The sequence below is a fragment of the Paenibacillus apiarius genome (assembly GCF_017052585.1).
In the GTDB taxonomy this organism is placed as follows: Bacteria; Bacillota; Bacilli; order Paenibacillales; family Paenibacillaceae; genus Paenibacillus_B; species Paenibacillus_B apiarius.
On record NZ_JAFFHZ010000001.1, the window covers coordinates 461,371 to 692,056 of the forward strand.

A 230,686-nucleotide genomic window follows, 5' to 3' on the forward strand; every position below is an offset into this window, starting at 1 on the left:
GGCGCTATGCCTAGGCGCTGATTGATGCGAACTGCGGCCATGTGCTATTTAGAGACGATGCACATACTCGTTTCAGGCATGGTAACAGCTCTGCACGGAATTTGGCATCATCCCTCGACATTATTCTTTCTGGTCAAAGGCCTCCGCCAGCTTCGCGCGATACCAACTGCAAAAGTGCATCTTATTTTAGGAATTTGACCGTTTTTCGCCCACCGAAATGCAAATCTACATTTATAAATCATCCGAAATCCCCGAAATTGCTTAAATCGAATAATTCTACTGCACTTTTGCAGTCTATTGACCTAAAAATTCATTTTTTGCCGAAATCAGATGCACATATGCAGTTCAAGCGTCCAACTGCGTATCAATCTACCAGCGGTCATCTACTTTATGGGCAAAGAAGGGTGCTGAGCTTAGAAAAAAGCGGTGTTAACCGTCGAGAGAAATGGATTGCTTCCTATCACGTAGCAGAACCATTTTAGCTATATTTAATACCGTTATATGAAACGACATTACTCATAACCGCCGCCATAATGCATGGCATCCTTCCGAATGGCTTGCCATATTGCTCCTCGCCTTCCTTGCATCCAGCGCGTCCAAGCGTAGACAAATTCCCCTCAGCGGAGATGTATATTCGCCGTGTCTCACCAAGAAGCGCATCATAAGGTAATGATAAAGGAGGGGAATTCGAATGGAAGCATATCATAATTGCTTGTATTGCATGAACAAAAAAGTCCGCATCCTAACGATTGACCGTAAAGAATATGTAGGAACGATAGTGAATGTAGATAGAGAAAACGTCTACTTGCGTCCCGAAGCAAGAGGCGGCCAGGTGAAGACATCCGCCTTCTCCCCATTCTTCTTCAACAACGAAATCTTAACGCTAAGCTTGTTCACCTTGCTTGCTATCGCTTTGATCTAACACGACCAGACCCGGCAGCTTGCCGGGCCGGTCTTGTCTCATGGAAGGGATTCAGCGCGAGGGGCCCTAGGCTTTCCGCGTTGCAGCTTATCCGCCACGATGTATATCCCTGTTCATCTGGCACTGTTGTCAATACTGATCCGAATTCAATGAAATGGTTGAACCGGAAATAACCTACAATGGACACCAATCGTTATCCCCGGTATGATAGAAACAAACGTTCCCGTTCAGAGGAGGTCTGTCATGGAAAAGTTGGGGACAAGCTTCGTACACCTGCACGTTCATACAGAATATAGTTTGAAGGAAGCGGCGTGCCGCTTGGAAGAACTTTTGCAAACGGCCGAATCATGGAACATGGATGCACTGGCGATAACCGATAAGGGGGCAATCAACGGGGTGATTCCATTTTGCAAACTTGCCGGGAAACACGGTATCCATCCGATTATCGGGTGCGAAATGCAAGTTGGCGATGAAGGAGAATCTCTCATTTTATTGGCTGCGACCAATCGGGGCTACGAGCAGATCGTCGAGCAGTTGAACGGTGATTCCTTCCATCCTCCAGCCTCCCATGGCGATATTATCGCGCTGAGCGGCGGCAGAACCGGAAGCATTCATCGTCTGATCACGAGCGGGCGGATGGATCTGGCAGAAAAGCAAGCCCTTCAATATGTAAAATGGTTCGGGAAGGAACATTTCTTTTTAGAGGCGCAGCATCATGGATTTGCAGACGATGAGATATGGCTCGAGCGAACGGTTCAGCTTTCCCGCAACATGAAGATTCCAATAGTGGCCACTCACGACGTCCATTACCTCGCACCCGAAGAAGCCCCTTTGCTTCATATGCTCCAGCATCGTAAAAAGCAGCCGCAAGCGGTTCCCCCTTCAACGACCGGTCCGTTTTATTTCCCCTCTCCCCTTGAAATGAAGGCGAAATTCCGCCATCTTCCGGATGCTTTGGCGAATACGGTCCGTATCGCGCAGCGATGCCGGTTTCAGCTGGAATCAGAAGCTTGCAGACTTCCAAGCTTTCCCGTGTTGCAAAGGTGGAGCGTAGAACATCATTCATGCAATCACTCCAACACGGAAGAAGGAATGAACTCTGCAATGCCGCCGAGCAACTCAGATGATGCGCTGCGCCATTTATGCCTGAAAGGGATGCAACGGCGGTTTGATTCGTCTGTACCCGCCGCTCTCAATGGTTCGAAGCGGCAGAGAACGACAGATCGAATGAATGAGGAGCTTGAGGTCATTGCGAAACGGGGGCTCTCCGACTATTTCCTCATTGTGTGGGATATTGTGCAGTATGCGCGGGACCGGAAAATTCCCGTTGGACCCGGAAGAGGTTCCGCCGCAGGAAGCCTTGTGGCGTACCTGCTTGGCATAACAGAGATTAATCCGCTCCTGTACGGCCTTTCCTTTGAACGTTTTTTGAGTCCGGATCGCGCTGATTTGCCGGATATCGATGTGGACGTCTGTCAAAGAAGGCGTCATGAGCTGCTGCAATACGTCAAAAACAAGTACGGAGCAGACCGGATTGCGCATATCGGTGTACTGAACACGTTCGGAGCGCGAGGGGCGGTTCGGGAAGCGGGGACTTATTTGGGCTTGCCGAAAAAACAAGTGGATGTGCTGGCAAAGCTGCTCCCTCCTTTTTCCGGAAAAGGCGGAATCCGCCACAGTCTTGAAACCCTGCCGGAGCTGCACAAGCTGCCTGTCGATAAAGAGCCGTTCAAGTCGCTATTTCAACTTGCCGAACGCCTTGAAGGATTGCCGCACCAGCACTCGACTCATCCTTCGGGTATGATTCTCGGGGATCACCGATTGGCCCGGACGATTCCGCTGCAGCGAAGATCGAACGGAGAGCCGATGACTCCCTTTACCAAGGAAGATATCAAAACAATAGGCTTATTGAAAATCGATCTTCTCGGCTTGCGCAATCTGACGATCATTCACGATACGCTCGCCTCGATTCACGAAAGAACAGGCAAACAACTCGAAGTGAGTGATATTCCCCTGGACGATCCGGACACGTTCCACGCGCTCGGCAGCGGAAATACGCTCGGATGCTTTCAACTGGAAAGTATGGGAATCCGCCAATTAATGCGCAGGATGCGGCCACACAGCATCTCCCATTTAGCCGACCTGCTCGCATTGTATCGGCCTGGAGCATGGAATGAAGGAATCGTGGAAACGTATTTGCGCCGGCACCGGGGTGAAGAGAGTTTCAAGGTTATGCGTCCTGAAATGGAGCCCATTCTGTCACCGACTTACGGCTTAATCCTGTATCAGGAGCAGGTGATGACTATTGCTCAAGCGGTTGCAGGATGCTCAATGGGCGAAGCAGACTCGCTCCGGCGCGCTCTATCCGCAAAATCAGTCGAAGCGCTGTCCAACCACCAGCTGCGGTTTCTTCAAGGAGCGGCAGAGCGAGGCGTGGAAGACAAGGAGGCTTTGGCCGTATTCGATTTTTTGGCCCGGTTTGCCGGGTACAGCTTCAATAAAGCCCACAGCGTGTCCTATGCCTATCTGGCCTATTGGACCGTCTATTTAAAAACGCATTTTCCGAAAGATTATATGGCCTCCTTATTAAGCGGGGAGGGAGGGTACTACGACAAAAAAGTATATATAAGGGAGATCTCCAAAATGGGATTCTCTCTGCTTGGTCCCGATATTAACCGGAGCGGGCTCGGGTTTCATGCCGAAGCCGAGGGAATCCGCGTAGGTCTGGATGCTATACAAGGCTCTGGGCCGGAATCGGTGATCTCCTTGCTGCGTTCCCGCTGCAGGGATGGTGAATTTCAATCTTTTCCCGAATGGGTTCAACGGATGAAAGCGAGCCGGATCAAAAGGCCGGTGCTCGAAGCCTGGATCGCTTCGGGTGCGTGTGATCGGATTGGCCGCCGGCGAGAGATGATCGCGTGCTTGAACGGATTACCGAGGGCCGCCGGCGGTAATTCCATATCCGCATCGGTTCCCGATTTTACCGAACCGGAAAAAAGAAAGATGGAAAAGGCTCTGCTCGGCTTTTCGCTGCAGCGGTCCACCTCCGGAAAATGGAAACAATTTTTGCAGCGTTTCGACATCGTTCCGATCCAAGCGTTATCCGAGTTCGGCAATCATGCCCGAGTACGCATATGCGGAACAGTCGTCCACAGCAGACGATATCCAACAAATGCAGGAGAATACGTGCTTATGCTCGTTCTGCAGGATCATACCGATATGATTGAAGTCATATTGTACCCTGGAACATACAAGTCTTTCTTATACGAATTGAATCCTCAGGGCATATTACTTGAAGGCTTCGTCCGGATGCAGAATGAGCAGATGCAAGTCGTTGCGGACAAAATCAAAGCGCTTGGAGGATGAATATGCTATTGATCGGAACGGCCGGTTACAGCTATGAGGATTGGCGCGGGGGCTTTTACCCCGAAGATTTAGACAAAAAAGAAATGCTTTCCTTTTACGCCCGGGAATTCGCGTTTACAGAGGTAAACTCCTCGTTTTACGCGATGCCCAACCGATTTATGCTCTATCATATGCGTGAGAAAACACCCGAACACTTCCAGTTCGTCATCAAAGCATATCGGGGGATGACGCACAAACGGGAAGATAACGAACAACACTTTCGCGATTTTAAGGAGGCGTTGAAGCCATTAATAGAAGCGGGCAAACTGGGATGTGTACTGGCCCAGTTTCCAACCAGCTTCCGCAATCGGGATGAAAACCGGGATTATTTAAAGGAATTCAAAGAGTGGATGGGCGACATTCCGGTCGTCGTCGAATTTCGCCACGAAGAATGGATCGATGAACGCATATTCGACTTGCTGGATGAAGAACAATTGGGTTATGTGTGCGTGGACGAGCCGCAGTTCAAAACGCTCGTTCCACCAATCGTCAGAGCGACCGGCCCAATTGGTTATATTCGGTTCCACGGCCGGAACTATAAGAAATGGTGGCATCACAAAGAAGCGCACGAACGGTATGACTATTTGTACAGCGAGAAGGAATTGGAAGATTGGGTTCCGAATATCCGCAAACTTGCCGAGAAAACGGAAAAGACGTTCGTAAGCATGAACAACCATTACCGGGCGCAGGCTGTCATCAACGGCCGGATGCTGCGGGAAATGCTGCAGAAGGAGGTCGTATCCCAATGACCGTAGATGCGGCCGTCCCTCAGAATCTGCAAGCCATCGGCAATTTGGAAGCGTTGCAAGCTGTCTGTCAGCGCGTCTTTGTACCGGGACCGGGAGAGCGGCTTGTGTTCGGCGAAGGACCGCAGCATGCCCGTCTGCTGCTGCTCGGGGAGGCTCCCGGGGAAAAAGAAGCCGAGACCGGCCGCCCGTTTGTCGGCAATTCGGGAAGGCTGCTGGACAAATATTTGCAGCGGTCAGGCATTCGCAGGGAGGAGGTTTATGTGACGAACGTAATCAAAGTGAGACCTCCCGGCAATCGGACGCCGCGAACATCGGAAGTCAAAGAAGCTCTGCCGGTTGTGCTCCGGCAAATTGAACTGATTCGCCCGGCGGTTATCGTGTGTCTGGGAAGCATAGCCGTACAGGCCATGGTGGATCGAAAAGCAAAAATAACGGAAATCCGCGGAGTGTGGCAGGAGAAAGACGGGATCCGCATCATGCCAACCTACCATCCGTCCGCCGTATTTCGCGACGAAAATAAAAGAGAGCTTCTGAAGCAGGATCTCTCCTCAGTCGCACACGCCTTGGGCGAGCCGGGAGCATGATAGCGGTCTAAGGCCCTCTTCACAGGGCCCTAGCATTCACGTGAACCAGATGGACCATCCATTTACACGAACTGTCTAATGTCATTGTTGCGGCCAAATCGGAAGATCGCGATCAGCGCGAAGACGGCCGCGAAGGCGATCAAAATCGCCATATTCAGGTACAAGCTGCCGAGAGTCTGGCCTTGCTGAAGCTCATTGATCATATCCAGCAGCCAATACTGGGGCATGAAGTGCGAGATTTTGCGCATCGTGTCCGGCATGATGTCTATTGGGAAGAAACAGCCGGCGAGCAGACATGTCGGCGTGATGAACAGATTTTGCATGGCGCCTGCGCCTGTGCTGCTCTTCGCAAACGCGACGATCAATAACGACAGGCTGATGGACGTCAGCGCGAACAAGAGTAGAGCCGGGATCATTTGGCCGTAAGAGAAGCCCGAGTCGATATGAAGGATGTTCTTCATCACGATCAGCGTGACCCCAATTTGCAGCAGCATGATGACGGCGTTGACGACCATGTTCGCGAGCACGTACGTCCTTGCCGATACGGGCGAAGACAGAAGGCGCAGGAACGTGCGGTTCTCTTTTTCCTTCAGAATCATCTCCGACATATTGACGGCGGAGGACATCATGAACACAATGAGGAAGCCGATGGATTGATACGTCACCCTCTTCGTGTTCGACGTGTCCTGCAGCGTTTCCCCTGTCAGGGTATAGCCTTGCTGGCCGTATGCATCATAAATCTTGTCGAACTTAGCATCATCGCCTCCCGCGCTGTTGCCGATCGCAGCGATATTGCGGACATAGCTTCGAAGCATTGACTTGACATAGGCGGTTACCTGTGCGCCCTTCACGGAGACGATGTTCAGGTGTTCCGGCTTGCCAGACCGCACGCTGGCGGCAAACCCTTGCCCGAACACGATTCCGCTGTCCAGCTTGCCTGCCGCGATATCGCCGTTCAGCGTTTGTTCGTCCGTGACAGTGACCTTGATTTGATTCAAGCCTTCCAGGAACCGGATTGCGTCCTGCGTAATCATCTGGTTGCCATCTTCGTTAATAATGCCCACGTGGAGCGTCCCGTTGTTATTGTTGTTGTACAGGAACATGGAGAGCAGCACGCCGACGATTGGCAAGCCGAAATAGACGAACCAGCTTTTTTTGCTGCGGAACGTGCCCGCCAATGTTTTACGGATAATCCATACCAATTCACTCATATTATAATGCCTCCCGTTTGCGCATAGAGATGACCGCAATCATTAGAAAAACAGCGGCGATGCCGAAATTAAGCCCAATGGCAGGCCAAGCGGCTGCCAGATTGTCGGCATAGATGATTTGCATCAAGGCCGTATTGGCCCAGCGCAGCGGCGACAAGTTGGTTAGCAGGGCCATGAAGCCCTCTGTATCGCCGATCGGGAAGTACGCGCCCCCGATGAAAGAAGCGACCTGAGTGAAAATCATGACGAACGCCCGGGATCCCTCTCCTTGGACGAGGAAGCTTACGCCTAATCCCAAGCTGACGGCGAGCAGGACCTCGGTCAACAGGATGAGGAAGATCATGCCGTAATGATTGCCCCAATCCGCATGGAACGCAAATTTACTGAACAACACGACGCCCAGTACACATAGCAGATTGATAAAGGCGCACCCGATGATTTTTCCTATGAAAATCTCCCCTTTGCTGATGGGAGCGGCCATCAAGCGAACCGCGGTATTGCGGGTTCGTTCGTCGCTGAATAAATAGCTGGCCGAAAACACGGAGTAGAGCGCGATCATCGTGGTCATCGCGATGGCGTAATAGTCAATGGAGCCCGGCTGTTTATCCGGATTCAGCGCAGTCTCGCTAATGAAATCGCCGCTCTGCCCGGCGCTGGCGACGATCTCCTTAGCAGCCGCAGGGTCTGTCTGGAAGGCGGCGGCCGCGAGCGCGTAGCGATCCGCGAATGCCGTCAGCATGCCTTGGATGATGTTGCTCTCGATCGTGTACTTGCTGCTGCCATAGAACTTGATGCCGTCGGTGCCGAGCTCGGCATAAGCGGTATAGCGTCCGGCGCGGACTTCCTCCTGGCCGATCATGCCAGCCTCTGCCTGGACGACTTCGACGCCTTCCTTCCCGATCGCCTGCGCAAAGCCGTTCCAATCGGCCGTTCCTTGCATGCTCGTCCATTCACTGTTAACGAGCAACCTCATATCGCTAACCTTCACGCCGCTCGTAAACGCGTTGGAAAGCGCCGCGCCGAGAATGAGCATGAGGGCGATCGGCAGGGCGAGCATGAAGAGGAAGGTTCGAGTGTTGCGAAGGTTGGACTTGATTTCTTTAAGCGCGATATTCCATATGTTCATGGTTACGTCCCTCCTTAGTCCCGCAGGTTCCGGCCGGTCAAGGTCAGGAACACCGTCTCCAGATTCGGCGCTTGCTCTTCGACCGATCGGATTTCTACCTGATCCTTGATCAATTGCTGGATAATCCGGTTAAGATTGTTGATCTCCGCCTTGGACATAATCTTAAGCGTATGCTCTTCAAGACGGACCGAAGTTACGCCCTGGATCTTCTTGAGCGCATCCAGCTGCAACGATTCATTCGCTTTGATCCCAATCCAGATTTCCTTGGAGTGGGTTATAATCGCTTTAAGCTGCTCCTTCGTGCCTTCCGCAATGATTTTGCCGTGATCGATGATTGCGATGCGGGTGCAAATTTCTTCGACTTCCTCCATGTAATGGCTCGTATAGATGATGGTGCAGCCCATCTCGTTCAATTTTCGCACAGAGCTCAAAATATAATTCCGGGAATGCGGGTCGATCCCGACCGTCGGTTCGTCCATAATGATCAGCTTTGGCCGATGAGCAATGGCACAGGCGATATTCAGCCGGCGTTTCATGCCGCCTGAGAAGTTCTTGGGCAAGCTCTTGTGCTTGTCACCCAAGCCTACGAATTCAAGCGCTTCTTCGGCGCGTTTCTTGAGCAGCGTCCCTCTGAGGCCATACAACCCGGCGAAAAAGCTCACGTTCTCATAAGCGGTCATGTCCTCGTAAATGGCAAGATCCTGCGGCACGATGCCGGTGTTCATTTTGGCGAATTTGCCGTCCTTTGCGATGTTTTTGCCCAGCATGCTGATGTCCCCCTTGGTGCTGCGCAAGAGGGACGCGATCATATTGATCGTCGTGCTCTTGCCCGCTCCGTTGGCGCCCAGGAAACCGAAGATTTCCCCTTCGCTCACGTTCAGTGATATATTGTCGACGGCGATGAAATCGCCGAATTTTTTGGTCAAGTTGCGGATTTCCAATACGTTGCTCATCTGAGTCACTCCCTTAGCGATTATGTCCGTATTGTAATAAAAAAGGATGCCCTTATGTCAGTGCATAAGTTCATCCTCCATCTATGAGAATCTTCACTTTATTCGATATGAGGAAAGTCACCGGGTCTAATAGGGCAGAAGCGTCGTCACGCTGAAGCCTTTCGTGCCGTCGACGATCACCGTGCCGCCCGCGGAAGCAGCCCTCTCCTCCATGCCAAGAATGCCGAGCCCCTTCACCAATTTCTCCGCCCCCTTGCCGTTGTCCGAGACAACCGCTTTGATAAATTTATTCAGCACCCGGACTTCGATATGGATGGCGGTAGCTTTGGCATACTTGAGAGCATTCGTTACCGCTTCGGTCGCATTCTGCTGAATGATTTTCCACTGAATCGGTGTAATGACGTCGATGTCCCCGTCATAGGCCAACGTCGCGGTAACGGCTTCTTTGGCCGACAGCTCGTCTACGAACAGCCGAAGCCGGTTCACTCCCATCTCCTCCGGCCGCGGCTTTATATCCTTGAGCGTCAGTCTAATTCGCTCCAGCCCGTCCTTGGAGATGGCAATGGCATTGCCCAGCAGCTCGGACGCTTTGTCCCGATCGGTTGCGAGCAGCCGCCGCGACGCTTCCATCTGGATTAATGCACCTGCCATCGCATGTCCGACGTCATCGTGAATTTGCTGAGAGAGGCGGTTGCGTTCCTCCAGCTTGATCGTATATTCGGACTGGCGGATGTATTCGTTGTTTTCGCTCAGGGACCGGGCCAGCCGCTGCAGATCCGCTCGCATTTTCTCCCGTTCGGCCTCCTGTCTCTTGAGCTTACCGTTTAGCACGCTCCCGCACGCATACAGCAAATAGCTGAGCAAGGCGCTCAACAAATATAAAGGAGTCAGGCCTGACGGAACGAAGAGAAGCGGCAGCAACATGCACAATAACGCGAACATCCTGCTCTTCGAGTGCAGCGAGACGAGTTCGTATACATTGACCGGCAGCAACAGCAGGAACAGCGATTCCAACCCGATCGAGCAGACGAGGATGAACGCGGCGGATAACGCGCTCAGCAGCTGCTTCGGTTTGACATTTTTGAAAATGGGAACGGTAATATTTACGGCGAGGTACAGCAAGTAGGCAAGTATATGCCAAGGGCTGGCCGCGGAAGCGGAATTCATCAGAAAAGAGGCCATTACGACATAACCAAGCACCACCGCTTTATTCCCGATCGTCCACAACTCCATGACTGAATAATCTCCTATTCGTCCGACATTCTCGCTTCGCCCGTCAAATAATATATGGCGATCTGCGTGCGATGCTCGAGTCCCGTTTTGTTCAAAATCGAGGTGATGTAATTGGCAACCGTCCCTTCGGAAATGAACAGTTTCCCGGCGATTCCTTTGTTGGATAGTCCCTTGGCGATGTGCTCCATCACGCCAAGCTCCCGTTCCGTGAACAGACTGCGGTCGATCTTGCATCCGTTCGGGGCGGGAGCAGGCGGTGCCGGGGTCTTGGCGGCCGAAGGAACGGCCAGCGGATGGGACACATTCTGACCGGTGACAAGGTTCGATTTAATCTTGTCCAGCACGACATCCTGCAGAACGTGATGGTTGTTGCAGACGCTCTTGATGGCGTCGCGAATGCGTTCGGGGTCGTTGTTTTTAAGCAAATACCCGCGCGCCCCCGACTTGACGGCCTCGAGGATGAACTCGTCGTCGTCGAACGTCGTCAGAATGAGCGGTTTGACGGATGTCTGCTCCGTCAGCAGGCGGGTCGCCTCGACGCCATTCATGTTCGGCATCCGCACGTCCAGCAGCGCGACATCCACGTCGTTGCTTTTGCAAAAGGCAACCGCCTCAGCCCCGTCCTCGACCGTGCCCACCACTTCAAATTCCTCGAAGCTTGTCAGTATGATTTTCATGCCTTCCCGAATAAACGAATTGTCGTCCGCGATCAGCACTTTGATTGTCAATGCGGTTTGCCTCCTGTCCAACGGGTCCCTATCCGCACGAAAGGCGGTCGAACGCGTTTTCTGAATATTTCAGCGATAAACTCCCATCTCGCTTGTTCATCGCGAACCATCAATAATAATATTACGCTTCCACATATGTAGAGTAATCAGAGTCAACATATAAAGCAGAAGACGATAATGATATTAAAGTAATACTTATCATCGCCCTTCCATTAGGTACTATCATTATAAATGTTCTGTCAATCATCTGTGAAAATGTCGCTTTATCTGTGCTGAAAAAATGTCACTTGTATGATCAGAGGTCGGCCTTACCAGGTGCCGATACGGCCATTTTAGGCTGTACGGCAAATTTGCGATTGTGCTCCTTCACTTTGCAAGGAACGTAAGGGTTGAAGAAACATCAAAAACATGGTAAACTTTTCACTGAATCGTCATGTTCATTGGATCGCCATATTCAAAGATACGTGGTTGGAACATGTTTGAATCGGTAGTGGGCTCATCCAGTTTAGCTGTTCGAATGCGTCCACGCCAAAGACCGCCAGAAAAAGTCACTTTCTGACGGTCACGAGCTGCCAATACATATGCTTGAGCGTTACTGATGACACTGAATTTGTTCTGCCACCAGAGGTTTTTTGCTTATCTTACACCTTTCATATAGCTTTGAATCTTTGGAGAAAGCAGGAAGAGCAGAAGACTCAGCACAAGGGCTGCCCCTCCAATAACGCCAAAGTAAAGCATCTCGGTTTCCGGGGTATAGAACTTGACGATTTGGGCGTTAATGGCTTGCGCGGCAGCATTGGATAAGAACCATAAGCTCATTGTCTGAGCCGAGAAGGCCGCAGGGGCGAGCTTGGTGGTAGCCGAGAGGCCAACCGGCGATAAGCATAACTCTCCAAGTACAACGACGAAGTAGCTGAGAACGAGCCACAATGGGTTAACCAGTGAAGCGGCTCCGCCAAAGTAAGCGGGCAGCAAAATGATCAAAAAAGACAAGCCGGCGAACAATAAGCCCAGCGAGAATTTTTGAGGGACGGTCGGCTGGCGATTTCCGAGCTTTACCCATAACCAAGCGAATACAGGTGCGAACATAATAATAAAGAGCGGATTCAGCGACTGAAACCAGGCGGGAGAAAGATGGATGCCCGCGAACTCCAATTGGGTACGCTTGTCTGCGAAATTGGCCAGAATGGTAGCCCCTTGCTCCTGAATCGCCCAGAACATAATTGAAGCAATAAACAATGGAATGTACGCAATAATTCGGGAACGCTCGACGGGCGTTGTTTTAGGACTGCGGTACATGACCACGAAGTACAGGGTAGGAATCAGGATACCTAAAATCCCAACCAGCTTGATAAAGGTACCAATAGTGAGAATACCCAATGGAATGGCAATCGCGATTAAGGCGGCGAGAACAACGGCGCCCGCACCCAGAGTTGTGAATACCTTTTTCTTCTCAGCGGGTGAAAGCGGGTTGACTACAATCGTACCGGCAAGACCCAGATTTTTGGATCGGGTTACCATATAAACAACCAATCCCAGTAACATCCCGATAGCGGCAAGACCGAAACCCAGGTGGAAATTCTTCATCCCCACGGTTCCTACAACTAAAGGAGAGAGGAAGCCCCCGAGGTTAATCCCCATATAAAAAATACTAAAGCCCGCATCTCGGCGGTTATCCTCTTCGCTGTAAATATCCCCCACTAAACTGGATACATTAGGTTTCAGCAGGCCGGTACCCAGCACAATCAAGATCATGGATACAAAGAACAGCGCCGCATTTCCCGGTATGGCCAGCACGATATGACCGAGCATGATCAAGATACCGCCATAAAAAATAGCCCTCGACGTGCCAAATATCCGGTCAGCCAACCAGCCCCCGATAATGCCGGACATATACACGAGCGATCCGTAGATGGACATAATGGCGAGTGCGGTGTTCTCCGCAAACCCGAGTCCGCCCTGTGTCACTTCATAGTACATAAAGAATACGAGGATAGCCCTCATTCCATAATAAGAGAATCGCTCCCAGAACTCGGTGAAAAAGAGGGTAAAGAGGCCTTTAGGATGGCCAAAAAACCCCTTTTGCGGAACACTCTCCACAATCTTCTTTCTGTCAAAATTCGGCATAACAACTCTCCTTCAATGTCTATTGTCCTTTAACGCAATAAAGCCATTATTTTTTTATTATTATAATACCCTTTACGGTTAGACTGCAATCTTTCCGAAGTGACAATATAAGGCAAGTAAACATTGTCATCGTCTGTGACAATGTTACTTGCGCGATCGAAGATTTGCCTTACCAGGTGAGCTCTGCATAGCTGTTGTGCTGTGCATACATTGTTTTTGGAATACACTGCTTCTTGTGTTACGTTTAATTGGCGTTGATTATGCGGGCAGAGGGTCCTGCGCTCCATTGCCGGATAGATATTATTTTTCTCTCCCTCGATAAGGTGCTCATGTATCTGCTCCTTTCTTCTTTTTTAATTTCCCTGCAGCTTTTTGTATATTCTCAGCAACTCTAAATTGAACGATTTTGTTTATTAATTCATAAGGCAGCGGCTTGTCTATCGGAAATTGTATGGACCCTTTTGCCCCTTTATATTCAGCTAATTCATCATTAAATGCATGAATCCCGCTTGGGGCTGGATAAAATCCAATATGGTATTTATAAGCGGCAAAATGGACCAAATTTCCATGCAGCACAAAAGTAGGCATTTGATAGCTTATCTTTTCCTTTGCGTCTGGTGCCGACTCTTTAATAACTTTTCTTAATGTTTCAAGTATTGCCTGAACCTTAGGAGGAAATTGTGAAATATAATCATCGATGGACTCATACGTGATTTTATTTCCTTCCATGATCTCTCCTTTCATAAACCTTATTTAGTAGTCTTGGTATATTATCCTTATATTTAATATATACCCTGTATATTCCTATTTCAATATAAATAAGCTGTCACATGTTGTGACGGCTTAAGGACCAATTCTATTACCGAAGGGTTTGTGGTATAGTTCAGCTTACGGATTTACTTTGATTGAGCAATATCATCCAATCTTTTTGTTTCTCCTTATGGCATCCTTACAATCAAACCAATAGAAGGAGGATTGCTAAGTGCCGAACGATAAACGAACCGTCAGCTATGACGATCATCAATCCCGGTGACATCATCCTCTTTAACCCGGGGGATGTTCACTCCTGTGAACAGATAGACGGCAAAACGCTGGACTACCGGTGCATCAACATTCAACCGGAGATTATGAAGAAAACGGCGCTTGAAATAACCGGGCGGGAATTCTGTCCGAATTTTTCACAAGCAGTTCTTTACCGCAGTGAGCTTGCCAGTTCCTTGCAGGATCTGCACCACATGATTTGCGAGGGAGAAACTGATTTTATCAAGGAAGAGCTGTACCTGTTTTTGATCAGTCAACTCATACAGGAGTATGCAGATAGCATTACAGATCCTTTTGCTCAGGAGCCGACTTCTGAATTTAAGCCTGTGTGCGATTATCTGGAAGCAAACTTTGCAAAGGCTATTACGCTGGATGAACTAAGCAGGCTGGCGAATATGAGCAAATACCATTTCTTACGCTCCTTTACCCGGCAGAAAGGGATTTCCCCCTACAGCTACTTGGAAACGATCCGAATCGGCAATGCAAAAAAGCTGTTGGAGCAGGGGGTTCCCCCGGTTGAAGCCGCATTCCGGACAGGATTCAGCGATCAGAGCCATTTTTCCAACTTCTTCAAGAAATTTATCGGCCTAACCCCGCGGCAGTATATGCGGATATTTCTAAGTGAGTCTTTTATACAGCACCAGGCTGAAAGGAAGGAATTATGATGAAGTTCCATTCCAGCGCTGCCGGGCATCTGGCAGCGCTTTTAACCATTTTGATTTGGGGGACAACCTTTATCTCCACCAAAGTCCTTTTGGTGGATTTTTCACCCTTTGAGATTCTGTTTTTTCGCTTTATCATCGGTTATGCCGCTTTGCTGGCGGTATATCCGCGCTTTGTGAAATCAAAGAACATACGGGAAGAATTGCTTTTTGCCGCGGCGGGATTTTGCGGCGTGACCATGTATTTTTTACTGGAAAACATCGGCTGCACCCGGCGGGTATTTTTCTATGGTCTGCTTTTCATGCTCCCGCCACTGCTGCTGTCAGATTCTCATTTGGGTCTTGAGCGGTTTGCGGAGCCTGTCAATCTGCTGAATATTTTATTTCTTGGGTTGGGAGCCTCGGCATTGTGCTTTGTTACATGGAACTGGTGTGTTGGCGTCTTGGGGGCGATCAAAGAGACAAAACATAAGGAAAAAACAAAGCTCAAGGAGGTAGACATCCCATGATAAAACTGACCGGCAGTATGCCTTTGCTTAGATAAACAATAAAAATCAGAATACAAAGCAGCCATTGGTTCTTCACATGAATACCAATAGCTGCTTTGAATTTACACCTCTACGGCGATTCGGACCGCCCCTCGCGGGAGCGCTCATTTTCTGCTAGACTCGCAAGCTTTGCGAGATGCTAAAAACGGATCTGGCATGACATGCACGCATCTGAATTCCATGTAATTGACTGCTAGATAGACATTTCAAAATGAATATTCCTGATGAGTTATAGGTAGGCATTGTTGCAGATCGCCAATTGAACGAGGCTGTGAGACGAGATTTGACAACCTAAATCTGACTAATCGTGTGACTGAGGATGCAAGCTATGGGAGTGAAGAGCTCACGCTAGAATCTCATATGTAATTACAGCCCTTTCAATGACTAGGGGAGCAGGACTCGATATAAAAAACATACAAAAACTTTCGGAGGTTTAATTTGGAAGCGGATGACTTGCTTTGTTCCTCCAGCTCCAGCATGCGGAGACGCACTTCCTGAAAATCGAACAACCGCGAAGCAAAATATTCGAATGTCGGGTTCCCGTAGTCGCTTAAACCTATGGACGATAAATGAGTAAGCGCTTGCGAGGCCAATCGGCGTATTCTTTGTTCAATCGCGCGCGCAGCCTTGTGGAGATTTGCCTCAGACTGCTGGGGGCTGCTTATCGCCACTTGTTCGTAGATGGTTTTGAGGGGCGGCAAGTCCGGCAGCATACTGTGTTCTTGCTCCTGCTCTTTCAGCCATTTCATAATACGGATGAGGTCAGAGGTGCCCGCTTCGCCGGCAATTCCCAATTGCAGCAGCAAGGAGCGGGCTTGTTGTTCGATTGATCTTTCCTTTTGCAGCATCATCCCCGCCTTGATATCCGCGGTCCCGGACACCTCCAGCAAACTAAGGGAGTTGCGGATCGTCCGCAAGGATTTCTCCAGCAACAGGTGATCGGACACACGCCGCAGCACAGCCAGTACTTCCAGGCGATTAATTGGTTTCTGGATAAAGGTATCGACTCCTTGCTGGTAAGCTTCGCCGATCATTTCCTTGTTCTCCACTTGGGAAATCATGATGAATCTGCCGCCGTAATTTTCTTCCCGCAGCGCTTTGACGGTCTCAATCCCGTCGCGGCCCGGCATCAACAGATCAATGATCACGACGTCCGCATGTTGAACCTCTATCACAGACGCGCAAGCTCCGTCTCCCGCTTCGCCGATTACCTCGCCAAGACCGCTTTCGTTTACGATGCGCGATAACATTTTGCGGACGGCATGGTCGTCTTCAACCAGATAAAATTTCAGCATGTTCGACACCCTCTCTCTCAGTTAAACGTTCCACAGAAATTCGGATTTCAAAGCTTGTGCGCCCAGGACTGCTGCAAACGCTAATGTCGCCACCAAGCAAACGAACAATATCCGCAGCGTGCGAAAGACCGATGCCTGTTGACGAGTTTCCTTCGGCATCGAATTTGGTCGTAAATCCGGGATGAAAAATCAATTCCAGCTCATCGGCCAATATACCCGGACCGTTGTCCGTTACAGTGAACAAGATAGAATTATCGTGGAGATCAACCTGTATTTGGATCTGGCCTTCGTGTGGAATCGCTTCTACAGCATTAGACACGATGTTGTTTAGTACGGAGAGAAGCGGATAAATTTCGTCGGTCGAAAGATTGATGTCGCATCTGGCATCGATTTCGACGTTTTTTCCGAGCAGCAGGCTGTAATTCGCATTGGCCCGCTCCACCATTGCACATAGATCTGAAACGGTGATGCGCTTGGATAGCATCCGTTCCTGTTGGATGATCTTAAATAAGCCGGATAAAATTCGCTCTGAATCCTTTTTGATTTCATGCACATGTTCCGCAATATGGAGAGCCTGCGCCGCGTCTGGATAAGACTGGTTTTTGAGCGATTTGTATAAGCGGTAGCTTTCACGTGTAATTTCTTCAATATGAGACATGGACTTGCGGAGATAAAAAGCCTCTTCAAACAAATCCGCATTAATCATCATTAAACGCTCCAATTCCAACCGCCTTTGCTCTCCAAGCGCCCGAACCTGACGAATCGCCAGCATATTGCACAGTCCTACGGCAAAAAAACTGCGGAGCAAACCAACAAGAACGATCAACATCATCTCATGAGACGTCACGTTTGACGCTTCGCCAGAAGCCATGCGAATCAGCAATTCCGCTCCATTGGATGCCATATCCGCAAATGCGCCAAAAAATGCGACTTTCAAGTGATATTCAACATTCGTTTTAATTTTAAGCAGCGAGATGACAACCGCGAACGTGACATAATAGAAAAATACGGGCATATGCTGCACAAACCCTTCGTGCAAAGGGATACCGTGCAGCAACCCACCCATCGCAATCCGGAACAAAACGACGAATATTCCCGCGGAAATGCCTGTCCCAAGCACGGGAACAGAAAACCATAACAACCCGAAAAAAAACGCCATAATACCGAGGGAAAACCGAAAATCTCCGCCGAACGGGGTAATTTTCACTTCTCCGAGCAGTCCCGTCGACAATAGAATGATAATCCAAATGAACAGTCTATGGTCCCGCATCCCGATTTGCGCGCTCCTTTCCGCTCATGATGCCCCCGCTGCCCTCCTTCTTATCGTACCGGAAGAGGGACATTTTGTCGCGCAAAACAACCATTTTCAGGAATGTTTATTTTCAAGCTTGCGCGAAGCGATCGAGAGCACATAATTGATCGCAAAATAAAGCAGAGCGGCAAACAGAAACGTCGGTATGACGTAATTGATATTATGTCCGTTGATGATCTGCACATGGTTCATCAATTCCGGCAGGGCAATGACAACCGCTAAAGACGTATCTTTCAGCAGCGAGATGAATTGGCTCACCATTGGCGGCACCATGCGGCGCAATGCGATTGGAAGCACGATATGTCTAAGTGTCTGCACAGCCGTTAATCCGGAAGAACGTCCTGCTTCAATGAGGCCCTTCTCGACTGAGTTCAGTCCGCCCCGCACGATCTCGGAGATCATGGCTGACTCGAAGATGACAAGCGCAATTACCGCCGCAGTAAATTTATCAAGCTTGATACCGATCTCCGGCAGGGCAAAGTAGGTAAAAAAGATAATCAAGAGAAGCGGCAGGTTGCGGATGGTCTCTACCATAATTGCGAATAACTTGCCCAGCACAGGCACTTTTGCGTACCGGACCGTACCCACGAGCACGCTGATTATAAAGCTGACCGCAATGGATATAAGGGCAACCTCGATTGTAATAAGAAACCCGTTTAGCAAAAACTGTATATTTACAGGGGACAGTGCTCCGATAAAATCCATTACGCCTCAACTCCCTTTACGTTCTGAGACCTCTGTTCCAGGTGGCGGATGCCGAAACTAAGCGGGACCGTCAAGATCAAGTAAAACACTGCGGCAAAAATGTATGTGCTGAACGTGTCAAATGTATCCGAATTAATTAAATCGGCTTGATACATTAGATCTGATGCCGATAATATCGTAAATATGGAAGAATTTTTAACCAGGTTCAAAAATTGGTTGCCTAATGGCGGAATGACCAATTTGACGGCCTGCGGCATGATGACGTGCCGCATAGCTTGAATATAGGTTAATCCGGAAGAGCGGGCCGCTTCCATCTGTCCTTTGGGAACAGCCTGAATTCCGGCGCGGATCGCTTCCGCAATAAAGGCGGAAGTGTACACAGTCAATGCGGTCAGGCCGGATACAAACGGCACAAGAACAGCACCCGTCAAGAGCGGAAGTCCGACCAGAACAAAAAATGCGATCAGCATGAGCGGAATATTGCGGATAAACTCGACATAGGCGGTGCCGATCCATTGAAGCGGCTTCACGGGGGTAATGCGGAATACCGCAATGATGGCGCCAAGAATAAAGCTCGCAATGAGAGAAATAACGCTTGCTGCAACGGTCCCCCCCAATCCGATCAAGTAGCGGTCGAGATGCTCGGCAAGGACCGAAAAATGGATAAACATATTTTTGCCTCCCTGGATTTGTTAGTTTCATTAAAAAAAGAAAAGAGGAGACGAGCGGCCAGCGCTTATCCCCTCGGCGTTTGCGTTCAGTTCGGTTTTTTGCCGATCCATTTCTCATAAATTTGAGCGTATTCGCCGCTGTCCGTTAGCTCTTTTAATGTATCGTTGATCAATTGCGCAAACTCCCCATCGCCTTTTCGGATTCCGATGCCATAAGGCTCTTCTGTGAAAGTCTCATCCAGGACGCGAAAGTTATTGTCTTGCTGCGCCATTCCGTAAAGCAGGGCATTATCTGTCGTCAATGCGGAGCCTTGGCCGGCTTTTAATGCCGTAAACGCCTCGGCATAGTTTTCAAATTCCAGAATTTGCGCGTCCGGCGCCGCCTCGCGAACGTTTTTTGCGGATGTTGAACCTTTTGCGGTCAGTACTTTTGAATCCTTCGTCAAATCTTTGATGGAGTTGAGCGGGCTGTCAGCAGGTACAAGCAGCGATTGGCCTGCCCTAAAATAAACATCCGAGAAATCGATCTCTTTTTTCCGTTCTTCCGTAATCGTCATTGTCGCAACGATCATATCGATATCACCGTTTTTAAGCATTGGAATTCGAGTTTTTGACGTAACCTCCATAAATTCGATTGCATTTTCGTCCCCGAGAACTTTCTTCGCAACCCGCTTCGCGATGTCTATGTCCAAGCCCTGCACTTGCCCGGTAGCCGGATCCTTTAGTCCGAACAGATTCAAGTCATACTTCACGCCCGCAATGACTTTCCCTTGCTTTTTAATCTTGGCAATCGTTCCTTCCTCTTCGGAAGCCTGTTTTACGCACCCTGATAAAGCGCTTACAAATAATGCGGCGGCTAATGCTATACCGATTGCTTTGCTCCAACGTTTCATGCAGAACTCTCCTTTTTTTATTAATGCGTGATCAAAAGCGGACTTATTGAACAACCTCTATTAGTGGTTCAATATCCGACTGAGGAACATCCGCGCCCGCTCTTCACGCGGGTTAGAAAAAAATTGTTCCGGTTCCGCCTCTTCAATAATCCTCCCTTGATCCATAAATACGACACGGTCCGCCACTTCTTTGGCAAAGCCCATCTCGTGAGTGACGACAACCATCGTCATTCCTTCCCGCGCCAGCGTTCTCATCACATCCAGCACTTCTCCGATGGTTTCCGGGTCCAGTGCCGAAGTAGGCTCATCGAACAGCATGATTTTAGGTTTCATCGCCAGCCCCCGCGCGATGGCGACGCGCTGCTGCTGGCCACCGGACAACTGAGACGGAAAAGCATCCGCTTTATCGGCGATGCCTACTTTCTCCAGGTACAACATCGCCGCCTGTTCCGCTTCCTGTTTAGACATTGCGGCTACTCTAGTGGGCGCGAGAGTAATGTTTTGCAGCACCGTTTTATGCGGGTACAAGTTGAAATGCTGGAACACCATCCCGATATTCCGGCGCAATCGATTAATGTCGGTGGACTTGTCGTTTACTCGTATGCCGTCTACAATCAACTCGCCGTCCGTAACCAACTCCAAACGGTTAATACAGCGTACCATCGTGCTTTTTCCAGAACCGCTCGGTCCGATAACGACTACAACTTCACCTTGATTAATTGATAAATTAATATCCTTCAGCACGTGGTAATCACCGTAATGTTTATTGATCTGATGGAAATGAATCATTGCTTCCCCCCCCTTTTCGCCGGGATAAAATATGTGATTACACCAAGTTAATAGAGAAACAACGAAAAACTACAATATCCGACAGAATTGAATATTAAAAATTTTAGGGAAAGGTTGCGCGATCGATAAAGGGCTGAATCGGTGGCCCGCGATTTAGCCCCGGCCGTACTGGATGCTTGGAGGAAAGTAGTCCGGTTTTTGCAAATGGCAAGGCACACTCCAACTGCAAAAATACATTACAATTGGCTAACATCGTGCCTTTCATGCGTTTGGACTGCATTTATGCAGTTCAAATCTTCATTACTGGGGATTTAGGGAATTTTTTGGGGAATCACATGCACTTTTGCAGTACAAATGCAAAATCATAGAGAACTCGCCGAATAAGATGTATTTTTGCAGTCCGAACGCTCAAACGCCACTTAAACCGCATCGCTTATCAGCCACGGCCGACAATGATGACGAGTGATTGAAGCGCCCGGACACATAGGATTGATCGGATAGATGCACCGGCCCTTCCTTATTCTGATTTCTCGACCAAAGCCACAGAGGCATTGGTCTGTTTGTTTTCCAGAAATTCGTTTCTGGCCCGGTTCAACAATTCCACTAGCACCATCACATCTTGTTCGGTTGTATCGTAATTCGTAATACATGCTCTTAACGTCTGAGTCTTGTTCATTCCATATATAGAGATCCAGGCTTGTCCCGAGCGCACGATTTGATTTCCGATATAGGGAACAAAGTCGGGGTCGCTGCTCACATGCCGGTTGGAATCTGTAAAACAAACCACGGGAAAGACGGTATCATTCATAATCGTCCAGTTCGACTTTATCAGTTCTTTTCGTAGCAGATTGCCCATGGCAACCTGATGTTGAATCATTTTGCGATAACCTTCCCAACCTGCTGTCAATAGCGACAGGTATACTTTCAAACCGATGAATCGGCGGGACCATTGAATAGAGTGGGTGTATGGATCGTTTGTTTCCAGCTCGCCCCCTTCTTTAGGCATATAATCCGCTGTTATGCTGAATGTCTTATTCAAAATATCTTTATGCCGAGTTAAGTAAATGCCCGCGCCCATCGGCACAGACAACCATTTATGCGCATCAAACGTAATGGAATCGGCCCGATGAATTCCATGCAGCCGTTCAAACAATCCCGGATCAAACAGTGCTGCTCCGCCATAGGCGGCATCCACATGCAGCCAAAGCTTCTCGCGGTTCGCAAGATCAGCTATGTCGTGTATGGGATCGATTGCTCCAGCCCCTGTTGTTCCACCTGTAGCAACAACCATGAAAGGGTATAGTCCGTTTGAACGATCCTCTTCTATTTGTTTTTCAAGGATTTTCGTATCCATTTGCAAGGAGGCGTTCGTCTGAATGAGATGAATCGAATCCGTCCCCAACCCGCAGGAACGGGCTGCTTTGACAAGAGAATGATGACTTTCCGCGGAAGCATACAGAATAGGCTTCCTGTTTATGCCTATCAAGCCCTTTCTGGCGTACTCCGGAAAATGATGCATAAGAGCTGTCAATAAAGCCGTCAGGTTCGCTTCAGCTCCGCCCGTTGTAAATGTCCCGTCCGAATGTTCATCATGAAATCCAAATTTGGAGGCAAACTCCTTCCATACATAATTTTCGATTTCAACCGCGATTGGCGCATGGCTCCACGCTGCAAGCTGCGGATTATACGCCGCCGTTATCATATCTGCGATAATCCCCATAAAGTTCGGGCGCGGGTTAAACAATCCAAAATATCGCGGATGCGGCGTATGAACCTGATATTGCATCAAACCTTCCATGGTATGATCTATCGCTTCCCGAGCCGGGATTGGATGATCGAAGCTGAATTTTCGGGCATGCTGGACGATAGAGTCAAGGTTTAACTCAGGTGAGACATCGACCTCATCCGTATGAGATAAATAGTAGTCTATTTGCCCGAGAAGATAGGCCCCTAATTCCTGTCGTTCCTCACTGCTTAAATCGAAAATACTGTTTTGCTGCATATAAGCTCGCACATCTCCTTTATCTTTTTTCAAGTTATTTGGTTTTCATTACCTATTCGAACTGTATAACAGAGTAATGATAAAATAACCCTATGTAAAGGGACAGATTCATCAAGTTGAATGGGGTCAGCAGGCTCCCCTTCCCTTGCCTATGCCGGGCAACACAGGAAATAAAAAAGGAGCCGCTCGGCTCCAAAATATCAATTCCTTTTAACTCCACCCTATACATGATTACGCAGTTTAATAGTCTGTGATGCCGCTTCGTTATCTTTGAAGAAATGCAACCATTTCGGCAATTGCCAGATCCATTCTGCCGGCCTGGCAATGCTGTTCGCCGCCTGTTTCGCGGGTGAAGATCTTTTTGGCAATGGATTTGGCGTTGGTTAGATTCTTTTCCAAAAGCGCCATACGCTCGATAGGAACGTATTGATCTTCTTCCCCGGCCAGAAGCAATAAGTCTTGATCAATCAAATGCTCGATGCCCGCCATCGTATGCAATTGTACGGCTTTTAGAAAATCGAACAGGCTGTCTGCCCCTGTATTATACATTCCTTTGGTAATTTTCCACTCTATGTCGATGCTCCGTTTCATCATCGAGTAGAAATACTTATTGATTTTGCCCTTCGCGTCCCGCTCCAAGAAATAATCAAGCTTGCCTCTTTCTTCAGCTGTCAACCTGTGCATGAGCGCGTCCATTCCACAGTAGAAAATATCGAAGCAAATCACGCTGTCAATTCTTTTCTCGAAAGCCGCTGCCCGCAGGCACAGATAACCGCCCCAGGAAATGCCCAGTATAGTGGCTTGCTCGATTTGAAAATAATCTAACAGAACGGAAACTGGTTTTTCCCAGTCATGGATGAGTTTCAACCCATTGATGAGTGCCCCGCCTTGACCCGGGCCCTCGAATATAATCATGTCATATCCCAGATCTTTCAAGGACATGATTGGCAAAATAAATTCTTCCATAAACGAGTCGTAGCCGCCATGTCGTCATTTCCGTACGCGATATGTTTGACATTGCTGTTCACGAGCACTTGCGCTGCCGTAACCTGTCCATTCAGTTCCATTTGACCGGTCGGAATAAGCAATTGGATGCTGTAGTGACGGTGCACTTACTTATTCCGTTCCTTGCCGAACAAAATGAGAAACTGTTTTGCAATACCAATAAACTCCATCATTTACCTCTGCTCTTTCACATATTGATCAGACTATAGCAGCCAGCCAAGCACAGTATAGATGATTTCTGCGGAGATAAGCAAGCAGGGAGCGTTCTGGGAGCAAGCCGCTTATCAGATTCAAAGGAGAGATTTCAGCCTCAGATGTGACTATTGTTGGGCGATTTTATAGGAGAAAGCGGGCGAACTGCATTTTGGCAGTTGTTTTTGCGAAATGGCACCCTTTTAGGCGGTTGAACTGCAAATGTGCATTTCAAACAGCAGGGATTGCCATTATTTGTGCGAATACATGAATGTAAACTGCTCTTTTGCAGTTCAGCGTGACAAAACACGCAAAAAGGGAATTCTCAAATGTATAATTGCAGTTGGAGGCGCTCCGCTATTACATCAAGCGTTCGACCACACCGTAAATCGTCTGCACAACGCTGCTGCAGCTCCAGCATGAATTTCATCCTTGTAATCGCTCACTTTCCCATCCCCTTCAACATTACCATAATCTCCTCTATCACAATTTCCGGTTCATCGTGATGAATATAATGTCCGCTGCGGCCGGCAATCCGGTGTTTGCTTGACGTTGACAGCCGCTGGAATTCGGCTTGCAGCCTTTGCTCGATTCCGAGTATTTCCAGACAGGGCCATTCCTCGTCATCCTTATCGGGTAATCCTCTCGTAATAATGGAGAGAGGAATGTCACTTTGTCGGGAATGATCAACGATTTGCTTATAGCTCTGTACCTTATCGATCTTCTCACTATTCAACATCGGATTTTCAAAATATTCCCTATTCCCTGCAACCAGCTTTTCAGGCAAAACCTTTTCATACGCAAGCTCTTTATATTCGGGCGCAGCGTCAACCAGGACCATTCCAGAAATGAGCTCCGGATAAAGGCTTGCATACAATCTGGCGACCAAACCGCCAAAAGAATGTCCCACTAATATATAGGGCGGTTCCACGTCAAGCGCCAGCAACAATTCGGAGAGCTCCTCGACCAGACTATGGCAAGTCCGTGGGACAGACACCGCTTGGCTCCTGCCAGCACCCGCCCTGTCATAGGAAAAGGTTGATGTTTCCTCCGATATCCGGTCTTGGACCTCATTCCAGGTCTCGCAGCTATCTCCCAATCCGGCTATGAAAATTACGCTCGGTGTGCTTTTCCGTGAATATTTACTGTACAGCTTAGCGTTAGCGCAGGTATGGAAGCTTTCAAAATAACTGCCATGGAATTTTGAACCGTCTAGTCTCATTCCCATGCCCTTGATGCACTAAATTCAGACATCAGTTCCATTGCACAGCGGACTTTGTCAAGGTGAAGGCCAAATCCACCCCTAAAGTTTATTGATTTTTCGATTAACCACGGGTCCATCAAATGTAATGCCATTTGCATGCCAGACCCCCTCCTTTGCCAATAATGATTCGAAGCAGTGTCTCCAAATAATGCAAGGCCCTCTATATTATATGAATATACAAAAGAAGCCCTTCTGAATGGTTACTCGATTCCCATTTTACCAAAGTTTCACTTCTTTTTGTTTTAAAAAAGAAGTAAAAGGCTGTCCCCTCGTCATCTTTGATGACTTTGATATGCTCCCCTTACGGTCAATGTCATTAAGTTAATAGAGTAATGACCTGCGGATGTAAAATTGGTGAATGACTATAAGCTTAGTCGTCCGCTAATTTTATATTTCTGGCATGACAAATACAGATGCACTACCTGCATCTGTGACGTAGTCACTCTCAACTTGGAGTTGTCTATGATACCCTACAGGTAAACCCAACAGCAGATATTGGGTTTTGGAATCGTGGGAATTTTCTGCCTTTCCGTATTAGAGATAGATGTTTTGCAATCAGATCAAGAAGACTATCTTCTGAGAGTTTATCCCTAAAATATTGCCTACAAATAAGCATCGCAGCCGAGAAGTTGATTCGCTTGGTTGCTTCATTGGGAATCTGAGCTTGATGTGCAATTAAGGCAGAGAAGTTGTAAAGGATGAAACGAGAAAATACTTCTTGTAGCATGGAACTCGGCTTTTTACTATGTAGATTCACTAGCCCTACAGCATATTTGAGTTCTCGGAAGGAGGTCTCTATGCCCCAACGCCTATTGTAGAGTTCTTTAATTGTATCAGGCGGGAAATTCCCGGAATCTAAATTTGTAAAAACTGTTTCATATGATACATCAGAAATGGCAAAGCGGACAACTCTGAAGCACAAATCGTATAGGCGATCATCTTTTGGATAAAGATAATCAAATGTTGTATGTGGCTGTATCCAACGATATCGGACAGGGTCTTTTTTCAACAAGGACAAGGTTTGCTTAGTTTGTCGTCTTGTTAGCGACAGTGTGACTTGGATATCAAACTCGGCCTGGTCTGGTACAGCTAACTTAGAAATGATTCCGTAAGACTCCTTTGAACGTATAATGTAATTCCATGATTTTTCCTGAAAATGGGCTATATTATTAAAAGATTCATAGCCTCGGTCTGCTATAACTATGACTTTTCCTGAATAATTAGATCGATCTACCATAGTGACAAGGGCTTTGTGTTCGTTCATCCCTTTTTTCCGTTGGACAGACGCATCTACATAAACATGCCGCATCAAATCATACATGGCGTCAATATGGACTAAATTATACCCCTTAGTATTGCTCTCATTTTTCATGTACGATTCTGAATCGTTCGGATTTGTAGGCAGTCGTAAGTCAGTACCATCTACTGCAAATAAGCGATACCCATTAAACAACACGCTTTCATCGCATGATGCAACAAATCTGTGGAATAAGGTTTCTATAGCGCTTGGCAATATTTTTTCGCGTTGTTGGACAAAGGCTGAAACCGATGCTGTATCTTTAGAAAAAGAAAACCATTCGTAGAGTTCCTTACAAAGGCTATTCCCTCCCATACCGATTAGCATTTGAAGCATAGTCTCGAAAGTTAGTTTTCGGTTTCTTGAAAAGTCGTGACCAGGTCTCCTAACATAGTCATCCAGTGTAGCTGCCATTGATTTGATATTGTTTGATAAAATTTCCTTGATTTTTGAAGGTCTAAGCGTCGTTTTCATTCAGCGTTCCTCCTTGAAAAGTGTCTTTAAGGATTGGACGCCGATTCCCCAGCTTTGTCAAGTGTTTTTTTCTTTTTGTGAAGTATTTTTTATGTCTACCTAATCAATAGAGAAATCCCAATTACCATAAATCTTGTGGCAATCGGGATTCTAAAGTAGTTAACTTAATGACATTGCCCTTACGGTAGACAGGTGAAATAATAAAGCCTGTGTAAGGGGAGCTTTTTTATGCCTAATAAAAAATATGATGCGTCAGAGAAACTCGTTATCATTGGTGAAATCGAAAGTGGCGAAATTGGTGTTAAGGCTGCAGCTAAGAAATACGGTATCAGCAAAACGACTTTGGTGAAATGGCATCGTCGTTACAAGGTGTATGGTTATGAGGGGTTAGAAAAACAAAACCATAATCGAAGTTATAGTGCTGAGCTTAAGCTCCAAGCGGTGAAGGATTACATAGAGGGAGGATTGTCCCAATATCAGATCATCGATAAATACAAGATTGCAAGCAGAACGCAGCTTTCCAACTGGATTAAGGAGTATAATCGTCATAGCAGCTTAAAAGCTTATTCAGGAGGAGCGAAAGCAATGACGAAGGGGCGTTCAACGACTTGGCAGGAACGGATCGATATTGTGCAATACTGTCTTGCTCATCAGCATGACTACCGTAAGACAGCGGACCATTTTCAGGTCTCCTACCAGCAAGTCTACCAATGGGTGAAGAAGTTTGAAGAGGGCGGTCATGATGCGTTAAAGGATGGTCGGGGAAGAAAGAAAGCGCCGGAGGAATTAACAGAGGCCGATCGTCAAAAACTCGAGATGAAAAAGATGGAATATGAAATCGAGCGGCTTCGGGCGGAGAATGCATTTCTAAAAAAGTTACGGGAATTCCAAAGGAGGCGAAGCTAAGCCAATACCGTCAAGAGAACGTCTATCTTGCTATTCAAGCGCTTCAGGAAGAAGCGTTGTTCAGCGTTCAGCTTCTGTGTGAAATTGCAGGCATTTCACGTTCAAGCTATTACAAGTGGCTAAATCGCAAGCCCAGTTCGCATGAGCAGGAAAATGCAGAACTGACGCATGTCATGATGTCCATTTATGAGAAAGCCGAGCGTACCTTTGGATACCGTCAATTGACGTTGCACATGCGCCGCCAAACGGGAAAAACGATTAACCAAAAGCGCGTGTACCGGCTGATGAAGATACAAGGAATTCAATCCGTCATCCGGAGGAAGAAAAAGAGATATGCGAGATCCACTCCACAGCAGGTGGCGGAGAACGTGCTGAACCGCAAATTCACGGCAGATGCGCCAAATGAAAAGTGGGTTACGGATGTGACGGAATTCAAGTACGGCAATGGCCAAAAAGCGTATCTAAGCGCTATTCTCGACCTTCATGATAAATCCATCGTCTCCTATGTATTCGGGCGTTCCAATAACAATCCTCTTGTATTTCAGACGTTGAAACGGGCCTTGCAAGAAGCACCAAGAAGCAAGCCCATGCTTCATAGCGACCGGGGTTTCCAATATACCTCTCTGGACTTCAAGAAGCTCTTGGACGACAACAAAATGACTCAGAGTATGTCCCGTGTTGGACGATGTATCGATAACGGTCCAATGGAATCTTTCTGGGGAACTCTAAAATGTGAGAAGTATTATTTACACACCTATCATACCTTTGAGGAGCTCGAGAGGGACATCCAGGCCTACATCCACTTTTACAATTACGAACGATTACAAGCAAAACTAAACGGCCTCAGTCCGATGGAATTCAGGACCAAAGCCGCTTAATTAATTTTTATTTTTTGTACTGTCTACTTGACGGGGTGCAGTTCACTTTCAGGACAGCCTCTCTATTTTTTGCTATTTTTTTATAGGAATGGTCACTTCCAGATCTTTCAGATAGGTTCTATTCTTGTCATTGCCGCCGACAACCTTCCAATCCTTGGTTTTCACCGTAAGGGTAAACGGCTTGATCGTGATCGATTTCGTATTGCAGTCAAAAGGAGCAAACAGTTGATCAATGTGATATTCTGTTTTGGGTTCGCTCCAGAAGTACTCGAATCTAGCTGGTTGCAGGACATTTCCTTTGTCGTCCACAAGCTCATAATAGACCATGCTGGCGCTGTAATCGCCCGTTTGCTCCGGAGATTTTGGAACCGGGCCGTTACTGTCCAGAACGAGACGGGTAGACACTGGCGAACTAACCAGTTCCTTGACGGTATAACTGAACTGTCCGTCCGATTTGGAGACCTCCGGCTTCAACACAAGCGAGTTATTCTCTATCTTCACGGGAGTTTTGAATTCAAAGGTTTCATTCACCTGTGTGACATCCGCCTGAATCGTGAGCTCGAATTGGTCAGGCAATTTCAAGCCATGTGTCAATTCAACTATATAAGCAACATTGTCCCCTACAGGATAATCCCCGAAGTTGCCGCTCTCATATTCAATCTCTTGTCCGTTAACAAGAATGGTTGGACTTTTAATATACCCTTTAAGATGAATCGGTTGTTTCTCAAAGTCAGGATCGATAATTTCTCCCTTGAACCCCTCTTCAGATAGATATGAATAAGCAGCAGTTGGCGGCAAATCTGCCCCTTCACGCTCCAACACGAAGGATAAACGGGTTCCATCGTAGAGCAAACTGGCTAACTTCAGCGTTATTCCATCATGGGTTACACTCAGGTCGGGTTCAGATACGATTCCCTGGTTAAAGGCAGTATCCAGAGCTTCTTTGCTCATTCCTTTAAAAAGGCCGCCGATCATTGGGATATTTTGTAATGTTGCAGCCATTGCCGGCGATACAAATCCCGTGCCGATCACACCTCCACCTAGTACTGCTGCGACAGATGCAACCAAGACGGTTCTTCTCATTATATTTGGTTTTCGTTTCGAAGATCTTGCTGTCAATTCACTCTCTCCAATTTTATTCATAATTTGATCACTCCTGCTTTTGTTTGGTAATGACGATTCACGAATCATTTGTTCTATTGCATCCATTTCAGCGAATTCCGTTTGTTTCGGCCAATGTCCCATGTGCCATCTCTCCTTTTTGGCTTGTACGTTCCATCAGTTTTCGACGCAATCGTTCATATTTTTTCCGTATTGTGGCGGACTTGAGGCCCATGATTTCGCTTATTTCCTCAAAGGTGTACTGTTCTACCGCCTTAAGAAGTAAAATATGACGCTCTTCCGTTGTAAGATAAGTCAAAAGCTCATAGACCACTGACTCGCGGCGTGAGATTTGCAGCGCAGGCTGCTGCTCTTTATAATGTTCGATCAGCTTGAGCCAGCGGCTCTGCTTTTTCTTCATATTGATTAAATGATGGTAGGCTATCTTATACAGCCAAGCAGAGAAGGATACTTGTCTGCTGTACTGATGAAGATTTTCATAGGCGCGAATAAAGATCTCTTGAACGGCATCTTCCGTCTCCATATGATCCTTCAGAATATAGTAGCAGTAAGTATACATTTGCCGTTCAAACTGGATAATGATCGCTTGGTATGTCTGTGTGTCTCCTGCTTGGACCTGTGCTACAACCGCTTCAATTGCATTCCTTTTTCCTTCCGCTTCCCCGGGGATGGTAGGCTGCAAGAGATCACCTCCTTTCTCGTATACCTATATAACAATCTCAAAATGCGATTTTGTGACACTATCATTTTATAGTCGTGAAATATATTAGCTTGCAACATTTTGTGTTCTACTTTTTGTTTAAGGAATAATCAGTTATTCTAATTCGATTACCAACTGTCTCTTTAAAAAGGCTTTTTTCCTAATTTCAACAGCGACTCCGTAATAGCTCGTCGGGTGATTAAACACACTTTGGTTTTGTTTCATCCCATAAAGTAATACCTACATTTACAGAAGCAATCAAAGCGACAATGAAAAAAATCATCCTTCAGACAAGAATTATACATTTTCTTTATACCTTTAGTTGCAAACTAAGCGAAAAGAACTAGGTTATTAGACAAGCATCTTTTGTTTTTGAACATAGATTAGTATTGAAAGGAGGAATACTTTTATGAGATGCGATTGCCATTCAAAACGCTTTTGCGATTGTTGCCATTGTTGCAATTGTTGCCATTGTTGCAATTGCAAGAAACGAAAATGTCACTGTCACAAGCACTGTTGTATATTGGTATCTTGTTGCAGTCATGTCTGCAATTGTGACTAATATAGTAAAGTTGCGCGGATTGTTCAGATGATTTTCAGTATCTTTTTTTATGCATTATTAAATACACGAAGTCCCGATAGGGTAACCTGTCGGGACTTATTATTTTGTTAGTTATGTAACGACTGTCACGTAATTTCACTACTATTCTTTTATACATGCAATTTTCGAACAAAATTGTTTTAAACCATCCCATTGCCCCCAAATACACTGCTGGCATTTTAATGGCTGTTTAGGTTTGGCATAATCGTGCTCAGGTATTAACAATTTCTTCACTTTTAAATTGATCCTTTCCTTGATTCATGGTTTTTGGTCAGTTCACACAACGAGGTTATTATTTCCACTTAATTCATTTCCTATTACATCGTCGTTATGGAAAAATGCAGAGCGTATGCTGCTGCAGCATAATGCGCCATAGCAAAAGCCTCATTTCAAAGAAGTGAGGCTAAAAAAGATCAAGAATATATTGTTTTAAATCGACCAGCCGGGGCGGTTCCTTAATAGGATGTTCCGTTCCTGTTATTATCAGCGGAATTATCGAATCGTATTTATGCAACGAGCCATGACTGCCGCCATTTAAATGAAGGGGATAAAACCGGCTTTTGAATTCATATCTAGGTCGGGCGGTAATCACAATCATCGGAATGTCTTGAGAATATAAGGCTCCATATAATCTGGAAAGTACATCGGGATAGTCTCCGTATGTCACGATGCCGTCATAATTCCATAAGTCCAACGTTAACCACTCGCCTGTAACCGTCCACGTCGAGCCGTAAATATCCTTGTTCGGACCGTTAGGTTCAAAATAAATTGTCCTGCCGGACCCTCCCTCTTTTACGGTGACCCCTTGCTTCTCTTTCCAAGCGATGAGATCAATCCGTGATTCCAAGACTAACTGGTCTATAATATCCGGCTCTTTATCCTGTCTTAAGGGATAAACATAAGCCATTCGTTCATTGTTGCACACGACCAGATCATGGCTGCTTACCGCTTCACCTAATTTAAGGACGCGAAAAGATTCCAGCAGCTTGTCCAGATCAATATTGAACCCTTCTTCCTTCCCGATGCGCGTCTGCCCGTGATCGCTCGTTACAATGAAAATGCACTGCTTTACTGCCTCGTCCCAAGAACCAAAGCTGCTTAAAATATTTTGGATATGACGATCTACCCGGATTAAGGGTTCTTCCGCGTGAGCGGGGTTTTTCTTATGCACTTCATGGTCATTGTCCGGAAGATACACCAGCATGAAATCCGGTTGGTTTTGTGATTCGATGAGAGACTTTGCCGCACTGACGGCATACGAATCGTTGATGCCATACTTCTGTCTCATTCCGCGTAAGCGTTCCGGGATATTGCGATGGAGATCCGTGTGTACCATGGCACCCAATGTCAAGACATCAGGACCCGATATATCGTCTTTAAGTCCGAACCTCGTTGACATATTCATGAGGAAAGGAAGCCGTACATGATGTTTTTTCATGCCTCGATGAACAATCGCATTAATTGAAGCAGATGTCTTACCCATGGAGGCCAGCTCCTCAAATAACGTGCTCACTTTTTTGCTTAGGTGCTTCTCATTCAGGTTATACAGAACATTCTTTGCACACTTCGACAGTCCCAGCTTCCAAATGCACTGGGGTCCGTTAACGTAATTCACAATTGATTTTTCTTCCGGATCATACCAGACAAGTCCCGGAATCCGGTGGACATCAGGAAATACACCCGTTAATAAAGAACTATCAACCGTTGCCGTCATTGTAGGAAACACCGTCACGCAATCTGGCCAATATCTGCCTTGGTCCTTTAAAAACTGTAACGCCGGTACCGTCTTATGTCTCATGCAGTCTTCGAAAATTGTCGGCATCATGGAGTCGACCAACAAAAAAATCACTTTTTTCATCTTAATCTTATCCTTCACTGATTTCATTTTCTATATAAATCACGAGAGTAACGGTAATATCATCTCTAATCGAAGTTATCGTTATTCAGAAGCCGGATCATATGGTAAAGGCATGATGAATGATATGCTCCATCGTTAAGACAAGATGATGCTTTGTCATCTGACCATGATATCGAAAAAGATTGTCTTGCAACTGCTGGAGAGACTGTTCGGAAGCCAATACACCAAGGAGCTGCTCTTCTATATCTGCTCTTTTGCTTCTGACATCCACATGATAAACCAGACCCAACCGCTTCAAATGATCCAGATTGATCTCTTCTTGACCGGGTAAAGCGTCGTAAATAAAAATCGGAATCCTTTTGTAAATGCTTTCGCTAACGGTCACTCCCCCTGGCTTCGTCAATACTCCATCCATCCGATCGTATAATGCATTCATTTCCGCTCTTGACTGAATATAAGTCATTGGAGTGACATGCGGATACCCTTTCTTGATTTGGCGGTACAATTTTTTGTTGTTGCCGCATAATACATAAAACTGTACGTTCTTTATCCGATCCACCTTTTTGAGTAACGATTTTATCGCCCCGATGCCATGACTGCCTCCGGTTATCAAGACAGAATACGACGTTTTATCTCTGCTCCGATGATTTCGCTTGGTTATTTTGGGGTGAACCGGAATCCCTGTTATAAAGATTTGATGCTCACCTATTCCTTTATCGAGAAGCATTTGTTTGATGTACGGATCGGGTGCAAAGTGAAACTCAATTTCTTTCCCTCCCCATACGTCGTTAACAAAAAAATCGGTATACGCATTGATTACCGGAATGCACAGAAGATTATTCCGTATAAGGCGGCTTGCTATATAAGAAGGAAGCGCATGCGTACATACCAGTAAATCAGGTTGTTTTTCGGCAAGCAAGCGTTGCATCTGTTTTAGAAATAACCGCTCGTATATAGGATAACGATGCTGGGTTTGATGATCGTTATAGACTGTTTTTCGATAGATCCAGCTGTATGTCTTTGGGAAAATCGTAATCCATTTGATGTAGAATCTAGATGCAAGCGATTCCAGTTTTTTGTAACTGTAATGAAAAAGATCGACTTTTTCGCAAACAATCGATGAATCAATGCAACGAATGGATTCCATCAGTGCATCCGCAACTTGTTGATGTCCGGACGGCATCGTTAGAAACGGCAGAAATAAAATTTTTTTCATGTTCAATCCCCATTTTTTTATTAGTTTACCGCCCGATGAAGGAATTCATACAAGCCCCCCCTTTTATTTCCCATTATAAAATCCTTGTAACGAAACCAAATTATCATTACTTACAGATCATCGGGGGGATTAAACATGAAAATAAAAATGTATCTGTTGTCCATATGGAATATTCTCGATCCGATATACTATTCATTGAGTCGTCTTACTTACATCGATCGTGCCAAACCCAATATCTTTAGGGTGAGATTGCTCTGTTATAAAGGCAGGGATATCACGCTAACTGATGGAACTTGCATAAAAAATAATGATTTGTTGGTAAAAATTCATCTCTATAATGTGCGTTTGTTGAAGGAAATTTTACCTTTGAACAATGATGTCAAAAAGGGGCGAATCATTTCTCGGTCTGTCGAGCAGTCTTTGCCGGGTGTGTGCCGTTACATTCAAATGCATCCGAAATCCAACGAAATTAAAGGCATCATAGGTGTTACTATGTTACATCGAGGCTGCCGACAATTGGGTTTCAATGTTGCAAATATTCACAATCCGCTCTATCGTGCCTTCAAATGGATCACTTTGATGCCTATCCACTTTTTGTCGGTGTCGAAGCCGGTAAAAACATTGAGAAAGCAAAAGCCTAAATACTTGGTCATGTCTACAGAAATGCTGGCGAAAAAGTACGGCTGCGACTGTTGAAAAAGCTGGATTCTAAATACGGGATATATGCTATATTCAGAAACCATGATTATGTATTGAATGATGGAAATTTTGCGAGGTTAATGAGGATCAACAGTCTCAGCATACAGGCAGGTATGATATGGAAATAAAAATACTTACATTTAATATGCATCATGGCAAGGGAATAGATGGAAAACTGGATCTGGGCCGAATCGCGCATGTAATAGAGGATAGCGAAGCAGATCTCGTCGGTCTCAATGAATTGGATCGGTGCTTCTCTCAAAGAAGCCGATATATCGATCAATTGGATTGGTTGGCGAATCGGTTGCATATGTATCACGCTTTTGGTGAATCGGTAACCATAACATCGTCTAAACAAATGATACGACAGTTTGGAAATGCAATTCTATCCCGCTATCCGATTGTTCATGTCAAAAATCATCTTATGAATGTTTCCTCCATGATACTTGAACGCCGTACATTATTGGAATCTTGCGTAGTCATCCATGGACATCCTCTTACCTTTTATGTCACTCATTTAAGCCTGAATCCGGTACTAAAGTCAAGGCAAGTTGATTTTATCATCAAGAAGTTGAGAAACAATGACCAGCCTGTTATTTTATCGGGAGATTTGAATCTAAGACCTGGAACGAGATTATGGCACAAAATGAATGAAATATTGGCGGACGTTTGTGGTATGCCACATCCAACTCCGTGCTATACCTTCCCTTCGTTCCGGCCCATGATACAATTAGACTACATTTTTGTCAGCCGCCACATACGTACTGCTTCCGTTGAAGTGATGAGAAATATACCTAGAGCATCGGACCATTTGCCTTTGAAGGCAACCTTAACGCTTCCCGATTTTGCCTTCACAGATTAAAAAGACTCTAACCTTAAGATTAAATGTTAGAGTCTTTGATCATTATTTTTGTAAAGTTCTATCTTGAATATCTTCATCCAAGGATGGATTAACTAAATTATTTGCTGATTTCACGGTTCGATCTACAGTAGCTTTCGTCATTTCCCCGACGGTTTGCACTGCATCTTGTACTGCATCTGCTACTGTTTCAATTCCATCATTTGCAGCATCTGCCCCTATTTCTATTCCGTTATTTACAGCATCATTCGTTGTTTCCGTCACTATTTTATTCCGTTTTTTCACCATGCTAAAACCTCCATGTAATCCGTTTACCTTGTTATTTTGCAACCTTGATTTTATAATTATTCGTTTTTTATGCTCAGATGAACTGTGGATTGTAAATCACATGAATCGCATCCTGGGAAACGGTCACTTCAAGAGGTGTCTCTCCGATCATTTCCCCATCTCCATGCGCTATCATCGGTGATTCCGTATAGACTTCTACGTTTCTTCCTTGCAAAGTGGTTACGGCTGGATGAAAAATGTGATTGCCGCGAAATACATTGGGAAATATTTTCATTAACGTCCAACGTGAAATTCCTTGAACGATGCAAATATGAAAAAAACCGTCTGTATAAGAAGCTTCTGGGCAAATCTTCATTCCACCAGCGTAGTTAGGAAAATTGGCGACGGCGATTAGCCAGACATCGGAATAGATCATTTCCTGACCGTCGACTTTGATGCGTACATCGACAGGCTTATAACGCAACAATACCTGAATGAAGCTGAATACGTACGACAAATTGCCCAATCTCAATTGATTGAACCATTTTTTATAACGTGATAGGTTAACGGTCTGTGCGATTTTCCCATCGATCCCGATTCCGACAACCGTGGTGTAGCATTTGCTTCCAATCCGAGCAATATCTATTCTTTTCACTGTCCCAGCCAATAAGTACTCCAACGCTTTTTTTGCGTTTAAAGGAATGTGCAGTCCCCTAGCCAAATCATTGCCAGACCCTGCAGGTATGATACCGAGTGGAACGTTACTTTCCGCTATTTCATGAGCAATACTTTGTATTGTACCGTCACCTCCTACAATGACAAAAGCTTTCACTTCGTCATTATCCTCCCTATATTGCTGTACAAGAAGCGCGGCATGGGACGGGCTGCCTGAAAACTCAACTTTATAATGAACTTGTTTTTCGTGAAGCAACGGCTGAATTCTTCTCCATACTTTCATCCCTTTGCCGTTTCCGGACAGTCTGTTCACAATAAATAGATACATACGACGAATTCCTCCTATCCATCTCCTCTACTTTTTCCGAATTGCCGGTAGTGTATACCAAGCGGATAGGCCTTACGGTTCGTTTTTCGAACCATGTATAATTTTCGCTAAATCGTACCATACTAGCTTAGAAACTTCAGGGGCTAGGGAGGAATTATGCAAAAAAAGATATTAATTCTCTCCGAGTTATTTGGCAGTGGACACACCAAAGCGGCAGAAGCATTGGCGCAAGGCATTGCGCATTTGGAACCGTCCATTCATACGCAAATTGTTGAAATCGGCAAGATGCTTCATCCGACGAGAACGGCTTTCTTCTTTCGCTCGTATAAGAAATTGATTACGACATATCCTGTGTTATGGAAAAAAATCTATGAGTCGAAACAAAGCCAGCCGATTTCGCAATGGCTTCAGTTCACAATCTACCAGTTGTTTCATCGCAACCTTGAACAAGTGTTGGACCACATCCAACCCGATTTGGTCATCTGTACACATCCGTTTAACAGTTCATCATTGGCCCGGTTAAAAAAAATGGGCAATCCGATTCGCCTCTGTACAGTGATCACCGATTTTCACGTACACGGAGTCTGGGTTCAACCCGAGGTAGATCTGTATCTCGTATCCAACGATGATGTTCGCCTGCAATTACTTCAGATGGGAGTTCCTAATGATCGGATTGCAGTGACGGGAATACCGATTAAATCAAACTTCTGGCAGAAGACCGACAAGCAGGAGGCAAGAAGAAGATTACATTTAAAAGATCTGCCTACCGTAATGATCATGGGTGGAGGATTGGGGTTGGGCGGAATTCAGGAACTTGCCCATTCGCTTATCAAATGGAGGGAGTTCGTTCAGATATTGATTTGTACGGGGTACAATGATTCTCTAAGGTTTACCTTACAATGCAACAAACACTTTCAACATCCACATATCGTGATTTTAGGCTTTGTCGATATGATCGATACGCTACTGGATGCAGCGGATCTGTTAATTACAAAACCAGGTGGAATAACGTGCTTCGAAGCATTGAGTAAAGGAGTTCCGATGCTAATATTCCAACCCATTCCCGGCCATGAAGAATATAATTCCAATCATTTGGTCAATCAGGAATTGGCGATCCGAATCAATCATCAGGATGAGGTGGACCATTGGATTCACAAGCTGCTCTCTTCTCCTAAACCATTCGAATTCCTGCACAGCAACATGGAACAGTACCAGCAAAAACTCAATCCGCTTGCCGGAGCCCTATCTATTATGGAACTTCTCACCTGATGACACGGATTAGGAGGACTTCATGGGTAACGATTGCAACATCAGCACGTATTCACTGAAAGAAGGACATGATTTCAAATTGAATTTTCGTTCTTGGTTTCCGATGAATCCTCGTGGCCTCTTGATTTTTATTCATGGTGCAGGAGAGGATTCAAGTCGCTATTTTGAAATCGGTACGGAAAGCTCAAAGAGGAAATTTGCTTTTGTCGCTCCCGATCTTCGGGGGTTCGGACAATCAGATGGACAGCGTGGTCACATTCATCAGTTTCAAACTTACTTGGACGACCTCGATCAATTGATAGACTACTTTGAAAAGCAAGTTCCAGAAATCCCAATCTATCTCTTTGGTCATAGTTTTGGCGGTCTCATCATCATTCGATATGTTCAACACTTTACTAAGGCGATCGATAAATTGGCCGGGGTCATCTTATCATCACCTGCATTAGGAGTACATATCAGAATTCCCTACTTTTTTCAAAAATGCGCTCAGCTTTTATCCAGACTAACTCCAAGCTTTCCGCTTGAATTAATCAGATGGAATGAATCCTTAAAAAAGTTGCGTTGGTTAAAAGCGCATTTGCCGAGTTGGACCTCTGAACTTTTGAGCAATCCTTCAGCTACGATACAGTACACTCCGCGTTGGATCACGGAGTTATTGCGTCACGAAGCCCGGGCTTTTACTGAAGTGAATCAATTTCATGTACCGACATTATGCCTTTATGGCCTGCAAGATTCCGTGGCAGACTCGAAACATATAGAGCTATTTATGAAAGCTATTCCTGCAAGTGATAAACACTCCATTTTTTTCGAAGATGGTGGTCACTGCCCTTTGAATGAACATCGCAAGGATGAAGCGGTTGAATCCATTTTTCAATGGTTAAGTTCCCGTCTTTGATTGTTCGTACGGGTAAACATAAAAAAACCATGAGAAGCTTGTTCTCATGGATCAGAATGAATCGAAAATGGTCCTATGTCATAGGGATTTGCCGGACGATGCGCCCCTCTATACGTTGAAAAATCTCATCAAGATTAGGGCCCGTAATCGTTAAACCGTGGTTCTTCAACCCGATAATGGCTCTTGCCGGATCTTCCGATCGATTGACCAGATCGGAAACGGCTTTTGCCAATTCCCACGTCCCGCAAGGGTAATTGATTTCTGTGGATGGAATTCCATCCATCCAAGCATGAACATGGACGATTGCCCCTACTTCGGGATGCTGCATATAAATCATCCAGTGTTCAATGGCATCGACGGATACCCGGTGAGGTTCGATGTTCGAAGGCACATTCAGAAGCATTGCCGTTCGTTCGGCATTGTAACCCATTACCAATAGGATATCCCGCCCAATAATTCTCATGTCCCCTTTGTTTACTCCGCTTGCACTCATCCAGAATTGCCGGTCATCTTTGCGTGCGCTTAGATTGCCATAACTCAAGCCACCGATTCCGTATAGTCGTTTTACGTGCCGTAAATCTTGAGACGAGAGGAGTTCCTCCAAAGGAAAAGGAGCCGGCAAAAGGTTCAGGGCATCCAATTGTTTGCCTGCTTTATGTATCTGTGCAGTTATCTCGTCGCCATCCCATAAATCTGGAGGCAGATCGTGGTGGAACTCATTATTGATAACTAACCGGGAGGATGCCAATGGATTTAATCTTTCCATCACCTTCATAAAAAACAATTCATCGTTATCTTGTTCAAACGGCACAAAATAACATCCTTGTTCAAGCGTGATGAAATAAGTGTTACAATGTCCGTCAGGCGTATGTATGATATAGATCAACAGATTGGAAAGCGTACGGATGAGTACGGGGTAAGCTGACCTCAAAATGTCATGGGGAGGTTCATGTGTTTCGGCAACCGCTACTGAAAATGTAGCTTGTGCTTTCCTGCGAAAGGGTTTTAAATGATCGGTGTCCACAAAGTTTAATACAAAACGAATATCATTTACAGGTTCCTCGCAATAGTGGTATCCATTATCCATCAACTTTCTTTTCAATCCCGCAGCAAACCATTTCAAAGATGGGCTTCTCAATTCGCCTGCAATGGCAAAATTCATGTATTCCCCCCCTTTTACAGTTCAAAAACAACTTTCATTGCCTTCGATTTTCCCTTCCCCGATGCAGTGGCAATGGCATTCCGATATTGATCCAACGGGAATTGGTGGGTGACCAAGGGATCGAAGCAGCCGGGCTGTCGTGAAGAAAAATAAGGTTCAATCGCTGCCGCAAATACCGCCGTACTTTACTTTGACTCTTACCCCATTCTTCATCGGGTAACTTTGGTTCAGGGACGTCTTGATAACGAGTACATGACAATCGTCCAACATAAATGGATGGAACAAGCGACCCAAACGCTTTGCAGAATGCATATTGTGGTATGCTGACATTAAACTGTATCGCTTTTAAAAATATCGAGTCCTTTCCCCAATGGTCTCCCCGTAATATTAAGATGTTTACTCAATATCCAGCAAGATTAGTACCCAACAAATAACCAAGGTCTGCGGATCTAGAAATGTTCAGCTTGTCAACAACGAATCAAGAGGAGATCTATGAATCGGTTTTATGGCTATCAAAAAGGGTTGGTGCCATGATGGCTTAGTGTCTGATTAGCGAAGGCCGGAATTTCTTAATAAAAATGGATCACTTCGCTCCAATTCCACCGTTCGTAGAAATTGGAACCCAAGGTCAATGGGCGTATCCATGTTTTTGGATGTTTCCCGTACGGTGCAGCCAACATCACTTCCGCTGTGTTCCGGTTCGTGCGCACCCATGAAAGCTTACGATCGTTTTGAACAAACACTGGTAAGTAATCTCCGTTTTTGGCAGGCGGCGAATTGAGTTGAGTCTGTTGACCAATAGTAAGATCAACTCGTACCAAAAAAGGCATCGGCCGTTGGCTCTCGTCACTGGACCATTCGGCTTCCTTTGCTCTCGAAGTGATGATTGTCTGATCATCCTGCCATGCGAAGTCATTATCGACATAACCTGCTGGCGTATAGGATTTTTGCTGAAGGAAAGGGATATCCTTTACGACAGTTAGCCGTTTATTTAGGGTTGCTAACCGACCAGCCCCTTCAATATAGGCAAATAAGCCACTTTTCGGAGCCCAATCAAACCATTCGATTTGGTCGAGCATCTGTCCTGCTTTCACAAACGAACGCGCATCCGATGATAGAAAACATAACGTATTTGCGTCAGCGGACAACGAGGCTGTTGGTTTAGCGATGAAAGCGATCCATTTTCCGTCCGGGGACCATTTGAACGGGCTCGTCATAACGGCGAAGAAACCTTCCAATTCGCTGGGAATGCTGCAAAACAGCTGTTTTTTCGGCATATTCGAGCTCGCGTCTAGCACAATTTTATACAATTCAATATCCTTCCATTTGCCATCCGAGAGAATTTTTGCGACAGTAGAGACTAAAAAGCCACTTCCGTCCGGCATCCACGAATAGTTTCCCATTTCTTCTACGACGAGTTTCACTTTGTGCTTATCTGGTTCGTCAGCATATATTACAGTTAGAAATCCGTTTGTTTGAAAAGCCAGTATGTTTTGTTTAGGAGCCCACTGTGCGTTTCTTCCTTGACCCGCTAAATGAATGCTGCCGTTAACGGTATGATAAAGCCAAACTTCATTTTGTTCCTTCCCTTTAGTAAAAGTGAGCCACTTCCCGTCGAACGACCACTTTGGGTTTCGAATGTAATTCCCTTGCGTTACTTGTTTTTCCTGATTACCGATTTTGGTCCAAAGATCGTTGTTTCTAATAAAAGCCGTTTTCAAAGAAACATCTTGCTCCAATGCGCCTATTGGTGTAATCCATACAAGCAAAATAGCGAAGAGGCAAAGTAAGAACACGCTTTTTTTCATGCTGCAATTCCCCCCAGTCGAAAATGGAATTAAACAAACTTTCTTATAACAAAAAGCTGCATGCGGAGTGGCCTTTTTATCGTGTCTTTAGTATGAAATCACTTTGCCATCTTCATACGCTCGGTGTATTTTAAAAAAAGCCTTCCGGTGGTCTTCAACATCGCATCAATGGCTTCCGTTTCTACAACGACTATATGGAGGTATTATCTTTTCCTATTGAAGTTGAAAGGAGTTTATATCGTGAAACGCATGAATCCCCTTCTCATTTGTGTTCTTTTGATTTTGATTTCCGGATGTTGGAGCCGTCGAGAATTGAAACGAACTTTCCATCGTAATGGGAGTTGGCATCGATAATACTACAAGAAAAAGACCCTAGTCGTAAAACTAGAGCCTGTAAAGCAGTCCAACTGCTACGCCTCCTGAATTTCACCTTTGTTTCGTCGCAAAGGAAACCCATTGAATAACCCGCGTAGGCCATATACCCCATTCGCCGCCGTGCATGCGACAACATGACGGCTTGTTTGCAACGGACGGGTAAAGTTCGAATGACCCATTATTTTTTGAAGTTGTTCAGCTGTAATACTTCTATTCGACAACGCATCGTCAAATTCTTTCTGCGCCGCCTGTTTGGCTTTAAACAGCATCATCTGCACACGGCTTTGTACGTTGATCGCCCCGTCCCCCGTGGTTTCGATCGGCAGAAAGATGGCGTCGGGATATTTCTCGGTGATCAGGGATTGAATCCCGTCGGATACGCCGGAAGACGGCATGCAGCCAAACGGCTTGACGGAGATAGTCATGTTGACTTTCCGCTTCTTGACGTTCAAGATCAGCTTCCCAACCTCCATATGGCCCTCTCCGCCACGCAGATGATTATTGTAATGCTCATGGGCGACCCGAGCAATCTCTTCCATGTCGGGCAGGTGATAGCGATACAGTCCGATGGTTTTGGCATACATTTGGAACATCACGCGAAGAACGCGATCGGCGAGCCATAGCATCCGCAAACGCATATGTGGATTTTTTCCTTCCAGGCCATATTTCCCGGAATCGGCATTGCGAAGGTTCATCCGCTTCATCGTATCGAAGCGCCCGGACCAGATCAGGAACAAGATCCATGCCATCATCGATTGCACTTCCACCTCGGCTCCTTCATTTTCCAGGAAACGCTGCAGTTGATAGTTCCCGTCTCCCTCGGTAGTCATGGCCCAAAACTCTCCGATAATGCTTACTTTCGGTTTGACTTTGGTCCGGTCTACCCGAACGGCCTGCAGTTCCTTGCGGCTTCTGAGCAATGCCGGTCTCAGCCATTTGCGCTTGCTCAGCGCTTCATATATATATTGCTTGCACCGTTCAAGCGCGGCATCCGTCGACCCGGCTTCCACTTCATAAGGACGGATACGATAAGCGAGCGCATTCAAAATGTCTCCCAGGAGAACGGCTTTCAGAAAGCTGAGAAAAAACGCGGTATCCAATTTTAACGCCGATTCGCCGCCGGTCGCCTGCTTCAAACCGTCCGTCTGCTGGAAAATGAGAACCCGAAATCCGTCGAACCCCGCATCGCGCAAAGCTTTCCGGTACTCCGTAACATAGGTGCCGAAGCGGCATGGACCGCAGGAACCGCTTGTAACGAACAAATAGTTGCCGATAATCTCTTCCTTTGATTTCCCTTCTACATCTCGCAGGTGATGCAGGTATTTGATCAAATTGCCTACCGTGAAGTACGTCGGATTGCACTGTCCGCGGTTGCCGAACTCTTTGCCGAAACGCAGTGACTCATTGTCCGGACAATCCATATGCTTCACCCGATACCCCAACCCTTTCAGCGCTCCCTCGACCAAATAATCCTGAGCCATTGTCAGCCCCCCGAAAAGAAGAGTCGTGGTTGATTTGTCTTTGGCCAAAAACTGCCGCGGTACGGGATCGAACCATTGATTTTTAGTTTGCTGATCCAAGCCTAGCGCTCTTTCCTGTTCCTTCTGAAAGTTCAGCAGCGTCTCCTCGATAGACGACTGATCTTTGACTCTTTTTTTGCTTCCTGCAACAGACATATCCTATGTCACTCCTTCGTTATTGTTGAATGTTATATAACCTCAGCTTGTTCTCCCGGTTTCCTGCCCGTTAGTTCTGCGCGTTTTTGTTCCAGTCGCTGCTGCAGCTCCGCCTTTTTGCGTGCCAGATCCTGCAGCCGCTCTTCATGAAGCCCCAGACTGTGCGCATACGTCTTAACCCGGATCTTGATTGAACCGCTCGGTTTATTGGCGTCGATATCATGCAGCGCGGAGTATGGAGTGTCGGCCGTCGATATGATCGATTCGATCAACCCGTAGGTCGGCGCATCGTGTCCGCATTTGAAGCTGGACAAGTCCAGTACTGCCACATTCGGATGGCGTGCGGCGAACTTGGCCGCCCACACTTTTTGCACACTGTTGGAGCTGAAATTTTCCGGCCATACATCGCTTACTTCGAGCGAATATTCCACTCGTCCGCTCTTCAGATCTTCGCTGAAAAAGCGTTGCAGCCATGCCTCGTCTTTAGGGATGGAGCGCATGGACAATATCGGGTAACCGAGCACCTGAAACTCTTCAAGCACGCCATGATTCATGCCGGGATCGGAGTGATAAGGACGTCCGATCATCAGAATGGCAAGGCGGTTTTCCTGTTCGATCTGCTCTAAGATCGCCCGGCCCTTCTCCTGCATTTCGGCATCGAACCGATCCATCGCCGCCCACCCCTGCTCCGCGGCAAAATCGCTCTCATCCTCGGTGATCTGCAGCTGGTCGGCGAATGCCTCGAACAGCTGCTTCTTCAGCATGTTCGGTTCGGTGAATGTAACCGCAGGATCCAGGTAGGTGATTCCTTTCGTCTCGAAAAAATCGACCTCTTTAGTAAAGGCGGCCTTGATCACGTTCGGAGCGCCCGCCACAATCGGACAGCTCGCAGAATCCATCACATTGTGCAGATGGGTCGGAATATGCGTGATACATGGGAAAAAGATGTAATCCAGCGGTTTGGACTCATGGTGCTTGAACAGCAAATTATGTACATGAGCCTGGGCCACTTTCGAAGGATAGCAAGGATCGATCGATCCATATTTGCCGCCTTCCTGCCACATTTCTTCGCTCGTATTGTCGCTGAATACAATGTTGCGCTTATCGATGCCCAGCGTTTCGAAATACGTCCGCCAAAAAGGAGCGGTGGACCAAATGTTTAATACCCGAGGTATCCCGATACGAATCCGGTTGCGCCTGTTCATAGATTCAACAGAAGAACGCTCGAACGGACGCCGGTTTGGAATTTTGCGCATTCCAAGCCCGAACAAGCCTCGTTTCACCCGGACATCATCCACCTGTAGACCAGGTTCAGGAAGCGGCTCCGCATCGTAGAAATGCTGGAACATGCGGCGCGCTTCGTATTCGACGAGATTCGGATAATGCTTTTTCAACTCCTGCCGCTGCTTCGTCAATTTCAAGACAGCTTCCTGGTCTTCCACCGTTCCTTTTTCGCAGGAGAAACCGGAAATATAACGGGCAGTGTTGCCGTCCGGCGTCTCGGAATCGATAAACGTCCGGCTGCAGTGGTTGGGACAAAAATTGCAGCGGGTCGATTCGTCGTTGCGGCTTACATAACGCAGATCGATGGCGGTATCCAGGCCCAAGAAGCTGGAATACCCACGCCGCTTCACCACGCGCAACGTTTCCATTGCGGCTCCAATCGCCCCCGCTTCTCCCGGATGCGGATGAACGTACACTTCGGCATCGGGAACCCGCTGGCCGATATAGTCGACCTGGGCCTTGACCGCTGCCAAATTGTATTGGGTTCCGCCTTGCAAGACAAACTTGCGGCCGAGCTCGGCCATACGTGGAATCTGCACGACATACTGCCATACGTTTTTCGGCAGAACGAGAGCGAGTCCGGCGAGCAGTTCCTCCTTGGAGTACCCCTCCTTCTGAAAATTGACCCGGTCCGCGTCGAGGAATACGGCGCAGCCGTAGGAAAATTTAGGACTCAAGTCTGCGTTAAAAGCCGTATTCGCATACTCTTGCACCGGAATGCCGAACTGATCCGCCATCGCCTGCAGGAGCATTCCGTTTCCGGCGGAGCATTGATTGGACAGCTTGAAATTGCGAATATCCCGGTTTTTCAGAAAGAGAACCTTGATGTCCTGACCGCCGATGTCACAGATCACATCAATGTCGCCGAATTGATGAACAGCGCTCATCATATGCGCGACGGTTTCTACAATATTAACGTCTGCATGCAATGTTTTTTCCAGAACATCTGCGGCATATCCCGTAGCGCCGAAGCCGATAATCTCCAAGTCGGCCCCCTGCCCCTTTACCGTTTCCCGGATTCGCTTCAGCATTTCTTTCGTATCTTCAAGCGGATTGCCTTTCGACAGTTGATATTCTTTAAGCAAGATATCCCCTTGCTCATCGACCAGGACGGCTTTGGATGAAGTGGAACCGCCGTCTAATCCGATTACCGCTCTCACCTTCTGCCCCGGGGTGAACGTTGCCGGTATAAATTCGGGAATGCGGTAACTCTGGCGGAATTGTTCCAGCTCAGTCTTGGTGCCCACCAGTGGCGGGCCTGCCTTCTCGCCCAGCTTGGCTTTACGGCCATGGGCTATAAATTCCTTCAGCTTCTCCAATCCCATGTAGACACCGACATCCGCCGGTTCATGAAGCCCGTACAGGACGGCGCCGTAAGCTGCATAATACTGCGAATTATCCGGAACGAAAATCAAGCTGTCGATCGGCACATCATTCGGATACTCATATCCCCGCTCCTTCCAGGTCTGAGGAATCCGCATTCGCCAGCATTCCTGCAGGAAAGGCAAATATGTATTCGGTCCTCCCAATAAAAGGACACGGTGCCGCAGCGTGTTCCCGCGGGTGAGAACGGAAAGGTTTTGCATGACGATGGCATCCGCGAGGGAGCACATGATTTCCGCTGACGGAATACCGCTTTTTACGAGATTGACGATATCCGTTTCGGCAAATACCCCGCACTTAGCGGCCACATGATGCAATTTCGAATCGTCGAAGTGCAATTTCCCCACTTCTTCCGCAGGCATCCCCACTTTGATCATGCACTTGTCGATCGTGGCGCCGGTACCTGATGCGCATTTGTCATTCATGGAGGTGAGCGCTTGCTTGTTGCCTGTTTCCGCGTTCTCCTTGAAAATGATAATCTTCGCATCCTGCCCCCCGAGTTCGATAACGCTCCCGACATCGGGATGAAGATGCTCGACGGCCATGGTGACGCTATTTACTTCCTGCACAAATTTCGCTCCGATGTGCGGGGCAATGGGGCCGCTGCCAGAGCCCGTCGTAAACACACGTATGTTTTCCTGTTTAACATCCGGAAATTCGTTTCCGATGGCAACCAACAAATCCAACACTTTTTCTGCCTGTTTCGTATGGTGGCGCTGATAGTCCGACCATATGATTTGCTTGCTTTCCGGATCCACCACCGTGGCTTTGACCGTCGTCGAGCCGACGTCAACTCCAATAATGAGGGAGTCTAACCCCCGGTTTATGTATGTCATAACCCTACCCCTTATTTCGATTTGCTTGATTAGTTTATACTGCAAATATGACTTTTATCACACTTGGTATATTTGAATTGCAATGCAAATACTAAAACGCTTCGTAACAACCATATTATTCCACATCGTCGTATTCATATCGCTACTGTTAAAAGGCATTCTAAGACTAGAACGTTTGGAAAAATCTATGATGACCTTCCGAGGAGGAGCGACTGAACAATTGTTTTGGATAATTATTTTCACTCTCTTATTGTTCATTTTACAAATCGCTACTGTTATCTTTGTCGAATATCGCCGTCCAAGCAAAGCGATTGCTTGGCTTGTCATCCTGTTTATTTTTCCGCCAATCGGTTTCATCTTGTATTACTTTGTAGCGAAAGAATACTGTCACCCAACCCTTCAGCAGAAGGAAAGTAATTATTGGGACCAATTCAAGGCAGGCCTCATTCAACGGTGTAACCAGAGAATCCGGAAAGTTATGGGAGAGGAAACCATTTGGCAAGGCCACAAATTGCAGGCGCTACTTAAAGACATACCGATCGCCCCCATTACCGCTTATAATGAAACGACGGTCTTTGCCAAAGGAGAACAAGCCTTTGAAGCGATGTTGGATTCGATTGCCGCGGCCAGGCATCACATCCACATTGAATCTTACATCATCCGCAATGATCATCTCGGCACCCGGTTCGAGAGGTTATTAAACCAAAAAGTGCAGGAAGGAGTGAAAGTGCGGTTTATATATGACGGACTCGGGAGCAGACGGCTGGGAAAGGACTATTTGAAACGGCTGCAGGCTGCAGGCGTGGAAACGGGATGCTTTTTCCCCTTGCTGGCCACGTTCATCGATAAGCGGCTCAATTACCGAAATCACCGCAAAATAGTCGTGGTGGACGGCAAAATCGGTTTTTTCGGCGGCTTGAATATAGGAGACGAATATTTGGGGAAGGATCCGGACATCGGCTACTGGCGGGACACTCATTTTAGCATGACAGGCGATGCTGTACTCTGGATTCAATATACCTTTTTACACGATTGGTACTTGGTCAAAGGGCAAACAGTAACCGATCCCGTTTATTACCCCATTCAGGAAAGTCGGGGGATGGAATTTGTGCAAATCGTGAAAAGCGGTCCGGACGAGACGATCCTGGAGCTTATTTTCTCGCTGATCGTTTCGGCGAAAAAAAGGGTGTATATCGAGTCGCCCTATTTCATTCCCGATCCCGGCATCTTGCTGGCTCTAAAAACGGCCGTGATGAGAGGAGTCGATGTTCGAGTCATTATACCTGGCGTTCCTGACAACAAACTTGTTTATTGCGCTTCTTTGTCCTATGCCCAAGAATTGCTGCAGGCTGGGGTTCGGTTTTATCGCTATCAAAAAGGGTTCCTCCATGCCAAAGTGATGATTTCCGATGACTTGGCGTGCTCCGGTAGCGCCAATATGGATATGCGCAGCTTTTGCGGTCAATTCGAAATCAATGCAGTCTTTTTTGACGGGAAGGTAGTTGATCGTTTGGTACAAGACTTTTACCGTGATCTTGACGTAAGTAAGGAGATTATGCTGGCGGAATTCGAGAAACGATCCAGGTTTCAAAAAATGAATGAAGTTTTTGCCCGCTTGTTCTCAGCGTTGCTCTAGTAGATCGACCCTGAATTAATATATGCTGGCGGGAAAGCTGGGAATGGAACCGTTAGAGCTTCGGGAGATAAAGGCCATTTTCCCCAGGCATACCGTGCGAAAAAGAAATCTCAGAAGCCGTAAAGGCCGCTTTGGTTGCTGCTCAAGCTGCATCTAAACCTTCAGGTTCGTATTGAGGAGAAACTGGAAAATATCTCGTTCATTTCCGCTCTTATTTTTTTCGTTATTTCCTGCTGCTCCTTTAGAGTTAACTTATCTTTTGTATATCCAAATAAATAGTTATTTAAATCAAAATCTTTAAGCCTGCATTTTGTGTGATATATATTGTCCTGATATATATTAACATCAATCAGGTCGAATAAATGGATGATGTCATCCGGAATATAATCTTGTATGGAACTGATATCGTGGTCAATAAATAGCTTGCGGCCATGTACATCTCTGGTGAATCCCCGAACTCGATAATCAATCGTCATAATGTCCGTCTCAAACGAGCCAATCAAATAATGCAGTGCTTTTAGCGGCGAGATTTCCCCGCATGTAGACACATCAATATCCGCTCTGAACGTGCTGATCCCCTCGTTCGGATGATATTCAGGATAAGTATGAACCGTAATATGACTCTTATCTAACTGCATGACAACTGACTCTGGAAGAGGCCCGGGAGATTCAGACGATACGGTCGGAACTTCTATAACCGGCCCCTCAGATACTAACAGAGATACGCTCGCTCCTTGCGGAACATAATCTTGTTTTGCAATGTTCACTACATTGGCGCCAATAATATCGGACACTGTGTTTAAAATCTTTGTCAATCGATCCGCACTGTACTGATCGTCAATATACTCAATATAGGCTTCACGTTCTTCTTTTGTTTCGGTATAACAAATGTCGTACATATTTAAGCTTAATGATTTTGTAAGATTATTAAAGCCGTGTAACTTGATATGCAGTTCCGGTTTAACTTTCATGTTTGATTCACTCCTTGGTTTATATGAGACGGGCCATGCAAACACTTAATGCCGGATAGGTAGAATAAGAACCGATATTACGAAGTTTCATACATTTATCGGTACTCTTAGTCTGTTCACTGTTGGATTAGAAGCGGTCTTAATTCAATAATTATGTCCCTTAATGCCTTGGAGCATCCCTCATACATCGCTTTTGCCCCTTGATTCGTTGTTGACAAGCTGAACATTCCTAAATCCGCCTCACATTTTTTTAATGTAGCAAGCGCCTCAGCCTGCGGTTGAGAAGCCGCATTCTTGATTTGATCATTGAACAAATCAATATATAACCGCCCGTGGCTGTCAATTTGACCAAATATACATTCTGTATATTCGTCACTCCAAATTTGGACAGTTCTTCCTTCAACCACAATTCATCTCTTCCGATGGCGGTTATTGTCCCTGAATAGATGTGCTCCCAATATGTTCAATAGCAATTAGCAATTACTACAAAATAAAATCCATTCAACAAGCTACCAGTTAGCTCAACACAAAAAGAAGAGAACGCTCCCGCGCCTCCGCTTGGGCTACGTCCTTCACATTATATTACCAATTGACAATTAAAGCACATACGCGAGTAGCATGTAGTTCTTTGTATAGATCATTCAATTAGACTAAGCACTAAGAAAACACTTCATTTTCTTTTAACACTTGATACAATTTTCTGGTATAAGGTTTTAATTACTTTTATCATCGTTTCCTTATAAACTTGAATAAGCCTGTAGCCGGCAAACGTTGCCGCTACAGGCTTATTTGTCTTATGAATAAAACATACAGCCGCTTTCATAATGCATGAATATTCATGACGAAATATTATCACTCAGTGCGCACGAATTCTCACCTTTTATGCAAAATCACAATAAGCAAGGAACGACTTTTATCCTCTCCGATTACGAGCAACGGCTATATCCGCAGTTCGCGCACGTCTTGCAGCCTTCCACGTTCAGGAGCGAGGCCGTGCCGCAGGACGGGCACAGGTCGCGGGACGTCACTTCGCCCTTCGCTGAGATCGCGGCCGGCTCAATCGGCGCTGGAGGAGCTTCGATCGTCGCCGCGATTGGCGCTTGCTCGTCCGCAGCCGACAGGCCGCCGCCCTCTGCGAGGTGAATCTCCAATGCTTTCGCCACCGCGTCGGCAATCGATTCGACGCGGTTGACGCCGAACCCGATCGCGCCGGAGCCGCCGATGCCCTTCAAATGCTTAATCAGCAGCTCGACCTTGTTGCCATGATCCCCATAACGCAGGAACAGGGAGCATACGCGGCCAAGCGCTTCCGCCATCGCGAATACGTCCGATCCGGCCTTCCCTACATTCAGGAAGATCTCTCCCGGAATTCCATTCAGATCGTTAATCGTAATGTACGCCATGCCGAATGGCGTATTAATCTTATATGTTGCGCCGCGCAGCACCTGCGGGCGGCGTTTGTAGACGTTATTCGACCCATTGCTTCCGTTGCCATCCGGACGAGGTGTCACGGCAATGGTTGGCGCTGCCATAGCCTGGGCGATGTCCGCCTTCTCTGTCTCTTCAGATGCATCTTCAGATGTCGCAGCGACTTCCGCTTTCTCTTCTTCCTTTTTCTTATCTCCCTTGTCTGTAGAGAGCACTTGAACGTCGCGGCTGCCGTCACGATAGATCGTGACACCTTTGCAGCCGAGATCAAACGCCAGCTCATACAGATTCTTGGTCTCTTCTACGGTAAAGTCATTCGGACAGTTCGCCGTCTTCGAAATCGAGCTGTCCACCCAGCGCTGGATAGCCGCCTGCGCACGAATATGATCCTCCGCAGACAGGTCCATCGCCGTAATGAAGTAGTCAGGCAGCGGTTCGCCCGGATGAGCGTTCATCCATTCCTGCGCAATCGGCACGAATTGCTCGTCGAAGCCAAGGCGGCTCTGACGGAAATATTTAAAGGCGAAGTATGGCTCGATCCCCGTTGATGTGCCGACCATCGTGCCTGTGCTGCCTGTCGGCGCTTGGGTAATGACGGTCACGTTCCGCATGCCGTGCGCGCGAATCGCTGCGCCGACCTCCGGATAGGCGCCGACGATGTTCTTCATGAACCCGCTTTGCAGATAGGGCTCCGTCTCGAATGCCGGGAACGAGCCTTTCTCTGCCGCAACTTCGGACGAAGCCAGATACGCTTCGCGCGCGATGAAGCCGAACAATTTATCGAGGAACTCCAGCGATTCCGGACTGCCATAACGGACACCGAGCTTGATCATGAGCTCGGCCAGACCCATGGAGCCGAGGCCGACACGGCGCTCATTCTGTTGATTCTCTTTATTTTTCTCGAAATGGTACGGCGTCTTGTCGATAACGTTATCCAAGAAGCGGACGGAATAACGCGTAACCATCGCCAGTTCGTCCCATGCGACATCATTGTTGCCCTCGTCGTAGAACTTGGACAGGTTGATCGCGGACAAGTTGCAGACGCCCCAAGCCGGCAACCCTTGCTCGCCGCATGGATTCGTACAAATAATCGGATTGAAGTACCAGCTGTTCGACATCTGGTTGTAGTACTCCATGAACACGACGCCAGGCTCCGCGGATTTCCAGGCGGACTCGATAATCGTATGCCAGATGTCGCGCGCCTTGACGGTACGATACGGGACGACTTCCTTGCCAGCCTGCTTCCATTTGTCCAAATCGCCGTCCCACAGCTCGTCGTACTCCGGATCAGCCGTATCCGGAAAGACCAACTCCCAATCCAGATCTTCCTTCACGGCTTGCATGAAGCCGTTGCTCACGCAGACGGACAGGTTCGCGTTCGTCACTTGCCCCATCGTCTGCTTCACGGTAATGAAATCGAGCACATCGGGGTGCCAATCATTCATCATGAGCATGAGCGCGCCGCGCCGGCTGCCGCCTTGCTCGATTAAGCCCGTCGTGTAGCTGAACAAACCGCCCCAAGATACGGCGCCGCTCGAAGAGCCGTTCACGCCGCGCACCATGGCGCGCCGCGGCCGCAGCGAGGACAGGTTGATGCCGACCCCGCCGCCGCGGGCCATAATTTCCGTCATTTCCGACAAGGTCTCCATAATGCCGCCGCGGCTATCCTTCGGCGAAGGTATCACATAGCAGTTAAACAGCGTCAGCTCCTCGCTAGCCCCGGCTCCAGCCGCAATGCGCCCGCCCGGAACGAGCTTCCAGTCATCCAATATATAACGGAACTTTTCAGTCCATTCGGTTTGTTTTTCCGGAGTCGCTTCTACCGATGCCATCGCAGACGCAAGTCGGTCCCACATTTCTTCCGGCGTTTTTTCGATAGTGAGCGTCAGCTTCTCTACCGTGGATTGCACCACTTCGCCGCTGCGCAATTGAACCGACACAAAACGTCCGTCGCGCGCGATCACTTCACCGACTTCTTTGGCTGGGAATTTCGGATCGTCCTTCGTCAACACCAATACGACGTCGCCGACCTTCGTATTATTCGTGTCCGCATCCTTCCATGCATACCGATCCAAAAATATTTTTTCGCTTAGCCCTTCCAAGCGTTGCTTCTGCACCGTTTTCAAAGAAAACAACCTCCCAATTCAAGTTCACTGACAGCACACACGCGAATTTAATTTCCGATATTGTATGTATCTCCCACAATATATTGTGTGCGAAAACCATTTTACTATACTAGATATAGAATTTCTAATGATAAAAGATGAAATATCGCCTAAACAATCGAGACTGCGTTTGCCTAGCTTCTTTTTTCTCTATGAATCTCCCTTTTTTGCTCCTTGCGCTTTCCGTTTTTTTGCGCACAAGCCTTCTTCAAGCAATACCCAAGCAGGTTATGAAACCTTCGAAAAAAGACCATACTACAGCTAAAGCAAGGAGGTCGAGAGGATGCCAACGAACGAATCGCCGCAAACCCGCACTGTGCAATCCGCAGTTAACCAAGCGACGACGCCGTCGCTTGACGCAGCTGCTTCCGAAGCCCCGCAAGCTCTGCCGCGGCCGGACAGGCGGATCGGCCAAGTCCCGCTCTATCTGGATCATGATTGGGCCGAAGAATTGTCCGAGCGGGTGGAGAAGAACGGCCCGTGGGATGACTTTACGCTGTTCCAGCTCGCATATGAAGCGGAGCAAGCGAGGCGCATTCACGCCTTCGACGAGCTGCTCTGCCTCTCGCATATCCAGAATGTAGAGCCTCTGCCCCATCAAGTGGATACCGCGCGCAAGGTGCTGCATGAGATGCGGGGGCGCGCCATACTTGCGGACGAGGTCGGGCTCGGCAAGACGATTGAAGCCGGGCTCGTGCTTAAGGAATACATGATTCGCGGTCTCGTCAAACGCGTGCTTATTCTCGTGCCTGCATCGCTTGTCCTGCAATGGGTGCGAGAGTTGAATCATAAATTCGGCATTTACGCCATCGCGCAGAAAAAGGCATACCATTGGCAATCGGATGTCGTCGTCGCCTCGATGGATACGGCCAAGCGCGATCCGCATAAGGCGGTCTTGCTGGAACAGGAATACGACATGCTTATTATCGACGAGGCGCACAAGCTCAAAAACCGCAAAACGACGAACTACCAGTTCATACAGCACTTGCGCAAAAAATATTGCTTGCTGCTCACCGCCACCCCTGTTCAGAACGACATGAACGAGCTGTATAACTTGATTACGCTGCTGAAGCCCGGACAGCTTGGCGGGCAAGGCGAGTTCAGCACTAATTTCGTGGCCGACAAGCGAATGCCGAAGAACGAGAACAAGCTTCAGACCGAGCTGTCTAAAGTGATGGTCCGCAACCGGCGCGGTGAAGGCAGCGTGCAGTTCACGAAGCGCATCGTCAAAAACGTGCCGCTCACGTTGTCCCCGGAGGAGCAGGCGCTGTACGAAGGCGTGACCCGCTTCGTCAAGGAGCAGTATCAAGCGAACGGCGGCGATATCGGGAGCATGTTCTCCCTCATTACGCTGCAGCGGGAAGTGTGTTCAAGCCGGGACGCCGTATTTTTGACGTTGGTCAACCTGTCGAAGAAGCTGCCGGAGGATTCGCCGGTGCGGAATCATATATGGGATCTGGTCGATCTCATCAAGGGCATCACCGCGAACACGAAAGCCGAGACCGCCATTCAGCTCATACGCGAGATGAACGAGAAGGTCATCGTCTTCACCGAATATCGGGCAACGCAAGAATATTTGATGCAATATTTCCGCAAGCATGGACTCGTGGCGGTGCCATACAGCGGCGGCATGAATCGCGGCAAAAAGGACTGGATGATGGATCTGTTCCGGGGCCGCGCGCAAGTGATGATTGCGACCGAAGCCGGGGGCGAGGGCATCAATCTGCAGTTCTGCCATCATATGATCAACTTCGATCTGCCGTGGAATCCGATGCGCGTCGAGCAGCGGATCGGCCGGGTCCACCGCCTCGGCCAAATGAACGATGTGAAGATCTACAATCTGTCCACGCAAGGGACGATTGAGGAGCATATCCTGAATCTTCTCCATGAAAAAATCAATATGTTCGAATTGGTCATCGGGCGCCTCGATATGATTCTGGAGCGCTTCGAGAAGCAGGATTCGCTGGAACGAAGCCTGTCCCGCATCCTGCTGGAAGCCGGCACCGAGGAGGATATTCGGCAGCAGGTCGACCGCCTGGGGCATTCACTGAACGCGATTCGGGAGGAAGTAGAGTCGGAAAGCGGGAATTCCAAGGAGCCTTTGAGCCGATTGCTTGATCAAATGAGTACAGAAGCGGAGGCATAACAGATGAATACCGAACAAGTCCGCCGTTATGTCATGCGCTACTTGGAAGCAACGGATTGCCACATCCTCGAAAAGTCGCCCGCGCACGCAACCGTGAAGCTGTCCGAACGCGCCGACCGCATACTGACGAATCGCCCCTATTATTGGGGCTTCGTCGATCGTACGGGGGCGGAGCCGGAAACGATGCGCTTCACATTCGTGTTCGATCCGGCGGCGATGCCGCAGGAGCCGCCGCGAGGGCCGGTCGGCGCGCCAATGGTGCCGGCCGCGGGAGCGCCTCCCGGCGGCCCGCCTGCGGCTGGCGCTGCTGCCGCAATGCCGCCCGTGCCCGGAACGGCGCCGGGTTCGCCTGCGAGCGCGCCCGGGGATTCCATCCTCGGGCGCTACTTCGGCGTGGCGCCGGCCTTCACGGGCGGCGGGGGCGGCCCCGGCCGCATTCCGCGCGAGGACGTCACCTATGGCAGCCGCCGCCTCGAGCAGATTATGCAGGCCGCCCACAGCGAAGGCCGCTTCGTCAGCCTATTCGCGGAACCGGCGGCGGACGAAGCGGCCGCACGCCCGGCTCGCGGCGCAAGGCGCTCCGCTCCGTATGAGCCGTGGCTGCTGCTCAACATGAAGCTCGAATTCGCCTGCGATCTGAAGCGCGAGGAAATTCACAGCTGCGGCATCTCGCTCGTCAGCGGCAAAATGCGCGCCAATTATATGGATGAAGCGCTTGCGATGCAGCTTACGCCGAAGTTGCCGCCGCACGTGCATGTGCTGCCTTGGCGGATGACGCTGCAGCAAGCCCGCTCCGCTGTCGAGGAGCGGCTTATCGAGATGATTTCACGCTATGACGACACATGGGCGTCAGAAGCGAACGCTAGACTTGAGGAAGAGCTCGCCAGGCTCGCCGCCTACTATGAGCCCTTGCTGCAAGAAACGGCCGCAGAGAAGCGGAGCCCGCGGGAAGACGCGGACGCCGAAGCAACGGACAAGCTGACTCAAATCAAGCAGCAGTACGACATGAGGCGTCAGGAGCTGTGCTGGCGGTTCGAACCGAGAATACACCTGTCGCTTATCAACGCCGGAGTGATTCATGTGCCGGCGACGGTGATGCGATAATGTTGGATTTTACATTTTCCAGTTTCACGCTTGTATGCGCCGACAAAAGCTCTGTCTGACCATCCCCGCTCTTTTCGCTTAATCGCCGAATTTATGCGGGGAAACGTCAGAAAGCGGCAAAAATAGAATTGCCGCATCAGGCCGCCAATAACGATCGTCCGACAGCCTTTTCAGAGCTTGTCAACTACAATGAAATGGTTGGCACGTATCGTAGATAGGTTAATAGACATACAAATAGAAAACTCCGAAAAAAGGATACAACTCAAAACTACGATTATGGAACATAAAAGAGGTGAACGATGATGAAAAAACAACCGTGGTGGACCCAACTCGCGAGACTGACGACGGCGGCGGCGCTTACCTCGCTCATAGCGGGCGGCGTTACATGTGCCGTATTAACCGCATCGAATCAATTCAATACCTTGGGCGAAGCACTGCCGCCCATATCGGTAGCGGAAGCGCATACCGCCGCCGAGCTAGCCGAGCTCTCATTCACGTCGAAGCCGGCTTCTTCCAGCACTCATTTTCAGCTTCAGCTAGGCGGCATTTCATTGCAGGCCAGTCAAGCCGTGCAGCAACCGACGATTAATGAAGCGGTTCAATACTATAAAGCGCGGTTAGCCAAGGACAAGCCTTTCGAAGCATGGCGTCAAGCGATGACCGAGTTATTGCCGCTAGGCCCGGGAATGCACGGTTGGCTCGTTCGCATTATGGATTACGATACACAGATTGGCTACATGATATTGCAAACGACCGACAAAGGAGAAATTCGGTTGGAGGAATATGGCCAAGGCGATAGTATGCCTTATGACGAGGCGATATTGCAAGAAGCGATAACCGATATGCTTCAATCTGGCGAGCTTGGAACGAAGATGGCGTCAGACGTCCAACCGTTGTTCTTGCAGCCGCTGTTTACGGTCTGGCGTGTAGACTGGCAAGACGGTACGGCAAGTTGGTTGGATGCGCAGAGCGGCGAATGGCTGCCAGAGCAATTCAACCCTGATTTGAAGACCGAATCGGCGCCTGTCATGGACAATCATTATTCCGGGTCCGCCCAGATTGCCCATAGGCCGAACGCCCCCCAACCGTTTGCATCTTTGCTTCATGCCAGAGAACTGCTCCCCGAACATACAAATCGGATAAATCAGTCAACACCATTGCCCAGCCGGCTGCGTATGCCATTCGATCCATACGGGAACATTTTGTGGATGGCGGAGCACTCGCACAAGCGGCTTACTGGAAAAATTCCGGGTAACTTTCAATCGGAGCGTTGGATTTATGTTCAGCAAGACGCGAGCAAATCGGTAAACCAGCCATACTCGCTTATCGGAGTGCAGCAGTGGCAGCAGACTGCTTCGACCTCTCTATCTTCCGAAGAGTCGCTTGCCGCCAACGCTTATATCGTCGTAAATTCAGCCGACATGAAAACACTGCGTTGGATTGCGGCAGATGCTGCGCTGCAGCACGGCTCCTTCGTGCCGCAGTCCTGATAAATCACGCAAAAAGGCACCTCTTATCGAAGAGCGTGCCTTTTTCATCGTTGCTGCTGTTGTGAAGATTTCGAGTTGGATTTCCACCAACGGACGAGCGTAAGCTGGCCGGCCCGCTTGTATAGCGGTTTGCCTCGCCATTGGCCGACCCACATTTTCATACCGAGCGGCATCATCCCGAACCATTTCGTGCTCCATGGCTCTTTCACACGATTTTTCCGTTCCATTTTACGCTCCCGACGCGCTTCCACCGGTGTGTCGATATATGTGACGACGCGCTGTGTAATGAATTTTATCAACTCTTCACCTTTATCCACAGACGGTCACCTCCTTAACATCTCATCGTAGCTGCATGGATTCGTCCCTTATTAGCATCTCCATCATCACCTTCCGTCAAACCTCGATTATGATCGAATGAAGGGAAGCAACGTTGCGCACGCTATGTACAGAACCATTGCAGAAAGAAGGTCTAGCCGTCGATGACACAAAAGATACGAATTTTATCGCCGCACCATTACAGGTGGATTGTAGGCGCTTTATGCATGCTGTTGTTTGGCGCTGCAGTTCTTTTTCCCGGCAATGCCGCTTATGCCCATTCCCCTTCAGCCCCCATCCATCACGTTCTCTTTATTCCGGACAAGAATATGCCGGCCGGCAATGTATTACAGGAGGGGCAGCCGCTTTCTAATGTATTTCTTTCCAAATTAGTTCTTATCGATGCAGGTCATGGAGGTATAGACGGGGGAACCAGCCACGGCGACGTGTTGGAAAAAAACATCAATTTGGCTATTGCCAAGAAGCTGTATCTGATGCTGAAAGCGCGCGGAATTCCCGTTATTCTGAACCGGACCGGAGACTATGCGCTCAGCGATGACAATCGTTGGTCTGCTACCCGTTCGAGACACCGGAAGGATTTGGCGCAGCGGCGCCAATTGAGCGAGGAGATTCCCGTATCGCTGTTCATCAGTCTGCACGTCAATTGGTCTAAAAACAGTGCCGCACGCGGCCCGGTCGTGCTTCACCAGAACGAAGGAAGGAGCCGAATGCTGGCCAAGCTTATTCAAGATTCGCTCAATTCCATGTTCGGAACCCGCTTCCAACCGGAGCTGGGCAAGACCTATTACTTGCTGCGCCGCGTACAGCAGCCTGCGGTCATCGTGGAGACCGGATTTATAAGCAACGCCCGGGATCGCAGCCTGCTTACTCAACCTCGCACCCAACGCGAAATCGCCGCCCGGATTAGTGATGCGATCGTTCATTATCAGCTGCTGTTCTAATGACTGGCTTCGCTCCCTGCAACCACAAAAAAGCGCCTTTTATCGCGTTCACCTTACAGAACGGGAGGGCGCTTTTCGTTTCAGTTTGTTGGAATCGATTTTGAATCCAGCTCCTGAAGCTGCTGTTTTTTTACTAAATAGGAGATATGCACGAACACAGCCTTCTTCGAAATTCGGGGAGCGTATTGGCGCAGCGCTTCCGCGGTCTTCAATCCCGGCTTCCCTACATGACCGATCGTTACGCAGGCATTATGCCGGTCAAGATGAGCCTCAAGCAGCCTGCATTGCTTCACGATATGGGACACTTTATACACGTCATCCAAGAACAGATGATTTTGTACAATCGGGATACCGACTTCCTTCCCGACTTCGCTTATGACGGAGCGAGAATTCGTTCTGCTGTCCAAAAAATAAAGTCCGCGTTCCTTGCACACCTTTAGTACCAGCCGCATGACACGCCGATCGGCAGTGGCCTTGGACCCCATATGATTATTCATTCCTACCGCATGAGGAACTTCATCGATGGCTGCATTGACGCGCCGTATAATCTCTTCATCCGATAAGCCCGTTAAGATTGCTCCCGGTCCAAGCCAGCTTGCCTTGCCGGAGATAGGCTCCATCGGCATATGGACGATGACTTCATGGCCCCGCTGATGCGCGCGCTCGGCATCTTGTTTCGTCGAGGGAAGGAATGGCATCACCGCAACCGTTAGCGGAATCGGCAGGTTGAGCATTTCCTCCGTTCCGGTCATGTTATTGCCGAAATCATCGATTACGACCGCTGCGGTCCGTCCGGATACAAGATCCAAAGGTTGCACGGGTAATGGATTATGTATCTCGTCCCTGCCAGCCGCCCATGCCGCCCCATCGGCGACAGCTGCTGCCCAGAGCACGAACAGAGCTGTACTGATAAAAGCGCATTTGCGCCACGCACCGCGCAGCTTTCTCATTATTTTCAGCATGTGCTCCCTCCCAATCATCACCTCGCGAGTCGAGGCTTTTCAATGCTGTCCCTACTAATATGCGCCAACCGGGTTCGCGCTACTCTTCTCTGTCATCGGCATCCAAACATAAATAAACCCCTTAAGATATACATCCTTAAGGGGTTGTTATAGTTCCTGATTCATATGCTCACCCAATACTGTGAAATGAAATGCGGGAACGGACGATAAAGACCATCCGTGAGTTGATAGCTCTACCTGACGATATTGTTCTTATACGATTTTTTACGCTGTACGTTGATGTACATATTGCAAAATAACATAACCTTCAATGACACGGAATTGAATCACTCCGGATTGCTCCATGTGGTTCAACTCGTTGGTCAACGCATCGATTGCATCCGAAATCAATTCGGGTTCAATGCCCCGCTGATCATGAACATAGCGCGTGGTCAACGCATCGCGATAGAGTTCAGACAATTTTGCGCATGCAATATGGAAAATCATCTCCTGCTCCTTCGCGCGATGAATCGCGTGACGCAGCTTATCCTGTTCGCGGTGGCCTGCTGCGTTCTTCTTCGCATCTTGCACATAAGACATACGGTACGACAAGCGGCGTTCGTTGAGCGCGCGGCTCGCACGGTATCCTCCCATGTGATTCAACCAGTTATTTACCAATACTGTATTCATTTGTTATACCTCCAACTAAAAAGACCTAACGGCTGTACTATATACGTAAGCCCTCCTCATAAATATTCATTTAACCAAAAATCAAACATACGAAACAATTAACATAAAAAACAATCGGACCTATTCATTAGAAACTTGATTCGACGGAATAACGGGCGCGTAGGGAAAATTCCGAAGGAGCGGTGGACAAGCTGAAATGATGGTGAAAGATGAAATTGTTTTGTTGAGGAAGTGCCACAACAAGTTATGTACAACCTGTTAACTAGATATTATACACGCACATAACCATGATGTCAACAGGTCTTTCTCCAATCATCATTTATTTCTTTTATTCTAAATGAATCGGAGTAGAACCCAACACTCTATAGGATTAATGCCTCAACAATAAACATGGTGTCCCCCCGCTCATAGCATTATGGTTATTCTAATTGAATTAAAAAAGATTTCAGCTGGCTATGCTGAAATCTTGCCGCTCTCGCTAGCTTCACTTGATGCTCTCCACAATTAATCCGTGCAGGTGCTTAGCAGAGCCGCTCACCCGAATCGGAACGCTCGTACGTCCCGAAATGATATGGGTATGACCGTCAGCCACTCGGGTTACTTGACGGAAACGGTGGAAATGGCGCGGCCCTTGCCCATTGAGCGCGGGTCCGGTAATGCCGGAATAAGCATGCCGATGGCCGTCTGCAATTTGGGTAATCCCGTTAAATGTATGCCGATGGGTGCCTCGTCCCGGAATAAATCGATCCGTTAAATTGCGAAATCGGTGGCGGTGGCCCTCTGTCAACGATGACCGGCCGCTCATGCGATGTTGAAACCGCACTTGTGACGCATGGCCTTGCTTGCATGAGCAGGACTGTTCTTTCGATTTACCTTTTATACCCAATCGATTTCCCAACCGTTCTCATCCCCCTACTTCATATTTACACCATATGTTATGGCCATCCCAAGGGCTTGGAAACGGCAGTTGCCTACGTTCTGCCTAATCTGGCGGGACAGCGGTGCGTGCCAAGAGGCCACGAACACCGGCGTTCTCTCCCCCATAACCCGGGAGCACTCCGTTCATGGTTGCTGACATTGCACACGAATGCGGGATGCCGACTACCAAATTTCACAGATATTCTAGTTTTATGTCTGTTTTTATCATATAAAGTAATATATCTAGAACCAAAGACTCATAAGCTCATGGTATAATATTCCTTACGTGAGCAAAATGAAATGGTTCATTTCATATCTAAAAATGGAGGTTGGGAAAACGATGAGAGTTGAATTTCCTGTTACATTGGGAGAGGAAAATGAAAAAATAATTCATTCCGATAGCGAGCCCATCCGGTTCGGCACGAACCTGAGCGGATATGACCGTCTCGGCAGACGGGTAACGAACATTGTCGGTTTCGACGGAACGCACTTAATCAAGGAATGTCCTAAATGTGGAAGTGAGAAGACGAGCATTGAGTTCGGTTTGTCGGGACGAACAATGGAAAATGGCGAGGTCCGGGATCAAAGCAACTGCACGAGATGCAGAGCCCATTACTCACGAATCGACTGATGCATGCTTCCATTTCTGCACCTCTTGCGCCGGCATGAACGAACAACGGAATGGCCCGTTGGGTCCTATCCAACCTTATACCTTATTTTTTCATAAAGAAGCATCTCGATTGGATGTTGTACACTAGATTACATATAAAGTGAACATTTCGTAAGAAAACAGGAAGAACCGGAGAGCTGCTTAGACTGCCCGGTTCTTTTCCCTGTGCCCCGGATCACATGCGGCATTACGTATTTTTCTTCCAATTATCTTTGAGCGGAACGATTCTGTTGAACACCAGTTTATCGTTCGTTGTATATTTATTATCCACACAAAAATATCCATGCCGAATAAATTGAAACTTATCTTCCGGTTGCGCTGTTTCCAACGATGGCTCGACAATACAATCCTTTACGATCCTGATTGAATCGGGATTAATGGCTGCATCCCAAGGGCTGTCATCTTGAAGGCAATCGTTGTCCTTTAACAGCTTCTCATACATGTGTATATCTGCTTTTATTCCATGTTGTGCAGACACCCAATGGATCGTCCCCTTCACTTTCCGTTCCGTAAATCCGGTTCCACTCTTTGTTTTCGGATCATACGTGCAGCGGAGCTCGGTGATGTCACCTGTTTGTTCGTCCTTGAGCACTTCATTGCACGTAATGAAATAAGCCCCCTTGAGCCGAACTTCTCCATGTAGAGTCAGCCTGTGAAATCCTTTGCATGGCTGCTCCATAAAATCATCCTTTTCAATATAAACAACTCTCGTAAAAGGAACATTTCTCTTCCCTAAAGCCTCATTCTCGCTGTTATTGTCAATGGTTACATATTCAGAATGATGCTCTGGATAATTTGTGATTACCACTTTCAACGGATTTATTACCGCCATGACACTGTTTGCTTTCGCTTTCAAATCCTGCCTTAAAGCATGTTCCAGCATGGCGATGTCAACCATGCTCTGATGTCTGATTAATCCGATCTCGTCGATAAAGCTGCTTATGCTTTCAGGTGTAAAGCCTCTTCTCCTGAGCCCGCGAATCGTAGGGAGTCTCGGATCGTCCCATCCGTCTACATATTTCCCGTCAACCAATTGTTTTAAAAATCGTTTGCTTGTAACCACACCTGTTAGGTTTAGCCTTCCAAATTCCCTTTGCTGAGGAGCTTCGCATATATTGAGCTCATTCATTACCCATTCATATAGAGGACGATGATCTTTGAACTCGATGGAACATAAGGAATGCGTTATGCCCTCGATTGCATCTTGGATGGGATGGGCAAAATCATACATTGGGTAGATGCACCACGTATTGCCCGTTCTGTAATGCTCCGCCTGAATGATTCTGTAGATCACAGGATCCCTTAAATTTATATTGGGCGAACCCATATCTATTTTAGCCCGCAGAACTTTTTCCCCTGAATGGTACACGCCATTCTTCATGTCTGTAAATAAATCGAGGTTCTCTTTGACGGAGCGATGTCTGTACGGGCTGTTCTGGCCGGGTTCTGTAAGGGTTCCTCTGTAAGCCGTTACTTCTTCTGGCGATAAATCGCAAACATATGCCTTTCCTTTCTGGATCAGAGCAACAGCCGCATTGAATATTTCATTCGAATAGTCTGATCCATAAAATATATTGTCGCCCGGGCTGTAACCTAACCAATTGATATCATCAATGATGGCAGTCACATATTCCATATCCTCTTTTAAAGGATTCGTATCATCAAAACGCAAATGGAACTTGCCGTTGAACTTTTGAGCTGTCCTATAGTTCGTGTGTATGGCGTACGCGCTGCCAATATGAAGGTATCCATTTGGTTCCGGCGGGAATCTTGTGCAAATCGGTCTGTTATAGGTCCCGGCTTGAAGATCGTCACGAATCAGCTTATCTATAAAATGTTCAGAAACGTTTTCATGTTCCTTGCTCATATTCATGCCCTCCTGTGTAAGTTCCAGTTCCGTTCCAACTTTATTGCAAATAAAAAAATCTCACCTCCAAGACGTGATGTCTTGGGGACGAGATTCTCGCGGTACCACCCCAGGTTTATTAATATGTCGCCATATTAACCTTATCAAGTACGGCATTCCGTTGAATGCTTATACTCTAGCTCTGTAACAGGAGCTCCTGTCATGCCATCCCCTCGCCAGGTTCCGGTATGCCGCTCAGAGGCTTGGTTCAATAAATTATTCTTGCTCCTTTTCAGCAACTGGAGCTCTCTGTGAAAGAATTCATTTATTTACTCTTCTCTTCATCGCGTTTAAATATTTTGTCTATGATAACAAATACTGCTCAATATTGTAAATGAGTTCTTATAACTATTCGCTGAATTGTTTCTTCCTGCCTTTTAATCGATACAAGCCCACGTTATATGCGAACATTTGTTTTCAACTATCATGCTTTTATGGTAACATTGGTTCTATGACACACAGTAGAAGGAGCATCATGAGAAGACATCTGATTCCGCTAATTTTAGTTTTGACGTTGATCGCTGCCATTCTTCCTGCTTCAGCCATCGCGCATCCAGGCAAGACAGATGCCAATGGGGGGCATACATGCCGTACCAATTGCGGGCAATGGGGACTTAAGGATGGAGAGTACCATTATCATAACAAGGATGGCAGCATAAGAAAGACCGGTGACAAAAATACGGCTCAAAAAGGGGCCGGCACGGCCATGATTCTCCCGAAGAAGCAAGCCGCCGGCACGCTGCAGGTCTACTTTTTGGATGTAGGACAAGGAGATTCCACTCTCATTCGAACGCCGAACAACCAATACATACTTATTGACGCGGGTGACAATGACAAGGGAGAAGACGTCGTAACCTATCTGAAGCACCTCGGGGTAAATCAGCTTGATGCAGTGATTGCCACCCACCCCGATGCCGATCATATCGGCGGCTTGGATGATGTGATTAACGCCTTCCCGGTCAAAGCCGTCTATGCTCCCAAGGTATCGCATACGACACAAACCTTTAAAGACTTCTTATTGGCCGTGAAAAAGCAGAAGCTCACCATCAAAACGGCGAAAGCCAGCGTTGACATCCCGCTTGCCGGAGTGAAGGCCAAGTTCGTCGGACCAGTCAACGAATACGGTAATGAGCTTAACGAATGGAGCGCGGTCTTGCGCCTGCAATACAAGGACACCTCCTTTCTGTTTACCGGTGATGCGGAGCTGAAAAGCGAAGCGGACATGCTCAAAAGCGGGGCCGCATTGTCTGCCGATGTGCTCAAGGTAGGACACCATGGCTCAACTACATCGACATCGCAGAAATTTCTGAATGCCGTCAAGCCAGCGCATGCGGTTATTAGCGCAGGAAAAGGCAACAAATATGGTCATCCGACGAAGGATATACTCACCCGTCTGCAAAAAGCGAAAGCCAAAATATATCGGACGGATCAGCAAGGAACCGTTACCGCAATCAGTGACGGCAAGAAGATAACGTTCGCAACAGCGAGGTGATTGATATGCGAAAAGGGATAATCGACCGAATTGAAGGCGATATTGCGGTCATCGAGCTTGATGGACAGACACATGATTTTCACAAGTCATTGCTCCCGGATGGCGCTCAAGCCGGGGACGCGGTAATTGTCTGCGACAATAAAATAACGCTCGACCCATCGGAAACAGCAAAACGAAAGCAGGAAGCAGAGGATTTGATATCCGAGCTGTGGGAGGATTAGACGGAGCTGGACATGAAAAATATCGGTGAGTCATACTTTTTCAGGCTCGCCCTGGTCAACATTTTCTTATTCCTCTCCCTTACCATTACTTTGATGAAAAACACAAAAGACCCACCAGAGGGTCACTTTTTTCAAAGTGTCCTTCTGGTGAGTCACAGTTCAATCATATCCAAGAACGCAGCTTTTTTAAAATTAGTAAACTCGCTCTACAAAACAAACACCAAAAGGAAAAAGTGCCGTTCCGTCTCCGATCTTTTTATTATAAACTACTCCAAGTTCCCATATCTCAAAGGTTTTGGTTTCATAATAAGGAAATGCTTTAAGTTCTCCTCTTTTTCCTTCGGGAACTACAATGTGTTGTTTATCTGAAACATTATAGGATTCTGTAACTTGGAAACCTACAGCCTTCGATATTATGGAAGTGGACATTTCGACTGAACTAGTGTATGACGCTTGAACTCCTTGAGATATTGTCATTTCACCACCAGGTGGAGCATAAAAAGAGTTTCTGATAACTTTTGATCCACAGGCATTTCCGGTTTCTCTGACGTTTTTAATATATTTAGTTATTTCTAGCGGTTCGAAAACATCTTCAAATTTTTTATATTTATTGTTATTGCTGTTGTTAAGGATGCTGTTGTGAATGTCTATTACTTCATCACTATTATTGTTATTACTTGAAACAGGAAGTACAAGTGTAACTTTATCGCCTTCGTTTAGTCTGAGATTGTTTTGCTCTCCAAAGTGCTTAACATCTTTTATTTCAATTACCTTTTTAATCGAACCATCGGCAGAGGTTTTGTAACTAACATCACCTTCAAACTTGGAGCAGTCGAAAAGAGCAGGAGCAGGAGCAACTGATTCCGCCGACACCAATGTTGAACCAACCAGCAAACACAGCATAGATGTTAACAAAAAAGATGTCTGAAAAAACTTTTTAATTTTCATTCGAGAAACACCTCCCATTTAAAATGGTACCGCTTTTGGTTTTTTTTGTAAAGCAATAGCATAAAGATAGAATAAGTTTTATTGAATTAATGTTCTGAGACTAGCCACCGGTGACGATGTATATCGACTCTCTTTAGTTAATGCCGTATATGGATTGGGAAGGATCAGCGATTGTAAAATATGCTTCCCTTTTACATCCGTTAGCTTAACACTTATTTTCTTATCCATCTTATTTTTTACGTTGTCATAAACAACATCCTGTCCACGAATAGGAACTTGTTCCCAGTTATCAAGCAAGATTAAATAGAAATCAGTAACACTGTCTTCTTTGTTTCCATAGAGCAAATTAAAATTCATTGAATTGTTTTGATCGGGTATATCACTTAACCACATGGTGTAATCTTTATCAGGCTTACTCAAAAAAGAACCATGAAGCTTGCTACTTTCCATAACAGAATAATCATCAAATATTTCTGTTGTTTTCTCAGGTATAGCATCAATGTTTTTCAGTATATTAATGCGCATTCCGAATATCTGGGACAATTGCTCAGCTTTTTTTATTTTTGTAGTCGTAGTAATAACCAAGTCAGGATCTCTCAAAATAACATAATTAATAGAATGAAAACCGTCCTCTAGACCCTCAAGTTTTATGGAAAGATCAGCAGACACTCCCTTTTTCAATAAAAAAGGATAAGAGTTCATTTTTTTATCCTCCAACTCGAAATCCATTTGTCTTCCATTATCAAAAATAAGCAGGATGAATTTTTCATCTTTCTTTGTAAAATTTCGAAACACAACATTTCTAATGAATCCGTCTTCACTAATTTCGAATGTTCTATTTGCTTCGATCTCGCCGTTGTTATACAACCCCAGTGCATAACCTTGTGAATCACCAACAAACGGAAGCAAATTCTTTCTATCCTCTTCTTCCTGTGACGTATTATGAGTACAGCCAACAATAAGAAGTATTAAAAGCAGTGCGAAAACAGTTTTTTTCAGTTCATTCACCTTCTCTATATAATGGTCGAACGTTTCGTGTGATTTGAGTCTGAGTATGCATCAGATTTACCAGTCGAGTATGAAAATACCTGACCAGATAATCAGACTATGATAACCTTTAATGAATTTTTTGACGCAAAATGGAATAATAAATTTTTTATATTGAAGGAAAGAACATAGATTCAATAAAATTTTCACTTGACTTCCTAGAAGTATCTATTCGTATTTTGCTCTCACTCCTTCTCTGAAACTCAAAGAGATACATGTCTAGCTCTTGGCTCAATCTAAGAACAGCTTCATCTGTAAGACTCTTTTTTTCATTGGCTGCTTGTATCAATTGCTGTCGGAGACTTTCAATTCTTTCAAGTAAATAATCATGTTTTACATAGCAAAAATAAAATGGTTCTATTGTTGGGACACCCTTTCGCAATTAATGAATAGCAGATATGCTGGACTCGATTTCGCCGATTAACTGCATCTTGACTCTAGTATAGAAGGAGTTGGGCAAAAATCATTTTTATGGGTTTTTGTGTAACCATTGTCCTAAAATACAAATATACAAAAAAGACGTCCTGAGAGGCGTCTTTTCAAATTCCTATCTAAGGTACACTAATTAAAGAGTTAATACTGCAACTATAAACCGTTGGTATTATCCAAGGTGGATCTGCGGAGACAACACTGGGAATACTTGCAGCTCCTAAATCCATCAGTAATATTGCGATTAAAAGAATCGGTGCTCCACACCTGATACACCTAGCCAAGCTAGGCATAACCCGCTGAACGGGTTGAACCCGTTTAAATGCTCGATGTATCTCTTCGAGCAGTTTACTCAGCTTGAGCAACCGAAAGAGCCGGAAGCGCAAGACCGCTTGTTGACATGGTCATCGTCATTATCGCTAACCATTCGGGCGTTTCAATCTTTGCCCAGCTTAAAGCAGCCCTCATCTTAATCACAAGTTGGGGGTTGTTTGAAGCTTTTTTATATAATTGCTGATTCAATGAGTCAAATTTTTTAACAACCTCAAGGCTAAAAAGTGAGTTATCTTCTATTATGGCTCTATTAATATGCAGCAAACTCACTAGTGCTTTGTCATACACTCCAATGTCCATATATTCACACACACTTTCAATAAAACAATTGAAAGCTTCATCGTACTGTTGCGTGTTAAACATCAAAGTCCCTTTTAGTTGATAAAAATAAGCTAATCTTGACCTTTTAAATGGAGTCGTACACTTATCATTAATGCTCTTTATCATTGAATCTTCATGGTTCAAGAGTCCTTCTGCTGAAACAAAGTCGTTTATCTGAAGATATAGATTAAACAACTCTGTTACTGCATAAATGAGATTATAAGTTGAAGGGCTCTTCAAATAGTCTTGCAATTGTGAAATAGCTAATTCTCTATGTCCTACTTTCCCATTCGTAATCCCAGTCATCAACTTGGCATTGTCGGACACGTATGGGAACGGAAATTTATAGTACTCCTCAAGATAAGATTTACTTTTTTCATATTGCCCCAAATAGTGGTGCGAACAAAGTATACTAAAGACTGCGTTTGCCTTATATTCGCCCAAAGGTTTATCATTTTCTAGGATATACGAACAAAGTTTTATGCAATCTTCATACAGCATGAGGTTATACGCATGAACAGCTAAACTATAGTGAACTATTATTTTTTCCTTGTCACTGAGGAAATTTGCGTAATCCAAAATATATTTTCCAGATTGGTACGTTTCTTTTAAAACTGTAAAATCATTTCGTTCAATCATGTACTTTTGGTATAAGCATTTAGCAATGTAAGGCATTATTCCATGATTGCGTGAGTAATCAATGATAAGGTTAAACAAGGATAATTTAATGGAGGTATCCTCTACGGAGTCTATCGTCTGATACATCCTCTCCACCAAGTCCAAGCTATCTTCATTCGGTGATTCAAGAAACTTGGTGGCTATATTGGATATTAATAATGGATGATCGGGTGTTTCAAGTGCTTCCTGCAATATGGAGTAAATCACATCTGATTTATGTCCTATCCGGATGTACTGTTCTATGATGTCATTACGGGGGATGTCTAAGGCGGTAGCGATGGATTGAATCGTTTTAAAGTGAGGACGTTTGACTTCTCCGTTTTCAATTCTCGACAGGCTGCCTTTACCAACGCCGACTAATTCTTGCAATTTTGATAAGCTTATATTTTTATTTTGTCGATGGTACTGTATTAGCTCCCCCAAGCTTTGAGGCTTCGCAGTAACGGTACTCACAACCTCACCTTCCTTTGAGATGCAAAATTGATCACCCGTATTTTACCATTATGTTCATGTAATCATAAAAAATCAACCAATTTTAAGTACCCCCCGAGTTTTAACAAAGCAGAAGTCAGCTGCATTGGCGCAGCTGACTTCTGCTTTGTTATTCTGCTTTCACCTCGCGGGGAACCATTAAGGCTGACGGCTCTGTATTCGGGTCCATCCAATTCGTAATCAGGCTCTTCATGTAAGTCAAATCCTCTTCATTCGGAAAGAAGTACCAAATGCCATCCTCCATCCGTTTACCGTCGCCGTGCAGCATATAGCTGCTGATCGTTGTAGGCGAGTCCATGCGGAACATTTGCTTAGCCAGATCGATGATATAACGCGGCTTCATGTCTGTCTTGAAGTTCTTGCCCATAATATCCATCAATTCAGGAATCTTGGCCATCTGATCGAGCTCGAGCACGCGATCCTTGAACGCTTCTAAAAAGATCCGATTCCGTTCTGTTCGGTTGTAATCGGAATCTTCACGGTAACGCACAAAATACAAGGCTTCTTGACCGTTATAAATCGGCTTATTGGCTTCGACACGAAATTTCTCGTGTGCGGCTCCTTTATTCACGATATCCTCTGTAATCGGCAGCTTTACACCGCCCACTGCGTCAACCACATCTATGAAGCCTTCAAAGTTAATCGTCGCATAGTGATTCATCTCATGATCAAGCAGCTTGCCAACGGTATCCATGCTCATTTTGGGACCGCCGATCACTTTGTCCTTGACGCTGCCAAAAGCAAATGCATGGTTAATCTTATCTGATGTGCCATGGCCTGCAATCTCAGTGTACGTATCGCGAGGTATTGAAACCAAGAGCACCTTATTGTCCTTCGGACGGATAATGGAACAGATGATAGTGTCCGAGCGTCCGATCTCATCTTCATCGCGTTGGTCGACTCCCAGGAGAAGGACAGAGAATGGATCCGTAATTTCCCGTTCCACTACCGGCTTGCCGTCGATCGGTTTATAGGACTCAGTCAGCTTATCTTCTACTGTGCCGGATAAAAATATATCAAATGCAAAAATAGCTAGTTGCTTCCAGAAGATAACCCCCCCAAGTCCGAGAATAATAACGACACCTGCTATGATCCACCATTTTTTAGCACTGTTTTTCTTTTTTTTCATCTTTCGCTTTTCCAATTTTCCCACTTTTTCCACTTCTTCCTCTGAGAGATTGAATCCGGAGCCGACTGCTCTTTATTTTATATAATTGCGAAAAAGAGAAGGTTATGAAAAAGTTAAAGTTCGGAATAGCGGATAAAAATAAAAAAAGAAGAATCACCTGATTCATGTTGTATCCAACAGGTGATTCTTCCTTATTTAGCGTTACCCGAATATTCACAGGCTCAAAATTGAACCTTTTGTCCCGTCTTCCCGGATTCATATATAGCCGCGACCATCTTCTGCGTTTTCAAGGCTTCTTCCCCTGTAATATGCAGCGGTTCACCATGGATTACAGCATCATAGAAGTTCCCGATTTGATGGATGTGGCTAATCCCCCAGTACGTTTTTACCCCTGCGCCGTAATCGATTACGTTGTTGCGATCGGTGTCCCGGCTAATTTCAGTGCCGTCTTCATAATGAATGGCGCCTTGCTCGGCCTTAATATGCGCGGTTCCTTTCTCGCAGTGCAATTCAATCTCCACCGGAGCATCGTAGCTGTGGTAGTTCATCGCGTAGAAGGAAGCCATCGTCCCGTTTTTGAACTCGATGACTCCATCAGCCACGTCCTCAACGTCGATTTGCCGATGCGTGCGATTTTCAATATGAGCGGATATCGCAGCAATATCGTCTCCGATGAACCATCTCATCAAATCCAACGTGTGGATGGCCTGATCAATAATGACGCCGCCGCCTTCTTTATCCCATGTGCCCTTCCAATCGCTCTTGCTGTAATATTCGTCTGTCCGTTTCCAGGTGACAGAGCAGCGGGCCCCGAGCACGCGCCCCAGCTTGCCGCTGTCGAGAGCTTCCTTAATCAACACGGAGCCCGGATTATAGCGGTTTTGGAAGATGACTCCGAATGTGACATTGTGATTGCGGCACGCCTCGATCATCGCCTCCGCATCCGCAACCGTAATGCTGATCGGCTTCTCCGTAATGACATGCTTGCCCTTTTCTGCCGCATAGATGACGACGGGAGCATGCATATGGTGAGGTGTGCATACATGCACAACATCCAGCTCTGCCTCATCAATCATTTGTTTATAGTCCAAGTAATAGGCACAACTGTATTGATTGGCTGCTTTCTGCGCTCGTTCTTCCTTCACATCGCATACAGCGACCAGTTCTGCATGTTCATTCAGTTCTACGGACTTGGCATGCATCGGAAAAATATTTCCACAGCCTACGATACCTACACGCTGTTTCTTCATTAATACCAACCTCCATCCTAGTAACACCTTTATCATAGCTTGCCTTCGCTTGTCTGCCCATGAATGATTTAAGCGTTACCTGAATTATTTGGCTGCGCTTACTCATTCAAGTGATCGCCCAAAAACTTCACAATCCCATCCTCGGAGTCCTGAGAGTATTCCCATACCATTGCCCCTCCCAAGTTTTTATCTTGGATGTACGCTATTTTTTCCTTTAATGCTTCTTTATCCTCATAGGTGATGAACGTATCTCCATTGAATAAAAAGGCCGCCTTTGCCTTCTCGTCATAATAACGTTTAAATCCTTTTTTGTTCCTATATTTTTGTTCGATGGTTTTATAACTCAAATCCACTTGGTCTATATCGATTGCCTTTCCGGCTGCAAATGCTCCGTTGCCGCCATCCTCGCTTTTTACGCCTTCCCATCCATAGGAATAGGCTGGAATCCCCAGAAGCAGCTTCTTGCTGTCGATGCCGTGCTGCACATACATATTGATAATTTCATCCACGCTATCTTTGGCTTTATCGTGGGCATCCTTGTACAGATTGGCGTTGTACCCTGTCGTATCAGACCATCGGCCCGTCAAGTCGTAGCTCATGACGTTGATGAAATTGACGTACTTCTCTACTTGTTTCACCTCTACATTGTTGAAATACCAATCTTGCGTTCCCGCAGCAAAGGTCAACACATATTTTTTATTTTTATGCGGCAGCTTATTAAGCTTTTCCCTTAATTCTTTCATCAGATACGTAAAGTTGTGAGTATCTTCGGCTCGTGCCTTTTGTGTCCCCCAAGCATCAAAAGCCGGAAATTCCCAGTCGATATCCACTCCGTCCAAATCCAGATCCTTTACCATTCCGACAATGCTTTCAGTAAATTGATACCGATTGGCGTCCAGCGATGCATCCGAAAATCCATCCACATTATACCCTCCGACAGCCAGCACAAAGCGTGTTTGCGGATTATTCTCTTTCAGCTTTTTGATGTTCGCTTTGATTTGATCGTTTGAGGCAGGATCTTCGTGAAAATAAATATTGTTTTTGTCTATTTTCGCGAAGGCGATAAATGCAATATCCACCTTCTTATCCTGCAGCTTAATATCATTCACATTTTTCCATATCGGAATATAAACAGCGTTCATTTTATGGTCTGTATGGTGCAAATTATAATAATAGAAGCCCATCCCTATTAGCAGCATCACGATAAACGCTTTTGCATAATGACTTACACGCATCATTAACCTCTTCCACCAAATAGCACTTTGGTTATGAATTTATTGAGATTCAACAATTTCACCGTAATATAACTGATTGCAAAGATGGCAACTACATTAAACGTAAGGTTGAACGAAGTTTGCAGCAGTGTTCCCTCGGTGTCGGCCCTGCTGGATACGAGCAGTTCGATTAGCAAATGAATGAGATAAATGCTGAAGCTCGCTTTTGACACGGAACCGATCATTTTTTTGATTTTGTGATTTACTTTTTCCCTTAACGAGCTGTCTTTCTCTTGAAAGTAAATAAAGATCGCCATGGCCATAAAGAACGTCGTGATGGAATAATTCCCGTAAAACATTTCATCCAGCACGCCGTTGTACAGAGATGCAAAATAAGTCGCTACCGGAGTAACAAAAAACGAGATGACGCCCAAATTAAAAATTAATCTTTTTGGTCTCTCCGGCAGCCCATATGTAAACATATAGTATCCCAACACAAAATATCCTAGAAAACCCGTAAAAAAAGGAATGTTCAAAATAGGTATATTGATATACTGCGAGGTTGATTTAAGCACGATATCAGATATTAAGCGGTACAGGATGCTGATAATAAACCAGAGCGTCAAATAATAACGCAAATCTTTCTCGCTGCACGCCTTCACCAATTTGCCAATCAAGGGAACCGTCATATAAATCGCGATAATGGCATACAAAAACCATAAATGAACATAATTCCCGTCTGTCAATAATTTATAGGCGAAATCTCCGAGAAATTGATAGACGCTCATGTGGCTGTTAACGATAAAATATTGCATGTACAGGGCATAAATCAAAGACCAGCTGACTAACGAGATGACTAACGGCAATACTCTTTTTATGTAGAAGTCCCTGTATGATTGGACGTCAATCCGAAGTATCATTGCTCCGCTAATCATGAAAAATACAGGTACCGCAAATCTCGAAATGGAATTGAACACATTGCTGACCCACCATGACGCGGTATCAAAATCGTTCGTTCTGGTCAGCAAATCCGCGGTAATATGCAGCACAATGACGGCTATGATGGAAATGATCCGCAATATATCAATGTATATAATTCTATTATTTTTGAAAACACTCTCCATGGCAGCCTCCTAAGTTAGCCTTTATGATCTGTTTGGGCAAAATTAACTGATGGTTGCAACCCCTTTACGCTCTACATAACCCCAGCCTTCATCATTGTCGAAATATTTAAAGGTTCCGACAATATTTAAATAAAGCAATAAATTGCGGTACGTTAACAATTCATACTGGCTGAACAAGAACATTTTCACATAATCCTTGAACGTATAACTACTTTCATATTTTTTGCACAGATACAGCGAGATCATAATTTGTGTGGCATTCACGATTAGTGTAATGCATAACATCATAAGCGCATGAAAGACGTCGCCGCCAAAAAGCGCGATTTGCAGCAAATAAAAAATGGTTGTGAAGGCGGTCAGCGTTCCCAATACAAAACCGTCAATCGCAAAAAACAGGCTGACGCCCAAGCTGAACTTGTCCGACAGTTTGGACCAATAGATTAAGATGCAATCGACAAAAGCCTTTTGCCATCGAATCCGCTGCTTATAGAAGTTGGGAATATTCTCCGGGCATTCCGTATAGCATACTGCTTCCGGGGCATATACCAGCTTCTGTTTCAACTTATTCGCCTTCAAATACTCATGAATTTTCAGGGTGATGTCGATATCCTCTCCAACCGTGCTTCTGAAGCCATTCACTTGAATCAAAATGTCTTTGTAGAACGCGCCGAATGCGCCAGAGATGACGACAATGGAATTAAATACGGATTGCGTTAATTTGCGGACATAGAAACCATGAATGTAATTGATAATTTGGCTTTTGATAATCCCTTTGCCCGTAAATTGCTCGACGATGACTCCGTTCTTTTTTTGGGCGCCTTGGACGATTTTAACGGTGCCGCCAAGTGCGATTACGTCCTTGTCATGGAAATATTGATTGACGTATTTCAGCGAATTGACTTCGAGCATGCTGTCCGCATCCAGCGTTATGACAATGTCGGATTGAGCGCAATCGATGCCCGCATTTAAAGAGTCCGCTTTTCCTCCGTTCAATTTGTCGATGACGAATATATTTTGATAGCTTTTCGAGCCATATATCCCTTTAATCTCCTTATAAGCAAGCTTTCGATCCGGTTTTCTGTCAATGGGCTCCAACTCAAGCAGCTCATGAAGCCGCCGGAAAGTATCATCCTTCGAACCGTCGTTTATGATGATGACTTCATGGTTGCCGTAATTGAGCCCCTCCATCGCTTTAATGCAATTTGTAATGGTAAGCTCCTCGTTATAAGCGGGGACCAGCACCGATATTGATTTTTCAGAAAGGCTGATGTCTAATTTTTTTACTTTGCTGAATAATAAGGGGACAATGGTATATAGCAATTGAAATACTAGAAAAACAATTGTCGTTCCATAAAAAAAGTACTGCAAAGCGCCCACTCCTTCTTATCTTTCTACACAATAAATAAAATGCATGATACAGTATGGCGTTAGGCGGAAGTTCTATCTATTCTGCAGGCACTATGGATGTATGTTCTTCCACTGTGAAAATGCGGGTTACTTTCTTAGATGTCGTGTTGATGGGGAATAAATGCGTGAGCTGCCGGAGAGAATGTTACCGGTATTCTATTGTTTCACCTTCTTTCTGAAAACGAGCATGAAATCATTTCTAATATCAAACTATCCTATTCATTGCCAAAAAGTAAAACCGCTTTAATTTTCAAGAAAACGAATACATCACTTTCATTCGGGAACAATCTTCCATTTGTGCCATTTTACACGGTATCGAATTTTCAACTCATCTTTACCATTTTGAGGCTTTCCGAGGGGAAAAGAGCGCGGCACAACAAAAAGTCCTTGCTGCTCGCAAGGACTGTCGTTTACATTGGTGGTGCGGTCAAGAGGACTCGAACCTCCACGTCATTGCTGACACTAGAACCTGAATCTAGCGCGTCTGCCAATTCCGCCATGACCGCAAACTATGATTATGTTACTGTGTTAAGTCCTTATATGGCCTCAACACTTCATTAGTATATAATGTCGCGTTATCCGTGTCAAGCATGTTGCAACGAATGAACATATGCAATTTTTTCTATCCGAGCTTCTCATTCATTTGTTTCTATTGAACTCAACCAGCCTTCTATAGGCTTCTATAAATAAAGTCGGATCGTCTTTTACGTAATAGGTCTGGACGCCTCGATTGGTATGCAAGTACAGAAAACCGATAGCATCTTCTTCACGGCTTTTTCGGTAGTACGAAATATCGTAAATTCTATCCATTGCAATCCGTTCTTCTTTAACGGTAATTTCATGGCTGTACAGCTTCATATGGAAGGAGGTCTCCGTTATTCGCTCCACTGTGCAATCGATTTCTCTCCTGATCTCGATACACCTCTGAGCGGCCAATGCTTTCATAGATGACATTCCCCTTTCCGGCAACCGTGCCATGCGATGCTTTACATTATACATGATCCTCTGCCGGTGCATGAAATGCCTCGGGAAGAGAGAGCATAGGACGTGAACATCAATTTGCAAAAGGATACGGACATGAAATTAATCCAAATGGCTTGTTCATTGCTTATTATAATGCTCCTGATTTTCCCTGCGGATTCTAATGCCGCCAAAACACAAACCTCGCCCCAAGCAGACTCGATAACATTGCTGTACCAAGATATGCTGATGCTCTTTCTCGGCCCGCAAATCGATGCGGCAGTGGCCGGTTACTATAAAAAAGTTTTCTCTGCAACTCCGATCGTGTACCCTTATCAGATTGCTGTGGTGCGGGCCGAAAGATTGGGAGGATTTCGACAATTTCATTTCATGATCGAACTTGAAGTGACCCCTGTTGTCGGGCCCCATATTACGGTAGGCAAGGATCGTTTGACCTTCGAGGCGGGAGCGGCAATACAAGGAACAGCCAAGCTGGTAAAGTATGAACATGTGGAGACGCATGCGCTTCCGCCTAATTGGCAGCACATTAAGAAGTGACAGCCGAGTGCCAAACGCAAATAAAACAAGCTCCGCGGATTTCTCCGCGGAGCCGTGCTCTGACCGCCGCTCTCTGATGAAGCAGCTATTCCAATTCAACGACAGCATCAGGTGTCAAGGTAATGAAGCTTTCAGGCGCTTTGAGCTTGCCCGTCGCCGTCAAATATTCTTCGACGATGTTTTCCGCGCGAATGGTGGAGCCCATAAGCCAATCCGCGTACAGATTGCCGAACTTCGCTGTGAACCATTCTGAAGTGTACTGGTTGCTGAATTCAGAGAATATGCTGTAGATTTCCTTGACCGTATTCGTTCTTTTCCGTCCTTTGTCATCTACCCATTGCACTTTCTTTTTCAAATCAACCTTGCGGATGTCCTTGACGTTCGTCGTCATCATCGATCCATCGAGCATATAATAAATCTCAAATGCGCCCTCGTATGGATGGCCCTTCAGCTTCCGCCACCCTTTCATCTCTCCGCTGGCCGCAACGTCGTACAATTTTGTCTTTTTCGGTTGCGATTTTTTCTCTTTCGCGGTTTTCGAATTCTCTTTTTTCGGAGGGTTCTTCACAAAGTCAGGAATATATCCAATATATGTGGTCGCCGTAGTCCCGTCATGCTTGATGTCCATCTTCAAAATTTCGGCGACGCTCCGGAAAGGAACATAGGTCCTTCCGTTATAGGTGATGCTGTTGCCTTTGATTCTAATACCTTGGACTACCACGTCAGCCGCGTTTAAAGCCGCTTCGATGGCGCGCTTCCCCTTTTTTTCCGTCTCCTCTGCCTGCTTATCCGTTGCTTTGCCGTTGTCTTCCCCAGCATCGATTGCGCTGTCGGACACTGCCCCGGCCGGCAGCATGCCTAGGTAGTACGCGCCAGACTCTTCATCATAAGCAAGGTCCAACTTGAAGACTTCGCTCATCGTCTTGAGAGAGGCATAGGCAGTGCCCTCGTACCGAAAAATATTGTTTCCCACTAATTCTCCGTTCACTTTCACCCGCGACTGATTGAAATCGACGTCCATCTTGGTTGGGCTGGCTGCATATGCGGATAGAGGCATAAGCAGGAGCATGGCGGTGACAAGTCCGATAACGGCTTTTTTCATCTTGTTCATCTTGCAATCAACCTTTCTGCTCGAATGGGATCAAATCCAAGATGATCATATGAGAATTTATTAACAAGCGCCAGTATTTATTTGGAATACTTGTCACGTGCTTGTTCTGGAAGTTATGAACATTATTCAAACGAATGAAAATCATATTGCAATCCGACAGGATGAAGTCTACTATAAATGGTACATATAGGTATTTATTCTCTTTATATCCTCACACGTTGGATGTCATCTAAGCTGGGTTGCCAAAATAATCCGGAAAAAGGAGACGGTTAAAATGAGAAAAAGACAAAGTTGCAAAGTAGTAAGCGTTATCATGATGTTAGCTTTATTTTTCAGCGTTTTTACTGTGCCCGTATCGGCAGAATCCGCACCAGAAAGCAGAGAGGCCTTTCAGCCGCTCACTCCGGAAACCGTAAATCGGTTTTCTGTTCCAGCGTTCCCGGCTTCGCTTGATATGATTGCTGTTGATGCACTCATTGAACAGAAAGGCGACAACATCACCATTGAGCCTTCCTTCTCAACAAAGTCTTCTTATAATGTTGCCGACGCGCTCATGAATTTTAATGACACGTTAACTGCCGAGGACCCTGATGATTTGTGGTTTTTTAAAGTTCCTAGCGACAGAAGCATGATCATGAACCTGGTGTCCGGCAACTCCGCTTATGTGGCGCGGCTGTATCTGGTTGATTGGAACGCTGGAGAAGCTGCGGCGACGAACGTATCCGTCTCTGCGGGTCATCAAATCTCCTTGAAAGAGCTGCCTGCAGGAGATTACGCCATTCGCGTCTATTCCGATGGGACAGTAGGCGATTCTTATACAATTCGGTTGAATGCCTTGAATAAGGCAAATTATTCAAGCCTATTGCACGCTTCCGCTTCCTTATTGTATGTAGTGGCAGAGTATCCGGATGGCGCCGTTTATTCCAATGGGGTTTACGTTGGTACGGGAAAGGGAGAAAATCCACATCTTGATTGGAAGCGCGAGTTTACTAACTCTTGGGGAAGTGGATATACCCATCGCTCGCATAACATATCCAGCGTCAAAATAAAGTCCATTTCCGCTCCGGTCAAATATTCTTCTTCCTACGCATCTTCCGATAAGGCGATACTTATCTACGTGGATCAAGGGACACTATTTACTTATTTCGTGTCCGCTTATCAATCTGGACCTAACCATGAATACGAAAACTCATTTGTAGATACAATGGGAAAAACAACTCCGAGACGGATTGACGGGGACGATTTGGAGAGTTGGGGCGACCATATTCTCGTGTATGATTTAAACGAAAACAAGGCAATTGACTTTTTTAGCGTGCTTAACTTCTACTATGCAAGCGGAGTCGAGGCCATACCTGCCATCACTTATTTAAATTGACGCAGAGGCAAATCTATAAAAATATCTGCAATGTGCGATAACTATTCGATCACTTGGTGAAGCGGGATTCAGGATTAACACGGGGCGCTTGTACCTTGAGCGCAACAAAAAGCCCTCGGAGCAATCCAGGGCTTTTCAAAAATGCCAATGCCACATCAATAGATGTTCGCAATATGTTTACGTTACAACAAATTCCACCATAACAGGGACATCAGGGTCCAGCACATCGCCCCCCGGGATTGAGAGCGCTGTTATGGTTGCTGTTGAAGTACTGCTCAATTGGGGCACGCCATTAATATAAAGGTTGTAATAGGAAAGCGAAGCAGGAAATGCAGTTGCAGCCACGCCAGCGTCATTTGTAAATGCCGTGGCTGCAATCGCAAATGCGGCCCCCGTTCCCGTTTCTGCTCCATATACAAAAAAACCCTTCTTCTACAAGGGTTTCAGGATGTATGAGTTATGGTGCGGTCAAGAGGACTCGAACCTCCACGGGTGTTACCCCACTAGAACCTGAATCTAGCGCGTCTGCCAATTCCGCCATGACCGCATATTTAGTAACTTTCATTTTGTAATCTTTTTTCTTAGCGACAAAAAATATAATACCATGTACACGAAGATACGTCAACCGTTTTTCACCGCATTTTTTTAATTTGTGTAACTCGAAGGGAAAAAAAGCGAGTTCTGCCACCACGCGAACCCGCCAAAGACACTTTATTTGTTTTCTTTCTTTTCGTTTTTGGACGCATTGTTACGCAAATGCAAATACACCGTATGTTTCGTAATCTTCAGCGCGTTCGCCACGATCGCCACCGCATCTCTCAGATTGAACACGCCCCGCTCATGCAAGAGACCGATAATGTGCTTGTTCCGGTTCGCATAAGAAATGTCCGGGGAAGCGTCAACCGCTTCAATCGTCCGTTCAATGGTTTCATGGATCATGTCCTCGACGGATGAGGCAAAATGCTCCTGCTGCCCCCGCGATTCAATATCCAACTGTGGCAAAAAGGCCTGCAAAAAACCCGCAAACGATTCATCCAGGTTCATGTTGATGCACAGCAATCCGATAATCTTGCCGGCTTCGCCCCGAATCGCTATCGTGCTCGATTTCATCAAACGATTGTTTTTGCTCCTCGTAAAATAACTGATCGCCTGCTTTGAGTTGGACTGTTCGATCTCTTGCAGCATTTGCAGAGCCAGATTGGTGATTGGCGCCCCCAATTCCCTTCCTGTATGATATCCGTTTGCTATCTTGACGACGGAATGCTGGTAATCTTCCAGACTGTGCAGTACGATCTCCGAGGCACCTCCCAAATATTCGGCCAAGCCCTCCACGACCGAATCATACGACTGCAATATAGAACGGTCTTGTTCAGTAAATTTCGTATTCATCAGATAAAGTCCCTCCTTGACAATCCGTATATTGAGCATTGCGACCAGAAGATCTTCTTGCAATTCAAGAATATAACGTTATACAAACTGATTGTATTTTTGTGAATTAAAAAAAGTTGATTGCTACAACTTAAGTTAATTATATAAACTATTAGCAACATCATAACGCGAACAATAGGCTTAATCAATCCTAAATCCGCCCCTTGTCCCGGCAAACCGCCCTGATTCGCCATAAATTTTCCGTTTCACAGAATGGAAGGCAAAATTTTGAACTCTATCCAGAACAGTATTGTATGTCAGAAAAAAACTTGATATAATCAATTCCAGTTAATGTACTCAATTATTTTTGATTTAATTAAGTGTTCGAAGATTAACTCAAACTTAATTGATCCCGTTACTCAAAGCAGTAAATTTTAAATTTTAAAAATTGAAAGCGGTTTCTATTTTACATGCGTACAAGGAGGATCTTCAAGTATGGACATCTTAGTCGGCACATTATTGCTCTTAATGGTATTGTCCCTGTTCTCCCTCTTCAGCTTCAAAGCGCCGAACGGCATGAAAGCGATGGGCGCTTTGGCCAATGCGGCGGTTGCCAGCTTTTTGGTGGAAGCGTTTCAAAGCTATGTCGGCGGCGACTTATTCGGTTTCGAGCTCGCGAAGGAAGTCGGACTCGCTTCCGGCAGTATGGGCGGCGTGGCCGCTGCCGCGCTGGTGTCACTCGCTATGGGCGTCTCTCCCGTCTACGCGTTGTTGCTCGGCGTAGCCTGTGCAGGTACAGGCTTACTGCCCGGCTTCATCGCCGGTTACCTCGTATCGTTTATTGTCAAGCTGATTGAGAAGAAGGTACCGGACGGACTCGATTTAATCGTCTGCATTGTCGTGGCTGCTCCGCTTGTCCGCTTTGCGGCCAATATGGCGACACCGATTGTGGACGCCACGCTGCTTAATATCGGCGGCATCATCACGACGGCCGCCAACAACAATCCGATCGTGATGGGAATCGTGCTTGGCGGCGTCATTACCGTAGTGGCAACGGCGCCGCTCAGCTCCATGGCGCTTACCGCGATGCTAGGATTGACCGGTTTGCCGATGGCGATCGGCGCCTTGTCCGTCATGGGATCATCATTCATGAACTTCGTGTTCTTCCACCGCATGAAGTTCGGTGACCGCAGCTCCACGATTGCGGTTGCGATTGAGCCGTTAACGCAAGCGGACGTCATCTCCGCCAATCCGATACCGGTTTATGCGACCAATTTCTTGGGCGGGGCCATGGCCGGTATCGTGGTCGCCCTGTTCAATCTGACCAACAACGCCACCGGCACCGCGACGCCAATCGCTGGGCTAATGGTCATGTATGGATTCAACGATGCGAAGACCGTGACGATCGCAGCCGTCCTCTGCGCGCTGTGCGGCATCATTGCGGGCTTCATCGGATCGCTGGTTTTTAAAAACTTCAAAATTCGCACCGTCGCCGAAATTCGCGGAACGGCATCCACTACCGGCAGCGAAGCGGCGTGAACCATTGCAAACCGAAGTCAGCCTTTTGCAAGCCCCGATCATTCATGAAATTTATATAGAGGAGAATCGCACCCATGCAGTTTAAATCTGTTTTTGACATCATCGGCCCCGTCATGATCGGCCCGTCCAGCTCGCATACGGCCGGAGCCAACCGCATCGGCCGCGTAGCGCGCAAGCTGTTCGGACGGTTGCCCGAATCCGTTACGGTCACCCTGTATGGCTCTTTTGCGAAAACATACAAGGGGCATGGAACCGATTTGGCGATTGTCAGCGGCATTCTTGACTTTGATACGGCGGACGAGCGAATCCCGGACGCCCTCAGCATTGCTCAAGAGAAGGGGCTCCACGTAGTATTCGTGCAATCGGATGACGTCGTGGATCACCCCAATACCGCGCGCATTACTTTACGGGACAAGCAAAGCGCGTTGGAGGTCGTGGGAATCTCAATTGGCGGTGGCAGCATGGAAATCCGTGAAGTGATTCAACTGGACGCCAATCCGTCCGGCAGCAATCCGGCCATGCTCGTTCTCCATGAGGATAAGCATGGCGCCGTAGCGCATGTGACGACGCTGCTCGCCGACTATCATATCAACATCGGATATATGGAAGTGTCCCGTTCGGGAAAAGGACAGAGCGCCTTGATGGCGATTGAGGTCGACCAATCGGTCGATGATGCGGTTATTCACCATATGCATGCCCTCCCCCATATTACGGAAATATGGCAAGTAAAAAATTACCAGCGCACAAACACCGAAGGAGGCAGACCATGTTCCATAGTGTAGCCGAACTGCTCCAGCTTACCGAACAAAGTCAAATCAAAATATCCCGTTTAATGATCGAAAGAGAAATGGCGCTCCGCCAAAAAACGGAAGACGAGATTATGCAATTAATGGATGCCAACCTGACCGTTATGGAACAGGCCATTGAAAAAGGACTGAAGGGGGTCGTCTCCCATTCCGGGCTGACCGGAGGGGACGCCGTCTTGCTTCAGCAATACATTGCCGCCGGCAATTCCTTAGCTGGTCCCCTTATTCTCGACGCGGTAAGCAAGGCCATCGCGACCAATGAAGTGAACGCAGCAATGGGAATCATTTGCGCCAATCCTACTGCGGGCTCGGCAGGCGTTGTTCCGGGAGCGTTGTTCGCCGTAAAGGAAAAGCTGAAGCCTACGCGACAGCAAATGGTAGAATTTCTGTTCACGGCGGGAGCATTCGGATACGTTATTGCCAACAACGCCTTCATCTCGGGCGCAGCAGGCGGCTGTCAAGCGGAGGTCGGTTCTGCGACTGGAATGGCCGCCGCGGCAATTGTGGAAATGGCGGGGGGGACGCCGCAGCAATCGGCAGAAGCGATGTCGATCGCGCTCAAAAACATGCTCGGTTTGGTGTGTGACCCTGTCGCCGGCCTAGTGGAAGTACCTTGCGTGAAACGCAACGGAATCGGCACCTCCACGGCGGTCGTAGCTGCGGACATGGCTTTGGCCGGTATCAATAGCAGGATCCCGAGCGATGAAGTCATAAAGGCGATGTACGAAGTCGGCCTCTCCATGCCAAGCTCCTTGCGTGAAACCGCTGAAGGGGGGCTGGCCGCCACACCGACCGGCCGCAAATTGGAAGCCACGGTTCTAGGCGGCGAAAAATAGAAAAAACATAAAAGTCCTCGAGCGCCCATATGGCTTCCCGGGGACTTTCACGAATTTTTCCGCGTTCGGGCAGTTGATGCCGGAACGCACCTAGGATAGATAGGCGCCTTTAAGCGCCCGCTGCACCCGCGTCACGCCTTGAGAGAGCGCATGTCCGCCACCGAGGGCGGCTGCGACGGCTACAGCCTCCATAATTTCCGCATCAGCCGCTCCTTTGTGCCTGGCCTCGTTCACGTGATATAACGTGCACACCTCGTTATTGGCGAACAATCCGATGCCGAGAGCAATGAGTTGCTTCGTTTTCGCATCCAGGGCCCCATCGGAGAAGCAAGCGCCAGTAAAGGCATGATAAGCTTGTACGACGCCAGGCAGGGTGGATTCCAGTTCAGAAATTTCATTTTTGTAAGCTTGTACCTTGTTATCCATCTCGGACATGTTCGTTCCTCCTCCGCCGTCTCCCGAGAAGACGAATCCATTCTCAGGCGCAGCGACCGATCTTTACGTTTCCTAGGATAACCAGTCCAAGCATACTTCATCCCTTTAGCCTTCTTGCTCCGAATCCAACTGTTCGAGCTCCAGCCGCGGCTGGCTCGATGGCTGAATGGAATATGTGCGGCTCAGCTTGACGACCCGCCGGTTTCGTTTGCGAATCATGACCTGTTCCTCATCCCAGGCGACGACCCAGCCGATGACATCATTCATTTTCAGCATATCTCGAACGATCCGCACCAGCGTGCCTTCCTGGCGGTAACGGTCCAACACCTGTTCTTCCATCATGCTTTGCAACCCTCCAACATTCCTATTTGGTAAAAAAGACCTGCAGCACAACCGCTGACAGGCCTTTACGCACGTTTCGGCGACATCCACTTATCCGACATGTTCCTTCGAATCATTCGTTTCAAACCAATAGTCCAACACTTTGGCAGACATGACACGCTTATGGATGTAATCGACCTGCTGAGTGGTGAACTGCTCCTTCCAAGTTACCTGCAGCTGCTCGCACAGCTTCACAATGGTTAGCAATTCGGACCAAGCCACATATCGTTTGTACCAGAAAAATTGAGGGTGCTCAATCATATAGGGGTACAAATCATCAAACTCCGTATGCTTACATGCCAGCGCCCGTTCAAAATGGTTTTTGGCCTCTGTCAATTTTTCCTGAAAAAATCGAACTGTTGGTTCATCAACCACATTCGTCGCCCCCTCTCACCTTCTTATTCTTTATTATATGCCAAACAGGTGAATGGAGAAAAGCGGGCAATTCCTGCATTCAACTGCAACAATTGGTTTTGAACTACGTCTAAGTATAATAGAAGCGGCAAACGGCCTATATTTGAGGTATAATAATCCTAATTAGCCTTATGACAATTGCCTGCTTATTCGATTCAGCTCTTGAAGAAAGGGTAATATGTTCTAAGCCCGCCGCGAGGCGGAAAAGGAGGTAAAACTATGCAGCGCCCCTTGCTACGACCAAGTTTAACAGCCGCTATTCTGTTACTTAATATAACCTTTTTATTGTATGGCTGCTCGGCGCAAGAAGGAAGCATGCCGCCTACCAGTACGGAACCTTCCTACGCCAAGCATAATGGAACGGATTCGCGTTCTGCCGCGAAAAAGAAAGACAAGAAAAATGAACAGACCGTGATTGCATCTCCCAAGGAAAATCCGTCCGCGGATGAAGATTCGGTTACAGAGCAGACATTTGACCGCAAGCAGCCTAAGCTGAAGGGCATCTCTCTGAAATCGACGGACAAGGATATCCGCACTTTATGGGGAGATCCGGATAATCACTTCGTGATGGATGAAACCGAGCCGATTGACGTGTTCGAATATGACGGATTCTCCTTCGGCTGCCATCAGAGCGGCCAAGTCGTATTCATTGAAGTATCGGGAGATGGCCTCTCCACCGGCATCAAGGGATTGAAAATCGGAGACGACGAAGCGCAGGCCAAACGCACGCTCGGCACACCGGACCATGACACCAACTATGTATGGAGCTATGAAATTAAGAACGACCTGCTTCGATTGGATCTGGATCCGAAGACGAACAAGATACAATCCGTGAAGCTGTTCCCGAACAACCACGCATAACCTTATACAAGCAAGCAGAACGCCTTGATTCAATCGAGAATCAAGGCGTTCCTTTTTCCCGCGCGCGACGGCGCATCATCAAATAAACAGCACTTCCCGTAATAAGAGCGAACGCGATAAACCCAAATAAGAAAGGAGTGCCTTTGGCATGCAGCCAGCGCACTGCCGACTGCCAGTGATTTCCGACCATATGCCCCAAGGTGAGAAACGTCGCTACCCAAATCAATGCGCCCGTACCGGCCGCAATAAAGTAAGTCGACCAATTCAGCCGGGACATTCCTGCCATATAACATGTCAGATGGCGCAGCCCCGGAACAAAATAACCGAAGACGATACCCCATGGACCGTATTTTTGAAACCAGCGTTCCGTGCGTTCCACCCGTGCCGGAGTTAACTTGAATATCTTGCCGTAACGGTCCAATAGCGGCTTGCCAACCTTGCGTCCGACCAAATAGCTGATGAACATGCCGCTCAAGCTCCCTGCCAGGCAGACGATGAAGGCGGGCATAAATCGAAACGGCCCGTCTGCCGTAAGACTCCCTACAAACACCATTAACGTTTCATCAGGTATAGGAATGCCGACGATGCCCAGCGCCAATAAGAAAAACAATGCAATGTAGCCGTAATGGGATAGCGCCCACATAATTCCGCTCATCGCGAGCCTCCCTTTCACTTGATAGCTCTTCCTATAGTACCATAACAATGATAGTCATGTCCGGCCTTTCTCCGTCATACCTTGTATTAATGCGTACAAGCCATGCAAGTTAGGAGGCGGCATTTCATTGAAAAATATGCTGCGGGTATTACAAGTAGCGTTTACGTACACGGGGACCGTTGTCGGCGCGGGATTTGCCACAGGCCAAGAAATATTGCAATTTTTCACCGCATACGGTTGGTGGGCGCCGCTCACGATTGGACTGGCCACCATGCTGTTCGTCTGGTTGGGCACCAAGCTAATGGTCTTGTCCCATCATATTCAAGCGAAGTCATATGAAGACGTGAATAAGGTTTTGTTCGGTGAACGGGTGGGCGCATCCATCAGCCTGTTTACGATGGTCGTCATCATTTGCGTGAACAGTGTCATGCTTGCGGGCGCCGGCTCTGTCTTTGTCGAGCATTTAAATATGAATTACCAGACCGGACTGTTGCTGACGCTCTCCGCTTCTTTCTTGATTATCAGCCGGGGGATGAATGCCATCATCAAGTTGAACTCCCTCGTCGTGCCTACGATGCTCGTCTTTACGACGCTCATCATGATCCATACGCTGCAGATGCCCAACGTTGGCCAACTGCTCACGATTTCGACGGATAAACCTTTCTATGCCGCTTGGACTGCTCCGTTCTTATACGGCGCCTTCAATCTGGCTATGGCCCAAGCCGTGCTCGTTCCTTTGGGCGCAACCATGCCGAGCAAAAACGTCATTCGGATGGGCGGGATCATTGGGGGGATCTTCATTGGCCTGATGCTGCTGACAGGTCACTTCGCGCTCTCCGCCCAGATGCCGGGAATTACCCAATTCGACATCCCGATGGGTCAGATTGCATCCGGTCTTGGCATAACGGCACAGCTTATCTATGTGTTGCTCATTTTCTCGGAAATTTTTACGACTCTCGTATCCGACGTATACGGCGTAACACTGCAGCTTCACCAACGTACCGGAACAAATAAAAATGTGATCATCTTCTGTATTATGCTCTTCTGCTACATCGTCAGCCAATTCGGCTTCCGCTCGTTGATGTCGTTCTTGTATCCGTTATTCGGCATGTTCAGCTTAGTCTGGTTGTACTTGCTCATGCGCACGGCAAACCCGCCTCGCCCGCACGCGAATAACAAGCCTGATTCAATCGGCACATCCATTGCGATAACACCGCTGCAGCCCAAGCCTTCCCAGATGGGCAGAAAAAAAGCGTAATGCCGATTCGTCTCGGCATTACGCTTGCATTTCCCCAATGTCATAAGCGCTTTCGATCCAGCTCGACTAACCGGAGATCGGGAATCGCGCCACGGAATATATCTACGATATGCGGATGGCAAGTCGTCATGACAACTTGATGGGTAGCGGATAACTCGACAAGCGCCTGCACAGCCGCTCCAAGCCGTTCACGATCGAAATTGACCAGAATATCATCCAAAATCAAAGGAACGGCAACCTTGTGGGACAAAGCTTCAGCCAAGGCAAAGCGCATCGCCAAATATAACTGCTCCGCCGTACCGCGGCTAAGCTCCGAGCTCCAGACAAGCTCCCCGTCCTTGCGTTCTAAAGCGATGCGCTTCGTTCCTAAAGGCGCAACCACACGCGCATAACGTCCTGCCGTCAGCCGCTCCATATAGAAGCCGGCCCGCTTCAATACGAGCGGCTGCTTCTCTTCCTCGTACAGACGGCGCGTTCGCTGAATCAATGTTTTGGCGAGAGACAGCACGGCATAGCGGGATGCTTGCTCATCCAGCTTCGCCTCATGCACGGCCGCCTCCTGGCGATAAGCGGCTCCCTCGACCTCCGTCTTCAGACGCTCATATTCTTGCCTTAACCGCCCCCGGCGTTCTTCCCCCTCGCGAATGCGGCGATCCAAGTCGTCTACCTGCGCTTGCTGTTCCGTACAGTGCTGCTCCAGCTCGCGCGCATCATATTGCTTCAGCAGATCGTTCATGGCCGCAAAAGAACTGCGTTCGCCGCCGCGGTATAGAATGGCGTCCATTTCCCGGATCAGCTGCGCCAGCCCCGTCTTTCGTTCGAAATCCGCCGCTTTTTGCTTGAACTGCCCGTCGTCTTGCACATGCGCTTCCTTAAGCAGCTTCTGCTTTGCTTGAACGGCATGATCAAGCTCAACCGCCTGCTCATCCCGTTCCTCCAGCAACGCTGCCCGCTGCCGGTCCAGATGCTCATATTCGCGCAGCGCATTCTCTTCCCGCTCGATTCGTTCCACGAGACGATAGAGACCGCCCAGCACAGAGCCCGTAAACATCGGATTGTCCGCAGCGATATCGGCAGAGCCACTTGGAGCGGTGCGATCATGCTGATCATAACCCGCTTCTGCGGCTGAGTCGCTTTCATTATCGCATGACGCATGCTCCGCGGCGGCAGCTGCCTCCGGATTGGGAACCGTTGTCTTCGGCCGCGATTCCCCTTCCGTGCCTGTCTCGCCGTTATGGCCGGAACGGGCGGCGGCAATCTGTTGCGCTTGCTCGAACAAACGGCGGCAATCCCGCTCGAACGACTCAATCTGTCCACACAGGCGTTCATGTCGCGCATACAGCCTATCCGCTTGCCGTTTCACTTCAGCCGCCTGCTCCGCACGCCGGAAATGCTCCAGAACGCCGGCTGGACTCATCCCCGCCGGAAGCCCCGACGCGCGCAGCCACGCTTCCCATCCGGCGATGCGTCCGGCCTCCTTCGCCGCCGACGCTTCCGCTTCCATGGCTGCCGTCCGCGCCCGGCGTTCGGCGACGGCAAATGCTTCTGCCGTCAGACGGGTACGTTCCAGCAGCCGCGAACGCTCGCGCGCCCAATCATCCAGCCCCGCGATCGCGGCGCGCAGGGCTGGCAGCTTCGCTTCCAAGCCCGATTGACCACGCGGGGGCTGTCCGCCGTAAGGGCCCTCTCTGCCTTCGCGGGAGCGCCCTGCGATGTCGTTGCTTCTTCCATAAAGCTCAGACGCCGGCATAAGCGCCTGCAGCAGCTCGGCAAGCGCCTCAATCTGTACGGCCGCTTGCTGCTCCGCGCCGTCGGCAACGTAATAATCAGCCATGGCTGCATCTTCATTCTTCCGCCCGTCTTCACGGTATCGGCCTGACGTTACGTACGCCATCGCTGCCACGCCGGCGATGCCGATGACAGCCACCGCCCCCGCGGCAAGCCACTGGCCCGCCACAGCGCCCAATCCGATGGCCGCTGCCAAGGCCAGCACACCGAACAGATAGGCCGCTCCCGACTTTCCTCCGGTTCGGGCCGGCCGTGTGCGTGAATGCCGCCGAGACGATGAGGGGGCAGCGGCAGAGTCTGCGGCTGCGGCAACCATTCCGCGTGCTGCCGCAGACGACTGCCACACTTGCAGCGCGTCCTGCAGCGCCTGCTCCCGGCGCTTGATGTCTTCCACGCGCGCCTCCGGAGGGGCGAAGCCCGTCCCATTGACCCCCGCCCGTTCGCAGCGCTCCAATGCCGCGCGCGCTTCCTGCCGCTCCGCATCTGCCGCTGCGGCTTCACGGGCCGCGCGCTCCGCGGCGTCTTCGGCTTGCGCCTTCGCGATGCGCATCGCATCCGCTGCCGCAAGCTCGGCCTGCGCGCGCTCGACGAGAGCGGACGACGCGCCGCAGGCAAGCAGCAGCTCCGGCGTCCAGGCCGGGTCGCTCTGCCGCGCAAGGCGCCACAGCTCGGCTTCCGCCAGGCTCGCTTCGGCCTCGGCTTCGCTGACGGATTCGCGCCAATGCTGCACCGTATCCGCCAACTGCGCAAGCCGCCTCGCCTCCGGCGCAAGCTGCAGCAGCGCCTTATGCGGGCGCTTCGCCGCGAGCCGCTGCTCCATCAGGCGCAGCTTCTCCTCCGTCCGCTTCCGCGCCAGCTCAGCATCCGCAAGCCGCAGCTCGGCCGCCTGCCAACGCGCGCCGCCGTCTGGCGGCCACGCCGATACATCCGGCAGGCCCTCCAGCTCCTGCTTGGCGGCCACATAGCGCAGCCAAGTTCCGCTGACGCTCGCGGCGCGCTCGGTCAAGGCCAGCCGCTCGCGAAGCCGGCCGCGCTCACGGACGCCGGTCTCCAGCTCTTCTCCCGCTGCCTCCAGCTGCTGCACGAGCTCCTCCACCCGGGCGGCATGCTTCATCCCGGCGCGGCGCGATCGCTCCGCCTGCTCGATCGCCTGCAGCGTATGGACGATTTCCTGCGTCCGTCCGCGGGGCTTGTACAGCCGTTCAAGCTCCTGCTGCAACCAACGCTCCGCATCTGCGACGCCGCGGCCGCCGTTCAGCCCCGTATCATACAAAAAGGCCCCGACGTCCTCGCCTTGCAGCGTCTGCAGCTCATGCAGCTCATCCAGCGTGATGGCGAACAGGCGGCAGAACAAATCGCCGTTAAGTCCGCCGGCAAGCTCCGCCTCCAGCTGCTGCTGATTCATCAGCTGAGCGCGCCCATTCCCGTCACGCTTATGTATGGCCGTCTGCATCACGCCGTTTCGTTCCAGACGTTCAATCGTCCATTCGGAGCCTTCGGCATCCAAGACGACCATCCGGCCGCCATATGCGCCTCCATGGGCGGGTTCATACCGGGCGCTTCCGCTCTTGCGCTTCGGAAAGCCATACAGCATGCCGCGAATGAAGGCGGCAATCGTGCTCTTCCCCGCTTCATTCGGCCCGGCGATAAGCGTTACCGCACGCGAAGCCGATGCATCCGCGAGCGGAACGGCGAGATCTTTCATTTCGCCGTAACCGATAAGATGCAGCTTGATCAGCTTCATGCATCCTTCACCTCGCTTTGCAGCCATTCCAATGACAGCAGCATCGCTTCGCGCAGCCACTCGTTCCGAATGCCGTCCGGCTGGGCGGCAAGCCATTGCTGCAAGCGCGGCTGCTGCCGGAAGGCGCCCAGCGCTTCCTCGATCCATTCCTCCCGCTTCGCCGCATCGCGCAGGCTCTCGTCCGCCAGACGGACAAGGTCGCCCGGGAAGCTGTCCGATCCGCGCCATGCGTCCACATCCATGTCCGGGCTGCATTCCGATCGGATGCCGACAGGCCATACGATATCCGTCTCGCCGAAGCGCTCCAGCCGTTCCAGTTCCTGCTGGTTCCACGATTCCATCCACTGCTGTACGAGCAGCGTCCGCTGAAGATCGGAATATAGCGCCGTTCTGCCCGTAAGCGTAAGGCGCACCAGCGTTAGCCGCTCTTCTGCCTCCCGGCGCCATTCATTCATCTTCATGTCAAGCCGTTCCATGACAGACTGCAAGTCCGGCAGATCGGCCACCTCAAGCTGCTCATTGCGCCAACGCACGCTATCGAGCGCCCGGAACTGCAAGGATGCATGCCCGTGAGCGTCCACATCGACTACATATGCGCCTTTTGGCCCCGTCTCCTTCACATGCCTTCCTTGCGTATTGCCCGGATAGACGATAAACGGATATTCGTGCAGCACTTCGCGCATATGAATGTGGCCGAGCGCCCAATAATCGTATCCTTTTTCAATCAGCTCCCGTTTGGAGCAAGGGGCATACGGATCATGTCCTGCCCGTCCGTCAACGGTCGCATGCAGAAGCCCGATACGATACAGCCTGCGGTCTGGCGAGCCGTCCGCGGAACGAGGGATGAGCCCCTGCATGCCGGCGGATTGCTCCGCCTCTGCCGCCTGTTCGGGCGCATTCGGATACATGGCTGCCAAATTGTCATATACCGCCGCATCTCGATAGGACATGCCGGCAATGACCGCCGCCGGCTCTCCGTCTCTGCGGCAGGCTATGACCGTACGCGGCTTGTCCGCTCCGAACACGACGACGCCTTCAGGCCAGTTCCAGCGCACGGCATCATGCAGCGGATCGTGGTTGCCGTGAATGAGATACACCGGAATTCCGCCCGCGCTCAGCCTTTCCATTCCGCGCTGCAGACGCCATTGCGCCTTTAAGGATCGCTCTTTGCCATCGTATAAATCGCCGCTGATGACCACGAAATCGGCATCTGCTTGTATCGCCAAATCCACCAGCCGCTCCCAAGCGGCAAAGGTCGATTGCAGCACCAGCTCCTTCAGCGCCTCCGGCAGCTGCGTCAGTCCACGGAACGGGCTGTCCACATGCAGATCTGCCGCATGAATAAACCGAAAGGAATTCAACGCTCCACCTCCAGTCGCTATTATCCCTTCTCGTGCCCATGCTTGTCCCAATTGGCGATAAGCAGAGCCAGCACATCATTAACGCTGGCTGCGCACGGATTAATCTCGCTGTTCCGGCCTATACCTTACATACATGCATTTCAGCTCATTGACGATACGCGAGAGCGAATAGGTTTGCTTCGCTTTTGCCCATGCGGCCCGCGCCAGCTCATAGCGGAACGAGCCATCCGTCATGACCCGCTCCAACGCATTGCTCAGCGCCAGCGGATCATCCGGCGGCACAAGCAGCCCGTTCACGCCGTCATCGATCTGCTCGGCAATGCCGCCCACGTTCGTGCCCACAAGCGCCAACCAGCACAGCGCCGCTTCCGCGAACACGGAACCGAACGCCTCCGCACGCGAAGGCAGCACAAAAATATCGGAGAACGGCATGAATTCCTCCGGATGCAGCATATATCCATAGAAGATTGTCTCCTCGTAAATGCACAGTTCCTGCGCCAAGTGTTCCAAATCTTCCCGGATCGGCCCGTCGCCGATAATATGCAGCACATAAGCATGGCCTCTCCGCTTCAATTCGGCGCACGCCTGCAGCAGCACATCCAGCCCTTTGGCCGGTACGAGGCGGCACACGACGATAAGCTGCGGAACGGCATTATCGTGCGCAATCGGCTTGAACCGCTTCTCGTCGAACCCATTCGGCAGTACGCCAATGAGCTCGGGATGGCTGACATAGGGCGAGACATAGTCACGGAACGACTTCGATACGGTCATCATCTGATCGACGCTTTGTTCCAGCTCGCGATACAGCGAGGTCAAGAAGCGGTGCTCCAAGCTTCCTTCGTCAATCTTTCCGTTCAGAATCAATTCCCGCTCATAGCTGGAATGCAGCGTGATGATGACCGGCGTATCCGGATACAGCTGCTTCATGACCAGTCCCGCTATCGGGTGGTGGGCATGTATCAGATCATATGATTTCGTTAACCGGAGCTTGCACCACCACACATAATCTTTGTACGTTTGCATATATTTTTGCACGATTGGACTTGCTTCGTATTGTGTCCAATCGAACGTCTGGAACCGGACGTCCTCTTGCCCTTTTCCCCGGATTCGCTTCGGCAGCGAGAACAATTCCATTTCCCAATTCGGCTTTTGAAAGCGATCCAATATATATGGAACCATGGAAGACACGCCTCCCGGTTGTTCAGGCGGGAAAAATAAGGCCTGTAATATGTTCATCTCTTGCGCCTCCTTTATGTTCGCGCTTTTCGCCACCTATCGTTTATGATATATTAGAACATATGTTTCAGTAAAGAACCTAGACTACGGAGTAACCGATATGATTCAGGCAGCAATACCCTTTTCAGAAGTGAGTCAGATTGTCGAAATGACGTCTGCCTGCATGCTCTATATCATTTTCATCATGTTTCTAATGGCAATTCGGCTCTATTCGCGCCAGCGTTCCAATGCGTATATTTTATTGATGAGTTCGTTTGTGATCATGGCTGCGGAACGATCGCTTGATTTAGTGAACGTATCTTGGCTGCAGCAGGATTCCCATGAAATATTCGTAGGGAGAACTGCCTTGCAAGCGTTTTCGTTTGTGCTTGTAAATATGTCCATTCTGCGGATGTACAAACGCTCCACCCGCAGCTCGCGGCTGCAATTCGCCTTTCTGCTGCTCTGCATTCCCGCGATAGCCGTGTTGTCGCATATGCTGACATCCCATTCGGTTTCGCCATTCTATCATGCGTGGCCGCTCATCGTTTATCATATGATCATTACCATCTATTGCTATACGGTGATTGCCCCGCGCATCGGCCAACGAATCAAATACATTTGCAGCTTGGCGGCGCATTTTGTCATGCTTTTGCTTGAAACGGTCAATGCCGCGTGGTTTGATAGCTCGAACGCCTTCATCCTTGTCCTGGAACGCCTAATGCCGCTCATCTATTACACGCTTCTGTTCTTTATTCTGTTCGAGCGTGTGGTGGAGCTGCTGCACTCAACCTACCGGACATCCATCACCGATGCTCTGACCGGGTTATTCAATCGCAGGCATGTATTGAAAGTTATGCGGCAATACATTCGAAATGAATACAAAATTTCGTTCATTTTCTGCGACATCGATAATTTCAAGAAGGTCAACGATACGTTCGGCCACGACCAGGCCGATGAAATATTGAAGCAGACCTCCCTTATCATGCGCGAAGAAATCGACGACTTCGGCATTGCCGGACGGTTCGGCGGCGAAGAATTGATCGGGCTCATTCTGCATCGGAACGCGCGCGCCGATCAAATTGCCGAGAAGATACGCCAGCGAGTCGAGAGCGAGACCAGCGTCACGATCAGCATCGGCACCAGCAATCTCCGCAAGCATATGACGGCCGAGGATCTGATACGCGAGGCCGATCAAGCCATGTACTATTCCAAGACGAACGGCAAAAATCGGGTTACCGCATTCCAATCCGTATACAGCGCCTCTTACGCTCCCCAATCACGGGCCAAGCGTTGAGGATGCCGCAATGGGATTGTCCCATAAGGTTTCATCACCTGAGGGGCAGTCCTTTTTTCTATAACATTCACCACCGCATCTGAACCAGCGGAAGAGTGCATAAATGAGCAGAACCCTGCCCCTCTCTGCTCCCCTCGGAAAAATGAAAAATGGCGAAGCAGAAAAACCTCTGCCTCACCATTTTTTTCTTTCTCATGCCTGCTATTGCACGTCTCTTTTTTTGAATACAAAGATCGAGATCCCGAGCAGCACAATCATATATACCGCATAGACAGCGATGCTGTAACCTAACGTAGCGCCCTTGAATGGCAGCATATCGGCGTCGCCCGTAAAATACGGCTTCCAGTCCATGTTCGGGAAGATAAGGAACTTGTACCAGCTCTTGTTCGCCAGAAAATAGATGGCCGAACCGACAACCGACTTCAACACAATCGGTATCGTAATCGACAACCCCAGACTGTGCGTCAAGACCGCAGTCGTAAAGGCAACCAGCGCATAGAACAGCACGTTCGGAAGACCGAGTGCCATATCGGCAGCAATCTGTACCAGCTTGACATCGGCCGGGATGACATTAAAGAAGATGGCCCCAAGCGCCAATCCAATAAACAAGGTGAACAGATAAACCACTAACATAATAAGCATGATGTTGACGAGCTTCGACATCAGCACCATTGTCCGGCTTGCCGGACGGATGAGGAGCTGCTTGATGGTGCCGTCTTTGTACTCATCGGTTATGATTTGCGCGGATATAACCATAATAAAGATGCTCGTAAGCGTATTTGATATGAAATGGACGTCGCTTGTAAAGGATATGAACGAATAGGGCTGATCTTTGAAAATAAAAAATCGCATCGCGACGGCCAACAGTAAGGAAATGACGGCGAGAAACGCGTAATAGTATGGCACTTGCCGTTTGCTGTTCGCTTTCATCCATTCATTTTGCACAAGGGATATGAAATATCTCATTCGATACGGCCTCCTTTCGTCATGGATAAGAACGTGTCCTCCAACGTCGGAGCGACCGTACGCACCTCATAGATAGCGACTCCGTGCTGCACGAGGTGTTCAACCACCTTCGGAATGTCGTCTCTCAGCAGCTCGACGGAGAGCGCCCCTCCTTCTCCTCGCGAAGCGGGCCATGAAGTCGAGGCAAGCGCAGCAAGCGCTTTGTCCGGCGCGCTCACTTCGAAATGAATGGCCTTCGGCACAGGCGCAGCATCGTCCGCATTCGGATCCAGCGCCCGCTCGCCGACGAATTTGCCGTTCTGGATAATGAGCACGCGATCACACATAAGCTCGATCTCGGATAACAAGTGGCTGGATACGAGAATCGAAATATTCTCTTTTTTCGCAAGCTGGCGCAAATAATCGCGGAGCTCGCGAATTCCTGCAGGATCAAGCCCATTCGTCGGCTCGTCCAAGATGAGTATAGATGGGTTATGCAGCAGCGCTTGGGCTACTCCCAGACGCTGCCGCATCCCCAGCGAATAGTTTTTCACCTTTTTATCCAGCGCATTTTCCAAGTCAACGAGCTTTACGATTTCTTGCAGCCGTTCTTCCCGGATCGGCTTGCCGCTCATGCGGGCGAAATGGGTCAGATTTTTCCGCCCGGTCATGAATTTATACAGCTCCGGATTTTCGACGATGGCGCCAACATGGGCCATTGCCTTCGCCCGATTGGACCGGATGTTATGACCTTCGACTACGATTTCGCCTTGCGTCATGGACATCAGTCCCACGATCATCCTTATCGTGGTTGTTTTGCCGGCACCGTTCGGACCGAGGAAACCATATACTTCTCCGCGGCGAACGCTGAACGATAGATCATCGATAATCGTCTTGCCCTTTATTTTTTTCGTGACATTTTTTAGCTCTACCACGACGTCGTTCATCAAGCATTCCACTCCTTTCAAAATAAACCTTCTTCCTATTATATCTGTTTGTCCATTCCGTTTGTTGGCATCCGTACCGTAAACCGCAAAGCTTATTTTGTGCCACTTACTCCATACGTAACGGACTGAAACAATGTTTCGGTTTTTCGACTTACAATATTGTCACCTATATAGAGGATGTTTAAAAAGTCCATTGAACACGCACGATTGTGTTCTTTACGGCAAGTGCTCTTCACTTTTTCATATCTTTTACATGTTAGTTTCCGTTGCATGGGTATCTTTTTGTCCGGTAAAATAATAAGGCCTTTTTATTTTCGATGTTCTAGCACATTTAATCACATAAAGGAGTTGTACGATGTCGCCATTACCATTACCCCAACTGCCTCAGCACTATATTGACCAAATGAAGCAGCTGCTCCGTCAAGAAGCCGATGCTTTTTTGCACAGCTATGACTCGCAGAGAGCATACGGTTTAAGGGTCAATCCTGTCAAATGGGAGCGCCATGCCGCTGCGCGTAATCTCACCATACGGCAATTCCAACTTCGTTCCGTCCCTTGGTGCGAAGAGGGCTTCTACTATAATGAGCATTCGCGTCCTGGCAAGCACCCTTATCATGCCGCCGGCTTGTATTATATCCAAGAACCGTCCGCCATGTCTGCAGTGGCGCTGCTTGATCCGCAGCCCGGCGAATTCATTCTGGACCTGGCTGCCGCCCCGGGAGGGAAATCGACGCAAATCGCCGGCCGCATGCGGGGGGAAGGCGTGCTTATCGCCAACGAGATTCATCCCCAGCGCGCGAAGATTCTATCCGAAAATATCGAGCGCATGGGCGTGGCCAACGCTATCGTCACACAAGCGGATCCGCACACGCTGGCCGCCAAATTCCCGATGGCCTTCGATCGGATTATGCTCGATGCCCCATGCTCCGGAGAAGGGATGTTCCGCAAAGATCCCGGTGCCATAGAGGAGTGGTCGCCTGACCACGTGGAAGCGTGCGCAGCCCGGCAATGGGACATTATTCAAGCAGCGGTCACCATGCTTAAGCCGGGAGGCACGATAGCCTATTCCACCTGTACGTTCAATCGCAGGGAGAACGAAGATATCGTTGACAAATGGCTTGCCGCTTTTCCCGAATTCAGGCTTGCGGGAACAGAACGGATCTGGCCGCACCTTGCAGAGGGCGAGGGTCACTTTGTCGCCGTATTCCAGAGGACACCCGCAGGCGAAGGGGGCGTGCCGGAACATTACGCCGCCTCGCATTCAGTCCGTCCCTCTGCCAAGTCAAAAGGCCGGCGCGCCCCGGGTCGTTCTGAACGCGGAACCGTCCGAACGGCTGATGTCCATGACTCGTTCAGACAATTCGAAGCATGGGCTGACGAACATCTTCCCGGCCTTGCCCTTCCTTCCGGAACGCCGTTGCTGTTCGGCGAAGAACTGTACTGGCTGCCGCAAGGCAATGCTGCCGCAATGGCCTTTCTTAATGGCGGAGCTGCATTAGACAGGCTGCGCGTGCCGCGTGCGGGCCTCCATCTCGCCCATGTGCGCAAAAACCGGATTGAACCGGCCCACGCGCTGGCTCTGTCGTGCATCACGGGCGAACAAGCTGCGCTTACGCTGCAAGCGGCGGCAGATGATGCGCGGATCGCAGCTTTCCTCAGAGGGGAAGCGATAGCATTAACGTCAGATTCCGAGCCGGTTCGGGCAAAGGGCTGGATGCTCGTGACCGTCGACGGCTTGCCGATCGGTTGGGGCAAAGCTTCCGATGGCATGTTGAAAAACCATTACCCAAAAGGGCTTCGCTCCTTATAGAGGACCCCAACACTCCTCATATTAAAAAACCGCTATCCTTGCAGACACGATGCTCCATACGAAGCAGCTTTGTTTCTGCAAGGCTAACGGTTCGTCATTTAACACGACTCGCAATACACAAGCAACTCGTCAATAATCTCATTGCGGAACATCATTGTCAGATGGAGCACATCAAAGCTTTGCTCCTTGGCCAACTGCTTGACAAGCGCTTTGGCGATCACTTCGCGTTCCGCGCAAGTTCCCGGCACGCGAAAATCGATATAGCCGGACAGCTGCTCCCCATCGGTGCTGATGGTCGCCGCACCGATCGGCAGCGATCCGCTGGCGTCGCTGTACAGGTCATACAGAAGCGCATTGCCGTCATCACGGGCCAGCACGACATGAATGCGGGCGTCCGCTTCACCGATCAAGCGCTTTGGCTGTGCGACGATCTCCGCACGGTCGGCAGCAAGCTCATCCGGTCGCGCGACGCAAGCCGAGGAGGATCCGACCATAACGGACGGCTCCATCTCATATTGTTGTCCATTCTCCATTCCATACATCACTGCTTCGTCTTCGAATTCTCCTTCTTCATCGCCACCCGATACGATCCGCCGCACTTGTCCAAGCACGAACACGACTTCGAAGTCATCCGCTCCCAATGCTTCGGCCACATGGCGGACATACCGCTCGATGTTCTGCTCCACAATAACAAGCGCCTCGTCCTGACAGGCTTGCGCATCGATGATGAATGACCCTTGCAGCCGTTCTTGCTCACGGTACAATAACGTCAACACACCGACATAGGCGCCTTGCCACAAAACATCTATCGCTTCTCCGCTCATCGTTCTGAAATCCGGCCGCAGTTGAACCTCAGTCATAATCCAGACCTCCATCCTGGCGTTACTCTCTTCTGCATCAAGAGTTTGGCCTTAGGATTCCCGCTTCCGCGATGGAACATGCGCCCAAAATCGATAGCAGGCGAGACAAGCGGCCATACGCGAATTACCCGCAAGCAACGACACCACGCAGGAGGGGGACGGTTCCCCGCCTTCTTGCGATGTCGCTCAGGACATGCCGGTTATTAAATTTACATCCTTGAATTCTAGGATAAACAATGCTTGCGAAGCGCCTCATGCACGCCATCTTCGTTGTTGGACAAGGTCACATCTTGTGCTGCCGCCTTCACTTCCAACGGTGAATTGTCCATTGCAATGCCCATGCCGGCAAATTGAATCATCGTCATATCATTGAAATAGTTGCCGATCGCCAGCACCTGCTCACGCGGAATGCCGCGCATATCCGCCAACTCGCGCAGCGCGCTGCCTTTGGTCGCATCGCGATGCATGATATCAATGAAGTAATCGCCCGAACGGATGAAATTATGCTCATGCTTCCACAGCTTGAGCTCCTTCTCGACCTCATCCATCTGATCCTTCAGCCCGCTCATCGTCAGCTTAAGCGGCACGTCTTTGAGCCCTTCCCACCCCGGGAACTGCTTCGGCTTGATAAGAAACTGACCGTATAGATCATGCATTTCCGGAGTCAGCCCTTCCAGCTTGTCCACATATAAATCAAATGCCGTATTGATATCGAAATGAACGCCGTGCTCGCGGCAGTAGCGAATGTACGGTTCAAGCCCCATAGGCTCAATTTCGAATTGGTGAAGCACACGTCTCCCTTTGGATGCAACCGTAGCTGCGCCGTTGTGCGTAATTACAATCCCTTCCATACCCAATTCATCTAAATAGGGCAATGTGCTTATCGGACTGCGTCCGGTACAAAGCACGATTTCGATTCCTTGAGATGCGACCTCGCGAATCGTGTCCGCATTTTTGGCGGACAGCGAATGGTCGTCATGCAGCAAAGTTCCATCCATGTCTAAGGCGACGATACGGTAATTCATATAGGTAGTGCTCTCCTCTCATTTCATAACCTGGCAAAGGTTATTTTTCTCTTGATTGTCCTTGCCGAAGCCCAGCGATCTCCTCTTCCGAGCATTCCCGCCATTGGCCCAGGGGCAGTGCGGCGTCCAGCACAAGCGTACCCATGGAGAGGCGCTTCAAGTAGGTCACCCTCTTGCCGACCGCCTCGAACATACGCTTCACCTGATGGAACTTCCCTTCGGTAATCGTTAATTCAATATGGGAATAAATACGCTGCTCCTCTTGCTCATGCCGGAGGATCGTCAAGGCGGCAGGTTGGGTCTCATATCCGTCATCAAGGGTCACTCCGTACCGGAATGCTTCAGCATCATCCTCGCCAACCTCGCCTTCCACGATGGCAAAATACGTCTTTGGCACATGCTTTTTCGGTGACAACAGCTCGTGCGCCAGCTTGCCGTCATTCGTGAGCAGCAGCAATCCTTCGGTATCTTTATCGAGCCGCCCTACCGGAAACGGCTCGAAATGGCTCATCTCCTCCGGCAGCAAATCTACAACCGTCCGCTCCCTCGCATCCTCGGTCGCGGAGATGACGCCTTGAGGCTTGTTCATCATGACGTATATATATTCACGGTAGCGGATCCGTTCTCCGTCCAATACAATTTCGTCATGCTCCGGGTCCACCTGAAGCCCGCTATCCTTTGCCGTCCGGCCATTGACGGCAATCAAGCCGCCCTTGGCCCATTTTTTTATTTCTGAGCGCGATCCGCACCCCATATGTCCCAATAGCTTGTCCAACCGCATTTTCTTCGCCATTGCTTACGTCCACCTCCATGCTGGCGGGTATTCATTCTTCACCGTTCCTCCCGCCCATTTTGCCAATCCTAGGCTATATCCGTCCACGCATACAAGCAGCCACCCCTTCGCAGGTGTCGCTGGATCGCGTTCGATATGCTCTTCTCCCAACGTTAACGTTTCGCCACGCAAATACCGGATCACTTCGTCCTGGCCTAATCGAAGCGGCAGCACGCGCTTCATGTGCGAGCTTGTCATAGCCATCGCAAGCGCCTGCGCCGGCTCGAACCGTTCCCCCTTGCACGTGCCGAGGAACAATCCCGGCCGCACGACGCGCAGCGAGCCCAGCCGCTGAATCGGAAGCGGACAGGCATATAAATAAGGCCCGATAGACGCATTCGCCCCGGCAACCCCTGCCGTCATCTGCTCGCGGCAGAAGCGGCCATACGCTTCAAGCTGATCGGAAGCCGGAGGGAGGATGCCCTTCGGCTTCGGCGCTGGACTGCCCCCCTGCTTCAGGCGTTCCTGACTGGAGCGATGCTTCGCTTTTTGTCCTTTCGCCCCTTGTCTTGACGGATGGGTGTTCATGACGGCGGCGCCAACGCAGGACGTATTATCGCCGTGATGTGCCTGTTCATGCAACTCAGCCCTCGCCAGCCTCTGCCCCTTTGCCATCTCCGAATCGGAACGTTCCAGCACCGCTACGAAATGTCCTTCGCCCTGCAGGCGATGCGGCCAGAGCCGCGCCGTCCCGGCCGTGCTGTCGATCGCTTCCTCGTCTGCTTCCCAGCCATACTCCTTCATGCACTCGCGCGCCCAATCCGGCCTCCCGGGACAGAATCCGTTCATTAATGGGATCGGCACGACGCGGAACTCCGGATGCGCGCTTAGAAAGCGGGCAATGGACGCTTCATTCTCTTCCGGCGAGAAGGTGCACGTCGAGTAGACGAGCCGTCCTCCGGGCGCGACCAGGTTCGCTGCGCTGTTCATGATATCCTGCTGCATCTTGGCGTAGGTCAGCACCGGCTCGCGTTCCCACGATTTGACCATATCCGGCTCTTTGCGAAACATGCCCTCGCCGGAGCATGGCGCATCGACGAGCACCTTCGTGAAGTAGCCGGGAAATGCTTCCGCAATCCGCTCCGGCCGCTCATTCAGCACAACTGCGCGCCGCACGCCATACAGCTCGATATTGCGGACGAGCGCTTTGGTCCGGTCCGGGTGGATGTCGTTGGTGACTAGCACGCCGTCTTCTCCGAGACGCGCAGCGATTTGCACCGACTTGCCCCCCGGCGCCGCGCATAAATCCAATACGCGGTCGTGCGGGCGGACATCCAAGCATTCGACCGGCGCCATGGCGCTTGGCTCTTGAATGTAATATAGCCCCGCATGATAATAGGGATGCTTGCCGGGACGTTCTTGATTCGAAATGTAAAATCCATCCGTCGTCCAAGGAATCGGCCGCAGTGGATATGGAACTATATTTTGAAGCGCAGCGGCATCCAACTTAAGGCCGTTTGCGCGAATTCCGGCATGGGGCTCTTGGCTGTAGCTTTTCATAAACTCTTCGAACTGTTCGCCAAGCCGCTTCTGCATGGTCTGAACAAACGCTGTCGGGAGACTTTTCATACATTCATCCTTTCTTTCGCTCTGCCTTCACTTGCCTTAAAGACAGCAATGATAACAGCATACCATGATCACCATCGTTTTTAAACGAAAGCGATAACTCGCGAAGGAGTTGGCCCTCTCCCTCCCGTCTCATGATTAAGACTTACATTATTGTCACATTGGCCAAGATCGAGAAACTTTGCCTTGCGCCAACCGTATGGAACACTGTTTAATTTAATGTGTACATAGTTGATAGAAAGGAGGAGCCGAATGTTACGTGTTGAAGGTCTATCCCACGCATTCAAAAATGGCCCCGAGACGACCCAAGTGCTGCATTCCATTGATTTTTCGGTCAAGCGTGGAGAGATGGTCGCTTTGCTCGGCAGCTCCGGTTCCGGTAAATCGACGTTACTTAACTTGATGGCGGGGTTGATGAAACCGACCGAAGGCAGCATTTTTATTGCCGAACATAACATTGTGCAAATGAATGAGAACCAATTGGCCGAATTTCGGCGCAAGCACATCGGCTTTATTTTTCAAGCTTATGAATTGATTGCGAACTTGACTGTTCGCGAGAACGTGGAGCTCCCGCTTGTCTTCCAAGGTGTTAACCCTGCTGAACGGAAGAAGAAATCGTTGAAATTGTTGGAGCAGGTCGGCATTCCTGACAAATCAGAGCTGTTCACTTCCCAATTATCAGGCGGGCAGCAGCAGCGCGTCAGTATTGCCCGTTCCTTGATTACGGAGCCCTCGGTTATTTTCGCCGATGAGCCGACAGGGAACCTCGATACGCGGACAGAGGAAGAAATTATCGCGATTCTCAAAAGCTTAAATCAAACGATGGATACTACGTTCATCATCGTTACGCACGAGCTTGAAGTCGCAGAGCAGACGAAACGGATCATTACGCTCCGCGACGGAAACTTGGTGGAGGATCAAACTCCGCCTGCTCCGATTGTTCCGGCGAAGACAGCTCAAGACGTGACGGAAGAGCCGGTTCCCGCGGGAGGTGCGACAACATGAGAATCAGGGACTATATCAATCTCTCCTGGGATCAGCTAAAAAGACGCAAGGTCGTTACCATACTGTGCGCCGCTGGCATTTCCATCGGCTGCGCGGCGATTGTCGTTGCGATGAGCGTGGGCGAGTCGGCGCAGGTGTATGCGGAGAATCAGCTTAATTCCTTTTTAAAGATGGACGAAATAACCGTAACTCCGAACAAAGGCGTGAGCGGAGGCGGTTCAGGCAATGGCGGTGCGGCAGCCAAATCGTCAGAATCGGACGAGGCGAAAGAGCGCGGCAAAATTACGCAGCAGAAGCTTGAGGTCATTCGAAATATTCCGCACGTGAAAGCCGTCGCGGCCAACCAACAGCTCGGATATTTGGAAATGAACACGCTGGATGAGCGCAGATCCATGGTAGAAGTCATCGCAACCGACTTGAATTCGCTAACCGAATTCGGACACAATTTCATGCAGGGCGCTGCTTCCGATTTAGCGGGAACTGCCGTCTTGAACTACGGGGCAACCCTTGGCCTCGTCGACCCGGAGACGATGGACAAGCTCATTCAACAGCTGCAAGACAATCCATACGATCAATCGCTCATGGATCAGTACCGCAACATGAACCGGATTCCGTCTTCCCTGTATCAGCGCCAAGTACGGCTTGGCAATACCGATATCAATGGAAAAGCCTTTTTAAGCTCCCCGCTCCGCGTATCGGGCGTACTGAAGAAACCGAGCGGCAGCAATGAAGATATGGTCGCATATGACAAAAAAGTATATGTTTCGATTGAAACGGGCGAACTTCTGAAGCCGGAGCTCCGATTGGAGAACGCAGAAAATGCGACAGAGCCAGGGACATACAATTCGCTGGTCGTAAAGATCGACGATCAGAACAATGTCGAGGAAGTCGAAAAGCAAATCAAAAAACTGATGCTGAACACGAGCACTAATCTGCATCAGAAGGATCGGTTGAATGAGCAGTTTGCCATTGTGCGCACGATTGCGCTCGGCATCGGCCTGTTCGTTCTCTTCATCGCTTCCATCTCCATTGTCGTCGCGATGACGATGTCCACGTATCAGCGCCGCCGTCAAATCGGCATCATGAAGGTGCTCGGCGCCAACTTGAAACAGATTCGCAACATGTTCATCATCGAAGCCGCGCTGCTCGGTCTGCTTGGAGGACTGATCGGAATCATGCTGTCCTATTGGATTGTGTGGGGGATTAACGGGTTGACAGCGGGCTCGATGTCGGACGGAGGCGAACAATCGATTCTATTTATTTCGCCGACCTTTATACCAATCGGCATCGCGTTTGCGATATTGACCGGTGTCTTATCCGGATTATATCCGGCGATTAGCGCCTCGCGCACAGATGCGTTGACTGCAATTAAACGTGACTAATTGTGACATTATGCACATTCACATGACAGACAGGAAGCAATTTGAAGGAGGTCCGCAACGAAGATGAAGAAAAAGATCAAATGGGCGGTTATCTTGCTCGTGGTCGCCGGCATCAGCTATGGCTTGTACAATTTCTCCAATCCGTCTCAGCCGGCAGAAATGACGGAGAATTCCGGCGCGATTCCGTTTACGGTAACAAAGGAGACCTTGGTGAACAACATTGAGGTCAAGGGCAAATCGACCTACGAACAGGAAACGTTCATCTATGCCCCGTTCGGCTCGGAAGTGAAGCAGTGGGTCGTCAAGGACGGTCAACAAGTGAAGAAAGGTGAAGTGCTGTTCCGTTTGGACCCAAGCGCTTTGCAGAATGAGCTCGCGCAATCGGAGGCTGCCATCAAGAAGCAGCGGCTCGAAACCCAACTGGCGCAGATGCAATCGAAGCTGGCCGACGAGGAACAGTTGCTTCCATCAACGGAAACGGAGATAAAAAGGAAATTCGCCGAAAAGGAAACGGCCAAGCTGCAGTCGGAATTGAACAGTGTAACGCTCGACATCCAACAGAAAGATCTGGACCAGAAGCGGAAAAAGCTGGAGAAGGCCACTTATGCGGCTCCTGCTTCGGGCATCTTCCTCTATGATGATCCGAACAAGCTGCCACAAGCCGTTAAAGATAACGACCGCGTCGGCAAAATCGTAGATTTGAGCAAGCTTCAGCTCGTGACGCTCGTCGGGGAGCAGGACGTGTTCCGCATTAAAGCGGGGATGCCGGTAATCGTGAAAATGAATGCAATGAAGAATGAGAAGTTAACGGGCAAAGTGTTGAAGGTCTCGAAATTCGCCAAAGCCGTGACCGATCAGCAAAATGCGAACCAGCCCGCGCAATTCGAAGTTATCATCGCGCTGGACGCCAACGAGCATCTCATTGCAGGTCTCAGCTTGACGGGCCAAATCGAGACGAACCGCAAAGAAAATGCGATCGTCGTGCCTACCGTGGCAGTCATGCGCGAAAAGGACAATTATTACGTCATGCTGGACAAAGGCAATGGCCAATATGAACGCCGGGACGTCAAGATCGGGATGGAAACTCCAGAGAAGACAGAAGTGCTGGAAGGCTTGAAGGAAGGCGACACCGTCGTCCTGCAATAATAAAATAACAAAAGACCGATCTCATGCTCCCTCCCGCCGGGAAGGATACGGAGCCGGTTTTTCATACGAACAGGCCAGCCGTGCGTTATCGGTTGGCCTGTTTTGTTGCTCTGCTCGCCGCTTAGCCATCTTGCAGACACGGACGAACGTGCTCGCTTATTCACGCTTCAGCCCCGTCCGATTCATCCGGTTTGTCCGGCGCATCCTTCAGCCGATAGCTAAGCATCACAAAGACGTAATCATCCTTCGCGGTCTGCTTGGATAACTCGGTATCCTTCGCAATGTCCGAGGCGGCAGGCTCGAACGGAGGCTTCTCCTCGACGGGAGAAATTACGTTGAGCACGTGATGCGTCTTTTCCGCCCATTCCATCGGCGTCAACGACGCATATGCGATATTGGCCTCCGCCAGCGTGCTCTTGCCGAATTCACCCTTCCTCATCCCTTCTTCAATCAAGTCCATACCCTGATGGGTGATGCGGAGCATTTCCTGCACGATATAACTGGAGTATTCCTCAGTCAACTGTTTGCCGAATGTAAAGCTCCGATGTTCATTGTTCGACCGATAATACTTTTCAATCAAATTCCCCTGCTGTTTCGTCTCTACAAGCTCCAACATATGCGCCTCTTCCAGCTTCTTGACGTGATAATAGAGACGCGACGGCTTCTCGTTCATCTCCTCCGCCATTTGCTTGACTGTGACTGGCTCGTGTTGGGCGAGCCGCAATATGTGTATGCGACGCGGATCAAGCAATATTTTCGCCAGCTCGATATCGTCAATAATCTTGTTCTCTCTCAAAATGTCCCCCCCCCTTTATCCCGAAGAAGACACGGCTTGGCCTCCTTCCGGCAGCTTCGTCTCGTTCGTTTGCCGAAGCGCTTGATTATATTTTAACAGAGGGAAAACGGCAGCGACAATGATAAGCAGCAACCCCGCAAGCGAAGTGGCCGTCAGCACGCCGAACAAAGAAGCGAACAAGCCGCCTGCGCCGATGCCGAGCACCGTTCCCGCTTGCGACACCGACTCGAATACGCCGGAGCCTCGGCCCCGCATTTCATCCGGCATCAGCGTGATGAACAGACTGCTCAGCGGCACGTTCGTGCATGCGATAGATACGCCGACGCCAAGCGCCCACACATAAACGCTGACAACTCCGCTTTCTTGATATAGATGGAACAGCGGTACAATCAGCATGCAGAACAAGCCGATGACGCCCACCGCTCCCAAGAGCATGACGTTCGCTTTAAGCCGCTGCATCAGATAAGGGGCAGCCATTGCTCCCATGATGCTTCCAGCTCCAATCATACTGGAGACGAAGCCGAAATGCTCCGCCGGAATGTGGAACGTTTGCAGCAGCGCCGCGTTCAAATTTGTATTGATGACACCAATAATAAGCATGATGGGGACGAGCAGAATGAGGAGCGCGAACAAACTGTCATGGCGGTAAATGGCGCGCAGACCGCTTTTCAACGCTTGCCAATACGGTTCCTTTACAGCGGACTGCATCTGGCCTTGCTCCGTCATAGCTATCTGTTGAGCTGCTGACGGGTCCGAGGACAAGGCTCTCGACATGCCGCAGATGAACAAGGCAGACAGCACGAACGTGAACGCGTTAAAAGCGAACAGCCAGCCGAAATGGCCGAATGGAATAAGCAGTCCGGCAAGCGCCGGGCCGACGAGCCTCATCGCCATGTAGGTCGCCTGCGATAACGATACGGCCTGCGTAATGTTCTCTTGGCTGACGACACGCGGCACGATGGCTGTGCGCGCAGGCTCGAAAAAGACGGTTCCGATGCCCTGCAGCAGCACCAGCGCATAGATGCCGTAAAGCTCATGCTGGAACACGATGAGCAGCAGGACGATGAAGGCCCTATAGAGGTCGGCAGCAGCCATAATGCGGCTGCGGTCGAAGCGGTCGATGAACGGCCCGACGAACGTTCCGAGCAGCATATTCGGCAGCACTTGAGCCAGCACGACCACGCTTAAAGCAAGCGGATTGCCCGATAAATTCGCGACCAGAAAAATGACGACGAGCCGGGTGATGCCGTCTCCCAGCTCGGAGACGATTTGCGCCAGCCAGAGATGGCGAAAAGCGCGATTGTTTAGCAGCAGCTTCATGAATAAGACCTCCTTTTAAAAACTTTTTAACCGTTAAAATTTATTTTAGCGATAAAATCTATTTTGTAAAGATGCAATTTGCCTATCCATCAGTCTCCCCTTCGGTTAGTATGAACGAGTCGCGCATCGCACGAGTGCTCTATCGTGTGGTTGAGCGTTGATAAAATAGCGGAATGGAGCGTGTTTAACTGCAAATATACATTTGAGCGTTCCCTTTTTGGGTCTTTCGTCACGCTAGACTGCAATCGTGAGCTTGTTGAGAAACCCAAAATGTAAAAAGAAACAAGTATGGTGGGGGTATCCGCTTCCGTCGCTGTTGAATCCAAGTCATTAGGGATGAGACGGTGCGGGGATGACTCGGATTCAAAGGCGATCGCCAGGTCTCTCCAGCGGACACCCTCCACCCTTTTTTGTTTCATGCGGGGTTTCTCAACAACCTGAATCGTGCAGTTCATTTTCGTATAATCGCACATATACTGGTAATACTCTCGTTTTGAACTGCATGTTTGCAGTTCAAACGTCAAAAAGGGCGGTATTTTGTTAAAACAACTGCCCAGATACAGTTCGTCAGCTCCTCTACTGCCTTGTTCTCGTCGAAAAGCACGGTCTCGTAAAGGTTGCACGCTTCCCATCAGGTCGACAAGATAGAACAAGTTGGGTTAGGATACCCCCTTCTGAGCGATAGGGATAGTGGACAAAAAAACGCCTCGACACCCCTTCCTTGCTTAATCTGAGCCACCGGGAGAGGGGCATGAAGATACAAAAAATCCCCATGCTCGCCTCAGTAAGGTCGAACATGGGGATTTATACAACAGCGTATTAAAGTGAATCTGCCGCTATTCACATGTAACGGATGGCTTTGAAGTTTTCCAGATTACGTTCTCGCCGTAAGTTTTGCCCCAATCATACATCATTCGCAATACCGGCATCAGACTTTCTCCATGCCCGGTAAGAGTGTATTCTACTCGAGGAGGGACTTCCGGGTACACCTTCCTGAAGATCAATTGGTCTTCCTCCAACTCGCGAAGCTGGTTGGTCAGCATTTTTTGCGTAATATGCGGAATCAATCTCTTCAGCTCGCTGAACCGCTTGGTGCCCTCCAGCCCGAGATGCCATAATATAATCAGCTTCCATTTGCCCCCGATTACGGCTAGGGTAAGTTCTTTTTCGCAATTGATTTCCTTGAGATTGATGCGGTCTTTAATTTCAGTTGCCACTATACCAGCCTCCCCCCTAACTCTAAATACTATAACACGAAGCGTTTATTCTCATGTATAGTTGAGGTTCGAGATTCCGGCATGCTTAACCTTAGGGCCATCGAGCCAGTGGAGCAACATCATTCCAGGTTGGCATGTCTGTCGTACATCCCGCCGGAGTCAAGCCCGCGCTTATCCATTATCCTAAGCACGACCGCGTCGTAAAATATCAGCAAAGTCTGCTCGAACAAGGAAGCCATCGGCTGTATGGTGGCGCAGCCTCCATTTGCTTGATCCTTCGGCGATCCCGGCAGCGCAACGGCTGCATCCGATAGCTTGCCAATCGTCGATTCTGGTGCGATCGTAACGGCGACCACCGACGCGCCCAAGTTTTTTGCTTTCTCGGCCATCGGGATCAAGCTTTTCGTTTCTCCCGAGCCCGTGCTGATGATGAGAACGTCATCCTTGGTTATGCCAGGGGTTACCGTTTCCCCGACCACATAGGCTTCCATTCCCGTATGCATAAGACGCATGGCGAACGCCCGTCCCATTAAACCCGATCTCCCGGCACCTACCAGAAACACTTTCTTCGACTGCAATATCATATCGGCCAATTGCTCGGCTTCTTTTTCTGCAATTGCTTCTGCCGCATGTTGCAATTCCTTCACGATCTCTGCTGCATATTTTACCGTTTCCATGGCAGTCAGGCCTGTTTAACCAATTTATGCATCTCGGCCGCTGTCGCTTTTTTATCCGCTTGACCGGTTATTCCTCCGCCTACGATAACGAGATCTGGATTGGCCTGAATGACTTCTGGCAGCGTACTCAGCTTAATGCCGCCTGCTATCGCCGTCTTCGCATGCTTCACGACGCGTTTGATGGCCGTCAGCTCCTCGAAAGAGTTTTTACCTGCCGCTTGATGGTCATAACCGGAATGAACGCAAATATAATCAACGCCAAGCGAGTCAATCTCCTTCGCTCTTCCCTCGATATCCTTCACATTGATCATATCCACCATTATCTTTTTGTTCTGTTTCTTGGCTTCCTCCACCGCGCCCTTGATTGTGGAGTCGTCGGATACGCCCAGAACGGTAATGATATCCGCGCCCGCCTCGGATGCCTTCATAACTTCATAGCCGCCCGCATCCATAATTTTCAGATCGGCCAGCACGCGCAAGGACGGGAATGCTTCTTTCATCTCCTTGACCGCTCTCAGTCCTTCGTTAATGACGACCGGTGTTCCGATTTCGACGATATCTATATGCTCTGCAACCTCTGCTACCAGTTGTTTGGCTTCGGTAATATTTACCAGATCCAATGCCAATTGAAGCTCCATCATTATGCCACTCCTTTTGCATGTATGTGTGTTATGAATTACACGCTCATTGTAGAACCTTGCCGTCTATTTAGGAAGTAGGCACTTTTAAGTGATGTAGTTACTTGGAGGATACTACTGCAATAGGTTGATAAGAAACGTTAAGAATAGAAATTGCCGAACCTTGGGGATAAGCCTAGATCTCGGAGAAAGATCCGACTTTCACGCCATTACAGCTCGCCATCCATATTGTAAGCCATAATATAATAAGTTAAATCGTCGGCCAACGGTTGAACGCTCAACGTTTTCATTCCGTAGTGGCTATAAATTTGTTCGTTTTTTTGGCTGTCCGTTTCCAAAATACAGGGTATATTTTTCTCATCCGCCTGTCCCATCACAAACTCCATCACTTGCCGCATATACCCCTTATGTCTGTACTGTTCCTGCACCACAATCATAAATACAAAAAGGTAATCCTTTTCGCCCTTGACAAAGCTTTCTGCTCTTTTCAATTTAGAAAACTGTTTTGCAATTTTCAAGAAGCTGCTAACTGAAATCACTTTTGCCAGCTTAAGCAGCCTCAGCTTTTCCGATAGCTTTAAACCGTTGCTTTTTGTCCAAAAACCGCAAATCCCTTCATAATTTTCTGAGGTCGCGTAGGCCATTTCGTTTTCGATTAATATTTGAAGGTTGAGATTAAAAAAATGAGTCAACACATGTTTTCTTTGTTCAGGACTATCTCCCCAACAATTAAATCCGGCGTTATCTTTAAATCCATCCGCAATCTTTTCGGCGAGCCCATATATCTGTAGCTCTGTTAATCCTTTTATCTGTATCATCATATCACTCCTTTTCAGCATGATCCCGATTATGCTGCCTATGGCAAAAATAATGAAGTCAAAAACCTCATGCGGGTCTGCGAGAACAGCCTCGCAACTTTCAGGACGCGCACGCCCTAATTGTTGCATATCACCGTCGCCCTGGCAATAAAAAACCGCTTTGTTCCTCTAATGGGAAAAAGCGGAAAATTATATTATCCTCTTACAATCTCGATTTTGCGGACGCGGTGTTTATCCTTTTCCAAAATGGTGAACTGTACGCCATCGAATTGATACTGGCTTCCCTTTTTGCTGTCGGGAATGCGATCATACAGCCAGCCCCCAATCGTATCGATATCAGCGCTCTCGATCTCGGTTCCAAGCATGTCGTTGATGTCGGAGAGCAGAACTTTACCGTTCACGATCATATGGTCCTCCGTAATATATTCAATGTCAGCCTTCTCCTCGGCGTCGAATTCATCCCGGATATCACCGACGATTTCCTCCAAAATATCTTCAATCGTAACCATGCCCGACGTACCGCCGAATTCGTCAATGAGGACCGCAATATGCACGCTCTCCTGCTGCATCCGCTTCAGAAGCTGCTTGATCGGAATCGCTTCCGACACGCTCAGGACCGGATGCATCACTTCGGATAACGGAGCATCGGCAATCTCGTTGAACTGAAGAAACAAGTGCTTCGTGTTCACCATGCCGACTACATGGTCCTTGCTGGCCTGAATGACTGGATATCGCGTATATTGTTCCCGTTTGATCGTGGCGATGCTGTCACGCACCGTCTCCATCGCTTCGAGACAGACCATGTCCGTACGGGGAACCATAATATCTTTGGCATGCAATTCGTCGAAGGCAAAAATCCGGTTCACATAACCGTACTCCGTATTGTTGATTTTGCCGCTCTCGTAGCTCTCGTTCAGAATAATCCGCAGCTCTTCTTCGGAGTGCGCTTCTTCATGCTCCTTCGCAGGCTTGAGACCGAACAGGCGGATGATGCCGTTCGCGGACCCGTTCAACATCCAAATAAAAGGGTACATCAGCTTATAGAACCAAATAATCGGCTTCGCAAACAAGACGCTGATTGCTTCCGCCTTCTGTATCGCGAGCGTCTTGGGCGCAAGCTCGCCGACGACCACGTGCAGGAACGTAATGACGATGAACGCGATACCAAATGCAAGCACCGAGCTGACCTGTTCCGGAAGGGCAAAATAGGTGAAGAGCGGATGCAGCACCCTCTCCATCGTCGGTTCACCCAACCAGCCAAGTCCCAATGCGGTAATCGTGATGCCCAGCTGGCAGGCGGATAAATATCCGTCCAAGTTACTGGTGACCTGCTTGACGGCAAGCGCGTTTCTGCGCCCTTCGACAACCATTTGATCCACTCGGCTGGAGCGGATTTTAATGATGGCGAATTCGGTTGCGACAAAGAAACCGGTTAATAATATCAATATGGCAAACAAGAAAAAGCTGATACCTGTAGACAAATCTGATTTCTCCTTTATCATTTCGAGTTCATTTGAACTTATTATAAGAACTTATAACTAAGAAAACAAAGCGAGAATGCGGTCATTTTAGGTCAAATCCGACTCCATGCGTTCAATCCACTTACGAAACCAATTACTCTTGTTTATTTTTCGGCTTTGACTTTCAATTAGATAAAATCTTATGATAGGCTTATTGCAATTTCAAAATAATCAGGTGGTTAAAAGATGGAAAGCTTCGTCATTACGCGAAAAAAAATGTCTGAACTTCTAATGTCTCTGCAGCCTGCCGACAATATAGTGAGTGAGCAATCCCGAACGCCGCAAGCGATACTGCAAGAGGGATGGGAGGAATTCAAGCAGCAGCTGATCGGTCTCGACACGACCGCTTCTCCTCTGCTGCCTGCTGCATTGCCGCCCATATATGAAAAGTTAATGCGAGGACGTTCCCATAAGGAAGGGCTGTCCTTGAATGAAATCGCAGCTCTCGGGAACCAAGTGGAATATTCCAACTTCTCGATAACATCCATACAGAATTGGGTCAAGCGTGACATTAAAGACTTTATAGGCTCCCCCCGGCTTGGCAAGAAGTATTCACTGCAGCAGGCAGCCCTCATTCTCATAGTGGAAGATCTGCGGGCAACCCTTCATTTCGATGCGATACGCAGCTTGCTGGCGCTGCTGTTCATGAACCCCGAGCATGACGAGGATGACGTAATCCATCCGCTTGATTTTTACGCCTCCTACGCCGCGCTCTACGAAGAACTCGATCGGAACAACGACCAAGTGCTTGACGTCCACGGACACGACCCGCTGCGGCTGCGTCATGACCATATGCTGGAGATGATCATTTCCAAGAAGGCCGATGATTATTTAAGCAATCTGGATCCGCAGCGCCGCTGTCACTGTCACCATCATCTTATCCGCAACGCGCTCGTCATTGCGATTACTTCCGTGCAGACCACTTATTTTCAATATGTATCCAAAAAATATATGAATGCCACATTGCTGTCTTGTCAAAACATCCGAAAGAACGAATGATAAAAAAAGGTGAACCGGGGGTATCCCTGGCTCACCTTTTTTCGTAACCGGCAAACTGCACTCTGCTTCATGCAGCTTGATAAAAATAGAGGCTATGTTCAGCTGATTTTGTATGTAGCAGTGATGTGGTTAATCGTAAACGAAGAAGGGGCGGCAAATTGAATATAAAGATAGCCGTCCTCTGTCGCCGTGAAAATTCTTCCAACGTTGCTCTTGAAAAAAGTTCCTAGATGATTGCTAGAATCATACACCGAATAGTAGGCATAGTTGCCTTGAGCAAAAATAGTAAGCTGCTGGCCTTTCTTTAAATAAATCCCTTCCAAAGCACTGAGTTCATTCGGACGCAGAGCATAGTACTTGGTGATTTGTTGGGCTTCCTGAACCGCTGGTTCGGCGGGAACGGCAGGAACGGCAGGGGAAGCATACGCCGGCGAAGCTGCAGCCAGAACAGCCAGCGCTGACAGGGAAATAAGAAACTTCTTCATTTCGAATCACTCCTCAATTTCTTGTATTTGATGCAATAATCTGGAAGTTATCTCTTCTTAAATATAACAAAAATATAATATCTTGTAAACCCCTAATTCCTATATTCTTTGTAGGAATTATAACTGGAATTCGCCTTGTCTCGCAACTCTCTTGATAGAGGCAATAAAAAGAGAGGCTTTCCATAGGTCAATCAGACCGGTTTGGACGAGCCTCTCTTTTGGTTCAGATTAGAAGGGAACAAAATATTGGAATGACAATTTACTTTGCTATAGGCAATCCTTCCTCACGCCATCGCACGATGCCCCCTTGCAGGTTCATGACGTTCGTGTAGCCGTGCGCCTGCAGAATGCCAGCCGCAATTGCGGAACGCATCCCCGTCCGGCATTGGACGAGCACGGGCTTGTCAGCGGGCACCTCGCGGATTCTCTGCGGCAGCGTGCCGAGCAGAATATGCCGCGCTCCTGGAATGCGGCTTTCCGCCCACTCCGTCCCGGAGCGAACATCGACGACCGCCACCTTCCCCTCGCTCACTTGATCCGCGATGTCCGCAGGGGTCACCTCCGCATACGCTTGCAAACCTGCCGCTGGCGCGATCGAGCCGCTCCACATTGCGGAAGTTTCGATCGTGCCCGCGATTCTGTCAATGCCGATGGCCCGCATATCGCGGACAATTCCAGGCAGTTGATCCGCCTCCCCCATAACGTACAGCGGCCGCTCATCATCGATAAGCCAACCGGCCCATGACGTAAAGGAGCGATTGTATGGCAGATTGATCGTCCCCTTCGCGTGACCAGCCGCGAACGCGGTGCTGGCGCGCGTATCGATGACGGTTGCGCCTTCCTCCGCAAGTCTGCTCACCCCCGCCACCGTTCCTTCGATCCAGTCTGGCGCAGGCAGCCGGGCGATCAGCTCCGGACCATCCCGGTTCACTCGTTTCATGCGCGGGAAGTAAGTGGGCGGCTCGGGTTGTCCAGCCAACAGGGCGGCGACGAACGGCGGCTCATCGTCAAAGGACAAGGCCCAATTGAACCGCTTCTCGTACCCGACCGTCGAGGACGGAACCGCGCCAAGCGCCTTGCCGCATGCGCTGCCGGCCCCGTGTGCCGGCCATACCTGCACGTAATCGGGCAGTTCCCTGAAACGCTGCAGGGATTGGAACATCAGCCGCGCTCCCTCCTCGGCCGTGCCTGCCAAGCCTACCGCCTTCTCCAGCAGATCCGGCCGCCCGACATCGCCGACGAATACGAAGTCGCCGGTAAAGATGCCGATCGGGCAATCGGCGCCTCCGCCCAGGTCGGTCAACAGGAACGATACGCTCTCAGGCGTGTGTCCCGGCGTATGCAGCACCTCGAACTCGAGTCTGCCCACATTGAATCGATCTCCGTCTTGTACAAGGCGGTGCTTGACCTCATGCCCGCTCTCTCCGCTCACATAAGCATAGGACCAATCCGGGCCGCCTTCGCCTGACACATAAAGCGCCGCTCCGTGCTCCTCCCCCATCTCGCGGGCGCCCGATACGAAATCGGCGTGAATATGAGTCTCCGCCGCAGCGACGACCGTCAGCCCTTCCGCCTGTGCCGTCTGTAAATACGGGGCAACGTCGCGGGCCGGGTCGATAACGATCGCTTCCCCCGTCGCTTGGCAGCCTACAAGATACGAGGCATGGGCCAGTTTCTCATCGTAAAAATAACGCAGCAGCATGGATGCCGCTCTCCCCTTTCTCTGAAACAGCAAATAGTCGCGATACCTGCCTCTTTGCCGCCAGCTACATGCGGCCCTTCAGCATGCCGTGCCAATACAGCTTCGGCAGCAAGCTTTTCTTCAGCACATACATGCTGTAACGCTCCTTCGATTGGTCGAACGGGAATGTCTCCCGCGGGGTCAGATTATAATCGAACTCCGCCAAAATAAGCCGGTTGTATCCCGTTACGAGCGGACAGGACGTATATCCGTCGTAGCTCGCATCGAGCGGCTGTCCCGCCAGCACGTTCAACACATTGCGGGCCGCCACGGGCGCCTGCTTGCGAATGGCCGCGCCGGTCTTGGAGGTTGGCAGATTGCTGCAATCCCCCAAGGCGAACACATTCGCGAACCGGACATGCTGCATCGTATGCTTGTCGACCTCCGCCCACCCGCCTGCGTCTGCGAGCGGACTGTCCTTGATGAAGGACGGAGACGACATCGGCGGCACGACATGAATCATGCCATATCGGATCGTCTCCCGCTCCTTTGTGTCCGTATGCTCGAACACGGCTTCCCGCCGAACCGCGTTGAGCTCCACCAGATTGCGCTTGTACTTTGCCGTTATGCCTCTGCGTTGCACGACCTGGTTAAGCGCTTCGGCATATTTCGGAACGGCGAAGATGGCCGCATTGCCCGAAGCGAACACGATGTCCGTTTTCCCCCTGACGCCCGATCGGCGGAACGCATCATCTGCCAGGTACATAATTTTCTGCGGCGCGCCCCCGCATTTGATCGGCGTGTTAGGCTGCGTGAAGATGGCTGTGCCGCCCTGGAACTCGCGGATGGACTTCCAAGTGCTGTCCACGTAGTTGTAATCATAGTTGCTGCAGACGCCGCCATGCCCGATGCTCTCCTTCAACCCCTTGATCCGGTCCCAATCCACCTGGATGCCCGCCGCGACGACGAGGACATCGTATCGGATTTCGGTTCCGCCCCCGGTCACGAAGCGGTTCTCGTCCGGGTGAAAGCGAACGACCGCTTCCTGCAGCCAGTCGGCGCCCTTCGGGATAAGCGATTGCTGGTTGCGCTCCGTCGTCTCTTTGCGGACGACGCCGCCGCCGACAAGCGTCCACAGGGGCTGATAATAATGTTTGGTCTGCGGATCGACGATCACGACGGAACCGTGAAGCGCTTTAGATGCGCGCAGCAAGCGGGCCGCAACCGATAAACCGGCGCTGCCCGCCCCGACGATGGCGACGGCATAGTGAAGTTGTCTTGGCATCACTTGCCCTCCTCTGCTCCCAAATGCTGCTAGTAGCTGCTTACAAATGAATAATAAAAATGATGCCTGACATTGCAAGATAATGTGCGAAGTGAATCATTATTGCACCAATGGTCAAATTATATGGCCAGAAACCCGTTCCTATGATTACACGGCAAAAAAAGCAATTCCCGCTCCCGTTGTCCGGCAGCCGGAATTGCTTGTCGTCCGTTGATTGCGATTGATAAATAAGATACGGCACCCGTCCAGCATCTTCTCTCCATCCTCGCAGACCTCTACACCCCACGCTCGCAAGCCTGGCCCGCTTCACCGACATGGCCGTTCTGCCGGGTCATCGACGTCTGCCCCTTCCAGCGTTTGGAGACGAATACGAGCAGCAGCATCACCAGCATGGCCCCGAAAAAAAGCCACATCACGGCCTGCACCGGCCAGACGTCCATCATCCAACCTACGGCAATCGGCATGAGCGAGCCGCCGAGTCCGTTGGCGGCCAGCAGGATGCTTGTCGTCTGCTCCGTCATGCCGGGCAGCGCCTGGTTCGCGTAGATGAGCATGATCGCGAACATGCCCGCCATCCCGAGCCCGAGCAGGAAGCTGATCGCGAAACCGCCCCATGCCTGCGAACTGAATGGCAGCAGAAGCAGCACGAGTACGCTCCCCGAGGTGGTTAGCCAAAGGAAGCGGAAATACGTCAGCTTCTCCGCAAGGACGCCGCACAACGCCCGCCCGATTACCATCGCCAGCCAGTAGACGGTAACGGTCAGCGTCGCTTGGGAGCTGGCAATCCCCCATTTTTCAATAAAAATGGATGGAAAGAAATGCACGACGGATACTTCGCTTCCCCCGTATAGCATGAAAAAAGCGGCGCAAAGCACAAGAAACGGCAAGCCCTTGCCAGTATAGGCTGCCGGCTTCGCCTCCCGGTTCCCCCGTTCCACCGTGCGGGTCAGCATGGCATCGATGGTGCCGAACGACAGCTTCTGCCACCCAATGGCCGTCATCAGCGCGCATACGCCCAGCAATAAAAACGAGTAGGCCCATATGCCGCGCGCAATCAAGAAGCTCGCCACGAACGGAATCGTCAAGGCGCCGATGCCGAAGGTTACCTCCAGCTTGCTCATGGCAACGGCCTGCCTCTCCTTGACGGCCACCAGAATAATCGTGCCGATGCACGATTCCACCAGCCCCGCGCCGGCACCGGCCAGCCCGGCCAACAGGATGACGACCGGCCACGGCGGCAGGAAGAACAGCAGCAGTTCAGCGCTGATCAACAACAGTCCCAGCATGACGCCCCGTTTGCGGCTGAACCTGCGGGAGACGGCCGGCATGCCGAGCACGCCGAGTAGCATCCCGATGAACTGCACGAAGATGAGCACCCCGCCGTCGGTATAGTTCAGCCCATAGTGGGCGAGCAGCTCGGGAAGAACGGCGCCCATGATAACGAGGGTCACACCTGTCACGACGTACGACAGACAACCCATCCAGATGAGCCGGTTAATCATGCTGCGCACCTCCGTCCGCCACCGTCAGTTCCACACCGACCTCTTGCAGCTGCCGTTTCCACTCCCCATCCGGCTCCCGGTCCGTAATGATGAGGTCGATGTCCTCCAATCCCGCCACACGGTGGAACATCTTCTTGCCGAACTTGGAATGGTCGGCCAGCACGATGACCTGATCGGCCTTCCGCATAACCTGGCGGATGAGATAGCTCTCTTCTTCGAAGTCCGTCGTCAGACCGTCCATCGACAATCCGCACGTGCCGAGAAACGCCCTGTCGAGATGATAGTCGGCCATCATTTCGATGGCGCGGGCGCCGTAAATCATGCGCTGCCCGTTATAGAGCAGGCCGCCGAGCAGATGAATCCGCGCCGCGTCCTTGGTCGCCAGCATGCCGGCCATGTCGATGGAATTGGTAACGACGACGTTCCGCTTGGTCGTCATATATTCCCCCACATAACGAACGGTCGTGGAAGAATCGACGTATAAGTAATCCTCGTCGTGAAGCAGAGAGGCGGCCAAGCGGCCTATCGCCTGCTTGGATGTCGTCTCCTTCTGCAGACGTTGCTCGTAATTCGGCATCTCCTTCGATATCGTCGGCAGGATTGCGCCGCCGCGGGTGCGGACGATGCAGCCCCGCTCTTCGAGCTTGATGATGTCCCGTCTGGCCGTATCGCGCGACACGCCCAGCAGATCGCAGATTTCTTCGACTTCGATGCGCTTGTTGACCTGCATATGCCTCAGAATAGCGACGAGCCTTTCCTCTTGAAACATGTCTTTCTCTCCTATCAGCTAAGCAAATGTAAGTGTTTTTAAGTGATGATAAGTGATAGTAATGATTATAAGTCATAACCGGAAGCTGTCAAGAGGCGGAATCCCATTCGGCAATGATATGTGCATATGCGAGCTTGTTGAGAAACCTAGAACGAAGTAAAAAGAAACAAGTATGGTGGAGGTATCCGCTTCCGTCGCTGTTGAATCCAAGTCATTAGGGATGAGACTGTATGGGGATGACTCGGATTCAAAGGCGATCGCCAGGTCTCTCCAGTGGACACCTCCACCCTTTTTTGTTTCGTGCGGGGTTTCTCAACAACCTGATATACGCCTATAAACCAAAAAAATCGCCGCTCTCATCCGGCCTTATTGGCCGGGAGATTGGCGATTTGTGTTCCATTCATCATCCTACTCGGTCGGAAGAACCGCGGCAGCGACTTCCTGCTGCAATCGTTCGTCCACAATGTCTATCGTAATGCCGCTGAACGGCGGAAGCACCGGTGATCGCCGCAGCAATGCCAGCGTCTCCCCCGCGTCAAGACGAAGCTTCTCCAGATGAATGCCCATTATGTATTCAGGGTATAAGTTCAGCTTGTCTAGGGCTGCTTCGAGCAGCTTGATGGCTCCTCGATGATTGCCGTTCTGAAAATGATACAGCCCTACGGCGACCTGCAGAAGTCCCTGCAGCAACGGCTTGCGCCCTTCCTCCAGCCACAGCTCCTCCATAACGTCATGACAAGCGTAATAGTCCCGCTCCTCATTGAACAGCTTGATAAACTGGACATACAAGCAGTCATACGCAAGTGACGGCTTATCCGCCATTTCGCTCATACAATCGGATCTCCGTTTTTCTTCGCTCGTTGCATTTCCGCGATAATATCCTCTTCCAGCCGCTTGAGCTCGGCTAGATCGTCCCGCTCCCACACCTCATTGAAGCGATTTTGGAATTGGATGGCTTCGGAAATGTGATGATAGAAATACAGCTCTTGTATAAATGCCAAGCAGTTATGCACGATTTTGGACTTGTCTTCGAAGCTGCTCTGCGCCACCAGTATTTCCTGTCTGATGCTGGACATTTCATTATCGAGAACGAATGCCGCTTCGGCTGCCGTCTTTAACCGCTCGCGCACATCTTCCGGCAGGCTGTCCTTGTATTTATAATTAAGCGAATGCTCTATTGTCGCCCAGAAGTTCATGGCCAGCGTGCGAATCTGAATTTCGGCCAGCACGACCTTTTGGCCGAGAGCCGTCTGCACGGGATATTCCACAATCATATGAAAGCTGCGGTACCCGCTTTCCTTATAATTCGTAATATAATCCTTTTCATAAAGAACGTTCATATCTTTGCGGTGGCGGATAAACTCGGCCACTCGACGAATATCATCAACGAATTGACACATAATTCGTATGCCCGCAATATCCTCAATTCCCCGCTCCAAGTCTTCCAGCGAAACGTTTAACCGCTTCGCCTTGTCAAGGATGCTGGAAATACGTTTGATGCGTCCAGTCACAAATTCAATTGGTGAGTACTCCTCACGTTTTTTCAATTCAGAGCGCATCGTCTTGAATTTGACCTTAAGTTCTTCGACGGCCTGTTCATAAGGCAGCAAAAATTTTCCCCAATCTCTTCCGTCCATGCGAACGCCTCCTGTCCAATCCACCCGTTACTTTATGTTATAATGCATGGTCAAAAAGACAACCTCAAATCGTTGTTGTCCATGATTCGCTTGCTGGAGCCTATGCCCCGTTCAACGGTGATTCGCCCCGACAGCCTCGGAAATATGTCTGAACCCGTCCTGAGCCAGCAGCCGCTTCAGCCCGGATGCCAATTCACGGTTGATGCCCGGTCCGCGATAGATAAGCCCTGTATATATTTCCACGAGACTAGCCCCGGCCCGAATTTTCCGGTAAACATCCTCAGCGGTGAAGACCCCGCCAGATCCGATAATCGGTATCGTTCCGTTCGTCATCTGATACACTTGCGAAATCACTTCGGTTGACCGTTCCGTCAGCGGCTTGCCGCTTAAGCCCCCGTTCTCCAATCGGTGCACATGGGAAGCCCCCATGCGCGACAATGTCGTATTGGTAGCAATAATACCCGATACGCCGCTATTCACGATCGTCTCGGTCATATGCTCCAGCTCGCTGTCGGACACATCCGGTGCTATTTTGACGAGGACGGCCTTGCCGGTGCCCCGTGCCGAATTCTGCTCGTTCATTTCTGTCACAACCGCCTGCAACAGCGCTTTTAGCTCGTCTCCATGCTGCAAATTACGCAGATCCGGGGTATTCGGGGAACTGATGTTCACGACGAATAAATCCGCAACGTCATATAAAGCCCGGATACACTTCAAATAATCTTCATGCGCCTCCTCATTCGGAGTCACTTTATTTTTACCGATATTCACCCATATCGGAATCGGTCTTGACGTCAAGGAAGAGAGGCGCGCGCACATCGCGTCCGCTCCTTCGTTATTGAAGCCCATGCGATTAATGAGCGCTTCATCCGGGGGCAGACGGAACATGCGCGGCTTGTCGTTGCCCGGCTGCCCTTGCGGCGTCACCGTTCCTACCTCCATGAAACCGAAGCCGATGTTGGAAAATCCGCGCACGGCTTCCGCGTTCTTATCGAGTCCGGCCGCAAGCCCGATCGGGCTGTCGAAGTTCAAGCCGAACAAGGAACTCTGTAAGGCAGGGTCCGGTTTAACACCATACATTCCCCGCATCAAGGCAAGTCCTCCCGGCACTTTAGCCGCTTTTGACATTCCTCCGATAACAAGATGGTGCGCTTGTTCAGGATCCATTTTGAAAAATATCGGTTTAGCAATAGTGCGATACAGCAAAGGTTCCACTCCGTTCATTATGCCAACATTCAAGCCAAGGTACTGACAGCATGCGTGAAGATACCGTACCGCAGAAGATGCGCCTCTCATTTTTCCCACATGATGGCATACGTATGCATCGCTTCTAACAGCATTAGGCTCTATGAAATAGTTTAAAGCTTTCTTCATGAAAAGAAAAGTGTGTATTGTCCCTAAGACATGTCTGGTCTTTTGCCCAGAAACCGATTACAATACATCTATAGATAGAGTTACTACGAAGAAAGGTGATGGCCGATGGCAACGAAACGAAAACCTCCAACAATACCGACCAAAGCAAATGAATCAATAAACAAGAATGCTCTGTATTGGGTCGGGGGCGTTCTGGTGCTTATTGTCATTATCGTCTCCATTTTACTTGTTATGAATGGATAATTTCATATGCGAATGAAAAAAGAGCCAGGTTCCAAGCTTCCTTGCGAACCCGGCTCTTTCACATCTTATCGCTTAGTCCAACCAACGGTAAATCTTCTTCGGATTGTCCTGCTTCGGAGTTAAATCCAAGCGGTAGCGCTTCTCTTTATCCGGCACGATTGGCTGCTCCGGGAGCAGTTCCTTGCCGATGCTGACCTCTGTTCCAATAGGAACCATATCGAACAGTTCCTCGACATCTTCACGCAGCATGCGGATGCATCCCAGCGATCTGTCCCGGCCGATGCTGTCTGGTTCATTCGTGCCGTGTATGGCATATAACGAGTCGGATAACGTCATGCCGCGGCTGCCGAAGTCACCGGTAGAAGAACCATTCGGATCCACTACCTTCTCTGTAATCTGGAATTGTCCTTCTGGAGTACGCTTTCCTCCAAGTCCAACTTTATAATTACGAACGATAATATTTCCGCTCACGACCGCCAATCGGTGGCGCTTCTTATCCACCACGATGCGCAATGGCTCCCGGAAAGGATCCGTTTGCTCGCTCCATACACGCTTCAACGCGCGTTCCTTTGCTGTTTTCGGCTCCGGCCTTTTCCCCTGCAAGCCGTCCTTGTATCGCATATATACATTGCCGTATGCCCTTGCAACGTCCGTTGACGTGCCTGACACTACATTGGAGGGGTAGCCTTTGGCAAGCTGCCTCCATTCCTTGGGAGCGGTTCCGTGACGGCGCACCATAGCGGTCAACGCCGACTTGGCCACTAACCGATGTTCGCTCTCTTGTATCCAACCGCTTACAAATGCGCTTGCCCGCTCCCGCTCATCGCCACAATCGCACTTGGGATCCCGCAGCGGCGTGACCATAATGTGATTCATATCCTCACTCGATTCGGCCTGAAGAATCGCTTGAAGCGAATGCGACCACAACCACCATGAATGATCGGTTGGGATGTTCACAAGGTATTTCTTCCACTCCCCATCTATGGGAGTTCCGATTACCCGTTTTACCGCAGCGGCATAGGCGCCTTCATCCGATTCCGGAACCAAAAAAGCCTGCTCTGCCGCTTTGGATTCACCGTTGGTTAATGCGGCCGTCTTGGATTTCCCGGCACGCTTGTCTGGGAGGTCCCGCTCTCCGGCTGACTTAATCGGCCCTGACGGTGCCGATGCTTGTCCGCCCGGTATGCCCCCTAACATGATGAAAAACAAGAGCAAAAACAACATCAGGCGCACCAGACTGCGGCGCGAACGGCGGAGTTTCTCCTCTTCTTCACGCTTTTTGACCCATTCCTCGACAGCCTCGGAAGGGAGCGGCACATTTTCGAATGCTTTGTAAATTTCTCCTGCTTGATTGAAGCAGTAGTTGGCTTTGCCTTGCTCACCGGAGCGCTCGTACTGTTTGCCCAACAAGTACCACGCCATACGGTTATCCGGATGCGCCTCGATATACTGTTTCATATAGGCTTGGTCTTTCTCGGACCATTGCGGATGCTTCACGTCTGATTCCGGCGGCACTTCGCTCCCCTCCTTCTGCAGCCTGCTTGCGCTAACGGCGCGGCGGCAATTGGGATCCGGTTGCTTCATAGCGTAAATAAATCCGATCCCGAATAACAACCGCTCGCGCTTGATTTATCCATTGAACATGAAATCCGAACTGTTCAGCTACGAACCGCAAGGGAACGACGACATGTCCGTCATGAACGAACGGGGCCTCCTGGAGTTGCAATTCCGATACCGTTCCGTGTTCCCGCTTCACTGCCTGCTTGCTCCCTGCTTGCATCTCGAATTCGATCGCTCCGAACGACACGCGAAGCTGGCCGCCGGCGGACCATTCCGTCTTGTAACCAAGCGTATCCGCCGCCACGCGCAATGGCACATACGCGCGGCCGCTCTTAAGGACGGGGGCTGCATCTGCCTTCACTAACCTCCGATTATAGACAAGCTGAATCTCTCTGTCCGTTGCGCCGAGCTCGCTGTCCGAAGGCATGACGCCTTGCGGGAGCTCGTAACGGCGAATAAGGCGAATCGCGTTATTGAAGGCATCGGCGACGGCAATCGTTCCGTTCGGAAGGACGGCGACAGCCGCCGGTTCGTGGAATTCGGCGAATGCGGCAATTCCATCGGCAGCCCCGCTCTGTTCCGCGTGTCCGCTCAATGTATACACATTTCCCTTATACACGTAACGGATCGCATGATTCCAGCGATCAGCCACGACAACGCCGCCTTCTTCCGTGAGAGCGATTCCTGCCGGACCGTTGAAGAGCGCTTCGCTCGCCTTGCCATCCCGATAACCGCCCGCCGCATATAAAGGCGCATCCGGAAAATGCTTGGTGTAGCTGGCAATCGAACTGCTCCCCGCAAGCGTTGCAACGCTCTGCTTCACTACATCAACGAGGCGGATCCGGTGATTTCCGGTATCGGCCACGATCAGCTGGCCGTCGGCATTCATAACAAGGCCGCTCGGTTCATTGAAGCGGGCCTGAGCAAGCGCCCCGTCGAGAAAATCCCCTGCAGCCGCGACTGCGCCTGGCGAGTACTCAACTATTCGCTCTGAGCGGGCATTCAAGGTGGTTACATTCCCCTTCGGATCAATGCGGCGGATTACATGATTCAGAGCATCTGCCACATACAGCGTACCGTCATTGGCTGCGGCAATAGCGCGCGGCTTATTGAAGCGTGCCGAAGTCCCCGCTCCATCCTTCCAGCCCGCCACTCCATCTCCGGCTATAGTCGTAACTTGGCCATCCCGGTCGAGCTTGCGTATGACATGATTTGCCGAATCTGCGATGTACAGGTTCCCAGCTTTGTCCTTCGCCATACCGGCGGGTTCATTGAATATCGCCTGTGCGGCGGCCCCGTCACGCAAGCTGCCCTTCGGTGTTGTCTCGCCCCCAATAGGAACTGCCGCCCCCGCAATGGTTCGGACTTGACCAGCTTCATTCAGTGTCCGCAGGCGATGGTTGCGTGTATCCGCTATGAGAAGCGAGCCGTCTGGCTCGGCAAACAATCCGGAAGGGAAGCGGAATTGGGCCTCTCCCTTCACCCCATCCTTCCAGCCGGATGCGCCTGTTCCGGCCCAGTGAACCGTTTCGTACCACTCCGGGCCTGTTTTCCACCACTTCCAATTCACCGCTGGCGATTCAAATCGTTCCATCAATTTGTCGTCCCGCTCCGCTGCCGAATGCGAGTTCAAGTCTGCGGCAGTCCCTAGCGCAAATCCCGTGCTTTCGATACTCATACCCAGAACAGACACGGCAAGCAGTATAGCGATACTGTACCGGCAGCGTAATTTACTGTGCTGTGGATTCATCCGTGATTATCCCTCCATTGTTACGGATTCACCTTGATTTCAAGCGGCTTGTCCATCGTGTTTAATTCTAGCAGGCCTCCGCTGGCGTCATAGAAGCGGACCTCCGACAGCTTAAGAGTCATCGTGCCGCTGCCGCCGGCTATATAGGGCAGACTGAGGATTTGGTCATCGCTTTCTAGCGATACCGTATCCGATGTCGTGACGATTAGCCTGTACACGAACCGGTTCCCTGCGATGGTTATCGAATCTACGCTGTTGCTCTTGTCATAATCGTCAGGATGATGAGCGATTTCGAATTTGCTTCCCCCGTGACGATAGCGCGCTTTATTATCATTCAATTCCACAGTATCCAACGTGCCTCCGGATACTTCCACGGCGAACTCTACAGCAACCACGTCCAACTTGGCTGTCAATCGCTTCAGCACCGTGTCGACGACCACCCTGCCGTTGGGCGCTGCGTGATCGGCAGTGCTTGCGAGTTCCAATACATGAGCTTGAGGCTGCGGTTCTGGATCTGGGTCCGGATCTGGATCCGGGTCTGGATTTGGATTCGGTTCCGGATCTGGATCAGGCTTTGGATCCGGATTTGGAGTGATAGCTCCACTGCCTTCATTTCCCGAAGAACTGTCCGCTCGCGAAGATTCCGATTGGCATACCGCATTTTCAAATGCATTTTCGCATATTTCCAATCGGGCTTGCTTCAAGTCGTTTTCAAACCGTTTCCGCTCCGTCGGGCTTAGGGTATCAGCATATTGCCGCTCTATTGCTTCCTGAACGCGGCGCTCCATTGCCTGCTGTTCGACCGCAGTCTGACTCGCGGCATCGGCATCATGAGGAACCGTTGTCTGTTTTTCCCGCACCCACTTCTCCAGACGCTCCATAACCCATTGCTGGTGCTGCCGCTCGTGTTCATTGAGCCGGAGAGCCGCCTCCTGCCAAGGAATCCGGCTTGTATTTGCTTCCTGCCGCGTCAGCAAGCCAGAATCTACTGCTGCATGCACGAGTGCAGCTAAGTATATCTTCATGTTGTGTGCGACGCGGGATTCAAAGCTCTGGCCGTTCTCATCAGCTTGATCGTGCAGCCTCTCGCCGGCTAATCGGCTGAACGATTTCAATATTTCACACGATTCTTTCACCGAACCGGAGTAATCCGCGGCACATCCAGCTTCTTGCCAAGCCTGTACATATTGTTCGTTCTCCTTCGCTGCTTCCGCATAACCGGCAATCATGGCTCGAAGAACGCCCGGATCAAGATTGGCAAGCAGCGCTTGGATATCGGTATACCCGTAGAGAGCCTCGATGTTGCGTCCTCCTGCTGGAAGGAACGTTGCGCTTTGTGATGGGTAGACATAGTGATGCTCTAACGTAACGAGCGAAGGTTCACTCTTTCCATCCTTCTGCGCCCGATTCTCTAGATTATTCACGGCCGCCGCCTGACGATTATTCCCGCCCAATTCGGTTGGAGCCACGTATTCCGCTTGAACGACACCTGCTGCCACATTCAGCTGCGTCCAGCCGAACCGGGGATGCACATAAACGCCGAATTGCGTTCCACGCACGGCCATAACGGCAGTTGGCGTCTCTAACTCGAAGCGATCATCCGCTCCCGTTATCGATTTCACCTTAGCGAATACCGACCCGGCCAACACGCCGATTCGTGTCTTCACCCCATCCTTATCATTAAGCTCCGTGAAGCTGACATCGGCGTCAGCGCCAATGGTCAGCTCATCCTCCTCGCCATTGCCTGCCAACTGCAGCACGACACGCGATTTCGGTCCGGTTTCAATGCGATCCCCTTGATTGATGCTCATTTTTTTAAATACTTGAAGCGGCTTTACCCCGCCTGACTTCGTGACGGTTACGCTCCCTTTCCACTCTTTCACCAACGCAACCCGTACCGCTTTGTCCGCAGCTTTCGCCACACCGGGACCGATGAAGGTGACAAATAAGAAGACGAACGCCAGACTACACGCTGCAATTCGTTTCACTTTCATCCTCCTCTCCTTTACATATCGGACATTTTGAACAACTTTGTCAGATTTGTGTTCTTCATTTCATGAAAATGTAAAAAATAATTCCGTTATTCTCTATATCCTTATATCAAAATCTTGATATCAAAATAGAAAAATTTCCATTTATGATATTTTTATGGATCGTAGTCATGATCTTCCAAAACAATCATTTTCTACCCGTCCGCCAGGCAACATCGACTTACGAGCGCTTCGATATAAGCTCATGCACGATGACGGCTTCCGCCTTGCCTTTCAGACGGAGCGGTCCGACTGGATTCGTCTCGAACGCATTTTGAATGCGCCGGTTCGCCTCTTCTCCAATCAGCACTTGTCCCGGTTTCGCCTGCGACTCCAGCCGGGCCGCCACATTGACGGTGTCGCCAATCGCCGTATAGTCGAGCCGCAACGTCTCCGAACCTACGTTGCCAACTACCGCCTCCCCGCTTTGGATACCGATACCAAAGCGAACGGACACATTAAGCTCTGCCGCCAGCTTGCGGTACAGATCTTCCGAACGGCGCTGCAGCTCCATGGCCGCGCTCGCAGCATGCTCAGCATGCCGCTCCAGAGAGCGGGGGGCGCCAAATATAGCCATGACTCCGTCGCCGATGAACTTATCGAGCGTGCCATTATGTTGAAAGATGGTCTCCGCACATAAGTGTAAATATTGGTTCAGCACCTGGATCGTTCGTTCTGGTTCCAGCCGTTCGGACAGCGGGGTAAATCCGCGGATATCAATGAACATCACCGTAACGTCGCACTTCGTGCCCCCCGCCCGAATCGGCACATTGGATTGCAGCAGTTCCGTCACGACCGACGGAGCTACGTAGCGGCCGAACAGTTCCTCTACCTGCTGGCGCGCACGCCTGTCTTCCCGGCTTCGGTAAGCCACGACTAATATATAAGCCGCGGACATGCCGGTAACTTCCGTGAAGTACGGAATAAATACCGATCCGAGGCTATACACCCCGACCCATAAGCAAGTGTAACCTACGACCATGCTCAACCCGCATAGAGCTCCGCGCACACCGCGAATGCGATATGCGCACCAAGCGGCCGCGGAGATTCCTGCAAATAGAGCGAACACGTTCCAACCGTAGCGGGCTTCTTTATAGAACCGTCCTTCCACCAAAGATTGAATCATGTTGGCGTGTATTTCCACGCCGTAGAGCGTCATTGAACGGCTGAGCGGAGTCATGTGGCGGTCACTGAGCGAAGTGGCATAAGGACCGATCAGGACAATGGCGTCCTTATAATAAGCAGGGTCCACGATTCCCGTCAGCACATCATAGAAGGATTGCCGGTCGAACCCGTTCATCGCATCTTCCCCATATCCATAAGGCGATGAGAAGAAATCAATGGCGACTTGATGGCGGTCGTCAGTCGGAATTCGTTTCTCCCCTCGGTACCACCTCTTGCGATCGGGGTCCCAGCGTATCTGTTGATCCTTCGGCAAGAGCCGGTTCGCCATAAGTATATCGAGCGACGGTAGCATCGAACTCCGTTCATCAGGCAGTCCCAAGCTCATATTGCGGATAACGCCGTCCGAATCCGGAAGCACGTTTACGTGCCCAAGTTGGCCTGAATCGACCCGGATGGAGGAGGCGGGCCGATCAACGCGTTCCACGACAAGCGATTGGGCATCCGGTTGGAGCGAGCGCAGCGTCACTTGCACAGGCAAATAGATATCCGCATATGTGCGCAATTGTTCGGATAAAGCGCGGTCATCCGCCTCGTCCGCAGCTGGATCAATCAGCAGCAAATCCAACGCGACCGCCCGGGCTCCGGCCTGCATCAGTTCCCCGATTAGCTTGGCATACACCGCCCGCGACCAAGGAAACGGTCCCATCTGTTCCAATGACTCTTCATCAATCGCGATAATTTTGATTCTGTCGTCGGGAACCTGCTCTTCAACGCTCTTCGTCCGCAAGGCGTCTCGGAACGCATGCTCCACCATTCGGAAGACGCCGCCATTGCCGTAGCTGTACAAGTACGCCGCAATCATGCTCAAGACGACAACGATTAGCATCGGTACAGCCATTTTTTTCATTTGCTTCTCCTTTACAACATGAACCACACCTACACCATAAAACTAATAGAATGATATAGTCATTTCGTTTGATCACAATCTATCTCATTGTAGAACGAGGACCGTATCGTTGGCAATTTCAGCTGCCGAAAAAAATAAAAACCCCGCGAATCCGCGGGGATGCTGTAGGTTCTCTCTATAATATGATTCGTGCAGCAGGTTAGTTAAAAGGTGTGTCCGCAATCTTGATAGAATCTGTAGGACAGCCGTCTGCAGCATCTTGCAGATCGTCGAACAGATCTTCCGGAATGTCGGTTACCCCTTGGTTGTTGTCGCCTTCATAAATGACTTCCGCAATTCCTTCATCATCGTAGTCATAAATATCTGGTGCTGTTGCTCCGCACGCTCCGCACGCGATGCAAGTGTCTTTATCAACCCAAGTGTATTTTGCCATCGGTTTAGTTCCCTCCTGTAAAAGTACAGATCTTCTTGGTTCCTCCGTTATCAATATAATACAAACAAGTCCGAAATTCAAACGATTTCCAACTTTTTAAAGATGTTTGTACAATCTAGGCAGCTCTTGCAGGATCTCGCTTGCAACCAGCTTCATTCTTCTTGATCCCGCAAAAAATCCGTCTGCAGCGAAGTACCCCGAACGCGGTGGTTCCGCAACAGCGTGGACGGATCGTCGCCAAGCATTCCCAATGTGACGATCGCATTCTCTCCGTACTTATCCCGGATCCGATCCATCGTCTCGTTCAACTGGTCTCTTTTGGGCTGCTGCTCATAATCAAATAAGTCGAGCTGAACGGCCGCCTCCTGCTTCGCAAGCAGATTTTGAGCCGTAATGCCGAGCAGGCGAATCGGCTTATGTTCGGGCCAATGCCGCTCATAGAGCCGCCATGCTTCTTCCAGCAGCTTCGCCGCATCATCCGTTGGGCCTTCGAGCGTATTGGAACGGGTAATCGTCTTCATATCAGGCGTTCGAATCGTCAGCTGCACCGTTTGAGTCATCAATTGCTGTCTGCGCATTCGCCGTGCCACCTGATCTGCAAGATTCAGCAGCACCCGTCTCACCTCTTCGACCGTATCGACGTCCTTCGGCAACGTAGTCGTATGGCCTATTGATTTGCTCTGCTCCCTTTCGGGATTCACCCTGCCTTCATCTTGGCCGTTCGCGGCCCGCTTCATCCAATGTCCGTGCACGCCGAACATGGACACCAGCCGCTTCTCATCCGCTTGCGCCAATTCTCCAATCGTGCGGATGCCGGAGCGCGACAGCTTCATGGCCGTCTTCTGTCCAATGCCGAACATCTCTCCGCAAGGCTTGTGCCACAGCAGCTTCGGAACATCCCGGATCCGAAGCACCGTAATTCCATTCGGTTTCTTCATATCGGAAGCCATTTTTGCCAGCAGCTTATTCGGCGCTACACCGATGGAACAAGGCAAAGAAAGCTCCTCCCTAATCCGTTGTTGCAATTCATTCGCAATTGCTAAGGGCGTACCGAATATTTTAGAGCCGGTAATATCCATATAACATTCGTCAATTGACATCACTTCAACGAGCGGTGTATAACTTTTCGCGATTTCGATAAATGCGCGGGAATACCGCCGGTATAAATGAAAATCCGGACGGATTAGCATTAAGTGAGGACAAAGACGCAAGGCCTGTCTCACATGCATGCCCGTGCGTATTCCAAGCTTTCTTGCCGCATAGGAGCAAGTGACGATAATTCCTTTGCGCAGCTCGATGCTGCCCGCCACCGCTGTGGGCTGCCCTTTATATTGTTCCGGGTCTTCCGCTTCATGGACGGAGCAGTAGAACGCATTCATATCGAGGTGCAGAATGACACGTCCTTTGGAAGGGTAATACAGACGAACGTCGTCATCGGTTCCATCGTGTCCGCTCACAGTCTTTCACCTTCCTTTTACACCTATGAACCGAGCAGAACCCCTGTTCTATTTATAGCTTACCTACAGTTGGTTCTCCATGCAAGAAATACAGGCAAAAAAATGAAAAAATGAGCGGTTCATCTAAATCGCCATTTTATAATCATGCTGAAAATGCAGCAATGGAGCGGTGGAGAGGACACACGTCCGACACTGATAGACTTCCACATCAATCTTGATCCAAAAAATCGGCTCTATACAACGCTGAAAGCAGTGCTATAATAGGAAAATAGTTTCTTTCCATATTAATCCTTGCAAGAACCTAAGGAGGTACCTAGAATGTCAAATGTCATCTCTATCTTTGATACTACGCTGCGTGACGGCACCCAAGGAGAAGGGATAAGCCTCTCTGCGGACGACAAAATAAAAATTGCACGCAAACTTGACGCTTTTGGCGCTCAATATATTGAAGGCGGCATTCCAGGCAGCAACGGCAAGGATATTGAATTCTTCAAGAGAGTCAAATCATATGCTTGGAACTCGAAGCTGACCGCATTTGGCAGCACACGGCGCAAAGAGTCGTTGGCCGAGCATGATACGAGCTTGAACCGGATCATTGAAGCGGGCGTGCCGGCTGCGACGCTTGTGGGAAAGTCTTGGGATTTTCACGTTCATACGGCGTTGCAGACGACGTTGGAAGAAAATTTGGCAATGATCTCCGATTCCATCGCTTATCTTAAGCGTGCCCAGATGGAAGTGATGCTCGATGCCGAGCATTTCTTCGACGGCTACAAGCATAATCCCGAATATGCGCTCGCCGTGCTCAAGACGGCGCAACAAGCCGGAGCGGACTGGATCGTCATGTGTGACACGAACGGCGGCACGCTGCCGAATGAAATCAGCTCCATCATCCGTGAAATCAGCGCTCAAGTGCAGGTAAAGCTCGGTATTCATACGCACAACGATTGCGAGCTGGCAGTGGCGAATACCCTCGCTGCAGTCGAGGCCGGCGTCACTCAGGTTCAAGGCACGATGAATGGCTACGGCGAACGCTGCGGCAATGCGAACCTGTGCTCCATCATCCCGACGCTCCAGCTAAAGATGGGCTATTCATGCATTGAAGACGAGCAGCTTAAGGAATTGACCACGGTTGCGCGCTACGTCAGCGAAATCGCCAACGTGCACATGCCTGTCAATCAACCTTACGTAGGCAACGCAGCCTTCGCGCACAAGGGCGGCATCCACGTCTCAGCCATCCTGAAGGACTCGCGCACCTATGAGCATATTGAGCCAGAGCTTGTCGGCAACAAGCAGCGTGTGCTCGTGTCGGAGCTGGCAGGACAGAGCAATGTGCTGTCCAAGGCGCAGCAGCTCGGATACGAGTTGGATGCAAGCAAAGCGGAGACCCGTGCCATCATGGAACGGATCAAAGAGCTTGAGCATCAAGGCTACCAATTCGAAGGCGCGGACGCCTCGCTTGAATTGCTGCTTCGCCAAGCGACCGAGCAGACGGAGGAGCCGTTTGTGTTCGAATCGTTCAAAATACTAGTGGAGAAGTCTGCTGAGCGCTCTGTCGTGTCCGAAGCGATCGTGAAGCTCAATATTGACGGCGAGGCGATCTATATGGCAGCCGAAGGCAACGGGCCGGTCAATGCGCTGGATAGCGCGCTGCGCAAAGCGCTCATTCGGCACTTCCCTCATATTGAAGAAATGCATCTTTCCGATTATAAAGTGCGCGTCTTGGATGAAAACGATACGACGGCGGCCAAAGTCCGTGTTCTAATCGAATCGACGGATTCACAAAATACATGGAGCACCGTCGGCGTCTCCAGCAACGTGATTGAAGCGAGTTGGGCGGCGCTTGTGGACAGTATTCGCTACGCTCTAATCGGCAAAGAGAAGCGTCAACTCACCCCCGAGCGGAAAGAGCAGATCGGTATAGTCAATCATTAATATGAATTGCAACACAAATAAGGAACGGCGCTTCTTTTCCCAGAGGCACCGTTCCTTGTCGTTCTTTCTTCATTTGTTGCGCTTGTCATTCATTCCCCGATCAGCTTCTCGATAGCCTGTTCCAAATCCTTCGGCGGGCGAAGCCCGATGAACAGCTCCCGAATGACGCCGTTCTTGTCAACGAGCACATTTGTCGGAAATGCGATTCCATTGTAAAGCTTAAATACGTCGCCTTTCTCATCCAACAGCACTGGATTGACGAGACTATACTCCTTCACGAACGCTTTCGCTTTATCTTCTGAATCGTAGGACGTGACATTGACTGACAGCATTTCCATCCGATCCTTATACTTCGCGTACAGCTTCACCAGATCAGGCGCTTCGGCTTGACATGGATCGCACCACGATGCCCAGAAATTAATAAAGATCGGCTTATTCTGCTTGCCCCCGACCTGATAGGCCGCGCCATTCGTGCTTGTCAACGAAAAAGAAGGAGCCAGCTTCCCGACCTGGGGCCCCGTTTCCGTCGGCAGAACCGCGCCGGTTCCAGAAGCCAACTTCCGCCCAGACGTATCCTTGGCTTTGCCCATTTGATTTTGCCACGCTCCAAAGCAAATGAGCCCTATGCCTAAGATAAGCACAAGTACGCTTTTTTTCATAAACAATGCCTCTCCTTCGCTGAGACTTCTTACAGTTATTGTACCCTTTTTCCAGCAAAAATACGATCCTGCAATGTAACGAATGACACATCATTATAAGGGGTACAGTAACGAAGTAAATGTCCTAAAGAGCATTTGAATGGGAGGAACGAGATAAAATGGCGAAACAACAAGCTCGGTCCATGTGGCTGGAATATGCTGCGCTCGCTACCGTGCCGCTCGTGCTTGTCTTAGGCAACTCGATGCTCGTGCCGATCTTGCCGGAAGTAAAACGTCATCTTCACTTAACGCAATTGCAAACAAGTCTGATCATTACGCTATTCTCCGTTACGGCAGGCATTGTCATTCCGTTTTCCGGCTATTTATCGGATCGGTTTGGCCGCAAAAAAGTCATGATTCCGTCACTCATCATTTACGGAATTGCCGGCATACTTACCGGATTGGGCGCAATGTGGGGCTCCTACGGGATGCTCATCGGCTCCAGAGCGTTGCAAGGACTGGGTGCCGCGGGCACCGCCTCAATCGCCATGGCGCTTGTCGGGGACTTATATAAGGATGCGCAGGAAAGCCAAGCGCTGGGATTGATAGAAGCTTCGAACGGTGCAGGCAAAGTCATCAGTCCAATACTCGGCTCGGCGCTTGCGCTATGGACATGGACAGCCCCCTTTTTTGCTTTTCCTGTATTTTGCGCACTGTCTTTGGCAGCCGTTACATGGCTTATCCATGAACCGGATCAAAGGCCAGAGGCTGTTCCAATTAAAAAATATTTGCATAATATCAAGGATATTTTCAAGCAGAAGGGACGCTGGTTGATTCCGGCTTTTTTTGCCGGTTCGTTAGCCTTATTTATTTTGTTTGGCATTTTGTTTTATTTATCGGACATTTTGGAAGAGAAGCCCTATTCGATCAAAGGCATCATGAAAGGCCTGGTGCTTGCCATCCCGCTGTTGGGCATGGTTACGACGGCTTACATTACAGGGAATTTAATAAAAAAGAATGGCGTGCTCATCCGTTGGCTCATAAATATCGGGTTGTTGATGATGGCCGTTTCACTCGGATTCACGATCTTTTTCAACAAAAATGTCTATGGCTTCATCAGCCTCATTACGGTGAGCAGTATCGGGACAGGACTGCTGCTGCCGTGCTTGAACACGATGATTACCGGTTCTGTTGACAAAGCCGAGCGAGGCATGATCTTATCTCTGTATAACAGTCTGCGCTTCCTCGGAGTGGCATTCGGTCCCCCGCTTTTCAGCTGGTTGATGGACATCTCGCATCGCGTCATTTTCATAACGGTGACCGTGTTATCCGCGATCGCGTTTGTGCTTGTATTTTTGTTCATCAAGCCGGACAAAGAAGTGCGTTGACAAGACGAAATCTGGATGATGCACCGTGCTGCCGCCCTATCTTTAACCATACCAGTTGGTTTATGGTACACTTAGCATGGATGTCTGGACAAGATGCAACATTCATTTCACATCGTGATAAGTTAAGGTGAAAGCGAGAGATGCTGGCGATGCAAGACGCCGTCGTTAACCAACCTGGTATGGATACGATCTACATCCAGCATGCCGTCTGCGAGGCGATGGTTCGCAATGCGCGCTCCCAGCTGCCATTTGAAGCGTGCGGCATCCTTTTCAAAGCGCGTCATTCCCGCGATTACACACACTATAGACCGCTCGTGAATCGAGCCACCGATCGCCTTCACTCCTTTCAGCCCGATGCCCGGGAATGGGTAGATCTCGTCATGCAAGCCGAGCGTGAGCAGCATACTCTGCTGCTCGTCCATTCTCATCCGAAGACGCCCCCAATCCCCTCTGCAGAGGATGCGGAGGGCATAGCACTGAGCGCCGCTATATTTGATGCGTATATCATTGTCTCTTTTTATGAAAATGACGAGCATCCCGCCATACATGCCTATCGCTTCTGCGCTTCCTCCGGGCAGGGCACTTATGGCAAACCCCAGATTTCATTCAAGCCAGTACCAATTCAGGTCGTGCGATAGAAGATCGTGCACGTTTAGAATACATCTATTATGTAACTCCTTGACTCTCTTACCCATCAAAATCGGCAGGATTCCAGTGGAAAATATATCAAATTATGAACGATGCTGACAGGACATATCCGACAAGGATAAAAGCGCGTTACCACATCATTTATCGTGTCAGTTAATATTACATTTGCAAAACCATAACGTTTGACTGTATGGTTTATTTTTTAGTATCATATACATTAGATAAGCGAGGTGAATGGTGATGGGTAGAAGTGATTTAATTCGAATTGGCGAGCTCGCTCGTGCGGCTAACGTGAGTCAGCGTACGATAGACTATTACACGACGATTGGGCTTATTGAGCCTGTGCAGCGCACGGATACTAACTATCGTCTGTACAGCTATGAAACGATCGAGCGAATTGAACGTATTAATCAATTAAAACAAGAGAAATATTCATTAGAGGAAATCAAACATTATTTCTCTCAGCTCAGTAAAGTAATTGCAGAGCAGGACATTGCCGAAAGACTTGCCGAGCTGCAGCTTCATATGGAGAAGCTGGAGCGTGAAGCCAAGGAACTGCAGCCAATGATCGATAAGCTCAAGACGAAGAACACCAGTTCTCTGTTTAACCGGTTGGCGACGCAAAGCGCGGCATGTGTGGAAGTGCTTCTCACCTTCATCGACAAAGGGAACAACCACTTTATGATGTAAATGAGAACCACCAAGCATAAATGACCTGCCAGTCGTCTGGCGGCACACTTTTTGAAGGTAGAATGCATGAAAGGCTGTTCAGAAGCAAACTTTTGAACACGAACTAATAGGAGGTAAGCCATATGTTTTTTCACCCAATGGATTTTTTAATCATCATTGCGTTTGGACTCTCTCTTTGGGCACAATTCCGGGTCAAAGGCACGTTTAACCGCTTTACGCAAGTCCCGATATCAAGCGGGATGACTGGTTACGAAGCAGCTCGGGCCATGCTGGACAGGAACGGCCTGTACGACGTCCCCGTTGAACCCGTGCAAGGCGCACTGACAGACCACTACGATCCGATTCACCGTGTCGTCCGCCTGTCCGAGCCCGTGTACTATGAGAACTCCATCTCGGCGGTCTCGGTTGCCTGTCACGAGGTCGGTCACGCGATTCAGCATCAACAGTCTTATCCGATGCTGGTCCTCCGTCACCGCATCTTCCCGGTGGTCAACTTCGCGTCTGGATTTGCGCCGTTTCTCATTATTGCCGGGTTCCTGTTCCAATGGTCGGGGATGCTCCTTGCCGGTATTATCTTCTTCTCCGCAGCCGTCTTCTTCCAGCTGGTGACGCTGCCGGTAGAGTTTAACGCGAGCAATCGGGCAAGAGACCTTATGATTGCGGAAGGCTTCATTACGAATGACGAGGAACGCGGTGTGGCGAAGGTGCTGAATGCAGCCGCTTTGACTTATGTCGCGGCCGCGCTTATTTCTGTCCTGGAGCTGCTGAAGTACATTATGATTTTTACAAGCCGCGACGACTAAGGCCGGCTTATCTTACTTAAACGGATGGTGTTACGGTTAAATGGCGGAGCAGGAACGATTACTGCTTCGTCATTTTTCTATTTTCCAAGGGTGCATTTTTTGGGAATTTAAAAACGGTTATTGACAGGGGGTCAATCATGGTCTACATCGCACTGCTTCGAGGGATTAATGTTGGTGGAAAAAATAAAATTGACATGAAGATGCTTAAAGGATCTTTTGAACGAGTAGGTATGAACTCTGTAGTGACCTATATCAATTCAGGTAACATCATTTTTACAGACAATGGCCAATCAAAAACAAAATTATCACATATTCTGGAAGAGGCCATACATGAAACCTTCGGATTACAAATCAAAGTTCTGGTCCTTAGTATTGATGATTTTAAAAAAGTGATGCACTCTCTTCCGGAGTCATGGACAAACGACCAACAGATGAAAAGTGATGTGCTGTTTTTATGGGATGACGTCAATGATGAGACAGTGCTTGATAAGCTGGTCATCAAACCAGGAATTGATACGGTAAACTACGTTACCGGAGCGCTTTTATGGTCAGTTGACAGAAAAAATGTGACCAGAAGCGGTATGATGAAACTTGCCGGATCAAAGATATATCAACAAATGACAGTCAGGAATGTAAATACAACCCGCAAAATATACGAACTTATGCAAGCTGCAGAGAATTAAGTCATTTCCGATGTACCTCAGCAAAGTAAAAAGGGGCTGTCCTTCAGGTCCTTCAGACCTTTGAGACACCCCTATTCTTAATTAGCAGCAATGCTTTCCGTGTGCCCACAGTCTTTATTTATGATTGGATGAAGCGACAGAAGAAGTCTTATTAGCCCGCGCCAGCTCATACAGATCGTGCTGTTCGAAATACCTCAGCAGAAACGCATGGAACGTCTGCGCGACGAGCGGCAGCTTCTCATCCACGCGGCGGATCAATCCGATCGTCCTCGTGACGACCGGATGAACGACACGGACACAAGCCGGCTCTAGCTCAGACGTATGCTTGAGGGCCATATCCGGCAGCAAGCTGACTCCCATGCCCGCAGCGACGAGCCCGCGTATCGTCTCCGTCTCCTCCCCTTCAAAGCTGATGCGGGGTGTGAATCCAGCCTCTATGCAAGCATCCCACACGATAGGGCGCAACGAATACCCCGGACTGAACATGACGAAGGTCTCATCCTTCAACTGCTTCAACGAAATGGACTCCTCCCCTGCAAGCGGGTGATTCGGCGGCATAATGGCGAGCAGTTCCTCTGTCAACACGATCTCGCCGGTAACTTGATCACACTCTTTGGGGTATGGGGAGATAAAAGCCAAATCCACTTCGCCCGATACTACATCCCGAATTAAAGAAGGGTACATCCCCTGCTTAAAACGAAATTTGACGTTAGGATGCTTCTTCCGAAATTCAGCCACCATCTTCGGAATCAAGTGGACCCCTAAGCTGTGCGGAAATCCGATGCGAACTTCGCCTAGCTCCGGATCCATAAATTCCTGCACCTCTTGGACCGACCGTTCCAGCTCCTTCAATATGGCTTCCGCCCGTTTGCAGAACAACTGCCCAACAGGCGTCAATTGCAGGTTGCGGCCTTTTTGCAAAAACAACTTCACGCCAAGCTCTTCTTCCAATTGATGAATTTGCCGGCTTACCGCTGACTGCGCGACGTGCAGTTCCTCCGCCGCCTGCGTTACATGCTCCTTTTGCGCCACCTTTACAAAATAGTGCAATTGCCTAAGTTCCACGACTCCTTCGCTCCGATCTCCGATTTATGCTAGTAAAAATTATCGAATTAACCGCAGAATGCTATAGACTGCAAACCCTGCCACTAACCCGCCGATATGGGCGCTCCAGCTAATTCCGCTGATGATGAAAGACTGTGCAATACCGATCCCGAGAATGATTAAGAGCGTCTTGCGCGAAGCCTCATCCAGCGTCCAGCGTTGAAATATGGCAATGAATAAATATGCGCCGTAGAGCCCATATATTGCTCCAGAGGCGCCAACAGCAAGCGTGCCCCATTCCGACAGCATAAGCGCGGCTGCATTGCCTAGCAGTCCGCTTGCCACATACAGGATGGCATATTTGAAAGAACCGAGTATTTTCTCCAGCGGCGGCGCAAACACGAACAACGCGAACATGTTGAACAGAAGATGCTCGAAGCCGGAGTGAAGAAACATCGCCGTCGCCATGCGCCACGTTTCATGGATGTACGGTTCCTCTTTCCAGATTGCGCCGAAACGAAACAGATTCTCACCGTTCTGCGAACCGCCGCTTAAGGCTAACACGGCGAACATCACCAAGTTAGCAATAATAAGGAGGGTCGTTACTGGATAGTTTTTCACATAGCTGCGCCAATTCTCGTAACGAATAAAAATCATTCGGAATCCCTCGCTTTCTCAACTTATATCTCACTGTCCGCCCAATCATTCTCAATTGTGCACGCAACCTATCACGAACCGACATTGGACAACTGCGCGAGTTAACCATTATAATGAAAATTAGGTTTACCAAATATTAGACCGTTATGTAAGAAGGAGGTTTCCAACCCATGTCCGTAGAACGCACAGGTGTGGCAACACTTAAAGGCAATCCAATCACATTGCTAGGTCCAGAACTCAAGGTAGGCGATAAAGCGCCTGATTTTAAATTAAACAAATCGCTTGTCGAAGCTGTCAGCTTGCAAGACTTCGCAGGGAAGGCAAAGCTCATAAGCGTCGTTCCATCCATCGACACCGGTGTGTGCGATATGCAGACACGCCGCTTCAACGAAGAAGCCGCTAAGCTTGGCGATAACGTAGCCGTACTGACCGTAAGCGCAGACCTTCCGATGGCGCAAGCCCGTTGGTGCGGAGCTGCTGGCGTGGACAATGTCGTCATGCTGTCCGACTATAAAGACAATAACTTCGGTGAAGCTTATGGCGTGCTTATTAAAGAGCTCCGCCTCGACATGCGCTCCATCTTCGTGCTGGATGCCAACAATACGGTTCAGTATGTCGAATATCTAAGCGAAATGACGGAGCATCCGAACTACGAGCAAGCGATTGAAGCAGTCAAAGCCCTGCTCTAATCTCTGCGCAAAGAGTAAAAGCGAGAGAAGAGTTTCGGCTCCTCTCTCGCTTTTTATATGTAACGAGGTTATTTCCGCGCCTCATTGGCAGCCGCTTAAGAGGTTATTCAAAAAGCCCCCTTTTTAGCACGAAGCAGTCCAAGAAATCGTTCGGCATTGAACCTAGTATGCATGCCCCAAGGCAGGCATATGCTTCCGAAGTGTTTTCTTGCGAAAACTCGTCCTTCTCGGTGGTGAAAAGCGGTCTTTTTGAATACGCACTTTAATTGTTATTTACTTTAAATGATGCCATCTTCTTATCCAAGACGGCATATAGATCCAATATAACCCGGTAATTTGCTCCCAAATCGCCCATTCCGCCGCGAGAAGCCGAGTAAATATCGACAGCGGTTCTCATCGGCCCAACGTTGATGACGGACACGGTAATATCCATTGTACGCCCGGTCATTGTGCGTTTTTCCAGTGTAATCTCGCCTACCGAAGGCACCTCATGCAGCACTTTGTATCCTTGTATTTTCTTTAAAGTCGATGCAACTTCTTCCCAGGCTTTATCCCGGGACAACTGGTAGTAATGCGTTTTCAATTTTGGGTCCTTAGCCCGATCGCCGCTCGATTCAAAGCTGCGAACGATGCCAACCAACACACGTTTGAATGACAAAAGCGTGTTCCTCCTTTTCATGGCAGCCGATGCTCACTAATCTATAGTCTAACACTGTTCGATGGTTAACGAAAGAGGATTTCCACAGAAAAAGAAAAACACCTTCAGTGCGGACCAAGGTACGCTATGAAGGTGATTCGGTTGTTGTAATACCCGCCTATGCCGTTTGGCTTCTATGTTTCTGAACCTGCTCTCGCAGGTGGGTGTCCGCAAAAGTACTTTTGACTTCCCTTCGGAGAGGGCCTGTCAGCCGTGCTTCGATATTGAACTCCCTAGAAACAACCATTGGTTCAAAACAACGAAAGCCTACACGCACATCGCAGGATGTATACTTATTATAATGTTTTCATATCTAAAAGTAAACCTGTCTTCACGCCCAATCCAACTGTTCCGGCATGATCCGCTTTGCTTTGGGAACTCATCATAACACAGAATCAGATATGAATTCAAGTACCTCCGCACGAATTGTGTTACGTCTGAAAAGCGAACTTTTGGCACACTCACTTAGGCGCGTATCTGTTCTCTTCCACGCTTTCCTTGACTGGAGCATGATCCACTGCTTCGAACGGCACTTCCGCATCCGGATCCGGTTCCGCTTTCTCTCCCTCTTCCGCCTGCTCTTGCGCTCGTTCATGCTGCTCCTGCATCTTCTGGAACACGGCATAGAAGTTAAAGAACGCATAGTAAGCAATAATGGCGCCTGAGAAGAAAATGATGAGGAACGGCCATTTGAACAGGCTGAAATACAAAATCGCTCCGCTTACAACCGTCGTCATAATAATGCGCAGCGGTCTGAGGAGCGTGAGCAAAATGCTATTCTTCACCAATTGAACCGTCTTCATATGATAATGCGACACCATCGAGAAAAAGTTAAACAGCGACACGAACAGCACGATCAAAAATCCCAGCATGACGAATCCAATCGCTTGAAAGGACTTCAGCTGAGTCATGTATACGGTGTAATCTACATACATGATGACGAACAAAAGCGTGTAGAAGATACCACCGACCATAGCTTGCTTGTAGTTCTCTTTATATGATTTGAAGAACGTGCCAAGCAGCTTCACGTCCGTTTCACCCATTACCCATTTCCGCGCAACGGAGAACATCGCCGCCGTGGCCGGAAACAGTGTAAACGGTGCCACAATTCCCATCATCCAGTTCATCGTGATGGATTCGTTCAAGAAGTTTTGCTGCATGACAAGCAATTTCACCAATAAAAAAAAGAAAAACGGTGACGAACAGAGCAGCCACAGCACGTTCGTGACCGAGAATCGCATAATCCATTCCGAAATGCGGTAAAAACCGCCCATTATCCCTCGAAATTCCAAAGGTCATTCCCCCTCATACATCCTGTCTTATAACTATAATACAAATGGGTCATGTAATGCCAGTGCCTATTTTCTCAGCGCTGGGTGGCCGTCTAAGCGGCTCTCACCTTATCGCATATGATGTTACCGTAATCTAAATTCCACGATTGTTCTAAGGAGGTTGCTTCATGGGCCAAGTCGGATATGGTGGCGGTGCTTTCTGGACGTCCACAGGCACAATTTTGGTATTGTTCATTTTGCTCGTTATCGTTAGCCGTTCTATCCTTTTTTAGACCCGCCATAACGTGCGAGTGGATGAATCGGCTTGCGCATCTGCAAAGTACACGCCTTTTCATGGAGATGAAGCAAAGAGACCGCCAAGGGCGGTCTCTTTGTCTCTGTAAATTAGTGTATATCAAGCTGCGCATTGTATCTGCGTATACCTGTTACCTGTGCTATTCCTATTCGTTATCGCGGCTGCGGCGTCCTTCGTCATTGGTGCGGCGCGGACGGCGATCTCCGCTTCCGCTGCGATCACGCCATTCTCCGCTGCGGTTGCGGTCTCCGCTGCGATTGTCGCGGTCACGGCCGCCGTATCCTCCGCGGTTATCGCGGCCACCGGTGCGCGATCCGCCTCCGGAACGTCCGCCGCGATTGTATGGCGCAGACAGCTTGCGGCCGCTCGTGCGCACATCCGGCTTGCGGCGCTTCGCACGGATCGGATCCTCAGGCGTCAAGGAAATTTCAACATCTTTCTTCTCGCCTGTCATCAGCTTAAATGCAGCCGACAACAAATGAACGGAATCGTATTGCTCCAGCATTTGAATCGCAATGCCCTTGTACTCGGTCAAATCACCGTCTTGCAGCACTTCAAGCATTCGTTCTGCGATAATGCGCTGTTTGCCCTCAATCGCCTCCGCCAGACTTGGCACCGGCTTGCGAGGAATGCGATGGCGCGTAACGCGTTCGATAAAGTGCAGATGGTCGATTTCACGCGGAGTGACGAAGGACCAAGCGCTTCCTTCTTTCCCTGCACGGCCTGTACGGCCAATGCGGTGAACGTAAGATTCCGGATCTTGCGGCAAGTCGAAGTTGATGACATGCGTTACGCCGGACACGTCCAAGCCGCGAGCGGCCACGTCCGTTGCGACCAGCACATCAATGCTGCCGTCACGGAATTTGCGCATAACCGTATCGCGCTGGTTCTGAGACAAGTCGCCATGCAGCCCGTCTGCCGAATATCCGCGCTTCTGCAGCGCTTCAGACAATTCGTCTACCCGGCGCTTCGTGCGTCCAAAGACGATAGCAAGCTCAGGAGATTCCATGTCCAAAAGACGGCTTAATGCATCAAACTTAACGCGTTCAGGCACTTCGATGTATGCTTGAGCAATAAGCGGCGCACTAACTTGCTTCGGCATTACCGACACATGCTCAGGCTCGCGCAGGAATTGATTGGCAAGCTTCTGAATGTTCGGCGGCATTGTAGCGGAGAAGAGCATGGTCTGGCGTTCATCAGGCACCAGGCTCAGAATCGATGTGATATCTTCCATGAAGCCCATATCAAGCATTTCATCGGCTTCATCAAGAACGACCGTTGTGACGTCATTCAGCTTAATCGTCTTCCGGTTAATATGATCCAATAGGCGTCCAGGCGTTCCAATAATAATTTGAGGGTGCTTTTTCAAAGCGCGAATTTGTCTTCCGATATCTTGGCCACCGTAAATTGGCAGCGAGCGAACGCCCTTGAAGCGAGTCAGCTTTCCGATTTCCTCGGCAACTTGAATCGCCAATTCACGTGTCGGCGTCATAACGAGCGCTAGCACGCGCTCATCTGCTGGGTTGATCTTCTGAATCAACGGAATACCGAAGGCGGCCGTCTTCCCTGTACCCGTCTGCGCTTGTCCGATAAGGTCACGTCCTGTCAACGCTACAGGTATCGCTTTTTCTTGGATCGGAGTCGCTTCTTCAAACCCTAATTCCGTAATTGCTTGCAGTACTTTCGTCTCCAAGCCAAATTCTGCAAATGTCTTCAATATATTCATACTCCTTCGTTGTGGACAATCCACAGCCTTGTCTGTATTCTTAAGTAGCGCGACAATGGTGACGAATGGCACATTCAGCCGACCGTCTTCTCATATACAATGCGGAGGTGATCCTCACTTGAAACGCTTGACTCCGCGGATTTATCATGAACATCGTGGATAACAAAAGCCTACTCAAGAATATCCAGCATATTATAACACAAACGCATTAAAGAATACCAGCTAAGATATGACCCAATACTACGTTTTGAGGTGAACTTGCTTGAAACGAATTTTACATTCGATCATTTTACTCATCGGCGCAGCGTGCATCGCCCTATCTTTCAAACTGTTCCTCATGCCGCACCATTTGTTGAGCGGCGGAGTATCAGGCCTGTCGCTAGTGACCAATTACATCACGAATTGGAACCCGTCAGTCTTGTATTTCGCTTACAATCTGCCGCTTATCGTCTGGGGATGGTTCATCCTCGGCAAACGATTTATCATATACAGCATCCTCAGCGTTGTGGCAACGACATTCTTCATTTCCATCATTCCGGTGAAGATGGTCACGAATGAACCGTTGCTTTCGGCGGTATTCGGCGGAACGCTCGCCGGGATCGGAAGCGGAATATCGCTTCGCATCGGAGGATCGTCCGGCGGATTTGACATTATCGGCTCCATCGTGACACGATATCGCGATTTTTCCATTTCGAACATTTTGGTCGCTTTAAATGCTGTCGTTATCGCTACGCATGGATATTTGTCTCAAGAATGGGAACTGGTGCTTTACTCCATGGTGTCCATCTTTACTACGGGAAAAGTGATCGGCACCATATATATTAACCATTACAAAGTGACCGTATTTATAATTACAAGGGAAAAAGATACCTTGATAAACAAACTGCTCTGTCTCCCGCACGGGGTTACTGTCATTAAGACGCGAGGGGCGTTCACGGACATCGAAAAGGACATGCTCATGACGGTCACGACGCGATACGAGCTGTCTGAGCTGAAGCGGACGATAATGGAAGTCGATCCGAAAGCCTTCGTCAATATCGTGGAAACAGTAGGCGTCATCGGGAATTTCCGCCGTCCGAAGAGCATTTGAGCTTAGACGCTTGCATTCCTATTCATGCAGGAACTGGCGTTGCGGCATATTTGCTGCGGCATGCGAAGGAGCCCGTCCATGCAGGGACGGGCTCTTCTCTGTCGAGAGGTCGTTTGCCAGCTCATGACATGGCGCTCCGGCTCCTGTCTTACGTTAACGGACGTGTCTGTTCCGCTAGCTTCAAGAAATAATCAAGCGTATTATTGACGCGCTGAATGACATTCGCATGCTGCGGCTTGCCTTCTTCCGTAAATTGACGCAAGTCTCCGCCAATGGACACCCACTCTGGACAGTTGATCCCGTGCAGGTTGCGGACCATCGTTTGCAAATGCGTCAAGGAGCTGACTCCCACGGCTCCCCCAGCAGAGCTGACCGATAATACGACTTTGTTGTTAACGTGCTCGAAGCTTAAGTAATCCAGCGCATTTTTAAGCACGCCCGAGATACTGCCGTGATATTCCGGAGTCGCCAGCACGATGGCATCCGCCGATGACACGCTCTCCTTCAAGCGAATGACATTCGCATTATCTTCGTTCGAATCTGGACAATACAGCGGCAGCTGCGATTGATATAAATCAATGACGATTGCTTCATGTCCTTTCACTTCCAGCTGCGCAGCCATATAACGAACAAGCTTGGTGCTTGTCGCTTCTGAACGATTGCTGCCTGCAATGAGTACGATTTGCATGACGCACTCTCCCTTCATCATGTTGCGGTTAAAAAGCGTGCATTAAGTATCGCGGGTGGGGATGATAAATCCGCTGCCTGCCTGACAACGTTTCTTCTCCAATAAAGTCAGATCCTGCACGGTCTTGCCGGGCATGGTCTGCTCGATATGCGCTTCTGCATGGATAAACGCTTGCTCTTCCGTCTCTGCCAAGAGAACGCATACGTACGGGCCTTGTTCTGTGGACGCTTCCAACCGGTATATGTACATCTTGTCCCCCCCTTCCCTTCGGTCATCATACAAAAACAGGAAGAAATCGTCAAGATACGCTTGTACCTAAAAGACACCTGTGGCGAGTGCGAGGAACTGCAAAAATAGGCCTGTTCGGGAGGATAGGCCTATTTGAAACATACCACAAAAATACGGCCGGGCTTAAAGTTCCACATACTAAAAGGGACGGTGCCGGAAGCCTTTTTATAAGGCAGCAGCGGGTGCCGTCCCTGCTTTGTTGTCTTTAACCTTCATCTAGTCAAATATGACTCAAGCCTAGTTCTGCGGACGCCATCTTCCAGAAACCTTTTCGTTTATACTTCATCTACCGGATGATCCGATACCTCCGCTTGCAGTCTATGCAGCTCTTCCTTCAATTCTCTAGTTGCGGCTTCGTATTCGGGAAGACCGTATACGTTTTTCAATTCATAAGGATCGACGCTCAGATCGAACAACTCCCATTCAGGCGGCCGATTTTCGTCGCGGGATCCCGGAGTGCCAAGCGCTTGCGCATAATAGTAGATCAACTTGTAGCGGTCTGTCCGAATGCCGTAATGGGAATATACATTGTGATGCTCATCGAGATGCATCCAATATCGATAATACATCGAGGTGCGCCAATCGTCCGGCGCTTTGCCCTGCAGCAGCGGCCGCAGCGAACGGCCTTGCATATCCTCCGGCGCTTCGATGCGGGCGTAATCCAAAAATGTCTGCGCAAAATCTACGTTCAGCGCCATTGATTCCGTTACGCTTCCCGGCGCGATTTCTCGCGGATACCGGACAACAAAAGGCATGCGCAGCGATTCCTCATACATGAAACGCTTATCGAACCATCCGTGATCGCCCAAGAAAAACCCTTGATCCGACGTGTAAATGACGATCGTATCCTCAGCGATCCCCTCTTCGTCCAAATAGTCCAGCAGCCGCCCTACATTGTCATCAATCGAGGCGACGCACCGCAAGTAGTCTTTGATATAGCGCTGATACTTCCAACGCTTCGCTTGCTCGTCACTAAGCCCCGCGGGCGGATTGCCCTTCGTATCGGTAACGACCATGTCACGGTCGATTCTCATCTTTGCTTGCACGGCTGCTTGCGCACGGGTTGCGTAATCGTCATCGAATGTGTCGGGATAAGGAATTTCCACATCTTCGTACATATGGCTGTGACGTTCGTCTGGCTGCCATGGACGATGCGGCGCTTTGTGATGACACATCAGCATGAACGGCCGATCCTTGTCCCGTTTTCGCAGCCACTCCAGCGACTTATCGGCAATTACATCCGTTACATAACCGGCAATGCGCTGCCTCCCATTCGCTTCGATAAATTCCGAATTGAAATAATCACCTTGACCGTCCAGCACGCTCCAATAATCAAAGCCGGTCGGATCGGCAAACCCGCCATGGCCCAAATGCCATTTCCCGAGAATGGCCGTCTGATATCCGTGGGCCTGAAGCAGCTTTGGATAGGTCTGCTGCCTCCCGTCAAAGTGATCATCAATCGATTTCACTCCATTTACATGGTTGTATTTCCCTGTCAGAATCGATGCCCTGCTCGGAGAACAGATCGAATTGGTGCAGAAGCAATGATCGAATCGAATGCCTTCATTGGCAATCCGATCGATATTCGGTGTCTCATTAATTCGGCTGCCGTAGCAGCTCATTGCATGCGATGCATGGTCGTCGGACATTACAAACAGAATATTCGGTCTTCTCAGCTCTGATCTTGCTGTCATTGGGCTCCACTCCTAGCGAATCAGGTTAGAATCATCTTGTAATCGTTTGCAGTCGTTCATTGCTCTATTGTAAACCTTCTGTTTCTAATCCGCTACCTCATACGTGAATCTGATTCGGCTTTTTGCCGAACATTAAAAATACACCGCCATTTCAGACAACATCAACTGAAACAGGGTGTATTTCCGTGGCTTACAGCGGAATGCCTTGCTTGTACTGCTTCACTTCCGCAGGAGATGCATATACGTAATGTCCAGGTTTGATCTCCACCAGTTCGGGCTGCTCTACATCGTAGTTATGAATTTTCGGATTATAGTAAATCCGCTTGCGGTTCCGCTCGTGATGCGGGTCAGGCAGCGGTATGGCTGACAACAGCGACTTCGTATACGGATGCAGCGGCTGTTTGTACAGTTCGTCGGCCTTGGCCATCTCTACTATTTTACCGTTATACATGACGCCGATTCGATCGGAAAAATATTTGACGACCGACAGATCATGCGCAATGAACAAAATCGTCAATCCCAGCTTCTTCCGCAATCTGTTCAGCAGGTTCAGCACCTGTGCCTGAATGGATACATCCAGCGCCGATATCGGCTCATCTGCGATAACCAAATCAGGGCTCGTAATCAACGCTCGCGCAATGCCGATCCGCTGTCGCTGGCCCCCGGAAAATTCATGGGGATAACGGCCCGCATGCTCTTTTGTCAGACCAACCGTCTCCAATATGTCATAAACCATATCGAGCATCTCTTTTTCATTGCTGCACAGCTTATTGATTTTCAGACCTTCTCCGATAATTTCCTTAACTGTCATGCGCGGATTCAGAGAAGCGATCGGGTCCTGGAAAATCATTTGCATACCGCGCGTGACTTCTTTTTTCATTTCTTTGGTCAGCTCTCCGGAGATAAGCGTGCCGTTAAAATAGATCTCTCCGTCTGTAGGCTCGTACAGACGGATTATCGTTCTGCCAGTCGTTGTTTTGCCGCAGCCCGATTCGCCAACGAGACCAAATGTCTCCCCTTTATAGATCGTAAAGCTGATATCGTCAACAGCCTTCAACACCGTCTTTTTGCGTCCGAAGCCGCTGGAAAAGTATTGCTTTAAATGTTTCACTTCCAAAACCGGCTGTAATGTCGAATTCATCATTTCATCGCACCAGCCTTTCGGTTTGCTGCGCAATACGCCGCTTCAGCACATCGGGAAGCTCCACTTTGGGCGCATTCGGATGGAGGAGCCACGTTGCCGCATAATGCGTCTCGCTTACCCTGTACATCGGCGGTTCTTCCTCATAATCGATTCGCATCGCATAGCGGTTGCGCGGCGCGAACGCATCTCCCTTGGGCGGATACAGCATGTTCGGAGGCGTGCCCGGAATGACAAGCAATTCGTCTGAAGAGCTCGTATCCAGATCGGGCATCGACACTAACAGGCTCCACGTGTACGGATGCTGCGGATTGTAAAAAATCTCGTCCACCGTACCATACTCCACGATTTTTCCCGCATACATAACCGCCACCCGGTCAGCCACATTCGCGACGACGCCCAGATCATGAGTGATAAAAATGACCGAGAGCTTGCGTTCCTTCTGGATTTGCTTAATTAAATCCAAGATTTGCGCCTGAATGGTCACATCCAGGGCAGTCGTTGGCTCATCGCAAATCAACACTTCCGGATCGCAGGCAAGGGCGATGGCAATGACGATCCGTTGCCTCATCCCGCCGGAGAATTGAAACGGATACTGCTCAAAGCGCTTTTCCGGATCGGGAATGCCCACCGCAATCATTAACTCCAGCGCTCTTTGTTTGGCTTCTGACTTGCTGACGTTGCGCGCTCTTAGCGCCTCCATAATTTGCTTCCCGACTTTCATGACCGGGTTTAACGATGACATCGGATCTTGAAAGATCATCGAAATTTTGGAGCCTCTAATTTGCGTAAACTGGCGCTCCGTATATTGAGTCAGATCAGCGCCGCGATAAATGATATTCCCCCGTTCAATATTGGCATTTTTGGACAAAATGCCAACAATGGCTTTGTTGGTTACCGACTTCCCCGATCCCGACTCGCCGACGATAGCCAACGTTTCTCCTTTGTGCAAATCGAAATCGACTCCCCGTACGGCATGCACTTTACCGGAAAACGTATTGAACGTAATATGCAAGTCGTTCACCTGCAAGATTGCTTCGTTGTTCGTAGTCATCTTTCCCCCACCCCGCTCCTATTCTTGGCCTCTTAATGTCGGATCGAAGGCATCTCGCAAGCCGTTCCCGAACAAGTTAAACGACAGCATCAATATCGAAATGACGATCGCCGGGAATAGCGTCAAATGGGGATGCTCCAGCAGCACTTTCTGTCCTTCTGCCAACAATACCCCAATCGAAGGCTCGGGCGCACCGAGCCCCAGTCCCAAATAAGAGAGGAACGACTCGGTAAAAATGGCTCCCGGGACGGCAAAAGTAGCTTGCGTAATGATAGGTCCAATGGCGTTCGGCAAGATGTGCCGGAAAATGAGCAGCCTGTCTTTGGCTCCCATCGTTCTAGATGCCAATACATATTCCTGACCTTTGTATTTGTAGAACTGGGCCCTGATCATGCGGCTCATGCCGATCCATCCGGTAATAATCATCGCCAATATGAAGGGGAGTATGCCCGCGCCCAAATACATGACGAATAGGATAACTAACACTAACTGCGGAACACCGCTCAAAATTTCGATAATGCGCTGCAGGACCATATCAACGGTACCGCCGTAGTAGCCAGATATCGAACCGTATGTGATCCCAATCAGCACGTTTATCGTGACGGCCATGAATCCGATCAGCAAGGAAATGCGCGTTCCTTTCCAGAGACGTGTCCATTGATCGCGTCCTAGAGCGTCCGTCCCCATCCAAAAATAGGTGTCTTTCGCTCCTTTTAATTCATACATATCTACTTTGGCTTTTACCATCGGTATTTTGCGGCCGCGGTAATCCATGTCGTATTCTTCCATCACTTTGACGATACTGCCTTTATATTTCTCTTCCAAACTTGTTTTCTTAATGTCCATCACTTTCGTGCCATCCCATATGCCCATCTTTTCGATTACCGGTACGCGCGGCGGCAATAAAGACCATTCAATATGCTGCTCCCGATACGAAAATGAGCTCAATAACGGAGCGATAATCGCCATTACAATAATCAGCCCGATAAAAAAGACGGCGACAAAGGACGCTTTATTTTTCCGGAAGCGCAGCATGGCGTCTTTGAAGAAACCGATGGCCTTGCCTTCGAACTTCTCGTCCGCAATCTGCTTTTCGCTCTGCACAAGCTCAAACGGGTTGTGTTCTCTCTTGTTATCCGTTTCCAATTTCATCATTTCTTCCCTCCCATCCGAATCCGTGGATCAATAATGCCGTAAGACAAGTCTACGACCAAAATACTGATCAGACCGATCAAGGAATAAAAGAACATGACGGCAATCGTAAGCGGATGATCCAAGGCATTGATGGAGTTAACCGATAAAGAGCCGAGACCCGGCACGCTAAATATATTCTCAATGACAATCGCTCCCGATAAAATCGAGAAAAACATCGGAATAATGATGTTGGACAACGGAATGAAGGAGTTGCGAATCGCATGGCGCAGCGTCGCCTGCATTTGTGACAGCCCCTTGGTTCTAGCCAGTAGCATATAGTCCGAATTCAACGCCTCGCACAATTCAGCACGCAAATAACGGGTAATGATGGCGATTTCACCGAAGGACAAAGCTAGTATCGGTAAAATCATGGATTTAAATTTCGTCCACGTCAAAGCCTGTTCGGTTGAAAGCAGAATCGGCACCAGCTCCCACTTGAACGCCACGATATACTGAAGCAAAGCTGCAATAACGAAGGAAGGTACCGATATAAACAGCACAACCATCATATTGAGAGTGTGATCGGTGGCAGTGTTCTTCTTCAAGGCGGCCCAAATGCCGAACATGATGCCGAACGGCAGCGTAAATAAAAGCGCTAAAATATTGAGTTGAATCGTAATCGGAAGCTTGTCCTTGATGATATCGAAGACGGGCACCTTCGGTTGCACCTTAATGGAGTCGCCGAAATCAAAGGTCAGGAAATCTCCTAAGAAATATACATATTGAACAACTAGCGGCTTATCCAAATGGTACTTCGCTTCAATGCGTTCCTTAATATCCACCGGCAGCATCGGATCACTGATTATACTGCCAGGCATCGAATGAACCAGAAAGAAAAGCAGACTAATAATCAAAAACAAGGTGATTGCCATGGCAACCAATCTTTGCGATATGTATCGTAGCATGGGCCTGAAGCTCCTTTTCGCAAATTCGGAGACCTTGCGCGGGCTGAAGCACGCTCAAGGTCTCTGACTGTCATTATTCCAAAATGTTCACTTGCAGCGGTGCAAATTTGACAACAGGGAAGTACTTCCCTTTCGCTTTCAGATCCATCCGATCTTGATACAGCACCGCGTTGTTATTTTGGAATAATGGAATTTGCGGAACGAAGTCCAGCAGCATCTTTTCCATCTTCACCAATGCGTCCAATCTTTCCTCCGGCTTCAGCAGCAGATCCCCGGTCGCCGTTCGCTTCTGCAGCTCATCGAATTCAGCGCTGCTGAAGCGGTGCGAACGGTTCGGGAAATCCGTTCGCCAAGCCTTCATGCTGGACCACGGATTGAATGGATTCTGGGTAATAGAACCGATTCCCAATTCAAAGTTGCCGTCCCGATAAGAGTCATAAGCTGCTGAAGGCGGCATCGCTCTTAATTTAATATCGAGCTTATCTTTGCCGAACAGGTTCTCATACAATTCTTCCGTCACTTCCGCCGTGCGTTTCATCGTTTCCTGCGCGTCGAAATAAGTCAGTTCAATCGTAATTTTCTTGTTGCCATTCGCTTGGTATGCTTTTTCGAAATATTCCTTAGCCTTCTCCGGCTCATACCCGGTTCCCGGCGGAATATTCGCCTTGGCCGCTTCCGTTTCGCGGTATCTTTGGCCATCCTTATAGTCCCCAACTATGCAAATGGTGGAGATATAGTACGGAGCCGATTTAAAGGTTTTAAATATGCCTTTCGATAATTTGTCACGGTCGATCCCATAATACAGCGCTTTGCGCAAATCGTTGTTGGCCAGAATCGGGTTCTTCTTTGATTCCGTATTTACATAAAATCCCCATACGCCTTCTGCCTCGGTGTATACAACCCTTGGATCTTCGCCATATTTATCAAATTGTTCCCCGCTTATCGAGACATTTTCGATTTCGCCCTTCTCCCACAGCTGCATGCGCGTAGAGCTTTCCGAGACGACTCTGCTTTCGATGCGGTCGGGCGTATAGACTGCGGCCATCGGAGCATCTGGATTTTTTTCAAACACGCGGTATTGATCACGAACCCATTCCGTTAACCGATACGTGCCGCTTGAGGGAACCTGCTCCAGAGTGGTCCCGTAAGTCGTTTCACTGCGGTCTGGCTTCATCCCCGCTTCGTACAGCTGTTTATGAATGGGAGACGTAGACGTGCTGCCGCTTTTCGCAAACACGGAGTAAACGTCGATTTCCGGCATTTCTGTCTCCAACACAATCTCCAGCGTCAAATCATCTTTCGCTTTAATGCCAACCTCTTCCCACTTAGCTTCGCCTTTGAAATACTTGTTAGCGCTTACAACAGGGATGGTGTCAAATAGTACAAACGCATTTCGGTTGGCCAGCTTCGGATCGAGCAGCATTTGATACGAATATTCATAATCTCGCGCCGTAATCGGCGTGCCATCCGTCCACTTGAGGCCCTCTTTCAATTTGAAGGTCCACACTTTGTTATCCGTGGTAGCTGGCAAATCGGCGGCATGATTGCTTACGAATTTAACATTATCTGAAGTCTCATCATAAATGAGATCTAATAAATTCCCATTTATATATTCAAGTAAGGTGGACGTTTCCGAGCTGTCACTTGTATGCGGGTTGAACGTCTCTGCGGACAGCCCAGAAAATCTTACCACGGTTGGTTTGTCCGAAGGCTGCTTCTGCTCGGCAACGGCGTTCCCCTTGTCCTCCTTGCTTTCTTGACTGGCGTTATTTCCATTTCCGCTGGTGCAACCTGTAAACGTCAGCACCATCATCATGGCCAAAATAACCAAGAACGGTTTTTTTGGCTGCTTCATAATATCCCCTCCTAATAATATTGTTGTTTTATGTAAATTTGTGTGAGTAACAATGGAAATGAACATGCGGACAACCGCATAAATTGACAAGCTGTTAATAATCGTAAAAATTCGTCAGATGAAGCCAATCTGTAGCCATCATGTTAATTGTCTAGGTGGAATATTAGGTCAATAGCCGAGAAGCGGGAGAAAACTATCGAAATTGCGCCATGGTAAGCCACAGGAAGCATACTCTCGAGGTAATATTTGGAACGCAATTATTTAAAATCCTATCAAAGTCCCTGATTGTAGTCAAGATATAAATATGTGCGCCGGCAGGGGGATATTGCTAAAAATGAGGGCTGGCAGGAATTTTGCATCTATTTGGCGAATGTGTTCGAAAAAGCGCGAATAGCAAGATGCCTCTTACCTGCCGGGACAAGCAAAGATGCTGCATCAACAGAGCGTCATACAAGCGCCGATAAAGGAGCCGGAGAATGAAACGACTATTGCTCATCACCGTTTTGTTTACAGTTGCCTATACGGTTTATAACAGCCACTACCCGGTTATCGTAAATCTCTCGAATTCTTTTTTTATTTGCGGGCTCATCTATTTGTTTATTGCGTTGTTCAGTTATGTGCGGAATATCGGTTTCTTCAAAACGTTGAGCTACCATCTGTATCGAAAAAGACAGGCCGACAAGCACAATGACGTCCTCAATGCTTCAGACGCCACACCAGAGCAGCATCGGCAGAAGAAGATTGCATTACATGAATACACCGCTCACCTCGGCCAAAATAAGTGGTCAAACAAATTATTTTATTTGTTCTCCATTCCGTTGCTGCTCTGCTCGTGCGTTTTGGCGTTCGCTTCGATGTAACTATGCGGCGAATAGTTCGGTGCTAAGACAGCCCTCAGACCATGCAGGGTAACTTAGTAGAAGTCCCCGGCACCGCTCTTATCAGGGCCGGAGACTTCTTTGTCATGCATATAGACGCTTGTTAGGTCGGGCATGAGGAAGTGCAAAAGTACAGCTTAAAACATAAAATAGTCCTTTTTGGATTCAGGAGACTGCAAAAATGCAGGTGAAACCGCCGCTTTCCATCTATCAAGCCTCATTTGGCGCATATGGAATGCACTTTTGCAGCAGAATCTGACAATCGCAGGGGAAACGATGAATTGAGATGTACTTTTGCAGCAACGACCGCATATTGCAGTCATACTGTTCTGCAAATTATCGCTCTTGCTTCAGCTTCCACAGCGCCGGCACGTTCGGCGGCTCCCAGCCTTGCAGCGAGGTATGGCTTTGCACACATTTATACACTGTGCCGTTGTAGGCCACTTCATCATTTAATCGATAGGCGGTTCCTGCTGACCAAGCTCCCGGTCCGGACTGCTCATCTGTCGTCACCTCGATGGACGCGCCTTTCGATACGTTGCCTGCGGCATCATAAGCGGTCACGGTGAAATGATACGCCGTGTTCGGATTCAATCCCGTGATGTCCGCAGACGGGGCGCTCACCTTCGCGCTCTTGGAGCCGTACACAACCGTATAGCCTGCGATCCCGACGTTATCGGCGGAAGCAGTCCAGCTCAAGCTCACGCTGGTCGATGTTTTCCCCGTCACCTGCAATTGCGAAGGCGCGGTTGGAGGCGTTTCATCAACGTCTGCAGAGGTCGTGACCGCTACTGCATTGCTCGGTCCGGACAACTTGCCTGCCGCATCTCTGGCTTTAACCGTGAACGTATAAGCCGTGTCTGGAGTTAACTCTGTTACGGTATGATTTGTCGGCTGGACCGCTGTCAAATAGCTTCCGTTTTTGTACACCTTATAGGCCGCCGCTTCCGCCGACGCGTTCCACGCAAGCGACACGCTGTTCGCCGTTACCTTCGCAGCGCGCAATTGGTCTGGGGCCAACGGAATTGGCGGGTTTGGCTTCGTTCCATCCAGATACGCCCGGTGTTTCTCGGAAAATTCGAACTTATTGAAGCGGTCCCAGTTGATGGACCAAGTCATCAAGCCTCTTAACCCAGGATACCCCGCTGCGTTACGCAGCTTGTAGCGTCCTCCGAACGATTGTCCCTTCATTGCGTAATCAAGCGCCTTATGAACTTCGGACACTGGCGTAAATCCGCCGCCTGCATTCACATTCGCAGGCAGACCGATGACTACTTGATCCGGTCGAAGCGGCGCAAAAAAACGATCCTGTTTTTTCGCCACCGGGAATCCTGTCAGCACCATATCAACCATCGCCACATGAAAATCAGCATCGCCCATCGCATAATACGTATCATCGAGCGCCGTAATGGAGCCGGAATTGTAATGCTGCACCTGCAACCAATCCAATATGTCGCGCAATCCCTCAATGACCGGCAAATAAGCGCCCGCCCGATTATCTGCGCCAGTTGCGTTCCCGCCGTAGAAGCTATAGCCTACCTGCACGAAGAACGTTTCCGGAGCCATCGTCACCATGAACGAATCGCCGAAGTGACTATGCAAGTCACGCACGGCGGCAATCAGATTAGCAATGACGGGAGTCGTCGGATGACGGAAATCGGAATCTCCCGGATTCAAGTAGAGAGAGTGGCCTTCAAAGTCGATGTCCAATCCGTCAAAGCCGTAAGCGGAAATGATGCTTTTCATCGATGAGACAAAGTTATTGCGCGCCTGTTCCGTCTCCAACTGAACCTGACCGTTCGCCCCGCCAATCGAGATGATTACTTTTTTGCCTTGGCTCTGCAAATATTTCACGTCCGCCTTGAAATCGGAATCCGTATACTTGTAAGGCGCAAAGCCTATCGTCCCTCCTTTCGGGCCGTTGGACGGTTCTGCGAACGCCACGTTGATGACGTCAAAATTGGGCGACACGTCACGCAAGCGGATGAAACCGGAACCGTTGTCGAAGTTATGCCAATAGCCGACGATAATCTTTTTGTCTGCAGGAAGCGAGGCCGAATGACGATCCGCCGCCGATTCAGCCGGTTCCAAGACCAAAGGCGGCATATTGCCGCCCCCGGTACTATTTGTTGCTGCGGAGCAATCTCCGACTGCTTTCCACACGCCCCACTCGCCGCTTTGATCCGGACGATCGCCTTGGGTCCACCATTTGGCCTCATAGATTTTCCCGTTATAGGAAACTCGCTGTCCGCCCGTGTACACGGTATTCTCTCCCCAGGCCGGAGCGGAGCAAGAGGTGCCCCCTCCTGAATCAGTCGCCACCTCTATGCTCGTGCCGGGCGAGATGTTGCCGGCCGCATCTGTTGCCGTAACGGTGAATGTGTAAGTCGTGGCGGGCGTCAGGCCGCTGATGGTTGCAGTCGTGCCCAATGTATTCTTGCTCCCGGATGAGTATGTTATTGTATAACCCGTCACTCCGACGTTATCCGTGGATGCCGTCCAACTAAGGCTCACGCTCGTTGCGGTTTTTGCGGTCGCGATTACATTCGTCGGCGCGCTTGGCGGTGTCGTGTCGTTGCCGCCACCGGGGTTTCCGCCTTGCAGATCGCCGGTCAGCTTATTCAATAACACCTTATTGCGATCGCTGCTATAATCCCAGAACATGGCGCCGCCCAGCTGCTTCGACTTGATGAACGCCGTTTTATGTCCGAACGATTCGACGTCATCATACGTAATGAAGATACCATTCGAAGGATTATACAAATAAGGGACTTTGGCTGCGTCGTTCCAATAGCGTGTATAACCGTTACGATTAATATAATTGCTCGCCAAGTCGCTATAGTCGAAGACGCCTTTCTCCCATGTTCCTACATTGGCCGTATCTGCGCATTGTTGATATTGCCCATTGCCCGCATTCCCGCATCCGCCCCAGCCGCGGCCGTAGAACGGGACGCCCAGCACGATTTTATCGGCCGGAACGCCGGCATTGATATGTCCTTGCACTCCAGCTTCGGCATTGAACGACGCGGCATCGGGGACGCCTGCAGCGGCAGCGGCCGGATCGTAGTAGAGCGGTGAATTGTGGGCGCTAATTTTTTGCCAGCCGCCGTTGAAGTCGTACGTCATGATATTAATCCAATCGACGACTTTGGCGATTTCGCCGAGCTCTGTGTTGTTGGCAAATGTCGGGCTCGCCCCGGATGCTATTGTCAGCAGATAAGCCTTGCCGTCGGCCGCTCCGGCCGTATCTAGCTTAGCGCGGACCGCCTGCAGCAGCAGCGTGAAATTGTGTTTGTCCTCCGGGCGGGCGCTGTTGCCCTTCAAGCCTCCTCCAACCGGGTATTCCCAATCCAAATCGACACCGTCGAATTGATATTTCCGCAGGAAATCAACGGCCGAGTTGGCAAAATTCTCTCTCGTCGCCGCACTCGCCGCCACGTCTGAGAATCGGTTGGACCACGACCAGCCGCCTACTGAAATAATTGTTTTCAAGCGGGGATTCGTCAGCTTCAATTTGTTTAGCTGCTTGATGTTGCCCCGTATCGGCTCATCCCACGTATCGCCGGGGAAGCTCTTCTGGACATCGATCCACGGGTCGCCCAGGACGATGGTGCCGTTCGGAGCATTTATCGTTCCCTTCTCATCCTGACACGGCCACGTCTGCGGATTCGGACCCGTCGGCTCCGGGTTGCCGTGAATCCCGTTCCAACAAATGTCCGCAAACGCATAGTTGACATGCGTCACCTTGGACACATCCATATCGCTAACTTGATAATTGCGGCCGTACGCCCCCCAGGAAGGATAGTAGCCCACGACTTTATACCCTGTCCCTGCAGCGGCCTCCTCCGCCTTCACAATTCCCGATCCCATTGCAGCAAACGGCGTAAACAACATCAATACAGCAAACGCAATAACAGCGAATTTGCGCACCCAAGCTGCCTGCAAATGCATTCATCAATTCCTCCTGTCCCATAATAAAATGACATGCCGCCAATTCAGCCGGCAATCCGGAGGAATGCCGTCCAACTGGCCGCACGGTCTGACAAAAGTTGTGACGCTTGGCATCACCTCCTTGCAATGAGAGTGAAAAGGCAAATCGCTTAAACTAAAAGATGTGCGCTACGAATGGTGCTGCATGTTGAGGGGAAAGGAGAGTACGTGAAGGATGCGAAGATTTGAAAGTCCGGAATCGTCAAAACGGCAAAGCTGATATCACAACTAATTTACTTAGAGAACAGGCTGTAATTAAAGGGATAACATTTTACTATGAGGGGGAGATTACTCCACAAGATTCGGAACGCTCGATTTCAGCGCAGGACACGATTACAAAGCAAGCGCTCCGTTCCAGTGCATGGACACCATTCAGAGCGAGCTCTCCATTCCAGTGAATGGATACTAGCACCCTCGATGTTCTTTTTCTCTTCAACTCGTGTTAACTGCTTTCGGGTACAGAATGTGGGAGCCACGGAGGTTATGCTTGCTGTACAACGATTCTCGCCCTATCTGATTCAATGGGAGAATGGAACAAAGGATAAAAGGATAGATACCTGCTGATGCATGCATATAAATAAGCGGTCCATTTCCTATCGCCTCTTCCCCCTTGCCTCTCTCTGCATTCACCGCTCCCAATACCGAAAACATTGGATAGCATCCACTGACCACCGGCAAACCGCACGGCAAAAAGCCCGGCCAACCGCATTCATGCAGTCAACCGGGCTCTCACAGCGCTTGCCCGAGTTCGTCGTCCAGCCCGCTTCCCTTATTGAGAAAGGCGAGTAGCCAGCTCGTACAGCTCCATATTGAATTCCTTCTTCGTATTGACGACCAAATCGATATCCGTCGCCACCAGCTCGCCTTTGATAATGCCACAGCCTTTGCCGGATTCGCCTTCCATCAGCTTGCGAACCGCGAAGTCGCCAAGACGGCTTGCCAAGATGCGGTCAATCGCCGTAGGCGCGCCGCCGCGTTGAATGTGCCCGAGCACCGTTACGCGCGGTTCCACCGTTGGGCAGCGTTCGATAATGCCTTGCGCGACATCTTCTCCACGGCCTACACCTTCGGCCACGATGACGATGCTGTGGCGTTTGCCGCATTCGAAGTTCTCCTTCATGCGCTGCGCCACCTCATCGATGCTGAACGCCACTTCCGGCACGAGAATCGACTCCGCACCGCTTGCCAGACCGGCATACAGCGCGATATCGCCGCAATGGCGTCCCATAACTTCCACGACGGAAGAGCGTTCATGCGAACTCATCGTGTCGCGAAGCTTGTTGACCGCATCGACGACAACGCTGACCGCTGTGTCGAAGCCGATTGTGTAGTCCGTGAAGGAAATATCATTATCTATCGTACCAGGCAGCCCCATCGTCTTAATGCCAAGCTTGCTCAATTTGTTGGCGCCTTGATAGGAACCGTCTCCACCGATGACGATCAGGCCGTCGATGCCGTGAGCGCGCAAAATTTCCGCGCCCTTTTGCTGGCCTTCCGCCGTTCTGAATTCTTGACAGCGTGCCGATTGCAAAATCGTACCGCCGCGTTGGATAATATCACCTACGCTGCGAATATCCATCGGGCGAATATCTTGATTGATAAGCCCTTGATATCCGCGTTGAATTCCATATACTTCGATACCATTGTACAGCGCCGTGCGAACCACCGCGCGGATAGCAGCATTCATTCCTTGAGAGTCTCCGCCGCTTGTCAATACGGCAATCTTTTTTACAGCAGTCATGTTGTTTCCTCCCTCTAATCCTCAATACATATGTTTACGTATCCAGCGGCTGTTCATCCAAAAAAACAATCGCATCAGCGGACTATTTCTCATTAATCGCTTGGATACGCTCTTCACTTCTTCTTGTTCTCTCACTTTGGAATCGGATAGATATAGAGCAAGGAGCCCTTCGATAATCATACGGTGAAAGCGTCCTTCCGGCAGTGAACTAATTCGCACCGTCGCAAGTTCTGCAATGTGGCCAATTCGCTCCACCACTTTGCCCTGCCCGTCGTAATAATTACAAAAATTCAGATCCCCGCCGACTCTGTCTTCTTCTTGGTCAATCAAGTAATCAAGCAAAATGTGCAATCCGCATACGTAAGGAAAATAAGCCTCGCGAATTTGCTCCACTTCCCGATTCGTCAACTGCTCGTCCGCCGCAGCCAGGAACAACTGAAACACGCCGAGTGTGGACCCCGTTGCCGCCGCAAACTCGTTCCATGCCAGCTCCGGATATTCGGCCTCATAGGATTGCCACCACGTGAGCAGCGCGTCTTCCCGCTTGTCGGGGTGAATATGCTTATAGACTTGCAGATCGGCATACAGCCCGACAAGACGCACAATGCTTGACTGTGCGACCGCGTAGCCCGGCAGTCTTGCAATACAGGTGCGGCATTGCTCCACTAACGCGCACAAATAACCGCCATCGTCCTTATCTTCCCTTAACGCATAATAATCCTTAAGCGGCTCCTCCGGCTGAACCGCATCCAGCATTGACTGGTGCAGCAATCGAAAATCATCCGGATCCATAGAAGTGCTGCGATCACACAGATTGTCCAAATAATCGCTAATCGTCTGAAATGCCACAATGAGCGGAATTAACACATCACGCACCTCTAACCGAGCTGCAGCATACACCGCACCGCCTTCACAGTGAAATTGCTTGCCAGCAATGCTTGCCAGCGCCTGCTTGCGCAATTCCTCATTCGGTATAAGTTCCGCCCGCTTCTGCCATGCCGACAATGCGGAACGAACTTCCGGCAGTATGTATTTATATACGCGGTACATGAGCCCGAGCGGCTCTTTCGGAGCAAATGTACGGCGTTTACTTTGCTGGTTCAAGGATAACCTCCGTTCTCCATCGGTCTAGCTGTGAATGCACTCATTTTAGCCACAACTATTATATTACGAAGTGACAGTTTGCACAAACCTTCTGATGGCTTCTTTATTAGTGGTGGATTTTGGCATCCATCTCTTGATGAATGTTGTACCACAAATGCAAATCATTAATGATGCTGGCCAGCTCGGCAATCTCTGAATTGAGACAGCAAGAGGCTTCGAATTGCTCCTCGTCATACAGAGCATTCTGCTTGGCTACGATATCCCGCTCCAACGCCTTTATCCGGTCCGGTATCATTCCCCGAATCTCTTCCCATTTTGCCAAAATCGCCGATCTTTCATCCCAATGGAGCGATTCCCAAGCGGCATGCAGAACCGGCACTTCAATGCCTAACCGGCCGTCCCATTCAAACACAACATTCCCCATGCTGACAACCCTCTCTTATAAAATGAAGGATCTGCCGACGCCGACCCGATGTAGACTCATTATAACATGAATCTTGTGCCTTATTATTCAAGGAAAGCAGCGTTCCTCCTGCCAGAAGCATGCTATACTATACCGTAATCTTTTTCACAATCTAACAAGATGGTCAAGACCGCAGAGGAGGATCTCACAATGCTGCACACAGCGCAGAGAAATAATGACGCAAACTGGCTGCGCGCTTTTACGTTCACGATTTTTATGACGACCTCTATAGTCGTCTCCTATTTACCGCTGTACTACAAAACGCTTGGCTTCACGAGTGTGCAAATTGGAATGCTCTATTCCATCGGGCCGCTCGTATCCATCGTATCGAACCTATTCTGGGGCGTAACCAGCGACAAGCTTGGCACCGTTAAAAAAGTGCTTATCGTGCTGCTCGCAGCCCAAATCGCGCTGTCTGTCGCGTTGAGCCAATTCTCTTCCTTCGGCGCGGTTGTCGCCATGTTGATTTGTTTTTATTTTTTTTACTTTCCAATCTACCCGCTAAGCGACAGCTTTGCCATCATTACGGCCCAATCTCAAGGCAAAAGCTTCATCGGCATCCGCGTCTTCGGTTCGATCGGCTTTGCCGTATCCGCCATCGTCTTCGGCATGGTGCTGCGTTCCGTGGGCTCTCAATACAGCGTATGGGCCGTCGTTATGTTAGGGGCGCTTTCCCTTGTACTGGCCTTCTTCTTGACCGATAAGCGCGCCACGTTGAAGAAAATGGAGTTTTCCGGATTATGGGCCGTCTTGAAACAGCGGGAAGTCGTGCTGTTCTTTCTGTTTGTGCTGCTGCTTGCGATAGCCCATCGTTTGAACGAAGCGTTTTTAGGCTTATCTCTCTCCCTGTTGGGAGCGGATGAATCGTTGATTGGCTGGGCATGGATGCTCTCGGCGTTAAGCGAAATCCCCATCTTCTTCTTATTAAATGCATTCGGGGACAGGTTCAAGGAATTGCCGCTGCTCGCCTTCTCCGGACTTACTTACGCTATCCGCTTTCTACTCGTGGCATATATGCAGAATCCGGTGGGAATTGTCTCCACCCAGTTAATGCACAGCGTATCGTTCGGCATTTTTTATTTTGTAGCCGTACGCTATATTAGCCGCATTATTCCGGATGAATACCGTTCAACGGGGCTCGCGCTCTATACGATCGTCTGGTCAAGCATCGCCGGATTGCTGAGCGGAACACTTGGCGGCGTGCTGCTGGAAGCATACGGAAAAGATACCGTCTACCGGGTCGGTGCGATCTTCGCAGTCGCCGCTTGTCTCGGGTTCATCATGCTGGCGCTTCAATCCCATTATGCTGAAACGGGCTCGCGGCGGCCGATTCGGCGCAGACGTTGAATCATACGACACAGACGTATGAGACGCATTAAGCATGTATTAAGCCTCGGACGGTTTCGTTGCAATTTTCCATCGGTACCGTATAATAAGGGTAGGTCTTAGTACAAGGTCTTAATCTATATGATTACAATCTTCAATTGTGCAACCAATATTTTACGATAGCTCAGGCTGCTTAAGGCAACCTCGGCGGAGGGATCAGACATGACAACGTATGAAATCATGAAAGAAGTCATTCACGAGCGCCGCAGCGTACGGCGTTATGAGGACAGGCCGGTAACGGCCGAAGATGTGAAGGAGCTTATCGACTGTGCGCGATATGCGCCGAGCGACACGAACTCTCAGACGTGGGAATTCATCGCGATCTTGAACCGAGAATGGATTGCCCGGATTGAACAGCTTACGTGGGATGCCCTGCATAAGCGCGCAGAACAGGCCGAAGCCCAGGGCCTGGCGAAGGAAGCCCGTTTGCTTGTCAAATCGTTCGGCCCGTACGCAACCGCTTTTTCCAATGCGCCTGCGCTTATCATATGTTTGGCGTCGCCGTATACGTCCAAATTCCGCGAGCGCATATTCGACCCGATCGGGCTCGTGCCATCCACGGTGTGGGATGAAGAAGGCATCAAGAGCAGTTGCCTGGCGATTCAGAACTTGATGCTCGCGGCGCATGCCCGTGGCTTGGCGAGCTGTCCAATGACCGGTCCCGTTCTCTTGGCCGACCAACAAATCAAAGATATGCTGGACATTCCGGAAGATCGTCAGGTTAACATGGTGCTTGCGCTTGGATATCCTTCAGATACGCCTGCGAAGCTGCCACGCAAGCCAGTTGAAGACATTTTGCGCATTATCGAATAGAGGATTTGCTTTTAATCACGCTCGAATGAGGACTTATCCCATTCACTGCACAAGCCCCTTCGTCCTTTCCAGCCGGAAAGAGCCAAGGGGCTTGTCTATGATTACAGCTTCCGCAATACATTACTCAACGGCTCTTCCCTGGCCGCAATCCCCCCATGAAGCTGGCGGAATTGAGCGGGCGTCATTCCTTCCTGCTGCCTGAAACGTTGAATAAAATAGCTGGCATGCTGAAATCCGACCTCGTTGCCGATTTCACTGACGGACAGTTCGGACTGGCTCATTAACAATTGCTTTGCTTTGCGGATTCGAAGCCGATTCACATATTGAAGCGGCCGACATCCCATCGAGCGGCGAAATAACGTGCAAACATACTGCGGAGAGATGTGGATTCGATCCGCCATCTGCTGCAGCGTCACTTCCTTCATATAATGCTCATGAATCCAGTCCAACAGAGGGGCCAGCAATTCAATCCCCTGCTTCGGTTGTCTTCCTGCTTTACCGGTATCCGCCCAGCCAGAGCGAGCCCATGCCATCACCAGCTCATAAGCGAGCGCAGACAACACAGTCCCTTGCCCGTATGCGGAATCGCTCAGCAACGCAAGCGCGCGCCGGATCGGCTCCATTGTAATATCGGGCGATCTCAACGTCATATGCGTCGACTGGCGGATATTTACCGCAGACAGCAATTGTTGCGCCAATGCGCCTCGAAAGCCGAACCAATAGATTCCCCATGGCTCCTCCACGGGCCTGTATTCATGAGGAACGTCGGGAAACAGGAGTACGCCTTGCCCCGAACGAATCTCAATCGGATCCCCATGCCCTTCCCAGCGGAATACTCCCCGTCCCGAAGTGCATTGCAGCCATTGGTAATCAGGATAGCCATGTGGCCGGTCAATTTCGGTCTGGTTGTTCCAGCTCCCCACCGTGGTGACGATAAGCGGCAATGTCCGTTCCTTATCGGTAAGCATAGGGAAGTGCAAGCTGTCCATCGCTTCCCGCTCCTTTCCTTCGCTGGCAATATTCCAAATAAATTGTTTCATATCTTTATATGTATTATAAAATCGTTAGATTGAAAACCATCAGAATACCGTCCTATCATATAGACAGATGAAAAATTATGTTCAAATCGTTATATCGCCGTGCCGTATTCATAACATGACACGATCATAGGAAAGGATGATGAAGATGACAACCACTCATTCGAACGCACATCCTGCACAACCTTCTGCGTCCGCATCGATCTGGCAAGACGAAACCATGCTGCATCTGAATCGGTTGGAGCCCCGCGCTTACTTTATTCCGCACGCGAACGCGACTGAAGCGCTCACATATGAACGCGGAGCCTCCCCATACTTTCAGCTGCTTAACGGCGAATGGAAGTTCCGCTATGCAGAGTGCCCGGAAGACGCTCCGCAGCACTTTTACGGGCTCGATTACGATGACGCGTCATGGGAGCGCATTCCGGTGCCTTCGAATTGGCAGATGAAGGGCTACGGCAAGCCGGAATATACCAATGTGCTGTATCCATTTCCCGTCGATCCGCCGCATGTGCCCGATCATAACCCGACTGGCTCTTACCGGCGCGCCTTTTGGATAGGCGAACAGTGGTCCGGCAAGCGAATCGTGCTGCGTTTTGAAGGGGTGGACAGCGCATTCCACGTGTGGGTGAATGGCGAACATGCCGGTTATAGCCAGGGCAGCCGCGTCCCCGCCGAATTCGACATTACTCCGCTTGTTCATCCGGGCAGGAACCAGATCGCCGTACAAGTATACCAATGGTGTGACGGAACCTATTTGGAAGATCAAGATATGTGGTGGCTGAGCGGCATATTCCGCGATGTCTGCTTGCTTGCTTTTCCAGGCACACATGTATGGGATTTTACGGTTCGGACGCCGCTGTCCGATAATTATCGGCGGGCCGCGCTTGAGGTAGATGCGACCCTGCGCAATGATCACGCGGCGCCTTCCGTCAACAGCCAACTGCTGCTCACGTTGCTCGATGCCAATCTGCAGCCTGCCGCCCGTGCGGCATCAACGCCGCTTGCCGCCATTGCCGCGGGCGCGGCAAGCACAGTCAGCTTTGCGGTCGAAGTCGAAGCGCCGCAGCTCTGGACTGCGGAGACGCCGTATCTGTATCACCTGCTGCTCGAGCTTCGGGATGAGCACGGCCAGATTCAGCAAATCACCGCCCAAAGAGTCGGATTCCGTGAAGTGAAGTTAGCCGATGGGAACCTGCTTGTTAACGGGAAAGCGATTATGTTCAAGGGCGTCAACCGTCATGAGTTCCATCCTGACTTGGGCCGGGCCGTTCCGCTTGCTACGATGATGGAGGATATTCGCATCATGAAATCGTTCAATATCAATGCGGTACGCACTGCGCACTATCCGAACGATCCGCGCTTCTATGAGCTGTGCGATCAGGCTGGCCTCTATGTCATCGACGAGGCGGACTTGGAAACGCACGGATTCCAACCGGGCGGATACTGGGCGCAGCTCAGCAATGAGCCGAGCTGGCGGCAGGCTTATGTCGAACGAATGCAGCGTATGGTCATTCGGGACAAAAACTTTGCAAGCGTCATCATGTGGTCGCTCGGCAACGAATCCGGCTGCGGACCGAATCATGCCGCGATGGCGGAATGGGCGAGCGGGTACGATCCGACCCGCGTCGTGCATTATGAAGGAGACTGGGAAGACATGCTCGGCCTCGGTATCGTCTCAAGAATGTACACGGCGGTCGATGAGGTGGAGACTATTGCGCAGAACGGCGATCAGCGCCCGTTCATCCTGTGCGAGTTCGCCCATGCCATGGGCAACGGTCCGGGCGGATTCACGGAGTATGCCGAAATGTTCTACCGGTATCCGAAGCTCCAAGGTGCGTTCGTATGGGATTGGGTAGACCAAGGCATACGGCAAATTCGGGATGATGGCCGTTCCGTCATGGCGTACGGCGGCGAATTCGGCGAGATGGTGCACGACGGCAACTTCTGCCTGAACGGCTTAGTCGATGGCGATCGCAAGCCATGGCCTGCCCTGCATGAATACAAGAAGGCGATCGAGCCAGTAAAAGTCTACGTGTCGGACAGCGGACAAGGGCAAGGGCAATTCATAATCGAGAACCGATTCGACTTCACCTCGCTTTCTGCGCTTGCCGGAGTATATACGATTGTGGCGGACGGAGCAGTCGTCGCAAGAGGCCCTTTCGATGTGCCGGATGTAGCGCCGCGCGAAAGCCAGCCTTGGACGTGGGACGCATGGGAAGTGCTGGGCAGCTCCGCTCATCGATTGCACGGCAAAGACGTATGGCTGCGGCTGTCGTTCCGCACATGCCGCAGCGAGGATTGGGTGCAGACCGGCCATGAGTTGGCATGGGCCCAATTCCAACTCGAACCGTGCAGCAGTAAGAACATGGCGAAGAACGGCATGACCGAAGCATCCGCTGCCATTGGCGCAGCGCTCTCCTCCACCGCATGCAGCCCCGCAGCGCCGCTCGAAGTGCAAGAGGCCGGAAGCATGTTATCCGTGGAAGGCCGGGATTTTATGATTCGGATCAATCGCCGTAATGGGGCCATTGCCGCGTGGCAATCGCAAGGCGTCGATCTGCTGGCGGGAAGCCCCCGCATCCAATTATGGCGCGCGCTCATTGACAACGACCGTTATACGGTCAAGGATTGGCATCGTTTCGGCTTGCATCGGATGACCGAACGGCTTGAATCCCTTCAAGTCGATGCAGCGGAAGCGGAGCAAGGACGGGTCCATTTGCATGTCAACATCCGGATGGGTGCGCCAACGGTCAAATGGGGAATTCGCTGCCGTCACCGGATTGCGATCCATCATGACGGCTCGCTCACCTTGCAGGTAAGTGCCGTCCCAGAAGGCGATCATCCAGACGTGCTCCCGCGTTTCGGCTATGAACTTAGCCTTCCGGAAACCTTCGGGCACTGCTTGTGGTATGGACGCGGTCCCGGCGAAAGCTATATCGACAGCAAGCAGGCTGCTGCCGTAGGATGGTACGATGCGGCGGTAGATGATTTGATGATCGCCTACGAGAAGCCGCAAGAGAACGGGAACCGCACGGATACACGCTGGGTTGCCTTCACGAACCAGCGCGGGTTCGGCCTGTTTGCGCTAAGCGACTCCTTGTTCGACTTCAGCGCGCACCGCTACACCGTGCAGGATCTTGAGCGAACGGCACATCATGCGGACCTGCTGCCAAGAGATGAGATCATCGTGCATCTCGATAAGGCCCAGAATGGGCTGGGCAGCAACAGCTGCGGACCAAAAGCGCTGCCGCAGCACGAGTTGAAGTGCGAACCGATGTCATTCAAGGTTCATCTTGTTCCTTTCAGCCGGGACGGCGTGTCACCCGAGCAGCTGGCACGCCTGCGGCATCCGGCGGCCGAGCAGCCGGGGCAAGCAGAGTGAGGCGCCGGGTCGCAATGCCTCGTTCCGCTTCCTGACATAAGCAGCAAAAAAAGCAGCCTTGCCCGAATGAACGGAACAAGGCTGCTTGGTTTTGCTATTGTACACTATTTATAGATGACATCCCCGAGCCGGGTAATCTCATTATAATTTAATGACATTAGCAGCTTGTGGACCACGGTTTCCTTGAGTAATTTCGAATTCAACCTCTTGGCCTTCGTCCAAAGCTTTGAATCCTTCGCCTTGGATTGCGGAATAGTGAACGAATACATCTTCACCGTTCTCCACTTGAATAAATCCGTAGCCTTTTTCTGCGTTAAACCATTTTACAGTACCTTTCAAGATCAAAACCTCCTCACTTAATCCACCCTTACAGGCGAATATTTACATTATAATTGAGGTCATTTGAGAACGCAACTTTTTTTATTGAACAATTATTTGATTTCAAGTATGGGCTGGGGTATCATGATCGATAAGGCTGTCTTCGCGGCAGTGCGCAAGATTCACGGTGTCCTGCACCATGGAAACGGGGTTTTTATATGATAAAAAAGCATGTCATTTACAAGACGGACAAGTGGAATATGATGACGGTTGAAGTGCAGGGCCGTTATATCATATTGCGGGAAATTTCAGACCAATGGGGCGAAGAATGCCACAACTTTCTGAGCCGCCCGGCACTGATGCATTGGGCCAAACAGCGCTTCCCCAAAGAAGACTATGTCGGCAAGGAAGATGAATGGAATCAGATTATGGACGCTTTCAAGCAAGTGTAAAGGCAGGTAATCCATGAATTCGTCAACGAATCTAATCTTCATTATTTTGGCTTTTTCTCTCGGGGCCATTCTGATTTGGAAAAAAGAAACGGTGCCTGCTCCGCTGCGCCGCCCGATGGCTATTGTGGCGCTTCTCTTAATCGCATTCGCTTTTTTCCTGATTGTATACTCGCTTGTGACGCTGGGCGCCTAAGACAAGATTCGATGTCGATCAGATTTCTTGGGATGCTTCGTGATCATAAGGGTGCTTTTTAAAGCAACCTCTTTCAATAGTTTTACGGCACTTCGGTCATACTAGCCTTCAGATTCGAGTCTCAGCCCGAACGACAGGAGGATAGATATGACCGCACAGCGCCGCGCTATAATCTTACTCGTCGCAGGAGCTTTATTAAGCGCCGCGTTGATCCCTGCTCCGGCTGTGCCGGCTCAAGCAGCAGATTCATCACGGCAATCGCGATTCCAAGAACATTTAATGAGGAGGGCACATATGCAACAAGTAATGAAACGCTCGGAAGTACCGCAAGAAGACCGTTGGAAGCTGGAGGATCTGTTCGGATCCAAGGCGGAATGGGAGCGAGAGTACGAACTCGTGCTTCAATTGTTGGAGAAGATGAAGCAATACCACGGCAAGCTCAGCGACGCCAAGACGTTGAGCGCTTGCTTCGAGCTGGAAGATGATATTTCCTTACATACCGAGCGCTTATACGTATATGCGAATATGCGCCATCACGAAGATACTGCCGAACCGCAATATCAGTCGCTGTCCGAGAAGTCCAAGCAGTTGACAGTCACAGTAGGAGAAGCGCTCTCCTTCATGACTCCGGAAATTTTGGCTCTGTCCGACGAACAGCTCGATAAGCTGATTGCGGATCCGGCGCTTGCAAGCTACCGCTTTACGCTGACAGAAATGAAGCGCCAGAAGGCCCATGTGCTGTCCAAGCAAGAGGAAGCGCTGCTGGCCCAAGTCGGAAGCATGTCGAAGGCGCCGGAAAGCATCTACAGCATGCTGAACAATGCCGATATGAAGTTTCCCAAGATCAAAAATGAAAAAGGCGAAGAAGTAGAATTGACGCACGGCCGTTACATTCAATTTCTCGAGAGCCGCAACGCCGACGTGCGCAAAGCTTCTTTCGAAGCCGTATACGGGACGTATCGCGCTCAACGCAACACAATTGCCGCGACGCTGAATGCCAACGTGACGAAGAATCTGTTCTACGCGCGAGCGCGCAAATATCCTTCCGCGCTCGAAATGTACCTTTTCGGTGACAACATTCCGAAGGAAGTATATACGAACCTGATTAACACCATTCATAAGCATTTGCCGCTCATGCATCGCTATATGAAGCTTCGCAAGCAGCTCTTGAATGCCGACGAGCTCCATATGTATGATTTGTTCGCTCCTGTCGTGGATGAGTTCGACATGAACATCACGTTCGACGAAGCAAAGGCAACCGTCAAAGAGAGCTTGAAGCCGCTTGGCGAGAAATATCTAGAGGCGCTGCAGGAAGGCTTCGATAAGGGCTGGATCGACGTGTACGAGAACGAAGGAAAGCGTACGGGGGCTTACAGCTGGGGCGCATACGGCACACATCCTTACGTGCTGTTGAATCACAAGGACAACCTGAACAGCATGTTCACGTTGACTCACGAAATGGGCCATGCGCTCCATTCGTATCATTCCGACAACAACCTGCCGTATCGTGATGCGCAATATACGATTTTCTTGGCCGAAGTAGCGTCGACATTGAACGAGGCGCTGCTCATGGATTATATGCTGAAGAAGACGAACGACAAGAAAGAGAAGATGTACCTGCTCGCCTACTACATCGACCAGTTCCGGACAACAGTATTCCGTCAGACGATGTTCGCGGAGTTCGAGATGATTATTCACGAGCGCGCCGAGAAAGGCGAAGCATTGACTCCGCAGCTGCTGTGCGAAGTGTACTATGATTTGAACAAAAAGTACTACGGAGACGACATGGTCGTCGACAAAGATATCGAAATGGAATGGGCACGCATTCCGCACTTCTATACCAGCTTCTACGTGTATAAATACGCGACAGGCTTTTCTGCCGCGCAAAGCTTTGCCAAGCAAATACTGGATGATGGCCAGCCAGCCGTTGAACGCTATTTGGGCTTCCTGAAGAGCGGCGGCAGCGACTACTCGATCAACATTTTGAAGAAAGCCGGCGTCGACATGTCCACGCCTACTCCAATCGAGGAAGGCATGAGCCTTCTGGAATCGCTCATTACCGAAATGGAGCAAATGGCTGCCAAATAAGATGCCATGCAATGAGAAAGCGGGGTCCTGTCGGGCACCCGCTTTTTCTCGCTTATCCCCTAATGCTGCACGTCCGTTCCGTCGAATGGCCAGCTGCGCTGGATTCCCGCCTCATCGAGTTCTTTTTGATAGGCCTTCAAGTGGGGCATATGACCGTGCACTTCGTGTGGCGTCACGCCATTGTCCAAAGCATATGCGACGAGATGGCCAATCGACTCCCCAATATTCCATTCCGTCGGGTGGAGGCGATAGCAGCCGTTCGCAATTTGCGTCGTGCCGATATTTTTGCAGGCGGGGAGCACATTTTGCACCCGCTTCGGAATGAGCGCGCCAAGCGGAATCTCATACCGATAGGCCGGAATGAACATACTGCGGCGGCTCTTGGCCGTCATGTGCAGATCCAGAAAGTAATGTCCTACACCGACACTGTCCTCGTAACGGCGGATTCCCTCCCCTTTGCCCTGCCGCAACTCCTTATTTACATCTGCTTCCGTAATCGTATAGATCGCCTGAATTCGTCTCGATTCTCGAATATACGGCGACTTCGCCAAGCCGTCCTCCGTTCCGACCGCCTTGCCGCACAGCCTGAGTCCCGGATAGCCCGTTCCACCGTCCTCGCGAGGAGCTTCCGTCTGCAGCCAATATAACAACGACAAGCTTAATTGCTTCGCCCTCTCCACATGCTGCTGCCGTTCTTCATAAGGCATCTCGATGATCGATGCCAAGGAGTAATCGTTCTGCGGCCAATTGATGAGCGAAATATCGCCCTCTGCCTCCCCTATCCTGAACTGCGCCGCATCCAAGACGCGGCGATAGGTCCACATTGGCAGCTCGCTGCTTCCCGGCAGGAACGTAAAGCTGCGATATTCATCATTGGCGTTCGGCTTCGTATCCCACCAGCTTAGCAGCGGATAGGGCGATCCCTCATGATAGAAGCTGCGCCAGAATTCGTACATTTCGGGTTGCGGTATCGGAGCCGTGAGATGAGCTGCATGCTCCGGCAGCATCTCAACCGCGATGACGACCGTGAACGCTTGGGTATCCTCTGGATTCGCTTCATCGGGCGCGTGCGGCTCTCCGGTATCGTGCCTCGATTCGGCCCCGACATTGTATTCCACCCCAGCGAGCGGAAGCAAGTCGCCATATTCAGTAGCATCCACGAAATAATCGCCGGCAAGAGCCGTCTCTTCTCCGCTCTTCAAATGCCGGACGGTGACCTCCTGCACCTGGTCTCCCTCCGTCTGTGCCCGGACCGGTATCGTGTCATACAAAATATGCAGACGGCCCTCTTCCACGAATGGCCGCAGCCATTGCTGCAAAATGCCATGCGCTGCGGCCGGTTCATGACTTATACGGCTGACCCACGCATTGCCGGGATTGAAATGTTCGTAGAAGCGCGCCTCGTCGCATACTAGATCCGGCCGCACTCGCCTGCGGTAATAATGCCGAACCTGTTGGCGGAATTCCCGATAGGAGTCCGTGCATCCCGTCTGTTCTATCCAAGGATGCTCATCCGGCGGCACAGCCTGACTCGTCAGCTGTCCGCCTACCCAATCCGTCTCTTCCGTCAAGACGACTTGATATCCCCGCTTTGCCAACACCCATGCCGCAAGCGTGCCTCCAAGCCCCCCGCCGTTAACCACTGCATCCGCTTTCATCCTTTTCATCGCGATCCCCCTTTTCCACATTAACCCGCCTGATACGAGCATATCATGCTTTAGCATTGTTTTGAATCATTTCGCCTTAATTTATTTTATTTTTGGAGAATGCATTCAACTTGTGACGAAAGCAGTCGAACATTATACTGATAAGTAGATATATAGAACCATGAGGAGGATTTCTCGATGCGTATTCAATGGTCTTTGCTGGCTGGGCTCTTTTTCGCGTTGATTACGGCCATCTTCGCCGTTATTAACGTCAATCCGGTCCAAGTTAATTTGTTGTTCGGCACATTTGACGTACCACTCATTTTGCTCATCCTTGGCTGCACCTTGTTAGGGGCCATCATTGTGGGTTCTTACAGCATTTATTTGCAGTACAAATCCCAGAAGAAGCTGAAAGGGCTGGAACAGCAGCTTGCTCAAGTGCTGGACGCGACAGGATATGTCATTCCGGACACTGCAGGAGAGCCGGCTCCGCAAGGCACTGAGGATCTGGGCGACGCCTCCAACGCTTCCGCTGATCGGAAGCATGCCGAGTAACATAACGATTCGCTCGGGATGAGTTGGATATACAATAAGGAGGATATACAATGAATCAACCTGTCATAACATCGGAGCCGTTTCATGCGGCGATAGACGAGAATTATGTAATTTCATTTTTAATGGAGCTGCTTCAGACCCCAAGCCCAACCGGCTATACGCATCACATTATGAAGCGTATCGGCGAAGAAGCGCAGCGTCTCGGCTATTCATTCGAGCTTACACAAAAAGGATGCGGCGTAATTAGAGTGAATGGCGCAAAAGGCAATGCGGAGAAAGTCATCGGCTTATCGGCCCATGTCGATACGCTTGGCGCCATGGTCCGTTCCATTAACGCAGACGGGACGCTACGGCTCACTTCGTTAGGCGGATACATGTCTCATTCGATGGAGAACGAGTACTGCCAAATACATACTCGGGACGGACGTGTCTACACCGGCACGATTATGACGAATCACCCATCCGTTCACGTGTTCAGCGACGCGCGCGATTATGCGCGTGAAGAAAAAAATATGATGGTGCGCATTGATGAGCTTGTGCACACCAAGCCGGATACCGAAGCGCTTGGCATCCGCACGGGCGATTATGTGTCCTTCGATGCGCGCCCGGTTCACCTGCATAACGGCTTGATCAAATCGCGGCATTTGGACGACAAAGCAAGCGTCGCAGCACTCTTCGGCGTATTGGAGAGCATGAAGCGGACATCTTGGCAGCCGCAGCATAATATTGTCATCTTCATTACGAACTATGAGGAGATCGGTCATGGCGCATCATACATTCCTCAAGAAATAACGGAATTGATCGCGGTCGACATGGGCGCAATGGGGGACGATTTGGCTTGCAAAGAGACCGATGTGTCTATATGCGCCAAAGATTCCTCCGGTCCTTACGACTACATGATGACCGGACAATTGATCGCACTGGCCGAGCGTGAAGGCGTAGAGTATGCCGTGGACATTTATCCGCATTACGGTTCGGATGCTTCCGCCGCTTTGCGGGGAGGCCATAACATTCGCGCCGCGCTCATCGGACCGGGCGTGCACGCATCCCATGCGATGGAACGCACCCATCAGAATGCGGTCCTCAATACGGCGCGGCTTCTCTCCGCTTACATTAGGGAGTAGTAACCAACCGGCCGGCGCACAGCAGAACAATGTTAGCCGGAGAGACGATACTCTCTCCGTTCGGCGCTTCCGCTCACTCTCCCCTTCGGTCAGTAACTACGATTCCAGCATCACCGAAGCTCCATGGTGTGGTCGAATGGTTGAGATAATAGCTGGAGGGAGCGTCTCCCACTCAATCCTGCAATTGAGAGGTTCCCTTTTTGCATCTTTCACAGCGCTGGACTGCAATCGTGCAGTTCAGATTCGCATAATTGCAAAAATTATGGCAATCATTCTGATTTGAATTGCACTTTTGCACTTCAAACGCCGAAAAGGGAAAGATTTCGCAAAAACTGCTGCACATTTGCAGTTCGTCGGCTCCATCCAGCGGGAGGAATGACCTTTCTGAACGAGAGAGTGTGTAAAGAGAAGTGCCAGCAGCGTAATCTATTTATTAGAATTGTATCAGCCGGACGGCAAACTGTACCCATGATAAGGAGGAAGAACCATGTCGGAGCGCTTTCAAGCACTAGTCGTGCGCAAATCAGATAGCGATAACGTAGACGTGTCCGTACAGGAGCTTGGCATGTCCGATCTGCCGGAAGGCAGCGTTACGATCCGCGTCGCGTATTCCAGCTTGAATTACAAAGACGCATTGGCTTGCTCGCCGATTGGCGGCATCGTTAAAGCGTACCCCTTCATCCCGGGAATCGATCTGTCGGGCATCGTAATGGCAAGCCAAGACCCGCGCTTTACCGTCGGCCAGCCTGTACTGGTGACCGGATATGAACTAGGGGTATCTCATTTCGGCGGTCTCGCCGAAATCGTGCGCGTCCCTGGAGATTGGGTCGTGCCTGTGCCCGATTCACTCAGCTTACGGGAGGCGATGGTGTTCGGTACGGCAGGATTGACGGCAGCGTTAGCCGTAGAGCGCCTTGAACGGCACGGCGTTCGTCCGGATGACGGCCCGGTGCTTGTTACCGGAGCAAGCGGCGGGGTCGGCTCCATTTCCGTCGCCATGCTGGCCAAGCTCGGATACGAGGTTACCGCCGCCAGCGGCAAGAGCCAATTGGCCGGCAGCCTGCGGAATTTAGGCGCCGCTCATGTCGTATCGCGGCAGGAGTGGCAGCCGGAACGGCCGCGCGCGTTGGATAAGCAGCGCTGGGCGGCGGCCATCGATGTATGCGGCGGCGACATTCTTGCGGCCGTCCTCGCTTCTACCCGGTATGGCGGAGCCGTTGCCGCCGCCGGACTGACGGCAGGAGGACAGCTGCCGACGACGGTCTATCCCTTCATCTTGAGGGGGATAGCCTTATATGGAATTGATTCGGTCTATGTTTCGGCCGATCAGCGGACCAGGCTCTGGTCCAGAATGGCTGGTGAATGGAAGTTCATTGCCGGAGACAATGAATGGATTCATGACCTATCTCTTCAAGAGGTTCCGGAATATACCGCACGCATGCTCGAAGGGCAGACATGGGGACGCGCGCTTGTCCGCATCGCGGCGGAAGAACGGGAATAATCGCGCCGAACTTGACGGTGCAGCAGAGAGCTTATTCCTGCAACGATGCCGCACGGGAGAGCGCGCCAATGTCAGTTTTATATGCCCATATTTTCATACAACAAAAGAGCAGGCGCCGATTCATAAGATCAGCGCCTGCTCTTTCGTTATTACGATGATTCTCCCAACGCCTGTCCGGATCGTTTCCATCGCGCGATCATTTCGTTGGCCGCCTGTTCCAGCGGCACGCTGATGGCCACCTTCGGAATGTTAACTTGAGCCTTGACCAAATGCTTGTTCGCTTTCGCAATCGATTGCTTCCACGACGGAATCCGGGCCATGAGCCGATCTGGATTCACGACTTGAATGCCGATAAAATGCTCGCCCATAAATTCATAAATAAAAATGTCTTTCACTTCTTCCCATGTCACTTCGCCTGCCGCACTCAAGGAGGCATTATCAATGAAGCCTTCCTCCGAGATAACCAGCGCCGGCTTCGGCACCGCCAAGCGGAAGAGGGCGTACGCCAACGTTAGCGCAAAAAATAACGCGCAAACTCCGCCGACGACAACGGATACGCCCTCACTGTCAAGCATCAGTAAGATACCGATGGCGACGAATACAAGCGACCCCAACAGAGTTAATATCAATTTGCGCTTGCTTGGATAAATTACATATGCATTCGGCTCTGCTTCATATGCTGTCACGACAGGGCATCTCTCCTTTCCTCCCACATCCTTTTTATCTAAACCGTTAAAGGATGATGCAACCTCTTGCAGCAAAATCATTTCACTTATTGCGGAGCTCCCTCGGCCGCCGAGTATCCCGTTCCACCGGCCAATGTTATTTTTGCTTCTCCGCCTCAATCTGTTCCGCCAGCTCGCTTAAATAGGTCCAGCGCTCCATTAAATCACTCAGCTGTATCTGGGCCGCGCTGTCTTCCTTCATGAGCTCCTGCAGACGGGCGGAGTCGCTGAATGCTTGCTCCATTTCCTTCTGGATGCGCTCGATATTTGCTTCGGCCTCGGCAATTCGATCCTCGATTTTCTCATATTCACGCTCTTCCTTATAAGACATTTTCAGCTTTGTCTTACGGTCGAGACGTTCGGATTTATCTGCCGCCGGCTTGGCTGCTTGTTCGGCCTCCGCCCTTGCTCCTTCGCCGTATTTCGCCTTCCACTCCATATATTCTGAATAATTGCCCACATGCTGTTCTATCGCTCCATTTTCGAACGACCAGATTCGTTCTGCCACCCGATCCAAGAAGTAGCGATCATGGGAGACGGCAATGACAACGCCAGGGAAATCGTCCAAATAATCTTCGAGCACGGCCAACGTTTGCACGTCCAAATCATTCGTCGGCTCATCGAGCAGCAGGACGTTCGGCGCTTCCAGCAGCATGCGCAGCAGCTGGAGCCTTCTCTTCTCTCCCCCCGACAGCTTGCCGATTAAGGTCCACTGCATGGCGGGAGAGAACAAGAACCGCTCGAGCATTTGCGCCGCGGTAATGGTCTGCCCGTCCGCCGTACGGACCGTCTCCGCGCCTTCGCGCACGTATTCGATTACCCGCATCGATTCATCCATTTCCTCATGCTCCTGCGTGAAGAATCCAATGCGCACCGTCGGCCCGAGCACGATCGAGCCTGCATCGGGTTCTCGCAGCCCGGCAATCATCCGAAGCAGCGTTGATTTTCCGCTTCCATTCGGTCCGATGATGCCGATGCGATCTTCAGGAACCGCAATATAATTTACATCCTGGAACAGCGCTTGACCGTTAACGGAACAGCCGACATGCTCAAGCTCCATTATCTTCTTCCCGAGCCGGGCGGACAAGGTTGAGACGTCCACCTGATCGCCCTTCGCAAGCGAGCCGTCCGCTTGCAGCGCTTCGAATCGTTGAATGCGGGCCTTCTGTTTCGTCGACCGCGCTTTCGCGCCGCGCCGGATCCATGCCAGCTCCTGACGCAGCAGATTCTGCCGCTTATCTTCGCTTGCCGCTTCCCTTGCTTCACGGTCTGCCTTTAGCTCCAAGAAACGGGTATAGTTCGCTTCATAAAAGAAAGCGCGTCCTTGATCAAGCTCCATCATGCGATTGGCAACCCGGTCCAGAAAGTAACGATCATGCGTAATCATAAGCAGCGCACCCGAGCGCTTCTGCAGCAACGTCTCCAGCCATGCGACCGTATCGTTGTCGATATGGTTCGTCGGCTCGTCAAGCAACAAAATATCAGATGGATGAATGAGCGCGGAAGCAAGCGCAACACGCTTCCGCTGCCCGCCGGACAAGGTGCCCATCTTGGCGTCGAACTGCCGAATGCCGAGCTTGGACAGAATCGTCTTCGCTTCGCTTTCAAGCTGCCATGCTTGCAGCCGCTCCATATCGTCGCTTGCGCGCACAAGTCTCATCTGTGCGGCTTCATCGTCAGGCTTGCGGCGCGCTTCTTCCAAGCATTCCGTATACGTCCGGACGGCGACCATCTCGGGCGCATCTCCCCCAAGCACTTGATCGAGCACGGCAGTCTCCGGATCAAATACAGGCTCCTGCGGCACATATTGCATAGTCACCCGATTGCCTATAAGCACTTGCCCTTCTTCCAACGGCTCCAATCCAGCGATCGTACGCATAAACGTGGATTTTCCCGTTCCGTTCACACCGACGATGCCAACGCGGTCCCCAGCTTCAATTCCGAAGGTTACCTCCTTGAACAGCGTCTTCTCGCCGTAGCTTTTGCCGAGCTGATCTATCGTCATTACATGCATCACAAATCCCCCATTCGGTTCGCAAGCAAATACGCATCATTTACTCAAAAAAGGAGAACCCGAGGTTCTCCCCTTGCTGTTATCCATTTCCGGCACCATTGGCCGAGCCGCCCCTATTACCGCCGAGAGACTTCTGCATGATTCGCGGCACACCCATTCATGAACAAATCGGCAACAAATCGAATGCGCTGCTGCAAATCTCGTTCCGTAAATTCAGGCGAGAATAAAATATCCAACTTGATCATATCCAGCATGCCCGTGTACGATTTGGCATGCAGTATCGGCTCCGGCAAGCCGTAAGCCTCCATCGTCTCCGAAATAAGACGCATATAGCTTTGCATGAAGTCCCGAAGCGCAGCCATCATGTCCGGGTCGTTATTCGGCTTCTTGAAGAACAGGTTCGTATACTGTTTGCGGTTATAGTAATAGCGCAAGTGATGGTCGGCAATAAATCGCAGCCGTTCCTCCAATGAATGGCGCTGATTCAGGCCGAATTCAAGCTCGCGCAAATATTGTTCAAAATCACGCACCGTCATCGCGGTGAACAATTGTTCCTTACTCTTGAAATATAAATAAAGCGTTCCTTTGGCAATGCCTGCTTTATCGGCAATATCGGACATTTTCGTCTCATAAAAGCCATCGGAACCGAAGAGCTCGTATGCCGCATCTAAAATGAGGTGCAGCTTATCGCCATAACCGTAACTCATCGGCCCATCTCCTCCACTTCTGCCCAAGCCATGACCTATGCCTGATATTCTTTGTTCGAATATATCACGAGTTCGATTGCTTGTCGATTTCAATCCATTTTATTTCTATAAAGCTCATATACTTCCATCACATTCCATATAACAATAGCACAAGCAAAGAAACAACACCGCCGGCGCATGAAGTAGTCATATTGACCCTATCATTGTTCATCCAGCCAGCGCCGCGAACGAGCTCGGTTGGAATACCGCAATGTTCCGTTCGTTCCGTGGCAGCGCCGCACTTGCTGCAGCGGTAGCTCGCTTGGACAGTGGCGCCGAATAAGGAGTCGAGCATGGCTCCTGCCACGCCTCCTATTCCAGCCGCGCCAATAATCGCCCCTGCATCAATCCAGCTAAGCCGCTCGGCCCCCATAATAAGCATGAACGCTACGGCAGCAACGCCAATAGTCAGCGCTCCCGCAGCGGAAGCAAGGGTCCCTATGACGGATACGGCCCCGGATGTTCCTGCGGGAACCGTACGGCCCGTCAGGATGGAACGGGGAGGCTTCGGGCTGAGGCTGCCGATTTCCGTAGCCCACGTGTCCGCATTGACCGTAGCCATCACCCCGATGAACAACCACATCCAGAGCGAGTTCGGAGCAGCGTAATTCAAGAGACAGAGAAGCATGCCAATGCCGCCGTTCGCAAACACCTGGCCCGCATCGCGCTCTCCGGTTTTTTCATATAATTCATCAAAGCGCGCCTTCCTTCGCTTCTTCCACTTGGACCAACCGGTTGACGTAACGAAAAAAGCCAACAGCAATCCGAACCAGAAAAGGTCTCCGCTCCCGTAATATATCGTCCCCATCATAACAGCTGCGGCGGCGCCCGATGCTGTAAGCGATCGTTTCCACCACGCCGCGCCTGCCACGAGCAGACTTCCAGCGAAACCAATCAACCAAGGACTGATGGCGCCCCATAGGCTCATCCACTCTTCAAACAACTTCGTCCCTCCTCGAGACTCCAACAAGCCTCTTCTGTTCCGGCCATTCTAACCCAGATCCGCAATCGTGCAGGAACCGAGCACCTCTTCGCGCAGACAGAGCGCCAGCCGATCTCCGGCCTGCACCGGACCTACTCCTGCAGGCGTCCCGGTAAACAATAGGTCTCCTTCACCCAAGCCATAATGCTTAGCGACATAGGAAATGAGCGCATTCAGCGGGAATATCATCTCTTCTGCGGCCCCAAGCTGTACAGTTGCATCATTTTTCACCAGCGAAAAAGGCATGCGCTCAAGCTCAGACGTGCCCGGAAACGGCACAAAACGCGTAATGGGGGCACTATTCAGCACTCCCTTCGCCGCAAGCCACGGATGTCCTTTTTGCTTCAGCAGATCCTGCACGTCTCTAAGCGTAAAGTCAATGCCTAACGCATAAGCATCCACCGCTTCGTCTGCAGTCATACCCGTCGTCACCTTGCGGCCAATACGAAGCACAAGCTCAAGCTCATGGTGAACCGCGCCGGCATGAAGCGGCAGAGGAAGCTCCGTCCAATCGGCAATCAACGTTACAGCGTGGGAAGGCTTCAAAAACACCATCGGCTGTGCAGGCACGTCATTGCCGAGCTCTGCCGCATGCAGGCGGTAATTGCGTCCGATGCAGTACACGTTGCGCACGGAGGACGGGACGAAATTTACATTTACATCCGCGTTCATCGTTCATGTCTCCCTTCAAGGCACCTATTTTTTATTTCGATTCAATACGTCCATGATCGTCAATGGATACACGGCTGGAGATGCTTTCGACGTGCTTCATCAGTTCGGTTCCTTTTTCTCCCTCAAGCGGCACCGGCTGCCCCAGATCGGTGCGGAACGGCTTCATCTGCAGGTCGCATTTGCCGCTCTTCGTGCATTCCGCCTGCAGCACCATCGTATCCCACGTCTTAGGCAGCTCGTTCAGCGTAAACACAAAATTGCCCACGCTGTACGCAATCCACTTGTCTTTATACCGCTCAAAGCCTTGCAGCACATGCGGGTGGCCGCCGACAATCAGATCGGCGCCGGAATCGACATATAATTGCGCCAATTCTTTTTGATACTCGACAGGATAATCCTCGCGCTCTTTACCCCAATGGGCAATGACGATAACAAGATCGGCCTGCTGCTTCGCTTCCTTAATCGCCTTTGCCGCCTGCTCTTTCGTGCCTTCATAGGTGGTCGCCACCCCCGGCTTGTTCTTCCCTGCATACCAGCTTGAGTCCGGGATGACGCGGGTAAAGCCGAGAATCGCCATCTTAATGCCTTGGCGTTCCACAATAACGGGAGTGTAAGCTTCTCTGCTGTCCTTCCCTGCCCCGACATATTTCACATTCGCTTTATTGAGCGCTTTGAACGTATCGAGCAGTCCGTCTTCCCCTTGATCCATCGTATGGTTGTTGGCCAGATTGACGATGTCGATGCCTGCATTCGCGATGGCTTCGGCCGCCAGCGGGGATGTCTTGTATATGAAGTCCTTCTCTTCCGCCGGAACGCCGTCCGTCGTAAGCGGCGTCTCCAAGTTCCCAATGGACAGATCTGCCGCTTGCAGCAACCCTTTGACATATTGAAACGGAAAGTCGTACCCCTTCTCCTGGACGAGGGCCTCTACTTTGCCAGCCATCATTATATCCCCGACAAAGGATAGGCGCACCACCGGCTCTTTCCCTGGAGAATCTTGATCTTCGGGCTGAACGCCCTCTGCATCGCCTCCATCTCCCCGTTGACCGCTCGCGTCATCCTGCCCCTTCGCTTCGTTGGCATCAGCGCCATCCGATGAAGGTCCGGCCGCCGGCTCGACAGTCAACTCATTCACATCAGGCGCAGAGCCGCCGATTAATCCGCTCTGCCAACCGTAGATGGCGGCTGCAATGATGACAATGCCCAGAATGGCATTTCCCCATAGACGATTCCGCTTCTTCTTTTTACGTTGTTCCCGCTCCTCTTTAGCTCGATCCACTCTCGATAATGTCATAGTCTCTCCTCAATCTCGGTCACTGAGTGACTTCTATTTTAACGTTCGGCGCCAATAGCAAAGAACTAGGAGTTCCCCAAGTCCTATGGTAAGATGGGTTCAAACAAGATGTTAAAAGATGTTGCGTTCATCGCAACAGCGGGAGAAAGAAGGTTATAAAATGCTATATCACGTGCATTGCTTTGCCGGCCTGGGCGAATTGATCGGACAAGCCGTCGCGACGGTCGAAGCCGACCGCGCGTCAATCTCCGCAGCAGAGCTGAAAGGAATGATGGCTGTCCGGTATCCGCATGCCGCGCAAGCGGTTTTGCGCGCCTTTGTGGCGGTCAATCAACAATATGCCGCGGACGACCGCATGATCGCGCCGCAGGATGAATTGGCCTTAATCCCGCCGGTATCCGGCGGAGACGGAACCTCGGCGTCCTCCGCCGGGACAGGCCCCGTCCGTTCCGGCGATGGCCGATTTGCGCTTATGTATGAACCCATCTCGGTCGAAGCCGTCTCTGGCGCGGTTGCGCATCCCGACCACGGCGCAGCGCTGCTGTTCATCGGCACGACCCGCGAGCATACGAACGGCAAGCGAACGATGCAGCTCGATTATGAGGCGTACGTGCCGATGGCGCTCAAGATGCTCCAGTCCATCGGCGAAGAGATTGCCGCGCGCTGGCCCGGCACATTAACCGCGATTGCTCACCGCTTGGGCACGGTTCCTGTCGGAGAAGCAAGCGTCGTTATCGCGGTGTCTTCCCCGCATCGGCCAGGCTGCTATGATGCAAGCCGTTATGCCATCGAGCGCTTGAAGCAGCGCGTCCCTATCTGGAAGAAAGAAATATGGGAGGATGGATCTGAATGGGTCGGTCATCAGCTCGGGGACGAGTCCTGGAATCCGATGACCGAGCCGGATCAGCCCAAGTAACGGTCATGTACGATGCGCGCTTCGACCGGATCTTTCGTCCCGTGCACCAGCACCCTTCCGTCGCGGAAGACGACTAGGCGGTGCGCATCGGCCTGCAAAGACACCAAATACGGATTGACCCGCACCTCTCCATGGCGAACAGAACGAAATCGCTCGGCGATATCGTCCAAATCAAGCTCCACTCGATGGGCAGGCCGTATTTGAACGGTATCCCGGCCGCACAGAATATCAGTCTTGCGGTGATGGGCAGCGCTAAGATACGGATACGCGGCGTCTATCCCGCAGGACGGGCAATCGGGACGTTTTGCATCCTTCACTCCGATGGCCGTGTGCTGATTCGTCCACAAGTCGAACGAGACCAAAGTATGGCGCAGCGCTTCATGATGTCCCGTCAGCCACTTCAACGCCTCGGCCGTCTGATAAGAGACCACCATCTGTACGGCTGGGGCAATAATTCCCGCCGTATCGCATGTTGCCCCGCCAAGCGGCACTGTCTCCAGCAGACAGTTCAGGCATGGCGTCTCCTGCGGCACAAACATCATCGACATGCCGTAGCTCCCCACACAAGCGCCGTAAATCCATGGGATTCCCTTTTTCATCGCGTAATCGTTAACCAAAAGACGCGTATCGAAATTATCGGTCGCATCCATAATCAACTGCGCCCCGGCCGCTAATGCGTCTAGTTCGTCAACCGTCACGTCGGCAACCACCCCGTGCACATGCGCTTCGCTATTAATCGCCTTCAATCGCCGTTCGGCGGCAACCGCCTTCGGCAGACGCTCATCCGCATCCGCTTCGGCGTACAGCTGCTGGCGCTGCAGATTGCTCCACTCCACATAATCCCGATCCACGATCGTCACCGTTCCAACTCCCGCGCGCACCAGCATTTCGGCAGTGCCTGATCCGAGCGCTCCCGCACCGACGATGAGAACACGGCTCTCCTTCAGCCGGCGCTGCCCTTCCGGGCCGATAGGCTGAAAGCGTTCTTGGCGAGAATAGCGATCATGGCTTGAATGATTGCTTATTGTCCCATCCGGCACGGCCGACGCTTTCGTCTCCCGCATGTCGTCGCCTCCCTCAAGTGTTGCGTGCAGCTGCTTGATAATACCCTTTTTATCATCACTACTATTTTACATGAATGCGATTCAAAAGCCTACTTCATCCCTCTCATCCAGCGGACATTCGCTAATTTCGCTTTCTTCCTGTATTGAATCTCTCCCGCCGAACATACAATGTAGGTGATCGACCGTTTAAGTCCCATCACATGTACTGAGGTGAAGTCATGCCCGCCCCGCGTGTGCTTATCGGAAGTCCCGTCCGCCAAACAGCGGACATATTGAATCCTTTTCTAACGTCGCTGGAACGGCTGGATGCGAAGCGGCATGCCGCAGACTGCCTGTTCATTGACGATATGAATCCCCCGAAGCATCGCTTGAGCTGGTTGCGTGATTAGCCGTCAGGCGGTTCGCGCCGGTGTGAGCTTCGCTGAAATCCGCAATGTGTCCTTCTGGGGAGAGGACCGGCACTTTTGCATCCGTGCGGCAGCTCTGGGTTTTCCATTGTTTGTCGATACGCGGCGGCCGGCCTATCACATCTATCGTGCTTCGGACCTGCAAGGAGCGGACGCTTATTTGCAGAGCGCCTCTCAGATCCATTCAGACGGCAACGAACACGGCCATAATTAAAAATCAGGCTTCCCTGCTCAAATCGAGCATTTGTCCTACGCGTGCCATCCTGCCCGTATCCAACATTTCGGTTGGGCGCTACCGGAGGATCGCCGCGCTAAATACGAACGCTACCGCCGTTTGGATCCTGACGGGACATGGGGCTCCACGGCACAGTACGAATCGATTCTCGATCCTGAGCCGCGGCTGCTGCCTTGGAAAGAGTAACGCCGCGCTCTTATTCCTGCTGCAAGATGCCTGCATCGTGACTGCTGTTCTGAATCAAGCCTTTGGCTTCCCCACTGGGAAGCTCGCCTTCAGCCTTCTTAGCGCCTCAGCCGCAGCGGGATGATATCCACCCGCGTTCCCGCAGGCATGACCCCGTTCGTCGGCGGAATGCAGATGAGGCAGTCCGCATCGCGAATCGTAATCGTCGCGTTGGACATATCGATGCCTGCCAGCCGTACCGTAAGGTTCCCGTTCTCATCGGTCGCATAATTGCCCCGAACGAACCGTTCAAAGCGATCCTGCTTCGCAAACGGCTCCATAAGCGCCGCCGTCATTCGATGAGGACTCGGTTCATGCGCCCCCTGCATGCGCAGCAGCGCGGGACGGACGAACATTTCGAAACCGACATAGCAAGCGCTTGGATTGCCGGATAGGGCAAAAAGCAGCTTCCCGTGTAGCAAGCCGACGGTTGTCGGACTGCCTGGACGCATCGCAACCTTATTGAACAGCAATTCGCCTGACCAATTATTCGTCAGATCGTACATGACATCGTAGTCGCCGACGGACACGCCTCCCGTCGTAACGACGGCGTCGAATTCCTTCATCGCTTCCATGATGACTGACTTCGCCCGCTCCAGTTCATCGGGAACATGCGGCAGCAGATGCGGAATCCCGCCTGCTTCCCGGACTTGAGCGGCCAGCATGAAGCTGTTGCTGTTGCGAATCTTGCCCGGCTCCAGCGGCGCAGAGACGTCGAGCAGCTCGTGCCCGGTGGACAAGATTGCCACGCGCGGCCGGCGGTGCACTTGAACGGTCGCGCAGCCGAACATGGCAAGCAAGGCCATTTCTCCCGCTCCGATGCGGCGGCCGCTGCCCACCATCAGCTCGCCCTGCTCAATCTCTACGCCGACAGGCAATAGGTTATCGCCTTCCGTTACCGGCTGCCGCAGCTCCAGCTCGCGCTTGCCGGCAGAGCCGCATTCCGTCGTCTCCTCCAGCTTGACGACCGCGTCTGCTCCTTCCGGGACCTGTGCGCCCGTCATTATGCGCACTGCTTCTCCCGGACGCAACGAACGGCTTGCAACCGTTCCGCACGCTACCTCCTCCGTTACTCGCAGCCGGACCGGCTTCTCCAGCCCAGCAGACGCAAGGTCTGCTGCACGGACCGCATAGCCGTCCATCATGGAACGGCAAAAATGCGGCACCGGCACATCCGAGCGCACTGTCGCCGCCGCATGTCTGCCGTATGCTTCTTCCAGCGGAATGAATTCCACTCCTCCCGCCTTCATTCGTGACATGACCCTGGATTGCGCTTCCTGCACGGATATAATCGTGCGATTAAATTTAGGATCTGTTGCATAATTATTGGGCTTCGTCATTTGCGCCCTCCTTCTATTCGCTGCGGGCTGTTTCTGTCACGTCAACATGTCTTTGCAAATACATATACACGGTTGCGAGCAGACATGTCAAGGACAGCCCCTGGCAACACAAAGAAGGCCGCGCAGAACGGCCTTCCCTGAAAAAAACGATTCAATATCACCCGGTTGTCGTATAGACGGGCTTCAATTCATTGTCGCGGCTTGCACTGTACGAATACGCATCTTCTCCCGCCGCTCTGCCGCTGCGGATGCAGTCTGGCATTCCGACGCCTTCATACGGCTGTCCAGCCAAATATACGCCAGGCAGCTCGCGACGAACGGCCTCGCGCAGGGCGGCAATCGCCTGCACGTGTCCGACCGGATACTGCGGCATGGAGCTCCGTAAGCGGGTAATCTCCACGAATTCCGGCTCGGCTTCAATAGCCATCAGATCGAGCAGCTCTTTTTTCACCGTTCGTTTCAGCGCATCGTCCGGCCATTCCACGCGTTCTTCATCACCGGCACGGCCGATATAGCAACGAACGATAAGTTTGTCCTCGCTGCTCGTGTGCGGCCATTTGATAGAAGTCCACGTACAAGCGGTAATGGCTCTTCCTTCCTTGCGGGAAATAAGGAAGCCGGTCCCGTCCACCGGCATTTTAATCTGCGTGCGGTCGAATACGCTGACGACATTCGCCACCGACACATGATTGATGGCCTGAAGCGCGCTAACATCGACGTGCGCATCCAGGAATGATGCCGCGTGATAAGACGGAGTCGTCACGACGATGGAAGACGCCTCCAACGTGCTGCCATCCTGCAAAGCAATGAGGTAACGGCCGTCATCCTGCTTGTCGAACCTTTCCGCGCCGGCGCCCAACCGAAGCTCGACCTTGTCCTTCAGCACTTCTTCCAGCCTCTCGACAAGCGATGTCAAGCCGTTCCGGAACGTCAAGAACATCGAGCCCTTCGCCACATCCGGCAGTCCGGGCAGCGATTGTCCCGCCTTGCGGTTCGACTGCATCCCGCGGATTAGGCTGCCATGCTTGCGCTCGACTTCCCCGAATTGCGGAAATGTGGCCTGCAGGCTCAACTTGCTCATATCCCCCGCATAAATGCCGGCCAAGAGCGGTTCCGCCACGTTCTCGGTTACTTCCTTGCCCAGGCGCCGGTCCAGAAACGAGCCCAGCGACTCGTCATCCGGCGAGGTGCGGGGCTTCTTCACCAAGTCCATCAGGGCCCGCATCTTCCCGAAGACGGAGATAAGGCCCGTCTTGGCGAACGGACCCAATTCCGTCGGAATGCCAAGCACGAGCCCCGGCGGCATGCGGTACATTTTGCCCCGCCGTACAATATATGTTTTTTTGGCATGCGGATTCGTCGCCACGAGCTCCGATTCCAAACCTAAATCGCGCGCTAAATCAATCATCGGCAGCTTGCGCGCAAGAAAGGAATCCGGTCCCTTCTCAATGACGCAGCCTTCCTTCCGCAGCGTTTCTATCTTGCCGCCCAAGCGTGAAGCCGATTCGACAACGGTGACCGACAGCGTTTGGCCGCGCTCCTCCGCTTGCTTCACCGCATAATAAGCGGCCGATAGTCCCGTAATTCCTCCGCCGATAATGACAAGATCCCGCGAACCATTCATGTTGTGCCCCTTCTTTCTTTCAAGCTCCCAATTGATTCAATTTCATGACGACATCCGCAAGCGCTGACATATATTTCGGATCATCATTCAGCATGCGAATGCGTTTAAAATTCATATTCATGCGTTCTGCCGACTGCGTCGCCTCGATATCCAAGTCGTACAGCACTTCCAAATGATCGGACACGAATCCGATCGGTGCGGACAGCACATGCTTCACACCCTCTTGGCGCAGCGCATCAAGCGTATCCAATATATCCGGCCCCAGCCACGGCGCAGCAGTTCGTCCGGCGCTCTGCCAGGTGAAGCGCCATTGTCCTTCCTTCAATCCGCAGCGCTCCGCAATGGCGGAAGCAGTCGCATTCAATTCGTCCGGATACGGATCGTTCATTTCTAGGATGCGTGCCGGCAAGCTGTGCGCACTGAACAGCACTTCCACTTTTTCACGGGACACGCCTTCCGACACATAAGCGTCCAATTGCTCTTGAACGCGCTCTGTCAACGCATCTAGCAAATCGGGATGCAGATGGTAGCTATTCACGCATTTCAGCGCGATATCCCGCTTCTCCGCCGCTTCCTGCGCGCGTTTGTTGTAGCTTCCCACGCTCATTACGGAATAATGCGGCGCCAACACCACGCTGACAGCTTCGCGAATGCCATTCTGCGCCATCGCGGCGATGCCGTCCTCAATAAACGGATCGACATGCTTCAGGCCCTGATAGCACACATATTGCACATCCGTTCCTTCCGCCGCGCGATCAAGCATGCGCTGCAATCCTTGGACTTGACGGTCGGTATGCTCGCGCAGCGGAAATACTCCGCCCACAATCGCTTCATACCGCTCTGTAAGCTCCTGCAGCTGCTCTTCCGAAGGCGGATGTCCACGGCGAATATGCGTGTAATACGGCTCTATTTCTTCCATGCTGCGCGGTGTCCCGTAGGACATCACGAGAACTCCTACTTTGCGTTTACCCATCTCTTCGCCTCCCTCTTGTATCCGGTACAACGTTCTATTCTATTGTTTGGCGAGTACCCCGCTGGAATAAGAATGGATGAAATCCGTTAATTGCTTCAATTTATCTAGCGATGCTTCCGGGAACAGCCCATGGCCGAGGTTGAAAATATAACCCGGCTCCTGCAAGCCCTCATCCATGATGTGGGCCGCTTCGCGTGTGATAACTTCCATCGGGCCTGTAAGCACATATGGATCCAGGTTGCCCTGCACCGCAAAGCGCCCGCCCAGACGCCGGCGCCCTTCCTGCATCGACACGCGCCAATCCAAGCCGATCACGTCAGCCTGCAGCTCTCGCAAGCAAGGCAGAAGCTCGCCTGAGCTTACGCCCGGGAAGTAAATTTTCGGCACATCCAAGTCAGACAGCTCCGCATAAATGCGTTCTATCGTCGGCAGCACAAAGCGCTTGAAATCACGCGGCGACAATGAACCTACCCAACTGTCAAACAGCTGGAACGCCTTGCTTCCATGCTTCACCTGAGCGCGAATATAAGTGATGACCATATCGCCCAGCTTATCCATCAGGGCAAACCATATTTCGGGCGTGTCATACATCATTGTCTTCGTACGGATATACGACTTGGACGGACGCCCTTCGATCAGATAGCTCGCGATGGTGAATGGAGCTCCCGCGAACGTGATAAGCGGAACCTTCAGCTCCGCATCCAAGATGCGAATCGTCTCCAAAATATGTCCCAGATCGCCTTCCGGATCAACCGGCTTCAGCCGTTCGACATCGGCAGCGCTTTGAATCGGATTGTGAATGACAGGTCCGACTTGGGCCACGATATCAAAATCAATGCCGATGGAAGCAACCGGATTCATAATATCGGAATACAAAATCGCCGCATCGACGCCGAGCTTGTTCACGGGCATCATGGTGACTTCCGCAGCCAGTTCGGGCTGGCGGCATATTTCAAGCAAACTGTATTTCTCTTTGATTTTGCGATAATCAGGATCATAACGTCCCGCTTGTCTCATGTACCATACAGGCAGCCGATCCACTTGTTCTCCTCGGCATGCACGCAAGAAACGATCATTATAATTCATCAATAACCCCCACTTTGACGGCATTGTGCAATTTGTTACAACCCACCGTTTCCATTATGCCCCTTTTCTCGTCAAGCCACAACCGGACCTTCCTGCGAAGCTATGACAATCTGTTGACAAAAATCACCCAGATGTGAACAACTTCTGACATTTTATCACACAATTTCTTAAAATGCCGATAACACCCCGGTTACAAGTAACTTTTACCTTTATAGTGACGAGCTAACGCATTCACAATCAACTTCTTCGTCATCATTGGAAAAAGGGAGAGATGATGTTCATGGACCAGACGATGGATCGCCGTAAATTTCTCACGTATTTAGGCAGCGGAGCGGCTGCGCTTGCCGTCGCTTCTACCGGATTGGGCGTATTGGAGAACAAAGCCGAAGCACGTTCGGCAGATCACTTATTCGGGTTCAAGACGAACAAAGTATCCGGATATTTCACTCCAATCGAGCCATCGGATGCAGACGATCTCATTTTGCCGGCGGGATATAAATACGATGTCGTAGCCGCCTACGGCGATGTCATCAATAAAGCGGGAGAGACGTTTGGCTTTAATTGCGATTTTACGATGTATCTGCCGATGAACGGATCGAGTGAGCGCGGATTGCTCTGGGTCAATCATGAATACTCCAGCGATGTGTTCGTGCATGGTGCGAGGCAGGGCGATAAATATACGGCCGAACAAATTCGAACCATGCTGTATGTGCAGGGAGGCTCCATTATAGAAGTGTACCGCGGTCAAGATGGTGTATGGAAAATGGACGCGGGCTCAAAGTATGCGCGCCGCGTGACCGGCTTGACTCCGTTCCATTTGACCGGTCCCGCCCGGGGCTCCAAGGCTGTCGGCGGGAAGACGGAGGTGCAGGGCACCTTTGCGAATTGCTCCGGCGGCATGACGCTATGGAACACCGTGCTGTCCTGCGAGGAAAATTTCGAGACGACATCGGAAGATGCCGGGCTCAATCCGACGCATTACGGCTGGGTCATCGAGGTCGATCCGTTCGATAGCGGCTTTCAAGTGCGCAAGCATACCGCCCTGGGACGGTTCCATCATGAGAATTCCGCCATGGGCCTTGCCAAGGACGGGCGCGTGGTCGTCTATATGGGCGACGATACAACAGACGCATGCGTATACAAGTTCATTTCCAAGGGCGCCTATTCTCCAAGCGCGGGACGAGCCAATAGCGAGCTGCTCACGGAAGGAACCTTGTATGCTGCCGATATGAAAAAAGGCCGCTGGATCGCTCTGACGGTTGACGCAGTGCAACGGGCGCTCAAAGACGCCAAGTTCAAAGCGCCGTCCGCCGTCAAGCTGTCGCAGGCAGATTTGCTGAAGAAATATGCCGCGCAAGCGGATGTGCTGGTGAATGCCGCGGAGGTCGCCGTTCTGCTCGGGGCTACGCCAACGGACCGTCCGGAAGATCTCGAAATCAGCCCGTTCGACAGCTCCATTTTTATTGCGCACACGAACAATGACAAGCATGGCAACATTCACGGACATATCACCCGTTTCTTCGAGAAGGACAATGACCTGGGCGCCACGGAATTTGACTTTGAAATTTTTGCCGCCGGCGGACGCCAAAGCGGATTCAGCGCACCGGACAACTTAACCTTCGACAGCAACGGCAATCTGTGGACCGTGACGGATATCTCTTCGAGCAAGCTGAATACCGGCGTCTATTCTTCCTTCAAAAACAATGGGGTATTCGTAATCCCTACAACAGGGCCGAGCACCGGACATGCGCTGCAATTCGCTTCCGCGCCGGTGGAAGCCGAAATGACCGGACCCTGGTTTACGCCGGATGAACGCACGCTGTTCATGGCGGTACAGCATCCAGGCGAAGAAACGTCTGACCTGAAGCAGCCGACCAGCATGTGGCCGCACCGCAAAGGCGATACCATGCCGCGCCCATCCGTCGTCGCCATCACCGGCTTCACATGGTAAGGGGGCGAGCATATGGGGATCGGTAATATTGGCGTCGGCGGCATCGTTCTTATCGTCATCCTTGCCCTGCTGCTCTTCGGGCCGTCCAAGCTTCCGGAGCTTGGGCGCGCGTTCGGAAGAACGCTGAGCGAATTCAAAAGCGCGACGAGAACTCTTATCTCGCCGCTAGAAGATGACGGTGAAGAGGAGCAAACCTATAAGAAGAAAGCTTCTGGAGAACCGCCAGCGGTTTCCGGTTCCAAAAAATAGAGTTGCTGCCGATATAAGCTGCCCGTTCGATGCGCACAACGCGCATGGAGGGCAGCTTCTTTGTTGCTTGCAGTCATAAAAAAAACAAGATTTGCGCACCATATTCAGGTAATAAAAGGGATTATGAAGAGATATGGAATGCGATACCGCACATGCATCCGTGTATGTCATATGGCACAATCGATATAGAAAAAGTATGATATAATGAATACCAGTTGCTGGCACATCGGACGGACCGTGACCTGAGAAAGTGGTGAATAGAGAAATGCAGCAATGGAAAGTCAATCTAATCATCCTATGGTTCGGGTCATTTCTAGCCATGGCAGGCATGACCATGGTAACGCCATTTTTAGCGCTGTATCTCCAGCACGACATCGGCATGAGCAACCAGCATGAAATCGCCGTCTGGTCGGGCCTTATTTTTGCGGCAAATTTCTTGACCTCATTCATATTTCAGCCAATATGGGGCAAATTCGCGGATAAGTACGGCCGCAAAATCATGATTTTGCGTTCCGGCTTCGGAATGGCGGCGGTAACGGCATTGATGGGATTGGCGCAGACGCCTATGCATCTGCTGCTTCTGCGCATGTTGAACGGAACGATTTCAGGCTTCAACCCCGCTGCCGTCGCGCTCGTGTCGTCAACGACGCCCAAGGAACGCATGGGCTTCGCGATGGGTATCCTTCAATCCGGTGTCGTCGCCGGCACGATTCTGGGACCGCTTATAGGCGGGGTTCTTGCGGATATGGTGGGCTATCGGCCAATCTTCTATATTACCGGTACGCTGCTCTTCCTAGCGACCATGCTCACAATGATTATGGTTAAGGAGCCGTTCGACCGCGAGAAAGCGGCCGAGACGCCGCAAATGTCCGTCATGGCGGGCTTTAAGCAGCTGGCAGGCATTCCGCAGCTGCTTGCTTTGTTTGCGGTCACCTTTTTACTGCAATTCGCGATGATGAGCCCTGCATCTCTGCTGCCGCTCTATGTGCAGGAGCTGCACGGTTCACAGCAGAACTTGGCGCTCCTCGCCGGCTTTGTCAGCGCGGTCGCGGGTATGTCGAACATGATATGCTCGCCGATATTGGGCCGGCTGAGCGATCGAATCGGCTCCCACCGCATCTTGACAGTATGCTTAATCGGGGCTGCCTGCACACTCATTCCGCAAGCCTTCGTGAGTAAAGTATGGCAGCTTGTCGCCATAAGATTCCTGTTGGGTATGTTTATGGGCGGTCTCCTGCCTTCCGTCAATGCGCTCATTCGGAAATATACGCCTGACGGAATGGAGAGCCGTGCCTATAGTTTTAACAGCAGCACGCTCGCTCTAGGAAATATGATCGGTCCCGTTATGGGCGGAGCGGTATCTGGCTTCATCGGCATCCAAGGCATTTTCATTATGTCCGGAGTATTTCTGCTTATCAATACAGCTTGGGCCCGCTTTTCTCTCTATGGCCGGAACCGTGCGGCGCACCGTCCGTGACGCCACTATCGTACGATTGCAATCAACTAAGATAAGGTCACACGTCGCACGTTTCAATCAACCTCTTAAGGGTTTCTCAACAGCCAGAGATGCCAAGGGATAACCTTGGCATCTTTGCTATGCCATCAGCTTGACAGATGCGCGTTCGACGAATTGAAAGGGAAGCTTATGCTTCTCTGTCTCTTCGGCCGGATTTATAATTTTACGATAACAGACCTGAAACATCAGACTTCCAGCCTCTTCGTTGCGGTGTCCAAGAGCTGTCAGTTCCAGCGCATCGGCCAGCGGCAAGTTCTCGCAGCTGATGATGGAGAGATCGTCCGGCACCCTTATCCCCAGCCTCCGCCCTTCAAGCATCATGCCTGCCGCGATTTCGTCCCCGGATACGAGCATGGCCGTAGGACGTTCCTTCAACCCGGCTAAGCTTCTTATCACTTCGGCACCCTTCGAAATGTCATAGCATTGATAGAACATCCACTCCTGACGCGGATGCTCGCCAATCCGCTCCAGCGCATCTCTGAAGGCGCGCTTGCGGATGCCGCTGTTGAAGCTGTGCTCCCGTGCCAGCGTAAGGCCGATATGCCGGTGGCCCCGCTTGATGAAATAATCGAGCGCATGCATATAGCTGTTATAATGGTCGAACGACACCGAGGAAATCGCCTGTTCCCCTGTATCTTCAAAGGCAACAATCGGCCCATATGCCGCGTATTCCTCCACGACATGCCAAGGCACTGCTTTGGATACGATAATTAAGCCGTCAATCTGCTTCATCTTAAGCATGTCCATGGCGCGCAGCTCTTCTTGCTCCCGGTAGTCGGATTGAAAAAAAATGAGGTTGTATTGATGCTTCAATGCCTCGTCGGCAAGCCCTTTCATAAAACTCGAAAAGAAGGGCTGATTCATATACGGCAATAAAATACCGATCATTTGCGTTCGCCCTCTGACCAAATGGACAGCGTTAACGTTCTGGCTGTAATTCAGCCTGCGAACGACTTCCAGCACGGCTTCTCTCTTCTCCCGGCTGACATAGGGATGATTGTTCAACACGCGCGACACCGTAGTGACGGATACGCCGGAGAGCTCCGCGATTTGCTTTATGTTTGCCATGCGCTTATTCCCCCTGTCCAGATTGCTACTTGTATTATAGATGATTACGATAACATTTACGAAATTTGCATTTACGCAAATTCAGCTTGACCTGAAATGCATTTCATCATTTATGTTGAGATTGCAGCCGCCTGAAGTCGGCGTAACCGGATGTTGCAGGGCGTTACGGCTCGGTGGCTCACTTCCCCAAACCAACAGCATGAAGCAGGAGGCTAAGTTATGACGCAAAATATCGTTTTCTTTGATATAGACGGCACGCTCTTGGACAAGAACCACCAAATTGCCCCATCGACGAAGCGCGCCATCCTACAATTGCAGGATGCCGGTGTCTATACCGCCATTGCGACCGGCCGAGCGCCGTCCGCCTTCGCATGGATTCGCGAACAACTCGGCATCCGCACCTATGTATCGATTAACGGCCAATACGTCGTCTTCGAAGATGAGGTCATATACGACCAACCGATGGACCCCAATGAGCTTAAGGCCTTCGCTTCCATGGCCGCCGCGCTTGACCATCCAATTGTATACGTTCATGCGGACGGTATGTCCGCCTCTATGGAGCATCAGCTCATTCACGACGGCTTGCGAACCTGCAATCTGGAGCATCCGCCCGTCAATGAATCGGGCGATGAGGAAACTGCGGTATATCAAGGCATTCTATTCTGCGATGACAAGGCGACGATACCGTATGCCGAGCGTTTTCGGAATATGCAATTCTACCGCTGGCACTCCTTGGCGACGGACTTCCTGCAGAAGGGCGGCTCGAAAGCGGTCGGCATTCGCAAGCTGCTGGAACGGACAGGTATTAGCCAGGAGCACTGCTATGCATTCGGAGACGGCGTGAACGATGTCGAGATGCTGCAGTTCGCTGGAACGGGAATAGCTATGGGCAATGCTTCGCGCGAGGTCAAGCGGCACGCCGATCTCGTCACGGCTTCTCATGCCGAGGACGGCATATCCAAAGGGCTTCGGACTGTGGGCCTGCTGTAATGCGAACAAGCCTCCGGCCCAGACGGGCGGAGGCTTGTTGTCATTCTTTCTTGCGGCAGAGGTACTAAATTGGCAGGATATTCAGAACGTTTAGGAAAACGATGACGATGATGACCGGAATGACGTACCGCAAGAGCAGCACATACAAAGCCAAGCCTTTGCGCCAGCCTGCCGTCTCCGCTGCAAATTCGGCGTGCAACCGCTCTTTTGGGAGGCGGTATCCGACAAACAAAGCGATAAGCAGCACGCCGATCGGCATCAGAACATTCGTCACGGCAAAATCGGCCGCATCAAACAGCGACAGTCCCATAATGCGAACGTCCGACCATACGCCGAAGGACAAAGCCGACGGAATGCCCGCCATAAAGATGAGAGCCCCAAACAGCCAGCTTAACCGTTTGCGCTTTTGCTCCTCCCCGCCGGAAAATCCAGACACGAGAATTTCCAGCATCGAAAAGGCCGAGGTCAGAGCCGCAAACAAGAACAGAGCCAAAAACAGCGTGATGAAGATACTTCCGTACGGCATCTGCTCAAATAGGGCGGGCAATGTGCTGAACAGCAGTCCCGGTCCTTCCTGCGGCTTCATGCCAAGCGCGAATAATGCCGGGAAGATAGCCAAGCCGGCCATGAACGAGGTCAAGACGTTCAATCCGACAACGGAGAAAGAAGACTTCACCAACGACTCTTTTTTATTTAAATAGGAACTGTACGTGACCATGACGGATACCCCGACGCTAAGGCAGAAAAAAGATTGTCCCAGGGCGTACAGAACCGCTTTTCCCGTCAGTTTTCCAAAGTCGGGCTGCAAAAAATACAACAGGCCTTCGGTCATGCCAGGCAGCGTCAACGAACGTGCGATCAGAACGAGAAACAAAATGAACAAGCCTGGCATCAAAATACGGCTGGCACGCTCAATGCCGCCTTTAATGCCTTGTCCGACCACGATAATCGTAATGAGCATGAAGGCGAACTGCGCCGTCACGGATGACCAGGGATTGGATACGGTCTGGCCAAACAACGTATCGTAATTTTGTCCTGCCTGCAGCAGCCCGCCTGCTATTCCGCGCGCCAAATACAGCAGTATCCAGCCTCCTACCACGCTGTAATAAGATAATAGCAAGAAGCATGTCCCCATACCGAGATATCCGGTCCAATGCCACTTGGAGCCCGGAGCGATATCCCGATAGGCGGAAATCGCTTCTTTACCGGTGCTGCGCCCGATAACGAACTCCGCAAGCAGCAGTGGCAACCCGATGCCTAATGTAAATAGCAAAAAAACGAGAAAGAAAGCGCCGCCCCCGCTCGTTGCCACCACGTTGGGAAATTTCCAAATTGCCCCCAATCCGATGGCCGACCCGGCTGACGCCAATATAAAACCTATTTTTGAAGTCCACTGATCTCGCGATTTCATTAGTTCCCCCTGTTGTCACTCTCTTAGAAGATAGTTGCGCTCTAGAAATGTGTGTTCCAATATGTGTTCAAAAAGGTCACAAAACCTCTCTAAATGGGCAGCCAGTTCATCCCGTGCAAAAAGACTAGCACAACAATGACAGGAAGGACAAAGCGCAGCATGAAGACATACAAGGCAAGTCCCTTCCGCGCCCAGGCCGACTCGCCCGACCACTCTGCCTGCAGCCGCTCCCGCGGAAATCGAAAGCCGACAAAGACAGAGATGAGCAGCACGCCCAGCGGCAGCATCACATTGGTCACCGCAAAATCCGCCCACGCGAATACGTTTCTGCCAAGCCATACGAAGTCGCTGCCGACCCCGAAGGAAAGCGCCGACGGAATGCCGAGCATGAAAATAAGCGTTCCGAACAGCCAGCACATCTTGATGCGGCGGGCTGCATCGCCGTGGGCGAACGCCGCGACGACTATCTCCAGCAGAGAGAAGGCCGAGGTCAATGTGGCGAACAGGAACAAAGCTAAAAACACCGTAATGAACAAACTCCCGTACGGCAGCTGCTCGAACACGGCAGGCAGCGTTACGAACAACAATCCCGGTCCTTCTACCGGCTTCATGCCAAGCGCGAACAGCGCCGGAAAAATGGCAATGCCCGCCATGAATGAAGTCATCACGTTCAAGCCGACAACGGACAGCGCCGGCTTGCCAAGCGGTTCGTGCTTCTGCAAATAGGAGCTGTACGTCACCATGCAGGATCCGCCTACGCTTAAGCAGAAAAAGGACTGTCCGAGGGCATACAGCAGCGCCTCGGAGGACAATCGGCCGAAATCCGGCTTCAAAAAGTAGACGAGCCCTTCACTCATTCCCGGCAGCGTTAGCGCCCGGATAATAAGCACGACAAAGAGCAAGAACAGCCCTGGCATCAGAATCCGGCTTGCCTTCTCAATGCCCTGCTTGACCCCTCTTGCCACAACTACAATCGTCAGCAGCATAAATGCGCCTTGAGAAAGCACGGCCTCCCACGGACTGGCCGACGTCTGGTCAAAGAAGGCGCCATAGTCGCGTCCAGCCGTCAGCAACGAGCCGGTAACGGCGCGCATGAAATACAGGACGATCCAGCCCCCTACGACGCTGTAGAAGGAAAGCAATATCGAGCAGGTCGCCATTCCTAAATATCCGACCCAATGCCAGCGGCTATTCGGCGCCAGATCGCGGTAGGCAGACACCGCTTCTTGCCCGGTGCTGCGTCCGATTAAGAATTCCGCGAGCAGGAGCGGCAATCCGATCCCGAACGTAAATAAAATGAAGACAAGAAAAAAGGCGCCCCCGCCGCTTGTCGCCACGACATTCGGAAATTTCCATATCGCTCCGAGTCCGATGGCTGAACCGGCTGACGCCAAAATAAATCCAAGCTTGGAAGTCCATTGTTCTCCCGATTTCATAATGGTCCGTACCCTCCGATATATAAGTCGCTGTCACATATTATAACACAAGAGAGCAACGACCTTTCCACACGCAAATCATTACACTTATGCCCATTAGCGCACGATGGCTAACGCCAGTCCGTCATAAGCCGGCAGCATCGTGCTCATCAGACGCTCGTCTTGCGCGATCATTTCATTAAAGCGGCGCATCGCCAGTACAGAAGGCCCCCGCTTCTCGCTATCCAGAGTGCGTCCCCTCAGCATGAGATTGTCACCGGCAATAATGGCTCCAGGCCGAGCCAGCTTAATGGCATATTCCAAGTAGTTCGGATAATTTCCTTTATCGGCATCGATAAAAAAGAAATCAAAGCGTGCGCCTTCCTGTTCCAAAGCCGCCAATGAATCAAGCGCTTCCCCGATCCTATACTCCACTTGTTCGCCGAAGCCCGCCTCCGTTAAGTGCCGCTTCGCTAAATCGGCATAGTCCTGACGCAATTCAAGCGACACGAGCCTGCCATCAGCGGGCAGCCCCCTTAGCAGGCAGCAGCCGCTGTATCCGCCCAGCGCGCCGATTTCCAATGCATCCCTTGCATGCGACATGCGGACAAGCATCGTCAGCAAGCGCCCATATCCTGCCGGAACGGATATTTCGGGCATTCCATTGGCGCGAATTTGCCCTTTAATATGCTCCAACGTATCATCCTTCGTGTATAACTGATCTAAATACGTTTCCACCGCTTCATTAGACATTTTCCCAACCTCCTGCTTTTTATGATATGATGAATGCCAGATCAGTACAAGTCACATAAAGTAGAACGGAGTGAAGAACACCGATGAATCGACCTTGGTCGTTAATCGCTACCGCCCCGATGGGACTGGAAGCCATAGTGGTGCGGGAATTGCACCAGCTAGGCTATGAAGATGCGCGTGCAGAGAACGGACGCGTGCATTTCACGGGAGGGCCGCTCGATATATGCAGGACCAACCTGTGGCTGCGCACGGCGGACCGCGTCCTTATCAATATGGGAGAATTCCCGGCGCGAACATTTGAAGAACTGTTTGAAGGAACGAAGGCGATCCCGTGGCATGAGTGGATTCCCGCACATGGAGAATTCCCGGTCGACGGCCGCTCTCATAAATCCCAGCTTTCCAGCGTTCCCGCTTGCCAAGGGATCGTGAAGAAGGCGATTGTCGAACAATTGAAGCAGCATTATCATATCGACTGGTTCGAAGAAACCGGACCGCTATACCGAATCGAGATTTCTTTATTGAATGACCGGGCGCTCCTTACCTTGGATACGACCGGACCGGGACTGCACAAGCGCGGCTACCGGAAGCTTACCGCCAAGGCTCCGCTCAAAGAAACGATGGCAGCCGCGCTGGTGCTGTTAAGCCGCTGGAATCCGAATCGCCCGATGTACGACCCGTTCTGCGGATCGGGTACGCTGCTCATTGAAGCGGCAATGATAGGCTGGAACGTAGCTCCCGGGCTGCGTCGTTCCTTCCCTGCGGAGGCTTGGCCCGTCATCGAAGAAGCACACTGGGAAGCGGCGCGCGAGGAAGCATTCGATTCGGTAAAGGATGATATCGATCTGCAGCTGACGGGCTCCGATATCGATGCCGAAGCAATTCGTCTCGCTGAAGCGGCTGCCAAGAGCGCAGGCTTCTCCAGGGAGATCAGCTTCCATGTTGCTCCAGTCGCCAAAGCGAAGCCGGAGGGCGATTACGGCGTTGTCATTACGAACCCTCCTTACGGGGAACGGTTGAATGAAAAAGATGAAGTGGAACGCATGGTGCGCCAGCTGGGCTTTATGGCGAAAAGCTTGCCGACATGGTCGTTCTTCACGATTAGTCCGAATCGGCAGTTCGAGCATTATTTCGGCAGACCGGCCGACAAGCGGCGCAAGCTCTTTAACGGAAATATCGAATGCCAGTTCTACCAATATTTCGGCCCGCTTCCTCCCCGGCCGCCTCGCGGATTGCACACGCCGGAGCAGAGCTAAGCTGAACCAAGCAGACATTCACGACGAGCTTCTCGTTATGGATGTCTCTTTATTTTTATATATTTTGTAAATCTGTTATGATGGGTAGTGTTTATTTTTCTTTGCGGATGTTATCAACCCGCACGAGAGAAGGGAAGAAGTTATGAAGCCGACAATAAACAGTCCAAGCCGGTATTCGAACCGCAGTTTGTCGCTGCTGTCTTTCATTGGGCGGTTGGATATCGTCTGGTTTATCGCCTTGATGATGTGGAAGCTTATCTGGTTCGACAAGGCGCTCTCCATCCCCAATATGAAGATGTCCATGAGTGATTTCTGGGTGTCCCTTGGTGCGGTTCTTATCGCCGGGGGTTGGACCTTGTGGTTATCAGCCCGTTGGCGCGCCTTGACCTTAATGATACTGAACGTGCTTCTCACGATATTGATCTTTTCGGATTTAGTTTATTTCCGGTATTTTCAAGATTTCATTTCGGTGCCGGTTCTGCTGCAAGCGGCACAGGTCAGCTCCCTCGGAGACAGCATCGCTTCGTTAATCATGCTTAAGGATGCCATGTTATTCATTGATTGGATCGTCATCATTCCGCTTTCAATCTTTATGTTCCGCATGCTCTCGAAGGAGCGTCGCGCTCAGAGCAACAGCTATATTCTCCCGGAAGCATCCAGAAGACGTTCCAAGACAATTGCGCGCCTGATCAGCGGCGTGCTTAGCATCGTAATCGGTTCATTGCTGATCGCAGTGCCCGTGCAGCAAGCGACAAGCACGTGGGCGAAAGGCTTGTTCGCCGGTCATTGGTGGAACGCATCGATCTATAATGTTACCGGACTGCTCGGATTTCACGGCTATGACGTGTACCGCTATGCCATGGAGAATTGGTTCTCCGGCTCCGCGATTTCCGCCGAAGAGCTGGCGGCTGCGAAGCAATGGTTTGCGGATCATCGCGCCGATCGGCAAGGTCCGCCCGTCTCGTTCGGGAAATACAAGGACAGCAACGTCATCATCGTGCAAGCGGAAGCATTCGAAAATTTCGTCATTGACAAGCAGATTAACGGACAGGAAATTACACCGCACCTTAATGCCTTGTTGAAGGAAAGCATGTATTTCAATCGCTTCTTCCATCAAACCGGGCAAGGCCGGACTTCGGATGCGGACTTCGGGGTCAATGGCAGCCTGCACCCGCTTCCCACGGGCTCTGTCTTCATTCGTTATCCGAATCAGACGTATGATACGCTGCCGGGAATTTTAAAGTCAGCGGGCTACGAGACAGGGGCATACCACGCATATGACGCAGGGTTTTGGAATCGATATTTGATGTATGACAATATGGGCTATGATTTCTTCATGAGCCGCAAAGATTATAAAGTGGACGAGCCGCTCGGATGGTCGGTGGGAGATAAGTCTTTCCTGCGCCAATCCGTTGCGCGCATGACGGAAGCACAGGGTCCGTTCTACAGCTTCTTAATTACGCTCACGAGCCATCACCCGTACAAGCTGCCGGAATCCGCACAGCAATTGAACGTCGCTCCGCACAAGGACACTATGTTCGGTGATTATTTGCAGGCCATGCGTTACGTGGATGATGCCGTTGGAGAGATGGTCGCCGATTTGAAGCAGCGCGGATTATGGGAGAAGACGATTTGGGTGCTGTACGGGGACCATGACAATTCTATCGGGGACAGGGAGCCGCTTGCTCAATTGCTGGGGCATGACATCAGCAACCTGGATATGCTCGAAATGAAAAATCAAGTGCCGCTAATCGTCCATCTTCCAGACGGAGCAAACGCAGGAACATACGACACCGCGGGCGGCCAGTTGGATGTCGCTCCTACGATATTGCACTGGCTTGGCATCGATGCGGGAGACAAATATATGATGGGCCACAATCTGCTCGACCCGAATAACCGGCTCGTCGTGCTGCGCAACGGCTCCTTTACCGACGGCAACGTCTTCTATGTGCCTTCGGCAGACAGCCTGTTCGAGAACGGCACCTGCTTCGATTACGGAACACGGGAGAGGGCCGCGGTCTCCCGCTGCGAGCCTTTTGAAGCTGAGGCCAAGCATCGCCTAAGCATTTCGGATCAAGTCATTACGCATAACTTGATCAAACGATTCAGGCAAGACGGGAATTGAACATGTATTTCACTAGAAAAGGGGCGTCTCGCAAGCGGTTTTTTCACTGCAGAGGCGGCCTTTTTTAGGATCAGCTAGCAACTCATCCCAGATCAGTATCTCTCTTCTAGTGCTTAGCTTCACTATTCCCTTGGTTCAGAAACGAAACTGCGCTCGTGAATAACTATTGAAATGGTAAAATCGATATCTATCTCTCAACTTATTAAATTGCATACCTTCGTCGCGAAAATTAGGCGTATCTGCCTGTCTTGCTCGGCTTTTTCGCCTTTCGATAGCGTGAACAACTATCAGCCTCATTTTTTTCGGTTCGGCAAAACAAACCATTGGAAAACATGCAGTGGAATGTGTGAGGGAGGCGAGTAAATGTCATGCAGATTGGATTTTGTCCAATGGATCCGGCTGTTTGGCAACGTTTGAGGCGGTTGAAGTTCCAAACCATTGGATCAATTCCAATGATATCGACCGAAAAGCGATATATGACTCGCTTTCACTGGACAAAATCCAATGCGGGAATGGGGATGCGGCCCATCTTCTCTTTAGCTCAAATTAAGATGGGCCGGGCGTTCATCTATAAGGCTGCGAAGGATTCAGCCGCAAAGCATAAGTAATATGCCAATCCAATGTGCCGGGATTCCAGCATTGCGCGGTGAAAATCATCCTCCAGGAAAAATCGCGCTTGAGACGCAAAGTCTGCCGCACTTAGTTGATGTCCGTGCCGATTCAAAAATTCGATATGGCTGCGAATAAGCATCGTGACGTTCTCATCGTCAGCCTTTCGAAGATTTTCAAGCGCATGCGCCATATTTTGAATGAATGCTTCCGCTTCGGCCGCCATCTCGTTCATGGACTGTGCCTGAATGGGGTTGGCTTCAAGCATGTCGTAATTGTACGTCTCTTTGAGATGCTCATTTTGTTCGGCTAATGCATCCCTCCATTCTTCCTCGCTCTCAAATCCTTTAAACATGGCGGATATGTCCATATGTTCTCCTTTCACGGCGCAGCTAATCGATTCTTCTATCGTCTGAATGAGACAGGCAAGCCTGTTCTTGCGGACAAGCAGCTGTTCTCTTTGTGCGGACAATAGAGTCAATCGATCTCGATCGCCGTCCATTAGTTGTTTGATCTGCTCGAGAGGAAGGTCCAACTCCCGATAAAACAAAATTTCCTGCAATCGCTCCAATTCTTTTCTTCCGTACAGACGGTAGCCCGCACCACTCACTTCGCATGGAAAGAGCAGACCGATTTTGTGATAATGGTGCAAGGCTTTAATCGTTACATTCGCAAGTTCGGACATCTCTTTTACCGTGTACAGCATCCCTTAATCACCTCCATCGTCATTGTAGAGTCTCCTCCAAGGTCGGAGTCAACATCGTTCGCATCTTTTCATTATTCAAAGCTCAGTCGACAACGGATATCCTGCCGAGAGGATGGAGGTTCAGAGCTGGGTGCAAGGTTATGGAGAATTGGTCATGACGCTCAATAAAAAATGCGCCGAAAGCTCGACGCATGTTCACTAGTTCAACAGATCCAATTACGAAGTAAAAAAGAGGTCCCGCCAATCAACCCCCGTCCTGCTCCAGCAGCTTGTCCAGCTTCCTGCGCCGCTTCTTCTCCTTCAAGCGCCACTCGCGCTCTTCCTTGCGCAGCGCCTTCGCGAGCGACAGGCACATGCCGAGCAGAATGACCGCGAACGGCAGGGCGGTCAAGATTGAGGCCGTCTGCAAGGCCTCCAGCCCGCCGCTTAACAGCAGCACAATCGCGATCAGCGACTGAAAGATGCCCCATGCCAGCTTAACCGCAACGCTTGGATTCGGATTGCCGTTCGAAGACATCATGCCAAGGACGAACGTAGCCGAATCGGCGGACGTGATGAAGAAGGTTACGATAAGCAGCGTCGCCAGCATCGCCAGGAACATGCCCCAAGGCAAGTTATCCAGTGTAATGAACAAAGCCGACGTAATATCTTGCTTCACCGATTCGGCAATGGGCAGGCCATCGAACATTTCGAACTTCAGGCTGGTCGCACCAAAAACGGAGAACCAGATGAAGCTGAATCCGCTTGGCAAGAGCAGCGTTCCAAGCACGAACTCTCTAATCGTGCGTCCGCGTGAAACGCGGGCGATGAACGAACCGACGAACGGCGCCCAAGCAATCCACCACGCCCAGTAGAACAACGTCCAGCTCGCCACCCAGGAATCCTCCGTGAACGGCGTCAAGCGCAAGCTCATTTGAATAATGTTCTGCAAATATCCGCCCAGCGTTGTCGTGAATGAGTCAAAAATAAACGACGTCGGACCCAGCACCAGTGTAAAGATAAGCAAACCCAGCGCGATAAGCAAATTCGTATTGCTCAGGATGCGAATGCCCTTGTCCAAGCCAGAGACGGCCGAAGTTAGGAACAGCACCGTTACGATCGCAATGATAATGATTTGAACCGTTGTATTGCTCGGAATGCCGAACATATGCGTGAGTCCGCCATTGATCTGCATGACGCCAAGGCCAAGAGATGTGGCTACGCCGAATGCAGTCGCAATAATGGCCAAAATGTCGATCGTCTTTCCGATTGGCCCGTTCACTCTGTCCCCAAGCAGCGGCTGAAACGTCCAGCTAATCAGTCCCTTGTATCCTTTGCGGAACGTAAAGTATGCCAATCCGAGCGACACGAGAGTATAGATCCCCCACGGATGAAGTCCCCAATGGAAAAAGGAATACCGCAACGCCTCGCGCGCTGCGCCCGGCGTCATCCCGTCATTCGTAGGAGGAGTAACATAGTGGCTGATCGGTTCTGCAACTCCCCAGAATACAAGGCCAATCCCCATTCCTGCGCTGAACAGCATGGCAAACCAAGAAATATTGGAATATTCAGGCTCATCATCATCGTTCCCGAGTGTAATGTGCCCGGATTTGCCAAAGGCCAAAACAAAACAGAATATCAATATAACCAGTGCCGTAATGAGATAGAACCAGCCGAACGTCTCCGTCGTAAACGACAATGCCGCGCTTGATTGCTCCGCAAGAGTATCCGGCGCAATCAATCCCCATATAACAAACGCCAGTATGATAATGACTGAAATGCCAAAAACCACATAACCACTCCTAGATGCTTGTCTTGACTATCTTGTTGCTATGTATGATATGTAAAAAATCCCAGACCTATTGTGTCCGGGATAAAAAAACATCATCGCCTTATTGCGAAACTCTACCCCTCTTGATTCTCCCATTGCTCACTTTCAAGGAGGGATTGCAAGCGGGCCTGTTCGTCTGCAAGCATTTCTTCTGCTAATTGGACCGGATGTGGATTCACGCTCAGACCGGCTTGTTCAACCGCGCGTTCAGCGTGCTCAAGTGATTGTTCCGCTTGTAGTACGGATTGGTCCGTTGGATGTGACATAGCCTGAGAAACAGCATTATGCGCTGTTTCAATGGCATTTTGCGCTTGCGAGATCGGATTCTGGGACTGCAAGCTGGAGTCATATTTGGACATGCTGCGAGCCTCCTTCATTGGATCATTAATCGTTGCGGTTATTCTCCAATGATTAGGATGTGCTCAGCAGCATTTTCTATACCCTCATTCTTTCAAGAAGGATTTCGCCTTCTCGATTGCTTCGTCCTCCGTCGGTGCGGTTACGTATCTGCCATTTATAAAAATGAACACCCGCTTGGCGCAATGCCCGCAATATGATTTGCACCCAACCTTAATGTCAGCGCTCGGATCGAGCTTTTTCACTTTCGGTAAAAATGACTTCATCTTAATATGCCGACATTTATCACAAATACGTATATCGTTTGCCATTATTCGTCACTCCGCTTATAAACACTTAGTCATGATGCATGATATACTTTCGCAATCATTTTGTTTGCTTAACCTACTATGTCATTGTAAGGGAACCTGTGCAGAGAAGCAACTATATCGCGCAAACTTCATGATAACTGTTCATATTTCAGAGAACGTTTGGCAAACCATGGCATCAGAATGAAGGTGAACAAAATATCGTCTATCGGCATAAACGGCAAAACGTCCGGCATAATCCAGTACAGGACGACAAGACCGACGAACAGTGCTTTTTCCCAAATCGGCACGTTGCGTGATGCTAACAACCGGGGAACGGAACTGATAAGCCACCACAGATTGTTCCAAGGGCGCCTTCCTCCCGAACGCTGCTTCGGGTCCCGCGATGATGGTGCCATTCCGCGCACACCTCCTTCACGGTATTGTGCGTCACGTCCTTGGGAACATACAACAAAACAGAATACATATTTACCTAGTTTTACTGGTTCTCGGCGTCGATCAGGTCTCCTCTTAAGGCCTCCATCAGAATGGAAGACACTTCACGATACATCGAATTGAAGTCGCACAAAGGCAAGGGGCTTGTTCCAAGTCCCACTTCGACAGTAAAGCCCGGCTTGCGGAACTGCTGTATGAACCAGTCTTTATAGCCTGCATCGCTTCCCGAGAGCTTGACGGCGCGATACCCGCTAACCTGTTGGAACCGTTCCGCCCAATACAGTGACTCCTCTGGTTCGTAATCGCGGTAATTCCAATAAATCTCTTGCCCTTGCGTATGGAATGATAAAGCAAGTTCGAATGGGATCCGCTCTGTAAATGACGCCAGAGCGGCCGCCTCCGGCTCGGATAACGGCTGCTCTCCTCCATAATTAAGCGGTGCCGGACAACGCATCCCTCTCCTTTCCCGCTCCTCTTCCCAATGGGCCGGGAATTGATCGTTCAGATCGACGCCGCGCACGTTCGCTTTCCACCGCTGAAACCGATGCGATCCTTGATTCCACTCCATAATCGCCTTATAAAATGAATGCCTTGGTGATATCCCTTCCTGCACCAGTTCTACGCCGTCTGGATTGACCATCGGCACAATCCACAATGACGTCCGTTCATAAGCCGCATGCGCATCCCATCCGCGCCAGGCCAAGCCGCTGTCATAAGCATTGGCATAATCCTCAATGAACTGAACCAATAGAGCCGAGGTAATCCATTCATTCGCATGCACCGCGCCATTCGCATGTACCGGAACGCCTCCCCTGCCGATGCCAATAGCCTGTATCGGCTTGCCCAATACACTATGTCCGATCGTTTCGACAGAGATGAAGGAATAGCGGCTGCTCAGTCGATGAATATCTTCGGCAAGTTGCGCATGTCCGTATTCGGCTTTTCGTCTTATCGCCCCTTCCGGACTTCCATAAGGAATCAGCAAGTTCTGCCCTTCCATCAATCGGCTCGGATTGATGCATGGATTGGCGGAGGACAGCAGCTGCGCCGGCACATGAAACCGGGAAGCGATATCGTAAAACGTGTCATGGGGCTGAACGATATACGTATTGTTCGGCCGAGTCGGAATCGTTATAACTTGCCCCGGCAGCGCGTAATCCTCCGTATCCAGCTGTGGATTGTGCGCTAACAACGCAGGCAGATTGATGCCGTAACGCGCGCATATGCGCAAGTAGGTGTCTCCTCGCTGCACCATATAAGGGATAGCCATCATGGCACCTCCTTAGCCTATCATCATTGATGCATATGCCAGGAGAAGGGCGAACATTACAGGTTACACCCGGCTAAAATATTGAAAGGCTTGAAAGGGCATCCCCTTCAAGCCTCTATGGCAGTATCCTTTTTCATTTCATTGCGGCATTAGTTAGAAGCTGCTCGATCTGCTGACGTTAAATGATTTGCGGCATTTGCCATACGACCGGTACGGCATGAATCTGTTCACCGAGCCACGAGCGCGCGATCTGCTGGAATATGTCAGGGTCGCCGCTGCAAAAGAATTGATGGACAGGCACGACGTCGTTATGAGCCAATTGTCCTTTATCATGCAGGATCGTGCTGATTTCTCTTGCTGTCTCTTCAGCTGAATTAATCAACTGAACGCTTGATCCCATTACTTGTTTAATCGGTTCCGTTAAAAAAGGATAGTGAGTGCATCCAAGAATAAGGGTGTCTATCGGAACGTTCCGCAATGGATCCAATGAGTCACTGACGATGCGCCAGCTTTCATCAGATCGGAACAATCCCTTCTCCACCAGCGGCACAAAATTGGGACAGGCTCTGCTGATGACTTCGACGTGCGGATTCAGCCGTTTCAGTGCTTGTTCGTATGCTCCGCTCTTAATCGTTCCATCCGTACCGATAACTCCGATATAACCTGTGTCTGTTGCTGATAGAGCCGCCCTTGCGCCAGGATGAATGACGCCAACGACAGGAATCGAAACGTATGCACGCAGTTCTTCCAATGCTACGGCAGTCGCTGTGTTGCAAGCGATGACGATCATTTTGGGTTCATATTGAATGAGATAATCTACGATTTGTCGGGTGAACAGTCTTACTTCCTCCGCTGAGCGCGGGCCGTAAGGCGAACGGGCAGTATCTCCGAAATAAATGATTTTTTCCCGTGGCAGCTGACGCATCACTTCCTTGACGACCGTCAGTCCTCCCACACCCGAATCAAACATTGCTATGGCTTGCTGCACGAATACACCGCTTCCTTCGTCTCTTGTTTGACTGACCTTTGATACCATATGATTGCCAGAGCTAAAACGTACCTCGATCTTATCAGCAAGTCGGACAAGGTTCAAGTCACATGTTCGGGAAGCGCATGCAGCGAAAATCATTGCTTTCACATTGTTACATTCCTGCAACCTTTTGACTCTAAAAAAACGTTTATAATGATGCAAGATAATGTAGAAAGGACTTGAAATATGTATCCTGAACGTTCATCTGCGGGAAAAAGCACCGCTCGTTCCCTGCCGTCTCGAAAGTCCGCTCAACAACGGACAGGACGGCGTAAGCAGCAAAAGACACAACGTCGCCGCAAACGTTCATTCTGGCGCACGCTCAGATTAATAGCAGTCGTCATGCTCATCATGAGCGCATTTGGGGCAGGGTGGTTATTTTTCACGCCATCCGGAACGGAAATGCGTTTCTTGATTGCCGATACTTTAATTACAACGAGACACCGTCATTGGGCAAAATATGTAATTGGACAAGAGGAGCTCGATAAACGAGTCGCAGCGTATCAGAAGAAGTTCATCGAAATGGGCGAAGAAAAGTCCACTCTCGAAATAAAGAAGCCCTCACCTGTTGAAGAAAAGCAGAAGCCGTTGATTGAATACAAGACAGTAAGCGGAAAGGGAACTAGCGGCTATTTTAGCGGGTATTTAATGATTGTTAACGACCCGACCAAGATTCGAATCGCCGTCCCGAATCGAATCGGGCGCGGTGAAAAGGTAAGCAGCATGGTCGAGCGCACCGGCGCATTGGCAGGCGTCAATGCAGGCGGTTTTGCCGATCCGAACTGGAAGGGGAACGGATTCCAGCCTATCGGTGTCGTCTTCGCTGACGGCAAACTGTATTACGATGGCGTAGGCAAGAACCACCGCACTCAGATCGTCGGCATTGACAAGGAAGGCAAGATGGTGGCGGGCAACTACAAAGTCAATGAGCTGCTGGAAATGGGCATCGAGGAAGGCGTCACTTTTCAACCCCGCATGATAGTCAATGGCAAAGGACAGATTAAAGATCATGCAGATGGCTGGGGGATTGCGCCCCGGACGGTAATGGGACAACGGGAAGACGGCGCCATCCTCTTCCTCGTCATCGATGGCCGCCAGACTCACAGCATCGGCGCCGATTTATATGACTGCCAACAAATTATGCTGGAGAACGGAGCCGTTATCGCAGCGAACTTGGATGGAGGCTCCTCGACCGTGTTGGTCGAACGGGGCGGATCGATTAAGAACTCGCCTGCAAGCCAATACGGTGAGCGCTATTTGCCTACCGCCTTCTTGGTCTTTGAGCATCCGGAGCAAGTTACAATCAAGAACATCTGGGAGGGTCTCGATCCAAGCGAGATCGACCCAAGCACATGGTAATCCTATCGTAATAGGAATAAACGGTCCCTTCACGCAACCGGGTACAATGGTTGTATGAAGGGATTTTTCACCATCCATTGCACCGTTATCAGGATTGATGCGCCGATTTGTTCTCCGTCTCGGCTTGACTTTCGAATTCCTCGCCGGGATTGACGATGTCTTCGGCTTCATTCCGTGTATGGTCCGCAACCGCAGTTACTATAACCTTTTCTTCCTCTTCCGCTCCGTTCTGTCTCCACTCGCTCCATTCTTGTTTCATAGCAACGACTTTCTCTTTTGCCGTTGTCAGCAGTTCACCCGACTGCTCCCCGAATTGCTTTGCCAATTGTTGTGTCTTCTCGCTGACCTGCTGCGCCCCCTCGGCAATATCATGGCGCAATTCACGGCCTGATTTGGGAGCCAAGAGCAGAGCGGACACCGAGCCGAGCACTCCGCCGATTAAAGCCCCAATCCAGAAAGTTTTGTTAGCTTTCGCCATTGTTAGTTCCTCCTTCTCTTGCATTCATCCTTTTTGCGCATCCAATGAAAATCACGATGAACGGGAGCGGCGGGAACGAATTTCACTCCATACCTTACATGCAAGGTCCATCCAGAACAGCGTATCGGACTCGGTGCGTTCACCCGAACTTCTCGCAGCGCTGATGCCGGAATAGGTTCGTTGAGACCATTTGCCGAAGGTTTCATTCCACCGTTCTGCCTCTTTGTGCCATCTCTGCAGCGTTAGGGACCACTCCTGTATCACATCGCCCGTCTGTTCCGCTTGCTTCAGCACCTTCTCTGCTCGGCGGGTAAGCTCTTGAAGCTGCTCAATCAGCTTGCGGCCCTCTTCCATGCCAGCATCCACCCTTCTCAGGCTGCGCCAGCTGCGACAGATAAGCGCAATCGCGGCAATACATAAAGCAGTCCAGGCGATTGCGGCGACACAAATGCTCCAGGCTACCATCGTGTGCCTCCTCGGATTGCGGCATCGATCAGGACGAATGCCCATGTCGTAATGACAGTATAAGAAAGTTGGGCTCGTCTTGACACAAGAGGGATCGTCCTTTTTTCATTTGCATGTCCGCTGCAACAAAAAAAGCCGGGATTTATCCCGACTTTTATGAACGCGGCTTTATGCGATACGTGCAGCGCTGTCCTTGCTCGGCCAAGCACTCCGTCCGTTCCACATCAGCTTCCAGCAAATCGCGAAACAACGCCAATTCACACGCGCACGGTTCTTTATATAGATGGGTCACTTGGGCTATCGGACAATTGTACTCATGAAGCAGCCAGTTGCCGTCATCCGTCTTCTCCGTCTCCACCATATAGCCGTTCATATCTTGAATGCCGCCCAGAGCCTGTACACGTTCGTCCAACGATTTCTGACTGAGCTGTGGAGCGTACTTTTGCAAGAGCGAATGCTGCCGGCCTTCAAATAGGCGCTGCACTCCGTTTTCCTCCTGCCATGATTCCATCTCTTTCAACAAATCAAGTATCAATTGATGATATTGTTTCGGGAACCGCTCGTTCCCGTTATCAGAAAGGCGGTACATTTGCAATGGCCTGCCCATTGGCTGGCGAACCATGTCCGTCACTAACAATTGTTCCTGCTGCATCGCGTAAAGATGTCTTCTGACGCCCATCTCCGTCATGCCAAGCTCCTTCGCAAGCTGGGCAACGGACATAGAGCCATTCGTCTTCAGTAAAGTAAGCAGCATCTGACGCGTTGTCACTTTACGTTCCGGTTGTTTCAATTTTAACCACCTTAACCTTGGTTGTCATCGTATCGTCATTGTAACGTATCATGTTCGGATAGACAACAAGGACATGCCGTTTCAGGCAAGATTCATTTCCTTGGCAATGAACCGGCGAACCGAATCGTCAAATTCCGGAAGGATGCCGGGAAGCTCCAAAAGCGCTGAGTGGATGCCATTTCGTTCCCACTCCGTGTAGTGCTGCACCAGCGCCCGGCGCAGGCGGACCAACCGGAGAAGGGAATCGTGAAGCGAAGGCGATACGACCTGCTCCTGCGCCAATATATCAACGATATCTTCGTAGCTGCTCGCATCGCGCATTAGAAACCCGTCAATTAACAAGCTGCCGACATCCGTCACTATCTCGATGGCGATATGCAGCGCTCGTTCCTGCGCAAAGGAAGCGTATAAACTTCCATCCCAGCGCGTATTCATTTCCGTAACAACTTGGACCACCTTCGGAATAAACGTTAAACGCTCTTCAATTTGCTCGGTATTGACATAGTACATATCCTTCATTCTCCTTCGACTCTGTATATGTATCCATTCGTTCGCGCGCAGACACAAAAAAAGGAGCTGAAAAGCCCCTTCTCTTGTCATTCAGCTTGGTTATTCTACGACCAAATAAGATTTCATATCGTCGTGACCCGTGCCGCACATGACGGAACAATGAATTTCATATTTACCTGGCTTGTCGAACACGACGTCCTTCTCCATCTGGCCATCCTTGAGATCGATGTTGAAATCTTTGATGCCGGCGCCATGGAATCCGGATTTGTTCACAAGTTTCAAGCGAACCTTTTCCCCGGCTTTAACCTTATATTCCGCTTGATCAAACTTAAAATCGTTGGTCGCTTCAATCTTAACAAGCTGAACACCTTCCGGAGCTGCTTCCTCTACTTCAGGTTGCGGCATGTTGAACAGCATCAAACCGGCGGCAAACAAGCACGCGACGCTGAACAATATGAACATCGCCCATTTCTGCATAACTGCTCTACGCCCCTTTGTCAGTTACATTCATCACCTTACATATTACAAAATGTTTCCTATTTCTCTCAATACAAACTTGCATATTTCGGAATCATTTTCCCAATTTGTGACGAAATATTGAACGAATAGAGGTTATATTATGTAAAAAATTCCTTTTTCATTCAATAAACCATATTTTTAAATAAGGCTACAATTCTTTCTCAGTACACCGGACAGCGCCTGCAGCACAGAAACAAGACATGATGAGCCGGAGCGAGTAAATTCACAGTCCCATCATGCCTGCATTATTTGGTTGAATCACCATCACGATTTATTTTGGTCATTGGAATCCGACTTTAAAGAAGCAATAATGTTTTTGACTTTCGGAGGAAGCGGCAAACCAAGTCGCGCATAATTTTCAGTAATGGAAATGAGCTCGTTCGCCAGATAAAAGCTAATCGTTCCGTCTTTTATCCAGCTCGTTCCGAACAGCATGTCCATATGATGAGCCAACGTAACAATAAGCAGCATCAAGCCTTTTTTGGCAAGACCCCAAAAACCGACCTTACTGCTTAAACCTTTATTTTGCTTGAGCGAGGCGGCAATACCTGAAATATAATCTATCGCGATCGCTACCATAAATAAAGTGAGCAAATGACCCCATACACCAAATAAAAATGTCATAACGATGCCGCATACCCCGCAGATACTGTTAATAATGAGTAGTCTCATAAACGTTCCTCCTCTAACGCGGGATAATATTATTGTATGCGAGTCCTTGTCCACACGGTGTCGGCTTGTACACGGTGTGGAATCTCAGGCGTGACATCATGTAGAACATGTGCTGCGCGCAGCCCAAAAAGACCCTGCATCTATTGTGCGGCAACCTAGTAACTCGGCAGCTAACCCACAATCAATGTGCAAGGTCTTCTTGCTCTGAAAGGTAAAGTGCTAGATTTGAAAACGCGACTTTATTAGGATTTGAAAAATTGGGGCAAGTAAGCCCGATTCGCTTCCAGCATTTCATCCAAGAGTGTTTTGGCAACCGACACCGAAGGAACTAACGGATGATGAACCATCGCCTGCAGCGCAATGCCGCGATCGCCGCTGACCGCCGCTTCGATGGTGAGTTGCTCATACGTCTTCACCGCATGCAGGAGTCCTTTAATATGCTCAGGCACCCGTCTTGGCGGCAGTGGAATCGGCCCTTGCGCCGTCACGACGCAGTTCACCTCGATGCTTGCATCCACAGGCAGGAAATCATAAATATTGCCGTTGGACACGTTCAACGTCTGAATGTCGTGTCTATCCGTATAGAGCGAATTCATCAGGTTGACGGCAGCCTCCGAATAGTAGGCGCCGCCGCGTTGTTCAAGCTGCTTCGGCTTTACGCGCAGCGTTTCGTCTTTGTACAGCTCGAACAATTCGGCTTCGACGCGGCTGACGACATCGGCGCGCGTGCCGTTCTTCGTTAATGCATCCTTCATTTCGTCGAACATGACATCAGTCATGTAGAAATACTTTAAGTAATATGTCGGAATAGCTCCCAACGATTGCAGAAATTCGGCATCCCAGCCCAGAGTCGGCACATTCGTAGCTGTATACGTTTTGCCGCCATCGAGCAGCTCCGGCAGTTTTTCCACGCCTTTCACCGCTGCGGAAGTGACCCAGTGCAGATGGTTGATGCCGACAAACTCGGGCAGCACTTCGGCTTCAGACACATTGTATTGCTCCGCTAGGAATTTCTTGAAATTAATCGGTGAATTGCACAGGCCGATCGAGCGGACACGACTGTGCTTAGTGACCGCTTCCGTCACGATTCCGGCAGGATTCGTGAAGTTCAGCATCCATGCCTCTGGCGCTAGACGCTCGATATCGCGGCAAATGTCCAGCAATACGGGAATGGTGCGCAGCGCCTTCATCATTCCCCCCGGACCCGTCGTCTCTTGTCCGATAACGCCATGCGTAATCGGGATATGCTCGTCGCGCTTGCGAGCCTCCAGCAAGCCGACACGCATCTGCGTCGTCACGAAATCAGCGCCTTCAATCGCGCGCTCGCGATCCAACGTCAAGTGCACATCGATCGGCACGCCAGCTTCCTTCACCATGCGTTTGGCAAGATTGCCCACGATATCGAGCTTGTGCTTGCCCGCTTCGATGTCGACGAGCCATAGCTCGCGAAGCGGCATTTGCTCGTAATTTTTGATGAACCCTTCTACAATTTCCGGCGTGTAAGAAGAACCGCCGCCGATGACCGATACTTTTAAGCCTGCTTTTTCTCCCATAGCAACAACCTCCTAAACTAATAAAGATAATCGCTTTAACTTTTAGGCGAGCTCAGTCCTCATGAAATGTGAATGATTTCAGACGAGCGTCCAATTCGGGGCTGATGGTCATGCCGTCTTCATCCATTGCGCTCAGCACTGCTCCGATGACTGGATCCGCGGCGAGCCGCACGCAGCTGGCGTGTGGCGCAATCGTCTTCACCTTGCGGCTGATCGCGTCAATAAAATAAGGCCCTTGTCCCCGTGTCAACACGCTGCCGATCAGCACAACGTCAAAGGCTTCCTCTGTCATATGAAGGCGCCGTATGAGCGCGTTAACGGCATTGCCAAGCTCTGTCCCTTCCTCCTCCAATATACGGAGCGCCACGGCATCACCCTCTGCCGCCGCTTGGAACAATGCTTTCGCCAAATCCCTGGGGACGGAATAAACATGATCCAGCACATCGTTATACATCTCATCAACTGAGCTGTAGCCCAATTGTTCAAGCACGATAGGGGTCAGCTTCGTCGCTTCTCCCCGTCCGTCCCAGGCGCGTATGACCGCACGGAACGCCAATACAGCCAAGCTTGAGCCTGCGCCGAAGCCGTCGCCGTACATATGACCGAAACCGCCGTATTGCAGTTCCTGCCCATTCCGGTTGCGAGCGGCGCTGTTGAAGCCCGAGCCGCTAATGATGACCGCACCATACGGACGGTTCGTGCCTGCACGCATCCCAATCATCGTGTCGCACGAGATGGCATGGCGTTCATAGCCAAGCTCCGCAATCATCGGGCGCAAAATTTTGTAATCCGGCTCCCGATCTGCGCCGGCAAGCCCAAAATAAGCAAACGTTACGTCGTCCTTCGTCAGACAGGCCGCTTCAAGTGCCGCGTCGCAAGCAAGACGAATATTGCGCGCGGCAATGTCACGGTTGATTTGGTGATTGCCATTGCCGGCTAATCCTTTGCCTACTATGCTTCCTTCGGCGTCAATCAGCAGGGCGTGTGTTTTGCTGCCTCCAGCGTCCACTCCCAAGTAGATGCTCATCAATTCCTCTCCTATCTCTGGATTTGTGCGGCGTCCCTGCAACAAGCGAGAACACGCATACAACGCTTTAAAGCTACCTTACACCTTTGTTCCAAAGATAGACTACTACTAATTTCGCATAAACTAATACAATCTTACTGTTTATTCAATTGTCTTTGGTGTCGAAGTTCACTGGGAGACATCGTGTAGTGTTGCTTGAACAAGCGATTGAAGTTGGATAAGTTCCGAAAGCCGCATTCTTCTGCGACATCAATTATCTTCTCGTCTGAGGATTCTAATAAATGGGCCGCATGAGTCAGGCGCAGCTGGATAAGGTAATCAAGCGGCGAAGTGCCGACAGCCTGTTGGAACAAAGCGCTAAAGCGGGAGGGGCTTAGATGGGCCAGATCCGCAAGCTGCTTCAACGTCCATTGGTATGATAAATGCAGCTCCATCGTGCGTATGACCTCTTTGAGCGCATGCATGCCACGATGCTTGACAGGCGCAGGATTGGCATCCGGCACGGAAAAATGACGATTCACCAACGCGAGAAATCGGGTCAATTGCGCATGAACCACGGAAGGATAGGACGCTTCTCTCCGGTCCATCTCAACCGTAATATTCTGCAAAATATCGACAAGCTGCAGATGGATGGGATGCTGCCGGCTGAGCAGGTTCGTAAACTGGGCGCCCATCTCGCGAAACGGTCGCAGCACATCGTGATCATAGCGCAGCTCCATGGCTAGCAGCGCTTGATCGAACATGAACACATCCATCGTAAGGTTGTCCGTTTCGAAGGCTCGATGCAGATCATGAGCGTTAATCAGCAATATATCCCCTTCTTGAAAGTGATACCTCACTCCATTGATTAAATAAAATCCCCGGCCTCTGCGAATGTAATTAATCTCCAGCTCCCGATGCCAATGCAAACGCTGAAAGCCGGGACTGACCCCTTCGGTTGTCGCGGCCATAAATGGAAAAGAGTCAGGCAAATGAATAAAATCACGGATGATGGTCTGCGGCGTGTCCATGCGGGTCGTCCAATCTATCTCATTGAAAACTTCCATGACTACTTGATACCCTCCTTCCTGCAAGACTCTTGCGTTCTCATAGCCCATTGTCAGCAAAGCATGAATGACAGCAATTCCCGTCGGGGACGGGCATGAATGGGATGAAACCGATTCGAGACTTGCATGGAAAAATTGCATTGCATATGCTGGCCAATCCATCGTTCAGAACATTTTCAACATCGTTATTTACTCACTTCTCGTATTTTCTCACGTATTCAATAATCCGTCAGTAATAACTTTGCATCAAGGTTGTTATAATTTAAATTGACAAAGGCAATTAAAAAACATAATATGTTACTTGCGAAAATTCTAAGGATGCAGGTGAAACCAAACGTGACCTATGAACCGATTGTAAAGGAAAAAAAGTTAATCGAACGCAACGATTCCGAAAATCTTTATCAGGTACAAGTAAAGCTGCAGGATGGCACACTGTGCCGTGTGTTCTATAACCATGGCGAAAAAAGCATTAGCCGCTTGCTGACGATTCCTTGTCCAATTTGCCGGAAAGACTTTATTTGCAAATGCATGACCCGCTTCGCGGATCAAATTGACAGCCAAGTGAACTTGCCTGAAATGCTTGCTGAATAAGAAATTGTCCTGTTGCATTCGAACAGTATGCATGGTACAATATAACAGGTGAACGGGGCCATAGCTCAGCTGGGAGAGCGCTTCGCTGGCAGCGAAGAGGTCAGGGGTTCGAGCCCCCTTGGCTCCACCAATCCATGTTAACTCAACGACATCTCCTAACGAGGTGTCTTTTTTTGTGTCTGCCTACAAAAAAAGAACCCCGCTTCCCCGGGTTCTTACATTTGTTGTTATTCTTGATGCTCGCCCAAAGAATTTTTGGATAATAAATGATTCAATTCCTTCATGAACATGTTGATGTCTTTGAATTGCCGGTACACGGAGGCAAATCTTACATAAGCGACTTCATCCACCGGATACAGCTGCTCCATGACCAGCTCGCCAATAATTCGGCTTTCCACTTCTGCATGCGCCGTATTGCGCAGTTGCTTCTCCACTTCCGAAGCAATCATCTCCAGCCGTTCGACCGACACCGGCCGCTTCTCGCATGCGCGAATGAGCCCGCGCAGCATCTTGTCCCGGCTGAACTCTTCCCGGCTCCCGCCTTTTTTAATAACAATAAGAGGCGTCTCGTCTACCATTTCAAATGTCGTGAAGCGTCGGCTGCACAGCTCGCATTCACGCCTGCGGCGAATAGATTTATTATCATTCGCCGGACGAGAATCGAGCACCTTCGTTCCTAAATGATCGCAATAGGGGCACTTCATTTCATTCCCACCGTCCTTTACGCCTGATCTTAATTCAATTTGATGAAAATCCCAATCGTTACCTGTAATGAACTTTAGAAGAATGCGCACAATACAATTACCAACCGCAAGGAGGTGAATAGATATGGCGCAAAATCGTTCAAGCAACAACCTGGTTGTACCACAAGCTACGGGTGCACTTGAGCAAATGAAGTTCGAGATCGCACAAGAATTGGGTATCGCCATCCCGCAAGACGGGTACTACGGCAACATGGCGACTCGTGACACCGGTTCGATCGGGGGATACATCACGAAACGTCTCGTGCAAATAGCTGAGCAACAACTAGCAGGTCAATACAAATAAGATGGCAAGAAGCATCGGCTCGAGCAGCGGTATTAACATCGGCTTGTCCGATGCTTCTTTGTCATTTCGCATCTGCCGGATAGATATCTTTATATTTATCATAATAATGGATGACCCGTTGCACATACAACTTCGTTTCTCCATATGGGATTTGATTTTTGGCCGTTTCATACCGGCCGTCCCACACTTGCGTACGCAGCCACTTGTTCACATTTCCCGGGCCCGCATTATATGCCGCGATGGCAGCAATCCAATTCTCGTTGAATTGCTTGTGCAGGGAATTCAAATACCACGTTCCTAAATGAATGCTGGGATCGACCTCGTTCTTCAGCTCATCCATTGTCCAGTGCCTCTTCAACTTTAACTGCTCCATTGCCCAGACGGCTGTTTCTGGCATCAGCTGCATAACGCCAATCGCGCCTTTTCGGGATTCACGCCCTGCTTGATAATTCGTTTCCACGCGAATGATCGCCGCCACGAGCAACGGGTCGACTTTATACTTGGCCGCATGCTTGCGTATTTCATTCTCGTATGGAATGGGATACATCCAGCGACCCAACCATTGAGATTGAACGAACAAAATAAACAGCAGGCCCAAGAAAAGCGACAACAATACTCTTTTCTTGCGCAGCACCTTCATTACTCGGTTCATAACAAGCCTTTCTGCGACCAGAAACGTTCAACTTGCTGCTCCGTACATTCGAGTCCTTGACTGTTGTCAATGACTGTATTGGCAAGCGCGCGTTTCTTCTCGATGTCCCATTGCGACTGCAAGCGGCGCTCCGCTTGCACCGCGTCAAGTCCATCCCGCTTCATGAGGCGCTGAAGCTGGATTTCTCGCGGGACGTATACGACGACTACGGATTCAAACATCGCCGTCAAACCCGATTCGTACAGCAAAGGCACGTCCACCACGACAAGCTTGTCCGGACGCTCGCTCTCCAACCTATTCATTTGCGCTTTCATTTCATGCCGGATGGCTGGATGGGTGATGCCCTCCAGCGCTTTGCGCTGCTCCGCGTTGGCGAAGACAGCCTCCCCCAACCGCTTCCGGTCGAGCGAGCCATCCTCGAGAAGCATGTCCGCCCCGAACAGCTCCGCAATCTTGTCCAGCACGGGGCTGCCAGGAAGGACAACCTCCCTGGCAATCCGATCAGCATCAACAAGCAGAGCGCCCCGTTCCACAAGCAGGCTAGAGACGGTGCTTTTCCCCGACGCAATCCCGCCGGTTAGTCCGATGTTCATGCTTTCACCTCGTTTATAATTTGCTGCGTGATCAAAAGAGGATTTTTTACTGTTATCTCTAAGAGAATAGCTTTATAATCCCCATCATAATTAACATTAACCCTGGTATGAACGTCAATTTCCCAATCCACCGGAAATGGGCGCAGGCGATGCCCACTTGCAGCCCGATGCGTAAAAAAGTGCCGCTGAACAACGCGATGATAAGCGCTGTAGCGAGCGGCGGGTAACCGAGCAGCGCCGCTCCGATTCCTGCTCCGAACGCATCCAGAGACAAAGCTACGCCCAGCCATGCCGCTTCTGAGGAGCTTATCGTGCCGGAGCGATCCATATCTGCAGCGCTTGGCGTACGCAGAATCTGAATGACAAGGCCTAGACTCCGCAATTGGATGCGGAAGACGGGCTCTGGCTCCGCGCTCTGTTCCGGTCTCCCTTGGCCAATGGCCCCCCAGGCCGCGCCGCTGCCCTCCTTGCAAGCAATTGACGAGATGACGGCACTGTCGTCCGCAGGCGATCGCAGCAGTTGCGCAATCGCCCAGCATCCAATCCCGATTAAGATGACGGAGCCAATCCACTGTGCGGCTGCTGCGGAGACGTATTGAACGAGGAAGGAGCCGACCTGCATCGAGACCAAAATAACCAATCCCGAACATAAAGAAATGATGATGACAGACGTCCAAGGGATGCGAAGTTTGCGCAGCCCGTATGTCATTCCTACTCCGAAGCTGTCCAAGCTTAACGCAAAAGCCAAGACCAGCATAGACGCTACTTGAATGAGCAACACAGTTCCTCCCTGCCTGGCGGATGCCACAAGCAATGGCGCTTGCCGGATGCCGCCGATGATATATACCATCATATGGGCAGGAGCGGATAAGAGTGCATGTGCATGCCGTATCCCTACATCAATTCGATTCTGGGCAGGTTATGATTGCTGCTGGCATAACGGGCAGTAATGCGTGCCGCGCCCGCCGACCACGGTCTTCTCGATCAGAGTGCCGCAATGAATGCAAGGCTGGCCTTCCCGGCCGTACATTTGCAGCTGGTGCTGGAACATCCCCATCTCGCCTTGACCGTTCACATACGACTTGATGGAGGAGCCGCCCGCTTCTACCGCTTCCTGAAGCGTAGCGACAATCGCCGCTTGCAAGCGGGCATACTCCTCATCCGACAATTGATCGGCTGGACGAAGCGGATGAATCCCAGAGCGGAACAGCGCCTCATCCACATAGATGTTCCCGATGCCCACGACAACGTGCTGATTAAGCAGGACAGGCTTAATGAAGCTGCGCCGCTTGCGCATGGCAGCCGCGAACCGCTCTACGGTGAAGTCGCCGGACAACGGCTCTACTCCTAGCTTATGAAGCGGCGGCAGCGTCCATTCTTCATCCGGCTTGAACAAATGCATTGTCCCGAACTGGCGCACATCCTTATATCTCAGCTCGGTACCGTCGTCAAAATGAAAAATGACGTGCGTGTGCTTCTCCACCGGCTCGCCTGAAGCGAAGACGCCATAGCGTCCTTCCATGCGAAGATGGGAGACGAGCACGAGATCGTCAAGCAGAATGCGAAGAAATTTCCCGCGCCGCTCGACCCGTTGGATCGTGTGCCCTTTTAATGCGTCACAAAACTGATCTATGTCGGCTGGCCGCTGAATAATCCGACCGAGGGATACGGTGACCCCTTCGATCTTCTTTCCCGCGACCAATGCGTTTAACGTCCGTTTGACTGTTTCTACTTCCGGTAATTCCGGCATCATATATCACCTCACGATGTCCATTATACCGAAAATATCACGAATGTGCGGAAATCGTTAATTTTACTTGGCTTCATACCAGTTTTCGCCCGAATTCACGTCCGCCCGCAGCGGTACGGCAAGCTGAATCGCTTGCTCCATTACTTCCGGCACAAGCTTCGTCATCGTATCAAGCTCGTTCGTCGGCACTTCAAACACCAATTCATCGTGCACCTGCAGGAGCATCCGGCTCTGCAAGCCCTCTTCCCGCAAGCGTTCATCCATTTGCACCATCGCAAGCTTAATGATGTCTGCCGCAGTCCCCTGAATTGGCGTGTTCATTGCGGTGCGTTCGGCGAACGAACGCAGATTGTAATTCGATGCCGTGATGTCTTTCAAATATCTTCTCCGCTCAAGCAGCGTCTTCACGTAACCGTCTTGGCGCGCTTGAACGACGATGTCGTCCATATATTGTCTAACGCCCTGGAAGACGGCAAAGTACTGCTCGATAAACTTTGCCGCATCCTTGCGCGTAATGTTCAAGTTCTGGGAGAGTCCGTAATCGCTAATGCCATACACGATTCCGAAGTTGACCGCCTTCGCTTGACGGCGCATGTTGGCATCCACCTCGTCCGGGCTTACGCCGAATACGTCCATCGCCGTCTTCGTGTGGATATCCATATCGTGCACGAACGCTTCCTTCAATTTCTCGTCACCCGATATATGGGCCAGAACGCGGAGCTCTATCTGCGAATAGTCAGCGGCAACGATATGCCAGCCCGGCTCTGACGGCACGAAGGCTTGCCGAATCTTGCGCCCTTCCTCCAACCGAATCGGGATGTTCTGCAAGTTCGGGTACTGGCTGCTCAAGCGGCCTGTAGCCGCAATGGTCTGACGGAAATACGTATGGACCTTGCCAGTCCCCTTCCGCACTTCCTTCAGCAGGCCTTCAATATAAGTCGATTGCAGCTTCGCCATCTGGCGGTAATGCAAAATGAGCGGAATGATGTCGTGATACGGCTCCAGCTTCTCCAACACTTCCGCATCGGTCGAATATCCGGTCTTCGTCTTCTTAATGACAGGCAGTCCGAGCTTGTCGAACAGAATCTCGCCCAGCTGCTTCGGCGAACCGATATTGAATTCTGTGCCGGCCAGCTCATAGATGCGCTTCATCGTCGTTGCAATCTGCTCGCTGAACTGCTCGCCCAGCTGCTGCAAGCTCTCAATCTCCACTTTAATGCCTGTCTTCTCCATCTGCGCCAGCACTCTGGACAGAGGCAATTCCAGCTCGTAATAGAGGCGGTCCATCTCCTGCTCGTGCAGCGTCTTCTCCATAAGCGGCTTTAACCGGCGCACGAGCGCTCCCTTGCGCGCGCTATGCTCGGCCACCTGCTGAAGCTCGGGGACACGGAACTTCGCCCCTTTTCCATATACATCCTCATCGCCCGGACTGGCGGGCAAGCCGTTCTTCTCAGCCACAGCCTGCAGCGTAGCCGTTGCATCTTCCGGATTCAGCACGTACGAAGCCAACTGCACGTCAAAGGCCGATCCCGCAAACGGTATGCCGGCCCAGTGCAGCACAAGCTCGGCGTAGTGCATGTCATATCCGTTCTTCGGCTTGCTCCCGTCACCCAGCCACTCGCGTATTGCTCCGGCTTCTTCGCTGAGCAGCTGCTCCTTGGTCAGGAACCAGCTTGCTTCTTCACTCGCGATAAGCATGCCGATTAGCTCCGCTTGATGCGGATTGTCGCCATGAGCTTCCACGATGAACGTATCTGCCGCTTTCAGCATCTGCTTCAATTCATCCCAATTGCCGTCTGCGAGACGAACATTCAGCTTCGCGGCCGACAGAGAATCATCGGCAATGGCAGGCTCAGCAGGGGAAGATCCATCCACCATGCCGATCTTCTCAATACGCTCGATAACCGATTTGAACTCAAGCTTCTTGAGCGCCGGGATCGCGGTATCTCCCTTCAAGCCTGGGAAAGCCATCTCTTCCCATTCTTTATCCAAAGGCACTTCCCGGAAGATCGTCGCCAGCTTCTTGCTGAGGCGCGCATCCTCGGCATGGTTCGTAATGTTCTCCTTCATCTTGCCCTTCAATTCATCAACATGCTCAAGCACGCTTTCCACGCTGCCGAATTGATGCAGGAGCTTCAGCGCCGTCTTCTCGCCAACTCCGGGAACCCCTGGAATATTGTCGGACGTGTCGCCCATCAGCCCTTTCATATCGATAATTTGCAGCGGCGCGAGCCCGTATTTCTCCTCGATTGCTGCTGGAGTGAACTTCTCAATCTCTGTCACGCCTTTTCTCGTCAGCAGAATGGTGACATGCTCAGAAGCTAACTGCAGCATATCCTTATCTCCGGTTACGACAGACATGAATTGTCCCGCTTCATCCGCTTGGCGCGTCAACGTGCCGATAATGTCGTCAGCTTCATAGCCTGAAAGCTCAAAATGGGAAATACCCATTGCGGTCAGCAATTCTTTCAATAGAGGAAATTGCTCGGACAGCTCAGACGGCGTTTTCTCGCGTCCGCCTTTATAATCCTGGTAGTCGCCGTGGCGGAACGTTTCCTTGCCTGCATCGAACGCAACGAGTATATGCGTCGGGCGTTCTTCTTCCAATACGCGAAGCAGCATCATAGTAAAGCCGAATACGGCATTCGTATGTAAACCTCGCGAGTTCGTCAATGGAGGCATTGCAAAAAAAGCCCGATAAATAATGCTGTTGCCGTCGATAACAATCCATTTTTCCATGATCCAAAGCACCTCAATCCATTCTCTTGCTAACATGATAGCATAGCCAGGGCCACAAAAGGAAATTCGTCTCCCTAGCCGAAAACAACCGATCGGACTGTCTCCGATCGGTTGCGTAATTAATTATTCAAATCAGGACGCTCGTTCGTAACTAAGTACACAACCGCTTCACCGATGTTCGTCGCATGGTCTGCAATCCGTTCGATATACCGCCCTACGAATGTCAGCAGCATCGCTTGGGATGCGTTCTGCGGGTTCTCTACGACGTAAGTCAACAGCTCGCGGAAAATTTGGCTGTACAGTTGATCGACCTGGTCATCTTCCTTCGCCATTTTGTAAGCCAGATTGACATCTTCCTGCACATAGGATTGAATGGAGTCCGTAATCATCCGCTGCACGATTTCCGCCATGCGCGGCAGATCGATGAGGGGCTTAATGAGCGTCTGTCCTTCCATG

Annotated in this window: 206 protein-coding genes, 3 tRNA genes, 1 other RNA gene, 2 pseudogenes and 1 other annotated feature (1 of these 213 cut by a window edge); of the genes and pseudogenes, 67 read left to right on the forward strand and 145 right to left on the reverse strand. The window is 50.2% G+C overall.

What is annotated here, in order from left to right; all coding sequences use genetic code 11:
- The first annotated feature begins 691 nt into the window (after positions 1-691).
- The 4 genes from JSQ80_RS02210 (at position 692) to JSQ80_RS02225 (ending at position 5,660) form a co-directional block, all read left to right on the forward strand.
- On the forward strand, positions 692-922 hold the full coding sequence (locus JSQ80_RS02210) for a hypothetical protein (RefSeq protein WP_087434221.1): 231 nt from the start codon (positions 692-694) through the stop codon (positions 920-922).
- Positions 923-1,165: 243 nt separating this feature from the next.
- Complete coding sequence (locus JSQ80_RS02215; protein WP_206094185.1) at positions 1,166-4,288, forward strand: DNA polymerase III subunit alpha; 3,123 nt, start codon at positions 1,166-1,168, stop codon at positions 4,286-4,288.
- Positions 4,289-4,290: 2 nt separating this feature from the next.
- Positions 4,291-5,076, forward strand: coding sequence for a DUF72 domain-containing protein (locus JSQ80_RS02220; RefSeq protein ID WP_087434223.1), 786 nt, complete (start codon positions 4,291-4,293; stop codon positions 5,074-5,076).
- Positions 5,073-5,660 (forward strand): uracil-DNA glycosylase, encoded by a 588-nt coding sequence (locus JSQ80_RS02225; RefSeq protein WP_206094186.1) that lies wholly within the window; start codon positions 5,073-5,075, stop codon positions 5,658-5,660. The genes JSQ80_RS02220 and JSQ80_RS02225 overlap by 4 nt, the downstream gene beginning before the upstream one ends.
- A gap of 62 nt (positions 5,661-5,722) precedes the next feature.
- Here JSQ80_RS02225 and JSQ80_RS02230 read toward each other — a convergent pair whose 3' ends face one another.
- The 7 genes from JSQ80_RS02230 to JSQ80_RS02260 all read right to left on the reverse strand — a co-directional run bounded on the left by JSQ80_RS02230 (position 5,723) and on the right by JSQ80_RS02260 (position 13,767).
- Positions 5,723-6,871: an ABC transporter permease gene (locus JSQ80_RS02230; protein WP_206094187.1), complete on the reverse strand. Its 1,149-nt coding sequence runs from the start codon at positions 6,869-6,871 to the stop codon at positions 5,723-5,725.
- A 1-nt stretch (position 6,872) separates the two neighbouring features.
- Positions 6,873-7,997, reverse strand: coding sequence for an ABC transporter permease (locus JSQ80_RS02235; RefSeq protein WP_206094188.1), 1,125 nt, complete (start codon positions 7,995-7,997; stop codon positions 6,873-6,875).
- Between the two features lie 14 nt (positions 7,998-8,011).
- Entirely contained in the window at positions 8,012-8,950 is a 939-nt protein-coding gene (locus JSQ80_RS02240; protein ID WP_206094189.1) for an ABC transporter ATP-binding protein, read from the reverse strand.
- Between the two features lie 126 nt (positions 8,951-9,076).
- On the reverse strand, positions 9,077-10,183 hold the full coding sequence (locus JSQ80_RS02245) for a sensor histidine kinase (protein WP_206094190.1): 1,107 nt from the start codon (positions 10,181-10,183) through the stop codon (positions 9,077-9,079).
- 14 nt (positions 10,184-10,197) lie between these two features.
- Positions 10,198-10,932, reverse strand: coding sequence for a response regulator (locus JSQ80_RS02250; RefSeq protein ID WP_418888861.1), 735 nt, complete (start codon positions 10,930-10,932; stop codon positions 10,198-10,200).
- A 615-nt stretch (positions 10,933-11,547) separates the two neighbouring features.
- Positions 11,548-13,038: a peptide MFS transporter gene (locus tag JSQ80_RS02255; protein WP_206094192.1), complete on the reverse strand. Its 1,491-nt coding sequence runs from the start codon at positions 13,036-13,038 to the stop codon at positions 11,548-11,550.
- 327 nt (positions 13,039-13,365) lie between these two features.
- Positions 13,366-13,767: an iron chaperone gene (locus JSQ80_RS02260; RefSeq protein ID WP_206094193.1), complete on the reverse strand. Its 402-nt coding sequence runs from the start codon at positions 13,765-13,767 to the stop codon at positions 13,366-13,368.
- 281 nt (positions 13,768-14,048) lie between these two features.
- Between JSQ80_RS02260 and JSQ80_RS02265 the strand changes: the two genes are divergently transcribed.
- Together JSQ80_RS02265 and JSQ80_RS02270 are read left to right on the forward strand one after the other, a co-directional pair.
- Positions 14,049-14,744, forward strand: a complete 696-nt coding sequence (locus JSQ80_RS02265) for a helix-turn-helix domain-containing protein (protein ID WP_240463474.1) — start codon at positions 14,049-14,051, stop codon at positions 14,742-14,744.
- A pseudogene (locus JSQ80_RS02270) lies at positions 14,744-15,211 on the forward strand (EamA family transporter); the annotation flags it as partial. The gene JSQ80_RS02265 and the pseudogene JSQ80_RS02270, both read left to right, overlap by 1 nt.
- Positions 15,212-15,666: 455 nt before the next feature.
- Here the strand turns inward: JSQ80_RS02270 and JSQ80_RS02275 are convergent.
- The 11 genes from JSQ80_RS02275 to JSQ80_RS02325 all read right to left on the reverse strand — a co-directional run bounded on the left by JSQ80_RS02275 (position 15,667) and on the right by JSQ80_RS02325 (position 27,188).
- The gene (locus tag JSQ80_RS02275) at positions 15,667-16,584 is read right to left on the reverse strand and encodes a response regulator (RefSeq protein WP_206094194.1); all 918 of its coding nucleotides are present in this window, start codon (positions 16,582-16,584) and stop codon (positions 15,667-15,669) included.
- Positions 16,562-17,854, reverse strand: a complete 1,293-nt coding sequence (locus JSQ80_RS02280; RefSeq protein ID WP_087434255.1) for a sensor histidine kinase — start codon at positions 17,852-17,854, stop codon at positions 16,562-16,564. Before JSQ80_RS02280 ends, JSQ80_RS02275 begins: the two co-directional genes overlap by 23 nt.
- Before the next feature lie 96 nt (positions 17,855-17,950).
- Positions 17,951-18,601: an amino acid ABC transporter permease gene (locus JSQ80_RS02285; RefSeq protein ID WP_206094195.1), complete on the reverse strand. Its 651-nt coding sequence runs from the start codon at positions 18,599-18,601 to the stop codon at positions 17,951-17,953.
- Positions 18,601-19,272, reverse strand: coding sequence for an amino acid ABC transporter permease (locus tag JSQ80_RS02290; RefSeq protein WP_087434236.1), 672 nt, complete (start codon positions 19,270-19,272; stop codon positions 18,601-18,603). The genes JSQ80_RS02285 and JSQ80_RS02290 overlap by 1 nt, the downstream gene beginning before the upstream one ends.
- A gap of 86 nt (positions 19,273-19,358) precedes the next feature.
- Entirely contained in the window at positions 19,359-20,165 is an 807-nt protein-coding gene (locus JSQ80_RS02295; protein ID WP_206094196.1) for a glutamate ABC transporter substrate-binding protein, read from the reverse strand.
- Between the two features lie 60 nt (positions 20,166-20,225).
- Positions 20,226-20,954, reverse strand: a complete 729-nt coding sequence (locus JSQ80_RS02300) for an amino acid ABC transporter ATP-binding protein (RefSeq protein ID WP_206094197.1) — start codon at positions 20,952-20,954, stop codon at positions 20,226-20,228.
- A gap of 517 nt (positions 20,955-21,471) precedes the next feature.
- Entirely contained in the window at positions 21,472-22,956 is a 1,485-nt protein-coding gene (locus tag JSQ80_RS02305; protein ID WP_206094198.1) for a pyridoxal phosphate-dependent decarboxylase family protein, read from the reverse strand.
- A gap of 264 nt (positions 22,957-23,220) precedes the next feature.
- Positions 23,221-23,898: an alpha/beta fold hydrolase gene (locus JSQ80_RS02310; protein WP_336245833.1), complete on the reverse strand. Its 678-nt coding sequence runs from the start codon at positions 23,896-23,898 to the stop codon at positions 23,221-23,223.
- A 697-nt stretch (positions 23,899-24,595) separates the two neighbouring features.
- Positions 24,596-25,375, reverse strand: coding sequence for an alpha/beta fold hydrolase (locus tag JSQ80_RS02315; protein WP_206097445.1), 780 nt, complete (start codon positions 25,373-25,375; stop codon positions 24,596-24,598).
- The gene (locus JSQ80_RS02320) at positions 25,372-25,515 is read right to left on the reverse strand and encodes a hypothetical protein (RefSeq protein WP_206094200.1); all 144 of its coding nucleotides are present in this window, start codon (positions 25,513-25,515) and stop codon (positions 25,372-25,374) included. The genes JSQ80_RS02315 and JSQ80_RS02320 overlap by 4 nt, the downstream gene beginning before the upstream one ends.
- A gap of 362 nt (positions 25,516-25,877) precedes the next feature.
- Positions 25,878-27,188, reverse strand: a complete 1,311-nt coding sequence (locus tag JSQ80_RS02325) for an IS4 family transposase (protein WP_206094201.1) — start codon at positions 27,186-27,188, stop codon at positions 25,878-25,880.
- 228 nt (positions 27,189-27,416) lie between these two features.
- Here JSQ80_RS02325 and JSQ80_RS02330 point away from each other — a divergent pair, with 228 nt between their 5' ends.
- Together JSQ80_RS02330 and JSQ80_RS02335 are read left to right on the forward strand one after the other, a co-directional pair.
- Complete coding sequence (locus JSQ80_RS02330) at positions 27,417-28,094, forward strand: helix-turn-helix domain-containing protein (protein WP_206094202.1); 678 nt, start codon at positions 27,417-27,419, stop codon at positions 28,092-28,094.
- A 32-nt stretch (positions 28,095-28,126) separates the two neighbouring features.
- On the forward strand, positions 28,127-28,972 hold the full coding sequence (locus tag JSQ80_RS02335; RefSeq protein WP_336245834.1) for an IS3 family transposase: 846 nt from the start codon (positions 28,127-28,129) through the stop codon (positions 28,970-28,972).
- A 72-nt stretch (positions 28,973-29,044) separates the two neighbouring features.
- On the opposite strand, the gene JSQ80_RS02340 is transcribed toward JSQ80_RS02335, so the two are convergent.
- The 4 genes from JSQ80_RS02340 to JSQ80_RS02355 form a co-directional block, all read right to left on the reverse strand.
- Entirely contained in the window at positions 29,045-30,217 is a 1,173-nt protein-coding gene (locus tag JSQ80_RS02340; protein ID WP_206094203.1) for a DUF4179 domain-containing protein, read from the reverse strand.
- Entirely contained in the window at positions 30,183-30,776 is a 594-nt protein-coding gene (locus JSQ80_RS02345; protein WP_206094204.1) for an RNA polymerase sigma factor, read from the reverse strand. Before JSQ80_RS02345 ends, JSQ80_RS02340 begins: the two co-directional genes overlap by 35 nt.
- A gap of 1,022 nt (positions 30,777-31,798) precedes the next feature.
- Positions 31,799-33,253, reverse strand: coding sequence for an alkaline phosphatase family protein (locus JSQ80_RS02350; RefSeq protein WP_206094205.1), 1,455 nt, complete (start codon positions 33,251-33,253; stop codon positions 31,799-31,801).
- A 97-nt stretch (positions 33,254-33,350) separates the two neighbouring features.
- Positions 33,351-34,469, reverse strand: a complete 1,119-nt coding sequence (locus JSQ80_RS02355) for an MGDG synthase family glycosyltransferase (protein ID WP_206094206.1) — start codon at positions 34,467-34,469, stop codon at positions 33,351-33,353.
- A gap of 135 nt (positions 34,470-34,604) precedes the next feature.
- Here JSQ80_RS02355 and JSQ80_RS02360 point away from each other — a divergent pair, with 135 nt between their 5' ends.
- Together JSQ80_RS02360 and JSQ80_RS02365 are read left to right on the forward strand one after the other, a co-directional pair.
- Complete coding sequence (locus tag JSQ80_RS02360; protein WP_240463483.1) at positions 34,605-35,165, forward strand: YkoP family protein; 561 nt, start codon at positions 34,605-34,607, stop codon at positions 35,163-35,165.
- 121 nt (positions 35,166-35,286) lie between these two features.
- A complete protein-coding gene (locus JSQ80_RS02365) occupies positions 35,287-36,030 on the forward strand; it encodes an endonuclease/exonuclease/phosphatase family protein (protein ID WP_206094207.1) in 744 nt (247 codons plus the stop codon).
- Between the two features lie 42 nt (positions 36,031-36,072).
- Here JSQ80_RS02365 and JSQ80_RS02370 read toward each other — a convergent pair whose 3' ends face one another.
- Positions 36,073-36,315, reverse strand: coding sequence for a hypothetical protein (locus JSQ80_RS02370; RefSeq protein ID WP_206094208.1), 243 nt, complete (start codon positions 36,313-36,315; stop codon positions 36,073-36,075).
- A 73-nt stretch (positions 36,316-36,388) separates the two neighbouring features.
- A complete protein-coding gene (locus JSQ80_RS02375; protein ID WP_206094209.1) occupies positions 36,389-37,297 on the reverse strand; it encodes a diacylglycerol/lipid kinase family protein in 909 nt (302 codons plus the stop codon).
- A 156-nt stretch (positions 37,298-37,453) separates the two neighbouring features.
- Here JSQ80_RS02375 and JSQ80_RS02380 point away from each other — a divergent pair, with 156 nt between their 5' ends.
- Both JSQ80_RS02380 and JSQ80_RS02385 read left to right on the forward strand, forming a co-directional pair.
- The gene (locus JSQ80_RS02380) at positions 37,454-38,566 is read left to right on the forward strand and encodes an MGDG synthase family glycosyltransferase (protein WP_206094210.1); all 1,113 of its coding nucleotides are present in this window, start codon (positions 37,454-37,456) and stop codon (positions 38,564-38,566) included.
- A gap of 22 nt (positions 38,567-38,588) precedes the next feature.
- Positions 38,589-39,461: an alpha/beta fold hydrolase gene (locus tag JSQ80_RS02385; protein WP_206094211.1), complete on the forward strand. Its 873-nt coding sequence runs from the start codon at positions 38,589-38,591 to the stop codon at positions 39,459-39,461.
- A gap of 73 nt (positions 39,462-39,534) precedes the next feature.
- Here JSQ80_RS02385 and JSQ80_RS02390 read toward each other — a convergent pair whose 3' ends face one another.
- The 4 genes from JSQ80_RS02390 to JSQ80_RS02405 all read right to left on the reverse strand — a co-directional run bounded on the left by JSQ80_RS02390 (position 39,535) and on the right by JSQ80_RS02405 (position 47,985).
- Entirely contained in the window at positions 39,535-40,623 is a 1,089-nt protein-coding gene (locus JSQ80_RS02390) for a class II aldolase/adducin family protein (RefSeq protein ID WP_206094212.1), read from the reverse strand.
- Positions 40,624-41,192: 569 nt separating this feature from the next.
- The gene (locus JSQ80_RS02395) at positions 41,193-42,431 is read right to left on the reverse strand and encodes a TolB family protein (RefSeq protein WP_206094213.1); all 1,239 of its coding nucleotides are present in this window, start codon (positions 42,429-42,431) and stop codon (positions 41,193-41,195) included.
- Between the two features lie 410 nt (positions 42,432-42,841).
- Positions 42,842-44,482 carry a 2-hydroxyglutaryl-CoA dehydratase gene (locus JSQ80_RS02400; RefSeq protein WP_206094214.1) on the reverse strand — a complete coding sequence of 547 codons (1,641 nt, stop codon included), beginning with the start codon at positions 44,480-44,482 and terminating at the stop codon, positions 42,842-42,844.
- A gap of 32 nt (positions 44,483-44,514) precedes the next feature.
- Positions 44,515-47,985 carry a BadF/BadG/BcrA/BcrD ATPase family protein gene (locus JSQ80_RS02405; protein ID WP_206094215.1) on the reverse strand — a complete coding sequence of 1,157 codons (3,471 nt, stop codon included), beginning with the start codon at positions 47,983-47,985 and terminating at the stop codon, positions 44,515-44,517.
- Positions 47,986-48,205: 220 nt separating this feature from the next.
- Between JSQ80_RS02405 and cls the strand changes: the two genes are divergently transcribed.
- Positions 48,206-49,621: a cardiolipin synthase gene (gene cls / locus JSQ80_RS02410; protein ID WP_206094216.1), complete on the forward strand. Its 1,416-nt coding sequence runs from the start codon at positions 48,206-48,208 to the stop codon at positions 49,619-49,621.
- Between the two features lie 161 nt (positions 49,622-49,782).
- Here cls and speD read toward each other — a convergent pair whose 3' ends face one another.
- The 3 genes from speD to JSQ80_RS02425 all read right to left on the reverse strand — a co-directional run bounded on the left by speD (position 49,783) and on the right by JSQ80_RS02425 (position 54,146).
- Positions 49,783-50,592, reverse strand: a complete 810-nt coding sequence (speD, locus tag JSQ80_RS02415) for an adenosylmethionine decarboxylase (protein ID WP_206094217.1) — start codon at positions 50,590-50,592, stop codon at positions 49,783-49,785.
- Positions 50,593-50,708: 116 nt separating this feature from the next.
- Positions 50,709-50,999, reverse strand: coding sequence for a DUF1657 domain-containing protein (locus JSQ80_RS29675; protein WP_336245698.1), 291 nt, complete (start codon positions 50,997-50,999; stop codon positions 50,709-50,711).
- A gap of 519 nt (positions 51,000-51,518) precedes the next feature.
- Positions 51,519-54,146, reverse strand: coding sequence for an adenosylcobalamin-dependent ribonucleoside-diphosphate reductase (locus JSQ80_RS02425; RefSeq protein ID WP_206094218.1), 2,628 nt, complete (start codon positions 54,144-54,146; stop codon positions 51,519-51,521).
- Positions 54,147-54,468: 322 nt separating this feature from the next.
- On the opposite strand from JSQ80_RS02425, the gene JSQ80_RS02430 reads away from it, so the two are divergent.
- From JSQ80_RS02430 to JSQ80_RS02440, 4 genes and pseudogenes are all read left to right on the forward strand, one after another.
- Entirely contained in the window at positions 54,469-56,331 is a 1,863-nt protein-coding gene (locus tag JSQ80_RS02430) for a DEAD/DEAH box helicase (protein WP_206094219.1), read from the forward strand.
- A gap of 3 nt (positions 56,332-56,334) precedes the next feature.
- Positions 56,335-56,544: pseudogene (locus JSQ80_RS29680) on the forward strand (YqhG family protein); the annotation flags it as partial.
- Positions 56,545-56,724: 180 nt separating this feature from the next.
- The gene (locus JSQ80_RS29685; protein ID WP_336245835.1) at positions 56,725-57,435 is read left to right on the forward strand and encodes a YqhG family protein; all 711 of its coding nucleotides are present in this window, start codon (positions 56,725-56,727) and stop codon (positions 57,433-57,435) included.
- Positions 57,436-57,734: 299 nt separating this feature from the next.
- Positions 57,735-58,925 (forward strand): hypothetical protein, encoded by a 1,191-nt coding sequence (locus JSQ80_RS02440; RefSeq protein ID WP_206094221.1) that lies wholly within the window; start codon positions 57,735-57,737, stop codon positions 58,923-58,925.
- Between the two features lie 44 nt (positions 58,926-58,969).
- Here the strand turns inward: JSQ80_RS02440 and JSQ80_RS02445 are convergent, their stop codons facing one another.
- Positions 58,970-59,242 carry a YqzE family protein gene (locus tag JSQ80_RS02445; protein ID WP_206094222.1) on the reverse strand — a complete coding sequence of 91 codons (273 nt, stop codon included), beginning with the start codon at positions 59,240-59,242 and terminating at the stop codon, positions 58,970-58,972.
- A 162-nt stretch (positions 59,243-59,404) separates the two neighbouring features.
- On the opposite strand from JSQ80_RS02445, the gene JSQ80_RS02450 reads away from it, so the two are divergent.
- Entirely contained in the window at positions 59,405-60,202 is a 798-nt protein-coding gene (locus JSQ80_RS02450) for an N-acetylmuramoyl-L-alanine amidase (protein WP_240463485.1), read from the forward strand.
- Positions 60,203-60,282: 80 nt separating this feature from the next.
- Here the strand turns inward: JSQ80_RS02450 and JSQ80_RS02455 are convergent, their stop codons facing one another.
- The 3 genes from JSQ80_RS02455 to JSQ80_RS02465 form a co-directional block, all read right to left on the reverse strand.
- The gene (locus tag JSQ80_RS02455; protein WP_087433806.1) at positions 60,283-61,164 is read right to left on the reverse strand and encodes a divergent polysaccharide deacetylase family protein; all 882 of its coding nucleotides are present in this window, start codon (positions 61,162-61,164) and stop codon (positions 60,283-60,285) included.
- Between the two features lie 264 nt (positions 61,165-61,428).
- Entirely contained in the window at positions 61,429-61,833 is a 405-nt protein-coding gene (locus JSQ80_RS02460) for a DNA-directed RNA polymerase (protein ID WP_206094223.1), read from the reverse strand.
- Between the two features lie 484 nt (positions 61,834-62,317).
- Positions 62,318-62,731 (reverse strand): YmaF family protein, encoded by a 414-nt coding sequence (locus JSQ80_RS02465; protein WP_206094224.1) that lies wholly within the window; start codon positions 62,729-62,731, stop codon positions 62,318-62,320.
- Positions 62,732-63,091: 360 nt separating this feature from the next.
- Here JSQ80_RS02465 and JSQ80_RS02470 point away from each other — a divergent pair, with 360 nt between their 5' ends.
- Positions 63,092-63,382 carry a hypothetical protein gene (locus tag JSQ80_RS02470; RefSeq protein WP_087433809.1) on the forward strand — a complete coding sequence of 97 codons (291 nt, stop codon included), beginning with the start codon at positions 63,092-63,094 and terminating at the stop codon, positions 63,380-63,382.
- Positions 63,383-63,608: 226 nt separating this feature from the next.
- Here the strand turns inward: JSQ80_RS02470 and JSQ80_RS02475 are convergent, their stop codons facing one another.
- The gene (locus JSQ80_RS02475; protein WP_206094225.1) at positions 63,609-65,288 is read right to left on the reverse strand and encodes a glutamine--tRNA ligase/YqeY domain fusion protein; all 1,680 of its coding nucleotides are present in this window, start codon (positions 65,286-65,288) and stop codon (positions 63,609-63,611) included.
- A gap of 80 nt (positions 65,289-65,368) precedes the next feature.
- Positions 65,369-65,621: a binding site (T-box leader), on the reverse strand.
- A gap of 181 nt (positions 65,622-65,802) precedes the next feature.
- Here JSQ80_RS02475 and JSQ80_RS02480 point away from each other — a divergent pair.
- A complete protein-coding gene (locus JSQ80_RS02480; protein WP_206094226.1) occupies positions 65,803-66,819 on the forward strand; it encodes an MBL fold metallo-hydrolase in 1,017 nt (338 codons plus the stop codon).
- Positions 66,820-66,824: 5 nt separating this feature from the next.
- The gene (locus JSQ80_RS02485; protein WP_206094227.1) at positions 66,825-67,040 is read left to right on the forward strand and encodes a DUF3006 domain-containing protein; all 216 of its coding nucleotides are present in this window, start codon (positions 66,825-66,827) and stop codon (positions 67,038-67,040) included.
- 192 nt (positions 67,041-67,232) lie between these two features.
- Here the strand turns inward: JSQ80_RS02485 and JSQ80_RS02490 are convergent, their stop codons facing one another.
- From JSQ80_RS02490 to JSQ80_RS02540, 11 genes are all read right to left on the reverse strand, one after another.
- A complete protein-coding gene (locus JSQ80_RS02490; RefSeq protein WP_206094228.1) occupies positions 67,233-67,988 on the reverse strand; it encodes a hypothetical protein in 756 nt (251 codons plus the stop codon).
- A 78-nt stretch (positions 67,989-68,066) separates the two neighbouring features.
- Positions 68,067-68,996 carry a hypothetical protein gene (locus tag JSQ80_RS02495; RefSeq protein WP_206094229.1) on the reverse strand — a complete coding sequence of 310 codons (930 nt, stop codon included), beginning with the start codon at positions 68,994-68,996 and terminating at the stop codon, positions 68,067-68,069.
- Positions 68,997-69,144: 148 nt separating this feature from the next.
- Entirely contained in the window at positions 69,145-69,417 is a 273-nt protein-coding gene (locus JSQ80_RS02500; protein WP_272491067.1) for an aspartyl-phosphate phosphatase Spo0E family protein, read from the reverse strand.
- A 395-nt stretch (positions 69,418-69,812) separates the two neighbouring features.
- Positions 69,813-71,249 carry a helix-turn-helix domain-containing protein gene (locus JSQ80_RS02505; protein WP_206094230.1) on the reverse strand — a complete coding sequence of 479 codons (1,437 nt, stop codon included), beginning with the start codon at positions 71,247-71,249 and terminating at the stop codon, positions 69,813-69,815.
- Between the two features lie 148 nt (positions 71,250-71,397).
- On the reverse strand, positions 71,398-72,417 hold the full coding sequence (locus tag JSQ80_RS02510; protein WP_206094231.1) for an LCP family protein: 1,020 nt from the start codon (positions 72,415-72,417) through the stop codon (positions 71,398-71,400).
- Positions 72,418-72,638: 221 nt separating this feature from the next.
- Positions 72,639-73,667, reverse strand: a complete 1,029-nt coding sequence (locus JSQ80_RS02515) for a Gfo/Idh/MocA family protein (RefSeq protein WP_206094232.1) — start codon at positions 73,665-73,667, stop codon at positions 72,639-72,641.
- 98 nt (positions 73,668-73,765) lie between these two features.
- A complete protein-coding gene (locus JSQ80_RS02520; protein WP_206097450.1) occupies positions 73,766-74,902 on the reverse strand; it encodes a glycoside hydrolase family 18 protein in 1,137 nt (378 codons plus the stop codon).
- Between the two features lie 2 nt (positions 74,903-74,904).
- The gene (locus JSQ80_RS02525; protein ID WP_206094233.1) at positions 74,905-76,005 is read right to left on the reverse strand and encodes an acyltransferase; all 1,101 of its coding nucleotides are present in this window, start codon (positions 76,003-76,005) and stop codon (positions 74,905-74,907) included.
- Between the two features lie 42 nt (positions 76,006-76,047).
- The gene (locus JSQ80_RS02530; protein ID WP_206094234.1) at positions 76,048-77,373 is read right to left on the reverse strand and encodes a glycosyltransferase family 2 protein; all 1,326 of its coding nucleotides are present in this window, start codon (positions 77,371-77,373) and stop codon (positions 76,048-76,050) included.
- Positions 77,374-77,831: 458 nt separating this feature from the next.
- Positions 77,832-77,918: transfer RNA gene (locus JSQ80_RS02535), tRNA-Leu, on the reverse strand.
- Between the two features lie 133 nt (positions 77,919-78,051).
- Entirely contained in the window at positions 78,052-78,357 is a 306-nt protein-coding gene (locus tag JSQ80_RS02540; RefSeq protein ID WP_206094235.1) for a hypothetical protein, read from the reverse strand.
- Positions 78,358-78,459: 102 nt separating this feature from the next.
- On the opposite strand from JSQ80_RS02540, the gene JSQ80_RS02545 reads away from it, so the two are divergent.
- Complete coding sequence (locus tag JSQ80_RS02545; RefSeq protein ID WP_336245699.1) at positions 78,460-78,930, forward strand: DUF3888 domain-containing protein; 471 nt, start codon at positions 78,460-78,462, stop codon at positions 78,928-78,930.
- Positions 78,931-79,015: 85 nt separating this feature from the next.
- On the opposite strand, the gene JSQ80_RS02550 is transcribed toward JSQ80_RS02545, so the two are convergent.
- A complete protein-coding gene (locus JSQ80_RS02550) occupies positions 79,016-80,041 on the reverse strand; it encodes a stalk domain-containing protein (RefSeq protein ID WP_206094236.1) in 1,026 nt (341 codons plus the stop codon).
- Between the two features lie 274 nt (positions 80,042-80,315).
- Here JSQ80_RS02550 and JSQ80_RS02555 point away from each other — a divergent pair, with 274 nt between their 5' ends.
- Positions 80,316-81,416, forward strand: a complete 1,101-nt coding sequence (locus JSQ80_RS02555; protein ID WP_206094237.1) for a hypothetical protein — start codon at positions 80,316-80,318, stop codon at positions 81,414-81,416.
- Between the two features lie 177 nt (positions 81,417-81,593).
- On the opposite strand, the gene JSQ80_RS02560 is transcribed toward JSQ80_RS02555, so the two are convergent.
- From JSQ80_RS02560 to JSQ80_RS02570, 3 genes are all read right to left on the reverse strand, one after another.
- Complete coding sequence (locus JSQ80_RS02560) at positions 81,594-81,794, reverse strand: DUF4183 domain-containing protein (protein WP_206097452.1); 201 nt, start codon at positions 81,792-81,794, stop codon at positions 81,594-81,596.
- An 82-nt stretch (positions 81,795-81,876) separates the two neighbouring features.
- Positions 81,877-81,963 (reverse strand) — tRNA-Leu (locus JSQ80_RS02565).
- A 164-nt stretch (positions 81,964-82,127) separates the two neighbouring features.
- Positions 82,128-82,805 carry a helix-turn-helix transcriptional regulator gene (locus JSQ80_RS02570; protein WP_087434947.1) on the reverse strand — a complete coding sequence of 226 codons (678 nt, stop codon included), beginning with the start codon at positions 82,803-82,805 and terminating at the stop codon, positions 82,128-82,130.
- A gap of 474 nt (positions 82,806-83,279) precedes the next feature.
- On the opposite strand from JSQ80_RS02570, the gene JSQ80_RS02575 reads away from it, so the two are divergent.
- From JSQ80_RS02575 to sdaAA, 3 genes are all read left to right on the forward strand, one after another.
- Positions 83,280-84,323, forward strand: coding sequence for a PTS sugar transporter subunit IIC (locus JSQ80_RS02575; RefSeq protein WP_087434946.1), 1,044 nt, complete (start codon positions 83,280-83,282; stop codon positions 84,321-84,323).
- A gap of 74 nt (positions 84,324-84,397) precedes the next feature.
- On the forward strand, positions 84,398-85,105 hold the full coding sequence (gene sdaAB / locus JSQ80_RS02580; RefSeq protein ID WP_087434945.1) for an L-serine ammonia-lyase, iron-sulfur-dependent subunit beta: 708 nt from the start codon (positions 84,398-84,400) through the stop codon (positions 85,103-85,105).
- Entirely contained in the window at positions 85,090-85,965 is an 876-nt protein-coding gene (gene sdaAA, locus JSQ80_RS02585; RefSeq protein ID WP_206094238.1) for an L-serine ammonia-lyase, iron-sulfur-dependent, subunit alpha, read from the forward strand. The genes sdaAB and sdaAA overlap by 16 nt, the downstream gene beginning before the upstream one ends.
- Before the next feature lie 90 nt (positions 85,966-86,055).
- On the opposite strand, the gene JSQ80_RS02590 is transcribed toward sdaAA, so the two are convergent.
- The 3 genes from JSQ80_RS02590 to JSQ80_RS02600 form a co-directional block, all read right to left on the reverse strand.
- Positions 86,056-86,400 carry a carboxymuconolactone decarboxylase family protein gene (locus JSQ80_RS02590; RefSeq protein ID WP_087434943.1) on the reverse strand — a complete coding sequence of 115 codons (345 nt, stop codon included), beginning with the start codon at positions 86,398-86,400 and terminating at the stop codon, positions 86,056-86,058.
- Between the two features lie 105 nt (positions 86,401-86,505).
- On the reverse strand, positions 86,506-86,742 hold the full coding sequence (locus JSQ80_RS02595) for a hypothetical protein (RefSeq protein ID WP_206094240.1): 237 nt from the start codon (positions 86,740-86,742) through the stop codon (positions 86,506-86,508).
- Between the two features lie 90 nt (positions 86,743-86,832).
- Positions 86,833-87,156 (reverse strand): hypothetical protein, encoded by a 324-nt coding sequence (locus JSQ80_RS02600; protein WP_087434941.1) that lies wholly within the window; start codon positions 87,154-87,156, stop codon positions 86,833-86,835.
- Positions 87,157-87,510: 354 nt separating this feature from the next.
- On the opposite strand from JSQ80_RS02600, the gene JSQ80_RS02605 reads away from it, so the two are divergent.
- Entirely contained in the window at positions 87,511-88,056 is a 546-nt protein-coding gene (locus JSQ80_RS02605) for a DNA uptake lipoprotein (RefSeq protein WP_240463494.1), read from the forward strand.
- A gap of 40 nt (positions 88,057-88,096) precedes the next feature.
- Here JSQ80_RS02605 and JSQ80_RS02610 read toward each other — a convergent pair whose 3' ends face one another.
- On the reverse strand, positions 88,097-88,711 hold the full coding sequence (locus JSQ80_RS02610) for a DedA family protein (RefSeq protein ID WP_087434939.1): 615 nt from the start codon (positions 88,709-88,711) through the stop codon (positions 88,097-88,099).
- 127 nt (positions 88,712-88,838) lie between these two features.
- On the opposite strand from JSQ80_RS02610, the gene JSQ80_RS02615 reads away from it, so the two are divergent.
- Positions 88,839-89,969: a YkvI family membrane protein gene (locus tag JSQ80_RS02615; protein ID WP_087434938.1), complete on the forward strand. Its 1,131-nt coding sequence runs from the start codon at positions 88,839-88,841 to the stop codon at positions 89,967-89,969.
- Positions 89,970-90,009: 40 nt separating this feature from the next.
- Here JSQ80_RS02615 and JSQ80_RS28890 read toward each other — a convergent pair whose 3' ends face one another.
- From JSQ80_RS28890 to JSQ80_RS02625, 3 genes are all read right to left on the reverse strand, one after another.
- A complete protein-coding gene (locus JSQ80_RS28890) occupies positions 90,010-93,597 on the reverse strand; it encodes an AAA family ATPase (RefSeq protein WP_336245836.1) in 3,588 nt (1,195 codons plus the stop codon).
- Positions 93,498-94,862, reverse strand: coding sequence for a metallophosphoesterase family protein (locus JSQ80_RS02620; RefSeq protein ID WP_206094242.1), 1,365 nt, complete (start codon positions 94,860-94,862; stop codon positions 93,498-93,500). The genes JSQ80_RS28890 and JSQ80_RS02620 overlap by 100 nt, the downstream gene beginning before the upstream one ends.
- Positions 94,863-94,961: 99 nt before the next feature.
- Positions 94,962-96,098 carry a glycosyltransferase family 4 protein gene (locus tag JSQ80_RS02625; RefSeq protein WP_206094243.1) on the reverse strand — a complete coding sequence of 379 codons (1,137 nt, stop codon included), beginning with the start codon at positions 96,096-96,098 and terminating at the stop codon, positions 94,962-94,964.
- 100 nt (positions 96,099-96,198) lie between these two features.
- Between JSQ80_RS02625 and JSQ80_RS02630 the strand changes: the two genes are divergently transcribed.
- A complete protein-coding gene (locus JSQ80_RS02630; protein WP_206094244.1) occupies positions 96,199-97,374 on the forward strand; it encodes a GGDEF domain-containing protein in 1,176 nt (391 codons plus the stop codon).
- Between the two features lie 201 nt (positions 97,375-97,575).
- Here the strand turns inward: JSQ80_RS02630 and JSQ80_RS02635 are convergent, their stop codons facing one another.
- Together JSQ80_RS02635 and JSQ80_RS02640 are read right to left on the reverse strand one after the other, a co-directional pair.
- A complete protein-coding gene (locus tag JSQ80_RS02635) occupies positions 97,576-98,340 on the reverse strand; it encodes an ABC transporter permease (RefSeq protein ID WP_206094245.1) in 765 nt (254 codons plus the stop codon).
- Entirely contained in the window at positions 98,337-99,266 is a 930-nt protein-coding gene (locus tag JSQ80_RS02640; RefSeq protein WP_206094246.1) for an ABC transporter ATP-binding protein, read from the reverse strand. Before JSQ80_RS02640 ends, JSQ80_RS02635 begins: the two co-directional genes overlap by 4 nt.
- A 355-nt stretch (positions 99,267-99,621) precedes the next feature.
- Between JSQ80_RS02640 and JSQ80_RS02645 the strand changes: the two genes are divergently transcribed.
- Positions 99,622-101,076: an RsmB/NOP family class I SAM-dependent RNA methyltransferase gene (locus tag JSQ80_RS02645; protein ID WP_206094247.1), complete on the forward strand. Its 1,455-nt coding sequence runs from the start codon at positions 99,622-99,624 to the stop codon at positions 101,074-101,076.
- 98 nt (positions 101,077-101,174) lie between these two features.
- Here JSQ80_RS02645 and JSQ80_RS02650 read toward each other — a convergent pair whose 3' ends face one another.
- The 4 genes from JSQ80_RS02650 to JSQ80_RS02665 all read right to left on the reverse strand — a co-directional run bounded on the left by JSQ80_RS02650 (position 101,175) and on the right by JSQ80_RS02665 (position 105,362).
- A complete protein-coding gene (locus JSQ80_RS02650; protein ID WP_206094248.1) occupies positions 101,175-101,936 on the reverse strand; it encodes a hypothetical protein in 762 nt (253 codons plus the stop codon).
- 224 nt (positions 101,937-102,160) lie between these two features.
- Positions 102,161-102,961, reverse strand: a complete 801-nt coding sequence (locus JSQ80_RS02655) for a Cof-type HAD-IIB family hydrolase (RefSeq protein WP_206094249.1) — start codon at positions 102,959-102,961, stop codon at positions 102,161-102,163.
- Positions 102,962-103,001: 40 nt separating this feature from the next.
- A complete protein-coding gene (locus tag JSQ80_RS02660; RefSeq protein ID WP_206094250.1) occupies positions 103,002-103,754 on the reverse strand; it encodes a pseudouridine synthase in 753 nt (250 codons plus the stop codon).
- A gap of 3 nt (positions 103,755-103,757) precedes the next feature.
- A complete protein-coding gene (locus JSQ80_RS02665) occupies positions 103,758-105,362 on the reverse strand; it encodes an RsmB/NOP family class I SAM-dependent RNA methyltransferase (RefSeq protein WP_206094251.1) in 1,605 nt (534 codons plus the stop codon).
- Positions 105,363-105,611: 249 nt separating this feature from the next.
- On the opposite strand from JSQ80_RS02665, the gene JSQ80_RS02670 reads away from it, so the two are divergent.
- The 3 genes from JSQ80_RS02670 to JSQ80_RS02680 all read left to right on the forward strand — a co-directional run bounded on the left by JSQ80_RS02670 (position 105,612) and on the right by JSQ80_RS02680 (position 108,892).
- A complete protein-coding gene (locus JSQ80_RS02670) occupies positions 105,612-106,364 on the forward strand; it encodes an ABC transporter ATP-binding protein (RefSeq protein ID WP_087434926.1) in 753 nt (250 codons plus the stop codon).
- Positions 106,361-107,746 (forward strand): ABC transporter permease, encoded by a 1,386-nt coding sequence (locus JSQ80_RS02675; protein ID WP_087434925.1) that lies wholly within the window; start codon positions 106,361-106,363, stop codon positions 107,744-107,746. Before JSQ80_RS02670 ends, JSQ80_RS02675 begins: the two co-directional genes overlap by 4 nt.
- Positions 107,747-107,809: 63 nt before the next feature.
- Positions 107,810-108,892, forward strand: a complete 1,083-nt coding sequence (locus JSQ80_RS02680) for an efflux RND transporter periplasmic adaptor subunit (RefSeq protein ID WP_206094252.1) — start codon at positions 107,810-107,812, stop codon at positions 108,890-108,892.
- Between the two features lie 160 nt (positions 108,893-109,052).
- On the opposite strand, the gene JSQ80_RS02685 is transcribed toward JSQ80_RS02680, so the two are convergent.
- The 7 genes from JSQ80_RS02685 to JSQ80_RS02715 form a co-directional block, all read right to left on the reverse strand.
- On the reverse strand, positions 109,053-109,688 hold the full coding sequence (locus JSQ80_RS02685; RefSeq protein ID WP_206094253.1) for an ArsR/SmtB family transcription factor: 636 nt from the start codon (positions 109,686-109,688) through the stop codon (positions 109,053-109,055).
- 15 nt (positions 109,689-109,703) lie between these two features.
- Positions 109,704-111,008 carry an MFS transporter gene (locus tag JSQ80_RS02690; protein ID WP_206094254.1) on the reverse strand — a complete coding sequence of 435 codons (1,305 nt, stop codon included), beginning with the start codon at positions 111,006-111,008 and terminating at the stop codon, positions 109,704-109,706.
- Between the two features lie 836 nt (positions 111,009-111,844).
- Positions 111,845-112,225, reverse strand: coding sequence for a winged helix-turn-helix transcriptional regulator (locus JSQ80_RS02695; protein ID WP_087434921.1), 381 nt, complete (start codon positions 112,223-112,225; stop codon positions 111,845-111,847).
- A 119-nt stretch (positions 112,226-112,344) separates the two neighbouring features.
- On the reverse strand, positions 112,345-112,902 hold the full coding sequence (hxlB, locus tag JSQ80_RS02700; protein ID WP_206094255.1) for a 6-phospho-3-hexuloisomerase: 558 nt from the start codon (positions 112,900-112,902) through the stop codon (positions 112,345-112,347).
- 5 nt (positions 112,903-112,907) lie between these two features.
- A complete protein-coding gene (gene hxlA, locus JSQ80_RS02705; RefSeq protein ID WP_206097453.1) occupies positions 112,908-113,540 on the reverse strand; it encodes a 3-hexulose-6-phosphate synthase in 633 nt (210 codons plus the stop codon).
- A gap of 209 nt (positions 113,541-113,749) precedes the next feature.
- Complete coding sequence (locus JSQ80_RS02710; RefSeq protein ID WP_206094256.1) at positions 113,750-114,487, reverse strand: GNAT family N-acetyltransferase; 738 nt, start codon at positions 114,485-114,487, stop codon at positions 113,750-113,752.
- 65 nt (positions 114,488-114,552) lie between these two features.
- A complete protein-coding gene (locus JSQ80_RS02715; RefSeq protein ID WP_240463496.1) occupies positions 114,553-115,839 on the reverse strand; it encodes a hemolysin family protein in 1,287 nt (428 codons plus the stop codon).
- A 225-nt stretch (positions 115,840-116,064) separates the two neighbouring features.
- On the opposite strand from JSQ80_RS02715, the gene JSQ80_RS02720 reads away from it, so the two are divergent.
- Positions 116,065-116,877, forward strand: coding sequence for a DUF1836 domain-containing protein (locus JSQ80_RS02720; RefSeq protein WP_206094258.1), 813 nt, complete (start codon positions 116,065-116,067; stop codon positions 116,875-116,877).
- A 98-nt stretch (positions 116,878-116,975) separates the two neighbouring features.
- Here JSQ80_RS02720 and JSQ80_RS02725 read toward each other — a convergent pair whose 3' ends face one another.
- The 8 genes from JSQ80_RS02725 to JSQ80_RS02760 all read right to left on the reverse strand — a co-directional run bounded on the left by JSQ80_RS02725 (position 116,976) and on the right by JSQ80_RS02760 (position 125,442).
- On the reverse strand, positions 116,976-117,362 hold the full coding sequence (locus JSQ80_RS02725) for a hypothetical protein (RefSeq protein WP_206094259.1): 387 nt from the start codon (positions 117,360-117,362) through the stop codon (positions 116,976-116,978).
- 259 nt (positions 117,363-117,621) lie between these two features.
- Complete coding sequence (locus JSQ80_RS02730; protein ID WP_206094260.1) at positions 117,622-119,064, reverse strand: MBL fold metallo-hydrolase; 1,443 nt, start codon at positions 119,062-119,064, stop codon at positions 117,622-117,624.
- Between the two features lie 64 nt (positions 119,065-119,128).
- Positions 119,129-120,328, reverse strand: coding sequence for an FAD/NAD(P)-binding oxidoreductase (locus JSQ80_RS02735; protein ID WP_206094261.1), 1,200 nt, complete (start codon positions 120,326-120,328; stop codon positions 119,129-119,131).
- Positions 120,329-120,603: 275 nt separating this feature from the next.
- The gene (locus JSQ80_RS02740) at positions 120,604-121,830 is read right to left on the reverse strand and encodes an MFS transporter (protein WP_087434913.1); all 1,227 of its coding nucleotides are present in this window, start codon (positions 121,828-121,830) and stop codon (positions 120,604-120,606) included.
- On the reverse strand, positions 121,823-122,599 hold the full coding sequence (locus tag JSQ80_RS02745) for a DeoR/GlpR family DNA-binding transcription regulator (protein WP_206094262.1): 777 nt from the start codon (positions 122,597-122,599) through the stop codon (positions 121,823-121,825). Before JSQ80_RS02745 ends, JSQ80_RS02740 begins: the two co-directional genes overlap by 8 nt.
- Positions 122,600-123,007: 408 nt before the next feature.
- Complete coding sequence (locus JSQ80_RS02750) at positions 123,008-123,430, reverse strand: DUF309 domain-containing protein (RefSeq protein ID WP_206094263.1); 423 nt, start codon at positions 123,428-123,430, stop codon at positions 123,008-123,010.
- Entirely contained in the window at positions 123,427-124,236 is an 810-nt protein-coding gene (yjbM, locus tag JSQ80_RS02755) for a GTP diphosphokinase (RefSeq protein ID WP_087434910.1), read from the reverse strand. The genes JSQ80_RS02750 and yjbM overlap by 4 nt, the downstream gene beginning before the upstream one ends.
- Positions 124,237-124,347: 111 nt before the next feature.
- Positions 124,348-125,442 carry a quinone-dependent dihydroorotate dehydrogenase gene (locus JSQ80_RS02760; RefSeq protein WP_206094264.1) on the reverse strand — a complete coding sequence of 365 codons (1,095 nt, stop codon included), beginning with the start codon at positions 125,440-125,442 and terminating at the stop codon, positions 124,348-124,350.
- 273 nt (positions 125,443-125,715) lie between these two features.
- On the opposite strand from JSQ80_RS02760, the gene JSQ80_RS02765 reads away from it, so the two are divergent.
- Positions 125,716-125,853 (forward strand): hypothetical protein, encoded by a 138-nt coding sequence (locus JSQ80_RS02765; RefSeq protein ID WP_206094265.1) that lies wholly within the window; start codon positions 125,716-125,718, stop codon positions 125,851-125,853.
- 72 nt (positions 125,854-125,925) lie between these two features.
- Here the strand turns inward: JSQ80_RS02765 and JSQ80_RS02770 are convergent, their stop codons facing one another.
- The 6 genes from JSQ80_RS02770 to JSQ80_RS02795 form a co-directional block, all read right to left on the reverse strand.
- Positions 125,926-127,437 (reverse strand): L,D-transpeptidase, encoded by a 1,512-nt coding sequence (locus JSQ80_RS02770; RefSeq protein WP_240463497.1) that lies wholly within the window; start codon positions 127,435-127,437, stop codon positions 125,926-125,928.
- Positions 127,400-129,163 (reverse strand): stalk domain-containing protein, encoded by a 1,764-nt coding sequence (locus JSQ80_RS02775; RefSeq protein ID WP_240463506.1) that lies wholly within the window; start codon positions 129,161-129,163, stop codon positions 127,400-127,402. The genes JSQ80_RS02770 and JSQ80_RS02775 overlap by 38 nt, the downstream gene beginning before the upstream one ends.
- Before the next feature lie 20 nt (positions 129,164-129,183).
- Complete coding sequence (locus tag JSQ80_RS02780) at positions 129,184-131,157, reverse strand: FecR family protein (protein WP_418888862.1); 1,974 nt, start codon at positions 131,155-131,157, stop codon at positions 129,184-129,186.
- Between the two features lie 217 nt (positions 131,158-131,374).
- Complete coding sequence (locus JSQ80_RS02785) at positions 131,375-133,225, reverse strand: CHASE2 domain-containing protein (protein WP_206094267.1); 1,851 nt, start codon at positions 133,223-133,225, stop codon at positions 131,375-131,377.
- A gap of 199 nt (positions 133,226-133,424) precedes the next feature.
- The gene (locus JSQ80_RS02790; RefSeq protein WP_087434905.1) at positions 133,425-133,658 is read right to left on the reverse strand and encodes a ferredoxin; all 234 of its coding nucleotides are present in this window, start codon (positions 133,656-133,658) and stop codon (positions 133,425-133,427) included.
- Positions 133,659-133,810: 152 nt separating this feature from the next.
- The gene (locus JSQ80_RS02795; protein ID WP_087434904.1) at positions 133,811-135,115 is read right to left on the reverse strand and encodes a DNA polymerase IV; all 1,305 of its coding nucleotides are present in this window, start codon (positions 135,113-135,115) and stop codon (positions 133,811-133,813) included.
- Positions 135,116-135,433: 318 nt separating this feature from the next.
- Here JSQ80_RS02795 and cimA point away from each other — a divergent pair, with 318 nt between their 5' ends.
- Positions 135,434-137,047, forward strand: a complete 1,614-nt coding sequence (gene cimA, locus JSQ80_RS02800; RefSeq protein WP_206094268.1) for a citramalate synthase — start codon at positions 135,434-135,436, stop codon at positions 137,045-137,047.
- 89 nt (positions 137,048-137,136) lie between these two features.
- Here cimA and JSQ80_RS02805 read toward each other — a convergent pair whose 3' ends face one another.
- Positions 137,137-137,706: a TlpA family protein disulfide reductase gene (locus JSQ80_RS02805; protein ID WP_087434902.1), complete on the reverse strand. Its 570-nt coding sequence runs from the start codon at positions 137,704-137,706 to the stop codon at positions 137,137-137,139.
- A 158-nt stretch (positions 137,707-137,864) separates the two neighbouring features.
- Between JSQ80_RS02805 and JSQ80_RS02810 the strand changes: the two genes are divergently transcribed.
- The 5 genes from JSQ80_RS02810 (at position 137,865) to JSQ80_RS02830 (ending at position 141,897) form a co-directional block, all read left to right on the forward strand.
- Positions 137,865-139,073, forward strand: a complete 1,209-nt coding sequence (locus JSQ80_RS02810) for an MFS transporter (RefSeq protein WP_087434901.1) — start codon at positions 137,865-137,867, stop codon at positions 139,071-139,073.
- Positions 139,074-139,213: 140 nt separating this feature from the next.
- Positions 139,214-139,711 (forward strand): M67 family metallopeptidase, encoded by a 498-nt coding sequence (locus tag JSQ80_RS02815; protein WP_206094269.1) that lies wholly within the window; start codon positions 139,214-139,216, stop codon positions 139,709-139,711.
- Positions 139,712-139,961: 250 nt separating this feature from the next.
- Complete coding sequence (locus JSQ80_RS02820; RefSeq protein WP_206094270.1) at positions 139,962-140,411, forward strand: helix-turn-helix domain-containing protein; 450 nt, start codon at positions 139,962-139,964, stop codon at positions 140,409-140,411.
- A gap of 122 nt (positions 140,412-140,533) precedes the next feature.
- Positions 140,534-141,214 (forward strand): zinc metallopeptidase, encoded by a 681-nt coding sequence (locus JSQ80_RS02825; RefSeq protein ID WP_087434898.1) that lies wholly within the window; start codon positions 140,534-140,536, stop codon positions 141,212-141,214.
- A gap of 137 nt (positions 141,215-141,351) precedes the next feature.
- A complete protein-coding gene (locus tag JSQ80_RS02830) occupies positions 141,352-141,897 on the forward strand; it encodes a DUF1697 domain-containing protein (RefSeq protein ID WP_206094271.1) in 546 nt (181 codons plus the stop codon).
- A 114-nt stretch (positions 141,898-142,011) separates the two neighbouring features.
- Here JSQ80_RS02830 and JSQ80_RS02835 read toward each other — a convergent pair whose 3' ends face one another.
- Together JSQ80_RS02835 and JSQ80_RS02840 are read right to left on the reverse strand one after the other, a co-directional pair.
- Entirely contained in the window at positions 142,012-142,962 is a 951-nt protein-coding gene (locus JSQ80_RS02835; RefSeq protein WP_206094272.1) for a LysR substrate-binding domain-containing protein, read from the reverse strand.
- A gap of 39 nt (positions 142,963-143,001) precedes the next feature.
- The gene (locus JSQ80_RS02840; protein ID WP_087434895.1) at positions 143,002-143,598 is read right to left on the reverse strand and encodes a rhomboid family intramembrane serine protease; all 597 of its coding nucleotides are present in this window, start codon (positions 143,596-143,598) and stop codon (positions 143,002-143,004) included.
- Positions 143,599-143,768: 170 nt separating this feature from the next.
- Here JSQ80_RS02840 and tpx point away from each other — a divergent pair, with 170 nt between their 5' ends.
- The gene (tpx, locus tag JSQ80_RS02845; protein ID WP_206094273.1) at positions 143,769-144,287 is read left to right on the forward strand and encodes a thiol peroxidase; all 519 of its coding nucleotides are present in this window, start codon (positions 143,769-143,771) and stop codon (positions 144,285-144,287) included.
- 262 nt (positions 144,288-144,549) lie between these two features.
- Here the strand turns inward: tpx and JSQ80_RS02850 are convergent, their stop codons facing one another.
- From JSQ80_RS02850 to JSQ80_RS02860, 3 genes are all read right to left on the reverse strand, one after another.
- Entirely contained in the window at positions 144,550-144,945 is a 396-nt protein-coding gene (locus tag JSQ80_RS02850; RefSeq protein WP_206094274.1) for a DUF1499 domain-containing protein, read from the reverse strand.
- 146 nt (positions 144,946-145,091) lie between these two features.
- Positions 145,092-145,274: non-coding RNA, 6S RNA (ssrS, locus tag JSQ80_RS02855), on the reverse strand.
- A 171-nt stretch (positions 145,275-145,445) separates the two neighbouring features.
- Positions 145,446-146,276 carry a YesL family protein gene (locus JSQ80_RS02860; RefSeq protein ID WP_087434892.1) on the reverse strand — a complete coding sequence of 277 codons (831 nt, stop codon included), beginning with the start codon at positions 146,274-146,276 and terminating at the stop codon, positions 145,446-145,448.
- Positions 146,277-146,443: 167 nt separating this feature from the next.
- Here JSQ80_RS02860 and JSQ80_RS28895 point away from each other — a divergent pair, with 167 nt between their 5' ends.
- Positions 146,444-146,548 (forward strand): YjcZ family sporulation protein, encoded by a 105-nt coding sequence (locus JSQ80_RS28895; RefSeq protein WP_217896841.1) that lies wholly within the window; start codon positions 146,444-146,446, stop codon positions 146,546-146,548.
- Positions 146,549-146,716: 168 nt separating this feature from the next.
- Here the strand turns inward: JSQ80_RS28895 and cshA are convergent, their stop codons facing one another.
- Positions 146,717-148,288, reverse strand: coding sequence for a degradosome RNA helicase CshA (cshA, locus tag JSQ80_RS02865; RefSeq protein ID WP_087434891.1), 1,572 nt, complete (start codon positions 148,286-148,288; stop codon positions 146,717-146,719).
- 271 nt (positions 148,289-148,559) lie between these two features.
- Between cshA and JSQ80_RS02870 the strand changes: the two genes are divergently transcribed.
- Positions 148,560-149,387, forward strand: a complete 828-nt coding sequence (locus JSQ80_RS02870) for a YitT family protein (protein WP_206094275.1) — start codon at positions 148,560-148,562, stop codon at positions 149,385-149,387.
- Between the two features lie 148 nt (positions 149,388-149,535).
- Here JSQ80_RS02870 and JSQ80_RS02875 read toward each other — a convergent pair whose 3' ends face one another.
- The 8 genes from JSQ80_RS02875 to JSQ80_RS02910 form a co-directional block, all read right to left on the reverse strand.
- Positions 149,536-150,075 carry an NADPH-dependent FMN reductase gene (locus JSQ80_RS02875; RefSeq protein ID WP_087434889.1) on the reverse strand — a complete coding sequence of 180 codons (540 nt, stop codon included), beginning with the start codon at positions 150,073-150,075 and terminating at the stop codon, positions 149,536-149,538.
- Between the two features lie 42 nt (positions 150,076-150,117).
- Positions 150,118-150,324, reverse strand: coding sequence for a DUF3906 family protein (locus tag JSQ80_RS02880; RefSeq protein WP_087434888.1), 207 nt, complete (start codon positions 150,322-150,324; stop codon positions 150,118-150,120).
- A 314-nt stretch (positions 150,325-150,638) separates the two neighbouring features.
- Positions 150,639-152,057: a sulfatase family protein gene (locus JSQ80_RS02885; RefSeq protein ID WP_206094276.1), complete on the reverse strand. Its 1,419-nt coding sequence runs from the start codon at positions 152,055-152,057 to the stop codon at positions 150,639-150,641.
- Positions 152,058-152,247: 190 nt separating this feature from the next.
- Positions 152,248-153,198, reverse strand: a complete 951-nt coding sequence (locus JSQ80_RS02890) for an ABC transporter ATP-binding protein (protein WP_418888890.1) — start codon at positions 153,196-153,198, stop codon at positions 152,248-152,250.
- Between the two features lie 4 nt (positions 153,199-153,202).
- The gene (locus tag JSQ80_RS02895; protein ID WP_206094278.1) at positions 153,203-154,252 is read right to left on the reverse strand and encodes an ABC transporter ATP-binding protein; all 1,050 of its coding nucleotides are present in this window, start codon (positions 154,250-154,252) and stop codon (positions 153,203-153,205) included.
- A gap of 18 nt (positions 154,253-154,270) precedes the next feature.
- Positions 154,271-155,407, reverse strand: a complete 1,137-nt coding sequence (locus tag JSQ80_RS02900; RefSeq protein ID WP_240463508.1) for an ABC transporter permease — start codon at positions 155,405-155,407, stop codon at positions 154,271-154,273.
- The gene (locus tag JSQ80_RS02905; protein ID WP_087434884.1) at positions 155,404-156,351 is read right to left on the reverse strand and encodes an ABC transporter permease; all 948 of its coding nucleotides are present in this window, start codon (positions 156,349-156,351) and stop codon (positions 155,404-155,406) included. The genes JSQ80_RS02900 and JSQ80_RS02905 overlap by 4 nt, the downstream gene beginning before the upstream one ends.
- Before the next feature lie 73 nt (positions 156,352-156,424).
- Complete coding sequence (locus JSQ80_RS02910) at positions 156,425-158,206, reverse strand: peptide ABC transporter substrate-binding protein (RefSeq protein WP_206094279.1); 1,782 nt, start codon at positions 158,204-158,206, stop codon at positions 156,425-156,427.
- Between the two features lie 476 nt (positions 158,207-158,682).
- On the opposite strand from JSQ80_RS02910, the gene JSQ80_RS02915 reads away from it, so the two are divergent.
- Complete coding sequence (locus JSQ80_RS02915; protein WP_206094280.1) at positions 158,683-159,066, forward strand: DUF3899 domain-containing protein; 384 nt, start codon at positions 158,683-158,685, stop codon at positions 159,064-159,066.
- Between the two features lie 354 nt (positions 159,067-159,420).
- Here JSQ80_RS02915 and JSQ80_RS02920 read toward each other — a convergent pair whose 3' ends face one another.
- The 4 genes from JSQ80_RS02920 to JSQ80_RS02935 form a co-directional block, all read right to left on the reverse strand.
- Positions 159,421-163,035: a glycosyl hydrolase family 18 protein gene (locus tag JSQ80_RS02920; protein WP_206094281.1), complete on the reverse strand. Its 3,615-nt coding sequence runs from the start codon at positions 163,033-163,035 to the stop codon at positions 159,421-159,423.
- A gap of 808 nt (positions 163,036-163,843) precedes the next feature.
- Entirely contained in the window at positions 163,844-164,815 is a 972-nt protein-coding gene (pfkA, locus tag JSQ80_RS02925; RefSeq protein WP_087435119.1) for a 6-phosphofructokinase, read from the reverse strand.
- 21 nt (positions 164,816-164,836) lie between these two features.
- Positions 164,837-165,919: a tetraprenyl-beta-curcumene synthase family protein gene (locus tag JSQ80_RS02930; RefSeq protein ID WP_418888863.1), complete on the reverse strand. Its 1,083-nt coding sequence runs from the start codon at positions 165,917-165,919 to the stop codon at positions 164,837-164,839.
- A 106-nt stretch (positions 165,920-166,025) separates the two neighbouring features.
- The gene (locus JSQ80_RS02935) at positions 166,026-166,343 is read right to left on the reverse strand and encodes a hypothetical protein (RefSeq protein WP_206094282.1); all 318 of its coding nucleotides are present in this window, start codon (positions 166,341-166,343) and stop codon (positions 166,026-166,028) included.
- Between the two features lie 189 nt (positions 166,344-166,532).
- Between JSQ80_RS02935 and JSQ80_RS02940 the strand changes: the two genes are divergently transcribed.
- Together JSQ80_RS02940 and JSQ80_RS02945 are read left to right on the forward strand one after the other, a co-directional pair.
- Entirely contained in the window at positions 166,533-167,729 is a 1,197-nt protein-coding gene (locus JSQ80_RS02940) for an MFS transporter (protein ID WP_206094283.1), read from the forward strand.
- A gap of 201 nt (positions 167,730-167,930) precedes the next feature.
- The gene (locus JSQ80_RS02945) at positions 167,931-168,581 is read left to right on the forward strand and encodes a nitroreductase family protein (protein WP_206094284.1); all 651 of its coding nucleotides are present in this window, start codon (positions 167,931-167,933) and stop codon (positions 168,579-168,581) included.
- A 101-nt stretch (positions 168,582-168,682) separates the two neighbouring features.
- Here JSQ80_RS02945 and JSQ80_RS02950 read toward each other — a convergent pair whose 3' ends face one another.
- Entirely contained in the window at positions 168,683-169,570 is an 888-nt protein-coding gene (locus tag JSQ80_RS02950; protein WP_206094285.1) for an AraC family transcriptional regulator, read from the reverse strand.
- Positions 169,571-169,766: 196 nt separating this feature from the next.
- Here JSQ80_RS02950 and JSQ80_RS02955 point away from each other — a divergent pair, with 196 nt between their 5' ends.
- Positions 169,767-173,003, forward strand: coding sequence for a glycoside hydrolase family 2 TIM barrel-domain containing protein (locus tag JSQ80_RS02955; protein WP_206094286.1), 3,237 nt, complete (start codon positions 169,767-169,769; stop codon positions 173,001-173,003).
- A 141-nt stretch (positions 173,004-173,144) separates the two neighbouring features.
- Here the strand turns inward: JSQ80_RS02955 and JSQ80_RS02960 are convergent, their stop codons facing one another.
- Complete coding sequence (locus JSQ80_RS02960; protein ID WP_087435125.1) at positions 173,145-173,342, reverse strand: cold shock domain-containing protein; 198 nt, start codon at positions 173,340-173,342, stop codon at positions 173,145-173,147.
- Positions 173,343-173,539: 197 nt separating this feature from the next.
- On the opposite strand from JSQ80_RS02960, the gene JSQ80_RS02965 reads away from it, so the two are divergent.
- From JSQ80_RS02965 to pepF, 3 genes are all read left to right on the forward strand, one after another.
- Positions 173,540-173,773 carry a hypothetical protein gene (locus JSQ80_RS02965; protein WP_206094287.1) on the forward strand — a complete coding sequence of 78 codons (234 nt, stop codon included), beginning with the start codon at positions 173,540-173,542 and terminating at the stop codon, positions 173,771-173,773.
- 13 nt (positions 173,774-173,786) lie between these two features.
- Complete coding sequence (locus JSQ80_RS02970) at positions 173,787-173,966, forward strand: hypothetical protein (protein ID WP_087435127.1); 180 nt, start codon at positions 173,787-173,789, stop codon at positions 173,964-173,966.
- A gap of 294 nt (positions 173,967-174,260) precedes the next feature.
- Entirely contained in the window at positions 174,261-176,054 is a 1,794-nt protein-coding gene (pepF, locus tag JSQ80_RS02975; RefSeq protein WP_206094288.1) for an oligoendopeptidase F, read from the forward strand.
- A 59-nt stretch (positions 176,055-176,113) separates the two neighbouring features.
- Here pepF and JSQ80_RS02980 read toward each other — a convergent pair whose 3' ends face one another.
- Positions 176,114-177,721, reverse strand: a complete 1,608-nt coding sequence (locus JSQ80_RS02980) for an FAD-dependent oxidoreductase (RefSeq protein WP_206094289.1) — start codon at positions 177,719-177,721, stop codon at positions 176,114-176,116.
- Between the two features lie 177 nt (positions 177,722-177,898).
- Between JSQ80_RS02980 and JSQ80_RS02985 the strand changes: the two genes are divergently transcribed.
- The 3 genes from JSQ80_RS02985 to JSQ80_RS02995 all read left to right on the forward strand — a co-directional run bounded on the left by JSQ80_RS02985 (position 177,899) and on the right by JSQ80_RS02995 (position 180,880).
- Entirely contained in the window at positions 177,899-178,255 is a 357-nt protein-coding gene (locus JSQ80_RS02985; protein ID WP_087435130.1) for a LapA family protein, read from the forward strand.
- Between the two features lie 50 nt (positions 178,256-178,305).
- Complete coding sequence (locus JSQ80_RS02990; RefSeq protein WP_206094290.1) at positions 178,306-179,379, forward strand: M42 family metallopeptidase; 1,074 nt, start codon at positions 178,306-178,308, stop codon at positions 179,377-179,379.
- Positions 179,380-179,866: 487 nt separating this feature from the next.
- The gene (locus JSQ80_RS02995) at positions 179,867-180,880 is read left to right on the forward strand and encodes an oxidoreductase (protein WP_206094291.1); all 1,014 of its coding nucleotides are present in this window, start codon (positions 179,867-179,869) and stop codon (positions 180,878-180,880) included.
- 149 nt (positions 180,881-181,029) lie between these two features.
- Here the strand turns inward: JSQ80_RS02995 and JSQ80_RS03000 are convergent, their stop codons facing one another.
- The 6 genes from JSQ80_RS03000 to JSQ80_RS03025 all read right to left on the reverse strand — a co-directional run bounded on the left by JSQ80_RS03000 (position 181,030) and on the right by JSQ80_RS03025 (position 187,313).
- Positions 181,030-181,566: an STM3941 family protein gene (locus JSQ80_RS03000; protein WP_206094292.1), complete on the reverse strand. Its 537-nt coding sequence runs from the start codon at positions 181,564-181,566 to the stop codon at positions 181,030-181,032.
- Between the two features lie 136 nt (positions 181,567-181,702).
- Positions 181,703-183,619 (reverse strand): ABC-F family ATP-binding cassette domain-containing protein, encoded by a 1,917-nt coding sequence (locus JSQ80_RS03005; protein ID WP_206094293.1) that lies wholly within the window; start codon positions 183,617-183,619, stop codon positions 181,703-181,705.
- Positions 183,620-183,735: 116 nt separating this feature from the next.
- Positions 183,736-184,326, reverse strand: a complete 591-nt coding sequence (locus JSQ80_RS03010; RefSeq protein WP_206094294.1) for a TetR/AcrR family transcriptional regulator — start codon at positions 184,324-184,326, stop codon at positions 183,736-183,738.
- 127 nt (positions 184,327-184,453) lie between these two features.
- Positions 184,454-185,308 (reverse strand): DUF92 domain-containing protein, encoded by an 855-nt coding sequence (locus JSQ80_RS03015; protein ID WP_240463510.1) that lies wholly within the window; start codon positions 185,306-185,308, stop codon positions 184,454-184,456.
- A gap of 48 nt (positions 185,309-185,356) precedes the next feature.
- A complete protein-coding gene (locus JSQ80_RS03020) occupies positions 185,357-186,019 on the reverse strand; it encodes a fumarylacetoacetate hydrolase family protein (RefSeq protein ID WP_087435136.1) in 663 nt (220 codons plus the stop codon).
- 31 nt (positions 186,020-186,050) lie between these two features.
- Complete coding sequence (locus tag JSQ80_RS03025; RefSeq protein WP_206094295.1) at positions 186,051-187,313, reverse strand: CapA family protein; 1,263 nt, start codon at positions 187,311-187,313, stop codon at positions 186,051-186,053.
- Between the two features lie 160 nt (positions 187,314-187,473).
- Here JSQ80_RS03025 and JSQ80_RS29405 point away from each other — a divergent pair, with 160 nt between their 5' ends.
- Positions 187,474-188,229 (forward strand): molybdenum cofactor biosynthesis protein, encoded by a 756-nt coding sequence (locus JSQ80_RS29405; RefSeq protein ID WP_206094296.1) that lies wholly within the window; start codon positions 187,474-187,476, stop codon positions 188,227-188,229.
- On the opposite strand, the gene JSQ80_RS03035 is transcribed toward JSQ80_RS29405, so the two are convergent.
- On the reverse strand, positions 188,217-189,293 hold the full coding sequence (locus JSQ80_RS03035; RefSeq protein ID WP_206094297.1) for a thiazole biosynthesis adenylyltransferase ThiF: 1,077 nt from the start codon (positions 189,291-189,293) through the stop codon (positions 188,217-188,219). The genes JSQ80_RS29405 and JSQ80_RS03035 overlap by 13 nt on opposite strands.
- A 218-nt stretch (positions 189,294-189,511) precedes the next feature.
- Between JSQ80_RS03035 and JSQ80_RS03040 the strand changes: the two genes are divergently transcribed.
- Together JSQ80_RS03040 and JSQ80_RS03045 are read left to right on the forward strand one after the other, a co-directional pair.
- Complete coding sequence (locus tag JSQ80_RS03040) at positions 189,512-189,682, forward strand: hypothetical protein (RefSeq protein ID WP_206094298.1); 171 nt, start codon at positions 189,512-189,514, stop codon at positions 189,680-189,682.
- The gene (locus tag JSQ80_RS03045; RefSeq protein WP_206094299.1) at positions 189,675-189,914 is read left to right on the forward strand and encodes a hypothetical protein; all 240 of its coding nucleotides are present in this window, start codon (positions 189,675-189,677) and stop codon (positions 189,912-189,914) included. Before JSQ80_RS03040 ends, JSQ80_RS03045 begins: the two co-directional genes overlap by 8 nt.
- Before the next feature lie 305 nt (positions 189,915-190,219).
- Here the strand turns inward: JSQ80_RS03045 and JSQ80_RS03050 are convergent, their stop codons facing one another.
- The 4 genes from JSQ80_RS03050 to hemE form a co-directional block, all read right to left on the reverse strand.
- The gene (locus tag JSQ80_RS03050) at positions 190,220-191,500 is read right to left on the reverse strand and encodes a molybdopterin molybdotransferase MoeA (RefSeq protein ID WP_206094300.1); all 1,281 of its coding nucleotides are present in this window, start codon (positions 191,498-191,500) and stop codon (positions 190,220-190,222) included.
- A 157-nt stretch (positions 191,501-191,657) separates the two neighbouring features.
- Complete coding sequence (hemG, locus tag JSQ80_RS03055) at positions 191,658-193,124, reverse strand: protoporphyrinogen oxidase (RefSeq protein ID WP_206094301.1); 1,467 nt, start codon at positions 193,122-193,124, stop codon at positions 191,658-191,660.
- 19 nt (positions 193,125-193,143) lie between these two features.
- Entirely contained in the window at positions 193,144-194,097 is a 954-nt protein-coding gene (gene hemH / locus JSQ80_RS03060) for a ferrochelatase (RefSeq protein ID WP_087435142.1), read from the reverse strand.
- Positions 194,098-194,136: 39 nt separating this feature from the next.
- Positions 194,137-195,183, reverse strand: coding sequence for a uroporphyrinogen decarboxylase (gene hemE / locus JSQ80_RS03065; protein ID WP_206094302.1), 1,047 nt, complete (start codon positions 195,181-195,183; stop codon positions 194,137-194,139).
- A gap of 280 nt (positions 195,184-195,463) precedes the next feature.
- Here hemE and JSQ80_RS03070 point away from each other — a divergent pair, with 280 nt between their 5' ends.
- The 3 genes from JSQ80_RS03070 (at position 195,464) to JSQ80_RS03080 (ending at position 198,860) form a co-directional block, all read left to right on the forward strand.
- Positions 195,464-197,134, forward strand: a complete 1,671-nt coding sequence (locus JSQ80_RS03070; RefSeq protein ID WP_206094303.1) for a PhoX family protein — start codon at positions 195,464-195,466, stop codon at positions 197,132-197,134.
- Between the two features lie 12 nt (positions 197,135-197,146).
- Entirely contained in the window at positions 197,147-197,383 is a 237-nt protein-coding gene (tatA, locus tag JSQ80_RS03075; RefSeq protein ID WP_206094304.1) for a twin-arginine translocase TatA/TatE family subunit, read from the forward strand.
- Between the two features lie 265 nt (positions 197,384-197,648).
- Positions 197,649-198,860 (forward strand): MFS transporter, encoded by a 1,212-nt coding sequence (locus JSQ80_RS03080; protein WP_087435146.1) that lies wholly within the window; start codon positions 197,649-197,651, stop codon positions 198,858-198,860.
- A gap of 117 nt (positions 198,861-198,977) precedes the next feature.
- Here the strand turns inward: JSQ80_RS03080 and JSQ80_RS03085 are convergent, their stop codons facing one another.
- Positions 198,978-199,967, reverse strand: a complete 990-nt coding sequence (locus JSQ80_RS03085) for a LacI family DNA-binding transcriptional regulator (RefSeq protein ID WP_206094305.1) — start codon at positions 199,965-199,967, stop codon at positions 198,978-198,980.
- 219 nt (positions 199,968-200,186) lie between these two features.
- Here JSQ80_RS03085 and JSQ80_RS03090 point away from each other — a divergent pair, with 219 nt between their 5' ends.
- Positions 200,187-200,957 (forward strand): Cof-type HAD-IIB family hydrolase, encoded by a 771-nt coding sequence (locus JSQ80_RS03090; protein ID WP_206094306.1) that lies wholly within the window; start codon positions 200,187-200,189, stop codon positions 200,955-200,957.
- A 64-nt stretch (positions 200,958-201,021) separates the two neighbouring features.
- Here the strand turns inward: JSQ80_RS03090 and JSQ80_RS03095 are convergent, their stop codons facing one another.
- The 3 genes from JSQ80_RS03095 to JSQ80_RS03105 all read right to left on the reverse strand — a co-directional run bounded on the left by JSQ80_RS03095 (position 201,022) and on the right by JSQ80_RS03105 (position 204,536).
- Complete coding sequence (locus tag JSQ80_RS03095) at positions 201,022-202,368, reverse strand: sodium-dependent transporter (RefSeq protein WP_206094307.1); 1,347 nt, start codon at positions 202,366-202,368, stop codon at positions 201,022-201,024.
- A gap of 89 nt (positions 202,369-202,457) precedes the next feature.
- Positions 202,458-203,804, reverse strand: coding sequence for a sodium-dependent transporter (locus JSQ80_RS03100; protein WP_206094308.1), 1,347 nt, complete (start codon positions 203,802-203,804; stop codon positions 202,458-202,460).
- 96 nt (positions 203,805-203,900) lie between these two features.
- Positions 203,901-204,536 carry an O-methyltransferase gene (locus JSQ80_RS03105; protein WP_206094309.1) on the reverse strand — a complete coding sequence of 212 codons (636 nt, stop codon included), beginning with the start codon at positions 204,534-204,536 and terminating at the stop codon, positions 203,901-203,903.
- A gap of 83 nt (positions 204,537-204,619) precedes the next feature.
- Between JSQ80_RS03105 and JSQ80_RS03110 the strand changes: the two genes are divergently transcribed.
- Positions 204,620-205,789, forward strand: coding sequence for a THUMP domain-containing class I SAM-dependent RNA methyltransferase (locus JSQ80_RS03110; protein ID WP_206094310.1), 1,170 nt, complete (start codon positions 204,620-204,622; stop codon positions 205,787-205,789).
- A 142-nt stretch (positions 205,790-205,931) separates the two neighbouring features.
- Positions 205,932-207,914 (forward strand): LTA synthase family protein, encoded by a 1,983-nt coding sequence (locus tag JSQ80_RS03115; RefSeq protein ID WP_206094311.1) that lies wholly within the window; start codon positions 205,932-205,934, stop codon positions 207,912-207,914.
- A 568-nt stretch (positions 207,915-208,482) separates the two neighbouring features.
- On the opposite strand, the gene JSQ80_RS03120 is transcribed toward JSQ80_RS03115, so the two are convergent.
- From JSQ80_RS03120 to racE, 7 genes are all read right to left on the reverse strand, one after another.
- Positions 208,483-209,229 carry a MerR family transcriptional regulator gene (locus JSQ80_RS03120; RefSeq protein WP_206094312.1) on the reverse strand — a complete coding sequence of 249 codons (747 nt, stop codon included), beginning with the start codon at positions 209,227-209,229 and terminating at the stop codon, positions 208,483-208,485.
- A 244-nt stretch (positions 209,230-209,473) separates the two neighbouring features.
- Positions 209,474-211,000: a glycine betaine uptake BCCT transporter gene (locus tag JSQ80_RS03125; RefSeq protein WP_206094313.1), complete on the reverse strand. Its 1,527-nt coding sequence runs from the start codon at positions 210,998-211,000 to the stop codon at positions 209,474-209,476.
- Between the two features lie 113 nt (positions 211,001-211,113).
- Positions 211,114-211,398 carry a hypothetical protein gene (locus JSQ80_RS03130; RefSeq protein WP_087435156.1) on the reverse strand — a complete coding sequence of 95 codons (285 nt, stop codon included), beginning with the start codon at positions 211,396-211,398 and terminating at the stop codon, positions 211,114-211,116.
- Between the two features lie 84 nt (positions 211,399-211,482).
- On the reverse strand, positions 211,483-211,707 hold the full coding sequence (locus tag JSQ80_RS03135; protein ID WP_206094314.1) for a YuzB family protein: 225 nt from the start codon (positions 211,705-211,707) through the stop codon (positions 211,483-211,485).
- A 128-nt stretch (positions 211,708-211,835) separates the two neighbouring features.
- Complete coding sequence (locus tag JSQ80_RS03140) at positions 211,836-212,102, reverse strand: hypothetical protein (RefSeq protein ID WP_087435158.1); 267 nt, start codon at positions 212,100-212,102, stop codon at positions 211,836-211,838.
- 80 nt (positions 212,103-212,182) lie between these two features.
- Entirely contained in the window at positions 212,183-213,409 is a 1,227-nt protein-coding gene (locus JSQ80_RS03145) for a M14 family zinc carboxypeptidase (protein WP_206097459.1), read from the reverse strand.
- 178 nt (positions 213,410-213,587) lie between these two features.
- The gene (gene racE, locus JSQ80_RS03150; protein WP_087435160.1) at positions 213,588-214,397 is read right to left on the reverse strand and encodes a glutamate racemase; all 810 of its coding nucleotides are present in this window, start codon (positions 214,395-214,397) and stop codon (positions 213,588-213,590) included.
- A 228-nt stretch (positions 214,398-214,625) separates the two neighbouring features.
- Here racE and JSQ80_RS03155 point away from each other — a divergent pair, with 228 nt between their 5' ends.
- Positions 214,626-215,798 carry a phosphodiester glycosidase family protein gene (locus JSQ80_RS03155; protein WP_140397922.1) on the forward strand — a complete coding sequence of 391 codons (1,173 nt, stop codon included), beginning with the start codon at positions 214,626-214,628 and terminating at the stop codon, positions 215,796-215,798.
- An 88-nt stretch (positions 215,799-215,886) separates the two neighbouring features.
- Here JSQ80_RS03155 and JSQ80_RS03160 read toward each other — a convergent pair whose 3' ends face one another.
- The 9 genes from JSQ80_RS03160 to JSQ80_RS03200 all read right to left on the reverse strand — a co-directional run bounded on the left by JSQ80_RS03160 (position 215,887) and on the right by JSQ80_RS03200 (position 222,858).
- Positions 215,887-216,276: a YtxH domain-containing protein gene (locus tag JSQ80_RS03160; RefSeq protein WP_087435161.1), complete on the reverse strand. Its 390-nt coding sequence runs from the start codon at positions 216,274-216,276 to the stop codon at positions 215,887-215,889.
- A gap of 51 nt (positions 216,277-216,327) precedes the next feature.
- A complete protein-coding gene (locus tag JSQ80_RS03165; protein WP_206094315.1) occupies positions 216,328-216,741 on the reverse strand; it encodes a hypothetical protein in 414 nt (137 codons plus the stop codon).
- 154 nt (positions 216,742-216,895) lie between these two features.
- Complete coding sequence (locus JSQ80_RS03170) at positions 216,896-217,531, reverse strand: helix-turn-helix transcriptional regulator (protein ID WP_206094316.1); 636 nt, start codon at positions 217,529-217,531, stop codon at positions 216,896-216,898.
- An 81-nt stretch (positions 217,532-217,612) separates the two neighbouring features.
- Positions 217,613-218,041: a DUF86 domain-containing protein gene (locus tag JSQ80_RS03175; protein WP_206094317.1), complete on the reverse strand. Its 429-nt coding sequence runs from the start codon at positions 218,039-218,041 to the stop codon at positions 217,613-217,615.
- 99 nt (positions 218,042-218,140) lie between these two features.
- Entirely contained in the window at positions 218,141-218,518 is a 378-nt protein-coding gene (locus tag JSQ80_RS03180) for a cupredoxin domain-containing protein (protein WP_087435165.1), read from the reverse strand.
- Between the two features lie 306 nt (positions 218,519-218,824).
- Entirely contained in the window at positions 218,825-219,232 is a 408-nt protein-coding gene (locus JSQ80_RS03185; protein ID WP_087435166.1) for a phage holin family protein, read from the reverse strand.
- A 242-nt stretch (positions 219,233-219,474) separates the two neighbouring features.
- Positions 219,475-220,785, reverse strand: a complete 1,311-nt coding sequence (locus JSQ80_RS03190; RefSeq protein WP_206094318.1) for a 6-phospho-beta-glucosidase — start codon at positions 220,783-220,785, stop codon at positions 219,475-219,477.
- Between the two features lie 52 nt (positions 220,786-220,837).
- Positions 220,838-221,812 carry an N-acetylglucosamine kinase gene (locus JSQ80_RS03195; RefSeq protein ID WP_087435168.1) on the reverse strand — a complete coding sequence of 325 codons (975 nt, stop codon included), beginning with the start codon at positions 221,810-221,812 and terminating at the stop codon, positions 220,838-220,840.
- 134 nt (positions 221,813-221,946) lie between these two features.
- A complete protein-coding gene (locus JSQ80_RS03200; RefSeq protein ID WP_206094319.1) occupies positions 221,947-222,858 on the reverse strand; it encodes a helix-turn-helix transcriptional regulator in 912 nt (303 codons plus the stop codon).
- 324 nt (positions 222,859-223,182) lie between these two features.
- Between JSQ80_RS03200 and JSQ80_RS03205 the strand changes: the two genes are divergently transcribed.
- Together JSQ80_RS03205 and JSQ80_RS03210 are read left to right on the forward strand one after the other, a co-directional pair.
- Positions 223,183-223,449, forward strand: a complete 267-nt coding sequence (locus tag JSQ80_RS03205) for a hypothetical protein (protein WP_336245700.1) — start codon at positions 223,183-223,185, stop codon at positions 223,447-223,449.
- A 54-nt stretch (positions 223,450-223,503) separates the two neighbouring features.
- A tRNA-Ala gene (locus JSQ80_RS03210) sits at positions 223,504-223,579 on the forward strand.
- 97 nt (positions 223,580-223,676) lie between these two features.
- On the opposite strand, the gene nrdR is transcribed toward JSQ80_RS03210, so the two are convergent.
- Positions 223,677-224,153 (reverse strand): transcriptional regulator NrdR, encoded by a 477-nt coding sequence (gene nrdR, locus JSQ80_RS03215; protein WP_019422824.1) that lies wholly within the window; start codon positions 224,151-224,153, stop codon positions 223,677-223,679.
- Between the two features lie 124 nt (positions 224,154-224,277).
- Between nrdR and JSQ80_RS03220 the strand changes: the two genes are divergently transcribed.
- A complete protein-coding gene (locus JSQ80_RS03220) occupies positions 224,278-224,496 on the forward strand; it encodes an alpha/beta-type small acid-soluble spore protein (protein WP_087435171.1) in 219 nt (72 codons plus the stop codon).
- A 61-nt stretch (positions 224,497-224,557) separates the two neighbouring features.
- On the opposite strand, the gene JSQ80_RS03225 is transcribed toward JSQ80_RS03220, so the two are convergent.
- The 6 genes from JSQ80_RS03225 to phoU all read right to left on the reverse strand — a co-directional run.
- Positions 224,558-225,148, reverse strand: coding sequence for a lytic transglycosylase domain-containing protein (locus JSQ80_RS03225; protein ID WP_176392909.1), 591 nt, complete (start codon positions 225,146-225,148; stop codon positions 224,558-224,560).
- Positions 225,145-225,741, reverse strand: a complete 597-nt coding sequence (gene coaE / locus JSQ80_RS03230) for a dephospho-CoA kinase (protein WP_087435172.1) — start codon at positions 225,739-225,741, stop codon at positions 225,145-225,147. The genes JSQ80_RS03225 and coaE overlap by 4 nt, the downstream gene beginning before the upstream one ends.
- A 58-nt stretch (positions 225,742-225,799) precedes the next feature.
- The gene (locus tag JSQ80_RS03235) at positions 225,800-226,519 is read right to left on the reverse strand and encodes an MntP/YtaF family protein (protein WP_206094320.1); all 720 of its coding nucleotides are present in this window, start codon (positions 226,517-226,519) and stop codon (positions 225,800-225,802) included.
- 141 nt (positions 226,520-226,660) lie between these two features.
- On the reverse strand, positions 226,661-227,491 hold the full coding sequence (gene mutM, locus JSQ80_RS03240; protein ID WP_206097460.1) for a DNA-formamidopyrimidine glycosylase: 831 nt from the start codon (positions 227,489-227,491) through the stop codon (positions 226,661-226,663).
- Positions 227,492-227,554: 63 nt separating this feature from the next.
- Positions 227,555-230,230, reverse strand: a complete 2,676-nt coding sequence (gene polA, locus JSQ80_RS03245) for a DNA polymerase I (protein WP_206094321.1) — start codon at positions 230,228-230,230, stop codon at positions 227,555-227,557.
- 119 nt (positions 230,231-230,349) lie between these two features.
- Positions 230,350-230,686, reverse strand: partial view of a phosphate signaling complex protein PhoU gene (gene phoU, locus JSQ80_RS03250; protein ID WP_087435173.1) — the 3' portion only. 323 nt of this gene lie beyond the right edge of the window; the window shows 337 of its 660 coding nt (coding positions 324-660); the start codon falls outside the window, past its right edge — the gene reads right to left on this strand; the stop codon is at positions 230,350-230,352.

Bases quoted from the DNA above. Each gene is read 5' to 3' on its own strand.
- JSQ80_RS02210 (WP_087434221.1), top strand. From the start codon at position 692: ATGGAAGCATATCATAATTGCTTGTATTGCATGAACAAAAAAGTCCGC.
- JSQ80_RS02215 (WP_206094185.1), top strand. From the start codon at position 1,166: ATGGAAAAGTTGGGGACAAGCTTCGTACACCTGCACGTTCATACAGAA.
- JSQ80_RS02220 (WP_087434223.1), top strand. From the start codon at position 4,291: ATGCTATTGATCGGAACGGCCGGTTACAGCTATGAGGATTGGCGCGGG.
- JSQ80_RS02225 (WP_206094186.1), top strand. From the start codon at position 5,073: ATGACCGTAGATGCGGCCGTCCCTCAGAATCTGCAAGCCATCGGCAAT.
- JSQ80_RS02230 (WP_206094187.1), bottom strand. From the start codon at position 6,871: ATGAGTGAATTGGTATGGATTATCCGTAAAACATTGGCGGGCACGTTC.
- JSQ80_RS02235 (WP_206094188.1), bottom strand. From the start codon at position 7,997: ATGAACATATGGAATATCGCGCTTAAAGAAATCAAGTCCAACCTTCGC.
- JSQ80_RS02240 (WP_206094189.1), bottom strand. From the start codon at position 8,950: ATGAGCAACGTATTGGAAATCCGCAACTTGACCAAAAAATTCGGCGAT.
- JSQ80_RS02245 (WP_206094190.1), bottom strand. From the start codon at position 10,183: ATGGAGTTGTGGACGATCGGGAATAAAGCGGTGGTGCTTGGTTATGTC.
- JSQ80_RS02255 (WP_206094192.1), bottom strand. From the start codon at position 13,038: ATGCCGAATTTTGACAGAAAGAAGATTGTGGAGAGTGTTCCGCAAAAG.
- JSQ80_RS02260 (WP_206094193.1), bottom strand. From the start codon at position 13,767: ATGGAAGGAAATAAAATCACGTATGAGTCCATCGATGATTATATTTCA.
- JSQ80_RS02265 (WP_240463474.1), top strand. From the start codon at position 14,049: ATGACGATCATCAATCCCGGTGACATCATCCTCTTTAACCCGGGGGAT.
- JSQ80_RS02275 (WP_206094194.1), bottom strand. From the start codon at position 16,584: ATGCTGAAATTTTATCTGGTTGAAGACGACCATGCCGTCCGCAAAATG.
- JSQ80_RS02280 (WP_087434255.1), bottom strand. From the start codon at position 17,854: ATGCGGGACCATAGACTGTTCATTTGGATTATCATTCTATTGTCGACG.
- JSQ80_RS02285 (WP_206094195.1), bottom strand. From the start codon at position 18,601: ATGGATTTTATCGGAGCACTGTCCCCTGTAAATATACAGTTTTTGCTA.
- JSQ80_RS02290 (WP_087434236.1), bottom strand. From the start codon at position 19,272: ATGTTTATCCATTTTTCGGTCCTTGCCGAGCATCTCGACCGCTACTTG.
- JSQ80_RS02295 (WP_206094196.1), bottom strand. From the start codon at position 20,165: ATGAAACGTTGGAGCAAAGCAATCGGTATAGCATTAGCCGCCGCATTA.
- JSQ80_RS02300 (WP_206094197.1), bottom strand. From the start codon at position 20,954: ATGATTCATTTCCATCAGATCAATAAACATTACGGTGATTACCACGTG.
- JSQ80_RS02305 (WP_206094198.1), bottom strand. From the start codon at position 22,956: ATGCAGCAAAACAGTATTTTCGATTTAAGCAGTGAGGAACGACAGGAA.
- JSQ80_RS02310 (WP_336245833.1), bottom strand. From the start codon at position 23,898: ATGTCCTTGAAAGATCTGGGATATGACATGATTATATTCGAGGGCCCG.
- JSQ80_RS02315 (WP_206097445.1), bottom strand. From the start codon at position 25,375: ATGAGACTAGACGGTTCAAAATTCCATGGCAGTTATTTTGAAAGCTTC.
- JSQ80_RS02320 (WP_206094200.1), bottom strand. From the start codon at position 25,515: ATGCAAATGGCATTACATTTGATGGACCCGTGGTTAATCGAAAAATCA.
- JSQ80_RS02325 (WP_206094201.1), bottom strand. From the start codon at position 27,188: ATGAAAACGACGCTTAGACCTTCAAAAATCAAGGAAATTTTATCAAAC.
- JSQ80_RS02330 (WP_206094202.1), top strand. From the start codon at position 27,417: ATGCCTAATAAAAAATATGATGCGTCAGAGAAACTCGTTATCATTGGT.
- JSQ80_RS02340 (WP_206094203.1), bottom strand. From the start codon at position 30,217: ATGGGACATTGGCCGAAACAAACGGAATTCGCTGAAATGGATGCAATA.
- JSQ80_RS02350 (WP_206094205.1), bottom strand. From the start codon at position 33,253: ATGAAAAAAGTGATTTTTTTGTTGGTCGACTCCATGATGCCGACAATT.
- JSQ80_RS02355 (WP_206094206.1), bottom strand. From the start codon at position 34,469: ATGAAAAAAATTTTATTTCTGCCGTTTCTAACGATGCCGTCCGGACAT.
- JSQ80_RS02360 (WP_240463483.1), top strand. From the start codon at position 34,605: ATGAAAATAAAAATGTATCTGTTGTCCATATGGAATATTCTCGATCCG.
- JSQ80_RS02365 (WP_206094207.1), top strand. From the start codon at position 35,287: ATGGAAATAAAAATACTTACATTTAATATGCATCATGGCAAGGGAATA.
- JSQ80_RS02370 (WP_206094208.1), bottom strand. From the start codon at position 36,315: ATGGTGAAAAAACGGAATAAAATAGTGACGGAAACAACGAATGATGCT.
- JSQ80_RS02375 (WP_206094209.1), bottom strand. From the start codon at position 37,297: ATGTATCTATTTATTGTGAACAGACTGTCCGGAAACGGCAAAGGGATG.
- JSQ80_RS02380 (WP_206094210.1), top strand. From the start codon at position 37,454: ATGCAAAAAAAGATATTAATTCTCTCCGAGTTATTTGGCAGTGGACAC.
- JSQ80_RS02385 (WP_206094211.1), top strand. From the start codon at position 38,589: ATGGGTAACGATTGCAACATCAGCACGTATTCACTGAAAGAAGGACAT.
- JSQ80_RS02390 (WP_206094212.1), bottom strand. From the start codon at position 40,623: ATGAATTTTGCCATTGCAGGCGAATTGAGAAGCCCATCTTTGAAATGG.
- JSQ80_RS02395 (WP_206094213.1), bottom strand. From the start codon at position 42,431: ATGAAAAAAAGCGTGTTCTTACTTTGCCTCTTCGCTATTTTGCTTGTA.
- JSQ80_RS02400 (WP_206094214.1), bottom strand. From the start codon at position 44,482: ATGTCTGTTGCAGGAAGCAAAAAAAGAGTCAAAGATCAGTCGTCTATC.
- JSQ80_RS02405 (WP_206094215.1), bottom strand. From the start codon at position 47,985: ATGACATACATAAACCGGGGGTTAGACTCCCTCATTATTGGAGTTGAC.
- speD (WP_206094217.1), bottom strand. From the start codon at position 50,592: ATGAAAGTTAAACCGGAACTGCATATCAAGTTACACGGCTTTAATAAT.
- JSQ80_RS02430 (WP_206094219.1), top strand. From the start codon at position 54,469: ATGCCAACGAACGAATCGCCGCAAACCCGCACTGTGCAATCCGCAGTT.
- JSQ80_RS02440 (WP_206094221.1), top strand. From the start codon at position 57,735: ATGATGAAAAAACAACCGTGGTGGACCCAACTCGCGAGACTGACGACG.
- JSQ80_RS02450 (WP_240463485.1), top strand. From the start codon at position 59,405: ATGACACAAAAGATACGAATTTTATCGCCGCACCATTACAGGTGGATT.
- JSQ80_RS02455 (WP_087433806.1), bottom strand. From the start codon at position 61,164: ATGCTGAAAATAATGAGAAAGCTGCGCGGTGCGTGGCGCAAATGCGCT.
- JSQ80_RS02460 (WP_206094223.1), bottom strand. From the start codon at position 61,833: ATGAATACAGTATTGGTAAATAACTGGTTGAATCACATGGGAGGATAC.
- JSQ80_RS02470 (WP_087433809.1), top strand. From the start codon at position 63,092: ATGAGAGTTGAATTTCCTGTTACATTGGGAGAGGAAAATGAAAAAATA.
- JSQ80_RS02475 (WP_206094225.1), bottom strand. From the start codon at position 65,288: ATGAGCAAGGAACATGAAAACGTTTCTGAACATTTTATAGATAAGCTG.
- JSQ80_RS02480 (WP_206094226.1), top strand. From the start codon at position 65,803: ATGAGAAGACATCTGATTCCGCTAATTTTAGTTTTGACGTTGATCGCT.
- JSQ80_RS02485 (WP_206094227.1), top strand. From the start codon at position 66,825: ATGCGAAAAGGGATAATCGACCGAATTGAAGGCGATATTGCGGTCATC.
- JSQ80_RS02490 (WP_206094228.1), bottom strand. From the start codon at position 67,988: ATGAAAATTAAAAAGTTTTTTCAGACATCTTTTTTGTTAACATCTATG.
- JSQ80_RS02510 (WP_206094231.1), bottom strand. From the start codon at position 72,417: ATGAAAAAAAAGAAAAACAGTGCTAAAAAATGGTGGATCATAGCAGGT.
- JSQ80_RS02515 (WP_206094232.1), bottom strand. From the start codon at position 73,667: ATGAAGAAACAGCGTGTAGGTATCGTAGGCTGTGGAAATATTTTTCCG.
- JSQ80_RS02520 (WP_206097450.1), bottom strand. From the start codon at position 74,902: ATGCGTGTAAGTCATTATGCAAAAGCGTTTATCGTGATGCTGCTAATA.
- JSQ80_RS02525 (WP_206094233.1), bottom strand. From the start codon at position 76,005: ATGGAGAGTGTTTTCAAAAATAATAGAATTATATACATTGATATATTG.
- JSQ80_RS02540 (WP_206094235.1), bottom strand. From the start codon at position 78,357: ATGAAAGCATTGGCCGCTCAGAGGTGTATCGAGATCAGGAGAGAAATC.
- JSQ80_RS02550 (WP_206094236.1), bottom strand. From the start codon at position 80,041: ATGAACAAGATGAAAAAAGCCGTTATCGGACTTGTCACCGCCATGCTC.
- JSQ80_RS02555 (WP_206094237.1), top strand. From the start codon at position 80,316: ATGAGAAAAAGACAAAGTTGCAAAGTAGTAAGCGTTATCATGATGTTA.
- JSQ80_RS02570 (WP_087434947.1), bottom strand. From the start codon at position 82,805: ATGAATACGAAATTTACTGAACAAGACCGTTCTATATTGCAGTCGTAT.
- JSQ80_RS02575 (WP_087434946.1), top strand. From the start codon at position 83,280: ATGGACATCTTAGTCGGCACATTATTGCTCTTAATGGTATTGTCCCTG.
- sdaAB (WP_087434945.1), top strand. From the start codon at position 84,398: ATGCAGTTTAAATCTGTTTTTGACATCATCGGCCCCGTCATGATCGGC.
- sdaAA (WP_206094238.1), top strand. From the start codon at position 85,090: ATGTTCCATAGTGTAGCCGAACTGCTCCAGCTTACCGAACAAAGTCAA.
- JSQ80_RS02590 (WP_087434943.1), bottom strand. From the start codon at position 86,400: ATGTCCGAGATGGATAACAAGGTACAAGCTTACAAAAATGAAATTTCT.
- JSQ80_RS02595 (WP_206094240.1), bottom strand. From the start codon at position 86,742: ATGATGGAAGAACAGGTGTTGGACCGTTACCGCCAGGAAGGCACGCTG.
- JSQ80_RS02605 (WP_240463494.1), top strand. From the start codon at position 87,511: ATGCCGCCTACCAGTACGGAACCTTCCTACGCCAAGCATAATGGAACG.
- JSQ80_RS02610 (WP_087434939.1), bottom strand. From the start codon at position 88,711: ATGAGCGGAATTATGTGGGCGCTATCCCATTACGGCTACATTGCATTG.
- JSQ80_RS28890 (WP_336245836.1), bottom strand. From the start codon at position 93,597: ATGGCTTGCCGCCCAGCCGGACGGCATTCGGAACGAGTGGCTGCGCGA.
- JSQ80_RS02625 (WP_206094243.1), bottom strand. From the start codon at position 96,098: ATGAACATATTACAGGCCTTATTTTTCCCGCCTGAACAACCGGGAGGC.
- JSQ80_RS02630 (WP_206094244.1), top strand. From the start codon at position 96,199: ATGATTCAGGCAGCAATACCCTTTTCAGAAGTGAGTCAGATTGTCGAA.
- JSQ80_RS02635 (WP_206094245.1), bottom strand. From the start codon at position 98,340: ATGAGATATTTCATATCCCTTGTGCAAAATGAATGGATGAAAGCGAAC.
- JSQ80_RS02640 (WP_206094246.1), bottom strand. From the start codon at position 99,266: ATGAACGACGTCGTGGTAGAGCTAAAAAATGTCACGAAAAAAATAAAG.
- JSQ80_RS02645 (WP_206094247.1), top strand. From the start codon at position 99,622: ATGTCGCCATTACCATTACCCCAACTGCCTCAGCACTATATTGACCAA.
- JSQ80_RS02650 (WP_206094248.1), bottom strand. From the start codon at position 101,936: ATGACTGAGGTTCAACTGCGGCCGGATTTCAGAACGATGAGCGGAGAA.
- JSQ80_RS02655 (WP_206094249.1), bottom strand. From the start codon at position 102,961: ATGAATTACCGTATCGTCGCCTTAGACATGGATGGAACTTTGCTGCAT.
- JSQ80_RS02660 (WP_206094250.1), bottom strand. From the start codon at position 103,754: ATGGCGAAGAAAATGCGGTTGGACAAGCTATTGGGACATATGGGGTGC.
- JSQ80_RS02665 (WP_206094251.1), bottom strand. From the start codon at position 105,362: ATGAAAAGTCTCCCGACAGCGTTTGTTCAGACCATGCAGAAGCGGCTT.
- JSQ80_RS02670 (WP_087434926.1), top strand. From the start codon at position 105,612: ATGTTACGTGTTGAAGGTCTATCCCACGCATTCAAAAATGGCCCCGAG.
- JSQ80_RS02675 (WP_087434925.1), top strand. From the start codon at position 106,361: ATGAGAATCAGGGACTATATCAATCTCTCCTGGGATCAGCTAAAAAGA.
- JSQ80_RS02680 (WP_206094252.1), top strand. From the start codon at position 107,810: ATGAAGAAAAAGATCAAATGGGCGGTTATCTTGCTCGTGGTCGCCGGC.
- JSQ80_RS02690 (WP_206094254.1), bottom strand. From the start codon at position 111,008: ATGAAGCTGCTGCTAAACAATCGCGCTTTTCGCCATCTCTGGCTGGCG.
- hxlB (WP_206094255.1), bottom strand. From the start codon at position 112,902: ATGGAAACGGTAAAATATGCAGCAGAGATCGTGAAGGAATTGCAACAT.
- hxlA (WP_206097453.1), bottom strand. From the start codon at position 113,540: ATGGAGCTTCAATTGGCATTGGATCTGGTAAATATTACCGAAGCCAAA.
- JSQ80_RS02710 (WP_206094256.1), bottom strand. From the start codon at position 114,487: ATGCAACAATTAGGGCGTGCGCGTCCTGAAAGTTGCGAGGCTGTTCTC.
- JSQ80_RS02720 (WP_206094258.1), top strand. From the start codon at position 116,065: ATGGAAAGCTTCGTCATTACGCGAAAAAAAATGTCTGAACTTCTAATG.
- JSQ80_RS02725 (WP_206094259.1), bottom strand. From the start codon at position 117,362: ATGAAGAAGTTTCTTATTTCCCTGTCAGCGCTGGCTGTTCTGGCTGCA.
- JSQ80_RS02730 (WP_206094260.1), bottom strand. From the start codon at position 119,064: ATGCTGCTGCGTTATTTTTACGATGAGAAACTGGCCCATGCCTCGTAT.
- JSQ80_RS02735 (WP_206094261.1), bottom strand. From the start codon at position 120,328: ATGCCAAGACAACTTCACTATGCCGTCGCCATCGTCGGGGCGGGCAGC.
- JSQ80_RS02740 (WP_087434913.1), bottom strand. From the start codon at position 121,830: ATGATTAACCGGCTCATCTGGATGGGTTGTCTGTCGTACGTCGTGACA.
- JSQ80_RS02745 (WP_206094262.1), bottom strand. From the start codon at position 122,599: ATGTTTCAAGAGGAAAGGCTCGTCGCTATTCTGAGGCATATGCAGGTC.
- JSQ80_RS02750 (WP_206094263.1), bottom strand. From the start codon at position 123,430: ATGAGCGAAATGGCGGATAAGCCGTCACTTGCGTATGACTGCTTGTAT.
- yjbM (WP_087434910.1), bottom strand. From the start codon at position 124,236: ATGGACGGAAGAGATTGGGGAAAATTTTTGCTGCCTTATGAACAGGCC.
- JSQ80_RS02765 (WP_206094265.1), top strand. From the start codon at position 125,716: ATGGCAACGAAACGAAAACCTCCAACAATACCGACCAAAGCAAATGAA.
- JSQ80_RS02770 (WP_240463497.1), bottom strand. From the start codon at position 127,437: ATGAAGCAACCGGATCCCAATTGCCGCCGCGCCGTTAGCGCAAGCAGG.
- JSQ80_RS02775 (WP_240463506.1), bottom strand. From the start codon at position 129,163: ATGAATCCACAGCACAGTAAATTACGCTGCCGGTACAGTATCGCTATA.
- JSQ80_RS02780 (WP_418888862.1), bottom strand. From the start codon at position 131,157: ATGAAAGTGAAACGAATTGCAGCGTGTAGTCTGGCGTTCGTCTTCTTA.
- JSQ80_RS02785 (WP_206094267.1), bottom strand. From the start codon at position 133,225: ATGAAAAAAATGGCTGTACCGATGCTAATCGTTGTCGTCTTGAGCATG.
- JSQ80_RS02790 (WP_087434905.1), bottom strand. From the start codon at position 133,658: ATGGCAAAATACACTTGGGTTGATAAAGACACTTGCATCGCGTGCGGA.
- cimA (WP_206094268.1), top strand. From the start codon at position 135,434: ATGTCAAATGTCATCTCTATCTTTGATACTACGCTGCGTGACGGCACC.
- JSQ80_RS02805 (WP_087434902.1), bottom strand. From the start codon at position 137,706: ATGAAAAAAAGCGTACTTGTGCTTATCTTAGGCATAGGGCTCATTTGC.
- JSQ80_RS02810 (WP_087434901.1), top strand. From the start codon at position 137,865: ATGGCGAAACAACAAGCTCGGTCCATGTGGCTGGAATATGCTGCGCTC.
- JSQ80_RS02815 (WP_206094269.1), top strand. From the start codon at position 139,214: ATGCTGGCGATGCAAGACGCCGTCGTTAACCAACCTGGTATGGATACG.
- JSQ80_RS02820 (WP_206094270.1), top strand. From the start codon at position 139,962: ATGGGTAGAAGTGATTTAATTCGAATTGGCGAGCTCGCTCGTGCGGCT.
- JSQ80_RS02825 (WP_087434898.1), top strand. From the start codon at position 140,534: ATGTTTTTTCACCCAATGGATTTTTTAATCATCATTGCGTTTGGACTC.
- JSQ80_RS02830 (WP_206094271.1), top strand. From the start codon at position 141,352: ATGGTCTACATCGCACTGCTTCGAGGGATTAATGTTGGTGGAAAAAAT.
- JSQ80_RS02840 (WP_087434895.1), bottom strand. From the start codon at position 143,598: ATGATTTTTATTCGTTACGAGAATTGGCGCAGCTATGTGAAAAACTAT.
- tpx (WP_206094273.1), top strand. From the start codon at position 143,769: ATGTCCGTAGAACGCACAGGTGTGGCAACACTTAAAGGCAATCCAATC.
- JSQ80_RS28895 (WP_217896841.1), top strand. From the start codon at position 146,444: ATGGGCCAAGTCGGATATGGTGGCGGTGCTTTCTGGACGTCCACAGGC.
- JSQ80_RS02875 (WP_087434889.1), bottom strand. From the start codon at position 150,075: ATGCAAATCGTACTCATTGCAGGCAGCAATCGTTCAGAAGCGACAAGC.
- JSQ80_RS02880 (WP_087434888.1), bottom strand. From the start codon at position 150,324: ATGTACATATACCGGTTGGAAGCGTCCACAGAACAAGGCCCGTACGTA.
- JSQ80_RS02885 (WP_206094276.1), bottom strand. From the start codon at position 152,057: ATGACAGCAAGATCAGAGCTGAGAAGACCGAATATTCTGTTTGTAATG.
- JSQ80_RS02890 (WP_418888890.1), bottom strand. From the start codon at position 153,198: ATGAATTCGACATTACAGCCGGTTTTGGAAGTGAAACATTTAAAGCAA.
- JSQ80_RS02895 (WP_206094278.1), bottom strand. From the start codon at position 154,252: ATGACTACGAACAACGAAGCAATCTTGCAGGTGAACGACTTGCATATT.
- JSQ80_RS02900 (WP_240463508.1), bottom strand. From the start codon at position 155,407: ATGATGAAATTGGAAACGGATAACAAGAGAGAACACAACCCGTTTGAG.
- JSQ80_RS02905 (WP_087434884.1), bottom strand. From the start codon at position 156,351: ATGCTACGATACATATCGCAAAGATTGGTTGCCATGGCAATCACCTTG.
- JSQ80_RS02910 (WP_206094279.1), bottom strand. From the start codon at position 158,206: ATGAAGCAGCCAAAAAAACCGTTCTTGGTTATTTTGGCCATGATGATG.
- JSQ80_RS02915 (WP_206094280.1), top strand. From the start codon at position 158,683: ATGAAACGACTATTGCTCATCACCGTTTTGTTTACAGTTGCCTATACG.
- JSQ80_RS02920 (WP_206094281.1), bottom strand. From the start codon at position 163,035: ATGCATTTGCAGGCAGCTTGGGTGCGCAAATTCGCTGTTATTGCGTTT.
- pfkA (WP_087435119.1), bottom strand. From the start codon at position 164,815: ATGACTGCTGTAAAAAAGATTGCCGTATTGACAAGCGGCGGAGACTCT.
- JSQ80_RS02935 (WP_206094282.1), bottom strand. From the start codon at position 166,343: ATGGGGAATGTTGTGTTTGAATGGGACGGCCGGTTAGGCATTGAAGTG.
- JSQ80_RS02940 (WP_206094283.1), top strand. From the start codon at position 166,533: ATGCTGCACACAGCGCAGAGAAATAATGACGCAAACTGGCTGCGCGCT.
- JSQ80_RS02945 (WP_206094284.1), top strand. From the start codon at position 167,931: ATGACAACGTATGAAATCATGAAAGAAGTCATTCACGAGCGCCGCAGC.
- JSQ80_RS02950 (WP_206094285.1), bottom strand. From the start codon at position 169,570: ATGGACAGCTTGCACTTCCCTATGCTTACCGATAAGGAACGGACATTG.
- JSQ80_RS02955 (WP_206094286.1), top strand. From the start codon at position 169,767: ATGACAACCACTCATTCGAACGCACATCCTGCACAACCTTCTGCGTCC.
- JSQ80_RS02965 (WP_206094287.1), top strand. From the start codon at position 173,540: ATGATAAAAAAGCATGTCATTTACAAGACGGACAAGTGGAATATGATG.
- JSQ80_RS02970 (WP_087435127.1), top strand. From the start codon at position 173,787: ATGAATTCGTCAACGAATCTAATCTTCATTATTTTGGCTTTTTCTCTC.
- pepF (WP_206094288.1), top strand. From the start codon at position 174,261: ATGCAACAAGTAATGAAACGCTCGGAAGTACCGCAAGAAGACCGTTGG.
- JSQ80_RS02980 (WP_206094289.1), bottom strand. From the start codon at position 177,721: ATGAAAAGGATGAAAGCGGATGCAGTGGTTAACGGCGGGGGGCTTGGA.
- JSQ80_RS02985 (WP_087435130.1), top strand. From the start codon at position 177,899: ATGCGTATTCAATGGTCTTTGCTGGCTGGGCTCTTTTTCGCGTTGATT.
- JSQ80_RS02990 (WP_206094290.1), top strand. From the start codon at position 178,306: ATGAATCAACCTGTCATAACATCGGAGCCGTTTCATGCGGCGATAGAC.
- JSQ80_RS02995 (WP_206094291.1), top strand. From the start codon at position 179,867: ATGTCGGAGCGCTTTCAAGCACTAGTCGTGCGCAAATCAGATAGCGAT.
- JSQ80_RS03005 (WP_206094293.1), bottom strand. From the start codon at position 183,619: ATGCATGTAATGACGATAGATCAGCTCGGCAAAAGCTACGGCGAGAAG.
- JSQ80_RS03010 (WP_206094294.1), bottom strand. From the start codon at position 184,326: ATGAGTTACGGTTATGGCGATAAGCTGCACCTCATTTTAGATGCGGCA.
- JSQ80_RS03020 (WP_087435136.1), bottom strand. From the start codon at position 186,019: ATGAACGCGGATGTAAATGTAAATTTCGTCCCGTCCTCCGTGCGCAAC.
- JSQ80_RS03025 (WP_206094295.1), bottom strand. From the start codon at position 187,313: ATGACATTATCGAGAGTGGATCGAGCTAAAGAGGAGCGGGAACAACGT.
- JSQ80_RS29405 (WP_206094296.1), top strand. From the start codon at position 187,474: ATGCTATATCACGTGCATTGCTTTGCCGGCCTGGGCGAATTGATCGGA.
- JSQ80_RS03035 (WP_206094297.1), bottom strand. From the start codon at position 189,293: ATGCGGGAGACGAAAGCGTCGGCCGTGCCGGATGGGACAATAAGCAAT.
- JSQ80_RS03040 (WP_206094298.1), top strand. From the start codon at position 189,512: ATGCCCGCCCCGCGTGTGCTTATCGGAAGTCCCGTCCGCCAAACAGCG.
- JSQ80_RS03050 (WP_206094300.1), bottom strand. From the start codon at position 191,500: ATGACGAAGCCCAATAATTATGCAACAGATCCTAAATTTAATCGCACG.
- hemG (WP_206094301.1), bottom strand. From the start codon at position 193,124: ATGAATGGTTCGCGGGATCTTGTCATTATCGGCGGAGGAATTACGGGA.
- hemH (WP_087435142.1), bottom strand. From the start codon at position 194,097: ATGGGTAAACGCAAAGTAGGAGTTCTCGTGATGTCCTACGGGACACCG.
- hemE (WP_206094302.1), bottom strand. From the start codon at position 195,183: ATGAATTATAATGATCGTTTCTTGCGTGCATGCCGAGGAGAACAAGTG.
- JSQ80_RS03070 (WP_206094303.1), top strand. From the start codon at position 195,464: ATGGACCAGACGATGGATCGCCGTAAATTTCTCACGTATTTAGGCAGC.
- tatA (WP_206094304.1), top strand. From the start codon at position 197,147: ATGGGGATCGGTAATATTGGCGTCGGCGGCATCGTTCTTATCGTCATC.
- JSQ80_RS03080 (WP_087435146.1), top strand. From the start codon at position 197,649: ATGCAGCAATGGAAAGTCAATCTAATCATCCTATGGTTCGGGTCATTT.
- JSQ80_RS03085 (WP_206094305.1), bottom strand. From the start codon at position 199,967: ATGGCAAACATAAAGCAAATCGCGGAGCTCTCCGGCGTATCCGTCACT.
- JSQ80_RS03090 (WP_206094306.1), top strand. From the start codon at position 200,187: ATGACGCAAAATATCGTTTTCTTTGATATAGACGGCACGCTCTTGGAC.
- JSQ80_RS03095 (WP_206094307.1), bottom strand. From the start codon at position 202,368: ATGAAATCGCGAGATCAGTGGACTTCAAAAATAGGTTTTATATTGGCG.
- JSQ80_RS03100 (WP_206094308.1), bottom strand. From the start codon at position 203,804: ATGAAATCGGGAGAACAATGGACTTCCAAGCTTGGATTTATTTTGGCG.
- JSQ80_RS03105 (WP_206094309.1), bottom strand. From the start codon at position 204,536: ATGTCTAATGAAGCGGTGGAAACGTATTTAGATCAGTTATACACGAAG.
- JSQ80_RS03110 (WP_206094310.1), top strand. From the start codon at position 204,620: ATGAATCGACCTTGGTCGTTAATCGCTACCGCCCCGATGGGACTGGAA.
- JSQ80_RS03115 (WP_206094311.1), top strand. From the start codon at position 205,932: ATGAAGCCGACAATAAACAGTCCAAGCCGGTATTCGAACCGCAGTTTG.
- JSQ80_RS03120 (WP_206094312.1), bottom strand. From the start codon at position 209,229: ATGCTGTACACGGTAAAAGAGATGTCCGAACTTGCGAATGTAACGATT.
- JSQ80_RS03130 (WP_087435156.1), bottom strand. From the start codon at position 211,398: ATGTCCAAATATGACTCCAGCTTGCAGTCCCAGAATCCGATCTCGCAA.
- JSQ80_RS03135 (WP_206094314.1), bottom strand. From the start codon at position 211,707: ATGGCAAACGATATACGTATTTGTGATAAATGTCGGCATATTAAGATG.
- JSQ80_RS03140 (WP_087435158.1), bottom strand. From the start codon at position 212,102: ATGGCACCATCATCGCGGGACCCGAAGCAGCGTTCGGGAGGAAGGCGC.
- JSQ80_RS03145 (WP_206097459.1), bottom strand. From the start codon at position 213,409: ATGGCTATCCCTTATATGGTGCAGCGAGGAGACACCTACTTGCGCATA.
- JSQ80_RS03155 (WP_140397922.1), top strand. From the start codon at position 214,626: ATGTATCCTGAACGTTCATCTGCGGGAAAAAGCACCGCTCGTTCCCTG.
- JSQ80_RS03160 (WP_087435161.1), bottom strand. From the start codon at position 216,276: ATGGCGAAAGCTAACAAAACTTTCTGGATTGGGGCTTTAATCGGCGGA.
- JSQ80_RS03165 (WP_206094315.1), bottom strand. From the start codon at position 216,741: ATGGTAGCCTGGAGCATTTGTGTCGCCGCAATCGCCTGGACTGCTTTA.
- JSQ80_RS03175 (WP_206094317.1), bottom strand. From the start codon at position 218,041: ATGTACTATGTCAATACCGAGCAAATTGAAGAGCGTTTAACGTTTATT.
- JSQ80_RS03180 (WP_087435165.1), bottom strand. From the start codon at position 218,518: ATGCAGAAATGGGCGATGTTCATATTGTTCAGCGTCGCGTGCTTGTTT.
- JSQ80_RS03185 (WP_087435166.1), bottom strand. From the start codon at position 219,232: ATGAGACTACTCATTATTAACAGTATCTGCGGGGTATGCGGCATCGTT.
- JSQ80_RS03190 (WP_206094318.1), bottom strand. From the start codon at position 220,785: ATGGGAGAAAAAGCAGGCTTAAAAGTATCGGTCATCGGCGGCGGTTCT.
- JSQ80_RS03195 (WP_087435168.1), bottom strand. From the start codon at position 221,812: ATGAGCATCTACTTGGGAGTGGACGCTGGAGGCAGCAAAACACACGCC.
- JSQ80_RS03200 (WP_206094319.1), bottom strand. From the start codon at position 222,858: ATGGAAGTTTTCAATGAGATAGATTGGACGACCCGCATGGACACGCCG.
- nrdR (WP_019422824.1), bottom strand. From the start codon at position 224,153: ATGAAGTGCCCCTATTGCGATCATTTAGGAACGAAGGTGCTCGATTCT.
- JSQ80_RS03220 (WP_087435171.1), top strand. From the start codon at position 224,278: ATGGCGCAAAATCGTTCAAGCAACAACCTGGTTGTACCACAAGCTACG.
- JSQ80_RS03225 (WP_176392909.1), bottom strand. From the start codon at position 225,148: ATGAACCGAGTAATGAAGGTGCTGCGCAAGAAAAGAGTATTGTTGTCG.
- coaE (WP_087435172.1), bottom strand. From the start codon at position 225,741: ATGAACATCGGACTAACCGGCGGGATTGCGTCGGGGAAAAGCACCGTC.
- mutM (WP_206097460.1), bottom strand. From the start codon at position 227,491: ATGCCGGAATTACCGGAAGTAGAAACAGTCAAACGGACGTTAAACGCA.
- polA (WP_206094321.1), bottom strand. From the start codon at position 230,230: ATGGAAAAATGGATTGTTATCGACGGCAACAGCATTATTTATCGGGCT.